Below are 230,686 nucleotides of genomic sequence, written 5' to 3'. Positions count from 1 at the left end.
CATCATATTAATGACAATAATTCCTTTATCAATTTATGTCTTAGAAATGTAGGATATGACAGGAGTGATTAAACATTACATCATGCGGTTTAAAGCCATTACAGCATACTTTTTTGTTTCATCATCAACTCTAATAATATTTTGAGGAGTTCCTTTTACAATATTCTCAAGAGACCATAATAAGTGCGGCAAATCGATTCGATTCATCGTTAAGCATGGACATAGATTTGGATTCAGTGAAACAACCTCTTTATCAGGAAAGATTTTCGCTAAACGATTTACCAAATTCATCTCAGTTCCGACTGCCCATTTTGTTCCTGCTTTTGCTTTCTTGATCGTTTCAATAATGTAATGTGTTGATCCGTTAAAATCACTTGCTTGCACAACTTCATGCGTACATTCAGGATGTACAATGATTTGATAATCTGAATGATTTTGTCTAAAATCATTGATCTGATTCACTGTGAATTTTTCATGAACCGAACAATGTCCCTTCCATAAAATTACTTTTACTTTATTAAATTCAGATCCATCAAATTCTAATTTATTTTGAATAGGATCCCAAATCGCCATTTCTGAAAGTGGAACACCTAGATCGAATGCTGTATTTCTTCCAAGGTGCTGATCTGGTAAGAAAAGCAGTCTTTCTTTTTGTTGAAGTGCCCATGTTACCATTTCCTTCGCATTTGACGAAGTTACTGTTGCTCCCCCATGCTTGCCGCAAAATGCTTTTATAGCTGCGGTTGAATTCACATATGTTAAAGGCAGGATTGATTCTCCAAAAAGCTCTGTCAATTGTTCCCATGCTCTTTCTGTTTGAAAAATGTCGGCCATATCCGCCATCGAGCAACCCGCTTTTAGATCCGGCAGTATAACTTTCTGATTTTTATTACTAAGCATATCCGCAGTTTCTGCCATAAAATGAACACCGCAAAAAGCAATGTATTCTGCTTTTTTATTTTCAGAAGATATTCTGGCTAATTGAAGTGAATCACCTGTAACATCTGCAAATTGAACAATCTCATCTTTTTGATAGTGATGCGCAGGTAAAAAAAGACGATCCTTTAAATCTCTTTTTATTTCCCAAATTTTTCTTTCCATTTCATTTGCAGACATGTGTGTATAATGACTTGGAAGTGAACTTTGTTTAGCAAATGTTTCAAGAATAGACATGCTTGATAACTCCTTTCATATTCAAGCTAATATCCAAAGCTTCGTAAGAGTGTGTTAAAAATCCTAATGACAAATATTGAACGCCTGTACAGCTGTATGCCTCTATCGTTTTCATACTGATTCCGCCAGATGCTTCAGTAATAATGTTAGATGGTACATGACGCAAGCGCTGCTTGATTTCTTCTGGTGTACAATTATCAAACATAATAATATCTGCTCCTGCTTCAACCGCCTGAATAACTTGTTCTTCTGTCTCGGTTTCAACTTCAATTTTCACTGTATGCCCCACCCTTTCACGGGCTACAGTGACCGCTGCTTGGAGTGAAGAAAATCCCGCTAAATGGTTGTCTTTTAACATCACTGTGTCATAAAGACCCATTCTATGATTAGTTCCTCCTCCGCATCGAACAGCATATTTTTCAAGCATTCTTAGACCCGGTGTAGTTTTTCTCGTATCAGTGATTTTGGCATTGCCTTTCGTTAAAGAGACTGCTTTAGCAGTAATGGATGCTATACCGCAAAGCCGTTGTATGATATTCAAGATGACTCGCTCTCCAGTAAGAATACTTGCTCTTTTACCTTTGATCTCAGCTAAAACAGTGCCTTCTTCAAAGAAATCACCATCTTTAACCAGGATATTCGTCTCCACTTCGGAATCAATCAATCCATAACCTATCGTTAGTACGTCTCCACCAGCAAATATACCTTTTCCCTTTGCTATCATCGTCGCTGTCGTAACATCACCTTCTTCGAAAAGCGAAGCTGATAAGTCACCCGAACCTATATCTTCAATTAAAAAATCCTGTAACTGCTTTTTTAGCAAAAGTAAATTCATCATTTTTTAAGCTCCTAATTATATTTTTTTGACACCATTCATTGCGCGGCCCGGAAAAATCGGTGCGATAATGGCTGCCTCTGCTCTCAGTACGCTGTAAGCTGCTCGAAACTGTTAACCACGCCATAGTTTGTATGTTCAGTTTGCGAATATAAGATAATGGCATCATGAACAGTGATGGTTTCAATTCGGATAGCTGCAGGAGTTCTGTCGCATTTTTAAGCTGTTCCTGATTTCTGCAGATACCTGCCGATTCATTCATTATTGTTTTAATCATCGTTTCATCTAGTAATTCCTCTGCCATTTCGTGCCGAACAGAAAACATTTCGAAATGAGAAACAGGCAGACGCGTTGGTTCATTCGTTGTAAAAGTTAAAATATAATCCGCTGATTGTTTGGCAAAAACCGCTCCTTCCAGTAAAGAGTTGCTTGCTAGCCGGTTTGCACCATGGACACCTGTATGCGCACATTCACCAACTGCGTATAAGCCATCTAAAGAAGTCCTGCCATGAATATCTGTCATAATTCCCCCCATTGTAAAATGAGCACCTGGAGATACCGGAATTAACCCTTTTTCTAAAGACACACCTGCTTTTTTACATAATGCTGTAACTCCCGGAAATTTTATTTCGAAATTAGAAATTCCCGTAATATCTAAGTAAACCGCCTCACCCTTTTTATAAATCTCTTCAAACAATCTTCTAGAAACAATATCTCTAGGAGCAAGATCTTTCATTGGATGAACACCATTCATCACAGGAACACCTTTTGAATTTAAAAGAATGCCTCCTTGTCCTCTTACTGCCTCGGTAATCAATCCTTTATATTGATCATGTTTAAGTAAAGTAGGATGAAATTGAATAAATTCTATGTCTGCTAATTCCGCACCTGCTCGGTAAGCCATGCATATTACACTGCCATCTGCCCCATGTGAGTTTGATGAATCCGAGAAAATCCCAGCATAACCCCCACCCGCTAAGATGGTATGAGGAGCATGATACATTGTAATGTTGTCTTCATCATCTTTACAATAAACGCCATAGGTTCGATTGCTGTCTGCGATTATATCAATGGCGTATTGTCCAGATACAATATTCACCTTTTTCTTAACCCGTTCTATTAAAACTTCCATGACCATTTTTCCTGTTTGATCTCCTCCGGCATGAATGATTCTGTTTTGTTGATGTCCTCCTTCTTTTCCGAGAAGAAAACTGCCATCTTCCGATCGATCAAAAGGCACACCCCATTCAAAGAGAGTCTGGATTACATTTTGACCTTCTTTTACAAGATGTTCTGTCTTTTCGGGATGATTATGATAATGACCCGCTTGGATAGTGTCCTCGTAATGGTTGCTCCAATGATCGTTTTTACTGATTGCAGCAGAGATACCACCCTGCGCCATATATGAGTTTGAGTGTTTAATTTCAGACTTTGTGATAATTATCACATTCTTATGCGTACTTAAATACTCTGCTGCGATTAATCCAGCAATACCACTTCCTATAATCAAAACATCTGCCTCAACAATGTTCATACAAAACACCTCTACTTTACATGTGTCTTGACACCTATATTTACACAGATTTAAACTAGATACAAGAATTTTATTAAAAATGAGGTGCAATCCTTGCTATACCTTGATTATGCAGCTACTACACCCATGTCAAAAAAAGCTCTTGAAGCTTATATTCATACATCAGAAAATTATTTTCATAATACTGAAAGTCTGCATGCGTGCGGCCAAAATTCAAAAGATTTATTAGAACATGCAAGAACAAGTTTAGCTGAACTGATAGGAAAAGAATCAAGAGGAATATATTTTACCGGGGGAGGATCTGACGGAAATTTTCTCGCGCTTACTTCTTTAGTATTCGGTTCACAAAAAGGAAAACATATTCTTTCCTCAAATATCGAACATCCTTCGGTAGATTACACACTTAACTACTTGGAGAAAAACGGGTTTGAAGTAACAAGAGTACCAGTCGATAGTTCAGGTTCTATTACTATTGAAGAAATCAATAAACACATACGACCTGATACAATACTTGCGACGATACAGCATGTTAACAGCGAGACTGGCACTATGCAGGATATAGAAAGTATCGGGGGCTTTCTAAACAAAAAAGGTATCTTATTTCATAGTGATTGTGTACAGTCTTTTACAAAAGTAAAAATGAATCATTTTAAATCTATAAAATTGGATGCTTTCACTATGTCTGCACACAAAATCTTCGGTCCTAAAGGAACAGGTGCGGTATATATTTCACCAAAGATACACATCTCTCCTATTCTTTCACATGTTACACACGAACAAGGTTTCAGACCTGGAACAGTCGACCTTCCATCTGTAGTGGCATTTGTAACAGCTGCTTCAGATGCGATTAACAAACACTCAGTACACTATAAACACGTTAGCAGCATGCGAAATCTTTTCACTTCGCTTATACTTGAAAATAACAATATAATTATTGAAGGCAGTTTGAAAAGTTCTCCTTATATCCTTCCAATCAGAATAAAAAGTATCGAAGGTCAGATCGTTATGCAAGAGCTAAATCGAATGAACATAAGCGTTTCAACCGGATCTGCTTGTCAAAATGGCCAGCAGGAACCATCCAGAACGCTACTCGCTATCGGACGGACAGACAGTGAGGCTCATGGGCTTGTACGCATTTCGTTCAGTCATTTAACAAAAGAGAAGGATATATATGATTTATGCAAAGCATTAAATGAAATTTCTAACAAACTTTCATCGGTAAGAGGTGTTCCTAGTTAATGAGTAATGGAGATAAATTAAAAGGTGATGATAGAAGGGCTTTATTAATAGAATGGCTTAAAACATCAGCCGAACCGCTTAGTGGATCAATCCTGGCTAATAAAACAAATGTAAGCAGACAAGTTATCGTTCAAGATATGTCACTGCTAAAAGCAAGCGGAGAACCAATCATGGCAACAGCACAAGGCTATATTTATATCAACGCTGAGAAAGGACATCCTTTTTCTCGTGTTATTGCAGCGAATCATACAGCAGATACAACGATCGATGAGTTAAATACGATTGTTGATCATGGTGTAACAGTGGAAGATGTCACCGTCGAACATCCCGTGTATGGAGATATAAAAGCATCACTAAAATTATCCAGCCGCGTGGATGTCGAAGAATTTATGAAACGGTTAACAGATACTAACGCTGTCCTATTAAGCGCGCTGACAGAAGGTGTTCACACGCATACATTAACATCCGATTCCAAAGAAAAAATTGATAAAGCATGCCAGGCATTAAGTGAAAAAGGCTATTTACTCTAACATTCATGAATAAAGAGTTGATGCATACAGCCAAGTGCTGGTGCGCATATTTCTCGGATGGCACTCGTATTTTCCGGATAGCGCTCATAAAAAAAGCCCTGCTGAAAATTTTCAGCGGGTTTTTTTACTTAAATCTATTTATGCTCCCGTCCCGACGACTTCCACCTTTTCTACAGTCTCCATTCGGTTAAGCAATGCTAATAAATCCTTAAGATCACCTTGAAGCATATTTGTTTCAATCGTTAAAGTGATGTGTGCTCGTCCTTGCAATGGAATCGTTTGATTAATCGTTAAAACATTGCAGCCTTGTGAAGCAACAACAGTCAACAAACTCGACAAAGCTCCAGACCTGTCTTCTAAATGCAATGACAGTGTAATAATTTTTTCTTTTACCATCGTATGGAACGGAAATATTCCATCACGGTATTTATAAAAAGCACTTCTGCTCAATCCTACTTGTTCAGCCGCTTCTGCAACAGTTTTCACTTTTCCGCGATCCAACAATGATTTAGCTTCCAGTGCTTTTTGCATGGATTCTGAAAGTACATCTTCTCTCACCATATAATATTGTTTATCATTTTTCATAACCATTTCCTCCGGTATAAATCATAGACCTATTATAATAAATATACAGGTTAATGTCTATTCCACATGGACATATGTAAAAAAAGCTAACTCAAATCGTTGAGTCAGCTTCTTTCTTAGTCAATGAATTCAAATTCATATTTTAAGATTCTTACTACGTCACCATGTTCAGCACCGCGATCACGAAGCGCCTGGTCAACACCGAGTGTACGCAGCTGTCTTGCAAAACGTTTGATCGTTTCTTCTCTTGAGAAGTCTGTCATCTTAAACAACTTCTCAATTTTCGGACCGTTAATAACAAATGTTCCTGCAGGATCGCGCGTAATATAAAATCCAGCTTCTTCTTTTTCGTGTTTATAAAGTACACGCTGTTCTTCCGGCCCCTCATCATGAATGATTGGGAATTCCGGTGTCACTTCAAGAATATCTGCAGTTGTGAATAATACATCACGAATTCCTTGGCGTGTGATTGCCGAAATAGGGAAAACTTTAACATCTTCGCCCACTTGCTCTTTAAATGCAATCAGATTCTCTTCCGCTCCAGGAATGTCCATCTTGTTCGCAATAACGATTTGCGGACGTTCCATTAGTCTCATGTTGTATTGGTTGAGCTCTTCGTTGATCTTAACAAAATCTTCGTATGGATCGCGTCCCTCCATACCAGACATGTCAATAACATGCAGAATAACTCTTGTTCTTTCAATATGCCTTAAGAATTGATGTCCAAGTCCTACTCCTTCGTGCGCTCCTTCAATCAATCCTGGCAGATCTGCCATAACGAAGCTTCTGCCATCTTCCACAGGAACAACACCTAAGTTAGGCGTGATCGTTGTGAAATGATAGGCAGCTATCTTAGGTTTAGCAGCAGAAACGATTGATAGTAACGTTGATTTACCAACGCTCGGAAATCCAACCAACCCTACATCTGCTAACACTTTCAATTCAAGTGTAACTTCTCTTTCTACTCCAGGCTCCCCATTTTCAGCGATTTCTGGCGCTGGGTTTGCAGGTGTTGCAAAACGAGTGTTCCCGCGTCCTCCACGTCCACCTTTAGCGATGACCGCTTGCTGTTTATGGTGCACGAGGTCCGCAATCGTTTCTCCAGTATTCGCGTCTGAAACGACTGTACCAGGAGGAACCTTTACGATCATATCATTGGCTTTCTTCCCATGCATGCCTTTTGACATCCCATGTTCGCCTCTATTAGCTTTAAAGTGGCGATTAAAACGGAAATCCATTAACGTACGAAGTCCTTCTTCCACTTCAAAAATAACGCTAGCGCCTTTTCCGCCATCACCGCCTGCAGGACCGCCATCTGGAACATATTTTTCGCGGCGAAACGCAACCATCCCATTTCCGCCATCTCCGCCTTTAACATAAACTTTGACCTGATCGACAAACATTTATTCTCCTCCTTTCTTAAGAACTTAATCGAATTTCAAAATAACACTCATTATCATGCATATAGCTTTCGATGACTTCCAGGCTTTTATGTGTTGAAAATATTTTCTTTATCTTATTATGGACGAGTTCTTTTTCAGATAATTGTCCATGAAAGTCAAAGCATACATGAAGATTTTCAGGTATAAATGTCATCATTAGATAACATTCTTCATATCCGGATATCGAGCTGTTCAACAACTCGCATAATTCATTGGTTATATTCAGCAAATCCTCTTCATATAAGCTAAAATCTCCACTTTCGCCTTTAACCTTCCCGAATAACTTAACCGGGTGTTTCAACCAATTATATGTTAATAAGTACTCTGCTAGATTGGGGGTTTTCAGGTTGGAGATCCGCGATTCTTCCCGGGACAATTCAATTACTTCATTCATAATCTCTTTCGCTCTCTCCGTTCGATCAAGCGAGAGGTTTGCTTTAATCAGCTGAAGCTGGTTTAACCAGTCATGCCTTGCATGGCGCAAAAGATCAACCGTTGTCCAATTTTTTGGCATCATCGACTCCCTAGCCTTTCTACTTAGTATGGCATTCCTCAATCCGACAAATTAGCTTAAAATTAATTCGTTATGTGTATAAAAAGCTAAATGATAAAGAAAACTTGGCTGACGGCAAGTCTAATCCGTCAGCCTAAAGAGTGAGCATTGAATCCATTTTAACGAGTGCAAATAAAAAACCCTAACCAATCTGGTTAGAGTTTTTATCTCCCTCTTACGCTTCTTGCGCGATTGGGTAAACACTTACCTTTTTGCGGTCACGGCCCAAACGCTCGAAACGAACGATACCGTCTACCTTTGCAAATAGTGTGTCATCTCCGCCTTTACCAACGTTTGTACCAGGATAGATCTTAGTACCGCGTTGACGGTAAAGAATAGAACCACCAGAAACGAATTGTCCGTCAGCACGCTTAGCGCCAAGACGCTTAGACTGTGAATCACGACCGTTCTTTGTGCTACCTACACCTTTTTTGGATGCAAAATATTGAAGGTTTAATTTAAGCATTTGTTCCACCTCCTTCATGTTGAGTCAGTTTAATATATTTTTTGTATCCTGCTTCAATCGTTGCCAGGGATACAATCATACCTTCCAAAAGCAATTGTGTTTGTTGAAATGAAGAATCATTTATCTCATCCGGTATATTAAGCTTTAGAAATCCACCATCATCAACAGTGGTAACTTCAGGCTCATAGCCGCAAAGCTGTTCTATCGCATTAATCGTACCAAACGAAACTGCCGTAGCCGCTGCACAGACCAAGTCTTGGCCATGCGGGGCATAATCAGCATGCCCTTCCATCGTAAACGATAATATGTCTTGATTATGGTTTCTGTATATAGAAACATGAATCATAAGTAATTACCCGTTAATTTTATCAATCACAACTTTTGTGTATGGTTGACGGTGTCCTTGCTTACGACGATAGTTTTTCTTCGCCTTAAACTTATAAACAACCACTTTTTCGCCACGGCCGTGTTTCTCAACTTTTGCCGTAACTGTAGCGCCTTCAACTAAAGGAGCTCCTAATTTCAAGCTGTCTCCACCGATCATCAATACATCTTCAAATGTTACTGTTTCTCCAGCTTCGATATCTAGTTTTTCAACATAGATTGCTTGACCTTCTTCAACACGAACTTGTTTACCACCAGTTTGAATAATTGCGTACATCAACGTGCACCTCCTCTTATACTCAGACTCGCCATCCTAGGTGTATAAAATATACTTAAAACCTAGTCTGTGCGGTTGGAGCGGGTGCTCCAAACACTAACGAAAAAAGGATACCATGTTTTGACCGCTTGTGTCAATGTGTATCTTTTAATATACGGGCTTTTATTTCTTCAATAGTACCTGTTTTACGCAGGTTAATTTCCCGTTTGGAATCACCCTTGCTGACAAAAAACTTTTTACTGTATTTTTCTTCAATTTCAGAAAGCTTTTCCGGGTTATTCTGAATCCAATCGAAAAAATAGTACGGTCCTTCAATCCAAAATGCCTCATCATCGTGATACATATGTTCGATCGCTATTCTTTCAAGTTCAAAATAATGAGTTTCAGGTCGAATTCGATGACCATCCATCACATCACCACTTGGTTTTACAGTTAAAGTCTCTAAAAGAGTTGGACGTTCTTTTTTCCTTGTCATCTCAAAAAGACCCATTTTTGTAAAACCATGGATAATTATAGTTGCTGAATCATTGCGTATCTCTTTTTGGATAGCAGACATAACCATCTGCTTGTCCTTATCCGAACTCATCGTAATAAAATCGATAACAATCATACCAGCTAAATTACGTAAACGCAGCTGTTTCGTAATTTCTTCAGCTGCAAGTAAGTTTGTTTCTACTACTGTTTTTGCCCGGTCCTTTTTGCCGATAAATTTGCCTGTATTCACATCAATTACTGTTAAGGCTTCTGTTACATTTATATATAATGATGAACCATTTTTTAGCCAAACATGCGGGGATAAGCTTTTTCGAATTTCTGCATCAATGCCAAACTTACTAAATATCGGTTCTCTTTCATTATAAAGGGTAACTGAATATGATTTACTAAAAGCTGAAATGTATTCTTTAATCTGAGAATACGTTTCATGGTCATCGACGATTATCTCTTCAACGTGCTGATTAAGCCATTTTTCTAAATAAGTTTGATAAAAAGCTGGTCTTATAAGAAGGTAAGGCGCTTTCTTCTCTTCAGATTTCTTCAGCACATCCAAAAATTGTTTTCTAAGACCATTTAACTCTTTAAGCATTTCTTCTTCCGGAAAATCTTCACAACCTGTGCGGATAATCAGACCTTCCTGATCTGCAGTATATTGTGCTCCCCATTTATTTAAAGTCTCTCGTGCGGATTCTTTAATTTTTTTGGATACTCCGACATGCGGCGTATAAGGAAAATAGACAAGCAGATGAGCAGTAAAAGAGAGAAGAGCTGTTAATTTAGCCCCTTTTTCACCCGATTCTTCTTTCACAATTTGAACCAGAATAGACTCGCCTTCTTTGACTAAATTAGAAATTGATATTTGTTTCTTCTCTTTATCAGATAACTGATAATATCCAGGCAGATCATCTTTATGAAGAAAACCATTTTTATCCGTACCAATATCAACAAATACTGCTTGCATACCTGGAAGTACTTTTTGTACTCTTCCTTTATAAATACTGCCAGCCGAGGGTTTTTCATCCGGACGCTGGTAAGCACATTCAATAAGTTTCCCGTCTTTTAACAGAGCGGTGCGTTTTTCCATCCCAGCTGCGTTTATTACAACTTGTTGCATTTTTGTTTTCACATCTCCCTGTTCGTTTACCATCTAACTTTATTTTAACGAAAAAACTTTCCAATTGCACATTCTGTTGAAGGCAAGTGAAAGAAAGCTTCCAACAAGTCTTTTTCTTGTATAACAACAGGGCGTGTTTTTTTTACGATGATTTCATGTGTAAACTCTTTCATAAATAGATGAGTAACTTTAGATATTGGAATTGAGGGAGACACAAGAATTGTACTTTTTCTTTTTGGGGGAGATTGTGTATTTCTGCTCAATAAAAAGCGAATAAAAACATAATGCTGCCGTCTCCATTCTAAGATGTGCGCTACTATTAAAAATAGACAAATGACCCACAAATTTAAATGGTTCGGCTGAATAAATAGCTCCCAGCCAGCGGCTACTATAAAAATACAAGCTGATCCGATTAAGAATTTTTTTTGTGCATATTTAAAAGGCATATATTTTGCGCATATCGCAAAAACGATCTTCCCTCCGTCTAATGGCCAAATTGGCAGCAGGTTAAATAAAAACAAAGTGAAATTTAATGTCAAGAACCAATAAAAGTCCTCATAAGTTACGAAATGGAATTGATAAAGAAGAAAGGAAATACCAACAAGCCACACATGCTGCAGAGGACCAAGTACAGCTACCCATACCTCCTCAAAGAATGGTCTCGTTCCATGCTCCTCAACTACAGCTGCACCGCCAAATGGAAGTAAATCAATTCGGGAAATTCTCCATTTAAAAAGATGGGCTCCGGCGAAATGACCCATCTCATGAATGAGAACTACGAAAAACCAAATGATAATCTCCCTGAAGTGCCCTGTAAATACAGCTCCCATAATTACGACCCAAAAGGCTGGATTAATCTTTATTTTTCGGATAAATTCAATTAAAAGTTTAATCAAATGGAACCACCTTGCTCGGATCAATAAAGTTTTTGTCTTTTTTTAATGCAAAATAAAATTTCCCGGCTTTTCCTCCTTCATAATCAGATACTTTTCCAAGTTCAGTTCCGCTATCCACATAATTATAGAGCTTGATTGATTTATCGATTTCCTTTAAGTCTCCATACCATGATTCCTGTTCATCCGAGTGCTGAATGATAACCGTGTATCCTAAGCCTTCTTTTTTACCAGCAAATATGATATAGCCGTCCTTTGCTGTTTCAACAGATTCGCTTTTTCCCGTTTTAACCCAAATTCCTTTTCCGTTGGCTTTAAACGTTTCATATACTTTTCCGTTGGCAGGAGAGGCATAGACTTCTCGTACCTCTTCTTTATCTGTTTTCTTCAATATCTTATCCTTTGGTAAAAGTGCAAGAGGTTTACCAAATTGTTTTTCATACCAATCTTTTGCAGCTGCGAAATGAAATTCATCTTCATAAACGTGACGGATATAGCTTTGTGCCTTTGCAGTTTGTTCTCCAGTATTTTTGAAGATAATACCTACAATTAAAAATAATATTATAGAAAACATGACTTGCATGATAAGGGCATGACGGTTTAATAGAGGATGAGATTTTTCATTTTGATCTCTGCTAAATAAAGGGCTCTTTTCATTTACATTTGGATTTTTCGAAAAATTACCGTATTTCTTTCGAATCTCATCAGCTCTATTTTTCATAACCGTTCCTCCATTTTTCTCATATATGTACATCCTATGACTTGTCCGCTGCATATATGATAGAAAATGAAAATGACACATCAAAACAGTATAGAAAATAGAAATTAGTTTGTTGATTCAGAAGCAAGAAGGTCGAGGAAGTGAAAGTTACGAAGCATGGAAAGCTTACATGTATGTACAGAATTCCGACGAGTAACCGCATGAGCATAGTTAATCCTACATGAGCATCGAGAAAATGATATTGACGAAGAGATTCGCCGCTTATGAATCAACAAAAAAAACAGTGGCAACTAACCACTGCTTTCTTACTTCATCCCTAATAATGTTTTAATTTTACCGAAAAATCCCTTTTCTTCTTCCAATGATAATAATGGAACGGATTCGCCTAAAATTCTTCTTGCAATATTACGATAAGCAATCGACGCTTTAGAGTCCGGCTGCATAGCAACAGGTTCTCCTTTGTTCGCTGCTTTGATAACATTCTCATCATCTATGACTACACCTAAAAGTTCAATCGACAGAACTGAAACGATTTCGTCAACCTCCAGCATATCACCGCTCTTAGCTAAATGATTACGAAGTCTGTTAACGATTAGTTTAGGTGCTTCAACTTCTTCTTGTTCTAATAAGCCAATAATACGATCAGCATCGCGAACAGAAGATATTTCTGGATTTGTTACAACAATTGCTTTATCAGCCCCGGCAACCGCATTTTTGAAACCTTGTTCGATCCCCGCAGGACAATCAATAATGACATAATCATAGTCTTGCTTCAATTCCTGAACAATTTTCTTTACTTGTTCTGGCTGAATAGAAGATTTGTCTTTTGTTTGAGCAGCGGGTAGAAGGTACAAACATTCGAAACGCTTGTCCTTTATTAATGCTTGATTAAGCTTGCAGCGCTCTTCTGCGACATCAACTAAATCATAAATGATCCTGTTTTCAAGTCCCATTAGTACGTCTAGATTCCGTAGACCAATATCCGTATCTACTAAACATACCTTCTTACCAGAAAGAGCTAAGGCGGTGCCTAAATTAGCAGAGGTCGTCGTTTTACCGACTCCACCTTTACCAGACGTTATGACAATTGCTTCTCCCATGCGTCATTCCCCTTTCTATACCAAACTGTTCAACAGCGGTTTAATCCTGTGAACAGCACTGATTCGGTCTATACGAATCTGTTCTTCTTCTACAGATATGTAAGCAAACTCCATCTCATTTCCGAAATCCGGATAAGAGTCTGGTGCTCGGTTAATATGATTTGCGATTCTTAGCTGCGAAGGCTTCATTACAGATGCAGCAATTATTGTATCTTCGTTGCCTTTGCTCCCAGAATGAGCGATGCCTTTTAATGTGCCGAGAATATAAATGTTACCCGTAGCCATCACAGTTCCGCCAGGGTTCACATCCCCAATTAACAGCAAATCACCTTGAATCTCAAGTACTTGCCCGGATCTGACTATCTTTGAGACTGTAACAACTTGAGCGTCTTTTCTTAATTCCTCAGCTTCTGTTTTTGTGATGACATCAGATTCAATTCTATTTATGATTAAGTTCTCTTTGTTTTTTAAAACTTCCCGTAATTGTTTTTCTTGTTCAGCTGTGATATACCGGTTTCCTGTCTTTACTTTGACAGAAATCACCGGACCATTAAGCAGCTGTCCACTATCAGCGGTTAATTTATCAAAGAGCTCCTCAATAATCTTTTCAAAGGAACATGTATCATCCAACAATAAGATGAGGCCGTCTTTTGTACCTTTTATTGTTACGTTGTGCTGCAGTTTTTGTGCCATTCCCATTGTTCACCTCAACGTACTAACATTCGATAGACAGATCTAAAATCCTCTTTGATGAAGTTAGTTTTCTTTTAAAGTTTCTTTGATGTGGTTAAGTTGCTTTACGTATGGATAATAAATCAGTATCGCAAACAAACCATTTAAGATGAGGGTAGGGAGCAATCTTTTATATAGAAAGAGATCGATAGGCTGATTGCTTATTCCAATCAGACTGTTTAATCCATACACAAAAAACTCCAAAATGGATACCCCGATGATGGATAGGAATATGGTGACAATCAGATTTCCAAAAAGATACCTCGCAAATATAGAAGTGATATAGGCTGTAGCAGCCATCGAAAATAGATAGACACCTATGATATCTGTATAAAGAAGATCAGTCAGTAGACCAAAACCCAACCCGTATAGAAGGCCGTATGTTGTATTTAAATACATGGCAATAAATAAAATCATAACCATTGAAAATCGAGGTATGATCTGCCAGTCCATACTGGGATCCTGAGGCAAAAAGGCTTGAACAAGCGAACTTTCACTGATAAAAGCTAAATAGATAAGAAAAGGAAGAAGGATTTTTTTCATCATTCTTCCTCCTTTTCTTTTAAACTCTCATCAACAGCTGGCATTTCTCTTTCAAGTATCATCACATGATCCAAATCATACAAATTTGCGGATGGCTTTAAATAGGCTGTTTGTGTTAGTCCTACTTCATCTGGTTCTGTATCGATTACTTCCCCAATTAGTAAATTAGGGGGGAACACATCACCAAGGCCCGAAGTAATGACTTTTTGTCCTTTTTTAATTTTCGCATCAACTTTAATTTTCTTAAACATCAGTGCCTGACGTTTAGGATCATATCCCTCAATTGTGCCGAAAATATTTTGTTCTCCTTGAACAATTGCTGAAAAGCGATTCGTGCGATCATTGTCACTGATTAGCTGAACAGTTGACTGAAATAGAGAAACATTCGTAATTTTCCCTATAAAACCTTGGGGCGATATCACTGCCATGTTTGGTTTAATTCCGTCTTTTTCACCTTTATTGATATAAATAAATTTATTCCACTGGTCTGGAGAACGGCCGATCACTGTAGCTTCACGTACTTTATAATCGTTTAAATCTTCTTCTTTGTCCAACTGCGCTTTTAATGTATCATTTGTCTTTTTTACAGCCTCATACTGAACGTATAGTTTTGCATATTCATCTAGCCTTGCTTTTAAAAGTTGATTTTCTTTATAAAGCTGTTTCATTTCTGATAAATTCTCAAAGAAACCCGCTATTGTATTAGCGGGTTTATAGAAAATTGTTTGTGCTAGACCTGCAGAATCTTTTAAAAATTGTTCAGGTAAGGTTAGGCTTTCTCTTTTTTTCATCGAAAAACCAATCAATGCTACTAGAATAATAATACTTACCAGTAGAATGATAAGCCGTTTATTCGAAAAAAAATGTGGCATGAAAATTACACCTACTTACTTACTTGGATTTAGATCTAGAAGTAATACCAGCTTTTGATTTGAAAAGGTGCAGGTTTTCAAGCGCACGGCCAGTTCCAACTGCTACACAATCCAACGCGTTTTCTGCAACGATAACAGGCATCTTAGTTTCATCACTGATGACTTTATCCAAGTTTCTTAATAAAGCTCCACCACCTGTAAGAACGATACCGCGATCCATAATATCAGCCGCAAGTTCTGGGGGAGTTTTTTCAAGGGTAACTTTAACAGCATCCATAATGCTGTTTACCGTATCGCGCAGCGCACTGGAAACTTCTTCCGCCGTAATCGTAATCGTTTTTGGAAGCCCTGTCAATAAATCTCTACCGCGAATATCCATGTCTTCAATACCGTCTGGATCTCCAGCAGATCCAATATCAAGCTTAAGTGTTTCTGCCGTTCTTTCACCAATCATTAAGTTATAAGTCTTTTTAATGTAAGCGATGATCGCATCATCCATTTCGTCACCTGCGATGCGGATTGACTGGCTAGTTACAATTCCGCCAAGAGAAATGATGGCAACTTCTGTAGTTCCTCCACCAATATCAACGACCATACTTCCAGTTGGTTCCCAAACAGGAAGATCTGCACCGATTGCAGCAGCAAACGGCTCTTCAATTGTATATGCTTCACGAGCACCAGCTTGTTTTGTTGCATCCTCAACCGCACGTTTTTCTACAGCAGTAATTCCAGATGGCACACAAACCATTACGTATGGCTTACGAGCAAATACAGAACGGTTCTTTTGTGCTTGCTGAATAAAATATTTCATCATAGTTGCTGTTGTTTCAAAATCAGCAATTACTCCGTCTTTCATTGGTCTAACGGCAACAATATTACCAGGAGTACGACCAATCATATTTTTAGCAGCATTACCTACCGCTTCAATTGAACCTGTGTCAGTACGCAACGCAACAACGGAAGGTTCACGCACAACAACACCCTTGCCCTTCACGTAAACAAGTGTGTTTGCAGTTCCTAAATCAATTCCTAAATCTCTTGAAAATCCACCAAACATTTATGTAAACTCCTTTCATCAAGCAAAACTCATAAGTTTGATTATACGCTATAAAAGAATCAAAAGACAATGTTAAACATATCCTTTTTCCTTTAAACTTACGTATTTTTGATCACCAATAATAATATGGTCCAGCACTTCGATTCCAAGCATTTTTCCACACTCTACTAATCTCTTTGTCACTTCAATATCTTCCCTGCTCGGAGCCGGGTCTCCGCTCGGATGATTATGAAAACAAATGATCGATGCACTCGAACGTTTCAAGCTTTCCTTAAACACTTCTCTCGGATGTACAATTGAAGTATTCAGGCTGCCTATAAAAACGGTTTTCTTATACAGCACTTGGTTTTTAGTGTTTAAATATAAACACACAAAATGTTCCTGGTGCAGAAACCTCATTTCATCCATCAAATACCTGGCACCATCTTCGGGGGACCTTATCGTATATCTTTCTTCAAATTGCAAACGGCTTATCCGTTTGCCAATTTCTATCGCAGCAATTAATTCAACTGCTTTTGCTGGTCCGATACCGCTAATTTCTTTAAGTTCCCCGATTGTAGCATCCTTTAATTGTCTCAACCCTTCAAAATGCTGAATGATGTGGTGTGATAATTGAATGGCCGACATTTGTTTTGTTCCAGTTCTTAACAGAATTGCTAATAGTTCATAATTGGAGAGAGAATCCGGACCCTCTTGAAGCATCCTTTCTCTCGGTCTTTCCTGAATTGGATAGTCTCTAATCATAAGCGGTTTTGTTACCACTTACGTTCCTCCCTCAATTTTCAGTCTTCGTGACTGACCCGGTGAAAGAAAATCCGAAATCCTGCAGTACTCTAACCACTTTCGAAATCGGCAACCCTACAACATTAAAGTAATCTCCATCCAACTTTTCTACGAGCAAAGACCCTGAACCTTGTATGCCATAACTTCCCGCTTTATCGAATGGTTCATTTGTTCCGATATACCATGAGATTATTTCCTCATCTAGCGTATAGAACGTTACACTTGTTTTAACTGAAAATAGCTGCTTTTGGTTTTTGTCCATAATACAAACACCTGTATAAACTTCATGTGTTTGCCCAGACAGCAAGTTTAGCATTTGAACTGCTTCTTCTTTATTCTGAGGTTTCCCAAGTCGGTTGTTTTGAAAAGACACAATCGTATCAGCACCCAAGATGACATGGTTCGGGTGAGATTGGAAGACATCGGCAGCTTTTTGTTCAGCGAGTGATTCTACCAGCCGACTAGGAGAAAGAGTTAAATCCATTTTTTCTTCAAGTGTACTTGGATAGATTTCAAATGGAAGAAGCGTTAATGACAGAAGTTCAGATCTTCGAGGTGAAGAAGAGGCTAAAATGAGGTGTTTCATGTAATCACCTTTCAATTCATTCATTGATGTTTGTACAGTTTCACAATAACAAACTTGTAAAAAATAGACAAACTGCGTCAAAAACTTACTTCTATTAGTTTTTCGGCATAATACTGGTTTTTATGTGGGCAAATAAAAAGAAACAATGACTCATTTTGACAAATTTCTCGAAATCCATTCAAATTAAAAAAGTGCAAAGAACGTTTTTCTTCTCTGCACTTTCGTTTTTTTATTTCAGCGTATTCAGCAGCTTTTGATAAGATTGAAAGCTATCCATTGCTTTTTGCTGGAATGCCCAATTCATTTCACCCTTTTTACCTTCTTTCAGTGCCAAAAATGCCCCTTCTAATTGCTTTTCATAATCAGAAGCAGCTTTTGAAGTTTCTTTTCCAAAATTTTCTTTCTGGCTTTTCCCGTGTTCTTTCCATTTGTTAAATTCTTCTAGCGTACGAGCCATCATTGATTCATTATTTTTTGGCATTTGAGAAAGCGTTAAAACATTTTGAAGAAGGATATTACCGTTCGTAAAATAAGTAGCATCCACACCCTCAGGAGATTTTAACTCTTTAAAAGCAAAAGAAAATGTTTTATATAATGGTTTTTCTTCCGTTTTCTTTTCATAATCTGTTTTAAACTCTTCTAATTGACTTTTTTTATTTCCAATTCCGATCAATACAGAGTACTTCCCTTCATCGATCGGTAGAATACTTGCAGAAAATCCTTTCTCTTCTATAGACTCTACTGCATCCTCTGCTGTTTTTGCAGAAGAAAACACCCCTGCTTGCAAGGCAGATAATTCTAGCTTTATTGCAGGCATTTCCGCCATTTTATTTGTGGATTTTGCAGGTTCAGCTTTTTGTACTTCTGCTGGCATCGCCTTGCTTGTGCCTGCCTCTGTAACATCTGTTGAAAATACCATCAGGACGAGTATCCCTAATGCTGTTCCCGTTACAACTGCCGCCATTATTGCTGCTATTATCTGTTTCGAAAATGGATTGCTATTATTTTGAAAAGTGAAACCTGGTTTTTTCCGATTAATAAGGGTCTTTTTTTTCTTATTAAATAGGATGTCTTTTTTTCTTAAAGGAACACTTAACACTTTATAGTCCTCAATGGCTGCTTCTTCTAACGCTGCTGCCACTTCTTCCTTTTCCAGATTTAATACTGTTTTTTCATCACTAATACTCTGCTTATATGTTTGTTCCTTACCATTTATCAGAATCGATATCTCTTGTTTCATTTAAATCCTCTCCTCTCTAGCATCTACTAAATTTTATGCTTTTTTATTTTTAATAGAACTAGAAAAACGGTTTAAAATGAAGGCTGTTTTCGTATTCATTGCTGCTTTTGAAAGTAGTTGATTTCCGTTTCAGCTGCTCGCTTTCCGCAGGGCAGCCGTTGAGCCACATTCGTAGTCTAACACCTTCCACTTCAACCAAAAGTCTTAGAAGAAAATAAAATAAGATTAAAAAGCAACAATCTTTTAGAAATGAGCCAAAATGAAACATATGTGATATAAAAATGCTGTTTTCTTCAAGAATTAAAACAACAACCTTAAAAAAACAGCCAAACAAAAAGACCTCGAATGGTAAATTCGAGATCTTGATTTTTAGCCTGTATATGCCGCAACCTTATTTCGGCCTTGCTGTTTTGCGCCCGTATACATGGCACGATCTGCATTTCTGATCAGTGTCAACGGATCTTCTCCTTGATGGGGAGCAGTAGCAATTCCAATACTTGCTGTTATGTAAATATGATGTCTAAGCTTGTCAGTTAAGTCATTGTTAACCTCAAAAGCTGTATCTGAAATAAAGAAACGAAGCTGTTCTGCTATATCAAAACAGTCTTTTTCATTAGCTTCTGGCAGAAGTATGATAAATTCTTCACCGCCATACCTGGCAACAGTTCCTCTATTCCCCATAAATTCTTCCAGTCTCTTAGCAAGAAGAATGAGCACTTCATTCCCGCTTTGGTGACCATAGGAGTCATTAACTGATTTAAAATGATCAATATCAAGCAGTATGACCGAGAAAGGCTTTTTAAAATATTCACGGCGATTATACATACTTGTTAACAAATCCTCAAAAAAGCGATAATTATATAATCCAGTTAATGAACATTGTTCACTTTTTAATTTTGTAGATTCATAGTTTCTGGCATTATCAATCGCTACAGCTAAATAGTTAGCCAGAATCTCTAAAATAATAAGGTGATGTTTTTGGTAGGAACGTTTATTTTTAGAAGCAAATGTAATGATTCCTACAATTTTTTGATTGCGTATCATAGGCACAGAAACAACAGATTCAGCTTTTCCTTGAAAAAAAAGTTCAGATATTTTGAACCACGACTTAATCGAATTATACTGAATGCTATTTCCGGTTGACCAAACTCTTCCGCTGATCGCTTCGTGCTTTCTTATTGGGACAGCAGTGAGGATTCCTTCTTCACTCTCGTATTTCCGAATAATTTGTAAATGTTCTCCTGAATCTGCATCATATATAAAAGCGAAATCAACAGGCATAAAGGCAATTAATTTTTCAATAAAGATATCTAGTATATCGTTCACTTTTAAATGTTCTGATAGCTGCTGTCCAATCTCACTTGCCTTTTGAAGGGAATCATTAATCTGTTTACTCGAATGAAAAAGATTAATAATGATAGAAAGTGATAGGAACGGCAGTCCAACATAAAAAATGGCGGGCTGTCCCATTTGTGAATAAAGCAGATACAACATTAATCCAACCGGTAAAACAAGTACTTCTGATAATAAATCCCACCATAAATCACGATCAAAGAATGCACATTTTTGTTCATAAAGGATAGTGCGCATAAAATAAACAGATATATGATTTAGTGCAATACTAATAACGAAATAGCCGATGATAGGCACTAAATGAATGGAACCGTCTTTAGGAAAAGGTCCCGTTTCTCCGCCCAGCATATAAAAAACACTGGCTGCAATAATCGTAATCCATGCAAACATTAAGGTGTTTGCGAGTACTCTAAAATATTCCTTAATCCAGTTTATTTTCATGCCAATAAACATAGCTAATGTACCCAGTAAAGTTACAATCAATTCAGCAACCAATCCGTAGTAAAGAAATACAGCTAATGTAATCCCTTGCATCAATGAAATGGTAGTATCTAAAACTCTTAAAGGAAACAAGGAAACGATAACAACTAAAAATGTAATAAGAGCAAGATCGACTAAATTTAACGCCGTTTGATTAGCATCCATGTGATTGGCAGACCAAAAAGCTAATGGAAACAGCAATACCCATGCAAATATTAAATATATTTGTTTTCTTGCTTTCATTTCCTTCATGTCTCCTTTCCTTAAAATAGAGTTGTTCTCAACGGTATGTGAATCTTTTTTACTAGTACAAAACTATTATCTTTTTATTTTATCAAAAGTTCAAAAAATTACAATAAATGTTATTCAGATTTTTGAAAATGTTTTTCTTACTTCGGAAATAAAATAAAGAGATCCAGTTATTATCAATACATCTTCATCTTTAAGATGTACTTTTGCTTCTGATAGAGCTTCCTTCCAAGGTTCGATTGCTTGGGCATTTTGAAACGGACTTTCAGCCAAAAGCATCTCGGCAGAAGCCGCTCTAGGAAAATCAAAACTAGTGAAATAGGCTCCCTTTACAATATCTTCTAGCTCTTTCATCATCGTCTTATATTCTTTATCATGTAAGGCAGCAAATAAGAGATAAATGTTTTTATTTGTATAATGCTGCTGTAAGGTTTGTCTAAGAGCCTGTATTCCTTGCAGATTATGTGCACCGTCTAATATTATATCGGGCGAACACGCTGCTTTTTCAAATCTTCCAGCCCAAAAAGCTTTCATAATCCCATCTTTTATTTGATCATAAGTAAAATGATACATATTTTCCTGGCTCAAAAATTCAACAGCAGCCAAAGCAAGCCCAGCATTTTTTACTTGGTGATGACCCTTCATACTGATTTCAAGTTCAAGCTTATTTCCTCGCATGCCATGAAATACGAACTTTTCTCCGCTCAATAAACTTCCCTTATGTTCAGATGAGAAATCGATTCCAGCAAAGAATGACTCAGCGTTCATGTCTTTTGCCTTTTTCTTTATTACTTTTACTGCAAGATCCTGATCGACTGTTGAAATAACAGGAACTTCCTCTTTAATAATCCCTGCTTTTTGAAAAGCTATTTCTTCCAGTGTGTCACCTAAAATGCCCATATGATCAAAACCTATATTTGTTATTAGACTTAAGATTGGCGTTATAACGTTAGTAGAGTCATACAACCCGCCTAAACCAACTTCATAGATGACGATGTCTGGCTTTTTTTCTGCAAAATACAGCAAGGATATCACGGTAATGACTTCAAATTCTGTGGGACTTCCTAATGAGGTTTGAGAAACTTCCTCTACAAGGGGTTTTAATAATCTAGCAAAACGTAATAACTCATCTTCTTCAATCGGATTTCCATCCATTGAAATTCTCTCGTTAAACGAGATCAAATATGGTGAAGTAAATGTACCAGCACTGTAACCGGCTGTATTGAACATACTTCGTAAATAAGCAACTGTTGAGCCTTTGCCATTTGTACCTGCAACATGTATGCACTTTAATTTATTTTCTGGGTTGCCTGTTCTTTCAAGTAGCCATTCCACTCTTTTCAAACCGGGTTTAATACCAAATTTTAATAAACTATGAATCCATGTCAACGCTTCGTTATATGATTTCAACATCTTTCCGCCTTTCCTTGTGTAAAGAGTGCAAAAAGAAGCGAACACTGCTATTAAAGGATCCGCCTCCAATGTTGTTTAAAATCAGCTTTGAAGTTCTTTAATTCGTGCTAGAACGTTATCCATTTTTTCTTGATAGTCATTTTGTTTTGCACGTTCTTCAGCAATAACTTTTTCAGGAGCTTTTTTCATAAAGCCTTCATTGCTTAACTTTTTCTGTACACGCTCTACTTCTTTCGCGTACTTTTCTGCTTCTTTTTCAAGTCGCTTAATCTCTTCATCGATATTTAATAAGCCTTCAAGCGGAAGGTACATTTCTAAGCCTGTTAAAACAGTACTCATGCTTTTTTCCGGGGCAGAGATCTCATCCGAGATTAAAAGTTCACTCGGATTACAGAAACGAATCAAATAGTGACGGTTCTTTTCTAAAGCATTGAGAATTTCTTTATTTTTAGGTTTGATCTGCAGTTCAATCGGCTTACTTGGTGCAACGTTCATTTCAGATCGTGTATTACGAACAGAACGAATCACTTCTGTCACTAACGCAAATTCTTTTGCAGCTTCCGGGAAATGCAAGTCATCTTTTTTCACCGGCCATGAAGCGATCGTGATTGATTCCCCTTCATGAGGAAGATGCTGCCAGATTTCTTCTGTAATAAATGGCATGAAAGGATGAAGCATTCTTAATGTTTGATCAAGTACGTAAGCGAGTACTGAACGCGTTGTTTTCTTTGCACCTTCATCTTCGCCGTATAAAGGAAGTTTCGCCATTTCAATATACCAGTCACACAAGTCATCCCAAATAAAGTTATAAAGGAGGCGGCCAACTTCGCCAAACTCATATGCATCAATTAATCGAGTAATATCTTCAACCGTCTCATTCAGGCGGGTTAGAATCCATTGATCAGCTAGTGATTTTTCACCGCTTAAATCGATTTCTTCATATTTCATGCCATCCATGTTCATTAGCGCAAAACGAGATGCATTCCATATTTTATTGGCGAAATTCCAAGTAGATTCAACCTTCTCCCAGTAAAAGCGAAGATCGTTTCCTGGTGAACTTCCAGTAGATAAGAAAAACCGTAATGCATCTGCTCCGTATTTTTCTATCACATCCATAGGATCGACACCATTTCCTAGAGACTTACTCATCTTTCGACCATCTGAATCACGAACAAGGCCGTGGATCAAAACATCATTAAACGGCTTCTGGTTAGTAAACTCAAGTGATTGGAAGATCATTCTTGAAACCCAGAATGTAATAATATCGTACCCTGTTACAAGTACGCTGCCAGGGAAGTAGCGTTTGAAGTCTTCTGATTTTTCATCAGGCCAGCCCATTGTAGAAAATGGCCAAAGAGCCGAAGAAAACCAAGTATCTAATACATCTATATCCTGCTCCCAATTTTCAGGGTCATTAGGTTCTGTCTTGCCAACATATATTTCACCTGTTTCTTTATGATGCCAAGCTGGAATACGGTGACCCCACCATAGCTGGCGGGAAATACACCAGTCGCGAATATTTTCGATCCAGCGCATATATGTGTTTTCAAACCGATCTGGAACAAAATTAACTTTATCTTCACCTTTTTGAAGTTTAATCGCTTCTTCTGCTAAAGGTTTCATCTTAATAAACCATTGTGTAGAAAGGTATGGCTCAACAACTGCACCGCTTCTTTCAGAGTGTCCTACTGAATGCAAATGCTCTTCGATCTTGAACAGTACACCTTGCTCCTGAAGATCTTTAACGATTTGTTTACGGCATTCAAAACGATCCATGCCTTGGTATGCACCCGCATTTTCGTTCATCTTTCCGCCTTCATCCATAACCAAGATACGTTCAAGATTGTGTCTGTTTCCGATTTCAAAATCATTAGGATCGTGAGCAGGTGTAATCTTTACAGCTCCTGAACCAAATTCCTTGTCAACATAATCATCGCCAACGATTTCAATCTCACGTCCAACGATCGGCAAAATTGCTTTTTTTCCGATTAGATGCTGATAGCGCTCATCTTTAGGATGAACAGCGATCGCAGTGTCCCCAAGCATTGTTTCTGGACGAGTAGTCGCTACTTCAATAACACCAGAACCATCGGCAAGCGGGTATTTCATATGATAAAAAGCACCTTGAACATCTTGATGGATAACTTCAATATCAGAAAGAGCTGTTTTGGTTTGTGGATCCCAGTTGATTATATATTCCCCGCGATAGATCAAACCTTTTTCGTATAGTGATACAAACACTTCATTAACCGCTTCAGACAGACCCTCATCTAATGTAAAACGTTCTCGTGAGTAATCTAATCCGAGACCAAGTTTTGACCACTGCTGACGAATAAAATCAGCATATTCTTCCTTCCATTCCCAAGATTTTTCAAGGAACTTCTCACGGCCGAGATCATAGCGTGAAACACCTTCCTCACGAAGCTTTCCTTCTACCTTTGCTTGAGTGGCTATACCAGCATGGTCCATTCCAGGAAGCCACAAAACATCATATCCTTGCATTCTTTTAGTACGCGTTAAAATATCTTGAAGCGTTGTATCCCATGCATGACCTAAGTGCAGTTTTCCTGTTACGTTAGGCGGCGGGATTACAATCGTATACGGCTGCTTATCTTTTTCCCCTTTCGCCTCAAAAAACTTTCCTTTTACCCAGAAATCATAACGATTTTCTTCGGTTGCTTTTGGGTCGTATTTAGTAGGCATTGTTAGTTCTTTTTGTTCGTTTGTCATTTCTTTCTCCTCCTTCAATTATTTAGAAAAACAAAAAAGCCCTTACGTCTTATAAAGGACGAAAGGACTTTCCGCGGTACCACCTTAATTTACAGAAAAACACAAATAGGCTTTCTGTACACTTCATTTATAACGGTTGGACCGTCTTCTTCTACTCATCGTTCAAAGAAGATGCTCAAGGGCGACTTCCAAACAACAATCCTTAAGGAATCTTTCAGCTAATGATCCCTCTCTCTAAAAGGCGTCGAAATTGTACTATTCCCTATCTACGCAACAATATGGATTCTGACTATATTTTATACAACATGTATATTTCTCGTCAATAGCATAACCGTTTCTTGTAAAAGTTATTCTATGTACGTACATCAAAAAGCGTTAGCCCGTCTTTTCACGAACACCAGTCATCGCGCATAAACTAAAAAAAATAGGAAGGGGAGGGCTTCTTATTGTCACGTAGATACTTTCGGAAAGCCCGCTTTCCAGGCTGGTTCTTCACTATAAAAAATGCCATTGCACAGCTCACTGTACCGCTGATTATCTTTCAATCTATACGTACATTGCTGTTTCCTTCAGGGATCGATTTTTTTATCTTATTGATTATTGTTGCCTTACATTTTTGTTTTACCTATGAAATTTTATGATGAACAAGAAAGATCACATATAAAATTCTATATGTGATCTTCATCATTTATATGAATTTTAGTTGGTGCATTACCTATTTCCAATGGCGGTGGAGGAGCTTGCATGATCAATTCGCAAAAATCGCGGATATTTTTCATCGCTCGTATTCTTTTTTCCAGCCTGTGAACCAATTCTATTTGAGAAAATTGGTTCCGTTTATAATAATAAAGATCAACCGCATTGAAAACCGGTTCAGGATAAGATAAATAACTAATGAATAATCCTCGCTCTTCATTCAATAGAGGAACATGCTTTTCATAAATATCCAATAATTGCTTTCCATGTTCCTTTGTCCATTCACGCTGGTGAACGGCTCTTCTAAAATAAACGGCTAAATCTCTAACTGGCGTATCTAGTACGGCTTTTTCAAAATTTAACAGGTGACCTTCACCTGTTGGATTAAAAATCAAGTGATTTCTTGATACCTTACCATGACATAGCACACTTCTATATCTTTTTTCGCGCTGGCAAGTATCATACCATTCTTTTAATCTTCGCTTTGCTTCTTCTGTCATCCTCATAATCTGGTGAAAATGACTTAAATACGTTAATTCAAAAGGAGACATATACACTTTTTGTTCTGCTTCCTCTGTAAATCTCTCCATTTCAAATTGTCTGTTTTCCCATCTATTCATTAAAAATTGAAAAGAATGCTCTACTACCTCATTAGAAAATTCTTGTTCTTTTAGTGTTAATGCATGTATTTTCCCAATTTGATCTAAAAGAACTTCCTCTTTTCCTTTTTCGTTCCTATCGTCTGATGCGAACCACGGCATTAAATAATACGTTTTTGATCCAAGCTGGACCGTATAATCTCCAAATTTAGTCGGATATAATGGAACAACTTGATGAAAGCCGATTTCGGATAAACGTTGGATTACATGGGTGAACCAGTTTCGTTCTTCTTCGCTCATTTCAGCTTCTTTAAGTGCAAAAGTACCCCTTTTCGTTATGACCTTCATTACTTTTCCATGCCGTTCTAGTTTTTCAGGAAACAGATCATAATGAAAAAGGACGGGCCCGTAATTTAATGTTTCTCTTTCCGTTGTCATAGGGCCACCTTCCTTCTGGTATCTTCATACCACTCGGTTACTGTTTTGAGTAATAATCGGTTATCTTCCCATAATTTTTCATATTTGTTCATTCCATCGACCATTTTTTCTAAAGAACTGTTATCCAAAAAATTAATGCAATCTTTCAGCTCCCATGGCATAGTTATTTCAGCTAACAACAGCAAACCCTGGTCATCACTTAAGGAAAACACGGAATGAATCTCATCGAGCAGCATCTTCATAGACAAAGGAGATGTTTGCAAAAGCCACTCTAACATGAAATTACGAATTGGCAAATAACCTCTAATCGGTTTGGAATCACCACCTTCATAGAATAAAAAGTGAAAGATTCTTTTTCCATTTATAATACTAATCTCTTTTTCTAAAATTGGTCTTGGTGTCCGAACTGTCTTTTTGTATAGAACTTCAGCAAAATGAATACGTTTTTTAGCTTCAGCAATACTAATGTTTAAACTATGGAAATTCCCTTCGGCATAAAGTTCTAGCTTTTCCAGACATTTTTCATAATCCAAAGCTGGTTCTCCATCAATAGTACAAGGGACATTTTCGTATTTGATCGAAGCAGCTAGCAAATGCCCTATAAATTGTCCCCATCTGCCTACCTCCTCACAGCCGAACGGAATGTCTGCAGTATCATGAAGAGTAACCCAATGTTTTCCATCAAATACTGCATTTCCTCCGTCTCGTGTGCGGATCATGCGATCAGGCACGGCGCTAGAGCCTTTTGAAGACTCATCACGCCATTTAACATGCCATTCTAACAATTGTTCCTCAGACCAATAGCGAAGCCGCTTATCCCCAAAATCAGTAAAGATCACATGAGGTTCTTCTTTCCACCTTACACCATATAATTCATACTCATTTTCCAGGAGGTTAATGATCCCCATAGTTACACCCCATTTTTAACGTGAACTGACAGGGATATAAATAATTTGTCCTTCACATAATTCTTCTTGTTGAATCTTATTCATACGCATGAGTGTATTTAATGAAATATCATATCTCTCACAAATATGCTCCAGTGAATCACCGCGCTGCAAAATATACATTTTCATTCTTGAGAAATTATCATCATTCCCCGATAACATTTTGGTTAAATATAAAGCATTCTCATTCCTAGGTTCTTCCTCCCGGTTATTTGCTGAGACTGCTTCGTATTGTGCTGATTCATATTGTTCGGAGTCTTGTTCATATTCTTCTGTGTGTTCATCATACACGTATTGATTATGATGATTCTCATCTGTCTGATGGAAATTCTGTTCTTCATAAGCAGATTCTTCTTGATATTCCTGTTCCCCATATGACGGTTCATTGTATGGTCTCTGTACATAATTTTGCGGATTATAACCCGTATAAGAGTTCGATTGCGGATGATAAACTTGATTATATTGAGGTTCTTGAGCTTGCTGCTCTGGATAAGGTTCATATCCGTTTGTTTGATACTGGTATGGATTTTGATAAGAAGGATAGGAATGTTCAGGCTGTTCATTTGAATGTTCATAACTTTCATACTGATCGTGCTGCAAACTTTCTTCATCTCGTGGCTGTTCTGAATATTCATCCACTAATTCATATGCTGCATCTGCACCTGCATCTTCATCATCGTCGTCTGTGTTTCTTACATCTTCATTAGAAAAGGCAATCGATTTTAATGTATCAAATGTTGCATCCATAGTTGTGTCGTCAGTGGCTTCAAATTGAGGTTTAAATTCAAAAGCAGTTTTCTTTTCAGCGCGTACTTCCAATATTTCTTTTTCAAAATTTGATTTAAGTTCATTCTGCTGATTAGAATTCATAGGTGTCTGCCTCGCTTCAAATTGAAAAGGTGTAAAAATGTCAGACTTCTCTTCTGGATGAACTGCACGAATTTCTGCTTCTTCCGGGTGAAAATGATTAAAACTGAACTCTTCATTAGGTTGATTATCTTGACGTTGTTTTTCATCTTTTATTCCATAAATACAAATTGATGCTGAAATCTCGATGCAAGTTGAATTTGGAAGCTCATATTCAAAGGACTCCACTTCAACTTTTACCTGGCTGGAATCTTCTACTCGGTAAGAAGGAATCGTAATGTCCACAGGGAAGCGATGTACTAGTTCCGTTACCCCGTCACCTGAAACATTTAACTGTGTAAGAGAACGGTATGAAGCACCATCTGAAAACGGATGATCACCTGTTTGATTATCATCTTTGTTTTCTGTACAATATTTCCCGCAAAGAATAAGAGCTCCCTTGATACAAACCTGATTGGCTTCTTCGGTTATACTAATCTCTGGATCTAATGACATCGACAAGACTTCAGCTACTTCCTGTCCTTTCTTAAGCCAAACAGACTCCTCAATGGAGAAACGCAGCTTCGATTGACTCATGCCCTTCTCCTCCTTTCAAATGCATATAGTTATACAATATAGGTGTATGAGAGGAGAGGACGAAATATGTTTGAAAAGTAAAAGAAAACTAGACTAACGCCAATCTTATCTAACAGCCTAGTTATTGGAGTCAAATTACAAAATAACCCAGAAGCAATAATCTTTTAGAAAAGAGCCTTTTGAAAAGAATAAAAAAGCGCACGCTTTAATAGCGTACGCGAAAAATTAATGATTATTTTAATTGAGAAAAAGCTTTTCTAAAGGCATTAACTGTTTTGTTAATATCTTCTTCGGTATGAGCCATCGATAAAAACAATCCTTCAAACTGTGAAGGAGGAAGAGAAACACCTTCTAAAAGCATAGTACGGAAACAAGATGTAAAATGGTCTAAATTTGAAGTTTTTGCTGTTTCATAATTAATAACATCCTGATTTGTGAAAAAGAATCCAATCATACTTCCCGCACGATTAATCGTATGATCAATTCCATAATGTTCTGCTGCTTCGGTAATTCCGGAAGCTAAGAGATCGCCTAATTTAGTAAAATGGCTATAGCTTTCTTTTGTTAATTGTGAAAGTGTAGCATACCCTGCGGCCATCGCGAGAGGATTACCAGATAAGGTACCAGCTTGATAGATCGGTCCGCTTGGTGCAATTTGCTCCATAATTTCACGTTTTCCGCCATATGCTCCTACAGGCAGTCCACCGCCGATTACTTTACCTAAACAAGTTAAGTCAGGTGTTACACCAAAATAACCTTGCGCACAATGATAATCTACTCGAAAACCTGTCATTACTTCATCGAAGATTAAAAGGGAACCATATTGGGAAGTAATTTTGCGAATGCCTTCTAGAAACCCTTTTTGCGGAGGGACGACTCCCATGTTGCCTGCAACTGGTTCAACAATTACACAGGCAATGTCTTCTCCAAACTCTTCAAATGCATATTGAAGACTTACTAGATCATTGTAAGGAACAGTAATTGTATTTTGAGCTACACCTTCAGGAACACCAGGAGAATCCGGAAGACCAAGAGTTGCTACACCTGAACCTGCTTTAATTAATAATGAATCACCATGCCCATGATAACAGCCCTCAAATTTTACGATTTTGCTTCTTCCTGTATATCCTCTTGCTAAACGCAATGCGCTCATTGTTGCTTCTGTCCCTGAATTCACCATTCGAACGACTTCAATGGATGGTACACGGTCAATAACAAGCTTTGCAAGTTTTGTTTCCATTTCATTCGGAGCACCGAAGCTTGTACCAAGTTCTGCCGTTTCTTTTAAAGCAGTTACCACCTTTTCATCTGCATGTCCAAGAATTAAAGGTCCCCATGATAAGACGTAATCGATGTATTCATTCCCATCGATATCATATATTTTAGATCCTTTTCCGCGTTCCATAAAAACAGGATCCATATTGACTGATTTAAAAGCACGAACAGGACTGTTTACGCCTCCAGGCATGTACTCCTTGGCTTCTTTAAAAGCAGCGACTGATTTATCAAAGCTTCTCATATGAACACCCTTTCTATTTTGTTTCATTAAGCCATCTTGCGGCATCTTTTGCAAAATAAGTAATAATTAAATCTGAACCAGCACGCTTCATAGAGATTAATTTTTCAAGCACGATACTTTTTTCATCTACCCAGCCGTTAATAGCAGCTGCTTTGATCATGGAGTATTCACCGCTCACATTATAAGCAACTAACGGAAGAGGATATCTGTCTTTAAGTTCTCTTAAAATATCCAGATAGGCAAGAGCTGGTTTAACGATTAAGAAATCTGCGCCTTCAGCAATGTCAGATTCAGCTTCTCTAATAGCTTCCAAACGGTTTGCAGGGTCCATCTGGTATGTTTTGCGGTCTCCAAATTGTGGAGTACTATGAGCTGCGTCACGGAAAGGACCATAAAAAGCTGAAGCATATTTTACTGCATAAGACATGATCGGAATATCGTAATATCCGGCTTCGTCTAATCCTTGTCTAATTGCTGCAACAAATCCATCCATCATATTAGATGGTGCAATAATATCAGCACCAGCTTCTGCTTGCGATACAGCAGTTTTAGCCAAAAGTGCCAGTGATTCATCATTGAGCACTTCTCCATTTTCAATCACACCACAATGCCCATGATCCGTATATTGACACAGACATGTATCAGCTATAACTGTTAAAGAAGGAGCAACTTCTTTAATTTGTCGAATCGCTTTTTGAACGATTCCATTATGATCATAAGCAGAGCTTCCGCATTCATCCTTATCATTTGGAACACCAAAAACGATAATGGATTGTATGCCAAGGCTTTCAATTTCTTTTATTTCACCTTCTAGCAAATCAAGTGAATAATGAAAAACCCCAGGCATTGAAGGAACTTCTTTTTTTACATTATCTCCTTCAACAAAAAATAAAGGATAAATAAAATCTGATGCATGCAGATGTGTTTCACGAACAAGTGAACGCATAGAATCTGTTTTTCTTAAACGGCGATGACGCTGAAAGTTCATGTTAATTTCCTCCTTGAAAATAAGCTGATGCTGTTTTTACCAAATCTTCTGCTGTAAAGCGCTCTGGCATTAATACTTTCTCAAAGCCCAGTTCCAGTGCAGCTTTTTTTGTTGTCGGACCTATACAAAAAACAGGGACAGCTAAGATTTTATTTTTATTGATTTTAGGATGCTTCATCATAAATGAAACGGCAGAAGGGCTGAGGAAAAATAAACTGTCTGCATTTTCAATAAGGGACCAGTCCACGTCCTCGTTGGGTTTCGTTTCATAAACGATTAACTCATCAACTTCAGCCCATCCTGTCAATTCTTCCTTAATATAAGAAGGAGCGAGGCTGCCTTTCGAAAATAACAATCGATCACCCTTATTCACATGCTGCTTTAAAAGTTCGACTAATGTTATCGCATCAAATTTTGGCGGTACAAGCACTTCAAATATTCCCCACTGTTGAAGTGCCTCACTCGTTTTCTCACCAACAGCAGCAACCTTTTGATCAGTGATTGAAAAACCGGCATTACGAATCCTATTAAAAAAATAATCAACTCCATTTTTACTAGTAAAAATGATCCAATCATAATGCAGCAATTCTTCCGTTAACGTCTTTGTTTGAAAAGCATCTTCAATTTTGATAATGGGAAAGGAGAGCGGTATACCGCCTTCATCCATGATCATGGAAAACAGCTGATCAGACTGCTCTTTAGGCCGGGTAACAAGAATTTTCTTACCTGCTAAAGGACGCTCTTTTTCCATTAAGCATCAAGATCCTTTTTAACATCATCAAGTATTTGTTTTGCTCCATGCTCTTTTAATTCATTAGCAAGCTCCACACCAACTGTGTAAGGATCTTGACCAGATTTAGTTTGTTTTAATACGATTTTGCCCGTTGGATCAGCTACAAGACCTGTTAAAGTAATGTTATCATTCTCTAAAACAGCAAAAGCTGCAATCGGAACTTGGCAGCCCCCTTCAAGTGTGTTAAGGAAAGCACGTTCTGCCTCGACTGTTTGGAACGTATATTCATCATTTAAAGTTGCTAATAACTGTTTAACTTCTTCATCTTCACTGCGGCATTCGATCGCAAGTGAGCCTTGTCCGACTGCTGGAAGACAAAGATTAATATCCAATAACTCGGTAACGGTTTCTTTTGACCAGCCCATTCTCTCTAATCCAGCAGCAGCTAGAATAATGGCATCAAATTCACCTGTCTTAAGCTTTTCTAGCCGTGTATCAATGTTACCACGAATTGATTTAATCGTTAGATCAGGGCGCTTATGTAAAAGCTGTGCCGCTCTTCTGAGAGAGCTTGTTCCAACTATCGCTCCATCAGGCAGTTCGCTTAGTGAAGAATATTTTTCTGAAATAAAAGCATCTCTAGGATCTACACGCTTTGGTGTGCATGAGATTTCGAGTCCTTCTGGAAGTACAGCAGGCATATCTTTCATACTGTGTACGGCAATATCAATCTCCTTGTCTAACATGGCTTGCTCTATTTCCTTAACAAACAAACCTTTTCCGCCTACTTTTGATAAAGTGACATCTAAGATCACATCACCTTTTGTTACAATTTCTTTTACTTCAAATTCGAACGGAAGACCTGATTTTTTTAGCTGTTCAATGACCCAGTTCGTTTGAGTTAAAGCTAATTTGCTTCTTCTAGATCCTACTATTATTTTTCTCATTTATATATCTCCTATCTTTTTACTTATACCACAAATGAAATTCGGTAAATGTTGTAGCCAAAAAATAGTTTATTAGTACAACCAGGAATGCGGCTGTATTCCAAAAAGCAAGTGTTTTTCCTTGAACACCTCTTGCGACTTTCTGATATAGATACGTGCTGTATACGATAAGTACGATGAATGAAGAGATCACTTTTACATCGAGAAGCGTAAAATCATTTACCTTCCAGAATGCCCATATAACGCCCAATATTAAACTTAATAACAAAAGGGGAACACCTATCGTAGTCAGCCTGAATGATAGTTTCTCCAGCTTAGACAGGCTTCCGAAACGCTGTAATCTCTTATTCCACTTTTTTCTCTTCAACATGCTATGCTGCAATAGATACATGAACGAAAATATGAATGACAGCGAAAAAGCTCCATAGGAGATAAAAGCCATCGTTACATGTATGATTAACAGCTCAGAGATCATCTGTTTTTCAATAACAGGGCTCGCCTGTCCAGTTGGTGCAAATAAATGGATTGAAACAAGCAAGAATCCTAGGACATTCGTGAAAAAAACTAAAAAGTCTACACGGAAAAACCGACTCATTACAACTGAGAAAGTAACAAGTATCCATGCATAAAAAAACAAGCCTTCTGATGGTGTTAAAATAGGAAAACGCTGATCTTTCAGCATCCTTAACACAAAAAAGACCGTTTGTAATATCCAGACAATAGAAAGCAACCAGAAAGCAAATCGATTCGCTTTCCGGTTGTTTTGAAGAAAATCTATAAAATAGCCTGTGATGCTAAGTGCATATAAGACAATTGTCAGATCATATATCCATTTCATTTTGCTCACACTCCATGAGCTCGAGGGAAACTTAACTTATGTTCTTGCTGTAAGCGGGTTCAGTGCTTTATCCGCTAAAGAAATACTTTCACTTCTCTGATCAGCAAGTTCTGTTTCCAACTGCTTTTGTTTATCCACGTATTCTTCCAGCCCAAATATTTCAGTAAATAATTGAAGCTGCTCTTCAGCATGAGGCTGACCTGCCATTTCTTTTGCTTTTGTAACAGGTTCACGCAATAGCTGATTGACAATACTTTTCGTATGTTTGCTCAGTATCTTTCTTTCACGATCAGTAAGATCGGGCATCTTCCGTTCAATACTCTCCATCGTTTCTGCTTGAATCGTTAAGGCTTTATCACGAAGTGCTGAAATAAGAGGCACGACACCAAGCAAAGAGATCCATGATTGAAAGGAAACAATTTCTGCTTCAATCATCAGTTCAATTTTTTCCGCTTCTTTTTTGCGTTCTGCAAGATTGGATTCTACGATGCCTTCTAAATCGTCAATATCGTATAAAAAGACACTGTCTAAATCATGCAAGGCAGGATCTAAATCTCTCGGAACGGCGATATCAACCATAAATAATGGTAAACCTTTTCTCTTTTTAACAGCAGGAGCAGCTGTGTCTTTCGTAATGACAAAATCACTTGCACCTGTTGAAGAGATAACAATATCAGCTCGAACAAGCAGCTGATCTAAATGTTCAATTGGGTGAGCGGTGCCGTGGAATTTCTCCGCTACTTCTTTCGCTTTTTCAAATGTACGGTTGATCACAAGCACTTCATTTCCTCCACTGGAATGAAGATGCTTTGCTGTCAATTCGCCCATTTTACCAGCCCCGACAATTAAGATCGTTTTATTCTGGAGCCCGCCAAAGATTTTTTTAGCCAGTTCAACTGCAGCATAACTAACTGAAACAGCATTTTCTCCAATATCCGTTTCAGAATGGCACTTTTTCGCAAATGTGATCGCTTGCTTCATTAATTTATTAAATATCGTTCCTGTAGCTGAAAGATTTTGAGCTTCTAAGAAACTGTCTTTCACTTGACCAAGGATTTGTGTTTCTCCGATTACCATAGAATCTAAACCAGAAGAAACTCGGAATAAATGTTCAACAGCAGCTTCTCCGTTCTTGATCGTTAAAAATGGAGAAAGATCTGACACTTCTAATCCAAAGTACTCTGCTATGAATGATTTAATATAATATCTCCCTGTGTGGAGCTGATCTGCTACAGCATAAATTTCTGTACGGTTGCATGTTGAAACGATTACACATTCTAATATACTTTTTTGTTTTCGCAGTCTAGAGATAGCTTCAGACATATCAGCTGGCTGGAACGAAACCTTCTCGCGTATTTCTACAGGAGCTGTTTTATAATTAATTCCTACCATTAATATATGCATGAGCTCACCTCCCTTTTTCTATGTATAAATATAATTCTATTATACCATGGGCAAAAATTCGTTCTGTTCTCATTTTGTGAACAGAATCCAAACGTTTATGCTATGATAGTGTTAATCATTTTATAGGTTTTGGCAGCTGTTTTAGGTTTTCCTAAATCCCAAAACTTAACACCAATATTAAAAATAACAAATTTCGACCAAATTAGCAAAGGGTTAAGCATTATTGGAGGAATTATGAAACAACAGAACAAATTTAGCGGTATTATTTTACTAGGGATCGGTTTATTTTTTTTCGCCATCCGAATGAATGTAGAACCAATTCAGCAATATTTAACATGGCCAACTTTATTAATCATCATCGGACTTGCTCTAATCGTTCAAGCAAATTCCGGAAAAGAATCAGCTAGCCTATTTTCAGGTGTTTTTCTTACAGGACTCGGTATACACTTTCATGCCGCGCCAATAATAGAATCATGGCCTGATCCTTTACAGATGATCACATTACTGACGGGGATAGCATTTTTAGTTCAATATAAAAAGACTAAGGAAGGGCTTATACCAGGTCTTCTTCTGACGCTTTTATCGCTTTGGTTTATCTTTTTTAAAAGTAATACCCCATCTATGCAGAATATATTTGCAGATGTGGAAAACTTCTGGCCAATCGTCTTAATGATTCTTGGTGCGTATTTAATCTTTTTCAGAAAAAAATAAAAAAAGGGGCTGATTCACTTCGATGTGGATAGCCCCTTTTTTTAACTTTGATAAACCATGACTTGAAGCATGTAAAGAAGAATCTTTTAGCAATAAGCTGGATAGACGTTATTGATGCTTTTACGAAATGATTTTAATTAACAGTCCTTTTGAAAGTGCACAACTGTTATACGATTCCACTTTAAAATTAGGTTTTCACTATCAAAATCCTGTTTTTTCTTTGGCGAAACTTCAACTGATATGCGATGAAAAAATGGTTTTCACGTAAAAAAAAGTACCCCAAGTCTTTTATGGGATACCTACTGAAAATATTTATTTTTTACTTGTTGAAGAGATATGAGTCAATTACTTTCCAGGCTTCTTCTTTTCCTTGACCTGTCTCAGAGGAAAAGAGAATCAGCTTATCATCTGGATGCATGTTTAATGTTTCTTTAACGACTTTCTTATGTTTATCCCATTTTCCTTTAGGGATCTTATCGCTTTTCGTTGCCACGATAATTACGGGAAGTTCATGATACTTCAGCCAGTCATACATTAAACAATCATCTTTGGAAGGCGCATGTCTTAGATCAACGAGCTGAACAACCGCTTTTAGCTGGTCACGTTCAACAAGATATTCCTCGATCATTTTTCCCCAAGCTTCTCTTTCTGATTTAGACACTTTTGCGAAGCCATAACCTGGTACATCCACAAAATGAAACGTGTCATTTAAGATATAAAAATTCAGAGTCTGCGTTTTTCCTGGCTTAGAGGATGTTCTCGCTAAATTTTTACGATGAATCATTTTATTTATAAAAGAAGATTTCCCGACATTAGACCGCCCTGCTAGGGCAATTTCCGGAAGATTGCCTTCCGGATATTGTTTCGGCCCCACGGCTGATATTACAATCTCAGCTGTATTTATTTTCACTTTTGATCACCTGCTAATGCAACTTTTAACACTTCATCTAGATGGGATACCAGGATAAATGAAAGGCCTTCCTTAACAGTTTCAGGAATTTCCTCAATGTCCTTCTCGTTCTCTTTTGGCAAGATAATTGTTTTTATCCCAGCACGATGAGCGCTTAATGATTTTTCTTTCAAACCGCCAATTGGCAATACACGGCCTCTTAATGTAATTTCACCAGTCATCCCTACATCACGTTTTACCGGTCTTTTAGTTAATGCAGATACAAGCGCCGTTGCGATTGTAATACCGGCTGAAGGACCATCTTTTGGTGTAGCTCCTTCTGGAACATGAATATGAATATCCGTTTTCTCGTAAAAGTCAGGGTTAATGCCTAAATCTTCTACTTTTGTCCGCACATAACTTAGAGCAGCTTGTGCCGATTCCTTCATAACATCTCCTAACTTTCCTGTTAAGATCAGTTTCCCTTTCCCCGGTGATAATGCCACTTCAATAGAGAGTGTATCACCGCCTGCTGTCGTATAGGCTAGACCTGTTGCAGCTCCGATTTGATCTTCCAGCTCTGCCTGGCCGTATCGGAAACGGGGTTTGCCTAGGAATTCTTCTAGATTTTTTGCTGTGAAGATTACTTTCTTCTTATCTGTTGAGACTATCTGTTTTGCCGCTTTTCTGCATAATCCTGCAATTTGGCGCTCCAGGTTACGCACTCCCGCTTCACGCGTATAATTGCGAACAAGTTTCAAGATACAGTCATCTTTAAACTGAATTTGGCTTTTCTTTAGACCGTGTTCTTTTAATTGCTTTGGAATTAAGTGATTACGAGAAATATGAAGCTTTTCTACCTCTGTATAACCCGCAATCGAGATGACTTCCATACGATCTAGAAGCGGTCCAGGAATTGTAGAAAGAGAGTTAGCTGTAGTAACAAACATGACTTTGGATAAGTCATACGGCTCTTCGATATAATGATCACTAAAATTACTGTTTTGTTCAGGATCAAGCACTTCCAGCATTGCTGAGGATGGATCTCCTCTAAAATCACTGGACATCTTATCAATTTCATCCAATAAGAATACAGGATTCACAGTACCTGCCTTCTTCATCCCTTGAATGAGACGTCCTGGCATTGCGCCTACATAAGTTCTTCTATGCCCTCTTATTTCGGCTTCATCTCTAACTCCGCCTAATGAGATTCGGACAAAGTTTCTTCCTATCGCACGAGCGATTGAACGTGCTAATGATGTTTTACCAACACCCGGAGGTCCCACTAAACAAAGAATCGGTCCTTTTAGGGAATTCGTTAACTTTTGAACAGCTAAGTATTCTAGAACCCGATCCTTAACTTTCTCAAGTCCATAATGATCTTCATTCAGCACTGTCTCAGCATTCGAAATATCCAGGTTATCAACCGTTTCCTGTTTCCACGGCAAATTAACTAGCCATTCGATATATGTACGAATCACTGAACTTTCAGCAGAAGAATTAGGCATCTTTTCATAGCGGTCTAGTTCTTTGCGAGCTATTTCCATAATATTTTCTGGCATATCTGAGGCTTCAATACGATCTTTTAAAGAGCTGACTTCTCCTGTTTTGCCTTCTTTATCACCAAGCTCTTTTTGTATGGCCTTCATTTGTTCACGCAAATAATATTCTTTTTGCGTTTTTTCCATTGCCTTTTTTACACGCTGACCAATCTTCTTTTCGAGTCCTAGCACTTCTTTTTCGTTGTTCAAAATAGCAAGCAGGTGTTCCAGTCTACCCTTCACATCAAAAATTTCCAAAATTTCTTGTTTATCTTTAATCTTAAGGGAAAGATGTGATGAGATAACATCTGCTAGCCGTCCCGGTTCAGAAATATCCTGAACAGAAGCCAATGTTTCAGGCGTAACTTTTTTGGACAGATTTATGTATTGTTCAAATTGTGCTAATACAGCCCGCATTAACGCTTCAGTCTCTGCTTCTTTGTTTTCAACTTCTTCTGTTAGCTCTATCTCCACTTCAACGTGCGTTTTTTCATCAATAAATGACGTTATTTCGCCTCGTTGTATTCCTTCTACTAAAACGCGTATTGTGCCATTTGGTAATTTAAGCATTTGATTGACTTTTGATAATGTCCCTACACTGTAAATTTCCTCTTGACCCGGATCTTCAATAGATACCTCTTTTTGAGTCGATAAAAAAATCATTTGATCATCAAGCATTACTTTTTCTAAAGCTTGAATTGATTTCTCTCTTCCAACATCCAAATGAAGTACCATTGTCGGATAAACTAATAATCCGCGTAGAGGGAGGAGCGGAAGAACTCTTTTTTCCCCCATAAAAAAACACCTCCGAAAACTGCTATGTAATCATTAAATATATGCATAGTCTTTGTACAATTCTACCGATAATGCTTACGTTTGTCTAATGTTAGTTACTTACCCTAACTTTCTTAATTTAAAAAGCAATAAACAAAAAGAAACCCCCTGCTTCTCCTTAAACAGAAGAAGGAGGGGAGTTGACAGCTGCAGAGGCAGGTATTGATTTATCTTCCGCCTCATCTAAAAATACATATTGAAACACTTCTGCAAGTTTTTTCACAGGAATTACTTCAATATCCGTTATTTCTTCAAAGATCTTTTGGTTGTTTTCAAATGGAATTAAAACACGTTTTGCACCAGCATCTTTTGCCGCTAATACTTTAGCCATCACTCCGCCAACTGGCTTCACTTTTCCATGAATACTGATCTCACCAGTCATCGCTATTTCGTGATCCACACGAATTTTATGAATGGCTGAGTAAATGGACGATGCGATAGCAATTCCTGCAGATGGACCGTCTACCGGACCGCCCCCAGGAAAGTTCACGTGTATATCATAATTAGAAGCGTCAACACCCATATACCGAAGAACAGTAATTACATTTTCAACAGATCCTTTTGCCATACTTTTTCTTCGTATTGATTTTGCTTGATTACCAATACTCTCTTCTTCGGCAATTCCGGTTATCGTAATTGTTCCTTGTTTTTTTGCAGGGAGAACCGTAGTTTCAATTTCTAATAAGGCTCCGCTTGTAGGTCCATAAACAGCTAATCCGTTCACTAATCCAATTTTTGGTTTACTGCCGATTTTTCTTTCAGGTCTTGGTGTCATCCGGCTTGAATAGGTAACCCATTCTACATCGGCCTTTGTAATTGTTTTTCGGTCTTCTGTTATTGCCGTGCCTGCTGCAATTTGAATCATATTAACAGCTTCACGGCCATTCTTAGCATATTGAGCCATATATTTCACAGACTCTTCATCAATATTGAGCTGAATTTTATCAGCGGCTCTTTTGGCTATCAGTTCAACCTCAGCAGGCTGAAGTTCTCTAAAAAACACTTCCAGACATCTTGATCGAATGGCAGGCGGAATTTCTTCCGGCATTCTTGTGGTGGCACCAATCATGCGAAAATCTGCTGGAAGTCCATTTTGAAATATATCATGAATATGATGCGGTATATTTGCGTTTTCTTCTGAGTAATAAGCACTTTCCAGAAAAACTTTTCTATCTTCTAATACTTTTAAAAGTTTATTCATTTGAATAGGATGAAGCTCACCAATTTCATCTATAAATAAGACACCGCCATGTGCATTTGTTACAGCCCCTTGTTTAGGCTGTGGAATTCCTGCCTGCCCCATCGCTCCAGCTCCTTGATAGATCGGGTCATGGACTGATCCAATCAAGGGATCTGCAATTCCGCGCTCATCAAAACGTGCCGTTGTAGCATCCAGCTCCACAAATACAGCTGTTGATCGAAAAGGAGAAGTTCGATTTCTTTTCGCTTCTTCTAATACGAGCCGTGCTGCAGCTGTTTTCCCAACTCCAGGAGGACCGTAAATGATAACATGCTGCGGATTTGGACCGCATAATGCCGCTTTCAATGCTTTAATTCCGTCTTCCTGACCAATTATATCTTCAAATTTTCCGGGGCGCACCCGCTCAGATAAAGGTTCTGATAGAGAAATAGAACGAAGCCTTCTTAACTGTTCCATCTCCTTTCTCGATTCTTTATCCACACTTACTTTTTGAGATCGCTGATTTCTTAGCAAGTTCCAAAAATACAAACCGATGACAATCCCAAAAAACAATTGAATGAGTAACGCGATTCCTGTCCAGTTCATGATTTTCCTCCCGGTACATATGTAGTGATACCCATAGTATCTCCGGGGAGTTGATGACCTAAACGGTTTATTTCAATGAAGTTTGGTGAATAAATGCTTCGCTTGTAGGATAACGGTATCAAATGAAGACGTTTTATTGTGATGGGCATGCTTCATTCTGTTTATTGAGTCTATTTTGAAATAATTGGGTCTGCTTCATGCTTAATTGAGTCCCATTTCTAAGAATTGAGTCTAAATAGATAGGAATTGCGTCTTTCTGCATATTTCGACAATTTCTTTTGAAAGTAGCTGATTTCCGTGCCAGGTTGCTCGCTTTCCACGGGACAGGCGGTGAGCCACATTCGGACGTTTCACTTTTAAGTGTCTCGCCTGCCAGCCTTTCCGGTAGGATAAGGAAGGCTTCGGCAGCGAAACATCGCACAAAGAAAATGTGATTTTCATTTTCGAGGAGTCTCGCACCTTCCACTCCAATCAACTGTCAATGAAGAAAAAATATTCGTAAGCAACAATCTTTTAGAAAAGAACGGAACGAACAAAAAAACCCGAAAGCCGCAGCTTTCAGGTCTCCATCTTTTAAGCACTCTCTTTTGGAGTTTCTTTATTCTCTATAACCGTACCATCTTCAAGCTCCAATTTTGGCGGAACCTTGTCTGAAATCGTTTCTTTTGTAATGATACACTTTACAACATCATCACGTGAAGGCAGATCAAACATAACATCAAGCATAACGCCCTCAATAATTGAACGAAGTCCACGAGCACCCGTTTTACGCTCGATTGCTTGGGATGAAATTTCACGGAGCGCTTCTTCCGTAAATTCCAACTCAACTCCATCGATATCTAATAGCTTTTGATATTGCTTAACCAATGCATTCTTTGGTTTAGTTAAAATTTCAATCAATGCATCTTCATCTAAAGTATTTAGGTTAGAGATTACCGGCAAACGACCGATAAACTCTGGAATTAATCCAAAACGAAGAAGATCTTCTGGAAGAACTTTGGATAAATATTCTCCGGCTTTTAATTCTGCCTGTTTGGAATCATTACTGAATCCAATTACTTTTTTCCCGAGACGGCGTTTGATAATTTGTTCAATTCCATCAAATGCCCCACCACAAATGAATAAGATATTTGTCGTATCAATCTGGATGAACTCCTGATGAGGGTGTTTTCTTCCCCCTTGTGGAGGTACACTTGCAACAGTTCCTTCTAAAATTTTCAGAAGGGCTTGCTGCACACCTTCACCTGATACATCTCTTGTGATTGATGGATTTTCAGATTTCCGTGCAATCTTATCAATCTCATCAATATAGATGATTCCTTTTTCTGCTTTTTCAACATCATAATCAGCAGACTGGATAAGTTTAAGTAAAATGTTCTCTACGTCTTCCCCGACATATCCCGCTTCAGTTAATGAAGTAGCATCAGCGATCGCAAATGGAACGTTCAAAATACGCGCCAATGTTTGAGCAAGCAATGTTTTACCGCTTCCAGTCGGCCCTATCATGGCAATATTACTTTTCGCCAGCTCAACTTCATCAGATTTTTGAGATGAGTTAATACGTTTGTAGTGATTATATACCGCAACAGATAGAGATTTCTTTGCTTGATCCTGACCAATAACATACTCATCAAGAATCTTACGGATCTCAACTGGTTTCGGTACTTCTTTTAATTCTACATCTTCTTCTGTACCAAGCTCTTCTTCAACAATTTCCGTACAGAGCTCAATACACTCATCACAAATATATACACCTGGTCCGGCAACCAGTTTTCTTACTTGATCTTGTGTTTTACCACAGAACGAACATTTTAATTGCCCTTTTTCATCATTAAATTTAAACAATGATATCACCCCTAAAACAATAATATGGATGAAACGCTTGACCTGTTTTCAATTATTAACAAATTGAGGTCTTATATTTTTATTTCTACTACTTAAGCATTCCGTTGATTATTATGGATTGTATCACACTTCCCTCATAAAACGGAAATAATAACTCTTATTAAATATGTATGGTCTGGTTCTATATAAGTATGAACATTCCTGCCAGTTTTAAAACCTATTATTCAAAGAGCAGGAAAAATTACCTAAACAAAATTTATGTATATTGCAAAACAAGGCACGATAAAAAGAAATCGCGCCTTGTCTCATTTATTGACATTCTATTTTGCAGATTTAAACAGTTTTGCTGTTATCAACAAGAAATTCAATCGCTTTACGTACTTTTATATCTGACGCTACAGCACTGTTTCCACCTTGCATTGCAAGCATTTGCTTAATTTGTTCAACGTCCATTTGGTACATTTCAGCCATTTTATTAAGTTCAGCATCAATTTCTTCTTCTGAAACTTCGATGTTTTCTGCTTCAACAATAGCTTCTAGTACAAGATTTGTACGAACGCGCTTATTAGCATCCTCTTTCATCTGTTCACGAAGAGCTTCTTCGCTTGTTCCAGAGAACTGGTAATAAAGATCTAAGTTCATACCTTGCATTTGAAGACGTTGCCCAAATTCTTGGATCATACGGTCAAGTTCCGTATTAACCATTGCTTCAGGAATTTCAATTTCAGCATTTTCAGAAGCTTTTTCAATTACAGTTTCGCGAGTCGCGTTTTCAGCTTCTTGCTTTTTGCTTTCTTCAAGCTTTGTACGCAATTCATTTTTCAAGTCTTCAAGAGTTTCTGCATCACCTTCAGCTTCTTTAGCGAACTCATCGTTAAGTTCAGGAAGCTGCTTAGACTTGATGTCATGAATTTTCACTTTGAATACTGCAGGTTTACCAGCAAGTTCTTCTGCGTGATATTCTTCAGGGAAAGAAACGTTTACGTCTTTTTCCGCTCCAGCGTTTTCACCAACAAGCTGTTCTTCAAATCCAGGGATGAAAGAACCAGAACCGATTTCAAGAGAATAGTTCTCAGCTTTTCCGCCTTCGAATGCTTCTCCATCAACAAATCCTTCAAAGTCGATGTTAACAGTGTCGCCGTTTTCTATAGCGCCATCTTCTTTAACTACTAATTCAGCTTGTTGTTCTTGCAAACGAGTAAGTTCGTTTTGAACATCTTCATCAGTAACTTCTGTTTCTACTTTTTCAACTTCAAGACCTTTGTAGTCGCCAAGCTTTACTTCTGGCTTAACAATTACTTTTGCTGTGAAAACAAGGTTGCTGCCTTGTTCCATTTTTTCAACGTCAACTTCCGGACGGTCAACAGGTTCAATTCCTGTTTCTTCAATTGCATCTCCGTAAGCTTTTGGCAGAAGAATATCAAGAGCATCTTGATAAAGTGACTCTACACCAAAACGTTGTTCAAAAAGTCGGCGCGGCATTTTCCCTTTACGGAATCCTGGTACGTTAACTTGTTTAACAACCTTTTTGAAAGCTTGATCTAGAGCTGTATCTACTTCAGAAGCCTCAACTTCAACAGTTAAGACACCTTGATTACCTTCTAACTTTTCCCATTTTGCACTCATGAATGTTCCCTCCAACATCGGTATTTCCTATAAATATCATATAGATTACAACCATTCCATTATAGCATAGACATTGTGTATTTCAACAAGTTACATCACTTTCTAACAATCACTGTAAATAAATGCGTTCTAACTCAATAAGAAGGTTTACTGCTTTTTGCAGATCTGGGTCTTGCAAGTCATAATCATCATCCATCCCGCATAGGTCAGATGCTGCTATAATCGCAGCCTCAGTCCAAAGCACTTTATTTTCCGGCTGGGGTAAAAATGGATAAATTGACAAAGTGTAATCTTTCCAAACAGCCAGTGCGATATCTAGTAAAGAAGGATTATCCTGCTCTAATTCATCTTGAATGAGCTTTTTTACTTCTATATAAAAAGGCGCTTCATTCCATTCGTCCAGTTCAGAAATTACAACATCTTCAACTTGACCATGTTTTTCGAGACGAACCGTTTTATCAATATGGTTTTCTTTTAAATATTGAAGAATTAAACTTTTTACAGCAGGGTGCTTCGTTTCATCAATTAAAAAGGATTCAAATAACGGAACAGTCAGCTCCATACCCAGCTTTTTCAACTGCTGAACTGCCATCCATTGTAAATCAGCCCGGTCACTTGAAAGCATTTCTTTTAATGAAGAAAAGTTTGGATTTTCATAAGAAATTTCCTCTTTAGGATAATTTTTAACTTCTGGTACACCCTCTTGCTCAATTACTTTTCTGCTGAACTGCAGAAGCTGAAAAAATGTTTCTGCCCGATCAGCAGGTATTTTCTGTTCTTCCAATACTGCTTCTATTACCGAAACGACTGTTATGTATTCAGATAACTGCACAAGGATACTTAAATAGATTTGCAGAACATCGTAGTATTCGCCTATACCTTCTTTAAGCATTCTGTCACACCGTATTTTTGCTTCCTTTAATCTGCCAAGTTCCACTAGACTCAAAACAAGTCCAAGGTTCCCTTGAGAATGCATGGGTTCAGAGTGAAGCAATTGTTCAAAACAAGACAAAGCTTCTTCAAACTGTTTGTTTTTTAGTGAATCCATACCTTTTTCAAGCAGCCGACCCGATAGATTTGGAAACCGAATGATATTGTTTTTGTTTTCTTTTTCGTTAGTCATCACAACGCTCCGTTTCCCTATTCCGTTTGAATAAAGAATATCAGTTTAAACATAGGAACACAAGAAACCTCGAAAGGCACAAAAAAAGCTCATAGAAGAACTTTAAATCTCTTCTATAAGCCTCTAGAATCCTTAGCTAATCCGTTTCATGACATTTAATTTATCGGCCATTTCTTTATAAAATGACCATTTTTGCGGATCAACATTCCCTCCGCTAATAATAAGCCCAACAGATTGATCAACAGCTAAATTACGATGGAATAATACGGCTGCCAAACTTGCTGCACCAGCACCTTCTACAACCATTTTTTCACGTTCTAGCATAAACATCATTGCAAAAGCAATTTGTTCTTCAGTAACGGTAACCATTTCATCTACATATTTTGAGATGATCGGTACTGTGAGTTCACCTGGTTTAACAACTGCTATTCCATCAGCGATAGTGGAACATCTCGTTAATGCCGTTTTCGAATTCCCCGTAAAACCTTGTACAACAGCACTTGCATTGGCGGATTGAACACCTACAACACGTATATCCGGCCGTATCATTTTAACCGCTAGGGAAATTCCTGCTAAAAGCCCGCCGCCGCCAACAGGAACAACTATTGTTTGGAGGTCGGGATTTTGCTGCAGCATCTCCAAAGCAACGGTACTTTGTCCAGCAATTACATCAGGGTCATCGAACGCATGAACAAAAACTCCGCCGTTTCTTTGTTCTTCTTTTCTTGCCGCTTCATATGCAGCCTGATAGTTCTCACCTTCTAAAACAACTTCCGCTCCATAAGATTTAACTGCTTCAATCTTTGGCATGGGTGCACTTTTCGGCATGAATATTTTTGATTTTATACCACTTAAACTGCAAGATAGAGCTAATCCTTGGGCATGATTTCCTGCTGAAGCAGCTATCACATCTTTTTTTGCTTCGATCATATTCAGGTTCGACACTTTATAATAAGCTCCCCTTAATTTAAACGAACCTGTTTTCTGAAGGTTTTCAAGCTTCATAAAAACTTTCCCGCCCGTCCATTTGTTCAAAGTTGATGATTGTTTAAAGGGAGTTCGATGGGCAATCTTTGAAACCGTCTCCATCGCATCGAATAATTTTTCGTGTGTCATTAGTAAATTCCCAAGTTACATCACTTCCCCTCTGTTTTCATATATTTTAATTTTTTCTTCATGCTGAAGAGTTACAGATATTTCATCCCAGCCATTAACCAGCATCGTTTTCCAGTAAGGGTCAAAGTCAAAATGGAACACTTCTCCTTCTTCATTTAAGATTAGCTGTTGTTCGAGACTTACCTTCAAATCATTGATTACCGCTTTCGAATTTTGAGAGTACAACTTCTCAATTTCTTCCCGTGTTAAACGGATTGGCAATATTCCATTTTTTACACAGTTGTTAAAAAATATGTCGGCAAAGCTTTCTGCTATGATAATTTGAAATCCATAATCTTTTAAAGACCAAGGTGCATGCTCCCTCGATGAACCACATCCGAAATTTTTACCTGTAATTAAAATAGAGGCATTCTTTGTTTCTGATTTATTCAATTCAAAGGATGGCTCATCACTTCCATCCTCTTGATATCGCCAATCAAAGAACAAGAATTCCCCATAACCCTCTTTATCAATTTTTTTTAGAAATTGTTTGGGGATGATCTGGTCAGTGTCCACATGGTCTCTTGGAAGTGTTGCTGCTTTTCCGGCAAATGATTTAAATCCCGGCATAATGATTTACCTCCGTTTTTTTTGTAAGCATGAAAGACCGAACATCTGTAAATCTACCTTCAACTGCAGCGGCGGCTGCCATTACAGGGCTTACTAGGTGTGTTCTGGCACCTTTTCCTTGTCTGCCTGCAAAATTACGATTAGATGTAGACGCGCATCTTTCTCCTTCTGGCACAATATCATCGTTCATTCCGAGACACATTGAGCATCCTGAATCACGCCATTCAAATCCAGCTTCAAGGAAAATCCGGTCTATTCCTAATTGTTCAGCTTCGCGTTTCACTTTTTGCGATCCAGGTACAACGATCGCCCTGACTCCTGGATGCACCTTTTCAGCTAACACAACTTTAGATGCTTCAACTAGGTCACTAATCCTTGAATTCGTACAAGATCCTATAAAAACGTGCTGTACTTGAATATCTTTAATATTTTCATTACCTTCGAAGCCCATATAGTCCAAAGCATTTTGCAGTGATTCTTCTGCAGCTGGAACCTGACCGCTGATAGGCAAGCACATTGATGGTGTAGTTCCCCAAGTAACCATCGGCTCAATGTCAGAAGCGTTGATTTCAATCGTTTTGTCAAACGACGCACTATTGTCAGATGTTAACTCTTTCCATACTGCACATTGTGATTCAAATTCATGATCCTTAGGGGCATAAAGTTTTCCTTTTATATAGTTAAAAGTAGTTTCATCAGGTGCAATGACAGATGCTTTTGCACCTGCCTCAATGGACATGTTGCAAAGTGTCATCCTTTCCTCCATCGAGAAGGAACGAACCGTGCTTCCGGAAAATTCAATAATATGACCTGTTCCTACATTAGTTCCATACTTGCCGATAAACCACAAGATTACATCTTTTGCTGTTACCCCAAATCCAAGCTCACCTTCGATTCTTACATTCATTTGTTTCGGTTTATTTTGCCAAAGAGATTGAGTTGCTAAAACATGTTCCACTTCGCTTGTGCCGATGCCAAATGATAGTGCTCCAAATGCACCATGAGTTGAAGTGTGGCTATCTCCGCATACAATTGTCTTTCCCGGATGTGTAAGGCCAAGTTCAGGACCAATAACATGGACAATCCCTTGATGTTCTGACCCAAGACCTTCCAATCTAATCCCAAACTCTTTGCAATTTCTTTCCAGCGTCTCAACTTGCAGCCTAGACGTATCATCTTTAATGTTAAAACGGTCTACAGTCGGAATGTTGTGATCCATAGTTGCAAAACAAAGATCCGGTCTTCTTACTGGTCGTTTCTTTTCCTTTAATCCAGCAAATGCCTGCGGCGAAGTTACTTCGTGTATCAAATGTAAATCGATATATAAGAGGTCAGGCTTATTTTCCTCACTAACTACTGAGTGCTTTTCCCATATTTTATCTATAATTGTTTTTCCCATCTTCATCCTCCCTCTTATACATACACCTCAAGAAGTGTCGCCCTTGTGGAATCTTCAACCATTCGTAAATGAATTTGATTTACCATTTCTTTTGTAGAAGTCAGATAACCAGTGCCGCTGTAAATATCCTTTGTTCGATATCCCGCCTGAAGCGTTTCATAAACTGCTTTTTCAACAGCTTCTGCTTCCTTTTCAAGCTGAAAAGAATGGCGCAGCATCATTGCCGTACTTAAGATCATGCCCACAGGGTTTGCTACTCCTTTGCCTGCAATATCAGGAGCAGAGCCATGAATAGGTTCATAAAGACCAGGTCCGTTTTCACTGAGAGAGGCAGAAGGCATCACTCCAAGGGAACCTGGAATAACAGCTGCTTCATCAGATAAAATATCACCAAACATATTTTCCGTCACGATGACGTCGAATTTAGACGGCTCACTGATCAAACGCATTGCAGCAAAATCTACGAGCATGTGTTCAACCTGAACATTCGGGTATTTTTTAGCTGCTGAGTCCACGATTTCTCTCCACATTTTACTCGTCTCGAGTACATTTGCTTTATCTACAGATGTTACTTTTCCTTTTCTTACACTTGCTAGTTCAAACGCCTTTTCAACAATTCTTTCTACCTCTTCACTAGAATAAAAGAGAGTATCTGTCGCATTCTTTCCTTCTTTATCTCTCATTTTCGGCTGAGAAAAGTAAATACCGCCAGTCAGCTCTCGTACAAAGATAAAATCTGCGCCTTTCACTCTGTTAGATTTAAGAGGAGACAAGTTTTCAAGACCCGGAAAGACTTGAACTGGCCGTAGATTAGCAAATACATTTAATTCTTTTCGCAATCGTAACAATCCGTGTTCTGGTCTGACATCATTTCCGTCCCACCGAGGACCACCAACTGCACCAAGAAGTACTGCATCACTTTGTTTACAAGCTAAAAGAGTATCTTCTGGTAATGGAGAACCTGAATGATCGATTGCTGAGCCTCCGAACGCTTTTACAGTAGTATGAAATTCATGGCCAAAACGTGTAGCAACACCATCCAGTATCTCTAAGGCACCCTTCATCACTTCAGGACCAATTCCATCCCCGGGCAAAACCGTTATCTTCTTTTCCATCTAACATCCCTCCCGAATTTTAAATGCTTACTCTTTCATAACTCACCTTTTCTGAGTGAAGCTGCAGTTTGTTAAATGCATGGACATACGCCTTTGCAGAAGCTTCTAATACATCTTGAGCCGTTCCGCTACCATTGATTTCATTTCCATCACATACAATTTGTACGAAAACTTGAGCTAAAGCATCCCTTCCGGCACCCACTGATTGAATTCGATAATCGATTAACTTTAATGATGAAGGCAGCATTTTGCCTAACGTGTTATAAATGGCTTCGACACTGCCTGAACCGGTTGCCGCATCCTGAATCAATTTTCCTTCTGGAGTTAAAAGTCTTAATGTCGCTGTTGGTATCTGATTCGTCCCATAGTTTACTTGTATATCTTTCAAATGATACAGCGGTACTTCAGGCTGGATACGGTGATCTATTAATAATGCAAAAATATCTTCTTCTGTCATTTCCTTCTTTCGATCAGCGAGCTTCTTAAATTCTTCAAATAGATTATTCACTTTACTTTCTTCTGGATGAAAGCCTAATTTAGATAAATAGTCTCTAAATGCATGCCGGCCTGAATGTTTTCCCAACACTAGCTGATTTGACGGAACACCGACAAGTTCAGGAGTAATAATTTCATACGTTGATTTTTCTTTCAGTACACCATCCTGATGTATGCCAGACTCATGAGCGAATGCGTTTTTTCCTACTACTGCTTTATTTGGAGGAACAGCGATACCTGTTAACCTGCTCACAAGCTGACTCGTGCGGCTTATTTCATTTAACTTTAAATTGGTTTTGGCTTGATAAAAATCTTCGCGAATCGCAAGAGCCACTGCAATTTCTTCTAAAGAAGCATTTCCAGCTCTTTCTCCGATACCATTAATTGTGCATTCTACTTGGTCAGCGCCATTTTCAATTGCTGAGAGGGAATTGGCAACCGCCATCCCTAAGTCATCATGACAGTGAGCTGAAAGAATCGCACGATCAATATTTGGCACATTTTCTCGTAAATACGTGAATATTTTTCCGTATTCTTCTGGATTAATAAAACCTACAGTATCTGGAATATTAATTACTTTTGCTCCAGCATCGATTACTTTTTCAACAATCCGAGTCAAAAATAACAAATCAGACCGGCAAGCATCTTCAGCCGACCACTGTACAACAGGAAATTTCTTTCTCGCGTATTGAACCGACTGAACTGCAGCCTCGACTACTTGATCAGGTGTTTTTTTCAATTTATAAGTCATATGAATAGGCGATGTAGCAATAAAGACATGCAATCGCGGTTCAGCTGAATCTTTAAGTGCTTCCCAAGCTGCATCAATATCCGATTTGTTAGATCTAGCCAATGCTGTAACAGAGGAGCTTTTTACAATGGAAGCCACTTTTTTCACAGCATCTAAGTCACCTTTTGATGCTGCCGGAAACCCAGCCTCCATTACATCTACACCAAGCTTCTCAAGACGTTTAGCAATCTCGATTTTTTCTTCCGTATTCAAATTCACACCAGCAGTTTGTTCACCGTCTCTTAAAGTTGTATCTAGGATGTCAACGGTTCGCACTAACGACCGCCTCCTTTTTTTGTTTTGCTTTTACAAAAGGCATCATTTCCCGGAGTTCTCTTCCTACTTTTTCAATCGGATGGTTTTTCTCATTTTGATTAACTACTTGGAATACAGGTCGATTTGCTTGGTTTTCTAAAATCCAGTTTTTAGCAAACTCGCCGTTTTGAACTTCTTTTAATACTTCTTTCATGGACTCTTTCACAGCTCCATTGATAACACGCGGACCTGATTGGAAATCACCCCATTGTGCAGTATCGGAAATCGAATGTCTCATTCCTTCTAATCCACCTTCATACATGAGATCCACGATGAGTTTCAATTCATGCAAACATTCAAAGTAAGCTACTTCCGGCTGATAACCCGCTTCTGTTAAAGTTTCAAATCCGGCTTTCACTAGGGATGTTAATCCTCCACACAGTACAGCCTGTTCACCAAACAAGTCCGTTTCGGTTTCTTCTTGAAAGCTTGTTTCTAACACCCCGGCTCTTGCTGCACCAATTCCTTCTGCATAAGCAAGTGCTGTTTCTCTAGCCGTGCCAGTCGCATCTTGATAAACTGCAAAAAGTGCCGGAACTCCTTCACCTGCTTCATAGGTTCTTCTCACGAGATGACCAGGACCTTTTGGAGCAACTAAGAATACATCTACATTTTCAGGCGGCACCACTTGATGATAATGGACATTGAATCCATGAGCGAAAACTAGTGCATTTCCTGAGGTTAACTCTGGTAAAATTTCATTCTTATAAACTTCTGGCTGCCTTTCATCCGGAAGCAAGACCATTACAACATCTGCAATCCGAACAGCTTCAGAAACCGAATATACGTCAAAACCATCCTGTACCGCTTGATCAAATGACTTGCCTTCACGAATACCGATTACAACATCATAACCTGAGTCTTTTAAATTCAAAGCATGAGCGTGCCCTTGGGATCCATAGCCAACAACCGCAATTTTCTTGTTTTGTAAAACCTCTTTTGAAATTTCGTTTTCGTAATATACTTTAGCCATTTGTCATTTCTCCTTTACATAATAGAATAGGGGTGTAATTCAAGTACTTTCTTCTGTGTACCTCTCGGAATAGCAGTGATTCCTGTTCGTGAGATTTCTTTAATTCCATAAGGACGAAGCAATTCAATTAAAGCATTTACTTTTTCACTGTCGCCTGTAACTTCAAGCGTCACATTCTCTAGAGAGACGTCCAGCACAGTTGCTCTAAACGGCTCGATCAGCATTTTAATTTCGCTGCGGGTCTCTGGAGTTGTTAATACTTTAATAAGAGCTAGCTCTCTAGAAACAAGCGCCATATTTGTTAAATCACGTACTTTTAAAATATTGATCTGTTTATGAAGCTGCTTAACCAGCTGTTCTGCTTTTCTGTCATCTTCCACCCAAACCGTGAGTGTAACTTTTGAAATGGATGGATCTTCCGTGTGGCCGACCGTAATATCTTCAATGTTAAACTGACGCTTAGTTAACAGTCCTGTCAGTCTGTTTAATACTCCGCTTTCATTCATAACTGTTGCAGAAATGATGCGTTTCATCCTCTCACTCCAATCATTTCGTGAAGACCTTTACCAGGAGCTATCATCGGATAGACATTCTCATCTGCAGATACCACACAATCCAAAACGAATGGCTTTTTAGAACTAAGTGCAGCCATTACAGCTGTTCTTAAATCACCTTCATTTTCTACACGCTGTCCATCGATGCCATATGCTGAAGCTAGTTTAATAAAATCCGGCTGAATATCGAGTAATGATTGTGAGTACCTTTTCTCGTAAAAGATTTCTTGCCACTGGCGGACCATTCCAAGTGATTTATTATTCACAATAACCACTATGACAGGCAATTCCCAATCTTGAAGAACACCTAACTCCTGAAGAGTCATTTGGAATCCACCGTCTCCTACGATCGCAATCACAGGAAGATCAGGCCGGCCGATTTTTGCCCCAATCGCTGCCGGAAAGCCAAAACCCATTGTCCCTAAACCACCAGATGTAATCCATCTGTTTGAAGATGAGAATTTATAATATTGAGCTGCCCACATTTGATGCTGACCGACATCAGTAGATACAATCGCATTTCCTTCTGTAATTTCGTGTAAAATTTCCATCACGTGCTGAGGCTTTAGCTCACTTTCATTCTTTTTATAAGTGAGAGGAAACTCAGTTTTATATTTTGTTAACGTATATAGCCAATCCTTAGCACCCAAATTGGCTCCAGCAATTTGGTTTAAGGCTAACAAGGTCTCTTTCGCACAACCTACAATCGGGATTTCAGCTGGTACGTTTTTTCCAATTTCAGCGGGATCTACATCAATGTGCGCTACGACGGCATACTTTGCAAAATGATCTAAATTTCCTGTAAGCCGATCATCAAACCTTGCTCCAATCCCAATTAAGAGGTCGCTTTCATAAAGAGCCATGTTTGCTGCATATGTGCCATGCATCCCGCCCATTCCCAGTGATAAAGAATGTTCCGCCGGAAAGCCTCCTAACCCAAGCAGCGTCTGAACAACTGGAATGCCATAATGCTGTGCAAACTTAAATAATTCGTCTTCAGCTTTAGCGGCAAGGACACCTGCACCTGCAAGGATGACAGGTTTTTCCGATTGCTGTAAGGCTTCATTTAAACGTTTAACTTGTAAAATATTCGGTTTTACAGTCGGCTGATAACCGGGTAATCGAATTTCAGATGGAGCCTTTTGCTCGGCTGCCTTAACCGCAATGTCTTTTGGAATATCAATTAATACCGGACCTTTTCTGCCAGAAGTCGCTATATGAAAAGCTTCTTGTATAATACGAGGCAAATCTTCAGCTTTCTGCACTTGGTAATTATGTTTTGTAATCGGCATCGTAATTCCTACTATATCTGCTTCTTGAAAAGCATCTGTTCCAATCACTTGTGTGGCGACCTGACCCGTAAAAATCACAAGGGGAATTGAATCAATCATGCTGTCAGCGATACCTGTAACTAAATTCGTGGCTCCTGGCCCTGATGTTGCAAGCACAACCCCCGGCTTTCCCGTAACTCTGGCATAACCTTGAGCAGCATGTATAGCACCTTGTTCATGTCGAGTTAAAACATGCTTCATATCCGCTTTGTACAATGCATCATATATCGGTAGAACTGCTCCCCCGGGGTATCCAAAGATTACTTCCACTTGTTCTTTCTGCAAGCCATGAATAAATAGTTCAGCACCAGAAACTAATGACGTTTCCAACGTTTTTTTCTCAGCCACCCAGCTGGCCTTCATCTTCATTCCTCCTCCACCTAAAAATATTTTTATTAAAATAAAAAAACTTCTCCACCCAAATGGGCAGGCTTCTGCCTGACCAAAGGGGTGAAAAAGTTCATTTTCACGGTACCACCCTTCTTCACGGGAACTCATCTATCAAAATTCGAGCAACCGCCTCGTGACGGACAATGCCGTCATTGATAACAAGCAGTAAAATGGTATCAGCTGCTTGGCTCTTCCTACTGATTATTCGTTCAAAAGAGCACTCAGGAGGGATGTCCTGGTATTTGGAATAACCGGCTCACAGCAACCCGGCTCTCTGTGTACTCCATACTACCAATGTTCTCCGTCATCGTTTTATCTATATTAAACTTTTAAAATCCCACCAGTATTTGCTGATGTAACTAACGCTGCATACCTTGCTAAATAACCTTTTTTAATCTTAGGTTCTGGCTGAACCCAATTTTTCTTTCTTTCTTCCATTTCTTCTGCAGTTAAAAGCACTTGTATGGTTCTCTTTTCTAAATCAATAAAAATGGCGTCTCCATTATCAACCATCGCGATCGGTCCGCCCTGGGCTGCTTCTGGAGAGATATGACCAATAGAAATCCCTCTGGAAGCCCCTGAAAAACGGCCGTCAGTAACGAGTGCCACTTTTGTACTTAAACCTCTTCCTGCAATAGCTGATGTTGGAGTTAACATTTCCGGCATTCCAGGTCCGCCTTTTGGTCCTTCATATCGAATGACAACTACATGACCTTCCCTAACTTCACCATTATTAATGCCTTGAATCGCTTCATCCTGTGATTCGTAACAAATAGCTTCTCCATTGAATGTTTTAATGGATGGATCAACCGCACCTACTTTGATTACACAGCCATCAGGAGCTATATTTCCATATAAAATGGATAAACCTCCTACAGGAGAATACGCATTTTCTTTTCTCCTGATTACATCATCATCTTCTATTTCACTATGCTGTACACGTTCTTCAAGAGTCTGACCGGAAATGGTTATTCGGTCGTTATGGATAGCCCCATCAATTTTACAAAGCTCATTGATTATGGCGCTAACGCCTCCAGCCCGATGGACATCCTGCATGGAGTAATCGGAAGCAGGACTTATTTTGGATAAATAAGGGATTCTTTTAGCGATTTCGTTAACTTCTGAAAGTTCATAATCAATTTCAGCTTCATTAGCTATGGCAAGCATGTGAAGGACTGTATTAGTCGACCCTCCCATTGCCATGTCTAAAGCAAATGCATCGTCGATTGCTTCTTTTGTAATAATATCTCTTGGACGAATATCATCTTTGATGAGCTGCATGAGATGATTGGCCGCTTCTCGATTTAAATTTTTCCGTTCTTCTGAGGTTGCGACTATCGTACCATTTCCAGGCAATGTTATACCCAGCATTTCCATAATGGAGTTCATGCTATTTGCTGTAAACATTCCTGAACAAGATCCGCATGTTGGGCAGGCACTTGTTTCGAGTTCGAGCAGTTCTTCTCTAGACATTTTTCCTGCTAGATGAGAACCGACTCCTTCAAAAACAGAAACGAGTGAAAGGTTTTTTCCATCTTGTGATTTTCCTGCTTCCATGGGACCTCCAGATACAAATACAGCTGGTACGTTCGTGCGGACAGCTGCCATCAGCATTCCGGGGGTAATCTTGTCACAGTTCGGTATATAGAAGACTCCATCAAACCAATGTGCGTTGATGACGGTTTCCGCAGCATCAGCGATCACTTCTCTGCTCGGAAGTGAATACCTCATCCCTATATGACCCATTGCAATCCCGTCATCTACACCAATCGTATTAAATTCAAATGGTATTCCGCCTGCTTCTCGAATGGCTTCTTTAACCATCTCGCCTACTTTATTTAAATGCATATGCCCCGGAATAATATCAACATAAGAATTACATACACCAATAAACGGTTTATCCATATCCTCTGGTGCAACACCCGCTGCATGAAGAAGACTTCTGTGCGGAGCTCTATCGATCCCTTGTTTGATCATATTACTGCGCATGTTTATAACACTCCTATATCTGCTTTATCCCGCTTGTACGGTTTGTTCTGAAAATACTTTTACACCATCTTCAGAGACTTTTTTTCTAAATGCTTTCAAAAGCTGTCCAGTATGTTCTCCAGGTGCTCCATTTCCAATAACTCTTCCATCAACTTTTACAACAGCAATAACTTCAGCTGCTGTACCTGTAAGAAAAACCTCATCCGCAACGTACACATCATGTCTTGTAAATGGCTCTTCAACCATCTTGTATCCAAGGTCATTTGCGATTTCGATAATCGCGTTTCTTGTAATGCCTTCTAATGCACCAAGATAACCTGGCGGTGTTTTAATGCAATTGCCTTTAATAATAAATACGTTGTCAGCGGAACCTTCCGCAACATAACCTTGATCATTCAGCATTAACGCTTCACTCACACCTGCTAAATTCGCTTCGATTTTCACCAAGATGTTATTTAAGTAATTAAGTGATTTCACTTTAGGACTTAATACATCGGGACGATTTCTTCGACTGGCGACTGTGATGATCTCAAGTCCAGTTTCATAAAGCTTTTTAGGGAAAAGAGCCAGCGCCTCTGTTATGACGATTACTCCCGGCTTTCCACAGGTAAATGGATCCAAACCTAAATTTCCTTTTCCTCTTGAAACGACTAGTCGAATATAAGCATCACGATATTTATTCTTTTGGAGCGTTTCGACAATGATGTTCGTTAACTCTTCTTTAGTGTGTGGAATTTTCAGCATAATGGATTGAGCTGATTCGTATAATCGCTGAAGATGTTCTTCGAGTCTGTAAACATTTCCGTTATAAACCCGAATACCTTCAAACACCCCATCTCCATATAAAAAACCGTGGTCATAGACCGAAACTTTTGCGTCGTCTTTTAATACGTGCTCACCATTTACATAAACCCATTGCTCCTGCATCGTGATCCTCCTTTTCTTACACAATTTAAGTTATTAGAATATTTTAAAAACATATGATAATTGCTGACAATGTTACGCTCATATCACGTACGGGTCAACCATGAATTTTGTCAAAAATCCTCTTTATCAGACTTTTCTGATTTTTTGTACACGCTTACATTCCCATGCCTACGGGAAAAATCGTGTGTATTTTTTTGATTGTAAACATTTTTAAAGCGCTTACATGATTGTTTTTATAAGCGCACAAAAAAACACGCCTAATGTCCTTTAAAAGAGAACACTAAGCGTGTTAAGCTATGTAATAATAATAGTTATATGGCGTCCCAGGAGAGATTCGAACTCCCGACCGTACGCTTAGAAGGCGTATGCTCTATCCGGCTGAGCTACTGGGACATTATGTATTTGAGCCCATTTCGCATAGTAATGCGCTTTCCGCAATTACCATGCGCTGCGGGCACACAGTGATTTGTTCCACCTGTCGACCGTGGATACAAATATGTTTTGTATAACATGCTTTTTAATTTAAGATCTGTTAACTTTAGGATGTAAATTTTCTGTGCCATTTGAACGTGAGAAAAACAAATGGAGCGGGTGATGAGAATCGAACTCACGACCAGAGCTTGGAAGGCTCTTGTTTTACCATTAAACTACACCCGCGGACAATAGATCTTGTCGCGACGACATAACTAAATATACATGATAATTAAGTTTGCGTCAACCCATTTTTATTATTTTTTAAGAATTTTAGTATTAGATAGTATATCGCTTTGTTAAATGCTTAATCTGATTCCCGTCTAAAGAATAAAACATAACGGAAACTTCAGAACGTTCTACCTCTAAGATAGCATATGTCTTTTCAAATGTTCCTCTCGGCAACCGAATACTGCCTGGATTAATGAAAATCATCCCTTCCCGTTCATATGTTTCAGCTATGTGCGAATGTCCAAAACAAACAATTGAAGCACCAGTTTCTTCAGCACGATAGGCTAACGACAAATGGGACATCTTCACGTCGTACAAATGACCATGAGTTATATATATACACGTATCACCAAGCATTTCTATTGCTTCGTTTGGAAACTCTTGTCCTAAATAATCCATATTCCCTAAAACGGTAACGAACCCCTCTAACTCTTTTGCATATGTTTGAAGTTCAGAGTCACCGCAGTGGATCATGAGTTCTACTTCATTTTCATGACGTTTTCTTAACTCTAAAATTTCTTCCCTTAATCCATGACTATCACTGACGATTAAGGCTTTTGCCATAGCATGTCCTCCTCATTGATAAAGTCTCTTAATAGCATTAATGCGTTTGCTCTGTGGCTGATTTTATTTTTCTCTTTTTTTGTCAACTCTGCCATTGACTTATTCATGGATGGTAAATAGAAAATTGGGTCGTATCCAAATCCTTCTGTTCCACGTCTTTCATGCAAAATCTCCCCTTCACACTTCCCTTTTACAACAAAAGTTTCTTTTCCGGGTCTTGCAAAAGCTAATGCACATACAAAACGAGCAGTTCGATTCATATTCGGCACACTTTGTAATTCTTTTAAAACTTTGTCCATATTGTCTTCGTCATTTTTATGGCTTCCCGCATACCTTGCTGAATAAACGCCTGGTCTTCCTTCAAGCGCATCTATCTCGAGTCCTGAATCGTCTGATATAACCGGTATGTTTAATTTATTACAAATCGTTTCTGCTTTTAAAATCGCATTTTCTTCAAAAGTATCTCCTGTTTCCTCTACATCCGGAATGTTTTCCATGTCTAAGAGTGAAACTACTTCGATACCAAATTCATCAAACATCGATTGAAATTCAGATACTTTACCCTTGTTTTTCGTAGCAATCAAAATTTGCATATGTATAACCTCACTTTAAAATCATCAAATAGGAATAACTAAAAGTTCATTCAGAAGGCAACTCGCGGTTTTCATGCAAGTTTTGTCCCTCTCTGAAGATAAGATTCTCAGCTTATTCATGAACACAAATCAATTAACACAAAAAGAGACGATGTCTCGTCTCTTTTACTGTATCACAACCAAATATATTTTTAAAATTCACCTGTATTTACTTCTTTTGGGCGGGAAACAGGTGCAGTAAGCTCTTTTCCTTTTTCATTGAATATCTTTGACTTTCCATTTACCTGAATTGCCACTTTTTTCACTTCAGGCAGCTCTGTAAGAGAAAGTACAATCGAATTCAGCACTTCATCAGCAATTCTATTTTCTTCTTTGTTATCTAACAATGCACTATTAAAGTTTAATGTAGCCACTCCGTCTTTATTAACGACTGGAGTACTCAATAGTTTAACATCTGTTCTAAAATCTGTGAGCAGCTTGCTTTGAGCAGTTGGTCCATTGATCAAGTTTTCAATTGTTGCTGTAACTTTATCAGTTCCCTGCTTTGCTACACGTCGAGTAACTGGAACATAATAGGTCTGATCTTGCGTTTGGGCTAAGAAGTATAGTGTGACGACATTACTGTTCGTAATGTCTGCTACATTTCCATTTTCAACATTGATTCCATCAATTCTACTGACACCTTCGCCGATCGGAGTATTATTTACAGGCATAGAATTTTGATTCTTTCCGTCAATTTGTATTTTAACTTTTTTAATATTATCAAATTGTGTGAGTGTAAATGTAATCGCCTGTAAAATTTTCAATTCGTCTTTTGGTTTATACTCTGTAAATTCTTTTGAGAAATTAGCTGTAGCTGTACCCTTTTTTATGTTTACAGATAGTACTTCCGTATCTGCAGGCAGCACAGCTTGAAATCCATTAGGAATCATATTGCTTACTGGTCCATCTTTAACTAGATATTGCAGTACTTGTTTCGCAGTTTCATCATTTTTTGGAAGAGCCAGTACTTGAGGTACAACCATTCCATTACTATCGAACAAAAAGAGCTGACGTCTCTGTGTCTGTGCAGACTTTGCCGTCTTATCTTTTTTATCCAATGACTTGCCTTCTTTAACGTAATTCACTTTTGGGGGATCGAGCTCCGATCCTGTTTTTTCTCCCCCCAATCCACACCCTGATACCAGTAAAGATACTGATAACAAAAGTAATGGAGCCCCTGTTCTTAGTGTTTTGCGCATACTTTCCCTCCTCAAGTGGTTTGTACTAATATGTATACGAGCTATACTTTCTTTTAGACCACTTGTACAAAAATAAAAAGAAAAACGAGTTGGTTAAACGCAAAACGAACTTGGTAAGCGGAATATTAAAAGTGAAAAGATTAAAAAACATACAGTTTGGGATAAAAAAAGCTGATTGAGGTGCAGAATCCTGCTCTTTTGAAACTCACATTTCGAAAAAAGAGGTTAATCCTGCAAACTCGGGAGTTATCCTACCAAAAAAGTACGTAATCCTAGATACTCTAATTCTACAAAAGCTGTTCCTCATAAAGGAAAAGCATTCATAAAAAAAACTGCCCAAAATTTAGGGCAGCTACTCTATTTTTTAAAGTTTGATGCATTCTACCATATCAACTGTGGTATCAAGCCAATGGTTCGCAATTTGTAGAAATTGCTTACTTTCAGCAGTCGCTAAAAAACGGTGATTAGGTTTATGATTACCTGTATTCAATAAACCACTGTGATCCAAGATGACTGAAACTTCACGGGCTGTTTCCGCACCAGAGCAAATCAATTTTATATGCTCGCCCATAACTTGCTGAATAATGGGTCTTAATAACGGATAGTGCGTGCATCCTAATATCAACGTATCGATTGACACATCTTTAAGAGGATATAATGTTTCAGAAACTGCTTGAATGGTTTCTTCCCCATTTAGTTTTCCTTGTTCAACTAAAGGCACAAATAATGGACATGCCAGACTTTCAACGATCACATCTGATCTGATTTGCTGCAAAGCTTGCTTATATGCATCACTATTTATAGTTCCTACCGTTCCTATAACTCCCACATGATTGTTTTTGGTTATCTTTAAAGCTGAACGTGCTCCTGGATGTATAACGCCTAATACAGGAATATCAAGCTTCATTTTTGCCTCTTCGAGTACGGCTGCAGTCGCAGTATTGCAAGCAATAACGAGCATTTTAATTTTATGCTCTAAAAGATAATCAATCATTTCCCATGTGAATTTTCGTACCTCGTCAAACGGCCTTGGTCCATAAGGGCATCTCTTTGTATCTCCCAGATATATGATTTCTTCCTTTGGCAGCTGTCTCATAAGCTCTCTAGCAACTGTTAATCCGCCAACTCCTGAATCTATTACTCCTATCGGTCTATTCAAAACATCGCCTCATCTCTGTATACATTGCTGAAAACCTTATAAAGGCATTTACCGTGATTTCTATTTTGCTAATATTTTTATGAAATTGCAACGAAAATCGTTAAAATATTATACATAAAAGGACTATGGAAAAATCCATAGTCCACTTTTTCTATTGTTTAACAATTCTCTTCTACAAACTTCACAACATCTTGCATCGTATCCATCTGCAGAATTTGATCGATATGAGCACTGATTTTTTCCTTTGAAAGGCCTAAAATCTGACTGCGTGCTGGTAATACTGATGTAGCGCTCATCGAGAACTCATCAAGCCCAAGTCCTAATAGAATCGGAATCGCGATCGGATCTCCGGCCATCTCACCGCACATGCCAGTCCACTTGCCTTCTTTATGTGAAGCATCGATTACCATTTTAACAAGTCTTAAAATGGCTGGATTATAAGGCTGATATAAATAAGATACTTGTTCGTTCATTCTATCAGCAGCCATGGTGTACTGAATCAAGTCATTCGTACCAATGCTGAAGAAATCCACTTCTTTTGCAAAAGTATCTGCCATAACAGCAGTTGATGGAATTTCTACCATGATTCCTACTTCGATATCTTCTGAAACTTTTGTTCCCTCGTTCACAAGCTTTTCTTTTTCATCCATTAATATGCTTTTCGCAGATCGGAATTCTTCAAGTGTTGCAATCATCGGGAACATAATTTTCAAGTTTCCATAACTACTTGCACGAAGCAGAGCACGAAGCTGTGTTCTGAAAATTTCTTGTTCTTCTAAACATAGCCGGATTGCGCGAAACCCTAAGAACGGGTTTAGTTCTTTCGGCAGATTCAAGTAAGAAAGTTCTTTATCACCGCCTATATCCAATGTTCGGATAACGACAGGCTTTCCTTCCATTTTGTCTAGTACTTCTTTATAGGCTTTAAATTGTTCTTCCTCAGTTGGCAACTGATCTCGTCCCATATACAAAAATTCTGTTCTATATAAGCCGACACCTTCTGCCCCGTTCTCCAGTACACCTTTCACATCTGCTGGTGTACCAATGTTGGCAGCCAATTCGACTTGAACACCATCGGAAGATAAAGTTTTTTCATTTACCAGCTTTGCCCATTCTTCTTTTTGTTGCTGATATTTTTTTTGTTTTTCCTGATAAACAGCGATTTCATCATCAGTAGGATCAATGATTACTTGTCCATCGAGACCATCAATAATCACCATTACATTATTCTTAACTTTTTCTGTAACAACCTTTGTACCTACTACAGCAGGGATTTCCATCGAACGCGACATGATCGCAGAGTGCGATGTTCTCCCCCCAATATCTGTTGCAAAACCTTTTACAAATTTACGATTCAATTGAGCAGTGTCTGAGGGAGTAAGATCTTCAGCCAAGATTATTACTTCTTCAGCAATGCTTGCTGGTGTAGTAAATTTAACATCCAGCAAATGAGCTAATACACGTTTAGAAACGTCACGAATATCAGCAGCGCGCTCTTTCATGTATTCATTGTCCATTTGCTCGAACATATTGATGAACATAGAAGAAATATCATTCATTGCCACTTCTGCATTAATCTTTTCATTCTCTATTTTTTGTTTTACAGCATCAACGAGCTCAGGGTCACTTAGTACAAGAAGATGGGCAGCAAATATCGCTGCCTTATCTTCACCAAGTTCTTTATTCGCTTTTTCTTTAATTACTGAGAGTTCTTCTTTTGACACATTAATCGCAGCTTGGAAACGTTCGATTTCTTCCGCAATATTAGCAACTGGTTTCTTCTCAATCGTCAATTCTGGATTTTGAAGAACAAATGCTTTAGCGATCGCTATGCCGGCTGATGCTGCAATACCTGAAATTTTTTCAGACATTACTCACCAAGCCCTTCTTTTTTCATTACATCTTCGATTGCTGCTAATGCTTCATCAGCATCAGATCCTTCAGCTTTAACAGTGATTTCTGCACCAGATTGAATACCAAGACTCATAACACCCATGATTGACTTTAAGTTAACGCTCTTGCCATTGTAGTCAAGAGTAATATCTGAACTGAACTGACCAGCTTGGTTTACTAAAGTTGTTGCTGGACGTGCGTGAATCCCTGATTCGCTAGTTACTTTAAATGTTTTTTCTGCCATTGTTTTTTACCCCTTTATTTTTTAAATTTAATAATGTTTTCTTCTTCAATACCTACTGTTCCTGTTTTTTCTACTGAAACAGTTTCGCCCGATAAGTTTGTAAATACAATCGGAGTTATTACAGAAGGTGCATTTTCTTTTACAAAACTTAAGTCAACCTTCAATAGTTTCTGACCAGCTTCAACTTTGTCTCCTTCAGAAACAAATGTTTCAAAACCTTCACCTTTTAACTTAACAGTGTCGATTCCAAAATGAATTAAAATTTCTTTTCCGCTGTCAGACTCGATTCCGATTGCATGCTTTGTAGGGAATACATTAATAATCTTACCATTGACCGGTGAAACCACCAAACCATCTGCTGGTTCAATCGCAAAACCATCACCCATCATCTTGCCAGAGAATACTTGATCCGGCACTTCAGTTATCGGAAGTAATTTCCCTTTAATCGGAGATACGAAACGTTCTGCATCAGTTGAAACTGAAGAAACAGGCGTAACAACATCATTTGATTTTGTATCCGCTAGTTCACCTTGTTCAGCTACTTTTTCGCTGTTTTTAGGCTTGGCTACTGTTTTTCCATCCATAATATCTTTGATTTCGCTCTTGATTGTGTCAGAGCGTGTTCCAAAGATTGCCTGAATGCTGTTACCCATCTCAAGGACACCAGAAGCACCTAGCTTCTTCAAACGATTCTTGTCCACTTCTTTAGGATCGCGGACTGCAACTCGAAGACGAGTAATACACGCATCCAAGTCTGCAATATTGGATTTTCCGCCTAGTCCTTCTAAAATATTCGCTGCTAACGAGTCATTATTAGATGGTCCAACGTTAGTTTCTACTTCATCGTCTACAATTTCACGGCCTGGAGTTTTAAGATCCCACTTGCGGATCGCAAAACGAAATCCAAAATAATATATAACTGAGAACACTAGTCCTACAGGTATAACAAGCCACCAGTCTGTACGGTTAGGCAATACACCAAATAGTAAGTAATCAATTACACCGCCTGAGAATGTCATACCAATTTTAACATTTAGCAATTGCATAGTCATAAATGATAGACCTGCAAAAATAGCATGAATTCCAAAAAGGACTGGCGCTACAAAAAGGAATGTAAACTCGATCGGTTCAGTAATCCCTGTCAGGAAAGATGTTAATGCAGCTGAAGCCATAATACCAGCAACCACTTTTTTGTGTTCTGGGCGTGCTTCTTGATAAATAGCTAGTGCTGCAGCAGGAAGTCCAAACATCATGAACGGGAATTTACCTGTCATGAATGTCCCTGCTGTTAACGGGACATTGTCTTTTAATTGTGCAAAGAAAATACGCTGATCTCCGCGGACCAAACCTTCTGTAGCAGAATGGTATGAACCAAACTCAAACCAAAACGGAGAGTAAAAAATATGATGAAGACCAAATGGTATTAATGATCTCTCAATAACACCAAAAACAAAAGAAGCTAATGTTAAATTAGAGTTAATCATGCTTTCTGAAAAAACATTCAAGCCATTTTGAATAGGCGGCCAAATCCAAGTCATAACAATTCCTAAAATCAATGCTGAAACCGCTGTTATAATTGGAACAAAACGTTTGCCCGCAAAGAATCCAAGATATTGCGGAAGTTCAATGTTGTAATACCTTTTATAAAGATATGAAGCAAGAATACCCACGATAATACCGCCGAAAACCCCTGTTTGCAGGGTTGGAATGCCTAAAACCATTGCAAATGATGGATCTTTATCAATCATTTCCGGTTTAACACCTTCGATAACACTCATCGTAACGTTCATGATCAAGTATCCGATAATAGCAGCTAATCCAGCAACACCTTCACCGCCAGCAAGTCCAACGGCTACACCTACTGCAAATAATAATGACAAGTTGGAAAACACAATGTTCCCCGACTGCTCCATTACATTGGCTACTAGCTGAAACCAGCTGGCATCAAGCGCAGGCAGCAATTTTATCAATTCAGGATTTTTAAAAGCAGTACCAAACGCTAAAAGCAAACCAGCAGCTGGCAAAATTGCAACGGGCAGCATTAATGCTTTACCTACACGCTGAAGTACACCAAACAATTTTTTAAACATAGGAAGTCCTCCTTTTTAATTATGATAACCCTTCCATTTACTTTCGCTAAAACAAAAAAGACATAAATAAAGAACATAAGCAATTAACTTAATCAGATATTAATATATCCTAATTAAGTATTTGCTACACTTTGTTCTCTACTTATGCCTGATCGAATCAGTAACACGTATAAACGAATGTATTTATATTATTGCGTTCTATTCATTGTCATATCGCGAAAGCCTTTGCAAATGCATCGTTAGATAAACTGCTTCTGCATGGGGTACGGGCTTATTCAAGGAATTTTGCATGACCTTGATTAGCTTCCAAGCCAAATTGTAGCACACCGGGTATTCTTCTTTCAACACTTTTGCTAACCTTTCTTGCTCTTCCATTTTTTCTCCCATTGAAATTCTTTCAATGGCATGTCTCAAATGTCTAACCAGCCGCAAATAATTAATACTCTTAGTATCAATTAAAAGGTCTAAAGATTGCTGAATCATTGTGATAAGCGTATTAATCAATACAGAATGTTTCTTAATATCTGTAACACTTTTATTCGTAATACCGCTGTGAATATGGAGGGCAACGAATCCAATTTCACCTTCTGGAAGATAGATGTTCAATTCCCGATTTATAACTTCTATTACTTCTTCGGCCACTGTAAACTCTTTCGGATACAGCGTTTGTGTTTCTGTTAAAAAAGGATTCTTTATATCCATACCTTGCTGATATCGCTTAACGGCAAATGCAATATGATCTGTTAAAGCAACATGTATATGCTCATTTAATTTGTTTTCGAACCTATTTCCTATATATACAATAATGTCATTAATAAGTTCTACAGTTTTTTCATCGATATAGGTTAATAACGTACGATATTGTTTTTGTTCATTCTCATCTTTCAAGACAAACAGCTTATCAATTTGATCATCAAGAATAGAATCTCCTTGCTTTTTGGCAAAACCGATCCCTTTCCCAATAACTATTAGCTCCTTGTTTAAAGAGTCCGATACAATAACCACGTTATTATTTAATACCTTTTTGACTTGCAGGTTATTTTTCATTTCATTCACCTATTTCATAAACTGTACAGAAAAGAATATAGCACCTTTCATCATATATGAAAAAGTGAAGAAAAATCAATTACACTTTTTTCCCTTTAAAGAAAATTCCGACTGCAAACCGAAAACGGCTTTCGCCTGAAAGCCGCTTCCTGACTAAATCTCGAGTTCTCCAAGCCTCAATAATTCTACAACGGCTTGAGAGCGTCCTTTTACCCCAAGCTTTTGCATGGTATTCGAAATATGGTTTCGAACTGTTTTCTCACTAATAAATAATTGTTCCGCAATTTCTTTTGTGGTTTTGTCTTGGACTAGTAGTTCGAAAACTTCTCTCTCTCTTTTTGTAAGTAGAGGCTTCGGTCGGTAGTGTTTATCCTTCAATGAATTCACCCCTCCTTGCTAGGGTTTAGGAACCGCCAACGAATATTGGAAGTATTTAGTCAACATATAGTATGTTACACGTGCTGTGTGAGTGACTTGGTTCACTTAAATATGCATAAAAAAAAGCCCATTTTTTACACATGGGCTTTTTGTGAAAAATGATAAAATAGGGATTTTTGCTCTTCGGTCCATTTTGAAGGACGACCGCTTTTTCTTGAAATCTGTACGATGGATCCTCTCCCTGTAAAAACAGGCTCTTCTTTTTCATTCAGTCCCATATAATGCAGATCAATAGAAGAGGAACCCACATAATTAATTTTCACAAATACTTTTAAACGCTCATCATACATAATCTGTGCTAAGTAATCACATTGCAAATCTGCAACTACTGGTATTTCTTCTGAATTTGGAGTTCCCCACGATTTCATAAGTCCTAATTCTTTAAAAAGAGAGATTCTGGCTTCTTCCATATAAATGAATATATTAGTATTGTTCACATGTCCAAAGCCGTCTATTTCGCCAAACCTCACAAATAATTCTTGATAATAATGAAAGTCTTTTTTCCACTCATCAAAAGTTGTGATGTAATCTTGTCTAGCCACTGTATCCCCGCCTTTTATAGAAAAGGCTCCTCCTAATCTAAGGAGAAGCCTTACTCTTTATTTATCTGTCACTGCCAAAGAAATTTTTAAATGCCTGGAATGATGTATCCCGGTTAAGAGCTGCGATTGATGTTGTTAATGGAATTCCTTTAGGACATGACTGTACACAGTTTTGCGAGTTTCCACACTCAGCAAGTCCCCCATCATCCATGATTGCATTTAAACGTTCTTCTTTATTCATGGCACCTGTCGGATGTGCATTAAATAAACGAACTTGTGAAAGTGGTGCAGGTCCAATGAAATCAGATTTGCTGTTAACGTTTGGACATGCCTCTAAACATACTCCGCAAGTCATGCATTTTGAAAGTTCATATGCCCATTGACGCTTCGTTTCCGGCATACGCGGTCCAGGTCCCAAATCGTATGTACCATCGATTGGAATCCATGCCTTTACTCGCTTAAGAGCATTGAACATTCTGCTTCGATCGATTGCCAAGTCACGTACCACAGGAAAAGTCTTCATTGGTTCAAGGCGGATCGGCTGTTCCAATTGATCCACAAGTGCTGTACATGATTGTCTCGGCTTTCCGTTGATCACCATAGAACAGGCACCACAGACTTCTTCCAAACAGTTCATTTCCCATGTAATAGGAGAAGTAGCTTCCCCTTTTGCATTAACCGGATTTCTTCGAATTTCCATAAGAGCAGAAATAACGTTCATGTTCGGACGATGCGGAATCTCAAACTCTTCTATATATGGGGCAGAATCAGGGCTATCTTGTCTCGTGACGCTGAATTTAACCATTTTTGTGCTCATGCTTACACCCCTTACTTGTTTTTAGAATAGTCACGTTTACGTGGTTGAATTAACGAAACGTCAACTTCTTCATACTCAAATTCAGGTCCATTGACAGCTGGATTGAATTTCGCTTTAGTCGTTTTCAACCAGTTCTCATCATTACGTTCTGGAAAATCTGGTTTATAATGCGCACCGCGGCTTTCATCACGATTTAATGCACCTAATGTGATAACTCGTGCAAGCTGAAGCATGTGCCAAAGCTGGCGTGTAAAGGATGCACCTTGATTACTCCATTTGGATGTATCATTGATATTGATGTTTTTGTAACGCTGCATCAATTCTTGGATCTTTTCATCTGTTTGTTTTAATTTATCGTTGTATCTTACAACTGTAACGTTATCCGTCATCCATTCACCAAGCTCTTTATGGATTACGTAAGCATTCTCAGTTCCATCCATAGAAAGAATGTTGTTATATACTTCTTGATCTTTTCTGACTTGATTTTCAAATACAGAAGCAGACACGTCTTCAACTGTTTTTTCCAAACCTTTGATGTACTTAACTGCTGAAGGACCCGCCATCATTCCGCCGTAGATCGCAGAAAGAAGAGAGTTTGCTCCAAGTCGGTTAGCACCATGATATTGGTACTCACACTCACCCGCTGCAAAAAGACCTGGGATATTTGTCATTTGATCATAATCTACCCACATTCCACCCATTGAATAGTGAACCGCAGGGAATATTTTCATAGGAACTTTACGAGGATCATCTCCCATAAACTTCTCATAAATCTCAATAATTCCACCAAGTTTAATATCAAGCTCTTTTGGATCTTTATGAGAAAGATCCAGGTAAACCATGTTTTCACCGTTGATACCAAGCTTTAAATCTACGCACACATGGAAAATTTCACGAGTCGCGATATCACGCGGAACAAGGTTTCCGTATGCAGGATATTTTTCTTCAAGGAAATACCAAGGTTTTCCGTCTTTATATGTCCAGACACGTCCGCCTTCACCACGAGCAGATTCACTCATTAAACGAAGCTTATCGTCTCCTGGAATAGCAGTTGGATGAATTTGAATGAACTCGCCATTCGCATAATATACACCTTGCTGATAAAGAGAAGATGCTGCTCCGCCTGTATTGATTACAGAGTTAGTAGATTTCCCGAAAATAATACCAGGGCCGCCTGTCGCCATAATTACAGCGTCAGCAGAGAAACTTGAAATCTCCATTGACTTTAAATTTTGTGCTGTAATACCACGGCACTGTCCTTCTTCGTCTATGACAGCAGATAAGAACTCCCAGCCCTCGTATTTAGTTACAAGACCTGCAACTTCATAACGGCGAACTTGCTCATCCAAAGCATATAATAGCTGCTGTCCTGTAGTTGCGCCAGCGAATGCTGTACGGTGATGCTGAGTTCCACCAAAACGACGGAAATCAAGTAATCCTTCTGGTGTTCTATTAAACATAACTCCCATACGGTCCATTAAATGGATGATACCAGGTGCTGCATCACACATTGCTTTTACAGGTGGCTGATTCGCTAAGAAGTCACCGCCGTAAACAGAATCATCGAAGTGTTCCCAAGGTGAATCTCCTTCACCTTTTGTATTAACTGCACCGTTTATACCGCCTTGTGCACAAACAGAATGTGATCGTTTTACAGGTACAACTGAAAAAAGGTCGACATTCACACCAGCTTCTGCAGCTTTGATTGTAGCCATCAAACCGGCGAGACCTCCGCCAACAATAATAATTTTCTGATTACTCAATTTGTCTCACCCCTTTTAAATGAATGCAAAAATAGAACGTACGCTAACAATGGCTAAGAGAATAAATACGCCCAATGTTACGTATGTAGAAATCTTTTGTGAACGAGGAGAAACAGTTAGGCCCCAGCTTACAAAGAAAGACCATAGTCCATTCGCAAAATGAAAGACCGCTGATAGAACTCCAACTAAATAAAAAGCAACCATCACTGGTGAACTTAGGATATCTTCCATCATAGAGAAGTTAACTTCAGCCCCCATAGCGGCTTGTATGCGTGTTTCCCAAACATGCCACGCAAGAAAAATAAGAGTAATAATACCAGTTACACGCTGGACGAGGAACATTGCATTACGGAAATAGCCATAGCGGCTAACGTTGTTTTTCGCTTGAAACGTAATATATAGTCCGTACACCGCATGAAAAAGCAGTGGTAAGTAAATAACAAACGTTTCTAGTACAATTCGAAATGGTAAACTTTCCATAAAATGTGCTGCGGCATTAAAATCCTCTGCACCTCTTGTTGCAAAGTGGTTTACAACTAGATGCTGAACGAGAAAAAGCCCGATAGGAATAACTCCTAATAGTGAATGAATCCTTCTGTTGACAAAATCTTTATTGCCAGCCATTTTCTTGCCCCCTTCATATTTAGCCTCTTTTGGCTGCTAATCTGTTGTTTCTCTCCATCTCTCGTGTAAGCGTTTTAGTTTCCTCTTTTAAGAGGATGAATTTTAAAACAATACGTTTAATCAACTAGCAACATGTCCATTTTACTCCCATCGTTTGACACCGTCAAGAAAACGCTAACAAGTAAATCAGGATATTTTATTGGTACATCAACGTTTTTTCTAACTAACATTCTCGACAATTTCCGATTGTTGCTGTAGAGTTTGATCCCTATACCCGTTATAATAAAATATAGAAAGAAGGGATGCAGAATGTTTAAGCAAAAAACAAACGAAGAAACCGCACCTGTCGAAAAGGCTTCCGTATCGCAATTTGCCTATGAATTACTTCGTAGCGATTTGTTACCTGAACTTCTTGGTAAGGAAGAAAGAAATATTCTATATTGGGCTGGCAGACATCTAGCCAGAAAATATCCTTTACATACAATGGAAGAAGTACACGCCTTTTTCAATGAAGCAGCATGGGGCACACTAGAAATGATCGAGGCATCAAGCAGCGAAATGGTCTTTTCTTTAAACTCTTCACTCATTGAACAGCGATTGCAGAATTTTCATAATCAAACCTTTAGTTTAGAAGCAGGTTTCCTCGCTGAACAAATTCAGCTGCAAAAAAAGTGCACGACAGAAGCTTTAGAATCTATCAAACGAAATAAAATTTCTTTCACTGTACAGTGGGATAAAAAGGATACGATTGATTGATAAGGGGCTGACCCAAAAGTATAATAACTTTTGCGGTCATGCCTCTTTTTTTATTATCATGGTTTGATATTTTTGTGGATTTGTCGAATTTTGTTCACTTTTGTCATTTCGGGAGTATTTGAATAAAACTCGTTGGATTATGGGCAAATCTCGTTGAATTATAATCTATTTCCGTTGGATTACCCTGCGATTGCTCTATCATTCATAGGCAAATCGCAAATAGGTAAGCGTAATAAAGTCCGAATCTAGGATAATATAAATGAAACAAGAAAAAAAGACCCTAAAAGGCATTATTTTACGCCTTTTTCGGATCTAACTTTTCATTTTTCAGCTCACGAATTTTGAACAGGTACACGTGCGTCTAATTCAAAAATATCATGCAGTGTTTCAATAGATTTAACCATGTCATCCTGCTTCACTACTGTAGAAACTTTAATCTCTGAAGTACTGACCATTTTTATCAAAATGTTTTGATCTGATAAAGCCTTGAACATTTTTGCGGCAACTCCATGATTCGAAATCATACCTGAACCGACGATAGATACTTTTGCCAGACCACTCTCATAGCTAATTGATTCAAAACCTAATTTATCCTGAAACCCTGCCAATACTTCTTGGGTTTCTGACAATACGCTTGTTTCAATCGAAAAAGAAATATTTGTTTTTTCTTCATTCATTACATTTTGAATGATGATATCAACATTTATTCCATTACTTGCTAAAATAGTAAATAGATCAGAGAGTGAGTTAATATTATTCGGCATGTTAGAAACAGTAATTTTCGTTATATTTCCTTCAAACGCCAAACCTCTTACCATTAAGTTTTGTTCCATAGATGATTCCTCCTCAACTAATGTTCCACGTTCATCACTCATACTGGATCTGACTTCTAACGCAATTTGATAATTTTTAGCAAATTCAACTGCCCTCGGATGCAGTACTCCCGCTCCTAAGTTAGCCATTTCCAGCATTTCATCATAAGAAATGGATGGGATTTTTCTCGCGGTCTTTACAACACGCGGATCTGTTGTGAATACACCTGTAACATCCGTGTAGATATCACATCGATCAGCCTTTAGTGCTGCAGCTAAAGCTACAGCTGTAGTATCTGATCCGCCTCTGCCTAATGTTGCAATATCATTCGTTTCAGAGATAACCCCTTGGAAACCGGCAACTACAGCTATATGTCCGCTTTTCAGTAAGTCCTCTATCCGTTTAGAGTCAATATCTAGAATTCTCGCATTTGAAAATGTATTTTCCGTCTGTATACCCGCTTGCCAGCCAGTTAATGACTGTGCTTTATACCCTTGCTGATGGAGGGCTATCGTTAACAAAGCAATTGTAATCTGCTCACCTGTAGTAAGGAGCATATCCATTTCTCTTTTTGATGGATTAGGACTGATTTCTCCCGCTAGTCTCACAAGTTCATCAGTTGTCTTTCCCATTGCCGATACAACGACAACCACTTCATTCCCATTATCTACTTCATTTATAACTCTTTTAGCGACATTTTGAATCCGTTCAACAGACCCAACACTCGTACCGCCAAACTTTTGTACGATTCTCCCCATTTTCTCCCAATCCTTTCCTGATGTGAATTCTATCTCCAGATTAGAAACAAAAAAGCAACAATAAGGAAAAAACCCTATTGTTGCTGTATCCGTAGCAAGCCAAGTTTGTTTCCCCTAGTGAGATAGTTCTCCACACAAATCCTGGGGGGACTTGTGTGACAGCCCTGTATTTATTCAATACAGGTCCAGCATAAAAGGTAAGAAGTCCAATTACACTTCGGCAAAAATCCCCTTTCCTCCACCCTCAAAAGAGCTTCTTCTCTTCAGATGGTCTACTATTGGTTTTTGCTCCTCTACCATCACTTCTATTGAAGCATGGCATATTTATAAAGTTGGGTTTATTTTAACAAAGTTAACGTAGTCCTGCAACTACTCATTTGACTGGAGTGTCTTGGAAATTTCTTCAGCAACTGCCCTTGGAATTCCGGCTTCCTGGATTTCTTCAACTGTAGCCTCTTTCATTTTCTTAAAGGATCCAAAATGACGAAGAAGTAATTTTTTACGTTTATCACCAATACCCGCAATACCATCTAAGGAAGATTCGAACATACTTTTCGATCGTACTTTTCTATGAAATGTGATAGCAAATCGGTGTACTTCATCTTGAATTCTCTGAAGTAAATAAAACTCCTGGCTATTTCTAGATAGATGAATCATTTGCGGCGGATCACCCAACCATAACTGTGAAGTTCGGTGTTTTTCGTCCTTTGATAGACCCGCTACCGGTATGAACAAATTCAATTCGTTCTCCAATACGTCCTGAGCAGCGGCGATTTGTCCTTTTCCACCATCAATAAGTATTAAACTCGGAAGTTCCCCTTCTTCTTTTAGAAGTCTTGAATATCTCCTTCTGACTACTTCTTTCATAGATGCATAGTCATCAGGACCTTCGACTGTTTTAATTTTATACTTTCGATATTCTTTTTTATATGGTTTTCCGTCAATAAACACAACCATCGCTGAAACAGGATCAGTTCCGTGAATATTCGAGTTATCGAAAGCTTCTATTCGATATGGAGGAGCAATCCCCATTTTCTCTCCAAGATTTTCAACTGCTTTAACTGTTCTAGCCTCGTCGTGTTCAATTAATGCAAACTTTTCATTAAGTGCCAGCGTTGCATTTTTAGTTGCTAATTCAACGAGTTCCTTCTTCTGTCCCTTTTTAGGCTGCAAAACTCTTACATTTAAAAGCTGCTGAATAAGATTAGCGTCTACAGGCTGCGGCAATAAGATTTCTCTAGGCAGTAAATGATTCTTCTGCAAATAAAACTGACCGATAAATGTAAGTAAATCTTCATGCGCTTCTCCGTAAAAAGGAAAAACAGAAATATCTCTTGCAATCACCTTGCCCTGACGGATAAAAAATACTTGAACACACATCCATCCTTTATCAAAGTGATATCCAAAAACATCTCGGTCCACAAGGTCTGCTGTCATCATTTTTTGTTTTTCCATCACTGCTTCAATATGGCGGATTTGATCACGAAGCTCTTTTGCCCGTTCGAAATTCAGTGCTTCTGAGGCCTCTAGCATTTTTTCAGATAGCTCATTCTTCACTTCTTGGTAACCGCCGCTTAAAAATTTCACGATCTCATTGACCATCTCTTTGTTTTGTTCAGGTGTAATATCATAAACACATGGACCTAAACATTGACCAATATGATAATATAAGCAAACTCTTTTTGGCATCGTATCACATTTTCGAAGAGGAAAAATTCGATCAAGAAGCTTTTTTGTTTCTTGAGCCGCATAGGCATTTACAAAAGGTCCAAAGTATTTGCCGCCATCTTTTTTTACTTTGCGTGTATATAGTAACCGGGGCTGCTTCTCAGAGGTTACTTTTAAATAAGGATAACTCTTATCATCTTTAAGCATTACGTTATATCGAGGATCATGCTTTTTGATTAAGTTCATCTCTAATACAAGAGCTTCCATCTCTGATGAAGTAACGATGTATTCGAAATCTTTAATCTCGCTGACTAATCGCTGTGTTTTTCCATCATGTGATCCAGAAAAATATGATTTTACACGATTTTTTAATACCTTTGCTTTTCCTACATAAATAACTTTACCGAATTCGTTTTTCATCAAATAACAACCTGGCTGATCCGGGAGCAGCATCAGTTTTTGCTTGATGGAGGTCATATTACATTCCCCTCTGCTAATAATACTTTTATTTATCATATCATGTTGTCAGTATGAATGAACACTATGCAAGCTCTAAACAAATACTGGGTTAAAAAGAATCAACAATTTTTTCTTTTGATATGTATTATCGAATTCCCCATTTAAAAATGACATAAAAAAGCCCGGGGAGCCCGGGCTTTTCATTCTACTTATTTATGTTTGTTAAGCAATTCGACTAAAGCTTCTTTTGGCTGGAAACCAACAACTTGGTCAACTACTTGCCCATCTTTGAAAACTAATAATGTCGGAATACTCATAACTCCATATTTACCAGCTGTTTCTTGGTTTTCATCAACATCGAGTTTTACAACTTTTACTTCTTCAACTTCTTGATCAAGTTCCTCAAGAACTGGAGCAATCATTTTACAAGGTCCGCACCATGGTGCCCAAAAGTCAGCAAGTACTAAACCTTCGTTTGTTTCTGTATTAAATGTTTGATCTGATGCATTTACAATAGCCATTTATTTGGCCCTCCTTTGATATTAACAAGTGTAAACAAAGTATATCACCATAAATAATACTGTTGCCAATTGTTTGCTCACCAATATAGTACCCAAGTTCGAAACGTAACAAACGTTAAGTAGTAAGTCTCTCATTTAAGTGTTTATTACAATTGAATAATTCACAAAACCAATCTTCATTTTGAACTCTGAACTTAGAAAAAGAAGTATTATTTAAACCATACCATTTGTCAGTTTGATCCTGCAGCAAATGTTTAAAGATCCTTACAAGTAAAGCGCCATGAGAAACAATCAGCACTTTTTGATCAGGATGATTCTGAACGATTTCTTTTAAAGCTGCTTTCCAGCGTGTATCTGCTTCTTCATTTTTCTCTCTTCCTAATTCAAGTGTCTTCCACTCTTCGCCCCATTTTTCTACTCGTTCAGCTTCTGTAGTGCCTTCTGTATCACCAAATGAAATCTCTCGAAGTCTCTCATCAATTATTAAAGACAATCCTGTTTGTTCTGCTATTGCATTCGCTGTATGGAATGCTCGTGATAATGGACTTGTATAAATAATATCCCAATTTTCATTTTTGCATCTTTCTGCAACAGCAAAAGCCTGTTGTTTTCCTTGGTCATTTAGAGGAATATCAATACAACCTTGAGCTCTCTTTTCGATATTCCAATCCGTTTCACCGTGGCGAATAAACCCTATCGTAGTCAAAACCATATCCCCTTTTTCTTTATCTATTATCTATAATTATATTATGTTAACAGTAAAACGTTAAATATTAGTCTGTAATTATAATAATAAGGCTGAAATTCCATAACCATTGTTGTTCTTAGAAGTAGTTCGCTCCATCGTGATCGCTTTCCGCAGGAGTCTCGCACCTTGCGCTTTAATCAACTAGTCAGTGGAGAGAATGAACATATGAGCAAAAAGTTACATTCTTTTAGAAAAGAGCCATTAGAAAATACCCTAAATTAAAGAAGACGCCCAAACTTGAGGACGCCTCCTTTCTTATTTATTTTATACTAAAACTTTCTTAAATTCTTCAGTGAGCAATGGAACAACCTCAAACAAATCTCCTACAATCCCGTAATCTGCTACGGAAAAAATACTCGCTTCAGGATCCTTGTTGATGGCAACAATAACTTTAGAGTTGGACATACCTGCTAAATGCTGAATCGCTCCCGATATGCCGCAAGCAATGTACAAATCAGGTGTTACGACTTTACCCGTTTGACCAATCTGCAAAGAATAATCACAATAATCAGCATCACATGCTCCACGAGAAGCGCCTACTGCAGCTCCAAGAACATCAGCGAGTTCTTGAAGAGGTTTAAACCCATCTGTTGATTTTACTCCTCGTCCGCCTGCAACCACAATTTTTGCCTCTGAAAGATCTACACCAGTAGATGCTTTACGAACAACCTCTTTAACAATCGTACGCAAATCTTTAATATCTACAGAAACCGATTTAATTTCACCAGTACGAGATTCATTTTTTTCTAACGGTGTAATGTTATTTGGACGAATTGTCACAAATACAAGACCATCAGTAATCACTTTCTTTTCAAAAGCCTTACCAGAATATACAGGGCGTGTGAACACTGTATTTTCACCAGCCTGCTCAAGACCTGTTACATCCGAAATCAAGCCAGACTCTAAACGAGCAGCAAGTCGAGGTGAAAGATCTTTACCTAGTGATGTATGACCAAATACAATCGCTTCAGGTTTTTCTTCATCTATCACTTGCTTTAACGCTTGAAAGTAACCATCTGTCGTATAATTTGACAGCTTTTCATTTTCAGCAACCAGCACACGGTCTGCTCCGTAATGGATGAGTTCATTACCTAAGTTTTGAACGGAGTCACCGCACAATACTGCGAACACTTCTCCTCCTCCAGAAATTTCTTTCCCTGCCGCTATCGCTTCAAATGAAACATTACGAAGTGCGCCGTCACGTGATTCAGCTAGTACTAAAACTTTTTTTGCCATGATGTCTCCTCCTTATATTACCTTTGCTTCGGTTCTTAATAGGGATACAAGTTCTTTTACTTGGTCAGCTGTTTCGCCGGATAAAATTTTTCCTGCTTCCTTTTTAGGAGGAAGATAGATTTCTACCGTTTTTGTTTTGGCTTCCACGTCATCTTCATCAATATCCAGGTCATCAAGGTCTAATGACTCAAGCGGCTTTTTCTTCGCTTTCATGATTCCTGGAAGAGACGGATAACGAGGTTCGTTCAAACCTTGCTGAGCAGTCACCAATAGTGGAAGAGATGTTTCTATTTTTTCTAAATCTCCCTCAACATCACGTTCAATATTTACTGTTGTTCCGTTTACTTCAATTTTCGTAATCGTTGTTACATGCGGAATATCAAGCAACTCAGCTAGACGAGGACCCACTTGCCCTGTACCATTATCAATAGCAACATTACCACCTAAGATAATGTCATATTCTTTGTCTTTAAAATATGTTGCTAAAATAGATGAAGTTGAAAATTGATCCTGTGAATCAAGATCTTCATTAGAAATTAGTACTGCTTGATCAGCTCCCATAGCCAAAGCTGTACGCAATTCTTTTTCAGAATCCTCATCGCCTACTGTTACAACTGTAACTGTCCCGCCATGTGCATCTTTTAAAGTAATTGCTTCTTCAATTGCATATTCGTCATATGGATTTATGATGAATTCAGCACTATCTTCTGAAATCTTATTATTGGAAACAGAGATCTTTTCTTCAGTATCAAAAGTGCGTTTTAATATAACAAAAATATTCATGGTTTACCCCTCCTAATATTATCTATCCTGAAATTCAGGTTTTCTTTTTTCAATAAATGCTTGGATTCCTTCTTGTCCATCGTGGCTTTTAAAGGCTTTACCAAACAGTTCTTGTTCTTTTACAGAACCTTTTTCATAAAGTCCTGCTCGTGCGTATTGAAGCAGCTCAAGCGTATATTTAATAGATACAGCACTTTTATCTGTAAAACTTTCTGCCAATTTGTAAGCCTTTTCAAAAAGTTCTTCAGCAGAGTAAGCTTCGTTTGCCAAACCAAGAGCTACGGCTTCTTGACCTGTTACAGGCTTACTTGAAAGCAGCATCTCACAAGCTTTTGGCACACCAACGAGCTGAGGGAGTCTTTGAGTACCTGCAAACCCAGGAATTAATCCTAATGTCAGCTCTGGCAGTCCAAGTTTCGCGTCATCGGCAACAAGTCTGATATGACAGCTCATTGCGAGTTCAAGTCCGCCGCCTAAAGCAGCTCCATGTATTGCTGCAATTACCGGTTTTGAAAATTGCTCGATTCGGTTAAAAACATCTTGGCCCTTCTTACCCAATTTAGCAAATCCTTCTTCGTCCTGAACTTCTGTAAATTCTTTTATATCAGCACCGGCTGAAAAGAAACGGCCATCACCGAGAATGACAACGGCTTTTACTTCAATATCTGATTCAATCTGGTCCAGTGCTTGATCTATTTCACGAATTACACCAGTTGAAAGAGCGTTTGCAGGTGCACGATTTAATTTAATCGTTGCTATTTTTCCTTTTTTGTTCACTTGCAAAAAATCCACTTTACCTAGCCTCCTCTAACTAAAACTTAATTTGAATTCGGCATCTTTACTGATAAACCATTGACAAGCATTTGGTGTATAGCATCAGCAAGAGCAGGTAAATCATATCGGTGATCATTCATCACCCAGTTAGTAGCAGTTTCATCGATAGTTCCAAAAATCATTTGCCTTGCGAGCCGAATGTCAATTTCAGGAACAAACACACCTTCTTGCATGCCATCGTTTAATATCGTATCAATTAAGTTTAAGTACCTTTTTAATACTTCACCAATTTTAGCACGAAGCTGTCTATTTGTTTGACGCAATTCCAGTTGAGTCACGATCGATAGCTCATAATCTGCAGTTAACTGCTTAAAATGCATTTCGACGAGTGTTCTTAGCTTTTCGATCGCCGTATCTTTCCCTTTCAGCTCATTTTCTGTTTTTTCAATAAAGGTCCCCATCTTCTCATTAAAAACAGAAACAAGCAGATCTTCCTTATTTTTAAAATACAGATAAATCGTGCCGTCTGCTACGCCGGCTTCTTTTGCAATTTTGGAAACTTGAGATTGATGATAACCATGTTCAGCAATTACATTAACGGCAGCATCAATAATTTTTTCGTATTTTGGACCTTTACGTTTCATAACTATCGCCTCATTTGTGTATAGCACAATCTCACTTACAGAAAATGAATGATTGTTCATTCATAATTGTAAAACAAATCTTTCTTTTCTGTCAATTTTATTATGTCATTATTCTAACGTAATTGACAAGTTAAATGTAGTTAGAATTACATTTGCCTAGAAAAATTGTTGATATGCGACTTTTCAAATCTAATAATATCCATAATACAGAAGACTTTGTTTTTGTGAAAACAACCGACGGTAAAAATGTCGATCAAAGCGCCATTATAAACAAAAATCGTCAAACAAAAAACCGCTCAATGGCGGTTTTTTGTGATTAAGTTCAGGCATTTTGTTCAGCTTTTTGTTTCTCCTCTTCCAGTAATACCCGGCGAAGTATTTTCCCTACAATCGTTTTAGGTAAATCTTTCCGGAATTCATACAGTCTAGGAACTTTGAATGATGCAAGGTGTTCACGGCAATATTTGTTTAATTCTTCTTCAGAACACTCTGCACCGTCTTTTAGAACAATAAAAGCTTTTACAGTCTCACCGCGGTATGGATCTGGAACTCCTACGACAACAACTTCTTTCACTTTTTCGTGCTCATAAAGCACTTCTTCCACTTCACGGGGATAAATATTAAAACCGCCGGCAATGATAAGGTCTTTTTTACGGTCAACAATGTAAAAATATCCTTTTTCATCCATGTACCCAACGTCACCGGTTATGAGCCAATCATCATGAAACACAGCTGCCGTTTCTTCAGGCTGGTTCCAATACCCTTTCATAACCTGCGGACCACGAACAGCCAATTCCCCAATTTCTCCAGGTTCAGCCCATTCGCCGGCTTCTGAAGAAATGATTCCTGCTTCTGTATTCGGCCACGGAAGCCCGATACTGCCTTTGATTTGTTCACCATAAATCAAATTGGCATGTGTAACGGGTGAAGCTTCAGTAAGTCCATAACCTTCTACGAGAGTCCCAGATATAATTGCCTGGAACTTTTCTTGAACTTCTGATGGAAGTGCTGCTGAACCACTGATACAAGCCTGAATAGAAGATAAATCATATTTTTTTAAATCCGGATGATTCAATAGGGCAATGTACATAGTTGGTGCACCCGGAAATAAAGTTGGACGTTCTTTATGAATCGTCTTTAAAACTTGTTTGGGATCAAACTTCGGCAAGATAATCATTTGTGCTTTTGTAATGATTCCAAGGTTCATTACACATGTCATGCCATAGACATGGAAAAACGGCAGGGCTCCCAAAATCTTCTCTTTTCCATCACGGTTCTTATACATCCATGCATTGCATTGTAATGCATTTACGACAAGATTTTGATGAGTTAGCATTACACCTTTTGCAGGTCCCGTAGTCCCGCCAGTATATTGCAATAATGCAAGATCTTCCTCAGGATTGATATCCACACTAGGGTAATTTGGAGATGAATGTTTTAGCAGCTCAGTAAATGAATGGACTTCATGGTTGTAAGTGATATCTACTACAACATTAGGATTTTGTCTTTTCTGTATGAATGGGTATAAAAGATTTTTCGGAAAAGGCAAATAATCCTTAACTGAAGTCATAATGACGTGTTCTAAAGCGGTCTCATTTCGAACTGAAGAAATTCTGCCAAACAGCAGATCCAGACCAACAATCACTTTAGCCCCGCTATCAGCCAGCTGATGATGGAGCTCCCTTTCCGTATATAATGGATTGGTCTGAACAACGATACCGCCTAAAAATAAAGTGCCGTAGTACGCAATTACCCCTTGAGGACAATTTGGAAGCATAATTGCAACTCTGTCACCTTTTTTCACTCCCATTTTGGAGAGAGCGTCAGCAAACCGTAAACTGCTTTCATACAGTTCGCCAAATGTTAATGTTTTACCTAAAAAATGCACAGCAGTTTGATCTTTTTTCTCTACTGCTGCTGATTCTAAATACGCGAATAAAGGTTTGCTGTCATAATCAAGATGTCCTGGAATTTCGTTTGGGTAACTGTTAAGCCACCTTCTTTCCACTTGCATCTCCTCCTTATTCACGCTTACCTTCAAAAATTCTATATATAATCCTATTATATTGAAAACGTATACATAATTATATACTTTTTGAAAAATTTAAAATAATCCGTAAAATTACTGCCTAAAAAAACCAGATCCCTTTTTTGGAATCTGGTTCTTTGTTACGTAAAAAACAATAAATAAATCATCCCGGCAGCAATAAATACACCGCTTAGAACAAATAAGACTTTAAATAACGTATCCATATTTATATCCCTTCAACTATTCGATGCCTTCTCCGATGACAAAAGAAAGACCTATTGAAATAATCATCGAAATAAAACCAACAGCTTTATTATCATTTTCTATTTCCTTATCTATTTGAAATTTTGGAGTTAAAAATTCAAAGATGAAATAACCGATAAGAAGTAATACAAAACCAAAAACTCCCCAAGTGATCATTGTAACTATTGAGTCATTCTGGCCAATAGAATAACGAAAAATGTTTGCAATTCCAAAAATTTTCCCGCCAGTTGCCATAGCCACAGAAAAGTTCCCGTTTTTTATTTCTACCCAATTTTTATAACGTGTTACAAGCTCAAAAATGGCTAAAAACACAACTAAACAAAGCACGACAACACTGTAATTTGCAGCTGTTTTTAAAAAGGCATTTCCCATAAAATCCATTGTTTGTGCAGCTCCTTTTTCTCCATTCAAGTAAGCTTAACTTATTTTAGTACTGCCACTGTAACTCCGCCTCCGCCTTCACCAGCTTCACCCATTCTGGTTGACTTCACATTCCGATGGGTTTTCAAAAGTTCTTGTACACCTTTTCTAAGAGCACCTGTTCCTTTACCATGGATAATATATACTTGATTAAAACCAGCTAACATTGCTTCATCCAAATACCGGTCTACCTCCAGCATGGCATCTTCATACCTCTTCCCTCTCAGATCAAGCTCAGGACGGAAGTTATCATTTGAACCTGTAACTTTAACAAAAGATCGAGGCTCGGCTTTTGGTTTTGTTTGTTTGATCCATTCTAAATCTCGTTCTTTTACATTCATTTTTAAAATACCAATCTGTACTTGGTATTCATTATTGCTTACCTTTTCTACAATGTGTCCTTTTTGACCCACAGTAAGCACCCTTACTTCATCTCCAGGCATATACTCTGCTTTTGTGGAAGCTGCTTTTTGCTGCTTTTTCTTTGACTGTGATTTAGGTACAGCCTCTTCTAATCTCTTCTTCGCTTCAATCAGTTTGTGTTCTTTGATTTGACCGCCTGATTTTTGCAGCTCGCGTATTTCATGGATGATTTCTTCTGCGGTTTCACGTGCCTTTATTACAGCTTCTTCCGCTTCTTCTTTTGCTTTCAAGTACAAACGTTCTTTTTCATTTTGATAAAGTTCCAGTTCCCTTTCAAGATCTGTTTTAATAGCCTCTGCTTCTTTTCTCATCAGATGAGCCTGTTCCATTTCTTTTTCGGCTTCCTTCCGATTGTCTTCAAGCGAGCGTATCATATTATCAATCTTGTTTTCATCTTCACTGATTTGTTCGCGGGCTGCATCAATGATATCCTGACGTAGTCCTAATCGTTTTGAAATTTCAAATGCATTACTTCGACCCGGCACACCAACTAGCAATCTATATGTTGGACGTAATGTCTGCACATCGAATTCTACAGAAGCATTCATTACTCCTTCACGGTTATAGGCATATGCTTTTAATTCACTATAATGAGTTGTTGCCACAACACGTGCTCCTCTTGCAAACACAAAATCAAGAATGGAAATCGCAAGTGCTGCACCTTCCTGCGGGTCAGTACCCGCACCAAGTTCATCAAAGAGCACGAGTGATTCATGATCCATATTGTTCAAAATATCAACGATGTTCACCATGTGTGAAGAAAAAGTACTCAAAGACTGCTCAATCGATTGTTCATCTCCAATATCTGCAAAAATTGATTGGAACACAGCCATTTCTGATTCTTCTCGAGCTGGAATTTGCAACCCGCATTGAGCCATCAACGTCAAAAGACCGATCGTTTTTAGCGTTACAGTTTTCCCACCAGTATTTGGACCCGTTATTACTAAAGACTGATATTCCCCGCCCAGCATTACACTGATTGGAACAACTGAATTTTGGTCTAATAATGGGTGTCTTGCCTCTTTTAGTGAAATAAATCCATGATCATTCATAATTGGTCTTGTAGCTTTTAATTCATTCGCAAATCTTGCTTTTGCCAAAATGAAATCAACTTCTGCAAGCTCCTCCACGTTCAAAAGGATATCTTCTGCATTTTCGGCAACTTGCATTGTCAATTCTCTTAAAATTTTCTCGATTTCGCGAGCTTCTTTTGCTTTAGTATCTTTCACTTGGTTGTTGATCGCAACGACAGATTGCGGTTCGATAAAAAGAGTCGCTCCACTTGCAGACTGATCGTGTATCATCCCGCCAAAATTACCTCTGTACTCTTGTTTAACTGGAATAACAAATCTGTCATTTCGAATCGTAATAATCGTATCAGACAGCATTTTTTGATAACTTGAAGAACGAACGATCGATTCAAGCTTTTCTCTTACTCTAGCTTCAAATGTTCTAAGCTGCTGACGAATCAATCTTAATTCATTACTTGCACTATCCATCATGTGACCGTGGTCATCAATACAGCTTTTTATCGATTGCTCGATGTCATTTAAAGGAATTATTACTTCCGCGGTACGTTTTAAAATCGTCAGTTCAATACCATCTTCAACAAGTCCTTCAATAAAGCGTTTAAAACGTCTGCCGCCATATATGGTAGAAGCGATATCCAGCAGATCTTCCTCGTTAAGCAAGCTTCCGATTTGGGATCGTTTAACATTAGAACGAACGTCAAAAATCCCGCCAAATGGAACCTGTCCTTTTAATCGCAGTACTTTGACACCTTCATCTGTCGCCTCATGGGCAAAGTTTACCTCATCTAAAGTTACTGAAGGAGTAAGGTTATTAATTTTATTTGTACCTAGTGAACTGCTTGCATGCTTTTTCAGTCTTTCAATGACTTTTTTCAATTCCAAAACTCGTAACAATTTATCTTGCATATTTATTCCCCCTGATTCGAGGATATTAGGCTATTTTTTACGGTTTAAGTAGGTTTCCAATTCATCTAAAGTCATCGCATTCAGCACTGACTCCTTTTTAATAAACCCTTTTCGCGCTACCGCTGCCCCAATCTCCATATGTTTCATCGTTTCTTTGTAATGTGCATCTGTGTTTATCGCAATTTTCACGCCATATTCCTGAGCTTTCCGCAGCCATTCTGCAGCAAGATCCAGACGGTTTGGATTGGCATTCAGTTCAACTGCAGTTCCTGTTTCTTTTGCGAGATTCAATAATAGGTCAACGTCAACATTATATCCTTCACGCCGCCCGATTAAGCGGCCAGTAGGATGAGCGATCAATGCTACCTTATTATGTTTCAGAGCTGTTGTTAAACGTTCCATAATCTTACTCTGACTTTGAGAAAAAGCAGAATGAATACTCGCTATAACAAAGTCCAGTTCTTCAAGCAGTTCGTCATCATAATCGAGTGTTCCATCCGGCAGAATATCCATTTCGATTCCTGCTAAAATTTTAAAATCATTGTATTGTTTATTCAAACGGTCAATTTCTTTTCGCTGCATTCGTATTCGATCTGGCGTGAGTCCATTTGCGACTCTTAAATACTGGGAGTGGTCAGTAATCGCCATATATCGATACCCGCGATTCCGAGCTTCTTCGGCCATTTCTTCAATAGAAAATGCGCCGTCACTCCAAGTAGAATGCATATGAAGATCACCCTTTATATCAGATAGCTCTATAAAATCGTAGCTGCCCTTCAAAAGTTCGATTTCATCACCTGTTTCTCTTGCCTCAGGCGGTATCCAATTTAATCCGAAATAGTGATAAAAATCTTCTTCAGATACGAAAGTTTTCACTTCGCCTGTTTCTACATTTTCTACTCCATATTCGCTTATTTTTTCACCCCTGGCTTTTGCCAGCTGACGCATTTTTACGTTATGCTCCATAGACCCCGTAAAGTGATGAAGTGTCGTCGCAAAATGCTTCGGTTCTACTATTCTAAAATCGACAGATACCTCTACCTCGCCGATCACAAGAGAAACTTTTGTATCACCACTTGCAATTATATCTGTAATTCCCTCTAAACTTAATAATTGTTCTTTTACTTTAGCAGGATTTTTTGTAGAGATGATAAAATCAAGATCTTTTATTGTTTCTCTATATCTTCTAAGACTCCCTGCTCTTGAATATTTTTCAACATAACTCATCTTTTCTATTTGATCTTCTATTTTCTCAGCAATCGGAAGCATATAAGCAATTGGAAGTCTTTCCGGACGTTTTCCTAAGTCTTCTAAAGAAGCAAGAATTTTTTCTTCAGTCTTCGCTCCAAAGCCGGGAAGTCCTCTCACTTTACCTGAATTACAGACTTCTTTTAATGACTCAACATTGGTTACGCCTAACTCTTGATAAAGTTTCGCAATCTTTTTTCCGCCAAGGTTTGGAACTTTTAATAAAGTAATAAGTTCTGAAGGTACTTTTTCCTGAAGTTCAATTAATAAGTCAGACTTCCCTTTTTCCATCATTTCTGAAATAACAGATGCTGTTCCCTTGCCAATACCTTTAAGCTTGGATACATCGTCAATTTCCTCCATCGTTCGTTCATCACTTTCTAAAGCATTCGCTGCTTTTCGATATGCTGAAACTTTAAATGAATTCTCACCAAGTATTTCAAAATAAAGAGCAATTTGTTCAAGAGTGCGGACAATTTCTTTTTTATTTGTCATTATGACCTTCCTCTCCTAGTGAACCTTAAATACCAGATAAAGCAAAAACTTCCCCAGAAATGGAGAAGTTTTACGCCATATGTTTCATCCACATTTCCTTTACAGCCTCTGAAAATACCGGTGTGTTTTTAACCATTCCCTGTGCAATCCATGAATTTTCATAATAAGTTTGGAAATTTCCGATCGGCACTAGTGTTGCAACATAAAGCAAAATAAAAACAATGAGGTAGATTTCAATAAATCCTAATAAACCGCCAAGCCACCGATTAACAGTATGAAGCAATGGAAGATGTGCTAAGAAATCCAGCATTGATCCAAGAATCTGCAGGATAATTTTTGTTGCGAAAAACAAAATAGCAAATGCTATCGCATTATAATAAGCTTGTTCAAGTGAGATACTGTTTAATAAAAAGGACACAGAACCATTATTTGATGACGGATATGGAATCCAAAGCTCCAGTTTTGGTGCAAGATCGTCATAATAAAGATAAGCAACAATATATGCAGCAACAAACCCGATTAAATGTACAAGCTGCATAATAAAACCACGCTTTAATCCAATTAAAAACCCAAATAATAAAATAATGAATAAAATAAAATCAAGCATATTAACTTTCCTCTTTTCCAATCTTTTGTTGCAATTTTTTTAGCTCTTCTTTAATCTTTAAATATTCACTCATTGTATTTACTGCTGTAAGAACAGCAAGCTGTTTTGTATCAAGAAACCGATTATGAGCTTGAATCTCTCTCATTTTCAAATCTACCTTATCAGCTACTAAATGAATATGGCTGGAAGTTTCGGTCCCTGCTATTACATACCGCTGTCCATAGATCTCGACCGTTGTACGGTTTTTATTTTTGTCTTCCGCCACGAAAAAACCTCCTTATCAAAAAGGATCTATGCATCGCTGATGATTACTCTATTCTTTATCTTAACAAATATATGACATACTTGAAAACGTTTCTGTCTAAACTCGTCGATTTTTTTGATAATATTGGAAAAAATCGCATAAAGGGGATTACTTAATGGCTCATGTAGTTAAAAAGATGACGAATAGTGAGATTTTAGCCATGAAGAATGAGCTATCATCTTCTATACAAGATAAGACGCCTCCTGGTGCAATTTTTACTGCGAAGATAACCGAATGTACGATTACTGCCTATCAATCTGGAAAAGTTCTATTTCAAGGAAAACGCGCTGAAGAAGCCTCACAAAATTATGCCGGGAAGCTCGCACCATCGAAAGAAAAAAAGACGGCATCTAAACCCGTGCACGGATATGCACCGCCTCCGAATATAGCAGCATTATCGATAATAGGAAGTGATGAAGTAGGAACTGGCGATTATTTTGGACCAATGACAGTTGTTGCTGCTTATGTATCTTCTGAACAGCTGGAGCTCGTAAAAGAATTGGGAGTAAAAGATTCAAAAAATCTAAATGACAAACAAATTGTGCAGATTGCAAAGGAGCTTATTCATACAATTCCATATAGTTTACTAGTGCTTCCGAACGAGAAATACAATGCACTACAGCAAAAAGGCATGACGCAAGGAAAAATTAAAGCAATTCTTCATAATCGTGCTCTCCAAAATGTAAAAGAAAAAATCGAAGGTAAGAAGCTAGATGGAATCTTGATTGATCAATTTTGTGAACCAGGGGTTTATTTTAACTATTTGAAGAATGAACAAAACTTGTTAAAAGAAGGATTATATTTTTCAACAAAAGGGGAATCCATTCATCTATCCGTAGCTGCAGCATCCATTTTAGCCAGATATAGTTTTTTAAAAGAAATGGATGAACTCGGTTCTCAATTTAATACGGTTCTTCCTAAAGGCGCTGGCACGCATGTAGACGTTAAAGCTGCTGAATTAATTGAAAAGCATGGTGAAAAAATTTTAAATACTCTTACAAAAAAGCATTTTGCAAACACGCAAAAAGCACTGAATCTGTTAAAGAAAAAGAGACTTTAGTATTTTATGAAGCAATGATCTAAAGGCACTTGAAAACGCCATTTAGAATCATGCTTCTTTTTTGTTATCCTTTAGCATTCATATTCGAATAGAACCATACAACGTTTAATTTTCAATTGAAAGGGAATTTCCTAGTTACAGTACATTTTAATAGAGGAGGTTTCATTATGAGTGAATCTGTAACTGGACATACAGGATATCAAAATGAGCAAAACAGCATGCTGCTAAAAGGAATTATTATTGGTGGCCTTGTTGGAGGAGCCTTAGCTTTGATCGATCGTAACACGAGATCTAAAGTGAAACATACAGCAGTTGGATTGAAGGATACTTCGAGTAAGATGTTAACGGAAGTCAAGGAAAATCCAAATGAGGTTAAAGATCAGATGATTAGCCAGTTCAAAAATGCCTCCAACACATTAAAAGAAGCAATTGAAGAAGCTCAGGACCTTTACCAGCGGGTGAACAGCACTTTTGGAAATATCAATGTGCTAAAAGAAGTTTCTAGTGAGGCAATATCAACTTTTAAGGAAGCAAAAGGCGACCTTAGCAATATCAGTACAAAAGTTAAAGAAGCAGGAGGAGAACTTGCGGGAAATTCTATTAATACAAATGATCCAGAACATGAAGATAACAGTTTGAAGCATTATAACACTGGCACTTCTTTGAAAAGTGATCAAGAGGCAGTTGCTGCCGGCTATACTTCTCAAAGTAATTACGGCAGCCACAACTAAAGCTGTTACCGCATTTTTGCTGTCATTGAAGAAGTTGATCTCCGTTCCAGGATGCTCGCTTTTCGCGGGGCAGGCGGTGAGCCACATTCGGACGTTTCACTTTTAAGTGTCTCACCTGCCCGCCTGTCCCGCAGGAGTCTCGCACCTTGCACTCCAATCAACTTGCCATTGTTGTCAAATTACAAAAATGCACTAGAAGTAGCAATCTTTTAAAAAAAAGCCTTTCTAAAGAGTGTTCTTCTTTGAACAATTAATAGGAAAGGAAGAGCAAGACTCCTCGAAAATGAAAATTACATTTTCTTCGTGCGATGTATTGCTGCCGTTGCTTTCCTTGTCCTACAAGATGAGTGGGAATTATGAAAGCGAAAACGGTTTATACAGCCCCGACAAGGAAAAGGGGAGATGGGCTAATAAGGTGCTTTTTGACTTCAAGACTCCTCATTCAAAAACAACATAGTTTACGAAAACAGCAAATAAAAAAGAACTGGTCCTCAAGGTTAAATCTCACCTTGGTGGACCAGTTCTTTTTTTATTATTTTCTTAACTGAGCACCGAATCGTTCCTCTAAGCTTTTAAGAACACGATCATGCGCTGCAACAACTTCTTCATCAGTTAATGTACGTTCTGGATCAAAGTATTTTAGAGAGAAAGCAAGGGATTTTTTCCCTTCTTCCATTCTTTCACCTTCATATAAATCAAAAAGATTTACTTCTTTTAACAATTCACCGCCAGCTGCTTGGATTACGGTAAATAGATCACCTGATGGCAGCTCTTTATCTACTACTAATGCTATGTCACGTGTAATAGAAGGATAGCGCGGCAATGTTTGATAAACGGTTTGATCTGTCTTTGCATCAATTAAAATAGAGGCATTCAGTTCAAACACAAACGTATCTTTCATATCCAATTCTTTTTGAATTGCTGGATGCAGCTGTCCTAAGAATCCAACTGGAATACCATCAAGTTTTACAACTGCTGTTCGTCCAGGATGCATATTTTCAATTTGACCTGCTTCATATGTGATACGCTCAGAAAGATTCAACTCGGTCATTAATCCTTCTAGAATTCCCTTCAGTAAGAAGAAATCGGATGCTCTTTTCTCACCTTGCCATAAATGTTCATTAAACAACCCAGTAATCGCACCCGAAACAAATACATACTCTTCAGGCAACTCTGTTAACGATTCTTGGCGATTAACAAAAACTGAGCCCATTTCATAAACTGCAAGATCTTCCATCGAACGATTGCGGTTATATTGAACCACTTCGAGGAGCTGAGGTAACAAACTCATTCGCAATGTACTGCGTTCTTCACTCATTGGATGAGCAACAGAAATCGGATAAACTTTTTGTCCGCTAAATGAAAACTTTCTTGATTTATCAGGAGTTGTTAAAGCATAAGTTACCGCTTGGAATAAACCTGCCCCTTCAAAATATTTACGGATATTACGTCTTTTAGCCTGACTTTCAGATAATCCGCCTGGACGTGCTTCAGTTAAAAGGAAAGTCGTAGGAATACGATCATAACCGTAAATTCTTCCAACTTCTTCGATTAAATCTGCTTCTATCGTAATATCAGGTCTTCTTGAAGGAATAATTACATCAAATTCATCGTTGTCTGTTTTATAAGAGAAACCTAATCGATCAAAAATCGCTGCAGTTTGTTCTACTGTAATCAACGTACCAAGCAAGTTATTCATTCTAGAAACAGACATTTTTACAGAGTACGTACTTACTTCACGCTTCCCTGCTTCAACAATTCCCTCTGCTACTTTTCCGCCAGCAATTTCAGACATTAAGCTTGCTGCTCTCATCGCAGCTGCAAATACACGGTTTCGATCAATTCCTTTTTCATATCTAGAGCTCGCTTCACTTCTTAACCCAAGATCTTTCGACGCTGTTCTTACACGGCTAGAAGCAAAATAAGCTGCTTCTAACAAGATGTTTGTTGTATCAGCTTGAACTTCACTTGTTGCACCGCCCATAACACCAGCAACTGCGATCGGTTCTTTACCATTTGTTATAACAAGATGTGTATCTTTTAATGTTCGATTCTGATTATCCAGCGTTTGAATCGTTTCCTCTGATTTTGCACGGCGTACAACGATTTCTTCAGAACCTAGACGGTTATAATCAAATGCATGCAATGGCTGACCATATTCTAGCAGGACAAAGTTCGTAATATCCACAACGTTATTAATTGGACGTATTCCTGAAGCCATCAGACGATTTTGCATCCATATCGGAGAAGGACCGATTTTTACATCACGAATAATCATCGCTCCGTAATAAGGATTATCTTCATACGATTCGATACTGACTGAAATAAAATCTTCAGCCTTATTTTCAGAATTTGTTATTGATTGACTAGGTGTTTTCACTTCTTGATTTAAAATAGCTGCCACTTCATAGGCTACACCCAACATATTTAAACAATCCGCTCGATTCGGTGTTAGTCCAAGCTCTAGAACATGGTCATGAAGATTTAAATATTCGAGCGCATCACTTCCAGGTACAGCATCAGACGGCATTACAAAGATTCCACTGGAATATTCTTTTGCTACAAGTTTTGTGTCGATACCCAATTCCTGCAGAGAGCAGATCATACCTAATGACTCTTCCCCACGCAGCTTTGCTTTTTTAATTTTAAAGTTTCCTGGAAGAACAGCACCAGGAACAGCTACTGCAACTCTTTGTCCTTCAGCAACGTTTGGTGCTCCACAAACGATTTGTGAAACTTCTTCTTGTCCGATATCCACTTTGCATACTCTCAGTTTATCAGCATTTGGATGCTGAATGCATTCAAGGACATGCCCTACAACAACTCCGCTAACCCCTTTGTTTAATGCTTCAACAACTTCAACTTCAATACCGCTTTTCGTTATTTTATCTGCTAAATCTGCAGGACTAATTTCTACATTTACATATTCTTTTAGCCAGTTATAAGATACTAACAATTTAAATCCTCCCCCGTTTACACATTTTTGAATTGTTTTAAGAACCGGATATCATTCGCATAAAAATGACGGATATCATCTATTCCGTACTTAAGCATCGCGATACGCTCTGGACCCATACCAAATGCAAAGCCTGTATATTCTTTAGAATCGAAACCTGCCATTTCAAGGACGTTTGGATGTACCATACCTGCTCCTAAAATTTCAATCCAGCCTGTTTGCTTACAAATTGAACAGCCTTTTCCACTGCACTTAAAGCAAGAAATATCCATTTCAACGGACGGCTCTGTAAAAGGGAAAAAGCTTGGGCGTAATCTGATTTTGCGATCTTCACCAAACATTTTCTTAGCAAATGTTTCTAGAACTCCTTTTAAGTCGCTAAGACGAACATTACGGTCAACGACTAAACCTTCAATTTGCATAAATTGATGAGAATGTGTCGCATCATCATTATCACGTCGATACACTTTACCAGGAGAAATAATTTTTACCGGTCCTGTTCCTTCGTGCATTTCCATTGTTCTCGCCTGCACAGGTGATGTTTGTGTTCGAAGCAAGATATCTTCTGTAATGAAGAACGAATCTTGCATATCACGGGCAGGATGGTTTTTCGGTAAATTAAGCGCCTCAAAGTTATAGTAATCTGTTTCTACTTCAGGACCTTCTGCAATCGTAAAGCCCATGCTTAAAAATAAATCTTCAATTTCAGTAACTACTGATGTAAGGGGATGAGCATTCCCATGTTTCACCGGTCTTCCAGGCAATGTTACATCCAGCATTTCTTTCGCTAATTTTTCGGAAATCGCAGCTTCTTCTAGAGTGGCTTGCTTTTTATCTATTTCAAGCTGAATACTGTCTCTTACTTCATTTGCATAAGCCCCAATAACAGGTCTTTCTTCTGCTGATAATTTCCCCATTCCTTTTAACACTTCAGTAATGGGACCTTTTTTCCCTAAGTAAGATATTTTAACAGCTTGCAGGTCTTTAAGATCATGGCTTTCTTGTATTTTTCCGATTGCTTCCAATTTTAAGGCTTCTAAACGTTCTTTCACCTTACAACCCCTCCTTTAAATATAAAAAACTCCTCATCCAATAAGGGACGAGGAGTTCGCGGTACCACCCAATTTAACAATGATTAAAAACACTGTTCACTTCATTAAAGTAACGGCTCTTCACCGGTCAGCCCTACTCGTATTTTTCAGGTGACAACTCAGGAGTGAATTCGATAACCCCTACCAAAGAAATGCTTGCAGTCCTGGACATTTCCTCCCTAATTGGCGGTTGTTTATTTACTATTCTCCATCAACGTTATTATTTTATTTTCATTTGGTCTTGTTCCATTATATATGATAAAAATTAGAAATTGCAACGCATCTCACGTATATTGCCCGAAAAAGGTTATCTTTTACGTTGAAGTTCATAAAGAAGAATACCTGTAGCTACTGAGACGTTCAAAGATTCGGCCTTACCGAAAATCGGTATTTTGACATTCATCGTTGATTCATTCTGCAGTGATTGCTGAACACCTGCACCCTCATTACCTACAATTAAAGCAAATCCATCCGACTCTGGAACTTCTCTCATATCAACCGCATTTTGGAGTGATGTCGAATACACTGGAATATTTAACGATTTACATTCATATAAAGCGGTTTGGAGATCTCTTTTTACAATTGGCAAATGAAAGAGAGACCCTTGTGTAGAACGAACTGTTTTCCCATTATAAAGATCGGCGGTACCTTCACCCAAAATAACACCATTCAAACCAGCACTATCTGCGGTGCGAATAATTGTCCCAAGATTACCTGGATCTTGGACGCCATCAACAAATAAATAACGACCATTTTCTTTTAACAATTCATCAGGTTCTGGCTGCATTTCACAAACAGCAATAATCCCTTGAGGTTTCTCTGTTTCAGATAGCATTTTCATTAATTTTGAAGAAACTGACCATAAAATAAATTTTTCTTTTAACCAATCTTCTTGTATTTCAAAGTTCTCTTCAATAATAATATGCACTAACTTTGCTCCAGAAGATATGGCTTCCTCTACAAGATGGGGTCCTTCCAATAAAAATGTCCCTGTTTTCTCCCTCTCTTTTTTAGTATGTAATTTTTTCCACTGTTTAATGGATGGATTTGATTCGGATTCAATGTACTTCATATTGAATTAACTCCTTTAAATCATAAAATATTTATTATTCATTCATAAAATAAGTACAAAACGTACACAATAAAAAAAGAAAAAAATTAATAGAGGTGCTTATCCAATGAATCTTGATTTAAGAAAAGCAGTATTGCATAACGTTACAGGAAATAATAAAGAACAGCTGCAGGATACAATTGTAGATGCGATCGAAAGCGGAGAAGAAAAAATGCTACCTGGTCTTGGTGTCCTTTTTGAAGTAATCTGGAAAAATTCAGACGAGCAAAAAAAAGAAGAAATCTTAACCACTTTATCTAATGGTTTAAAATAAAACCCGGTTCTCCGGGTTTTATTTTATTAATATCCAGAATTTTGACGCTCATGATTTACAAGATTTTTTTCAAGGTATGCCGCTTCAATCTCCTCATAACTAAACTTAAGCTTTGAACCTAGCCCCATGAAATCCTCAAAAAATAATACAAACTCATTTATAGACAGCTTTTTGGATCCCGCTTGATATAAAGATAAAAAAACGTCCGTCAATTCTATATTGTCCATTTTTGTTTGCAGTTTTACCTCATCTGGCAGCTGAATATCAGTAATTTCCAAATCAATCCCTATTGATAATACAAAATGCAAGCCATCAACATATTCTTCTAAAATGGTCTCTTTTAGAGATGGCGATTTTGTACTCCAATACTTAAAACATCTTGTTTCATTTGCAAGCTCTCCCAGTTCAACAAGGAATGCTAATCGTCTTTTTTCATATAAATCTTCATTGTTAAGTTGATGTTCTTTAACAATCCGGTTATTTAGTTCCTTTTGCATTGAAAACAGTCTTTGAATGTTCACTTTTATTCCCCTGCCTTTCATACCTAAGCTATTATAACGTATTTTAGAAAATTAGGCTGTTTTCTAAAAAATTGCTGCTTTTGGATCGTAATCTTTCTCATCATTGACAAGTTGATTGGAGTGTAAGGTGCGAGACTCCTGCGGGATCAGCGAGACAGGTGAGACCATTCAATGTCGCATGGCGACGAGTGGGCTCACCGCGCGCCCCGCGGAAAGCGAGCATCCTGCAGCGGAAATCAACCACTATCAAGAAGCAAACAATCTAAATTATAAAAGCACGCCTTAAGCAGACATGCTTTTGGTTTCTGATTTATTTTCTTCCTCAAAAAAATCGCTCCACTTAATAATCAGTTCTTTTCTTCTTAATAGATAAAAAAGAACAGATAAGGCTATCAGCAGCACGACCGAGGTTATTAGAGAGAGAGACAGTATGACTGATCCAAAAGACGAATAAATGACAGCTAAAGGAATATTTGAAATGATGCTCGCTTTTGTATATTCTTTAAAATTTGATGAAATATCAATTAAACAAAGACTTAACAGATGAAAGTGCATAAAAGGAACCATTTTTAGTATTGCAATCTGTCCAACTGAAAAGGGCATTCTTTTACCGATCCATTTCTTTTGAAGTTTCTTTATTTTCCCCATCAGCTTTGGCATACCCTTCATACCCCAATAAAATAGAACACTAGATAGCGTAATTCCAATGACTGAATAAAGTGTACCGGCAACTGCTCCGAATAATAATCCTCCCGTTAAACAGATTAAACCTACCGGTAAAAATAAAAATTGCCTGAATGCCTGAAGCATAATAAAAACACAAGGGGCAAATATTCCGCTAAACTTCAAAACTTCTATAAACATACTTGTATCCTTTAACACTTCACACCCCCCTTTAAAGTCAGCATATGACAGCAGACGAGCCGTATATGACAAATTAATACGCGAATAATAAGCACTTCTTAATGCCATCTTATAGATAGATTGATACTTTTCGTTTTCCGGTTTGAAGGAGGATTACAGATGGATACGGTTATACTAGCTAGATCTTTTTTCGGTACATCACTAGGTTTTCATATCATTTTTGCAACTCTGGGTGTTGGAATTCCTTTAATGATCGTAATTGCTGAAATTATTCATCAAATAAAAGGGGATAAAGATTATGCCATCATGGCAAAGAGGTGGACGAAAGCTTTTGCCGTTTTGTTAGGTGTGGCTATACCATCAGGAACCATTGTTGGAGTGCAGTTATCTCTTCTTTGGCCAGGATTTATGGAGATTGTAGGGAAAGTTATATCGCTGCCATTTCAGATTGAAATCTTTGCATTCTTTCTTGAAGCTCTTTTTATGTCCATTTATGTATATGCTGCAGACAGACTCCCACCTTATTTCAGGCTTATTTCTGTATTTTTCGTTGCATTCGGTGCCGTTGCATCTGCGATTTTAATAACAGCAGTTAACACGTGGATGAACACACCCGATGGTTTCAAAATTAAGCCTGACGGGACGATCTATGATGTTCAGCCATGGGATGCATTCTTTAATCCTAGTTTTGTATCATCAGCGTTCCATGTCGCCATTACTGCTTATATGACAGGTGCATTTGCCGTTGCTTCAGTGGCGGCTTTTAAACTATTAAAAAAGCGTTCTGATAAGGAAAAAGCTTATCATTTAAAAAGCTTGTTCATGTCACTGATTGTTGCGTTTACTATGAGTTTTATTTCTGTTGTTTCAGGACACCATTCTGCTCAAATTCTGCATGAACATTCTCCTGAGAAATTAGCCGCTGCAGAAGGTTTATTTGATACACAGCGATATGCACCACTAGCAATCGGTGGATTCACGGATCCCAAAACAGAAGAAGTGAAATATGGCATCGAAATCCCATGGGCACTCAGCTGGTTAGCTGGAGGAAGATTTGATACAGAAGTTAAAGGTCTTTACGAATTTCCTCGTGAGACATGGCCACCTTATTATGTTCATACATTATTTAACTTGATGGTCGGAATCGGAACCTTGTTACTAGGACTCGCTGGGATCGTTTTGCTTTACTGGTGGTTCTTAATTAAGAAAAAGAACAAAGCATTTCCGAAATGGATGCTATGGAGCTTAGTCTTATCAGGACCATTATCAATGCTCGGAATTGAATTTGGCTGGGTGTTCAGCTGCAGCGGCAGACAGCCATGGACCATTTACAGAGTTCAAACGACCGCAGAAGCTGCTACTAAAAACGAAAATCTCGGAATGCTCTTCCTGCTATTTTTACTTTTGTATGCAGTTCTGAGTGTTTTAACGATTCTAATATTAACGGCTTATTTTAAAAGAAATCCTGTATCAAAAGATATGGATAAAGTTTATGGTTAGAAAGGAGGAATGAAGAATGAGCGAAGAAGTAATTGCGATATTAATCATGTGGACCTTTATTTTTATCTATAGTATTTTTGGTTCTATTGATTTCGGGTCAGGTTTTTGGGCGATGGTATACAATAATCATGAAACAATGGCCGGTAAGGTTGCAAATCGATTTCTCTCCCCTACATGGGAGTTAACAAATACTTTCCTCGTTCTTCTTGTGGTTGCATTTGTCGGTTTCTTTCCAAAAGGTGCTTATACACTCGGAACAGTAATGCTCGTTCCTGTTTCGCTCATCCTGTTTTTCTTGGCTATACGTAGTGCTTTTATGGTTTTCTCCTATTCAGTTCAAGGCTATCGCAAGACGATGTTTATGATCTCAGGCGTATCAGGGGTATTGATACCCTCATTGCTCATCGCCGTTTTGCCCATCTCACAAGGCGGTTTTATTGCAGGAGATGTCTCCAATCAAACCTTGCTGCTAGGAAAATTATTTTCTAGCCCCACTCTGTATCTTTATGTCTTGTTTGGTCTGACTTCTGAATTATACTTGTCATCACTTTTTTTAGCTGACTACTCACGAGTATCCAGTAATGAAGAGGCATACAAGCTTTATCGAGGCAATGTTATTTTGCTTGGGCCTCTCACATTAATAGCTGCTCTATTCACTTTAATGTTTATGCCACCAGAATCATCTTGGCTGGTTGATAACTTAAGAGAACAAAAAATATGGTTTATTTTATCCTTAGCAGCCTTTTTGATAGCATATGTATCTCTTTGGTGGCCAAAACAAAACCGCCCAGGTATTGGACGGCCGCGATTTACTCTGCTATTAACCGTAACACAATACGGTCTTGCTAGTTATGGCTATGGAATGGCACATCTGCCATATATCGTTTATCCAGATTTAACGATTTATGAGGCTTTTACTGCAACAAGTACCTTCTATTCTTTATTGGTTATGTATGTAGTCGGCCTCGCAATTTTAACTCCAGGTTTTTATATTTTCTGGAGGCTCTTTTTAAAAGACAAACGATATTTACAGCAAGATTAATACGTATTTATGAAAACCAGCCTGCAAAGACCGTTATAACGAGACTTAAAAAAGGCAATCCATATTTAAAAGTATGGTGCTTTGTTTTATGTCTGAACTTTTTCATCGCAAGCCACATTCCAGGTGCTCCACCTAAGAACGCAAGTAACCAAAGACGTGCTTCTGGAGTTCGCCATTCCCCTTTTTGGGCAGATGTTTTATCCTTTTTCATTACGAAATAAGCAGCGACATTTAAAACGATTAAATAAAAGATTAACAACTTAATTCCCTTTTCCTTTCAGAATGAAAAAAGATCATCTCCGTCAAATGAGGAAATGATCTTTTCTTTTAGTAATTTAAGCTTTTAGGCTGTCCTTTGCTTTTGAAGCTAGTTCAGCAAAAGCATTTTCATCTGTAATTGCGATCTCAGAAAGCATTTTACGGTTGATATCGATACCTGCTAATTTAAGACCGTGCATTAAACGGCTGTAAGAAAGACCGTTTGTACGAGCAGCAGCATTAATACGAGTAATCCAAAGCTTACGGAAATCACGCTTCTTTTGACGACGGTCACGGTAAGCGTACATTAAAGATTTGAATACTTGTTGTTGTGCTACTTTAAATAATTTATGTTTAGAACCGAAATAGCCTTTAGCCAGCTTAAGAACTTTTTTACGACGACGACGTGTTACATAGCCACCTTTTACTCTTGGCATATTAAAAACCTCCTATTTTTAAATCACTTATAAATGATTAGCGTTTTTTGTAAGTTAACAATGTGCGGATACGTTTGTAATCACCGCTGTGGACAAGTTTCGCTTTGCGAAGTTTACGCTTAGCTTTAGTAGACTTGTTAGCGAACAAGTGACTAGTATAAGCGCGACCACGCTTTAATTTACCTGATCCAGTTTTTCTAAAGCGCTTTGCAGCACCTTTATGAGTTTTCATTTTAGGCATAATGGTTTCCTCCCTGGTAAAAATTATTTTTCGGCTTTAGGTGCTAGGATAAGAAACATGCTTCGTCCTTCCATTTTCGGTGAAGTTTCCACCGTAGAAAGATCCTCACATTCTTTCGCTAATTTCTCCAATACCGTTTTTCCGATTTGAGAATGAGTAATTGCACGTCCACGGAAACGAATACTTGCCTTTACTTTGTCACCTTTTTCAAGGAACTTGCGAGCATTTCTAAGCTTTGTATTAAAATCGTTTTCCTCGATTGTTGGACTAAGACGAATTTCTTTCGTCGTAATAACTTTTTGGTTTTTTCGTGCTTCTCGATCTTTACGTTGCTGCTCGTATTTAAACTTGCCATAATCCATAATTTTGCATACAGGCGGTTTAGCGGCAGGAGCAACGAGAACAAGATCAAGGTTTGCATTTGTCGCAAGGTCTAAAGCTTCTTGTCTTGATTTAATGCCTAGCTGGCTTCCATCTGGACCGATTAAGCGAACCTCACGAGCTCGAATGCCATCATTGACAGACACGTCCTTACTAATAGTAAGTCACCTCCGAATTTTTTCAGTGAGTGTTAAAACACTGCACATGTTATTTACGCAAATAAAAAAAGCGTCGGCGCATATATCACCCACACACAAATCGGCTATGTACTACTGACATGCCAGAATTCATCCTACCTATCAACAATCCATAAAGGACGTCAAAATTAGGTGAGAAGCGGGTGCTTCTGCTTGTTTGATGCTTATGCTTATTTTATTAACCTTACATACTATAACATATTGGCGTGAAATGTGTCAATCAACGTAATAAATAACAACGAGATTAATTTTACTTCGTTTATCAATTTATTGCAAGAGTTTTTTTGTTTTGTTTAAAATGACTGCTTTTGAAAGCCCAGCAAAAGATGCTCCTGGCTTATTGCATGAAGCAGAAATTCTGAAGTATTGAGTCTAAATTACAGGCAATTGCGTCTAATGATGAAATAATTGCGTCATATTTATTAACGATTGAGTCTCTTTAAGTATGAATTGAGTCTTTCGGCTAATTTCGACACGCAAACAGACCTTTCAATTTGAATGGCATCAAAAAAACCTCCCTGTCAAAAACCCAGACAGGAAGGTTCACCTCTTACAATAAATTTATCTTTTTTCGTTAATTTTAGCTAAAATCATGTCTCTGAAATCTTCATAAGAAACGGTTTCTGATTTTTGTTCGCCATACTTTCGAACGTTTACAGCATTGTCTTCGATCTCTTTGTCACCAAGAACAAGCATGTATGGGATCTTTTTCATTTGTGCTTCTCTGATCTTATATCCCATTTTCTCGTTTCTTATATCAATGTCCACTCTAACCGCATGTTTCTTCAAATCTTCTTGAAGTTTATAAGCATACTCATTATGAACATCAGACACAGGAATCAGCTTCACTTGAACTGGCGCTAACCATGTTGGGAAAGCTCCTGCAAAATGCTCAACTAATATTCCTAGGAAACGATCGATTGATCCGTAAATTGCACGGTGGATTACAACCGGACGTACTTTTTGATTATTCTCATCCACATAAGTTAAATCGAACTTCTCCGGCATCTGGAAGTCCAGCTGTATTGTTGCACATTGGTGGCTTCTATTTAATGCATCTTTAATGTGGAAGTCAATTTTCGGACCATAGAATGCCCCATCGCCTTCATTCAAGTGATAATCCATTCCGAGATCTTCCAGCACGTTTTTCAAAGCGCCTTCCGCTTGTTCCCAAAGACGATCGTCACCCATAGAATCTTCAGGACGAGTAGAAAGTTCTACTGAATACTCGAAACCGAAAGTGCTATAGATTTTATCTACAAGTTTAAATACGTTTTTGATTTCACTCTCGATCTGCTTCGGAGTCACGAAAATGTGAGCATCATCTTGGCAGAAAGTTCTTACACGAATCATTCCGTTAAGGGCACCGCTGTATTCGTGACGATGTACTTGTCCAAACTCAGCCATTCGTACAGGGAGATCTCTATATGAATGAAGCTTGTTTTTAAAGATAAGCATATGACCCGGACAGTTCATCGGCTTCATCGCAAACTTCGTATCATCTACTTCTGAGAAATACATGTTTTCATGGTAATGATCCCAGTGGCCGGATTGTTCCCAAAGACGCTGGTTCATCATGAACGGTGTGCGAACTTCATCATAATCTACTTGGCGCTGAAGCTCTCGAGAGAAATTCTCAAGTTCTGTTCTGATAATTTGGCCATTCGGAAGATAGAACGGCATACCAGGCGCTTCTTCTGAGAACATGAATAACTCTAATTCTTTTCCAAGCTTACGGTGATCGCGCTTTTGAGCTTCTTCAATAAAGTGCAAATATTCGTCTAACTCTTTTTGATTTAAGAAAGCTGCTCCATAAATACGCTGAAGCATTTGGTTATCGCTGTTTCCGCGCCAGTATGCACCTGAGATGCTCATGAGCTTATACGCTTTAATCTTTCCAGTTGAAGGAACATGCGGTCCACGGCAAAGGTCAAAGAATTCTCCTTGTTCATAGATCGTAATTTTTTCTCCTTCAGGAAGATCGCGGATCAGTTCCAGCTTTAAATGGTCGTTAAGTTCTTCATAGATGGATAATGCTTCTTCACGTGTAACTTCTTTACGAATAATAGGAAGATTTTCGTTTACAATCTTCTTCATTTCTTTTTCAATAGCTGGAAGATCTTCTGGCGTTAAGACATGCGACATATCCACATCATAGTAAAATCCATTATCAATAACAGGACCGATTCCTAATTTCACATCTGGATATAGGCGTTTTAATGCTTGTGCCAGCAAATGTGCATTAGAGTGTCGTGTCATCTCTAATCCATCTTTTGAATCCTGCATCACGATTTCGATTGATGAATCTTCTTCGATTGGACGTGAAAAATCAAATAATTGACCGTTCACTTTTCCTGCAACTGCTTTTTTCTTTAAACTTGGGCTAATGCTTTCAGCAACTTGCTCTGAAGTTACCCCTTTCGGAAATTCCTTAACTGAACCGTCAGGGAATGAAATCGAAATTGACATAAAAAACATCTCCTTTTTATAAAAAATGAAAACAAAAAACACCCGTCCCTAAAGAAGGGACGAGTGATAATCTCGTGGTTCCACCCTTGTTCTGCAATTATGTAGTATAAATGCAGCACTCGGACAGTATAACGGACTGCTGCCGTCAACGATTACTAAAAGTTTCACCGCTGAAGTTCCAAGGTGGTAAAGCAAATTTCCGTGTTAGGAAGCTTTCAGCCAGAACTTCCCTCTCTATAAACCGTAAAATTTTGCTTCATGTCCTTATCAATACTGATTAATTGATAAAATTATAAACATATTATATGCAGTTATTTTTTAAAAAGCAAGAGCGTGTGACAATTATTACTGCTTTTTATTAAAAAATCTTTTGTTTCGATAAGACATCTTTTCAATGGATGAAATCGTGATCGTTTCCTGAAAGATATTTTTAACAGTTTGAAGAAGCGGATGATCCAGATCATATGAATAAATATGTGCAGAAGCAGGTGCTAAACCGATAAGAGGTCCTAACAAACGTTCATCCAGGCTTGTTACTTTTGATAATTTAAGAGCTCTTTCGTGAAACCTTTCCATTTCTTTCCTCGTTAAAGGATTTTGGTTTTCATCAAGAATCACAATTTTCTCCTTATCAAAAATAATGACGATATTTCGTTTCGAAAATGACTTTTGTTTCGTTACACAAGATCTCAATTGCTCAACAAACATTTGATACTCCAATTCTAATTTATACTCGTCGATCGCACATTCAACAATTTTTAATAGAACGGATAAATATTCCTTTAATCGGAATTTTAAAAACGATTCGAATTCTAAATACGGCAGTGATGTCTTAAATAATGACAGCCATTGCTTACGTATAAGTCCATTTAAATTAGGGAGGTTTTTAGCCTCGGGAATTCCTTCTATTTCACCTGAAATAATACTTTTCGTTATCGTGAATATTTCTTTTTGTTCAGATGCATCTGTGTAAAAAAATAAATGCTCAATCATTTCCTTTAAACAAATATCCTCTACCTTATTTCTTGTGAATTGTGTTAACACATCCAAAATAATGTCTGGGTCTTTCTGTATGTGCAATTCAAGTATTTTAGATGAAGTTTCAGATAATTTGGCAAAGGAAGGGGATAATTTATGTTTCACTGCAGCTCTGATTATATTTTTAAGAACGGTGGTACCGTCGGATGGGTGTGAAAAAGCAATCGCGATCAAACAAGTCCCTCCCATATAAATTCTCAATAATACAATATATGGGACCTGGTCTTAAAACATGTTAGGAAAAGCTGAATTTGTTCATTTAGGAACGAACAATATTTGCACGAAGACAATGAGTTTCGATAAGTAACCGCATGAGCTGGAGTGTATTTATTATATGTGAACGCATTATCGAAACCGACGAAAAGATTCGCTAGTTTTGATCAACAAAAAAACAGCCCGGTTATATAGGCTGCTTTCTGAGCTAATTAATCGTAAACAAATTTACGTTCGATTTTTGAAAGGATAAAAGCCATTCCCAATGTAAGGATTAAATACATTAAAGCAGCGGTCATGTAAGGCTCCCATGGACGGTAATATTCACCCATCATTGCCCTTGCATAATACATCAGCTCAGGTGTAGCAATGATTGAAACAAGTGAAGAATCTTTAATTAATACGATAAATTCATTGCCTAAAGGCGGAATCATTCTTCTGGATGCCTGTGGGAGAATAACATGCTTCATGGCTTGTACATGATTCATTCCTAGCGATCTAGCTGCTTCCATCTGCCCTCTGTCAATGGACTGTATCCCCGCTCGAAAAATTTCTGCAATGTACGCAGCAGCATTAAGTGATAGTGCGAGTACACTTGAAACAAAAACATTTGGCGGTTTCATAATGAGAGGCATTAAAGCTGAATGAATCAATAAGATTTGAACAAGCAACGGCGTTCCTCGAAAGAAACTGACATACCACATACAAGGTATACTAATAAGTCGCTGTTTCGTCATTTTGCCTAACCCAATAAATAACCCCAGAATTGTTCCAAATAGAATACTTAAAAGTGACAGCTGAATGGTATTTACAGTTCCTTTTATAAAAAGGGGCATGTACTCTCTAATGATTTGTAATGAATAGTCCATGTAGTCCTCCAGCTAAATTTTATTGTTTTAAAGCGTCTACATTCGGTTCTTCACCAAACCATTTTTTATAAATTTCGGCGTATTTTCCACTGTCGATCACTTTTTTCATAGCTTTATTGATTTCATCTTGATGGTCTGCATCTTTAGGAAAAATAATCCCGTAAAATTCACTATCGAAATTGTCTTTGTCACTAATCGTAATTAACTTTTTATCTGGGTTATTTTTTTCATATTCCTTCAATACACCATTATCGGCAACAACAGCTTCAACTTCCCCATTTAATAAGGCTTGAATTGCCAGAACATTACTATCAAACTTTTTAATGTCCTCGGTTTTTCCGAACATTTTTTCCAGTGCCTCTTGCCCAGTTGTACCATTTTGTACACTTACTTTTTTGCCTTCTAAATCTTTTGCACTCTTAATAGAAGACCCTTCTTTTGTAAGAATCATATTGATTGATTCAAAATATGGATCTGAAAAATCATAGCTTTTCTTTCTCTTATCATTGATTGTAATTGCAGATATCCCTGCATCTACTTCTTCATTCTGAAGTGCGATGAACAAAGGATCCCAGCCTGTGTTCTTTAATTTGTAATCCAAATCCGCTTCTTTCATAACTGCATCGAGAACATCCACATCGAATCCGACAATCTTGTCTCCATTCAATGATTCAAAAGGGGCATATGCGGCATCTGTTCCTATTGTTAATTTATCATCAGAACCTGTACTTCCACAGGCAGCGAGAAGTGCTGCAGACAGACCGATGATCCCTACTTTAAATGTTTGCTTCAATTTCATTATTGAATCCCCCTTTTATGCTAAATATGTTCTTATTATACACAATATTTTAAATTTAAGGAAAATTCAATTTATTTTTAATAGAAATAAGCGACAATCTTTTAGAAACGTGCATAAAAAAAGAGGCCTTAATCAGGACCCTTCCTTCAAAATCTTTTTAAATTCTGCAAATCTCAACCGGACAATTTTCACAGCTGCATGCTTCTTTCAAATCATTAAGCTTTCGAATCTTTAATTTCCCTTCACCCTCTATAGAAATGACACCCTCTTTTTTCAAGGTGCTCAGCATTCTATTTACCGTTTCTCGGGTTGTTCCGACTAGTTCTGCCAGATCGTTGTTCGTAAACGGCTGTGAGATCACAATTCCAGTAGGAGTCATTATACCGTACGAATTGGCCAGTCTGATCAAAGTGGAGCAAAGCGCACCTTTTTTGCCGTATAACATTAAATCTCTAAATTTAGAACGGGTAATCGCATGCATATTACTCATCCATCTCATAAATTCGACTGCAACATCTCCATGCTGCCATATTATCGTTTCGAGATCCTGCTGCTGAATCACTCCTAATTCACAATGCCTTGTAGCCCTTGCACTATAATTGTATCGGGAATCAGGAGTGATTCCCAACTCCCCGATTAAGTCACCTTCTTGGAAAATATATAATACTAACTCTTTTCCGTCCTCGGTAAGTTTAGTTATTTTTATCTGTCCTTTTTTCACATAATACAATTGTTCTGCTTTGTCTGAATCTAGAAATAAATAGTGATCTTTTTCTATTACCTTAGGATACATAATATTTTCTAAATATTGAAAGGATTGTTTAGAAAAAATATCGGTATTTTGATAGGAACAAAAATTTTGTGGCTGAACGCAGGCACTCATCTCAATACCTCCCCGCTTCTTATGTTTCCATTATAAACCATCCAGTTTATAACTGATGTGATTTAAATCACTCTGTTTATGAACAAAGTGTGATTTTTGATACATCTTTTCCAAGTACATTCCTTTATCCTTCAAATTGAAAGGAGGTTTTAAATGGATGACTGCTGCAGTAATAATGACAACCCCTATTAAAAATGCTCAGTTTTTTATGTGTAACAAATCAAAATTAGTAGATTTAATTTTTGAAATCAAACCCTACTTTAGCGAAATTATTCTAATAAGTGACCGTCCTTCCAGCTATCTTCCTTATGTAAAAGACAGTGCCCGAATTCTTACTCCGTATTATAAAGGAAATAGCCAATTAGCATCACTGTATACCGCGTTATCTCTTTCAAGTTCAGAGAATGTGTGGCTTCTTCATGAAAAGATGCAAGTGCCTGATATACAATTATTCTCGAAAATAAAAGCACTGAAAGATAGAAAAAACTCTCCTGCGGTGATTTTTGATCAGAAGGATAAGGAAAGTCTTTTATACAGTATGTTTGATAAACGGGTTATCAATGATCTAAATAAAATATTAACAATTAAAAACCATACGATTGAACAGTTTATTAATCAGATTACCTATACAGATTTTACGATTTCGGAGCCTTATGTAAAATAAAAAAGGCTGGTTCCAATGCATTTATAAAGTATTGAAGCCAGCTTAAATTTTTATTCTACCAATACTTAAACCCTCGAGATCCTGGAGGAGCGTGTTCGATCATGTGCCAGAACGGTATTGTATAAGCAAACATTATGAGAACGGCACAAATTCCAACCCAGACTTTCCAATTTTCTAGTAATGCCGGAGTAGATGCGGCTCCTTCCTCCACTTCTCCTACTGGAAATTCCATAACGCCTTTTGGAGCTCTAAACGCTAAGTAAACGATAATGTAAATCAAAAGCAATATGGCAGCAAAGAGGATTGTACCCCCTATCGCCATTGAGACTTGATACGGAATCCAATCCACTGCAACTGGATTGTCACTATACGTTGTAAATGACGTTCTGCGCGGCGCTCCGAATAAACCAACTAAATGCATAGCCCCTGACATGAAAAACATTCCTGCAGCCCACATGATCGTTTGGATAATGCCTAAACGATTCATCATAGGAGTCAATGTACGCCCTGTTAAATACGGGACCAGCCAATAACTGATTCCAAAAAAGGTTAAAGCGACTGTAGATGCTACCGTTAAATGGAAATGTCCTGTTACCCACAGTGTATTGTGAATCACCTGATTCAATTGATGACTTGCGTTAATAATTCCTCCAGCTCCTGCAGGAATAAAGATAAGCATTCCAACCATAGGAGCAAAAAAACGCACATCATTCCATGGTAATACTTTAAACCAGCCAAATACTCCTTTTGCTCCCTTTTTTCTGCCTGCTGTCTCAAAACAAGCAAACATTGAAAATGCAGTCATCAGCGAAGGTACAATAACCATAAATGTAAGAGCAACCTGCAGAAACTTCCAATTATGAGAGATACCCGGCTCTAATAATTGATGATGGAAGCCGACTGGTATGCTGAACAATAGAAACAAAACAAATGAAAGTCTTGCAAGTGCATCACTGAATATTTTCCCTCCGATAATTTTAGGAATAACAACATACCAGCACATATAAGCAGGCAGAAGCCAAAAATAAACGAGTGGATGGCCAAAATACCAAAATAGCGTTCTGCTAATTAGAATATCAATCTTATCAACCCAGCCGATAGACCATGGAATGAACTGTAAGATTACGGTTGCCGCAACTCCAAGTGTAGCGATAAACCATAACGCCATTGTCATCACAGCCATATAACTAAAAAGGGGAGATAATTTATTTTTTGTTCTGCTTTTCCATATATAATATTGATTCCACATCGAGAAAGCACAAAGCCAGCTGCCGACAATAACATGGACGAGTGCAATATAAAACCATGGTGAAGCTTGTAAAGGTGCGTAAAATGTATATAGTACTGTAGCTTTATTTAAGAGAATAAAAACAGTAGCTAAACCAGTACCAAACGTCATCATGACAAAACCTAGCCAGCCTAATCTTCGCGGTACGTCATATAAATCGCCCATGGTCTTACTGATTCCTGCATATAAAAATCCTATGATAAAAAAAGTAGTAAAGATAAGTGCTAACAAAACGCCATGAGCTGTTAATAATTGATAATAACCAATTGAAAGCGGAAGAGTAATTACCCCGCCTCTAACTAGTGATTGCAGGAGACCTGCAACTGCTCCAATAAAAAGCGCGATAAAACTAACAGTTAAAAACGCTAGACTTAATTGTGCATCATTTCGATTGATCATAATGTAACCTCCAATGTTACCGCCATCACATGGTGTCCTGCTCCGCAATACTCATTGCACAAAATTAAATATTTGCCAGGTTTATCAAAGGTATAAGTGATCTCACTTACATAGCCCGGTGTAATCATCATATTTACATTTGTTGATGGAATCTCAAATCCATGAACAACATCTGTACTAGTGACTTTAAAATGCACAGTGGAGCCTATAGGAACTTTCATTTTTGAAGGGGTAAAAGTAAAGGCTTGGGCGAGCATAACTGCTTCATATTCTTTTTCCCCGATCTTGTTTAAGCCGGGTTTATCAAAAGGAGCAGTTGCAGATGCTTTCTCTGGATCGATCGTCTCCATATGACTCGGCGGCTGATTTCCCATAGCAAAAGCCGAGACGCCAACAATTAATAAAAAGATAGTCAAGCACACAGCACCGGACCACAGCCAAATTTTTTCATATTTATGAATATGCATATCCCTTGCCTCCTAACGTGATAGATACAGCAAATATACGGCTGCCCAAGATAAAACAATAAATAATCCAACTCCAAAAACAGCATACAAAGTTCCTAATAGTTCTTTTTCTTTTCTCACCGGTACTTCTGGCTTCTTGGACTGTTGCGGCATCGGCATTCCCAATCCCCCTTTACATTTCACACTTACAGAATAATCCCAATAAAAAAATACCGCAGTGACAAATGTCATACGGTATAAATAAAAAAGGCTGTTTTTGTATATCCTTTGTTACTGTTAGAAGTGGTTAATTTCCGTTCCAGGTTGCTCGCTTTCCGCGGGGCGTGCGGTGAGCCTCCCAGGAAGATGTATGAAAAATCATCTTCGAGTAAGCCTATGTGCTCCTGCGTATGCAAGCATAACAACATCGAAGTAACTTCCTCGTCGCATGCCTTGCGAGAAGAATATTCAAGTGGTAGGCACACTGATCCCGCAGGACAATGAAAGCAACGACCGCAATACATCGCACGAAGAAAATGTGATTTTCATTTTCGAGGAGTCTCGCCCCTTGCACTCCAATCAACCTGTCAATGAAGACAATTTACGAAAATGAATCAAAACACAATCTTTTAGATAAGAGCTACAAAAAAACACCTGCCGCACGTGTAGTGCAGTCAGGTGCTAAGATTTAATTTTGCATTACAAAGTCTTTTTCTGCTTGTTCTTCGTCATGGAAGACGCGAATTGTTTCATATTTCGTGTTTCGCTGAGCAGGGATTTTCCCCGCTTCACGAATTAAACGCAAAGTTAAGTTCGTGTTAACTTTATGTGTTGTACCTGCAGCTGATACAACATTCTCTTCCATCATCGTGCTCCCAAAATCATTACAACCATAATGAAGCGATTTTTTCCCTACTTCAGGACCCATAGTAACCCATGAGGATTGGAAGTTAGGAATGTTGTCTAAGAAAATACGTGAGATTGCGACATTTTTCAAATATTCTCTAGGAGTTGTTTTTTCAGCTTTCATGTTTGTATTGTCTGGTTGGAACGTCCATGAAATAAAGGCTAAGAAACAATCCGTTTCATCCTGTGCATCACGTACTCGCTTCAGATGCATCGCTCGTTCTTCAAACGTCTCACCAAATCCGATAACCATTGTAGCCGTTGAATGCAGACCTACCTTTTTAGCAGTTTTCATACATTCAATCCACTCAGTCCACGAACCTTTTAGACGGCTGATTTTCTTTCTTGTGCGGTCATCTAATATCTCAGCTCCGCCACCTGGCAATGAATCAAGACCAGCAGCCTTTAATTCACGCAGGACTTCTTCAAGAGATAATCCTGAAACCTCAACCATTTTCCAAATCTCAGCAGGCGAAAAAGAATGCATCGTAATAGAAAAACGCTTCTTAATCTCTTTCAGCAAATCCGTATAGTAACTAAATGGAAGGTTTGGATTTGTTCCGCCTTGCATTAATATTTCTGTTCCGCCAACATCGATCGTTTCTTGGATCTTTTGAAAAATAACATCATCATCTAATACATATCCTTCATCACTGTCTGGTGCTCTGTAGAAGGCACAAAATCTGCAATATGTATCGCAAAAGTTAGTATAGTTTACATTGCGACCGATAACAAAAGTAGTGATAGGTTCAGGATGCCACTTCTTCATAATCAGATCGGCTACTTCCCCCATGCGTTCTACTTCATCACTTTCATAAAGTTTTACGGCATCTTCTACCGATAAACGCTCTCCGTCTAATGCTTTTTGTAAAATAGATTCAATACTCATCGGTAACCTCCGAATCCTAATTCTTATAACTTATCCTATCATATTTTTCATTTATAGACAGCTTTCGAGGTCATGTATTAGAAAAAACGGGCAAAAAAACCTCCTGCCAAAAATTAGACAGGAGATCTATTAATAATCTTCTCTGAAATTTTTACTTCCGCCCATAAACACTGCATGACTTGAATGTTTAATTCTTTCCATAATTCGTAATGCCTTCACTTCATCCAGTCCGCCTTTTTGCGAGAAAGATAAATGCTGCTGCAGCATGTCATAATCACAATTGGATGTATAAAGCGTTGGAAGCCTCTCCATCATCCTATATTGGAGTATTACACCTAAAATTTCATCACGCACCCAATTTGTCATGTTTTCAGCACCGATATCATCCAGCATGAGAACAGGTACCGTTTTTAACAAATTCATTTTAGAATCAAAACTTCCATCTGATAGGGATTGCTTCATTTCTCTTAAAAACTCAGGCGTGTGAATCATAAGTGAGTGGATGCCTTTTTCTGCTAGACCATTCGCAATCGCACCCAGCAGATACGTTTTACCAACGCCGAACTTCCCATAAAAATAAATTCCTTTACTATGTTGCTCAGAAGCTGCTGTTTGAACAAATTCATATGCTTTCTGAATGGCGATACTTCGCGCTTCATCCATATTAGGATTATAAAGACGTTCAAACCTCGCATCGAGAATTTCTTTAGGAATGAAGTAACTCTTTATTAATGATGACATCGATTTTTTTTGATCATCTATGATTTTTAGTTCGCAGGGCTTGTACCGAAGTTCAACAGTCTGCCGCACTTTTGTCAGCTCAGAACGGTACCCTTTCATTAAATTAGGGCAGTTTTCCAGACCAGTGCAATTACTGCAAGCAAGTTGCTCATTTCGATACGTGTAAAAGCTCGATAAAAGCTTTTCTGCTTGAACATCAGAAATATCAGGGTTCTCTCTTAAAAAACGCATCACTTTTGGATCTGTAAAAACTTGCTGCTTCATAAGTTCATATTTTTCTTGAAACTTATTAAATCCCGGCATATTCTTAACAGACTCTTTTATTGATTCCATGATTATCCCCCTTTACTTCGATTTGTTCGATAAACTTTCAAGCCATTTGCGATTTTCTTCTTCATCATAATACAAAGTGTCAGTATCCGTGTGATTTTTAGAATTATTATTTTCAGATGATTCTTGTTTCAACCAATCAGGAAGTTGAACACTCGGCTTTTGCTGTTTCCCATTGTAATAGCCTGGCGTTTTACTTTTCTTTTCTTGCCAGTCTTTATACTTTCTTTTTTCTTCACGAGCAAGCGACATGGCTTCAGGCACAGTTTGCACTTTTTTTCTCGCCCAATGTGAAGAAATGCGCTCTATTAGTCCTTTTGCAAGTTTCATATCATTGCCTGATAAAACATAATCCAACAGAACGTTCGTTACGCCTGGTGTTAAATTTTGATCCAGCATGCAATAGGCAACTAGCTTTAAATCTACTTCTGCAGGTGTTGTACCACTGTAGTCTTCTAAAAGGCGGTATGGTGAAACTTCCTCAAAATATTTAATGAGCTCTTCTTCTTTTGTTTGCGGCTCCATTCCTTGTAATGCCTTTAGAGGAATCGGCTGTGTTCTAAGTGCTAATACCGGAAGTCCTTCCTCATGTTCAAAACGATACCACTTCTGGACCTCACGGCGGAGATTCTCAACACTAATCTCTCCTGTTGAATAATAAACGTTTTGAATCTGCCTGCTCATATCAATTGGCTCTAACTGATAAATATACGCCAGCTTATAAATTGCTTCTTTAAGCTGTGGAGTTATTACTTCTTTCGGAACAATAAAAGTAGAAATTTGGTTAACCATCGCTTCGAAATCAAACGTATTTTCTACTATATATACCTTCCCTTTTAATCCTTTATCAAAAAGTGAGCGATCACTTGTTTCTGCATTCTCAGTAATTTCGGAAAAATGTTTTGATGCCATCTCAGAAGGATGAAGTGAAGTAAACACCTCATTGAATGATGCCGTGACATCTGTAAAACTGGATGAATCTGTAAACTGAACCTGGAATGAATCCCGTACTTCAATAAATCTGCTCTGGCCTAGACGGTTATATAAATAGATACTTAAAAATCCATCTGTAAAAAAGTCTTTAGGCGATAGCGGCATCTGCAATTCATATAAATATTCCCTGGCTTGCTCATTGTCTTGTTTGAATGTTTTTAATAAACCAATCGCTTCCAGTTTTTTTCTTCCAGATAAAATATCTTTTAATGAAAATTGAGTAAGGTTCATTAAGTGCTGATGTTTCTTCTTTTGTTGATTAATAGTTGCTTCACACCATAAAGTCATATACAGACTGTAAGCAAAAGCACCTACTAGTGGCTGATATAACAAAGTCAGTACCTTTTGATCGATTTCATGCAAAAAGCCCTTACTTTGGACGGAATACGCATCTACGGGCACCACTTCTTGAAAATGTACCGTCATCGTTTTCACCCTTTATTTATAATAAATTGTTTATCTTTTGTTTAATTGGAACAAAAAGAGCGCTACAGACGTACACTAGACGCTTTAACGCTCATCTTTTTTGATCAGTTCTTTTAATTCCTGAATAAAAACGTTAATATCTTTGAATTGACGGTAAACAGACGCGAATCGGACATAAGCCACCTCATCTGTCTTTGAGAGATGCTCCATAACTTGTTCACCGACAGCCGTGCTTGAGATTTCGGAAGTTCCGCTGTTTCTCAATTCTTTTTCTATATTATCTACTATGTTTTCAAGGGTTTCTAATGGGACAGGTCTTTTTTCACAAGCTTTAATAAGTCCTCTTAGAATTTTTTCACGGCTGAATTCTTCTCGTTCACCGTGTTTTTTAACAATGATAAGCGGTGTTTGTTCTACCGTTTCAAAAGTTGTAAATCGATAATTGCATAATTCGCATTCACGTCTGCGACGAATAGACCGTCCACTATGCACCGGTCTAGAATCAAGCACTTTTGTTCCATTGTGCTGGCAAGAAGGACACCTCATTGTAATCATCCCCAAAAAATTTTCTATACTAGTTCTATCTTAAAGAAAAGAAAAGAGTGTGACAAGCTATTCCTATAATTTTTCCGCCATAGATGTCCCCGCAAATGGAAGCTGATTTTTCAATTCATTATAAATTTTAATAATAAGACGTTTATTTTTTCCAAAATTAAAAGGAAATGACGTTTCAGTTGAAGCTGTTATATCTACTGCAGTTCTATTTGCTCGCACAGTTATCACACTAATGACAACAAAAGCATTTTTTGGTTCCATCGCTTCGAACGTTACTTCTCCTCGATCTTCGGAATATCCAAGTTCTCGAAAATTGCTATCATTTTCTAATATCTTTTTTATCTCGCGAAGCACTGCAGTCTTATTAGTTTTAAAATAATGGGTTCTTAAGGATTCATCAACATGCGTTTCACTCGTTTCCGCATGACTGTCCATTAGATTTTGAAGTTTTTTAAACATACACGACCTCCAAAACATGATCATTTATATTGTATTATTCCGTATTCGTATATAAATAAAAGTTGTAATCATACAAGGAGTGGTTGATCTCCGTTACAGGATGCTCACTTTCCGGGGGGCGTGCGGTGAGCCACCTTGGCGCTTTGCACCTGATGTGTCTCACCTGCCACGCTTATCCCCCAGGAGTCTCGCACCTTTCACTCCAATAAACTTGTCAATGAAGTCTCTTTGAAAAAATGATTCAAAAGCACAATCTTTTAAGAAAAAAGCTTTTAAAAAAAAGCGCAAAAAATAAAAAAGAGGTGTGATTAACCCCACACCTCATTTACATTCTGTTTTTAATTATTGAGCTGTAACTTTTGATTTGGCTACGGAAATTGGACCCATTCCACGAGGAACTTCCAAATTCTCACGTTTTTTAGCGCCTAATGCTTCTGAAATATAATCAGCAGCTACGTTAGGATCGATTCGATCTCCACACGTATAAACATCAATACTTGCATAACCATGCTCAGGAAAGCTGTGAATTGTTAGATGAGATTCAGAAATAATAACAACACCACTAACTCCATGTGGAGCAAATTTATGAAAAGCAACCTCACGAATCTCTGCTCCTGCTTTCAATGCAGCATCGACGAAAGTCTCTTCAATAAATTTCATGTCGTTTAATTTTTCAGAATCACAACCCCATAATTCAGCAATTACGTGTCTTCCCATTGTATCCATTAGCATAGTCCCCCTTTAAAAATAATCATGCCTTCAAGCATGCGGTATCGAACATCTACCACGGGGGCAAGTTAGTCCAAAGAGGTCCTAACCCTTTAAGTAGCATTCAATGCCTTTAATTGCTTTAATTGAAGTTCACGAAAAATAGTATACTTCTTTTAAATTTGATTTGCAATAACTATGGGCAAAATTTTTTATTCGATTTTTTAGACTTGATAAAAAAGAACTGCAAATAAGAAAAAGCCGGTAATTATACCCGGCTAATGTCTTATATCAATATAATTTGTATTTAGGAAACAGAGACGTTCTTCTCAATTGAAACTGGGTTGCTAATCGCAATAGCCACGTGTTTTGCGAGATCAACAACTCGGCAAGAATAACCCCATTCATTATCATACCAAGCCAGCACTTTTACTTTATTTCCATCCATCACCATTGTAGACAGTCCATCAACAATAGATGAATTTTCATTTCCGTTATAATCAATAGATACTAATGGAAGGTCACTGAAGCCTAGAACGCCTTTCATAGAACCTTCCGATGCAGATTGCAGAGCATGGTTTACTTGATCTCTTGAAACTGGTGTTTTTAATTCAACAACAACATCTACTAAAGACACGTTAGGTGTAGGAACTCTAAGTGCCATACCATTTAACTTCCCTTCAAGATGAGGCAGCACTTTAGCGATGGCCTTCGCTGCACCTGTTGAAGTAGGAATAATGGATTGCCCGCATGCACGTGCACGGCGAAGATCTTTATGCGGATTGTCAATGTTCTTTTGATCGTTTGTATATGCATGAACAGTTGTCATCATACCAGATTGGACACCAAACTGATCATCCAAAACTTTTATCACTGGAGCTAAGCAGTTTGTCGTACATGAAGCATTTGAAATAATATGGTGTTCAGACGGAATGTAATCGCTGTCATTTACACCCATAACAATTGTAATATCTTCATTTTTACCTGGAGCTGTAATAATAACCTTTTTTGCTCCTGCTTGAATGTGTAATCCTGCCGTTTCCTGTGAAACAAATTTACCGGTTGCTTCGATAACAATATCAATTCCGAACTGAGCCCAAGGCAGCTCGCGCGGATCACGGGAATTGACTAAAATGACTTTTTTTCCATTTATAAAAAGGGCATCATCTGCAGCTACTACGTCGCCTGGAAAAGTGCCATGTATAGAATCATATTTAATCATGTGAGCAAGAGTTTCAGATGGGTAGCTTGCATTAACAGCTACAACCTCAAATTCATCACTTTCCATCATTTTGCGGAAGACCATTCTTCCGATTCTCCCCAAGCCATTAATTGCAATTTTTGCTTTCATGTAGCCGCTCCTCCTAATGTGTTATACTTTATCTCGTCTCTTTCTGTAAATAGTATATCATAATACATTGTTAAAAGAACATACTTTTATTAAAAATAGGCTAAAAAGAGGCTTGTCTTAAATTTAATATCAAAAAAAACAGATTCTGCTATACAGAACCTGTTTTCTTAAATGCTTTTATAAGATGTGTCAGCTTTTCTTCTAATTCTAATAGCGTACCATTATTCGGAATTACAACATCAGCTAATCCTTTTTTATCTTCAATTGGCATTTGTGAATGTATTCTTGATAATGCTTGTTCTTCGGTATATCCATTCCGCTCCATTAGCCTTTTTAGCTGGGTTTCTGGAGCCGCATAAATCAACCATGTTTCATCAACCATATGAGTGAGCTTACTCTCAAATAAAAGAGGAATATCCATGATCACTATTTTATTACCTGCATTTTGATGATTTTTCGCTTGCTTCTTCATTTCTTGACGAACAGCTGGATGTACGATTTCATTTAATCTCGCTCTTTTTTCATCATCGTTAAAAATGATTTCTCCTAATTTCGCGCGGTTTAATGTTCTATCCTCTAGTAATATTTCTTTCCCGAAAAAAGCCACTATTTGTTCATAAGCCTCTTTACCAGGCATAACCACTTCTTTTGCAATTAGATCAGCATCAATGATTGGTATTCCTTGTTCGCTTAAAATGTGGCTTGCTGTACTTTTTCCAGTGGCTATACCGCCTGTTAATCCGATAATCAACGAATGTTTTCCCTCCTGTTAGATCTTTAATAAACCCATCACGATTAATAAAAGTCCCGGTAAAATGGATATCCGTTTTACCCAGGATCCTTTATGGTAGAAAAACAGCCCTAATGCCATTCCGCCCCATAAGAACAAAGCACTCATTACCGCGATTGTTATTGCAGTTAAGGATGGCGACAAATCAATAAGCGCTGCTCCAATTCCAGCTCCGAAAGCATCGAGCGATAGAGCTATGCCAAGTAGAACTGCTTCCCAGCCCGTAATCGAACCTGATTTATCAATATCTGCAATAACCGGTTTCTTTAAGATGTGAATAACAATCCCTAATGATTTTATTTCCAATTTAACAAGATCTTTCGGCTCATTTTCAACGTTTTCTTTTTCAGGCAAGAGAACCTGACATAGTGAGTAAATTCCTATACCTAAAAGAATAATACCCCCCAGCACTTCCCCAGTCTTTTGCGATACAAAATGTTCCAATACTGATCCGAGCAGCATTGAGAACAAAAAAGTGATTGCTGAACAAATCCCAATGATAGAGATCGAGCGAAAAGGAATTTTAATGGATTTTAATCCATACGTTAATCCGGCTCCAAAACTGTCCAGGCTGACGGCTAGTGCCAGTAATACAAAAGAATAAGCCACCATGTCCCTGTACTCCTTTCAGTTAACGGTAAAGTAGTATATGAAAGGAGTATAAATTTGGTTTATCTTTGACAGTGATTACATATATGTGTTCCTCGTCCAGCTACAACTATTCGCTCTACCTCATGACCGCAAATCCTGCAAGCTTCATGCTTTCTGCCGTATACAAATAATTTCAGCTGAAAACCGCCAGATTCCCCCATCGAGTTCGTATACGACCGAATTGTACTGCCGCCATGCTTTACTGCTTCTGATAAAATATCAGTGATCGCCATTTTTAATTTTTTCAAACGTTGAAGAGAGAGTTCATTTGCTGGCGTTTCAGGATGAATTCCCGCTTGAAAAAGGACTTCATCCACGTATATATTCCCTAAACCAGCAATTAACGTTTGATCTAAAAGGACTGCTTTAATACTTCGTTTCGTTTTTGAAAATAACCGTTTCATAAGAGCAGACGTTAAAGTATCGGACAAAGGTTCTACTCCCAATGATTTTAAAGGAAGGTGATTTTCTTCAGTACCTTTTGGATAAACATGCATCGTACCGAACTTACGTACATCGCGGTACCGGAGTTCTGTCCCGTCTGTAAAACGGAAAATGACATGTGTATGTTTATCAGCTGATTCATCTGAATTAAATAAGCCGTACTTTCCTTCCATTCTTAAATGGGAAACTAAAGAATCTTCATCGAGGTGGAAGATTAAAAATTTACCTTTTCGATAAACATGTTGAAACGCTTGTCCTTGTAGTCTTAAAATGAACGCTTCGGGCTCAGGATGTTTAATTATATTTTCCCAGTTAACTTTAACCTCTTCAATCACTTTTCCCGGAAGAAATTGATTTAACGTATTTTTGACATTTTCTACTTCAGGTAATTCAGGCACATGATCACCACCTTTCGATAATCTGTTTTAGTAAACCGTGTTGTTATTATCCCAAAGAGAGGAATGTTGATTTCCGCTACAGGATGCTCGCTTTCCGCGGGGTGTGCGGTTAGCCTCCTTGGCGTCTCGCTCCTTGCACTCCAATCAACTTATAATGAAGGCACTTTACCAAAACGACCCAAAAGCAACATTCTTTTAGTAAAAAGACTTTAGAAAAGTTTAGATAAAACAGCACCACCGCATAACGGTGATGCTGTTTTCATTTATTTTGCTTCAAACCAAGAGTCTCCCCAGCTTACATCAACTTTTAATGGGACATCTAGCTCCACTGTGTTTTCCATAACATCACAAACTATTTTTTCAAGCTTTTCGATTTCATGTTCCGGCACTTCAAAAATAAGTTCATCATGTACGGATAATAGCATTTTTGCTTCAAATCCTTCTTCTGTTAACCGCTGATCCATATCCACCATTGCTTTTTTTATTATATCAGCAGCTGTTCCCTGAATCGGAGTATTCATTGCGGTTCTTTCAGCAAAACTTCGAAGATTAAAATTTCTGCTGTTGATTTCCGGCAAATATCTTCTTCTGTGCAGTAATGTAGAAACATATCCCTTATGCTTCGCTTCAGCTACACTATCACTCATATAGTTTTGAACGCCAGGAAAACTATCTAAATACGTCTTAATAAATTCTCCGGCCTCTTTCCTAGTAATACCAAGACTTTGAGAAAGACCATAATCACTAATCCCATATACAATTCCGAAATTTACTGCTTTTGCATGTCTTCTCATCTCTGAAGTTACTTCATTTTCGTTAACATGGAAAACATCCATAGCGGTTTTTGTGTGAACATCCATTTCCTTTTGGAAAGCTTCAATCAAGTTTTCGTCTTGCGAAATGTGAGCAAGTACTCTCAGTTCGATTTGCGAATAATCCGCCGCAAGTATTTTCCAATCAGGAATAGAAGCTACAAAAGCATGTCTGATTTTTCTGCCTGCCTCAAGCCGAATCGGAATGTTCTGCAAATTAGGATCAATTGAACTAAGACGCCCTGTTTGAGCAAGCACTTGATTAAAACGAGTATGAATTTTCCCAGTATCTTCGTGAACAACTTTTAACAACCCTTCAATATAGGTCGATCTTAACTTTCCAAGCTGGCGATAAATTAAAATTTTATTGATAATTTCATGCTTACCTTCTAATTTTTCTAACACATCAACAGAAGTTGAATAGCCAGTTTTTGTTTTTTTGATAGCTGGTAAATTTAATTTTTCAAATAAAATTTCACCGAGTTGCTTTGGCGAATTAATATTAAAGGTTACACCTGCAAGTTCATGAATATCTTTTTCAAGAACCGTAAGCTGTCCTTCTAGTTCAGCACCCATCTTCTTTAAAGTTTCAGCTTTTACTCGAACACCGGTTTCCTCCATTTTTGATAACACAATGGAAAGCGGGAGTTCTAACTGATAAAAAAGATGACTTTGCTCATTCTCCTCCAGCTTTTCAGAAAGAATGGTTTTCATTAAATAAATAGCGTTTGCCTTCCTGCTCAAATGTTCAGCTAAAATGTCTTTTTCAGGTATTTTCTTTTTAGCACCTTTACCATATACACTTTCATCTGCATCTACATTTTGCTGTCCAAATTGCTTTGCAACAGATGCTACATCGTCAGTAGCCTCAGCAGGATTAAGCAAGTAAGAAGCAAGCTGAATATCAAAATCAATTCCTTTTAACGCAATTCCTTTACCATGAAGAGCAACGTGTGCTCTTTTTGCGTCAAATAAGTATTTCTTTTGGTCATCGTTTTCAAGCCATTCTTTAAAAACATCTGATTGATCAGCATCTTCGGCAGAAATAAAATATGTGCCGCTTTCGTTGCTTAACCCTATACCATGAATGGGTGCACCATGATAATCCTCAGCAAGTGTTTCAACTACAAGTGCAGAAGGACTTATAAGCATATCTGATTCTATAGTTGTCACGGTTTGAAATTTAAGCTCTTCTTTCTCTGTTTCTGGAAGAATCTCTTCTTCTCCACCCAAACGTTCGAGCAGCGATTGAAAACCAAGTTCTTTAAAAAGCGGGAAAACAGAAGACGTACTGTAGCCTTCATAAGTTGTATCATGAATTCCTAATTCTATAGGCGCTTCAGTCGTAATGGTAGCGAGCTCTTTACTCATTAAAGCCTGTTCTTTGTTTTCAGTTAGACGTTCTTTTAACTTGGCTCCTGAAATTTCATCTATGGAATCCAGCACTTTTTCGACCGACCCATATTCTTTAATTAATTTAATCGCTGTCTTTTCACCTACACCTGGTACACCTGGGATGTTATCAGAAGGGTCTCCCATCAGTCCCTTCATATCGATGATTTGCAAAGGGGTAATCCCGTAACGTTCATTTACTTGATCAACTGTATATGCTTCAACTTCAGTTATACCTTTTCTAGTAAGAACAACTTGAATATCTGTTGTTACGAGCTGAAGTAAATCCTTATCACCCGTAAAAATCTTAACATCCCACTCTCCTTCAACAGCTTGTGAAGCAAGCGTACCGATAATATCATCAGCTTCATAATTTTCCAGCTCATACCGTTTAATTTGGAATGCATCTAAAAGCTGTCTGATGAACGGAAATTGCTCTGACAGTTCTGGAGGTGTTTTTTGACGGCCGCCTTTGTATTCTCCAAACGTTTTGTGGCGGAACGTTGTTTTACCTGCATCAAATGCTACAAGTATATGAGTTGGTTTTTCGTCTTCTAATATTTTCAACAGCATTTGTGTAAAACCATATACAGCATTTGTATAAATGCCTTTATCATTATTTAACAGTGGCAATGCAAAAAAAGCTCGATATGCAATACTGTTTCCATCGATTAATACTAATTTTTTCGTTTTATCTCCCAAGCCCGTTACCTCCCAAGGGTATTCTCTGTTTCTATTGTATCATGACCACTTGTAGATACAAAAAAGAAGGCTGTTTCGTATTCATTGTTGCTATTGAATGGGGTTAATTACCGCTCTTTGGACTCGCTTTCCGCAGGGGTGCGGTGAGCCCATTCGTCGACTTGCGACATTGATTGGTCTCACCTGTCCCACTCATCATGCAGGACAAGGAAGGCTGCGGCAGCGTTACATCGCACGAAGAAAATTGTAGTTCATTTTCGAGGAGTCTCGCCCTTCCGCTCTAATTAACTATTCAATGAAGAACTTCTCAAAGATCTCTGTATCAACAATCCTTTAGAAAAAAACCAAAAAGAAAGAGATTTTTCGCTTATCAATCCAATCATTTGTTGATTTAGAAACGAGCAATACTCGCACGAAGACTGCGAGTTGCGACGAGTAACCGCAGGAGCAGCAAGAAGGTCGAGGAAGTGAAATTTTCGAGGAGCGGAATTTAGTACATCTAAATGAGCACTGAGAAAAAGAAACTGACAACGAGATTCGCAGCTTATCAATCAACAATTAAATAAAAAAGGCGAGAGTCATAGTAATGACTCTCGCGTAAGGGGGTACTGAAAAAGGATAATTTAATCATAGATCAATACTGTTAATGAATGAAAACATGGGTGTAAAGGATTTGTAAAGCTTACGTTCCTTTTATTTCTTTAGGAAACAATATAGTGAAAACAGAGCCTTCGCCAACTTTGCTTTTTACATTAATAGAGCCATGGTGGGCTTCTACAAGATGCTTTACAATCGCTAGTCCAAGGCCTGTTCCTCCAGAATTCCTGCTCCTTGCTTTGTCTACCCGATAAAACCGTTCAAAAATCCTTGGTATCTCACTCTCTTTTATCCCGATTCCAGTATCTATTATAGAAAATTTAATTTGGGTTCCTAGTTCTTCTAATTTAACTTTGACTGTCCCATCAATCGGCGTGTACGTAAGACTGTTTGAGACGAGGTTAATAATAATTTGTTTGAGACGAAGAGGATCTCCGTCCATCATCGTATCTCCAAAAGCATCGACAGAAAGATTAATGTTTTTCTTTTCAGCTTTATGCTGCAAGATTTCTATTGTTTCGTTCACTAACTGGTTCAATTTCACTTTTTGAATGTCTAAATTAAAACCTTGTTCGCTTTTTGAAAGATCGAGCAAATCCTGAATTAACGCCTGCAATCGGTCGCTTTCATTTAAAATAATGGTGAGAAATTTATTTCGAAATTCTTCATTTTCACCAGCACCATCTAGTAATGTTTCGGCAAAACCTTTTAAAGAGGTGACAGGAGTCTTTAATTCATGAGAGACGTTTGCAACAAAATCTTTGCGAACTTGCTCCAGCTTCTTCAATTCAGTTATATCATGAAATACTAATACAATCCCCCGCAGCTTTCCTTTTACATCTAGTACTGGGGCACTGTAGACATCAAAATGCTTCCGTTCAATATGAATCGACAGTACAACATTCTTCCTTACATTCTTTTCTGTTAAATATGTTTCTTGAACAATCTCTTTAATTTGCGCATGTGGAAACACTTCATAAAATAAATGTCCTGTCCAAAAATCAGTGTGTTCTTCAAAAATTTCTTTAAAGGCTTTATTAACAAGATTGATGTAGCCATTCGAATCAATCAATATCAAACCACTGCCCATGTTTTCAATCAAGGTTGTTAAACGGTCATGCTGTGATTCCTGAGACTTCGTTATTTTTTCGAGGTTTCTTGCTAATACGTTAAGAGAATAATTAAGTTCACCTATATCTTCTCCTGAGTATTCAAACGTTCTCGCCTTGTAGTTGCCTCTTGTTAATTCTTTGGCAGTTTTTGTTGCTTCTTCAACAGGTTTAACAATTTTACGTATGACCCGGATTGAAACATATAAAATGATAACGAAACAAATAAAGAAGCCAATGGACATCATGACCCAAATGGATCTTTCCTGAGATTCTGCTAACCCTTCAGGAACAACGAGCTGAATATATCCAGATTTATTGCCTGTACTTCTTTTAAACGCATAATAGGTTTTTCCGTTTTCATTTATAAAATAGGGTTCTTCACGTGAAACAAGATCCGGCTTATTATCGGTAAAGTACGATAACATATTCTTCGTTTTTTGATTATCAGATGAAAATTTGACTTTCCAGTTTGCATCAAGAATGTAAATTTCTCCGTTTAAATCTTTAGATGCATATTGTAAAAGCTTATTTATATGTGAAACATCTGGTTCGTTCTGTAATATTTGTTCAATCAACCTTATTTCTTTTACATAAAACTCTAACCTTTTATCCTTAACAGAGTGATGAACAATATTCCCCATAATAAGTGCTAGAAGAACAAATACGAGTAAAATCCCGAGCAGAAAAAATGTAAGTACCCGGTTTTTAAATTCCGTCATTAGAGTTGAGGCTCCTCTAATTTGTAACCTAATCCTCTGATCGTTTTAATATAGATTGGTTTTCTAGTATTTATTTCAATTTTGTCGCGCAAATGGCTTATATGGACATCAACGATTCTTGTATCTCCAACAAAATCGTAGTTCCATACTGCAGATAGCAGCTGCTCTCTTGAGAGAACACGACCTTTGTTCCTTGCCAGATAAACAAGTAATTCAAATTCTTTTGGTGTTAACTCCAGTGCTTTTTCCTTAAAATAAGCTTCGTAATTTTCAGGATAAATGTCTACTTCACCTATTTTTAGATGCTCAGATTTATTCTTATTTTCCTCTATTTCATTGCTGGTTAACGTTCTGCGGAGAATGGCTTTGACTCTGGCAACTACCTCTCTTGGACTGAACGGCTTCGTCATATAATCATCGGCCCCTAATTCCAACCCAAGCACTTTATCAAACTCATCATCTTTAGCCGTAAGCATGAGAATAGGGATATTTAATTTTCGTAAGCGGAGTTCTTTGCAAACTTCCAGCCCGTCCATCTCAGGAAGCATCAAATCTAGAATGATAAGGTCCGGAATTTCTTTTTCAGCTTTTTCTAATCCACTTTTGCCATCCATTGCCGTTACTACCTGAAAGCCAGCTTGCTCCAGGTTAAATTGCAATAATGTTGATATTGAGAGTTCGTCTTCTACAACGAGTAACTTTTGGCTCAATGCTATTCCCACCTTTAATAACGACTTGTACAAAATTATCATACTATTTTTTTATTAGTGTGTACAAAAAACGAGAATATTTCATACTTGCTTAACAATACTTTTACATAGCCTTAACAAATCCCTCTTTTTTACTGGCTGTATTCGCAATCTTTGTTGCTCTTGGAAATTGGAAGTGTTGATTTCCGTTTCAGGATGCTCGCTCTCCGCGAGGGGCAACTTTGCCAATGAAGCTCTTAACGAATATAGCTAAAATACAACAATCTTTGAGCATATTAAAAAGTCTTAAGAATATAAAAAAACCTTTAAAGCACATATCTTTGCTTTAAAGGCAAATTGATCTTTTTAAAAATTCTCCATTGTTTGAGAAGTAATTGGTTTTGGCGGATAAGGCGGACAAACTTCTAATTGTGCGGAAAGGACAGTTACTCCATCTTCATTGACAGCGTTTGCCTTAATATCGACTACATGTTTTTCGCGATCTACCTTCGTCACTTCAAAATAAAAAGTTAATTTTGAATAATGATAGACAGGCTTTATGAATTGGAATTGCGATTGAGTAATCGAACTTCCCGGACCCGGCAAATACTTCGATACAGCAGATGTAATCATTCCCATCAGCATTATTTGAGGAACGACCGGTTTTTTAAACGGAGTCAACGTTGCATAATCATGTTGTATATAAAGAGGATTGTTGTCGTTTGTGAGCCCTAAATATAACAACAGATCTTTATCTTCTACCGTTTCTTGCATCTCCAATTTTTCTCCAGCTTGGATCTCAGTAATCTTTCTTCCGAGCTTCCTCTTTTTACCAATCAGCATTTTAATCCTCCCTCTTTATGATAACGCTTACATTTTAAATAGGAGAAAAGATTCGGAGATCTATCCCCGAACCTTTCTTATGCTAATACATTCATTACTGATTTTACTGATGCAGCAGATTGATCAAGTGCAGACTTCTCTTCACTAGTAAGTTCTAATTCAATGATTTCTTCTAGTCCGTTTCCACCAATAATCGTCGGAACTCCTAGACAGATTCCATCATAGCCATACTCACCTTCTAGGAAGGCAATTGACGGAAGCACTCTGCGTTGATCTTTCACAATCGCCTCTACCATTTCAACAAGTGAAGCTGCAGGTGCATAATAAGCTGAACCATTTCCTAGAAGATTAACGATCTCTCCGCCGCCTTTACGTGTACGTTCCACGATGGCATCAAGACGATCTTTTGAGATAAGTTTCTCTAGAGGAATTCCCCCAGCGTATGAATAACGTACAAGAGGTACCATATCGTCACCATGTCCGCCAAGAACGAAACCTGTTACATCTTTAACTGAAAGGTTTAATTCCATAGCAACAAAAGTACGGAAACGGGCAGAATCAAGGATTCCAGATTGGCCGATTACACGCTGTTTAGGGAATCCAGATTCTTTCAACACTGTGTAAGTCATTGCATCAACCGGATTAGTCAGTACGATGATTGTGCAATCAGGAGAGTACTTTACGATCTCTTTCGTTACACTTTTCATGATTCCTGCGTTTGTATTAACGAGGTCATCACGGCTCATACCAGGTTTGCGAGCAATACCAGCAGTGATTACAACAACATCAGATTCAGCTGTATCTTCATAGTTGCTTGTTCCTGTAATTTTGGCATCAAAGCCTTGTACAGGACTAGCTTCCATCATATCCAGCGCTTTGCCTTTTGTAGGGTTTTCCATTTGAGGAATATCAACTAATACAACATCCCCAATTTCTTTTTGCCCTAAAATAAAAGCAGTTGTTGCTCCGGTAAAGCCTCCACCAATAACTGAAACCTTTTTACGTTTGTTTGCCATTTCTTTCCCTCCAGGAACAATATAGAAACGATAACAAATATCCTCTAAAATGAAGCCCCTAAAATGAAAGGGGCTAAGTATTACATATTTTTAATAAGTTCGTCCGCAAACGCAGAACATTTAACTTCTGTTGCACCATCCATTAAGCGTGCAAAGTCGTAAGTTACCACTTTACTTGCAATTGTGTTTTCCATTGAAGTAAGGACAAGCTTAGCAGCCTCACCCCAGCCCAAGTGTTCTAGCATTAATACACCTGAAAGAATAACGGAAGATGGATTAACTTTATCAAGACCAGCATATTTTGGCGCTGTCCCGTGTGTAGCTTCGAAAATTGCATGTCCTGTTTCATAGTTAATGTTTGCTCCAGGAGCAATCCCTATTCCGCCTACTTGTGCAGCAAGTGCATCAGAAATGTAGTCACCATTTAAGTTCATAGTAGCCACTACATCAAACTCAGCTGGACGTGTAAGGATTTGCTGAAGGAAGATATCTGCGATGGAATCTTTAACGATAATTTTCCCAGCAGCTTCAGCATCAGCTTGTGCTTTGTTTGCTGCGTCTTTACCGCTTTCTTCAACGATACGGTCATATTGTGCCCAAGTGAAAACTTTATCTCCAAATTCAGCTTCAGCTAACTCATAACCCCAGTTCTTAAAGGCACCTTCAGTGTACTTCATGATGTTTCCTTTGTGAACGAGTGTTAAACTTTTGCGTCCTTCAGTGATTGCGTATTGAATCGCAGCACGCACTAAACGCTTAGTACCTTCAGAAGATACAGGCTTGATACCGATTCCAGATGTTTCAGGGAAACGGATTTTATTAACTCCCATTTCATCTTGCAGGAATTGGATCAATTTTTTTACTTCATCAGATCCGCTTGCATATTCAATACCAGCATAGATATCTTCAGTATTTTCACGGAAAATAACCATGTTTGTATCTTCAGGGCGTTTTACTGGAGATGGAACACCTTTGAAATACTGTACAGGACGAAGGCAAGTAAATAAATCCAATTCTTGTCTAAGTGCAACGTTTAAAGAACGAATCCCTCCACCTACAGGAGTTGTTAATGGTCCTTTAATTGCAATAATGTACTCGCGGATAACATCTAAAGTTTCTGCCGGAAGCCACTCACCAGTTTGGTTGAATGCTTTTTCACCTGCAAGAACTTCTTTCCAAACGATCTTCTTTTCACCGTTATATGCTTTTTCAACAGCTGCTTCTAAAACACGGGAAGCTGCAGCCCAAATGTCTGGTCCAGTCCCGTCACCTTCAATAAAAGGGATAATTGCTTCATTTGGTACTTTCAACACTCCGTTGTCAACTGTAATGCGTTCTCCGTTAGACATAATCAATTCCTCCTAATTCTACAAATACAACTACTATACTAGTCTACTAAAAAACATAGTGAAAAGAGAAGAAGAAACCCTTCTCTTTTTTAAGTACTGCTTATTTTCTTTAAATTTATCTTTGTTCTAAAGGAACATACATTTGTTTATCAGGACCGATATAATCTGCACGAGGACGGATTAGGCGGTTATCTTCATATTGCTCCAAAATGTGTGCGTTCCAGCCCGAAATACGGCTTACAGCAAAGATAGGAGTAAACAAATCATGGTCAATTCCCAGACTGTGATATACACTAGCTGAATAAAAATCGACGTTTGGAAGAAGACCTTTCTTTTCTTTAAGAGTCTCTTCAATTTTGACACTCATCGTGTACCATTTTTCTTCGCCTGTAATAGTAGTCAGCTGCTTGGACATCTCGCGAAGATGTTTTGCACGAGGATCACCATTTTTGTATACTCGGTGTCCGAAGCCCATAATTTTTTGTTTGTTCTCAATTGCTTTATCCAAGTATGAATCAACATTTTCTTCTTCGCCGATCTCAGAAAGCATTTTCATAACTTGTTCATTTGCTCCGCCGTGAAGCGGTCCTTTTAACGCTCCGATCGCAGCTGTTACACCTGAATAAATATCAGATAGTGTAGCTACACAAACACGAGCAGTAAACGTCGAAGCGTTTAACTCATGGTCAGCATGCAATACTAGTGCCTTGTTAATTGCAGTTTCAGAAATCTCATCAGGCTCTTTGCCTGTTAACATATATAAGAAATTACCTGCAAAACTAAGTTCTTTTTTAGGAGATACAGGATCTTTGCCTTCTCTGATACGTGAGAAAGCAGTTACGATTGACGCGATTTGTGCTTGAAGACGGATTGCTTTTTTGTAATTGCCTTCCGTAGACATGTCCTCTGCATCTTTATCGTACATCGCCAACATAGAAATCAAGGTACGTAAAACTGTCATAGGATGAGCATTTTTCAAAGGAAGCGATTTCATATGTTCGAGTAATTCTGCTGGAAGTTCACTCGCTTCTGAAAGCTCTGACTTAAACTCTTCTAACTCCGATTGGTTAGGAAGTTTTTTGTTCCATAACAAGTAAACAACTTCTTCAAAAGTTGCGTGATCAGCCAAGTCATCAATGCTATATCCTCTATAGGTTAATACATCGTCAATGATAGAACTGACAGAAGAAGTTGTTGCAACAATTCCCTCTAATCCTCTTGTAGCTGTCATGGCTATCTCTCCTTTTTTTCTGTTTTTCTCTCTTCTCCTTTAATTGTTTCACTTTTTAAAAAATAGAAAGAGCTTACATTTTTCAATCTTTAAAAAGCCGGATATTATTTTTGAGTTCCGACTTCTATCTGTTTTCAACACAGTTGAAAAATGAAAGACTATTTAAAGGAAATGGGACATACATATCAATTATAAACAATAATCTGATTTTTGTGAACGGATATGCCATAATTCATACGTTTTGATTGTACTACGTTGTAAAGAAATCCACAATTCTCATCGCTAAATAAGCTATGCCTGCACCAATTAACGGTCCTACTGCCACACCCTTAAAAATGGCAACTGCAAGAATTGTGCCAAATACTAATGCTGCCGTTATATGAGGGTCATTTTGTAATAGGTGCAGCCCTTTACTAGCAATAACAGCAACAAAAATACCCGAAAGCAAAGCGATCCAAGCATAATACGATTTTAAGGATTCCTGAAGCTGCTTAAAGCCGATATCCCCAGTTGCTATAGGAATTAAAACAGCTATTGTTATAATTGTAACTCCCCAGTTAATTCCTTTTTGCTGAATAAATGAAAACCATTTCCCGCTGAATCCTGTTAATTTCAAAAGAATTAAAAAACCTGCGGCTATCATAAGTGATTGATTCTTAGCAATCACTCCAATAATCAAAAGTCCAACTAAAAAAATAATAGGTTCCATACTATATTCCTTTCTATTTTCAAATGAAAGCAGGTGATTGTTTGCTTCCAGAAATTACACATCGAATACTTCGTTTAATGAGTATAGTGTTAATTGCTATCTTACTAATAATTGCAGGATATTACATTTCGGGAATTCTATATCCATTTATTGCAGGTGCAATTATAGCTCTTATCATCAACCCTATAGTCAGTTTTTTAGTAAAAAGATTTAAGATCAATCGGGCTCTTGCCGTTATTATATCCCTATTAGCCCTTCTCGGCTTTGTTGTATTGCTTATTATTCTTCTGGTTCAGGAAATGATGACGGGATTTGCCTATATCGCACATGAAATTCCAGGATATATCGAGGAACTTGTATATTATTTTGAGAACTATTTTAAAACAAATGTACTTCCTCTTTATCACGATTTATTATCGATATACAGCAAATTAGGTTCTAACCAGCAGGAAACAGTAATGGACAATATTGAAAAGGTTGGGACAAATATCACGACTAATGCTACAGATATAACACAAGGTATTATAAATGGTGTTTCTTTTTTGGTTGTTAGCCTTCCCACAATATTAACTGTATTTACCTTCTCCCTATTAGCTGCATTTTTTATCAGCAAGGATTGGTTTCGGTTAACAGGTTATGTTACAAGCGTTTTCCCTGAAAAATTCACCTTTACAGTAGAAGCCGTTTATATAGAGCTTCGTAAAGCATTAATTGGATTTCTTAAGGCCCAGCTCACATTAATATCCATTACAGCTGTTATAGTACTAGCAGGATTACTCATTTTGCAAATTGATTATGCTGTAACTATTTCAATCTTAATTGGAGCAATCGATCTTCTTCCCTATCTCGGCACAGGCGCTGTTTTCCTACCGTGGATCGCTTATTGCTTTTTAACCGGCAACTTTCCATTAACAATCGGCCTTTCTATCCTATATGGAATTGTGGTCATTCAAAGACAAGTTATGGAACCAAAATTATTATCTTCTACGATTGGATTAGATCCTCTCGCAACACTCATATCTTTGTTTGCAGGTTTTCAGTTATTCGGATTTATCGGTTTAATTATCGGTCCTGTTTTTCTCGTCATAATTCGTGCTTTATATGAAGCTAAGTTTTTCCAAGAAATCTATCAGTTTATTATGAGACCCGTCAAATAAAAAGTGTATTTCCGGAAATTTTGTTGCTTTTGAAAGTAGTTGATTTCCGTTCCAGGTTGCTCGCTTTCCGCGGGGCAGCCGGTGAGCTACATTCGTACGTCTCACGTATAAGTGTCTCACCTGTCTAGCTGCAGCGGTTAGCCCCTCGAGGTCAAAAGTTTAATGGTTCCGAAGCCAAAAAACGCCTTCTTAGCCCATTTCCCTTTTGCTTGTCGGGGCTGACCAAACCGCTTCCGCTTTTCGGACTGCCAGCCTGTCCCGCAGGACAAGGAAAGCTTCGACAGCATTATATCGCACGAAGAAAATGTGATTTTCATTTTCGAGGAGTCTCACACCTTCCACTTCAACCAACTGTCTAAGAAGAAATAAAATAAGATTAAAAAGCAACATTCTTTTAGAAAACAGCTTTTAGTTAAGTGCCTCTAGAAAAGAGTCAACATTAAATAGCAATCTCTTAGAAAACAGCAAATAAAAAAGAACGCCTGCTTACTTGATAAAAGCGGCGTTCTTTCTTTGTATATTAGCGTCTTCTGATGAAATAAAATTGACCGTTTTTAACTTTATGATATAAAAATGCTTTTATCCATAACTTCGGTACTTTTCTAAACGGCGGGAAAAGCAGGGAAAACCCCATTATATCTGTTAAAAACCCTGGAGCTAAAAGAAGTGCACCGCCTACTAAAATACAGGCACCATCTAATACGGCATCTGTAGGCATTTGTCCCTTTTGAAGCTGAGTCTGCACTTTTTTAACAGTTTCCAGTCCTTCCCGCTTTGCAAGATATGCCCCTATTATTCCTGTTAAGAAAATGATAGTGATCGTTGCCGGAAATCCGATATACTGGCCAGCAGCTATGAACAAGCCGACTTCAATAGCAGGGACCAAAATAAATAGGAACAATAATTTTCGGAACATTTCATTTCACCGCTTTCTAATTACTAATACGCTTTATATTCTACGTATAAGAAAAGAGAAGGTTTCGTTCCCTTCTCTTTCATTGTATTAGATTAAATTACGTTCTTTCTGCCATCATAAATGTAACCTACAGAAGCATCAATCGTAATTTCTTGTCCATCTTTAAAGATCTCAGTAGCATTTTGAAGACCAACGATTACCGGTATACTCAAGGAAACACCGCAAACCGCTGCATGACTTGTTAAGCCGCCTTCTTCTGTAATAACTGCTGCAGCTTTTTCAAAAGCAGAAATCATATCACGATCTGTTCCAACCGTTACAAGGATTGCTCCTTCTGTCATTTTCTCCATTGCTTCTTGAGCATTTTTAGCAACGATTACTTTACCTGATGCGGAAGATTGGCCGATTCCTTGTGCTTTAGCAAGAACATCACCAATAATATGAACCTTCATTAGATTTGTGGAACCAGATTCGCCAACAGGTACACCTGCAGTGATTACAACTAAGTTTCCATGCTGAACCGCATCCGCTTTTAAAGCAGATTCAATCGCCACTTGGAACATTTCATCAGTTGTCTTCGCTTTGTATCCTAAAACAGGAGTTACTCCCCATACAAGTGCAAGCTTACGGCAAACATCTTCATTGCTCGTTACTGCAATAATCGGTGCTTTTGGACGATATTTTGAAATCATCCTTGCAGTTTGGCCTTTTTCAGTTGCTGTAATGACTGCATCGGCATCCAAGTTCAGTGCAGTAAAGGAAACAGATTGAGAGATAGCATCTGTAATTGTTGTTTTACTTTCTTTGCTTCTCGATGACAGGAGATTTTTAAAGTTTAATGAACTCTCTGCACGACTGGCAATCTTATGCATCGTTAACACAGCTTCAACAGGATAGTTCCCTGCAGCCGTTTCTCCGGATAACATAATAGCATCTGTACCATCAAAAATAGCATTCGCTACGTCACTTGCCTCTGCACGTGTTGGACGTGGATTGCGCTGCATAGAATCAAGCATTTGAGTTGCCGTGATTACAGGTTTTCCAAGTTCGTTGCACTTTTTGATAAGCATTTTTTGCACAAGAGGAACTTCTTCAGCTGGAATTTCTACTCCCAGATCTCCACGTGCTACCATCAAACCGTCAGAAACAGCAAGAATTTCGTCAATGTTATCAACGCCTTCTTGGTTCTCGATCTTAGGAATGATTTGAATATGGTTCGCTTGATTTTTATCCAAAATTTCTCGAATCTCTAAAACGTCTGTAGCACGGCGAACGAAAGATGCTGCGATAAAATCTACGTCTTGTTTAATACCGAATTCGATATCCATTGCATCCTTTTCTGTAATGCCAGGAAGCTTCACACTAACGTTCGGTACGTTTACACCTTTTTTATTTTTTAAAGTTCCAGAGTTAAGAATTTTAGCAGTTAATTCTTTTGCTTTGATTTCAGTTACTTCAAGTTCGATTAAACCATCATCAAGCAAGATTCGTGAACCAACATGAACATCATCAACAAGTCCAGGATAAGTCACAGAAAACTTCTTTTCGTTCCCAACGACTTCTTCCATAGAAATAACAATTTCATTTCCTACTGTCAATTCAGCTACTCCGCCTTCAAGTGTTTGAGTACGGATTTCCGGACCTTTTGTATCCAATAAAATGGCTACTGTTTTCCCTAACTCAGCAGAGGCTTCACGGATATTTTTGATTCTTTGACCGTGTTCTTCAAAGTCACCATGAGAAAAATTAAGCCGTGCAACATTCATTCCAGCATCCATCAATGCTTTTAGCTTTTCAATACTTTCACTTGCAGGACCTATAGTACAAACAATCTTAGTTTTGCGCATCATATAAATGGCCTCCTGATTTTCTTTTTTCGCAAGAAGGCATCGTACAGCCTGCTAACAGCAGAAACCATACGATGCAATAAGCGGAATTTTTATATAGACAACTCTTGAGATAAGCGATACATATCTCTATCTATTGTGTGCTTTCTAGATAAAACCTCTGTAATGTCATAATCGACGAGTTTATTATTTTCAATTCCCACTGTTCGGCCACCTTTACCATCTAAAAGGAGTTCTACAGCTCTGGCACCAAGACGGCTCGCTAATACACGGTCAAACCCTGACGGAGATCCGCCTCGCTGAATATGGCCTAAAACAGTGACCCTCGTTTCAAAACCAGTAAGAGTTTCGATCTGGTTTGCTACATCAACACCGCTTCCGCAGCCTTCAGCAACGATAATAATACTATGCTTTTTACCGCGCTCATGACCTCTTTTCAGTTTCTGTACAATCTGCTCAACTTTATGCTCTTCTTCTGGAATAATAATAGACTCAGCACCGTCTGCAAGTCCTGCCCATAAAGCAAGATCTCCTGCATCACGACCCATTACTTCGATAATATAAGTCCGTTCATGTGAAGTAGCTGTATCTCTAATCTTATCAATAGCATCTATCACAGTATTCAAAGCTGTATCGAATCCAATTGTGAAATCAGTTCCAGGAATGTCATTATCAATTGTCCCCGGAACCCCAATAGTAGGGAATCCTTGTTCAGTTAATTTCTTAGCTCCCTGGAAAGATCCATCGCCGCCGATAACGACTAGTCCTTCAATACCAATTTTCTTTAACTGTTCAATTCCCTCTTGCTGTCCTTCCAGTGTTTTGAATTCCAGACAGCGAGCAGAATGAAGCATGGTACCTCCACGGTGGATGATATCACCGACAGATCCAAGCTCTAATTTCTTTATATTCCCTGAAATTAATCCTGCATAACCATTGTATATCCCATAAACTTCTAAATTATGAAAAATCCCTTTACGAACCACTGCACGAATGGCAGCATTCATACCGGGAGCATCGCCTCCACTAGTTAGAACCCCTATCCGTTTCATGAAAATTTCACCTCTCTAGTTCTCTCGTCTTACTAAAATATCATGTTCAAATGTTGAACACAATAGACAACTAAAACCAAAAAAATGCACCTTTCCCAACGCGGAAAGGCACATTCCCTATTTGACAACAATGGAATCGCTTACATACCCAAATTGTCCGATTTTTTTATATTTTTCATAACGCTGTTCAATTAATTCTTCAGAAGACATGGATAGGAGAGTATTTAAAGAAACTTCCAAAACTTCGTCAATTCTTTCAGATTGAAGTTTTGCATTTTTATGCGCTCCACCTTTTACTTCTTCAATGATTTCATCGATAACTCCCAATTCCTTCAAATCAGGTGCTGTAATTTTCATGGATTCAGCAGCTCTTTTGGCAAGAGAAGCATCCTTCCAAAGAATTGCTGCAGCTCCTTCAGGTGAAATTACAGAATACGTGGAATTCTCAAGCATGTGAACGTAATTTCCGACACCTAAGGCAAGAGCTCCGCCACTGCCCCCTTCACCGATAACAATACAAATAACAGGAACTGTTAATCCTGCCATTTCAACGAGATTTCGGGCAATTGCTTCACTTTGGCCTCTTTCTTCTGCAGCTTTACCTGGATAAGCTCCCTTTGTATCAATAAAACAGATAATCGGCCTGTTAAATTTCTCAGCTTGTTTCATAAGTCGCAATGCCTTACGGTAGCCTTCAGGATGCGGCATTCCAAAATTACGGCGCAAGTTTTCTTTCGTGTCTTTACCTCTTTGATGACCAATTACAGTAACCGGAAGTTCTTTGTAAAAGGCCACTCCGCCTACAATTGCTTCATCATCTCCAAAAAAACGGTCACCATGAAGCTCTATGAAATCCGTAAATAAATATTTAATATAATCAAGGGTAGTCGGGCGCTCCGCATGTCTGGCAATCTGAACACGGTCCCATGGTTTCATTTCTGAATACGTACTTTGTTCCAAATTGGATAGCTTTTCTTCGAGTCTTTTAATCTCATCGGTTAAATCGATGCCTTTTCCGTCCATAAAAGCTCTTAGTTCTGCTATTTTCTTTTGAAGTTCGTGGATCGGTTTTTCAAATTCTAGATCTGCCATGCTTAACGCCTCCCTTCGTTGTGGATTTTTAACAAGGTTCCTAATGTTTTCTTCATCTGACTACGATGAATTACATCATCTAATTGACCATGTTTTAATAAGAATTCTGCTGTTTGAAAATCATCCGGAAGTTCTTGGCGAATGGTTTGCTCAATTATTCTTCTGCCTGCAAACCCTATCAATGCACGAGGTTCAGCAAAATTATAATCACCTACAGACGCAAAACTTGCAGATACACCACCAGTAGTAGGATGTGTCATAACAGAAATAAATAACAATCCTCTGGAACTTAATTTATTTAATGCAACACTCGTTTTCGCCATTTGCATCAGACTCAGCACACCTTCTTGCATACGTGCACCGCCTGAAGCGGTAAAAATAACAAATGGATATTTCTTTTCAATAGCGTTCTCGATCGCACGGGTAATTTTCTCTCCGACTACTGAACCCATACTGCCCATTCTAAAACGGGAGTCCATGATCGCTATAGCTGTATTTATGCCATTTATCTGTCCTTCACCAGTAACAACCGCTTCATTAATTTTCGTTTTTTTGCGGTCGCTTTCAAGCTTCTCTACATAATCCGGAAAATCTAAAGGATTGCCTGAAATCATATCCGAATCATATTCAACAAAAGTTCCCTCATCAATTAAACTTGCTATTCTTTCTTGTGAGGACATCGGATAATGATACTGACATACTGTGCATACCATCAAGTTTTTTCTTAATTCTTTTGAAACCATGATGTGCTTACATTCAGGACACTTACTCATAATCCCTTCAGGTACATCTTGCTTTGCCCGATCGGTCGGTATTGTGGCATATTTTTTCTTTTTTACGAACAAACCTTTAATCATAAATGAATAACACCACCTATTAGATACGATGAACTGCATCGTTTTGTTTTGACAACAAATTCGTTAGTTCCTTCGCTTTTTTTTGCTCAAAAAGCTCCATGACTTCCACACACATCTCTGGAGGCCAATGTGAATTTGTTCTAAGTAAGGATGAACCGTAACCTGTAAGCTCGACATATAAACGATAAAGTAGATGATTATTGCAGGATTGAATGATTACTTTTTCAAATTGTTTACACGCTAGATTGTTTGTTTCAGTAGAATCTTGTCTCATTTGACGCAGCAATTCTTCCAGCTTATTTTTTTCTGCTGGTGTACATCTTATGATTGCCAATTCTACACAATCCTTTATTACAATATGACGTGTTTCTTGTAAATCGGTACGAGCTTTTTCATCATTTAAGATGAAAGAAGCCAGTACCTCTACAAGTCGATGTCCGGTAGCTTCACGAATAAATGTGCCTTCACCCCGTCTGGTCTCAATTAAACCAAGCAGTTCAAGAGCTCTTAACGCTTCACGTACGGAAGATCTCCCTACCGAAAGCCGGTCAGTGAGCTCACGTTCAGAAGGGAGTTTATCACCCGCTTGCAGTTCATCTTCCACAATAATAGATCTTAATTTTTTTAAAATTTCAATATATACTTTTTCGGTAGGTTGGACAGACATTCCTCTCTCCTTTACCGGTTTCATTCATCTTTACCGATAATAGCCAGCCTTCTTGTTTTTTCTGCAATATCATCTGGATTTACTCTAATTCTTGCTACACCTGTTTCCATAGCGGCTGTGGCAACTGCTGCAGCAACATTAGGTGCTACTCTAGGATCGAATGGAGCAGGTATAACGTATTCTGCATTCAATTCTGTCGGATTAACGAGATTAGCGATAGCATGTACTGCTGCAATTTTCATTTCCTCGTTAATATGTGTTGCTCTAACGTCTAACGCCCCGCGGAATATTCCTGGGAAAGCTAGTACGTTATTTACTTGGTTTGGAAAATCTGAACGGCCTGTACCAATTACCATAGCACCTGCTTCACGTGCTATATCAGGCATAATCTCTGGATTTGGATTTGCCATAGCAAAGATAATTGGATCTGGGTTCATAGATTCTATCATTGATTTTGTTAGTGCACCTTCAACAGAAACACCAATAAAAACATCTGTTCCGCTGATTACATCAGAAAGAGTACCTTCAATTTTTGTGCGGTTCGTAAATCTTGCAACTTCCGTTTTTACGCTGTTCATTCCAAAAGGACGTCCTTCGTAAATTGCTCCTTTTGTGTCACACATAATAATGTCTTTAACACCAAAGCGATCCAGCAGTTTAATAATTGCAATTCCTGCAGCACCTGCACCGTTAACAACTACTCTTATTTTCGCCATTTCTCTGCCAGTCAGTTTTAAAGCATTTACTAATCCAGCAAGCGTTACAATAGCTGTTCCATGCTGATCATCATGGAAAATGGGTATATTTGTTTCTTTTTTTAGACGTTCCTCAATAACGAAACAATTAGGTGCTGCAATATCCTCTAGGTTAACTCCGCCAAATGTAGGCTCAAGAAGTTTAACCGTTTCAACAATTTTGTCCACATCTGTTGTATTTAAACAAATAGGGAATGCGTCAACACCTGCAAAGCTTTTGAATAGAACTGCTTTTCCTTCCATTACAGGCAAGGCAGCTTCAGGTCCGATATTTCCGAGTCCCAAAACAGCTGTGCCATCCGAGACAACAGCTACCGTGTTCCCTTTCATCGTATAATCATAGACTTTAGATTTGTCATCATAAATATCTTTACAAGGTTCAGCAACACCAGGTGAATAAGCAAGGCTTAGATCCTTGGCATTACGTACAGGTACCTTTGATTTCGACTCCAGTTTTCCTTGATGTGTTCTGTGCATGTGTAGAGCTTCTTCGCGTAACATAGACATTTTGTCATCTCCTAAAGGTTTTTAAAATTTTATGGTCGGAGAGTCCAATCGAAAAGGTGGTCAGACCACTATAATTGACTCATCCATTATATCAAATGTAATCAAGCTGTAAAGATTTTTAATTTCTTCTAAAAACGACATTTCCCTCACCAATAACTGATTGCAATTCTACGATTAAGTCTTCAGCAGCATGAATGCGTTGAGAGACTTGTACTTTTTCTCTCGTTTCTTCATAGATCAAAACAACAGGTACATTTCCTTTTGATTGTTCAAGTATTTGTTTTATCGCATTCAAATAATCTGGGGAATTGTGTTCTTTATCAATTTTAATAAAGACAGCAGGCTGGCTCTTAGTTTTAAGTTCCCGCAGCGGTTTACATTTGCTGATTAAAACTTGTAACGCATTATTTCGTTCTTCCACACTTCCTTCTAAGAACAATTGCTCTCCTTTTTGCAGAAGTCCATGATATTCCTCATAGTTTTTAGGAAAAATAACTGCCTCAACTTCACCGCTCTCATCACTAATCGACAAAAAGGCCATCAGTTCTCCTTTTTTTGTTTTAATCACACGTACTTTGTCTATGAGAACTCCAAGACGAATGAGAGATTTCTTTACGTTAATATCGCCAATACTTGCTGCTGTCCAGGTCTTTAAGACAGACCTGAATCTTTCGAGTGGATGAGAAGAAAAGAAAAAGCCAAGCGCTTCCTTTTCGAATTTAAGCTTTTCACTATCTTGAAAAGGTTGAACAGTAACATAAGACGGCTTAGGAAGATTGATATCATCATCAAAAAGATACATCTGATTTTTTCGCGATATTTCCTGAACTTCTTCTCCGTATTCAATAGCAGTTTCTAACGAAGCTAATAGGACCGCTCTGTCTTCACCTAAATCATCCATTGCTCCTGCAAAAATCAGTGATTCTATCGTCCGTTTATTGACAATTTTTTGCGGACAGCGGGCACATATATCAAAAAGGTCCAGAAAAGACTCCTTTTTATTTTCATCACTTATAAACCGAATCGCATTAATACCCACGTTTTTAATCGCGAGCAGACCAAATCGAATACCATTGCCTTCAGGAATAAAAAATGATTGACTCTCTTTTATAGAAGGGGAAAAAACAGGAATCCCTTTTTGCTTAGACTCTTTAATATACTGACTAACTTTATCATGATTACCAATCACACTTGAAAGTAATGCTGCCATAAAGTGCGTTGGAAAATTTGCCTTTAAATACGCTAGCTGATAAGCAATAACACTATAGGCAACAGCGTGGCTTCTTGGAAAACCATAATCAGCAAATCGTACGATCAGATCATATAAGGCATCTGCAGACTTTTCATCATACCCTTGTTTCAAACAGCCTGCAACAAAATGTTCACGCTCTTTAACTAAGATCTCTCTTTTCTTCTTTCCGACTGCTCGTCTTAACAAATCTGCTTCACCAAGTGTAAATCTAGCTGCCTTTGTTGCAATCTGCATAATCTGTTCCTGATAAACGATAACCCCATATGTGCTTTTCAATATTTGCTCTAAATCAGGATGGAGATAAGTAACCGTCTTTTCACCATGTTTTCCAGCGATGTAGTCTGGAATGTTCTGCATAGGACCCGGTCTGTATAATGCGTTTACAGCAACGATGTCTTCAAATTCTGTAGGTTTTAACTGTTGCAAAACTTTTCTCATTCCATCAGATTCCAGCTGGAAAACGCCAGTCGTATCTCCTTCAGATAGCAGCTGAAACGTTTTCTGATCTGTGAATGGAATTTCACTCAAATTAATTTTAAAACCTTCTCTTTCTTCTATAGAAAGAAGTATGTTTTCAATCAAAGATAAATTTCGCAGACCTAAAAAATCCATTTTTAATAATCCAGCCGATTCTAACCATTCCATACTGTATTGTGTCAAGGGAATCTCATCATGGCCCGTTTGCAGCGGTACGGTTTCAACAAGAGGTGTTCCTGATAGAACAACTCCGGCTGCATGTGTGGATGCGTGCCTTGGAAGACCTTCTAACTCACTGGCTATATTAATAAGCTTTCTCACACTTTCATCTGAGGAGTAAGCTTGCTGCAGCCCATGAGATTCTTGGAGCGCTTTTTCTAAACTAATCCCCGGACGGGAAGGAATGTTTTTAGATGTTTGATCAATTAATGAAGGTGGATAGTCCATAACTCTGCCGGCATCTCGGATTGCTGCCTTTGCTGCTAGTGTACCAAACGTAATGATTTGAGCGACATAGTCAGTCCCATATTTTGATGCAACATACCTTAATACCTCATCACGCCGATTATCAGGAAAGTCAATATCAATATCGGGCATCGTTATTCTCTCAGGATTTAAAAACCGTTCAAATATCAGTTCATGATGTATCGGATCAACATTAGTTATATTCAGCACATAAGCAACTAAAGAACCTGCTGCTGATCCTCGACCAGGTCCAGTAATCATATTTTGTTCATGAGCAAACTTCATAAAATCCCAAACAATTAAAAAATAATCCTCAAATTTCATGCCTTTAATAATATTTAACTCGTATTCAAGCCTTTTTTCGATTTGTGGTGTGATTGATTTATATCTTTTTTCAATCCCTTTTTGGCAAAGATCTTTTAAATATTCGTAACTATCTTTCTTACCCGGGACAGGATATTTAGGAAGTGCAATCTCGCCAAGTTTCAATTCTAAATTACAGCGATCCGCAAATTTGACCGTTTCACGTAATGTCTCTTTACAATGGGAAAATAAATTTTGCATTTCTTTTTCGGATTTAAAATAAAAATCATCCGTTGCTAATTTGTAACGATCTGGATTGTTTACTTTTTCCCCATGTTTAATGCATAAAAGGATATCATGTGCTTGAGCATCTTCCTTTTCCATATAATACGTTTCATGGGCACAAAGAAGAGGAATGTGATGTTCTCTCGCCAAAGACTGTAATTGGAGATTTAATGTTTTTTCAAATCCAGTACCATGGTCTTCAATGCCTAAATAAAACTGATTGTGAAAAGTCTCCTTATAATAAGAAAGCACCTTTTCTAACCGGCTTCCTGATGCTTTTTCATTAGCAAGAAGCTGCTGAATTTCACCTTCTTGACCTGATGAAAGCGCGATTAATCCACTTGAATGCTTTGAAAGGACTGTATGAGAAATAGGCCTATAAACTCCATCCTGTTTCGTTTGAATTATCGTAGAAAGCTTAAGTAAATTTTGATAGCCTTCTTTATTCATTGCGTACAAAAGAATGTTTTTTGGAGATGTCCCTGTCTGATCTTTTTGTAAGCTTTCGTCAACGATCATAGCCTCTAAACCTAAAATAGGTTTTATTCCGGCTTTCAAACAAGATGTGTAAAACTTTAATGCTCCATACATATTCCCCTTATCAGATATAGCCATTGCTGAACAACCCGATTCTGCCGCTTTTTTAACGAGATCATCTATACGACAAGAGCTTTCGAGAAGAGAATATTCACTATGTACATGTAAAGGAACAAATCCCATACCTTCACTTCCTTTTCCCGCCTATTTGCAACTTTATTATAGTACAACCATCTAATCGTTTAAAAGAATCTAAGCTTTTAGCCATTGTAACAATTTCTTCTAATAAAATGTTTTAAAATTACGGTTTACATATTGATAAAACAAGCATACTTTGAAAATTTGTCCATACATTGAGTACGAGAGGAGGATTCGCATGGTACGCGATTTCTTTGGAAACATTATTTTAGATTTTGCCATTGCGTTTGGAGTTATTTTAGGCGGTGCACTTATCGGTGGGCTCGCTGCATTTTTAGTAGGTAAAGCTCCCATTCTCGAAATGATGGATCTTGCCAAAAAACTAAAGATATGGGCTATTGTTGCTGCAATTGGCGGTACGTTTGATACAATCAATAACTTTGAAAGAAGTTTCGTAAATGGTGCTACGATTGAAATATTTAAACAACTAACTTACATCTTCGTAGCGATGGCTGGTGCAAATACCGCTATGCTATTAATTCATTGGCTTACTCAGGAGAATTTAAACTAATGAGAATCCCACCGCTATATTTGAGAAAAGGTTACCAGCGCTTTTTCGCAGGTATTGCGATCGGCTGCATCATTGGCTGGGCTTTTTTCTTATTGCAATTTGGCCTTGCTCACGAGCGTTTAATAAATATTATAAAAAATCAAAAAATCATTATAGAAGATTATAAGAAAAAAAATGAGATTCTTACTTCCGATGATAAGAGAGCAAACGAAGAACTAGCGAAAAAATTTAAGTTGCACGAAATCAATGTACAATTTTCTGATCCTTCTCAAAAATTATCCAGCTTAATTAAAGTTCAGCTTGTTAAATTAATTGAAGATGATTTGGAACATTTGATAGGAGAAGATACAGAAATAATTGCAAGAAGCCATGCTTTACTAGTACAAGCTATTGAAAGCAAAGATTACACGCTTGACGAACAAAAATATACAGTGAAAATCGATCATCTCTATTTATATACCGGAATATTAAGAATGTATGTAACTGTACGTTCTTTGGAATAGGTGAATAATGTTCGAAATATTACGTTTTTATTAATCTTTAAGCAGTTCAATAGCATTCTCACTGTATATTGTATAAAATACGTATATAGAGAGTGAATACTGGGGGGAAATCTGCATGATTATAAATCGAAAAGAACTTGCCCGTGAAAAGGTAAAAGAAATTCAAAATGGTTTCTCTGCGTTCGCAGAAACGAAAGAAGTAGCTGAATTAATTAAAAAAGAACTTTTAAAACTCAACTTAAAAGTTCATGAAGATGTTACAGATGTCGGTTCTTGGTTCATCCCAGAAAAAAGCAGTTAATTAAAGTAAAAAGGCCCCCCGTAGAGGCCTTTTTTATTTTGCACTAAATACTGCACATGCTTCTCTCAAAGCATTTAATACAGCAAGCGTTTCTTCTTTCGTATATACGGTGGCACCCGAAGCCCTTGGATGCCCTCCTCCATTAAACTGAGCAGCAATTTTATTTACAAACGGTCCTTTAGAACGCAGCCGTACTCGGATTTGATCAGGCTCATCCACGAAGAAGACCCAGGCTAACAATCCTTCTACCTGTGAAAAGGAATTTACGAGTAAAGAAGCTTCACTGGCGTTGACATCAAAATCATCCAACGTTTGTCTGTTGAGATGAATGTATCCTACACGCCCGTCTAAAATAGAAAAGTGCTGCAGTACATAACCATTTAATCTGACGAGTTTTTCAGGTGTTTTATATAAATTTTCATGTATTTCAGAAGGAGTAAAGCCCGTTTCTAAAAGCTTAGCTGCATATCTATGTGTTTTCTCACTAGTAGACGGATAGAGAAATCGTCCTGTATCTCCTATTATTCCTGCATACAAAAGTCTTGCTGCCTGATCATTTAATTGTAATCCTCTCGCTTTACCAAAAAGGTAAAATTCCATGATCATTTCGCTTACAGAGCTTGCAGATGTATCAACCCAAATTAAGTCACCATACGGATCTTCATTGGGATGATGATCGATCTTTATTGTCATATCGCCTAATGAATAGCGGGAATCACTGATTCGAGGTGAGTTAGCTGTGTCACAAATAATAACTAATGCACCTTTATATAGTTGGTCTTCAATTACGTCCATCCTGTTTAAAAAAATAAGACCTGGATCCTCTTCCCCTACCGCATAGATTTCCTTTTTTGGAAAACTAGCTTTTAAAATATTCGCTAAACCACCCTGTGAACCAAGAGCATCCGGATCCGGTCTAACATGCCGATGAATAATAATACGATCATATTGTTGAATTTTACTCAAAATTTCTTCTTTCATATCAGACTCCTTTTTAGACCTCGTTGTGGCAATTCTGTTTTTAAACGTTTACAATATAATGGAGTAAATTCATGGGGGAATCATTAATGCCGATTTTTATTATTCTTATTATACTTTCTTTTGCTCTTTATGTGTTTTATAAGGTTCGTGAAGTTCGATCAAAAGAACTTTTTTATAAACGCTGGACAGGTTCAAAAGCAAAGATGGCTTTAGGAACTTTTGTAGCTTCATTCGGACTCAATGAACTAACGTCTGTCGAAGGAAAATTACAGCTTTGGATCGCTATTGTGTTCTTAGTTTATGGAGCGGTTCAATTATTTTTCGGCTGGAAAATGTACAAGCATTATTTAACACTTGCAAAAAATGAATCACAAAAACAAAAAATGAATGGATAAAAAGTCCCTCTAGAGGGACTTTTTTTGCACGATTATGATCGATGATCGATCAGCTGAGCCATCATCATTGCCTTTCCAACAATTTTCCCTTCATGAAAAATTTCTACTTCAACCTTTCCAAATTTCCTGCTCACTTCTAATACTCTTGGAATAAATTCAATCTCACTCTCGATCTGAACCGGTTTAATATAATAAAAGGTTACGTTTTCAACTACAAGATCCCCTTTTTTAATTCTGCGCAAAGTCTTCCTTGCAACTTCTGTTACTAGAGTCATCAATACTCCATATGAAACCGTTCCAAGATGATTTGTCATTTGAGGTGTAATCAGGCATGAAAATAAAATTTGGCTATCGTACTTATGCTCCTTCAGCTCAGTAGAGATCAAATCATCAATTGTTGCACCAACTTGCGGCTGCTTTTGCATCATCTGCATCGCTTTCAACACATCTTGTCTTGTTAAAATTCCGATTAATTTATGTGAAGCTCCTGTAACCGGCAGCAGCTCGATGCCTTCCCAAATCATCATATGGGCACAAGCGGCCACTGACGTTTTTTCCGTTACGGTTAAAGGTGAACGAGTCATTACTTTTTCTACTTGGGTGGTTTCTTCGATCCCTATGATATCCTTTGAGGTAACGATACCCGTTACTCGATTCGTTTGATCTACAACTGGATAACGGCTATGATTTGTCTCCTGATTTAATACATGCCATCTTTTCACTTCATCCGTCTGAAATAAATAGTGTGTATCTTCAATTGGAATCAATATATCAGAAGCAAGAACAATCTCTTTTTTAATTAACCGATCATGTATGGCTTTATTGATCATAGTTGCAACGGTAAACGTATCGTAACTAGTAGAAATTACAGGAAGCTGTAATTCATCAGCCAATCTTTTTACTTCTTCTTCAGTATCGAAACCACCTGTTATTAAGATTGCACTTCCCGCTTTTAATCCTAGTTCATGTGCATTTACTCTGTTACCAACGATCAATAAACTCCCTGCATCCACATAACGCATCATCGCCTCTAGTTTCATCGCACCAATTACAAATTTATGCAATGTTTTGTGGAGTCCAGCTCGTCCTCCCAGCACTTGTCCTTCAACAATATTGACGACTTCGGCAAAAGTGAGTTTTTCAATATTGCTCTTGGCTTGTCTTTCAATGCGAATCGTACCTACTCGTTCAATCGTACTTACAATTCCTTGATTTTCCGCTTCTTTTATCGCTCGATAAGCGGTTCCTTCACTAACATTTAAATCTTTCGCGACTTGTCGGACTGAAATTTTCGACCCTACATCAAGTCCTAAAATATGCTGCAAAATTTGTTCATGCTTTGTTAGCAATATGCTCACCGTTCCTTTTACCTGTATCTATCTGTTTCAGTTATTTGACTAATACAGATTATACAGTCATTGGAACAGAAACTCAACTTTCCATGTGCGTTCTTTTTTCCGAATGCTGAAGGATTTGAGATCTTTTCTTCTTGACCGATACCATTCTCACTGGCTCTTTTTTAATCATAATTCCAAACAATAAAATACAGGCAAACGCAGTCCATGTAATGGAGAATACCGTATGCAAGAGCGGACCACGAAATGACAAAACAGGAATTGCAGAGTAGAATAAAACAATCAATAAGAGGAACTTTACAATTTTTTCTTGGTTCATAAAAAAAACAACCTCCCTTAATACCATTCGTATGCATGGAAAGAGAGGTTAGAATCATTTATATACTTAAGGTTTCACCACTTTGAAGCAATTTTCCTTTATTCCCTAGTTTTGATACAAAAGATTCTTCAGGATCTTGTTCAATGACTGGAAATGTATTGAAATGAATTGGGACAGTAATTGGTGCTCCAATCCACTTTGCGGCGATCAGTGCATCTTCTGGTCCCATCGTAAAATTGTCCCCAATAGGTAAAAAGGCAACGTCAGGTTTTCCAAATTCTCCAATTAATTTCATGTCTGAAAACAATGCAGTATCCCCTGCATGGTAAATTGTTTTATCATCAGCGGTAAATAAAATTCCTGCTGGCATTCCCGTATAAACATTTGTTCCATCTTCTTCTTCAAAACTTGATCCATGAAATGCTTGTGTGAATTTCACTTTCCCCCATGAAAATTCTCGGCTACCTCCAATGTGCATTGGGTGAACTTCTACACCTTTTGTCCCTATATAATTGGCAAGTTCAAATGGTGCTACGATTAAGCTATTGTTCTTTTTAGCAATTTCTACTGTATCTCCCACATGGTCGTTATGCCCATGTGTTAGAAGGATTACATCTGCCCTTACATTATCGGCGCTGATTTTACATTGGCCATTTCCATTAATAAAAGGGTCAATCCATATTGAATATTCCCCGTTTTGAATTTCAAGTACTGAATGTCCGTGATAAGTAATTTTCACAAAAAGACTCTCCCTTCGTTCTTTCATGAGCTACTTTATATATTAGCCGTCTTTATTTCTATACCCTTTATTCAAAACAAAAAAAGTCCGATTTATGGACTTTTTTACAATTGGCTGTTTTGAAGGCTTTTCGTTGAAAACAAAGTTTAAGAAAACAACCATAAATTTTGAATTATTGGATTTGAGTCAAGATGGAACCCGCTTCCTTATAGTCAAGCTGATGTGCTTCAGCTACTGCTTTATACGTTACAAATCCATCTAATGTATTTATCCCTTTTAATAAAGCCTCATTATCCAGACAAGCTCTTACATAACCTTTATTTGCAATCTGGAGTGCATAAGGAACCGTTACATTTGTCAGCCCTATCGTGGATGTTCGAGGAACTGCTCCTGGCATATTCGCTACTGCATAATGAAGAACACCATGCTTTTCATACGTTGGATTGTCGTGTGTCGTGATTTTATCAACGGTTTCGAAAATTCCGCCTTGGTCGATCGCTACATCTACGATTACCGAACCAGGCTGCATTTCTTTAATCATTTCTTCGGTAACAAGCTTTGGTGCTCTTGCACCCGGGATAAGCACCGCTCCAATAACTAATGCAGATTCTGCTACTGCATTAGCAATGTTTAACGGATTTGAAATCAAAGTGTTTATCTCATTTCCATAAATATCATCCAGTTGACGGAGACGCTCAGGGTTCAAGTCAATTATCGTGACATCAGCTCCGAGACCCATCGCAATTTTGGCTGCATTTGTACCAACTACACCTCCGCCAATAATTGTTACCTTCCCTCTTCTCACTCCTGGAATACCGCTTAATAGAATACCCATTCCGCCTTTTGGTTTTTCCAGAAACTGAGCTCCAATTTGAGCGGCCATTCTTCCAGCTACCTCACTCATCGGAGTTAACAGCGGTAAAGAATTATTCGGCAATTGTACGGTTTCATATGCAATACCGATTACTTTATTTTCTGTCAAAGCTTTTGTAAGTTCAGGTTCGGGTGCCAAATGTAAATACGTAAACAGAATTAATCCTTCATGAAAAAAACAATATTCCTCTGGCAGCGGCTCTTTAACTTTCATTACCATATCCATTGACCATGCCTGTGCAGGCGTTTCTACTATTACACCACCTGCATTTTCGTATTCTTCATCTATAAATCCAGATCCTTCACCTGCACCTTTTTGGATAAATACTTCATGACCAGATGCGACAAGGTTTAATACACCTGCAGGAGTCATCGCAACACGGTTTTCATTATTTTTAATTTCTGTCGGAACGCCTATTTTCATTTTGTTTCCCTCCCTGATATGTATTTGGAATTATTTACATCTTATTAATAGTTACCATACCATCAAAAAAGTAAAATAAAAAGACAGAGATGCCTCATAATTTTAAATTGCTGCGATGTAAATCAGCACTTAAGATTCCCCTTTTCCATTAGTCCCATACACCATAAATAAAAACGATCCGTCAAAATTATCCGTATGCTTTTGGAAAACTAAATGTACAAAAAAAAGACCCAAAAGGAATGTTTCATCAAACCTTTTGAGTCTCCATTTAATTTAAACTTTCTTCATCATCTACTTTAGTGCGCTCCTGGCCTTGGTCGAGCTTATCAACAACACCGCTCTGGTAAGCTTCAGTAATTTGCTGATGAACAGTAAGCTCACCTTCTGAGTCGAATTGAGCTTGCTGATCTTGTGGCTTATTTTTATCCATGTCTATTCCTCCTTATGCTAAAACTATTTATTAGTTTCTGTTAAGAAGGAAAAGTTATCTCGTCTAATTTTTGGCAGCGATAAGAAGATGTTGCGGCTTCGAGCTGTTGACGAACCGCCTGGAAACCAGTACCGCCTTCAGAGTTTCTTCTTTCTACCGCATGTTTTGGTGATAGAACCTCAAAGATATCTTCTTCAACAAGCGGACACCACTCTTTATATTCATCCAGACTGACATCCAATAAATAACATTCTTTTTGAATACATAAAAGAACCATCTTTCCAACTAATTCATGAGCTTCACGGAATGGAATACCTTTCTTGGCTAAATAATCAGCAAGTTCTGTAGCATTAGAAAAGTCCTGATGAACAGCCTTATTCATTCGTTCTTCATTGACTTTAAGTTCACTGATCATTCCAGTCATGATACTTAGACAGCCTTTAACTGTTTTTATCGTATCGAAAACCGGCTCTTTGTCTTCTTGCATATCTTTGTTATAAGCAAGCGGCAAACCTTTCATCAAAGTCAGCAATGATACAAGTGAGCCGTAAACTCTCCCGCTCTTTCCTCGAATCAATTCTGCCATATCCGGATTTTTCTTTTGAGGCATCATACTGCTTCCCGTAGTAAAACTGTCACTGATCTCAATAAAGCCAAACTCCTCAGAAGACCAAATAATAAGCTCCTCACAAAAACGTGATAAATGCATCATGATCAGGGAAGCATTACTGCATGATTCGATCGCAAAATCTCTGTCACTTACAGCGTCTAAACTATTTAAATATTTTTTCGTAAATCCGAGTTCATTCATTGTAATGTTACGATCAATTGGAAAAGTTGTTCCCGCAAGCGCCCCTGCTCCGAGCGGCATAATATCCGTTCTTTTTAAGCTGTCTTGGAGTCTTTCTTTATCTCGTTCAAGCATCCAAAAATAAGCAAGCAAGTGATGTGCAAATGATACAGGCTGTGCACGCTGTAAATGAGTATAGCCAGGGATTATTGTTTCAACATGCTCCCCTGCAAGATTCAATAAAGCTTTTTGCAGTTCATCGATATGATCCATGATCAATACCGTTTCTTCTTTGACGAAGAGATGAAGATCTGTTGCAACTTGATCATTACGGCTTCTAGCCGTATGCAGTTTGCCTCCATCCGCTCCTATTTTGTCAGTTAAGAGCTTTTCTAGATTAAGATGAATATCTTCATATTGAACAGCATATTGAAGATCACCTTTTTCTTCCTCTTTTTTTAGACTCAATAAGCCTTGCTTTATATTTTCATATGCCTCTTTTTCAATAATTCCGCATTCAAAAAGCATCTTAGCATGTGCCAAACTGCCTGTCAGATCCTGACTGGCTAATTGCTGATCAAAAGAAATCGAAGCTCCAAATTCATCTACCCATTCTTCTGGCTGTTTGGAGAAACGGCCTCCCCATAATTTTTTCACACTTTCACCTCATTTTTTTGAACCATGCTGCTAACTTTTGTAGGAAGTCCCCAAAGTGAGATAAACCCTTTAGCCGCACCGTGATCAAACATATCTTCAGAAGTATAAGTTGCTAATTTTTCATCATATAATGAGAACGGTGATTTTCTTCCTTCAACAATCGCGTGTCCTTTAAAAAGTTTCACACGAACAGTACCCGTTACAAATGATTGTGTTTCATTCAAGAATGCTTTTAATGAAGCCGTCAATGGCGAAAACCAAAGTCCTTCATAAATTAATTCCGTCATTTTCTTCTCAATAATGGGTTTGAAATGAGCAACCTCTTTAACTAGCGTAAGGTCTTCTAGTTCTTTGTGTGCCTTAATTAACGTTGTCGCAGCAGGGCACTCGTATACTTCACGCGATTTTATACCAACGAGACGATTTTCTACATGGTCGATACGTCCCACACCATGTACTCCGCCGATTGCATTTAATTGATGGATAAGTTTGTCGAGAGTAAGCTTCTCACCATTTAATGAAACGGGTATTCCTTTTTCAAATCCAATCTCAACAAACTCTGGTTTGTCAGGTGTATTTTCTAATGGTGTTGTCATTTCGTATGCATCTTCTGGAGGAGTTGCCCAAGGATCTTCTAGAATTCCGCATTCGTTGCTTCTTCCCCATAAGTTTTGATCAATAGAAAAAGGACTTTCTTTCTTGATTGGCACTGGAATATCATGCTGTTTGGCATATTGGATTTCTTCTTCACGAGACCAGCTCCACTCACGAACCGGTGCCAATACTTCCAAATCAGGTGCAAGAGCAGCAATAGAAACCTCAAAACGAACTTGGTCATTTCCTTTTCCTGTACAGCCATGTGCAACAGCAGAAGCATTATATTTTCTTGCCACTTCAACTAATTTTTTCGCAATAAGCGGTCTGCTTAGCGCAGAGATTAATGGGTATTTCCCTTCATATAAAGCATGTGACTGCAAGGCTACCAATGCATAATCATCTGCGTATTCTTTTTGAACATCTAATACGATTGATTCTGATGCCCCGATTGAAAGTGCTTTAGATTGTACAAAAGGAAGATCTTTTCCTTCTCCAACGTCCAAACATAAAGCGATAACGTCATAACCCTTTTCTGCGAGCCATGGAATCGCCACCGATGTATCTAAACCGCCTGAATATGCCAATACTACTTTTTTCTTCATATATATCTCTCCTCCTGAATAGTAAAACTGAATAAGTATTAATTTTTATGCAAAACAATTTATAAAAATACTATTTATGATAGTAAATACTATAACAAAAAATGAGAAATAAATGCAAGGTTATTCTTAAAAATGAATAAAAAATCACAAAGTCGTAACAACTAGCCTGATTGCTTCATGTTTTGTACAATAGAAAAAGAGGTGATACACCATGCATGAGAACTTTGTTTGGGATGAAAGACTCGGAATCTCAATCCCGCATTTACATAAGAGCTGGGATGAATATAAAAGCAATGAACAGTCTTTTATACTTTTACAGTGGGAAAAAATCAGAGGGAGAATACCTGATCGAATCGGTGAAATAGAGCAGGAGATTAATGAACTGCAAGATCGCTTGTCTTTAGAGGAAAACTTTGAAGTTTCATGCCAATTAAATCATAGAATATCTTCACTTGCTTCTGTAATCAATGACTTATGGCTTTGGTACAGACTGAACCAGCAAGTGTCGTCTAAAATACACGGGTAAAACAAACTCGCAAAAAAGCTGGCTCGCAATAGTGCGGCCAGCTTTCTTATTTCCGCAGCTGCTGAACAACATGCGTAATTTCAGGCAAAATTAATTTTTCCATACCTAGTTTTACGGCGCCTGATGAACCAGGCAATGCAAAAAAAGCTGTTTTTCTTATCGTACCTGCAACTGCTCTGCTAAGCATAGCTCCAGATCCGATATCCTCTGTGTAGCTTAACATACGAAATAATTCTCCAAAACCCGTGATTTCTTTTTCAAACAAAGGATGTATTGCCTCTATTGTCACATCTCGTGAAGCTATACCTGTTCCTCCATTAACAATCACAATATCAATTTCTGTATTAGATGCGGCATACATCGCTGCCTCTTGTATCAATCCTTTGTCGTCCTGGATAATACGGTATTCATTCACAGTATGTTTATGCATCTCAAGAAGCGATTTAATGATGTTCCCGCTCTTATCTGTTTCCTCATTTCTTGTATCACTTACAGTAACAACCATGCATCTTACATACTCTGGAGCTTTCGCTTTATGTTCTTGAACACTCATATATAAGCTCCTAACTATTATATTTTTCTAAAAGATAGCGTTTTTGATAAAATTTATGAGCGATTTCTGTGATTTTTCTTGATTGTTGATAATTCATGACTGCACCAACAGCCATTCCGAAAATAGGCAGCCCCTGCGTAAGCTTTTTTCTTAATAGTAAAATTGCCATCATTTTTACAATCTGCTGAATCGGATGTGACATCCAGGAAATATCTGCGACAACATCATTGCCTGCATAAAAGATAGGATCTTCTTCTTCACGGATTTCTTCCATTAATTCATCCCATTTTTCCAGCTGATAACGCTTTGGCATCGTTGCAGCATGATACACCTTTAAGGAACGCATCATCTCAGAAGGTCTTTGGATATCATAACCATAATGCATAGCAATTGATTGGACAGATCTAATTCCTAATGCGATCATCGCAGGAAAATCTGTTCCTAAAAACAATATCCCTCCTGTTCCTGCCAGCCCTCCTTGTGTTAAAGATAAGAGACGGTTACGAGCAATTTGCTGATCAGCCATATAAGACAATTGATCGATCGTACATTTTTTCAAATCTATAATTTCAAAAATATCATCTCGAAATACTCTTGCTTCAGACAAAAGTCTTTGCTTCATATCAAGTTGAAATTGAGAATTTTGAATAAGAGCATGTATATGAAATAAGACCGTATCAACATATTCACCGATTTTCCCTTGCATATTCTCAGATAAAAGATCCATCTGACCTGTAGCCCATTTTTCATATGTACGGCCAAAATCTGTTGGTTCATATGTAAAAAAGTCTTGCTCCCAATTCTGGATATCTTGCCAAATCTGTTCTTCACGATCGGTGAAATGCATACTATCCCTCCAATAATCTTTTTTATAGTTTACTTTAAAAGAAGCTTGAAGTAAAAAATTCGCAGAGCTATTCCTTCAACAAAAAGAAAAAGCAACCATTTCTCATGTTAGGAACATGAAAAAAGATTGCTTGTTTAAATTGTATTACATCGCAAGTCGCAGTGTATCTCTTGCGATCATAACTTCTTCATTTGTCGGAATAACAATTACTTTTACAGGAGAGTGGGGATAGCTAATAAAGGCCTCTTTACCGCGAACCTGATTAAGAGCAGGATCCCAGTAAACTCCCATAAATTCAAGTCCACGGAGTACACGTTCGCGAACTGCTGTACTGTTCTCACCAATACCAGCTGTGAAAATGATCGCATCGATTCCTGCCATTCTTGCTGCATAGGAACCAATGTATTTATGAATACGGCTTGCAAATACTTCTAATGCAAGTTCAGCACGTTCATTTCCATTTTCCGCTTCACTTTCAATATCACGAAGATCTGATGAGAAACCAGAAACGCCTAGCATACCGCTTTTATTATTAAGTACGTTCAGTACTTCTTCTGCGCTTTGGCCTGTTTTTTGCATAATGTACGGAATAAGAGCAGGGTCGATATTACCAGAGCGTGTTCCCATTGTAACACCTGCAAGCGGTGTGAATCCCATTGATGTATCAATCGATTTTCCACCTTCGATTGCGGCAATACTAGCACCGTTCCCTAGGTGGCATGAAAGCAGACGCAATTGCTCGACTGGACGTCCTAACAATTCTGAAGCTCTTTCAGTCACATACTTATGGCTTGTGCCATGGAATCCATATTTTCTGATTCCATATTCTTCATAATATTCATATGGCAAGCTGTATAAGAATGATTTTTCAGGCATTGATTGATGGAATGCTGTATCAAACACAGCAACAGCTGGGACATTCGGCAGTACATTTTTGAAAGCCTTAATTCCAACAACGTTTGCTGGATTGTGAAGGGGTGCAAGATAAGAAATTTCTTCAATTTCTTTTAAAATCTCATCTGTTATCAATACAGAATCGTTGAACTTTTCTCCGCCATGAACTACACGGTGTCCGATTCCTTCAATTTCATCAAGCGAAGAAATAACTTGATGTTTAATCAATTTATCTAAAAGCATAGAGACTGCTTCTGAATGATCTTGAATATCTTTTATTTCTTTAATTTTTTCGCCATTCACTTCAATCGTGAAAACAGAATCATTTAATCCAATACGTTCAACAAGCCCTTTGGTTAATACTTCTTCTTCTGGCATTTGAAGAAGTTGAAACTTTAAGGACGAGCTCCCGGCATTAATTGCAATAATTTTAGCCAAAATAGCCATCTCCTTCATATTCAATGAAAAAAAAGAGCGCTAACAGCACACTTCTATCTCACATGTTACTATAATCCTTCCTTATTTAAACATTGCCCAACGTTATTATCAAGGCTGTAAAACGCTTACATCTCATATTCATGCAATTCAGACTTGAATCCGTTTCCAAAGACATAAAAAAACAGCATAGGTTTTTATCCCACGCTGTTATTTTTCACGTTCCCATTCTGTTTTAAACCACTCATTTATTTGTCCCATAACATTTGCTAATCCCGTTTTGTTCGAAAATGACGGAAGTTCGGCAAGCATCGCCTGCTTCGGCTTTCTCACATCTACTCCTTGCTTTTGAAGGATCAGGATACTTTTGGCATGTGTTTTTGACTTAAACAAATTTTCCGGCAGCTGCAATAAACCTAAAATGTTAACACTCTCTTTCATCCAAGCCTGCAATAATTGTGATTGGTCACTTTCAAACACGCCGTTTGGAACGATAAATATACCGATTCCCGCTTCCTTTAAATAATGAACGGATTGTTCCATTATCAAATGATGAGCATATGTGTGCCCTTCTTTTTGGAACACCTTGAACTCTTTTGCCCCTTCATCATCTGGATAATATCCAACTGGCAGGTCAGCAAGGACGAGATCTACTGGTTCAACATAAAGAGGTTTGATCACATCTTGATGAAAGAGCTCTACTTTATGTTTTTGAATGTTTGCATTCACCCAAGAAAGCCGCAGTAAGGTTTCATCTACCTCAACAGCAAATGCCTCATACTCTTCTTGCTTTAACTGGTTAAGTACTGCTGTTAATAAATTACCTGAACCTACAACCGGATCTAATAATGTGATTCGTTCATTGTTTTTTGTGAATTTTTGTACGAGATATCCAACAAAAAGACCAACTGCATCTGGAGTCATGGCATGGTGGGGCTGGAGAGCTTCCTGCATCCCTTTTAATACTGTAAGCTGAAAAGCTTTTCTAAGCTCTTCTTTTCCAAACTCTGCTAAGTTGATTTTTTTATACTCTTTTGTCAGCACATTTATTAATTCTTTATCATATTCTTTTGGAATCTCTTGAAAAAACAAATTCTCGCCAGTCTCAACAAGAGCATCTAAATAAGGCAAATCAAGTTTTTCTTTAATTGCCATTGTAGAATTATCCATCGTTACAAAAAGTTTTTCTACTTCATTAAAAGAGCTCATATTCGCTTCCTCCTACATTTACACAGGAAACATTTTAACAAATCAATTGGGGTATACACAATGATTTAGTCAATTATTCCTTTATAAAAAAGCTCAAATAACAATCGGTATTGGTTTTCTAACAGAAGTCAGGAAAACCACCCTTTCTGAGGGCGAAAAGCCAAGCCTAGTCGCTCGTACTGCTCTGCATGGTCCTGGTATCCTGTGAAAAGAGCTTTACATAAAAAATCCCCGGTAAACGATTGCTACCGGAGATGATTGTTTTTTTACTTTGCAGCTTTAGCAGCTTCGATTGCAGCTTCATAATTCGGGTGGCTCGTTACTTCATCAACATATTCTACATATGTTATTTTATCTGAGCTATCGATTACAAAAACGGAACGAGCTAAAAGGCGAAGCTCCTCAATCGCAACACCATATGCTTTACCGAAAGAAAGTTCTTTGTGATCAGAAAGTGTTTGCACATTTTCCACACCTGCTGCACCACACCATCTTTTTTGTGCAAATGGCAAATCAACAGAAATCGTTAATACCTTAACGTTATCAAGTTTTGCTGCTTCTTCATTAAAACGGCGAACTTCAGCATCACATACTCCTGTATCTACAGAAGGAACAGCAGCGATTAATCTAACACTGCCTTTTGTATCTGCCAAAGTAACTTCTGACATATCGTTTGCCAGTACTTTAAAATCTGGAGCTTGGTCTCCAACTTTTATTTGATTTCCAAGCAATGTAACTGGTTTTTCTTTAAATGTTACGCTCATGATTTATACTCCTCCTAAGGTAAAAATTATGTACTTACCCTACCATCTTAAAACATCACAGAAAAAAAAGCTAACGTAAGAGTTAGCTTTAAAAATCTGTTGAATGTGTATTTGGCTGATGAGTATTTGCTGAACCATTTTGTTTATTTTTGTTCATTAAATGCTGCAACTTATCAATTACACCTGGAGCAAGATCCAATATACGCTCATATAGATGTGTACTGTTATCCAAATGAATGGTTTTGATTCCTGTATTGCTAACAACCAAAAATGCGATAGGAGTAATCGAAACTCCTCCTCCGCTCCCTCCGCCAAATGGTGAATTTTTAGACTCACCTGATCCTTGGTTTCCTTGAGATTGTTGCTGGGATTGTGATTGATCCTGATTACCAAAATCGCTGCCGCCAGCAGCAAATCCGAAACCAACTTTTGAAACCGTCAAAATCACGCTTCCATCAGGAGTTTCTACCGGGTCACCAATTATCGTATTTACATCGATCATTTCTTTCAAATTTTCCATAGCGGTTTTCATTAAACCCTGGATTGGATGTTCATTCATTTTTTACATGCCTCCAGTCATATATTCGTTATTTGCACGTGATGGATTCTTGGTTCCACGCCAAGCTTTCATTATTTTTAACATAACGACAATAGCATGCCCGATTTTAAAAGATACCATACAAGAAAACCGGGTTTCACTATGCATACCTTGAAAAACAGGAACTACAGAAACAGAAGGATTTCCTTTTAAAATAAAAAACGTATTGATCAGCTGAAGAACAACTCCCTTAATGCCCCAGAGACTGCCCGCAGCAATGGCAGAAGCTGATGCTTCACCTAAACCGACCGCACTGTGCCAGGCAATATTTTCAACTTTCATTTTGCTAAGAAAATGGCGGATGATATGATAAAAATTTTGTACATGTATCAGCATGCCTCTAAATGATTTATATTGATTTTTGAACTGACGAAACGTGATTCTTTTCTTCTTCTTTTTCTCAGTTCCTAAACTTGCTTTTTTTTCTTCTTTTATTTTTACTGCATGATCCTTTGCGTCAAATTGTATGAGTGGAATCTTTAACGTATACCTCAAAAAACGGTACATTCTTAATGTAATCTGAACATCACTATTATCATTTCGATGGACAAATTGCAGTTCAATATGTAACGTAGAAAGCATTAAGAGAATAGTGAATAATAGCAATACAGCGACAAAAAACAAAATCCATTCCATGCTCGTTCTTCCCTTCTATTCGTTCATTATTGGCACAAAGCATATAATCTAAACGTGAAACCGTATACGTTAGAATTCATAGAAGGCAAAAAGAACAGAATAAAAGATGTAGATCAATAGGAGGTATTTTTTAATGCCAGAACGCAACCATATATTTTTCTTTTACAAAAAGGACGATGCTATCCACGAGAAAACAGAGAAACTAAAACAGCTTGCCACACAGTCTGGTTTTAGCATTGTTGATGATCCTAAACAGGCAAATATTATCACGAGTATCGGCGGAGACGGATCTTTTCTACAAGCAGTACGCAAAACCGGATTCCGTGACGATTGTTTATATCTTGGCGTAAATGCTTCTGACGACGTAGGATTCTATTGTGATTTTCATATAGATGATCATGCTGGAATGATAGAAGCGATGAAAAATGAACAGATTGAAGTTCGAAAATACCCTGCACTTTCCGTAAACATTGATGGACAAGGATCTTTTTATTGTTTAAACGAATGCTCTATAAGATCCTCAGTAATAACAACACTCCAGATCGATGTATTTATCGATGATTTTTATTTTGAGACGTTCCGAGGAGATGGCATGATCATCTCTACCCCTACAGGAAGCAGCGCTTATAATAAGTCCGTAAATGGAGCTATCGTCGATCCAATGCTTGCTTGTTACCAGATCAGCGAACTTGCTTCCCTCAATAACAATCAGTACCGTACGCTTGGATCCTCATTTATACTCAGCGACAACCGTAAGATGACATTTAAAATTAAACAAGAAAACAGCCAAACCTATCCGATCATAGGGATGGATAATGAAGCAATGAGTATCAAACATTGTGAAAACATGAGTTTTGAAATTACTGAAAAACGGATTAAAACCGTAAAACTAAAAGATAATTCCTTCTGGCATAAAGTGAAAAGAAGCTTTTTGTAAGGGCTGCCTTCGTAACTTTTGTTACTCTTAGGTGTGGTTAATTTCCGCCCACACGTGCTGCTTTCCGAGGGCGTGCGGTTAGTCTCGGTGGAAGATAGATGAAGATTAGAATTTGAAATCTGTAAAATAAGAATGCTGTGTTCGCATACTTTGAAGCTTTTGAATGGGGTTAATTTCTCTGCAGTTGCTCCCTTTCCGTGGGGCGTGCGGTGAGCCACCTTTGCACTGCGTGCCATGAAGTGTCTCACCTGTCCCGCATATCCCACAGGACAAGGAAAGCAACGGCCGCATTACATCGCACGAAGAAAATATGATTTTCATTTTCGAGGAGTCTCGCCCTTACGCTCCAATTAACTTTTCAATGAAGGACTTCTCGAAATTTATTCGAGGAAGCATGTGTGCTCCTATGATTGGGAGCAAAACAACATCGAATCTGTCCTTCCTCTTCGCATGCAAAAAAAATGTATAAAAAAAAGTGCTGACTCGTTATTGTCAGCACTTTTTTGGTTTGGCATGCTTTTTTTTCATATTGCAGTGTGTATTTCTTGGATAGCGCTCATATTTTTCGTATGGCGCTCGTATTTCTCATATTGCTCTTCTATTTACGCGATGGTACAAAAAATGACCCAATAGGTATCTTACACACCAATTGGGTCATCATTATACATATTTTTATTATGATTTTTGCGTCAAGCTATTATTGGTTTGCTGAAAGGCAATTTCTCCATTTACAATAGTATAGAGAACATTAGCTTCAATTATTTCATCGATTGGTACTTTAAATAGATCTCGGTCAAACACTGTAAAGTCAGCCGTATAACCTTCTTTAATGTAGCCTCTTACATTCTCTTGTCCGATTGCTGCAGCACTCCCAAATGTGTAAAGACCGATTGCTTCATATCGCGTGATTTTCTGTTCAGGTACATAACCTTCGTGAGATTCATCCGGCTTTCTTCTTGCGACAGCGGCATAGATGCCTAATAAAGGATCAACTGGTTCTATTGGAGCATCTGACCCGCCAGCACAGATTATACTTTCATCCAGCAAAGTTCTGAATGCATAAGCATATGGAATCCTCTCTGTTCCAAGCCGTTCAATCAGCCAAGGAAAATCAGAGCCTATAAAACCTGGCTGAATATCTAAAATAACTGGAAGCTCCTTTAAGTCTTTAATAATCTCTTCTGAAACCAAACCAGCATGAATGATCCTGTCTCTACCAGATTTTGCAGGACTTTTCTTTATTATTTTCAGTACTTGGATAAGTGCCATGTCCCCAATCGTATGTACAGCAATATTTCTATTATGACTTCTAGCTTTCTCTACTAGGTTCAATAAATCATCGTCTTCGTGAATAGATACACCCGATGTTTCAGGTGCATCATTATAAGGCAATGACACCCACGCTGTACGGCCGCCAAAAGCACCATCTGCAAAAATTTTCATTGCCCCATATTCGACAAATGGCATTTGATATTGCTGCTCAATCTTCAAGAAATCGTCTAACGCTTCGTGATGTACAAGTAAATGGGCTTTAAATTTATTTTTATGACCTAATACATTTTTAAAAGCTTTTAATGGCCGTTCGACACCGCCATAGTAACTCAAATCTTCTGAATGACCTCCTGTAAGCCCTAGAGAAAGAAGGTTTTTTACAGAAGTTTCTAATGCTCGATTTAAATATTCTTGTGAAACTTCTGGTACCACTTTTTTTACGATATCAGCAGCACTGTCGTGCAGCAGTCCTGTCGGTTCACCTTCTGCATCTCTTTTAATAATTCCTCCGGGAGGGTCTGGTGTTTCTTTTGTGATGTCGGCTAACTCAAGTGCTTTAGAACTCGCCAAAAATGCATGTCTGCACACTCTTGATAATAAGACGGGTCTGCCTTCTGCAATTCGATCCAGTTCTAATTTATGAAAAATTTTCCGATCTATAAAATTATTTTCATTCCAGCCTTCACCTAAAAGCCATTCCTCTTTTTTTAATGTTTTAGCTTTTTCTTTTAATGCTGATTCCATCTCTTCTGCGGAAGTCATTTCAGACAGATCTAATCTGATCAATTTTTCACCATGACCAATCAGGTGCAAATGGCTGTCCACAAAACCTGGGAACATTACCCCACCTTCTAAATCTACTGAATCAGTAATTGATTCACCAAATTGTTCAGTGAGTTCATGTTCTGTTCCTGTTTTCATGATTTTGCCATTATCAACATATACCGCACTACAATTGCTTTCTTCTTCAACCAACGTGTAGATAGTTCCATTACGAAACAAAGTTCCCACTGTTCTAACCACCTTTTTATGCACAAAATCTACTTTCTTCGTATTATAAGGGTTTGCAGAATAAAAAGCAGACCTGAGCCTGCTTTTCAATTATTTATCTTGTTTTCGAAGCTTCAAGCTGACGAAGCTCGATTCGGCGAATCTTCCCTGAAGTCGTTTTTGGAAGATCTTCTACATATTCAATTTTGCGTGGATATTTGTATGGTGCCGTCAGTTTTTTTACATGTTCTTGCAGTTCAGAAGTCAGCGATTCTTGATCGCCTTTAGTGTTGTCACGTAATACTACAAAAGCTTTTACGATATGCCCGCGAATCTCATCGGGGCTCGCTACAACCGCACATTCTTTAACAGCGGGGTGTTTAATAAGTGCATCTTCGACTTCAAATGGACCGATTGTATACCCTGAACTAATGATGATGTCATCTCCTCTGCCTTCAAACCAGAAATAACCGTCTTCATCTTTTTTTGCTTTATCACCCGTTATATAATAATCTCCTCTAAAAGCCATTAATGTTCGATCTTGGTCTTTGTAATACTCTTTAAATAGCGCTGGAGAACTTTTGTGAACAGCAATATCTCCAACTTCTCCCACTTTTACAGGCTGACCAAACTCATTGACGACTTCCACATCATTTCCTGGTGTAGGTTTTCCCATTGAACCAGGCTTAACCTTCATGCCTTCCATGGTTCCTACTAAAAGAGTATTTTCTGTTTGTCCATAACCATCGCGGACTTTAACATGAAAATATTTCTCGAACGTATCAATGACTTCTCTATTTAATGGCTCGCCTGCTGAAACGGCACTTCTTAAATGAGTCAATTCGTATTGATCTAGATGATCAACCTTTGCCATTAGTCTGTACTCTGTTGGTGTACAGCATAAAACAGATATTTTTTGGTCTTCTAAAAGCCCTAAATATTTTTGGGGATCAAATTTCCCTTGGTAGACGAAACCTGTTGCTCCTGTACCTAATGTAGATAGGAACGGGCTCCAAATCCATTTTTGCCAGCCAGGACCCGCAGTCGCCCAAACAATATCATCTTCAGATATATTTAACCAATTCTTTGAAGCTGTGCGAATATGAGCATAAGCCCAACCATGCGTATGAACGACTCCTTTTGGCTGCCCAGTTGTTCCTGATGTGTAGGACAAGAATGCCATATCATCTTTCTTTGTTTCGGCACCGCTAAAAGAAACGCTTACATTATTCGTTAATTCTTTGAGGCTTAGCCAATTTTTTGTTTCTCCATTAGCACTTATCTTATAATTTAACGTTGGTAAATCATCTTTGATCTCGTTTACTTGGTCTGTAAATTGAAAATCGGCAATGATCGCCTTTGCTTCGCTATGTTGAACACGATAGCTTAAATCTTTTGCTCGCAGCATCTCTGAGCATGGAATGACTGCTATTCCCGCTTTTAAACATGCTAAGTACACTGCATAAGTCTCAATGAGACGCGGCATGATGATGAGGACACGATCACCTTTTGTTAACCCTAATCCATCTAAAGCATTGCCGATTTGGTTCGTTCTTTCCATTAATTCTTTATACGTAATGGTTTTAGTTCCATGGGTTTCGTTCATCCAAATTAATGCTTTTTTATCAGGGATTTTTGCATACGTCTCTATTTCTGAAGTTAAGTTGTAGATATCTGGAGCAATTAGATTCATCTTAGTTAGACACCCTTCCCTTATTTTCAAGTTAACTATGTATTCATTATAATATATTTTAGAATTTTTTAAAAATTTAGTCATTCGAATGCAAAATAAAAAGGAGCGGGGATTACCCGCTCCGTTAGCCATGTTTTATTTATTTTTTGTATCCACCTAGAGCTTGAGCAACTAGACGCTTAGTGATTTCTCCACCTACAGATCCGTTAGCACGAGAAGTTGAATCTGGTCCAAGGTTTACACCGAATTCAGAAGCGATTTCGTATTTCATTTGGTCAACAGCTTGTTGAGCACCTGGTACTACTAATTGGTTGTTTTGGTTTGCCATTTTGTTTCACCTCCTTTGTACTAATAATGTGTGACGATTTGGTCATTTCAATTCTTGGAAATTGTTGTGAGTACTGCCATTTAACAAAACACTTTAAAAATAACAAAGAAAAAACCCGCAAATCTGCGGGTTTTATAATAATTCCTCAAAAGTCGTTTCTGTTGATCTGCCCTCTTCAAGGATAATGGTTTCTACTCCTTGAACCGCTTCTTCAATCAGCTCTTCTAAGTTTTCAATATTTTCTTCAAACCTAATCGCCTTTTCTCGCTTCGGCTTTGTCTTTGGTGCTGATGGCAAGAATATCGTGCAGCAATCCTCATACGGCCGTATAGATATTTCATAAGTCCCAATTTTTTGGGATATATCCATAATTTCTAATTTATCCATCGTTATTACAGGTCTAAGAATCGGCAAGTTTGTCACTTCATTTATGGCATACATGCTGTGCATCGTCTGACTGGCAACCTGACCAAGGTTCTCACCATTTGCAATAGCTAAAGCATTGTTCTTTTCTGCTAACTTTTCAGTAATCTTAAGCATCACACGTCTCATTATTGTCATGCTGTAGCTGGCAGGTATTTTATCTTTAATGATTTGTTGAATAGCTGTAAACGGTACGACATGCAGTTTTATTTTCCCACCGCTAAATCGAGTAAGCTCCTGTGTTAAGTCCACAACTTTTTGTTTTGCACGTTCACTAGTAAATGGAGGACTATGGAAATGAACACCCTCTATTCGAACACCGCGTTTCATCGTTAAATAACCGGCAACAGGGCTGTCAATTCCGCCCGAAAGCATTAACATAGCCTTCCCGCCTACACCAATCGGCAAACCGCCTGCGCCCTTAAACGTTTGGCAGCTGATATATGTTCCCGTATCTTTCACTTCAACTTTTACTTCAACGTCTGGATTATGCACATCTACTGTAATATTCTCAGTATTCCGTAAAAGATATCCTCCAACTTCACGATTCAGCTCCATAGAATTTACAGGAAACGTCTTTAATGAACGTTTACCCGTAACTTTAAATGTTCCGTTATTTGTCATCGCATCCTTCAAGGCAATCAAAGCTGTTTTATTAATTTCATCTAAATCATTTTCTGTACGAAGCGCTGGACTAATAGAGTGAATACCAAATATTTCCTGCAACGCTGTTACTACAGGTTCATGGGGTTGACCATTCAACTCTATAACGATGCGATCAAATAACTTTGAAATCTTCAAGTTATCAAATATGCGAAGCTTTCGTTTAACAGTTTCATACAGCTGATTCTCAAAATGTCTTCTATTCTTACCTTTTAATGATAATTCTCCATAACGAACAACTAAATGATCATACAGCATATTTATTACCTCATTACCTTTTTTAAATTTGATATTTCATTTCTTAAGACTTGCAAGACGTGCTCAATCTCTTCTTTTGTATTGTCATAAGATGTACTTAATCGCAGCGCAGTGGAAGCACGTTTTTCTCCAAGACCCATCTGCAGCAGGATTCTGCTCGCGCCGCCTTGTTTAGACGAACATGCTGACCTTGTTGATACATAGATGTCTTTCTCATCAAGAACATGAATCAATACTTCAGGCTTCACATTTTTTACTGAAAAATTAATAATATGGGGTGCAGATTCTTTCAGAGGTGTATTGATTTCGACGTCTTCAATTGATTGTAAGCCAGTTATTAGCGTGTTCTTAATCGAAAGCAATTGCTCTTTTTTGGAACTCATTTCTTGAAGCATGATTCTTAATGCTTTAGCCATAGCAACAATTCCTGCTACGTTTTCTGTACCTGCTCTTTTACGGTATTCTTGTTCACCGCCTGTAAATAATGCAGATAGTGTCACACCGTTCTTTACGTATAAAACTCCCGTCCCTTTTAAACCATGTATCTTATGAGCAGAAATCGTACAAAGATCGATTCCGTATTCTTTTATTGGCAGATGCACTTTTCCAATTCCTTGGACGTTATCCACATGAAAAAAAACTTTAGGGTGATTTTTTAAAACTTCCCCTATCTCTTTAATAGGCTGCAATGTTCCCGTCTCATTATTTACATGCAGCATCGATACCAAAATCGTATCTGTGCGTAATGCCTTTTTTAAGTCCTCTATTGAAACTCTGCCGTTTTTATCAACCGGCAAATACGTTACTTCAAAACCTTGACTCTCTAAAAATTGAAAGGATTCATAAGATGAAGCATGCTCGACTCCTGTCGTGATGAGATGTTTACCTCTGTTTTGATGTTGAAATGCGATTCCCTTAATGGCTATGTTATTTCCTTCTGTCCCTCCGGAAGTAAATACGATCTCAGATGGAGTTACATTTAGGAGCTGTGCAATAGATTTCCTTGCTTGTCCTAGTAAATTCTCTGACTCTCCTCCCTTTGAATGAAGAGATGACGGATTGGCAAAATATTTTTCAGAAACGGTAACAAAGGTATCAAGCACTTCTTTATAAGGCTTAGTCGTTGCACTATTATCAAGATAAATCATCAACTGAATCCTCCAATTAAACAAAACGTTCCAAATTACACATTTCATTATAATACCATAATATAAATGCTGTGGCATACAAACCATTTTAGTAATTATTCTTTGTTTGCAGCACTCTTTTTATTGCGCAGTAAAAAAACTGCAGGAAAAAATCCTGGCAGTTTTTATACATGTGATTTTAAATTGATTTCCATCTCTTTAAGTATACCAGGCTGAACTCGTTCAATTGCGTCTGCCGCAATTTGCAGTGCATCTTCATACTGGTAATTTCTAAAAGCGATTTCCGCTTCAATTAATCGGATTGAAACAGTTTGATTTGAACTTCTGAATCTATTTCCGTACTGGATAAGCTTTTCAGCTAATATCGCGTTTTCTATCATTGCTGAAGTTTCTTCATAACCTTCATCAACGGCTTCGTGTGCCTTGTTCAAAACATATGAAACATCAGACATTTCTAAAGGCTTCTCATCTAGCTTTTTAGATACTTCAATGATATATTCTTCTGCTTTTCCAATGGTAATCAAATAATGTTCAGGCAGACCAGGAAGATTGCTTTTTTGCACCATACGTCTTGCTTCTAAAAGTTTTTTCCTTAGGGCTTTTAAGCTTTGTTTCGTATCTAATTCATCTTTTCTAAGATTATGCAGCATTTCTTCGTATACCTTCTGGGATCTTTCCAATTCTTCCATTTGCTTTTGCATTTCATCCATCATCTCTCGGATCACCGAGAAAGATTCTCTCTTTTCATCGATTGATTCTTGAATGATCATAAATCTGCTTTCAAGCTTATGGAAGAGCTTTTCAATTTTCTTTTGCATTTCAGCTTCATTTTGTTCAATAAAGTAGCTGTTTGATACGACTTCTGTTTCTTGCTTAAGATTTTCGATTCTATCCTGCAAATTTTCAATAGTGGATAAAAAAACAGCCCGCTGTTTGATAACAAATTGCTTAGAATGCACTTCATTTTCGAGCATTTCATATAACTGATCAATTTTATTAGTCAATTCATCAAGATCTTTTTGCGCAGATTCCAAATCAAGCTCCAGCACTTTTTCTAATGCTTTTTCGTTCAAGTCTTTTAGGGATTCCAGCTCTTTATCGATTCCAATATGATGCAGCACATAACCTTGCTCCTGCATTTCATCAAAACCTGTTCCTAAATCTTTTAAGTTGCCTGGAATATCGGCTTGTAAAATAACGAGAAGCTCTGGCACACCTTCCATTTGTGTTTTACATACAGTGATGCGGTTTAAACTCTCAACAAGCTTCTGTCGTGCTTCCAAGTGGCTTCCCTGAATCGTCAATTCCTCAAAAGTTTCAAAAAGAACCTTGATCTCATCCAATTCCTTATCAAAAATAATTGCCGTTTGACCAAGAGCACGAATATGAGTAAGGTAATATTTTTTCGTCTCCTGCAGCTTTTCTTTCGCTTCGACAATCTCTTCCCTGTTTAGTTCTTCGCTTGTCACTAATTCATTTATTTCAGATGTGATTTCCTTCATTCTGTCGTCCATGCGTTCTAATGAACGGTTCACATCATTTAACACAGTCCTAGCTTTCTTAAATCTATATTTATCTGTGTACTCTTCAGAATCAAAGAGGTCTTCTTCTAAATTAGGAAGACGGGTGGTAACCATTTCATCCCACTCTTGGCGCCACATTTCGAATTTTTCTTCCGTTTCACCGATCATCGCCATTCCTTTAACTTTTGAAATTTCATCTGTTAATGGACGGTTCATAATTTGCATTTTCCATGCTTCCAGTCGGTCAATCTCTTTATAAATTTTTCGCCGTGACATGGCCCCGTACAAGATCAATGCAAGGAATGTAACTATGGCAATGACTACGTATATCATTAGAGGCACCCTTTCTGCTGGTTCTATTCTTTAAGTTCATTGTTATATGTATTTTTGATGTAAACTTCTACACTATCGAGAAAATAGGTTATTCTGCATATAAAATTGCAGTTTAATGCTTTTATGATAACATGTAAACACACATTTGACGCAAAAAAGTTGCATAATTTGATAAATTTTTTCCAAATTAATGAAGATTTTGTCGAATAGAGGAGGAAAAAGGATGTATTATGATGGACATGTGCATACTCCCTTTTGCCCACACGGCTCAGCAGACACATTTGAAATGTATATAGAAAGAGCTATAACTCTTGGTCTAAAAGGGATAACTTTTACTGAACATGCCCCTTTGCCCAAAACTTTCCATGATCCAGCTCCTGCCAAAGACAGTGCTATGGCATATCAAGATTTGAATGCATATTTTCAGAAACTGCACGAACTAAAAAAAGAATATAAAAACCAGATTGAAATCAAAACAGGGTTGGAAGTAGATTTTATAGAAGGATTTGAAGAGGATACGCATAAATTGCTTCGTGAAGTTTGGCCGGAAATTGATGATGCGATTCTTTCTGTTCATTTTCTTAAACTAAATGAGACTTTTTACTGCATGGATTTTGATGAAGTCGTTTTCGGCGAAATGGTTAAGAAGTCAGGCAGTCTGTCAGCCGTTTATCAAAACTACTTTAATGCTGTAACCTTGTCAGTTAAACATGTTTTTACAAACAATCAGCCTTTAAGGATTGGTCATATTACACTGGCTAAAAAGTTCCAGCAATTATTTCCAGTGGACTTTAATTATTCTGCCGAAATGAAAATCATTTTAGATGAAATTTCAAATAGAGGAATGTCATTAGACTATAATGGTGCAGGACTTGCAAAACCTTATTGTCTGGAACCTTATCCCCCTCTATGGGTGATAAAAGAAGCACAAAAAAGAAGAATCCCTCTTATATACGGGTCAGATGCCCATACCGTCAAGGGACTCGGTCAAGGTTTCGATGCAATAAATGCTTCAGCAAATTTAGCTACCCCACTTTTCTTGAATAGATCCGAATAGAGGCGTATGGACAGCGGAGAGGAGAGAATTTTTTCTCTCTGCTTGACAAACAAATTTGTCAAACCAGTTTAACATCCATTTTCGGTAAGACTTAATGAAATGTTCACCCTCTGTTGCGATGTGAAAAACCTCGGTCAAGTATTGAGGATGCAAAAACGGCATCATCATCATATCTTTAAATTGAAGCGTTAAAAAATCAACAGACTGTTTTTTAAACTCTTTCTTTTTCATTCCTTTTTCGAACAATGTTTGAAAGAAATATTTTTCTTTTAACAGATACGTGGACATTAACTCTCTTACTAAAGTAGAATCCAACGTCATTTCACGGTAAACAAATCGGGCAAGCGGGAGATTTGTTTGTTGAAAGTATAATAATTCTTCCACTAGTTCTATAAAGCTTCCTTTAACAGTAGAAGAATTGGAAGTATGATAAACAATTTCCACCTTTCTAATGTAACCTTCAAAAAAAGATGTGATTAACTTTTCTAAAAGTCCCTTCTTCCCGCCATAATGATAGGAAATAAGGGCAACGTTCACATTCGCCTTTTTTGCGATTTGTCTTACAGTCGTTCCTTTGTATCCTTGGCTAGTAAACAGAGAAATGGCCGCTTCAGCAATTTTCAATTTTGTTACAACCGGATCTGCCTTCATTTTTTCACCATCCTTCTTATAAGTTTAAAATTCTTGGAGGACAGACATAAACCTTTAATAATCGCTCGACAAATAAGGGTTTTAGGATGTATAGTTCAACATAATTTGATAAAATAAAAGGTGCATTTTATCAGGTTTGGAGGAATTGTGATGTTTACAGCAGAAAAATACAGCACAGACAGAAACGAAGCTTATTCCCTTTTAAATAAACAATTGCACGCTCTGCTAGAAGGAGAAACAAATAGTACAGCAAATTTAGCCAACGCTTCCGCATTGTTAAATCAATTTTTGGATCAGGTAAATTGGGTAGGATTTTATTCGTTTGATGAAGAAACAAACCAGCTTGTGTTAGGTCCATTCCAAGGATTGCCAGCGTGTGTAAGAATTCCGCTTGGCAGAGGGGTTTGTGGAACTGCAGCACAAAATCAAGAAACACTTGTTGTTAAAGACGTGCATGAATTCCCTGGTCATATTGCCTGTGATGCCGCTTCACAATCAGAGATTGTTGTACCGCTTGTTAAAGAGGGCAAATTGCTTGGAGTGCTGGATATTGATAGTCCTGAGAAAGAACGTTTTGACGAAGTGGACCGAGAGAACTTAGAGAAGTTTGCGGCTATTCTGCTTCAATTTATTTAAAACATTGGTTCATTTCAAATGACTGCGGTGTTTTAAGAAGGCTTGGTGAAGATAAAGTTAAATTGGAGTGCTAGATCCGAGACTCCTCGAAAAAGAAAACCACATTTTCTTCGTGCGATGTATTGTGGCCGTTTCTTTCTTTGTCCTGCGGGGATAGCGGGCATCCTGAAACGGAAATCAACTTTTCAAAAGCAACAAAGATTGCAAAAACAGCTAAAAACAAAAATGCACTGTGCTTTTGGCACAGTGCATTTTTTATAATTTGTTCAATGACTTTTCTAAATCAGCCCAAATGTCTTCCCACGCTTCTAAACCGACTGATAATCGCAATAGACGATCACTGATTCCCATCTGAATTCTATTTTCTTCAGGAACTACTGCATGCGTCATTGTACTCGGGTGCTGTATAAGCGTTTCAGCATCTCCTAAACTAACTGCAATTTTAACTAACTCCAGTGAATTCATGAACTTCTGAGCCGTTTCTTTGTTCCCTTTGATTTCAAAGCTGATTAATCCCCCAGCATTGCTCATCTGCTTCTTTGCAAGTTCATATTGAGGAAAATCCTCATCACCAGGGAACAAAACTGTTTCAACTGCAGGATGTTCCTTTAACAGTGCTGCAATTTTACCAGCATTATCACAATGACGGTCCATGCGTACGGGCAATGTTTTAATTCCCCTTAATAATAACCAAGCATCAAAAGGTGACATAACCCCGCCAATATCCTTTTGGGTAGTCATCGCCAAATGGCCCATCAGCTCTTTTTTTCCGACAGCAAGACCGCCGATTACATCACCATGGCCGCATAAATATTTTGTTGCACTATGAATAACAACATCACAACCTATATCGAGAGGTCGCTGGAGATAAGGAGAACAGAATGTGTTATCAACAACGACTGGGATTTTAAATTCTTTTGCCACTCTGCTTATCATTTCTAAATCAACGAGTTTCATCGTTGGATTGATAGGTGATTCTACATAAATAACGGTAGTATGATCCGTTATTGCTGTTCGCAAGGAATCCTCATCATTCATTGGATGGAAGTTATGAGTGATATGATACTTTTCTTCCATTAAATTCAAAAGTCCAAATGTACAGCCATACACCCCTTCAGAACAGAGAACATGATCCCCTGTTTTCGTCAGTCCAAGCAGTATTGCCGAGACAGCAGCCATCCCTGAACCAAAAGCAAGCCCCTTTTCTCCATTTTCCATCGATGCGATTCGTTCCTCGAGCATGGCTACAGTTGGATTGCTTAGTCTTGAATAAATAAATCCGTCTTCTTCCCCAGCAAATCGTTTAGCTCCAGTTTCTGCATTTTCAAAAACAAACGTGGATGTTTGAAAAATAGGGGGTGATAAACTTCCATGATGCTGAAGTGCATGATACCCCTTGTGAATAACTTCTGTTTCAAAGCGTTTTGTATCCATTTTGACTGCTCCTTTTAGGACAATTTAAAAATGTAAGCGCTTTCTTTACTACTATCATATATGATTAGTGATGGTTTTACAAATTGCCCCTGTCAAATTCACGTAAAACAATGAGACTGTTGACACAACAGCTAAAAAAAGTTTATACTATTCTTTGTGTAAAATAAGCGGCACTGTGCCCATCATAAGTTGATATTTTGTACCTTGATCCATATCGGTCTTGGAATATCGCGTAGCTTCATGGCTGCTGAAGTGAAGGTATTTTTCATATAAAATATGCTTTTGAAAAGGTCATAGTCACTGGATTGTTTTAACACAAAACAAACAGATGAAGGAGGAGTCTATAATGGCTCGATATACAGGTTCTACATGGAAAGTATCACGTCGTCTTGGAATCTCTCTAAGCGGTACTGGTAAAGAACTTTCTAAGCGTCCATACGCTCCAGGACAACATGGTCCAACACAACGTAAAAAAATCTCTGAATACGGTTTACAACTACAAGAGAAGCAAAAGCTTCGTTTCATGTACGGTGTAAACGAGCGTCAATTCCGCCGCATTTTCAACGATGCTGGTAAAATGCCTGGTATCCATGGTGAAAACTTCATGGCTCTATTAGAAGCTCGTTTAGATAACGTAGTTTACCGTCTTGGTCTTGCTCGCACTCGTCGTGCTTCTCGCCAATTAGTAAACCACGGTCACATCACAGTAAACGGAAAGCGTGTTGATATCGCTTCTTACCGTCTATCTGCTGGAGATGTAATCGGTGTTCGTGAAAAATCACGCAACCTTGATGTTCTTAAAGAAGCGATCGAAGTAAACAACTTCGTACCTGATTTCTTAACATTTGACGAAAACAAATTGGAAGGTACATTCACTCGCTTACCAGAGCGTTCTGAACTTCCTGCTGAGATTACTGAACAGCTAATCGTTGAGTACTACTCTCGTTAATCGTCATAATAAAAAGGAAGATCCGACTCGGATCTTCCTTTTTTGCGTTTTAATGAAAATTTAAGGAGGACGACTAAAAAGAGAAATTAACCCCTGCAAGTCGTTTTTTTGTTATTTTGAAGCCATTTTTCCACTTTTGCACCATATTTTTAAAAAACAGGACAGGATCGTCAGAAAGATTATCTTTTTACTCTTTTAAAGCTATCATTTTTATTTAATTCCACAGTCATGTCCAATATATCCACGTTATTTTCAATAATTCCACGTTAACTCCCTGTTTATCCACGTTATTTCAAATAATTCCACGGAACGTGAAATTATCAAATTTTCAGCAAAAAAATAACCCAAAGATTAATAAATCATCTTTGGGTCATCCTTCTTAATATCTAATGAGCGTGTACTTTTTCTTCCCTCTTCTAATAATAACAAAACGATTTTCAATACGGTCTTTTTCATCAATTACAAAGCTAAGATCTTGTACCTTTTCTCCATTTACAGAAACAGCACCATTTGTGATATCTTCCCTTGCTTGGCGTTTAGAAGGAGAAACTTTCGCTTCAACAAGAAGATCAACTAGGTTCAAATCTGCGTGATTTTCTACAGTAAATGATGGAACATCTTTGAAACCTTGCTCGATTTCATCTGCAGTTAGTTCAGAAAGGTTTCCGCTGAATAACGCTTCTGTAATTTTTACTGCTTGAAGGTATGCTTTTTCTCCATGAACAAGTGTTGTCACTTCACGGCCTAATGCTTTTTGTGCCTCACGTTTTTCAGGTGCTTGCTGAAGTGATTGCTCAAGCTGCACAATTTCTTCTTTAGAAAAGAAAGTGAAGTATTTTATCCAGTTGATAACATCCGCATCGGCTGCATTCACCCAAAATTGGTAGAACTCGTATGGTGTAGTCTTCTCAGCATCAAGCCAGATAGTACCTGTAGCTGTCTTCCCAAACTTTGTTCCATCCGCTTTCGTAATTAGAGGAATCGTTAATCCGAAAGCTTTATCTTCTTCACCAGATCGGCGTATTAATTCCATCCCTGCAGTAATGTTACCCCATTGATCGCTTCCGCCGATTTGAAGCTTGCATCCTTCTTGTTTGTACAAGTTTAAGAAATCGTAGGCCTGAAGAATCATGTAAGAAAATTCGGTAAAAGAAATACCGCCTTCTAATCGTGAATCAACAGAATCTTTTGCAAGCATGTAATTGATGGAAAAGTTTTTTCCTACATCCCGTAAAAACTCAATAACAGTAAGCTGGCTCAGCCACTCGTAGTTGTTAACCATCTTCGCCGGGTTCGTTTCAGACTCAAAATCAAGAAGTTTAGAAAGTTGGCTTTTAATTTTTTCTGTCCATTGAACAACCGTTTCTTGTTCATTTAAAGTTCTTTCAATTGAACGTCCGCTCGGATCGCCAATAAGACCTGTTCCTCCACCTACCAGCGGAAGCGGTGAATGACCGGCTTCTTGAAATCTTTTTAAAGTTAAAATCGCCAATAAGTTCCCAATATGAAGACTATCTGCTGTCGGGTCAAACCCACAGTATAATTTCACTTTTCCGTTCTCAAGTTCTTTTTCAAGTCCTTCTCGATCTGTTACTTGATGCAGAAGCCCTCTGAACTCCAAGTCTTGTAAAATGTTCATCGTAATCTTTCCTCTCAGTTTTTTTACAATAAAAAAAGTCCCTTTCACATGGAAAGGGACGTGATTACAATCTCGCGGTACCACCCTAATTAAAAGCTAATAATTAATATAAGCTTTTCACTTCATTTCATAACGGTTTCATCCGTTCCCTGCTACTCAAGATCCGTTCACAAGGACAGCTCCAGGAGGTAATTCACAACATGTCTTTGTACTGGTTTGCATCGACCACCAGCTTTCTGAAACAGGGAGACACCTGCTACTTATTCCTATCTTAGCTTTCACTTTATTTTATTCTCTTATTTTTACCACAAGGACGAATTTCATGTCAATATTCAGTTCGAATAAACCCTTATTTCAAAATCCGACCTTATGTTATACTAATAAACGGGGGGGATACCAAATGATGTCTCATTTTGATGGACTTAGACAAAAATGGGAGAATTTTGTCCACTTTTTGCGGAAAAAGAAGATTATTCGAACAGCACGAATTACATATAACGTTAGTTGGAACATGTTTTTAGTAATTGCTTCACTTGTTATTTTATGCGGTGTTTTTGCAGCAGGTGTAGGCGCTGGCTTTTTCGCTTCACTCGTAAAGGATGAACCAGTCAGAGCATTTGCTTCAATGAAAAATGACATTTACAACTATGAAGAAACAAGCACCGTTTATTTTGACAATGACCAATTGATGGGAAAACTTCAAGCAGACCTGGACAGACAAGAAATTAAACTAAAAGATGTTTCACCTTATGTAACAAAAGCCGTTATTTCAACCGAGGACCGTTACTTTTATGAACATGACGGAGTTGTACCAAAAGCCATTCTTCGTGCAATGTATCAAGAATTTTCCGGTGCACAGATCGTAACGGGCGGAAGTACACTCACACAGCAATTAATAAAAAATCAAATCTTAACGAATGAAGTTTCGTTTGACAGAAAAGCAAAAGAAATACTGCTTGCCATGCGTCTTGAAAAGTTCTTTAAAAAAGACGAAATATTAGAAGCCTATTTAAACATCGTTCCTTATGGACGTAATTCTTCCGGCCGTAATATAGCAGGAATTCAAGCAGCTTCTGAAGGTCTTTTTGGCGTAAATGCTAAAGATCTGAATTTGGCGCAAGCTGCATACATAGCTGGGCTGCCTAAGAACCCTTTCGTTTATACACCATTTACAAATGATGGCGTAAAAAAGAAAGACTTGTCTCCTGGCTTGAGGCGTATGAAGACTGTATTAAACAGAATGCTGTCTGCACATGCAATCACACAAGCTGAATATGATGAGGCTATGAAATATGATATCGGCAAAAATTTAACAACTAGAAAGCAATCATCTTTTGAAAAATACCCGTACATAACTGTTGAGGTTCAGCGAAGAACGACAGAAATTCTAACTGAACTTTTAGCGAAAAAAGACGGAAAAAAATTAAGTGATTTGACTAAAGAAGAATTACAAGAATATCAAGATAATGCAAGAACGCAGATCAGACAAAAAGGATTAAAAATTCATACAACGATCAATCAAAAGATCTATGATGACATGCAAGTTGTTGTTAAGAATGATAATTTATTTGGTCCACAAAATCAGTATGTGTATGACTCTAATGGCAAAAGAATCAAACTTGATAAACCGCAGCCTGAAGAAGTCGGTGGGACTTTAATTGAAAATTCATCAGGTAAAATCATCAGCTTTGTCGGTGGAAGAGATTTTAACCGTGAACAAACGAACCATGCGATGAGAGCACCAAGACAGAACGGTTCAACGATGAAGCCGCTCCTTGCTTATTCGTATGCCACCGAAATGGGGAAAATACAACCGGGTACAATTATCGCTGATACTCCAATTCACTCTGGAGAATGGAGTCCTAATAATTTTGATGGGAAATTTAAAGGCTTTATTTCTGTAAGAGATGCACTTAAACAGTCTAGAAATATCCCGGCAATTAAATCCTATCAGCGGGTAGATCATGTGAAAGCTACAGAAAAGCTAATTCAGATGGGCTTTAGTAACCTTACACAAGATGACCGCACGAACACTGCTATAGCCATAGGCGGTATGCAAGTTGGTGTAACAGTTGAAGAAAACGTAAATGCATTTGCGACGTTTGCGAATGGCGGTAATTTTGTTGACGCATATATGATTGATCGTATTGAAACAAAGGATGGAGAACTACTTTACCAGCATAAGGCAACACCTGTTTCTGTATATAGTCCTCAAACTTCTTACCTGCTTATTGATATGATGAGGGGGGTATTAGGTTCAGGTGGTACGGGATCTGGTGTTCCTCGAAAATTAACTTTCCAATCAGATTGGGCTGGTAAGTCAGGAACAACAAATGAAGATAAAGATTCATGGTTTGTTGCTACAAATCCGAATGTTACTTTTGGTGTATGGATCGGTTATGACACACCTGCAGACCTTTATGGAAATACAGGTCAGCGCAACCAGACCATTTGGGCCCAATTAATAAATGCAGCTTATAAGAATGCCCCGCAATTGATTGATCCTGAGAAACGGTTTGCTATGCCATCTGGTATTGTCCGTCGTGAGATTTGCGGAATCTCGGGTAAATTGCCTTCGGATCTTTGTCGAAGTGCAGGGTTAGTAACTTCTGACTTGTTTAATGCGAAATTCACTCCTAGAGAAGTGGATGATACATTAACAAAAGGACGTTATGTACTCGTTAATGATACGAAATATAAAGCACTGCCGACTACACCTGAGGAGTTCACAAAAGAAGGTGTACTTATTAAAGAAGAGTTCTTAAAGGAACTTGGTGTTGAAAGCTTAAACAAGTTAACGAAGGATACGAATTTATTTAATAACATAGTTCCTGAAAAGGAATTAAAAGATAACGGAAGAGCTCCTTCACCAGTTGCAGGAGTAAAAATGTCAGACGGTGTTCTTTCTTGGAGCGCACATGGAGAAAACGATGTGATCGGATATCGAATCTATCATTCTTCAGACGGAAAATCGTTTAAGAAGATCGGTTCTGTAACCTCTGATAAAACATCTGCCAAGGTTCCAAACGGTGTTGTATATGTGACAGCGGTTGATATAGCAGGTAAAGAATCTGCACCGCAAACAAAGGTTCAAGTAGGTGAAAAACCTGCAGAACCGCCTGTACCTCCAACTCCTCCGACTGATGGAGGCGGTGATAAACCAAAGGATCCACCAGATCCACCGCCTCCGCCAACGGAGCCTGGCACAAAACCACCAGCAACAACGCAAGGCAATAAAAAAGATAACAAAAAACCCTCGAACTAATTCGAGGGTTTTTGTTTTGCTTATGATTTTATTAATCTTCCATTGTAGAAAGATCACCCGTTGGAAGATCGAGTTCCCAAGCTTTTAATACACGTCTCATTATTTTACCGCTTCTTGTTTTTGGAAGCTTGTCTTTGAATTCAATTTCACGTGGTGCTGCGTGTGCTGCAAGACCCGATTTAACAAAACTGCGGATTTCTTCAATAAGTTCATCACTTGCTTCATATCCAGAGCGAAGCGCAATAAACGCTTTAATAATCTCACCGCGAACAGGATCAGGTTTCCCGATAACTCCCGCTTCTGCTACAGCTGGATGTTCAACAAGCTTGCTTTCCACCTCAAAAGGTCCTACCCGTTCACCAGAAGTCATGATAACATCATCAATCCTGCCTTGGAACCAGAAGTAGCCATCTTCATCCATATAAGCGGAATCTCCTGATACGTACCAACCTCCAGGAGTAAAGTAAGAATCATATTTCTCAGGGTTATTCCAAATCTTACGCATCATGGACGGCCAGCCTTTTTTGATTGCCAAGTTACCCATTCTGTATGGCGGCAAAACATTATCCTGATCATCAATAATTGCAGCTTCAACTCCCGGAAACGGCTTGCCCATCGATCCAGGTTTGATTTCCAATGCTGGATAATTGCTGATCAATTGTCCGCCTGTCTCTGTCATCCACCAATTATCATGAATACGCAAGTTGAACACCTTCATACCCCATTTAACCACTTCAGGGTTTAATGGTTCTCCAACACTCAAAATATGGCGAAGTGAAGACAAATCGAATTGTTTCACGACTTCATCTCCTGCACCCATAAGCATTCTGAATGCTGTTGGTGCACTGTACCAGACTGTTACTCCATATTTTGCAATCGTGCCGTACCAATCTTCAGGAGAGAATCGCCCTCCTCGGATCACACTTGCAGCTCCGTTCAGCCAAGGGCCAAAGATGCCATAAGACGTACCCGTTACCCACCCTGGATCAGCTGTACACCAATACACATCATCTTCTTTTAAATCGATCACCCATTTAGATGTTTGATAGTGCTGCAGCATTGCATTATGAACGTGCAGCACTCCTTTTGGTTTGCCTGTTGAACCAGATGTGTAGTGGAGAATAAGACCGTCTTCACGATCCACCCACTCAATATCCAGGTCTTTTGAGGACTTATCCATACGGCTGTAATAATCCGCATAAAGTCCTTCTTCTTTTACATCTTCCCCTACAAGTATTACCTTTTTTAAGTTCGGCAGTTCATCAACAGGAACACGTTCCAGTAAAGCAGGTGTTGTTACAAGTACTTTTGCTTCACTGTCTTCTAGTCTGTCTTTTACGGCACCTTGCATAAACGCTTCAAAAAGAGGTCCAACAATTGCACCTAGTTTTATTGCACCTAAAAAAGCAAAATACAATTCAGGAGAGCGAGGCATGAAAATAAAAACACGGTCTCCTTTTTCTACACCTAATTGACGAAGCATGTTTCCTGCTTTATTAGACATTTCTTTCATATCTTTGAATGTGTATTTTTCGTCTCTTTTTTGATCTGAAAAATAAAGTGCTACTTTGTTTTTTCTATGGGATACAGCATGACGGTCAATTGCTTCATATGCCATATTGACACGCCCTGTTTTATGCCAGGAGAATTCTTTTTCAACGTCTTTCCAATCAAATGCTCCATATGCTGCCTCATAGTCTTGTAAATTGAAATCACCTTTAATTATCGGAAGCGCTTCCAGTTTCATTGCAAAAATCTCCTTCCCTATTCAATATCTCTTTCAGTATATCATATTTTCTAAATCTTTTAAGTTATTAGAACTATCAATAAAAACACGATGAAACCCCTTACAACCTTTCGATATCATGTATAATAGAGATGGAAACAATTCAAGGCGGTGAAACATGAAACACTCAAAAACATACAACTGTTTAGCTTTAAAAACTGCTCATGGAACAATAACAGTTGAAGGTCCAGTATCTGCTGAAACGCTGGAAAGCCTTCATTTCCATGAACACCTGCAAGCATTCAGGCCAGCACATGAACAAAAAAAAGCAATCCTAGAAATAGCAGGGCTGCCTGAGGGAAGAATCCTCATTGCAAGAAACAAAGAAACCGTAATCGGCTACGTAACATACGTTTATCCCGACCCTCTCGAAAGATGGTCTGAAGGTAAAATGGAAAACTTATTAGAACTTGGAGCAATAGAGGTCATTCCTGAATATCGAAACTTTAAAGTGGGTAAAAACCTATTAAAAGTCTCCATGATGGATGATGCAATGGAGGACTACATTATCATTACTACTGAATATTATTGGCATTGGGATTTAAAAGGAACTAAGCTCTCCGTTTGGGATTATCGTAAAGTAATGGAAAAGATGATGAATGCTGGTGACCTTGAATACATGGCAACGGATGACCCAGAAATCAGTTCACACCCTGCAAACTGCTTGATGGTTCGCATAGGAAAACGGATAGACATGGATTCTGTTCAAAAATTTGACCAGCTTCGATTCAAAAATCGGTTTATGTACTAAATAAAGAGATAAAAATAGGAGTGGTTCGTTGTGATCGTTCAAGATATGATGTTAAAGAACGTAAAATCAGTGGTTGCAGATGCAACAATCGGAACAGCACTTCAACTAATGATTGAAGAAGATATTCGATACCTTCCGATAATAGATAAAGAAGGAAATTTAGCAGGACTTGTTTCTGATCGGGAAATGAAAGATGCCAGTCCTTCCATTTTTCATCAAAATGAACATCCGGAAGATTTTGAAAAACCCGTTTCAACCATTATGAAAAAAGCTGTTTTCACAGCACATCCTTTTGATATCGCAGAAGAACTTTCTACTATTTTTTACGAGCAGCACATCGGCTGTATTCCTGTTTTAGAGGGACATAAACTTGTTGGACTAGTTACAGAGAGAGAAATGCTATATGCGTTTATACAGCTTACAGGTACCCACCAGCCGGGTTCTCATTTAGAAGTGGCTGTTAAAAATGAGGCAGGTCAGCTTGCTAAAGTAGCAAGTGTTTTGAAGGATTTCCATTTAAATATTAGCAGCGTACTTGTATATCCTTCTCAAGATGATAAAGAAAAGATCGTCGTATTCCGAGTTGGAACTATGAACCCGCTACCTGTAATCGAACACTTAGTAAATAACGGCTATGAAGTTAAGTGGCCGCCACATCCAGGTGAAAGTAATGAAAAATGATAGTGTTTTCGTCTATTCACCAGATTTATTAGGCTATAAATTTAATGATACTCATCCTTTTAATCAGTTAAGAGTACAGCTATCTTATGAGCTTTTAAAAGATTCCGGGTACTTAAGTGCGAACGATATCATTCCACCTCGGCAAGCTACTGATGAAGAAATCATGCTTATTCATGACAAAGGCTATGTAAATGCTGTTAAAAATGCAGGAAGTGGTCAATTAAGTAAGGAAACTGCTTTAAATCATGGGCTCGGAACTGAAGATACGCCTATTTTCCCAAACATGCATGAGGCCAGCAGCTGGATTGTCGGTGCAACATTAACTGCTGCTGAATGGGTAATGGAAGGAAAAGTTAAGCATGCCTTGAGTTTAAGCGGCGGGCTTCACCATGGATTTAGAGGGAAAGCTTCGGGCTTCTGCATCTATAATGACAGTTCAATTGCCATTGAATACATGAAGCAAAAATATAACGCTCGTGTCCTTTATATTGATACGGATGCTCATCACGGTGATGGAGTACAATGGGCTTTTTATGATGATCCAGATGTATGCACGCTATCGATACACGAAACAGGGAGATATTTATTTCCTGGTACAGGATCCATCCATGAAAAAGGTGCCGGAAAAGGATATGGCTATTCCTTTAATGTTCCCGTCGATGCCTTTACAGAGGATGAATCTTTTTTAGAATGCTATAAAAAAAGCATATGGGAAGTAGCTGATTTTTTTAAACCGGATGTGATCATCACACAAAATGGTGCAGATGCACATTATTACGATCCATTGACACATTTATCGGTTACAATGAAGACATATGCTGAGATACCAAAGATAGCAAAAGAAGTCGCTGAAAAGTATTGCGGTGGACGTTGGATCGCGACTGGTGGTGGCGGTTATGATATTTGGCGTGTTGTGCCGAGAGCCTGGTCTCATTTATGGTGTGCGATGAACAATGTCGAGCCGTCCGGAAAAATCGCAGAGGAATGGATTTTACGCTGGGAGAAAGAAGCAAAACATCCATTGCCAAGAACGTGGGAAGATGAATCAGGCATCTATAAACCCATCCCGAGAAAAGACGAAATCACATCTAAGAACAGAGCGACGCTTGAAAAGAGTATGTATTCAATTCGAACAAGCTCTTAAAATGAAAGAGGACCCTATACGGAGTCCTCTTTTTCATGTATTTACATAACATTTTTAGAGACGTTTTAGTTAATTCCACGGTAATCTCTGATAATTCCACGTTAGTTAGTATTTATCCTGATTTAACAAATATCGTATAAAATAAAGCTGGCTCAATCAGATCAATAAACCATTTTGAACCAGCATATAAATAGCTTTTTATATGGCTTCGATTATGGATTCCACCATATCAGAAGAACGTTTTGCAGCAAGTGCGGTAAACTCAGCAAAGCTTGCCGGAGCTTCTCCATTCGCCTTATCTGAAATCGAACGGATGATGACAAATGGAATTTCATTTAAAAATGCAGCCTGTGCTACTGCTGAACCTTCCATTTCAATACACGTTCCTTTAAATAACTCACTGTAGCTCTCTACAAGGTCACGATCAGCAATAAACTGATCTCCGCTCAACACTTTGCCCACTTTAACATGAGGTCCTGAAAGCTTTTCAGCAGCAGCCTCAGCCAATCTAATGAGCTCTCCATCTGCCTGAAACTCTGAATCAAAAGCAAACATTGGAATCGTTCCTTTTGGGAAATCTGGACTTAATGCAGATGCATCGATATCATGCTGCATCGCACTTGAAGATATTACAATATCTCCTACTTCTAATGAAGGATCAAGTGCTCCAGCAACACCTGTAAAAAGAATATGTGTCACTTTAAATCTTTCAATAAGAATTTGTGTTGTAATTGCTGCATTCACTTTACCTACACCTGATTTACAAAGGACAACTTCTTTATTATGATGTGTTCCTTCATAAAACGTGTTACGCGCATAAACACTTTCACCATAAATATCAAGCGATTTCTTCATATATACGATTTCTTCATCCATCGCTCCGATAATACCGATTTTCAATTCTCCCACCCCAGCCCGTCTTTATTTCGTTGAATCTCTAAATTGAATACGGTGGGGCAACACTACAGTGTGTTCTTCTACCGTTTCTTTGTTCATTAATTTGGTTAATAATCTCATTGCTACTGCCCCGATATCATACATTGGTTGAACAACAGTCGAAAGTGTCGGACGAACCATTGTAGCAAGTCGTGTGTTGTCAAAACCAATTACTTCAATATCATCAGGAACTTTCAATCCACGATCCTGTGCACCATGAATGACACCAAGCGCCATTTCATCTGTTCCTACAAAAATAGCAGTTGGTTGTTTACCGCTGTTCAAAAATGTTTCCACCGCTTCAATTCCAGTATCATATGTGTAGTCCCCAACAAAAACCTGACTGTCATCTACTTTAAGCCCTTGCTCTTCCAACGCTTTTCGATACCCATTAAATTTGTAATAGCCATTGATTGGATCTTCAAGAGGGCCTGTCACGTAAGCAACAGACGAATGTCCACTTTCAAGGAGATGGCTTACAGCTTCATATACAGCATTTTGATAATCTATGTTTACCGATGGCACTTCCTCATTCATATCAACTGTTGCTGCCATTACAATTGGCACAGAAGCACGTTTGAATTCTTCAACATGTTCCTCCGTAATCTTCCCGCCCATAAATACAATTCCATCCACTTGTTTACCTAAAAGAGTATTAAGCAAGTGGATTTCTTTATCTTTGTTCTGATCAGAATTACACAGGATAATGTTATATTTATACATCGTTGCAATATCCTCGATACCTCTTGCCAGTTCAGCAAAAAAGATGCTGGAGATATCAGGGATAATAACACCTACTGTTGTCGTCTTTTTACTTGCTAAGCCCCTTGCAACTGCATTTGGTCGATAACCTAGGCTTTCAATTGCTTCAAGTACTTTTTTTCTGGTTGATGGCTTAACGTTAGGGTTTCCGTTCACAACGCGTGAAACCGTTGCCATAGAAACGCCTGCCTCCCTAGCCACATCATATATTGTTGTATTCAAAATGAAGTCCTCCTTTTTACTGCATGTCCGACAGCTATGTAATGCTATTATCATACGACAAAGTAGTAGAGTAGGCAACGAATAGAAACATGTTTCACGATTTATTCATTTATTTAATCAATAATGTAAGAAACTACTCTTATTTCCCCTTATTTTGAGCGAAATACTGAATAATCATACTATCTTCAGAGTATTAAAAGAAACCGATTTCAATTGAGATTGGTATTTCTTTTGTTTTACCAAATTGAAGAGTTAATCTTAACGAGCATAATCGGCGAATTAAGTCTAAATAGTGTTCAATTAAGTCTCTTTAATGGAAGATTAAGTCTGTGAGAACATTAATTAAGTCTAATAAAAAATAATTAAGTCTTTCTACATAATTCGACAAAACGACATTACAATAAATGGACTCCTGTAAAACAGAATATCCCAATCTAATCTTCAAAATAAAAAGAAACCGCCAATAAGGCAGCTTCTTTCTTCATACCATCTGTTTTAATTTTAAAAAACCTGAATCCACAAGTTCACGTGTGAAGTTTTCGAATTCTTCAATGTTCATTTGCTGAGCTGAATCGGATAAGGCTACTGCTGGATCAGGGTGAACTTCTGCCATTACTCCGTCAGCACCAATGGCTAATGCGGCTTTTGCAGCTGGCAAAAGCAAATCTTTTCGTCCTGTAGAATGTGTAACGTCTACAAATACAGGTAAATGAGTCTCTTGCTTTAAAATTGGTACTGCGGTTATATCGAGAGTATTTCTAGTTGCTCTTTCATAGGTCCGAATTCCTCTTTCACATAAAATAATCTGTCCATTCCCCTGTGACATAATATATTCGGCTGAATGAATAAATTCTTCGATTGTTGCAGAGAGACCTCTTTTTAATAAAATTGGCTTTTTGACTTTACCTGCTGCTTTTAACAACTCATAGTTTTGCATATTTCGGGCACCGATTTGAATGATATCTAAATAATCTGCTGCGGGCTCCAAATCATCAGGATGTACGATTTCGCTAATCACTGCGCATCCATATTCTTCAGAGACCTGCTTCAATATGCGAAGTCCTTCAATTCCTAAGCCTTGAAAATCGTATGGAGAAGTACGAGGTTTGAATGCTCCCCCTCTTAATATCTTAAGACCCCTTTTCGTTACAGCATCAGCTACTTCAGCTGTCTGCTCGTAACTTTCAACCGCACATGGCCCAGCAATTAATAATGGATTGCCATTTCCGATTTCTGTTCCTTTTACAGATATCACAGTGTCTTCTGGTCTTTTCTTTCTGGAAACGAGAAGTACTTTCCGACCTTCATCTTCTTGTAGTTCTAAGCCAGCTTTAAAAATTTCTTTAAACAAATGCTGCATCGTACTCGTATCAAATGGTCCTTCATTTTCCGCTGAGATTAAGTCCAGCATATGTCTTTCTCGGACAGGATCATACTTTTTCATGCCTTGAGCGGTTTTTATTTTTCCGATTTCCTGAACAAGCTCTCCGCGTTCACTGATCAATCTTAAAAGCTGCTTATTTATTTCGTCCAGCTTATTTCGTAATGTATACAAATCAGAATCATTCATATATCGACACCTCAGTATTTATAAAATGTAAAATCTATGATACATTTCTAATAATTGGGCACACGCCCATTTTAAAAGGTAATAATACATCTATCGTATCAAAAAGAGGTGCCTTCGTGGACAAAAATATTCTCTTCGCTCTGGATATCGGCACTCGTTCTGTAGTCGGTATGATATTAAAGCAGCATGCAGACGGTAAATATGAGATTTTACATATGAAAGTCAAGGAACATGAAGAGCGTTCCATGCTTGATGGACAAATCCATCATATACCTGCTGTTGCAAAAGTCATTAAAGAAATAAAGGAACAACTGGAACATCTGACAGGCCCTCTCAAAAAGGTTTGTGTCGCAGCTGCTGGACGTGCCTTAAAAACAGTAAAAGCCCGCGCTGATAAAGAGATTTCTGAAACACCTATCACAAGTGCAGAAGAGACAACACACTTAGAGCTTTCTGCCGTTCAGCAAGCACAATTTCAGCTTGCTAGTCTATTAGACGAAACAAATAATCAACTCTACGATTGTGTTGGTTATTCTGTTCTTCATTATTATTTAGATAATCAAGAGATCGGAAGTTTTATTGGCCAGCAAGGAAATACAGCATCTGTTGAAGTAATCGCTACTTTTTTACCTAGGGTTGTTGTGGAATCTCTGATTAGAGCTTTAAAAGAAGCAGATTTAGAAATGGAAGCATTAACACTCGAACCAATTGCGGCTATTAATGTGCTAATTCCTCACTCAATGCGGAAATTAAATGTTGCTCTGGTTGATATTGGTGCGGGTACATCTGATATTGCTTTAACAGCTGAAGGTACAGTCGTAGCTTATGGAATGGTTCCAGTTGCAGGGGATGAAATTACGGAAGCAATTAGTTCCGAATATCTTCTCGATTTTCCTGTTGCAGAAAAAGTAAAAAGATCCCTTATTGAAAATGAAGCTGTGGAATTTACAGATATACTCGGAATGCAATCTAATAAAACGGCAATCGAGATTATTTCAGCGATAGACATGTCTATTAACGATCTTGCTGAAAAAATCACTTCAGAGGTAATGAACCTCAATGCCAAATCACCTCAAGCTGTAATGCTGGTTGGAGGCGGTAGTTTAACACCCGGTTTAAAAGAAAAAATTGCGCAAAAGCTTAACCTTTCCACAGATCGGGTTGCCATTCGCGGCATTCATGCAATTACATCGTTAATTCCTTCTCGCGAGCACACCGGTCCAGAACTCGTTACACCTGTTGGCATTGGAATCGCAGCAAGAGAAAATCCTGTTAAATATGTTACTGTTTCTGTAAACGAAAGAACACTTAGGCTATTTGAAGTAAAAGAGCTCACGATAGGGGATGCACTGATTGCAGGGGGGGCTGAGCTGGGGAAACTTTATGGCAGACCGGGAATGGGATTGATGGTTCGAATAAATGGTGAGGTAAAGCTAATAAAAGGCGAAGTAGGAACTCCTCCAAAAATAATTAAAAATGGAGAAGAATGTTCCATTTCAGATTGTATTCAGCAAAGTGATGTCATTGTTTATGAACCCGGTATAAATGGTGCAGATGCCTGTATTTCTGTAAAAGAGGCAGTAAATGATCATAAAATGAAAACACTGCACATCAACGGTAAGCCATCCATTATTGAAACAAACTATTATATTAATCAAAAGTTAGTTACCCCTGACACCCCTGTTCATGACAGAGATGAAATTTTGACCTATTTACCGGAAACCATCTATGAAGTATTGGAAAATGATCATATTCCTTTCAACAAGGATTCTTCTTCATTTACAGTGTTCGTCGATAGAAAAAAAGTGTCTATATCACAACATAATAGCAATTCGCTTTATCTTAATGGGTTAGCTATCAACATAAATAGCACATGGGACGATCATGATCAGCTTACTATTAATGAGCAGCATGAACAACATGTTACACTTGAAAATTTATTAAGCCAATTAGATTTGAATCTCCATCACTCATGTTCTGTTATTTTTAATGACGAAAAACTCACACTCGTAAAGCCTCTATTTAATGTTATCCGGCAAGGGGTTACATTGGAGAAAGACTCCGTTCTTTATCCCGATGATGAGCTTTTCATTGAAAAAAGAAAACAAAAACCTTTTATCTTTCAAGATATCTTCACAAAGGTGGAGCTATCCATAAATCCACAACCTGGTGAAACACTTATCATCCTAAAAAATAATGAAAAAGCAGGTTTTCAATCCGAAATTACGACAGGTGATCATTTAGAATTAAGGTTTGGATTAACAGTATAAAAAAGCGTAGCTGACTGCTACGCTTTTGTTTGTTCAAGTGCCTGAACGAGTTTTTTGTTTGTAATATTCCAATGTGAAGCATTCCATACAACCTTATCACCCTCCAAGATCAATACTTGCGGTGATTCATGTTTGACACCTGTTTGCTCTGCTAACGCATTGGATAATGGTCTAGAATCTTGAACATTCAAGTAATAAATCGTTTCGTTTTCGTGATTCGCAGCAAATTTTTGATATTCTTTAAAAGCTTCATGGCTAACTGGGCATGTTGTACTGTTTTTCATTACAATGATACGTTCCTTCTGATCTTTTACTAAATTCCAATCTTGTTCGTTGTGAAGCTGAATAAGTGACATATTTATACCTCCATAAAAATAAAAAGACAAGAAAAATTTCTTTTTCTTATCTTTTCATATTTCTTCTTCAGTTATCAATATTTTTGCTCGACTAATTCCTGTTCTTTTACATCATCATAGTCGTTTTGCATTTCATCTTGAATATCATCTGTAATTTCTCCGTAAAGCTCAGAAGCATTCTCATCTTCTTTTGCTCGCCATTTATCAATGTCCTTACGCAGGTTCGTTGTTAAATCTTTCACCTTTGTAGCCATTTGATTTGACTGCTCAGAGACAGTTTTTACAATATTTGAGGATTTTTCACGAGCCATTTGCGAGATTTCAGTACTTTTGTCCTTCAGGTACACAGCCTGATCATTTAACTCACTGCGTAATTCTTTGCCTGGTTTAGGTGCAAGAAGTAAAGCAGCTGCAGCACCTAACATCCCTCCAACTAATGCACCAATCATAAAATCTTTGCTGTCAATGTTCTGATTGTTGTTATTGTTGTTATTGTTGTTGCTCATTTACACTCCTCCTCTTGAATATTGTTTGGTCGATGCTTCAACATTGGATTTTTTGAGCTTCCATTTCTCCCATAAATTCAATGCTGCATTTCCCCATTGAACCGTTTGTGATATTTGTTTAGACTGTCGCTCAGTTTCCATTGTAATTTGATCAGTTACCTTGCGGACAGAGTGGTTCACCTTTTGAACAGATTGCCCAAAATCTTGTACGGCAGAAAAAACAGTGTTCAACGAATCAGCTTTCTTTTGTACATCCTCGGCGATTTTGTTTGTTTTATGTAACAAATCGGTTGTCTCGCGCGTTACGCCATCTAATTGTTTTTCTAGACTATCCAGCGTTACCGCGACGTTATCGAGGGTTAATTGCAACGACTTTAGAGCTCTTGACAAAAAATAAACCAATACGACAAATGCAACTGCTATAAGAGCTACACTGATTGAGATAATAATATCCATTTTACGAGACACCTCCTGAAAGTATATTATTGCTTTTTCCCGAGTTTTTATCAAAAGAAACGTATTTAACTTAATTATTCTTTGCAATCTAATAAAATCCTTTTATAGAAGATTACAAATTCTTTAAATTACGTTAAAATAAAGTAGAAACAATAAAATAAACCAGGGGGTCATTTTAAAATGAGAGATCCGCGAATTCAACAACTCGCAAAGAATCTAATTACATACTCTGTAAACTTGCAAAAAGGTGAGAAAATCCTTATCGAGAATTTCGGTCTGCAAAAGGAATTAGTCAATGCACTTATTCAAGAAACTTATGCAGCAGGTGGATACCCATTTGTTCTTTTAAAGGATCATGCCGTTATGCGCGAACAATACTCTCAAGCTTCAACTGAACAAATGGAGCTTATGGCGAAACATGAAGGAGATCTAATGAGCGAGATGGATGCTTATATCGGTCTTCGTTCAGGTGATAACATTAACGAGATGTCTGATGTACCTTCAGAAAAAATGGCACTTTATGAAAAAACGATTTTCGCTATGCACAGAAAAATTCGTATTAAGAAAACAAAGTGGTGTGTTCTTCGTTACCCGAATGCTTCAATGGCACAATCAGCAAGCATGAGTACAGAAGCATTTGAAGATTTCTATTTTGAAGTTTGTAATTTGGACTACGGAAAAATGGATAACGCAATGAACGCATTAAAAGACTTGATGGATAAAACAGACAAAGTTCGCCTTACAGGTCCTGGGACTGACCTAACTTTCTCTATTAAAGACATTCCATCTATTAAATGTTCTGGACAAAATAACATTCCAGATGGTGAAGTCTTTACTGCACCTGTAAAAGATTCAGTAAACGGTACAATTTCTTACAATACGCCATCTCCATATAATGGTTTTACTTTTGAAAACGTTCAATTGACATTTGAAAACGGAAAAATTGTTAATGCGACTGCAAACGATTCAGAGCGCATTAACAAAATTTTTGACACTGATGAAGGATCTCGTTACGTAGGTGAATTTGCGATTGGTGTAAATCCGTTTATTAAAAACCCGATGAAAGACATTCTATTCGATGAGAAAATCGACGGAAGCTTCCACTTTACTCCGGGGCAAGCTTATGATGAAGCATATAATGGAAATGATTCCAATATCCACTGGGATATGGTTATGATTCAACGCCCTGAATACGGTGGCGGAGAAATTTACTTTGATGATGTATTGATTCGAAAAGACGGGGTTTTCGTTTTACCAGAATTAGAGCAATTAAATCCTGAAAACTTGAAATAATAAAAAAAGAGGATGATCGAAAAGATAGTTTTCGATCTCCTCTCTTTTATTTGACTGTTTTCGCAATCTTTGTTCCTCTTGGAAGTGGTTGGTTTCTGTTTCAGGATGCTCGCTTTCTTGGGGTGTGAGGACTTTTGTTTGATAGCCCTTATTTTTTATTTGATAAGAAGAAAAAAGCCGATTCAAAAAACGAATCAGCTTAATTCCTATCTTATGGCTTTGCAGTAAGTGTTTCTTCATAGGCTCTTTGGAACTTTTGGATATCCCCTGCACCCATAAATAGAAGTACACCATTGTCATATTTTTTAAGAACGTTCATCTTATCCTCAGAAATTAATTGTGCGTTAGGAATCTTATCTTTAAGATGATCAATCGTTAAGTTCCCCGCTTGCTCACGAGCAGACCCGAAAATATCACAAAGATAAACATGATCCGCTTCACTTAAACTTTGTGCAAATTCATCTAAGAATGTTTTAGTGCGCGTAAATGTATGAGGCTGAAATATTGCTACAACTTCACGATTCTTGTATTTATATTTTGTAGCTTCAATCGTTGCTTTAATTTCTGTAGGATGATGTGCATAATCATCGATCAAAATTTGGCTGCCCACTGTTTTTTCTGAAAAGCGCCGCTTAACACCTGTAAAGCTCTTCAACTGCTCTACAATAATATCCATAGGCAATGTCTCATAATGGCAGATTGCAATAACCGCAAGGGCATTCAGGACATTATGGGTACCGAATCCTGGGATTTGGAAAGATCCATAAAACGTGTTTCTTACAAACACATCAAATGAAGTACCTTCTTCACCGCGTACAATGTTCTTTGCCTGAAAATCATTTTCATCTCCCAAACCGTAGAAAACAACTGGAACTTGAGCATGAATTTCTTGAAGGTTCTTATCATCACCACATGCAATAATGGCTTTTTTCACTTGCATAGCCATTTCCTGAAAAGCACTGATTACATCTTTTAAATCCGAAAAATAATCAGGATGATCAAAATCTATGTTTGTAATAATCGCATAGTCTGGCTTGTAAGAAAGAAAGTGTCTGCGATATTCACAAGCTTCAAATACAAAATACTCATTATCTTTTGTACCTTTTCCTGTTCCATCCCCAATAAGGTATGAAGTAGGTTTTGCAGCACCTACAACATGTGCAAGAAGTCCAGTTGTAGATGTTTTCCCGTGTGAACCAGTTACAGCAATTGACGTATATTTAGAAAGCAGTTCTCCTAAATAATGATGGTATCTGTGAACTGGAATATTCATTTCTTTCGCAGCTTGTATTTCTTCATGATCATCACCAAATGCATTACCTGCAATAATAGTTTGACCTTCCTGAATATTACTCTTATCAAATGTAAAAACAGGAATATTTCTTTCCTCTAACGCGGCTTGTGTAAAAATGTACTGGCCAATATCTGATCCTTGAACATCATGACCCATGTCATGAAGAATTTGTGCCAGCGGGCTCATCCCTGTCCCTTTAATTCCAATAAAATGGTATTGTGTCATGTTAAGACCTCCACAAAAAGAAAACCTTCTAAAAGGCCTATTTGTAATAATATATGCCTGATTACGTGAATGGTTATAAGCTTGGTAAGCAGGCTCGATTCAAATACTTGATTATTATAGCAAAAATAAAGATTCATAACCATGATAGGTAAATGATAAAAGTAGATGATAATCTTATTTTTCTATTTTGTACAACAACACCCCAAAAAATGAATCTGCCTTTTTCGTGCTATTCTACAAGCTCGAGTCTTGGATTAGGACGATAAATCCTCCCTGCTTTCGCTTGATGGCTGCCATGCATTAAAACATTATCCCCAGTAAAACCGATGTTGATTTTTAGTAGATTGCTGCCTACACCATATATATCGACAGGAACTTTATGTTCCTCAAATTGTTCAATTCTTTCTTTATTGAAACCGCCCGTTACAACAATCTTCACATGAGAATATCCTTCAGCATCAAGCGCTTTTCTTAGTGCGAATATTAATTCAGAATTGGCACCTCTCGGATCAAATGAGCCTAACACATCGGGATTTCTAAAAAAGTATTGATCAACCATGGTACGGGATGTATCCACCCTTACCCCTTTAAGCGTTTCTCCAAACTCTCTCGCAACATTCAACGCATCTGTAACGACATCGTTGTTGTAATCGACAAGAGCAATAAGATCATCTTCTGGGAATTTTGCATGATATGCTTTTGTAGCTTCTACGATATCTCCATTAAAAATTTGAATAAGTGCATGCGGCATTGTTCCCATTCCTGCCTTACCCCACCATTCATTCATGGCATGTGTAGCTTGTGCTGTAGATCCCCCAATATATGATGCATAGCCATCCCCAGCTTGCTGGGCAAAATGGTCATCTCTGTCTCCCATAAAAATAACAGGTTTTTGAATACCGGATTTACTTGCAGCTTTTACTACATTATAGACATTCGTCGCGACTGATGTTCTTCTGGCTAGAATGCCATCAATCATTCCTTCGAGGAACCCGAAGTTTTGATATGGTCCTGTAATCGTAAGAACTGTTTCAAATGGTGAAATCTTGTCACCGTCTTTTAATGAGTAGATTTCCAATGAATCAGGATTTTTTGCAAATGTTTTTACAAGAGCGATCGCTTCATCTGTTCCACAAAGAACAGCTTCACTTTTTTGAAAAAATTGCATGGTTACAAGATTATCTGATTTATATGATTCTACAATCTCACATGTCTTTAGAAAATAAACCGCGGAAAACCAGCCTTCACGGATTCGTTCATCAAATTTAAACGTTTTATTTGTAAGCCGCTTGATTTTTCCTTGCAGCTTTAATTCTATTTCCTTCATGTATATACTCCTCAATAACGAATTGACCACTTAACTTCTTAAAAGGGAACTATTCCCCACATTATAATAGCTGACAAGTACTAATAACTCAAGAGAATCATTCATTCATGGACGTATAATTGGCATACACACATAAATTTAGAAGGAATCACTTCAAATGGAGCATGAATAGGTTGCTTGGAATCCGCCAAGTCTCTTTTGGGGTGGTATTTTAAAGTTGAGAAAGTATAATCTCACGGATAATGCCATTAATTTCGCGGATTTTCCAATATTCTCTCGAAAAATCATCAGAAACTCGCGAAAATTTTTTTATACTCGCGAGTCGACAAAGTTATCCAAAATTTAACATCATCTAACCTCTAATAACTGCTAAAAAAAGACCTAAAAATAGTGTTTAACAACACTTTTTAGGTCATTTCCCTTATCGTTTAATCAACTTGACTATATAATCGATCTTCAAATTCTTCTTGTGTAAGAAGTACGTGTCTTGGTTTACTTCCCATTGCTGGTGAAACCAACCCAAAACCTTCCATCATATCAACGAGACGTGCCGCCCTATTGTAGCCAACTCTAAATCTACGCTGAAGACTAGAGGAAGATGCTGCGCCCACTTCTATAACATAGTAGCAAGCTTCTTCAAAAAGCTCATCTTCCACTTCTGTCGCTTGCTGATGCTGGATTAATTCTTCTCTCGTAAACAGGTAATCGGTTTTGTATTCTTCTTTTACATAGCGAGTGACTTCTTCAATTTCTTCATCTGATACAAAGGTACCTTGAATACGGACAGCTTTATTTGATCCATTTTCCATGAATAGCATGTCACCGCGTCCTAAAAGTCGTTCAGCACCGCTCATATCCAAAATCGTACGGGAGTCAATTGCCGATGATACAGCGAATGCCGTTCGGGTTGGAACATTTGCCTTGATTAACCCCGTGATAACATCAACAGATGGACGCTGTGTCGCAAGCAATAAGTGAATGCCGCATGCTCTCGCCTTCTGGGCTATTCGGCAGATGGCTTCTTCTACTTCTTGAGGTGATACCATCATCAAATCTGCAAGCTCGTCAATCACAACAACGATATAAGGCATTTTGTTCTGATATAGTCTTTCTTGTTCCATCTTTTGGTTATATCGCTTAATCTCCCTGACACCTGTTTTCGCGAACTCTTCATAACGTCTTTCCATTTCTTCTACTGCCCATTTTAAAGCAGCTGTCGCTTCTTTGGCATCAGTGATTACTGGTGTAACGAGATGCGGAATATGATTGTAAGGAGCCAGTTCCACCATTTTAGGATCAACTAAAAGAAGACGTACATCCTCTGGTTTTGCTTTATATAACAAACTCACTAAAATCGAGTTTATACAAACACTCTTACCAGAACCTGTTGCACCCGCAATTAAACCGTGAGGCATTTTTTGCAGATCGGTTACAACTGGCGCTCCTGATATGTCTAATCCAAGCGCTACAGTTAATGATGATGCTGAATCTTTAAATACATCGTGTTCAATAATTTCACGTAAATAAACTGCGCGGCTGTGCTGATTCGGCACTTCAATCCCAATCGCATTTTTACCTGGGATAGGCGCTTCAATACGTATATCTCTAGCGGCAAGGCTAAGTTTAATATCATCTGTTAAGTTGGTAACCTTGTTTACCTTTACACCTGGAGCAGGCTGTACTTCAAACCTTGTTACTGCGGGACCTTTTGTAGTATGGACCACTTTAGCGTTTACATTAAAATTATCGAGTGTGGACTGCAATGTTTGTCTTTGCTCATTTAGCCAGATATCATCATCTTCTAGTGAAACGGTTGCTTTGTTCAGGAAAGATAGTGGTACAAAAAGATTTTTGTTATACATTTCAGTATTTTGTACAGCCTTCACAGCTGGCTGCTGTACTTCGATAGACCTTGCCTTTTCAGTGTGAGTTATCTGCTTTGGCTGTGTTGGCGCTGTCTCTCTATCTTTTTTTAGCATTAAGACATTGAATGGAACATAATTTCCACCTGGCTTAACAGATTCTTTTTTTTGTACAGGTTGGACTTCCTTTTTCACTTCACGCTCAGGTTCTTCATCAGAAATATATGATTTCGTAATTTTTTCTTCTGCCATTATTTCTTCTGAATTCTCTTCGAACGATAATTCATTATATTTAATTGTTTCTAAAGGAGGTTCATCGTTTTGAATAGCCGTCTTTTCCTTATGCTCTAATACAATTTCCAGCTCTTCTGCACGATCTAATTCTAATTCTTGTTTTGTTGAGGATAATTCCTCAATCGATTCATACGTTTGCAATTCCTGTAACTCTGGATGTTCAGTTTCAGGCTCTGCAGGTAATCGTGTTTCTTTCTCATCCAACTGTGTTTCAAGATGATCGTTAACGATTACTCTTTCATCTGGTACATTAGGAAGAACTTCATCTACTGATTTTAATAATTCTTCTGCAATTGAAGGAGTTGAAGATGGTATATCTCTTCCAATAAATAGTATACCTTCAGGCTTCCTCTTCCCAAATCCATATACAGGCGATGGAACATCAGTAGGAGTAAACCTGGATATCACTTCTGGAGAAGCTTCTTTAGATTCCGCTGATGGTTTGGATCTTTGTTGTTTATCAAAACCATAAACGGGTGATGGTACATGAGATGGTTTAAAAGTTGGACGTTTCGTCTCTTTGTTTCTCGGGCTAACCGGTGGTGAAGACGATTTTCTACTCTCGCTTTTCGTTATCTGCTCTTCTTTTCTTAGCTGTTCTTTTTCATAAGTTTTATCTTGCTGGTATGTATTGCGGTATTGATTTGTTTTAACAGGTTTTTCGTCCGGTATAACAGGAAAACGAAAGGCTCCATTTTCAGGGTATTTGTGAAGCATCTTTGCAGACTGCTGATTAGGGTTTTGTGAAAATTTACGTACTCCTCTATTTACGGGTTCCGAACGCTTCACCTTAGGAGTGTTTGTTTCTTTTTCAACGACAGGTTGTTTCTTTGGTTGCTGATCTTCTTTTTCTTCATAATAAATATCATCATCGTCATGATCGTCATCAAAAAATGTATTCATTAATTTTTTTATCCAACTCATTCTTCTCACCTATTTCTGTTGGTTGTTTCTTTATTGTAGCGAAAATAGAAGAGAAACAATAGTATAAATATTTCACAAGAGCACATACAATCTATTAAAAGAAGAAATAAAAACCACTAGAGCTTTCTAGCGGCTTTTATTTATTGTTTACCTGTGCCTTGTATTATTCCGTTTCATCTTCTACAGGTCTATTTTTTGCTAAAATGAAGATCGGTTCCAGTTCTTTATCTTCATAAATAAAAGGCAGGGCGGTAACCGGTACTCGGCCATTCATGAAAAACTGCATCGCCATTTGGGCTAATATGTCGTATCCTTGTTTATTTTGAATATCACCAATGATTAATACATCTTGATGAGGAACAGCTACAGCCATCTCACCTGTTATTTGCTTTTTCATTTCTTCGAGGAAACTATAGTTTAAAATCCTGCTCGCATCATATCCATCATTGTGATTGAGAAAGAAAAAGGTATTCCCCGCAACCTGGTCTTGTTTAAAAGTCGTTGAAAGCCGCTTAACATTGAACTTTGCAGCGTCTATAACTTGAGACTCCTCCACTTTTAACTCCTTTAATTTATTATTCGTTAAAAGTTTGTAAGTATTGCCTAGGTCTAAAGCATAATAAATTCTCGTTTCGGCTGTATGATCCTGAATAAACAATTGTTCACCCTCAGGTGTTTCTGTTGGAAAGGAAGCTGAACGAATTACTGGGAAGATACGTGATAATGACTCATCTCCGGAATCGTTTCTTGTAGCTTTTAATCCTTCCTCCACATGATAAACGAGATTATCGAGAAGCTGGTCTTTTTCCTTTTCCCATCTTGCCGAGAGGCCGTTTAATGAAAGAGTGACCCCTTTTCCTGAAAGAGTATCCGTTACTCTTAATGTTTCTTCCTCTCTTTGATACGTGATTTCACGTTCACTATTTGAAAGTCTGTTTTCCAATGCTTTTTTTAGTTTTATTGTACTGCTCAAAAATAGTCCTCCTCTCATGAATCGATATTCATGGACTTAACGTGAAAAACCTCCTAATGGAGGTTTTTCTTGTTAGTTGCTGCTATCTTCTTTATATTCTACTACTACTTCAGTTCCTAGTCCTCCACGAGCATTCCAGTTACCTACTACTTTAATGTATTTCGGATTAAGAAGCTTTACCAAATCCTCTAGGATACGGTTTGTTGCATGCTCTTGATAGATTCCTACATTTCTGTAAGACGTTAAATAATATTTCAATGATTTCATCTCTACTAGGTCTTTGTTCGGAATGTAGCTGATGATTATATCAGCGAAATCCGGAAGTCCAGACCATGGACAAACAGATGTAAATTCTGTTGTCGGAATGGTAACCATTGTATCTTTCCCTACGTACTCATAAGGAATTGTTTCTAATATATCAGCTAAGATGACATTTTCGTCTTGAATATCAAAACGAATGCCCTCATATTTACTGTGGTTTACTTCAACTTTTGCCATTTGAAAATTCTTCCCTTCACTTTAAAAAATAAAACATTATTTTGCTATTATAACATACACTTTTACACTATTTGCTTGTAATATTCAACTCATCTAAAAAGGCAGTAATCTGCTCTTTTGTTTTTCTTTCTTTATTTACGTAGCGTCCAATTTCTTCCCCATCTTTAAAAGCAACAAAACTAGGAATTCCAAAGATATCAAGTTCCTGACAAAGTTCTATTAGTTCGTCACGATCGACATAAACAAATTGTATAGCCGAATATTCATTTTCAATCTCAGGAAGAATTGGCTTTATAACTACACAGTCAGGGCACCAGTCAGCCGAAAACACAGCGATGGTTACGCCGCTTTTTACTATTGAATGGAACTGTTCAACCGATTTCATCTTTTCCATAATAAAGCTCTCCTTTATTGATTCAGCTTTAAATCGCCAAATTTTATAAGACCCAATCTTCTGAGCCATTCAGATACTAACAAACTAATGATAATAGGTCCTGCAAAATGCAAAATAAATATAGCAAGAATTGTTTCAAAAGTAAAACCCATAGTCCTGAGTGTCATAATTTGCCCAACTAAACCGCTCGTTCCCATTCCAGCACCAGCAGAAATGTTCTCCATATGAAAATATAACGTCCCGATCGGTGCTAAAATAATCGCCGCAACAGTGGGAGGTATAATAATGTATGGATTTTTTACGACGTTCGGAAATTGCAGTTTTGATGTACCTATCCCCTGTGTTAACCATCCCCCAAATCCATTTTCCCTAAAACTGATCGTAGCAAAACCAATCATTTGAGCAGCACAGCCAATCGTGGCAGCACCTGCTGCAATTCCTTCCAGACCAAGCATCATCGCAATGGCTGCTGAAGAGATGGGACCAGTTAATGCAAAGCCTAATAAGACAGCAACTAGTATTCCCATAATAAACGGCCTTTGATCTGTAGACCACATGACAAGCTGGCCAAAAGCTTTCATAAATTGATTGATCCCTGGACCTATGAATGTTGCAACTGTGTATCCCGTTAAAATCGTCACGGCTGGGGTCACCAGAATATCAAACTTGGTTTCACCAGAAATGAGTTTACCTATTTCAACCGCAATTAACGCAGCAGCATAACAGCCCGCGACACTTCCAAGTTCTGCTCCTGCAGCACCCGCAATCCCTGCAGAAAAAATAACAAGAGGAGGTGCTTTTAATCCATAAGCAACAGCTGTTCCGATAACAGGACCCATCAATGTCATAGAAAGCTGACCCATTGTTACAAAGAAAGGTACCGAAAACTGTTCTCCTATTGTTTTAAAAATCAATCCGATTACTAATGAAGCCATTAAACCTAGAGCAAAATACTGAAAACCTGTAATGAAATAGATCTTTGGTGAAAGACTTACTCCTTTTTTATGTAAAAACTCTCGCATTATTTGATCTCCTTTATAGATGCTGTTTAAAAACCCACTAAAACATTATATCTTTTTTCAGTCAGGTGTAAAGACACATGTCTATATAAAAATATTTCCTAGACTTTTTCATCGAAATCTTAAAAAAATTCAAATAAAGACCGATAAAATGGCTGGGGGGAATCCAAATGAACATGACAATTCGAAAAAAAGTTCAGCTGATGCTTTTTATCAGTTTAGCCGGAATGGTATTATTACTTGCATTTATTGGGTTGTTTTTATGGCAGAACACACAAATGGAAGCGGAAAAGGAAAGTGTTCAAAAGACATTTATTACGAGCAATAATCTTCGCAGCTCATTTAATGAAGTGAGGAAATTAGAACAAGAATATTTACGTAATCCTAGTACTGATGCAAAAGAAAACGTATTGACTCATTTGAAAGCGCTGCAGGATGATACAGACAAACTGGCAAAAGATACAAAAAGCAAATCACTTGAAACATTAAGCCAAGAACTCTCATCCTATAAGACATCATTCGAATCAGCGACAGCACTCACCACCCAAATAGCATCATTAAAGCAAATGATGACTGCTACATCTGATGAGTTTGCGACGACAGTAAAAGGAATGAATGATTCTGCGTTATTAATCCAATTATTACAGATGCAAAACTATGAAAAAGATGTACATATCAAATATGACAGCAAGTCAGTCACTAATTTTAAAGATAATGCAGCAGCATTTGACCTTATGCTGGATGCCAAAAATCTGCCGCCAGATCAGCAATCAGAATTCAAATCAAAACTTTTAAAATATACGAATTCAGCTGATACGATCCAAACAATGACTAAGAAGATCGATGATGATATTAGCAACTTTGAGAAAATCGCAGGCGGAGTAGACAAATATACACAAAATGTAGAAAAATCCCTGCAACAAAGCAGAACAAAACTTTCAGATGAACAGTCATCTGTTAAGCTGTGGCTCACGATTCTTTTAATTGCGTTAAGTGTCATTATTTTAGGTATTTTAAGTGTTATTGGAGTATGGTTGTTAAAATCAATCCAATCCTCTATTTCTGTTTTAAAAGAAGGAGCTTCTATTATTGGTAATGGAGATCTCTCTTACCGTGTAGAAACTAAGTCTAAAGATGAAATGGCTGAACTTGCACAAACCTTTAATAACATGGCTGAAAAAATGCAAAAATCAATGAATGAAGTTAAATTTGCTGCTGAAAAACTTACAGGTTCATCTCAAAATTTAGCGGCTGTATCAGAAGAAACTACCGCTCAAAGTGATGAAGTATCAGAAGCCATTTCTCAAGTAGCAACTGGTGCACAAAGCCAAGCAGATCATTTACATGAGTGTACAGTTCTATTAACAGGTGTAACAGAATCAATCAAAGAAACATCAGCTATTAGTGATGAAATATTAATTGACGCTCAAAATGCGGAAAAAGAAGGCAAATCAGGATCTGATATCGTACAGCAATTAAACATGCATTCGGAACAATTTTTACAGCTGGCACAAAGCTTGATTTCAGAAATCCAGCATGCAAGTCAGCAGTCCAAACAAATCAATTCTATTGTTGAAACCATTCAAGAAATTGCCGGAAGTACTGATTTATTAGCCTTAAATGCCGCGATTGAATCTGCGAGAGCAGGCGAGGCTGGACGAGGGTTCTCAGTAGTTGCCAGTGAAGTACGAAAACTTGCTGAACGTTCCAAAAACGAAGCCCTTAGAATCCAAAAGCTTGTAAAAGCAATGACAACACAAATGGAGAATTTATCAAAAGAAACAGTCCGATTCGAACAATACAGAAATGAACAGCAAGTTTCCGTACAGGAAACAGAGCATGCTTTCTCAAATATTATTCAAAACGTATCAAAAATTAACGAACGGATCTCAAATGTTAAGGGTGCTATCACCCGTGTTGAAGCAGCAAACGAGGATCTATCTGAAAAGTTATTTGAGGTAAGCGCAATTTCAGAGGAATCCGTTGCGACCAGTGAACAAGTGAGCGCATCAAGTATTCACCAAAAAGAAGCCATTCATCAAGTAAATCTTGCAGCAAATGAACTACAGGAAATTGCTCTTTCTCTTCAGACAGAAGTGGATCAGTTCCAACTTGGTGAGTCAGATTTAGTTGAACACGAAGAAGTACAGCTTGAAGAAGAAGTGAACGAAAATGAAGAGATATACGATGAATTTCAAGAAGTAGCTTCAGCCATCGAAGAAGAACCTCCTTATGAAGAAGCAGAAGATGTAGAAGAAGATGTAGAATTAAAATTCGATGAAAAGTTCGATGAGCCTGATGGCAATCAAACCAATAAAGATGATAAATAATTCTTTGACCCACCTTGGTGCGAAAAAGCACCGAGGTGTTTTTTTGTGTAACTTATTATCTATATGAAATGTAGAATTTTGGGTATTTTTATTGATGTCCTAAAACTTATACAGTGATATCATTTATTATATCAAGATATTTTTTCACTTACGTTCAGAACCTTTCTTTTAATCTCATTTTTATTAAACACAAAAAATGAGTGGATTGGAGGATATGAAAATGTTTAAAAAGTGGTTTTTTATATTTCCTCTTATAACGATCCTCAGTTTGTTGCCTTATGCAACGGCAATAGCCTATAATAATACCTTTGTCTATGAGTTCGATACAACCTTAAGGGGAAAAAACAGAAAAATAAACACGAATGATGATATCGTGTTTTCATTCCATTCTGCTCAATGCAGAAAAGGACATAAAATAAAAATTGAAGTGAGACATTATGTTTTTGGTCCAGATACAACATTAACAAGAAAAACGATTCCTGAATGCGGCGGTAAAGTAGTTGTATATGTTCATGATAAGTACACACCAGTATATGTAAAAATGTCTAAGCCACACGATGGATATTGGGTCAAAGGAACAGGGAAAATATACTCCCAGAAGAGATAATAAGAAAAAGAGGCCAGTAATTACATACTCGGCCTCTTTTTCTTAACACTCTTTTTGTCATATTAGTAGTTCCCGCTTAGTCTTGTATATTTTTCGTGTTCTTTATACGTTTTAGAAAAGTAGTGACTCCACGTTCCGTCCTGTTTAGCCACAAAGTAATAATATTCATTTTTTTGTGGATTAGCTGCAGCTTTTAATGAATCAAGATCTGGATTAGCGATCGGACTTGGAGGCAAACCTTTATTTAAATACGTGTTATAGGGACTTTTTATTTTAATATCTTTTCTTTTCAATCTTGCTTTTGGTTTATCAAGTAAATATTCGACAGTAGAACATGATTGAATTTTCATCCCTTTTTTTATTCTGTTCAAAAACACTCCAGCGATGATCGGCTTTTCCTTCTTTAACAAGGCTTCTTGTTCAATAATCGAAGCAAGTGTCACCCATTCATAAGGTCTTAAACCACTTTTTATTTTGATGTGGTCTGTTTTTTCAATAAAACGGTCTGTCATTTGGCGAACGACTTCACCAGAATCCATTTGCTGTTTAAAGAAGTATGTATCTGGAAACATAAGCCCTTCCATTGCATACTTTGTACCAGGTTTTAAATCTCCTTTGGTCAGCTTTAATTTTTTACGCTGCTTCTTCGTCAGCTCGTTCCATGTTTTTGATTTATCTAGAAATTCATTTCTATTTATTATTTTTTTATCATTTAAACGATCTGCGATTTCAATGATAGTAAATCCTTCAGGGATAATAATCTCAAGAGCTTCTGTTTCATGATTAAGTGATGAGAGATCTGCGTAGATTTCATTATAGCTGGAACCTTGCTTAAGAGTGTGTTCACCAGGAAGAATCTGATCTTTTTTACCCGTGAATTGTCCATAAAGTGAGAATAGCATCTTATTTTTGATAAAGCCCTTTTCTTCTAAATGAGCTGATATTGTTTGAAAATCGTTTTTCTTATTTATAATAAACGCTTTTTCTGCTTTTTCTTCTACTGGAAGTGTCTCAAAGATAAGCCAAGAGGAGACGATAACAACGATCATGAATGCTGCTATAATAAAAAGATCCTTTTTTGTCTTTATCACACTATCAATCCTATGTTTTTTGTATCTAATTTCCCCTTTCTTTATTAATTCATACAAAAAAACCCCGCAATTGCGAGGTTTACTTGTCATTTTTCATCAACATATACTGACCTAAAAGCATGGTGGAAATGTGTAAGAACATTTCCTTTCTAGAGAGCATCCCGCTAGTAAATACACCGATCGCTCCATCCTTTTTCCTAATCTCAGGATCGTTTGTCCATTTGCTCATCAGTTCACCGAGTACAATGCCTTTTCGTAATCCGTCAGCAATAGGAACTGGAAGAAGAATTCTCGCCCCAGCTGCTGTAAATACGTTTCCTTCTTTGTCAGCAGCTGCTCCCCAGTTACTCAAATAAATGCCATCTTCCATTTCCATAACACCGCCTTCGAACCCTAGTCCGATTGCTGCGCCTTGTACTACACAATCTTGTGCGCGGTTTATTGCCCCTAATTTCGTCTCTTCATCTGAGAAAGGCTGTTCTGAAACGAGGGAAGCTGCGTTATAGGAAACCAGTTCTGCGTTCTTAAAGTATTCGAGGAATGGATGTGCTGCATTAATTTTAGCAGGATTTTTGGATCCAATTCCAATCTTCATTCTTTTCACCCTTAGCTGTTTTGTAAAATGGTCTTAAGTGTTGTATCATCCGCTGATTTTATTAATTTAATCAGTAATTCTTTTGCAGCAGCATAATCATCAATGTGAATGATTGAAGCATGTGTATGGATATAACGGGAACATATTCCGATTACTGCAGAAGGCACTCCATTTCCTGAAACATGAACACTTCCGGCATCTGTTCCGCCCTGTGAAATAAAATATTGATAAGGAATATTATGAGTTTCAGCTGTATCTAAAATATACTCTCTCATCCCTCTATGTGTTACCATCGTTCGATCTAATATTCGCAGGAGTGCACCTTTTCCAAGCTGGCCAAACTCGCTTTTATCTCCCATCGTATCATTTGCTGGACTCGCATCTAATGCAAAGAACAAATCTGGATTTATCAGGTTGGCAGCAGTTTTTGATCCGCGCAGCCCGACTTCTTCCTGTACAGTGGCACCACTGTACAATTCGTTTGGCAGCTTCTCATCCTTTAACTCTTTTAACAATTCGATCGCAAGTCCTACTCCATATCGGTTATCCCAAGCTTTAGCCATGATTTTCTTTGGATTAGCCATTGGTGTAAACGGACAAATCGGTACAATTTGCTGACCAGGTCTTATTCCTAAAGTATAAGCTTCTTTATCATCATCTGCTCCAATATCAATATACATATTTTTAATATTCATTGGTCTGTTCCGTTGATCTTCTGACAAAAGATGTGGAGGTGTTGACCCAATTACACCTGTAATGACTTGTCCACTGTCTGTATATACATTCACTCGCTGAGCAAGCAGCACTTGACTCCACCAGCCCCCAAGCTCCTGGAACTTCAGCATCCCGTTCTTTGTAATCTTAGTGACCATGAAACCTACTTCATCCATATGTCCTGCCACCATGATTTTTGGACCGGTTCCTTTTTTCACCCCAAAGATACTTCCTAATCCATCTTGAATAATATCATCTGATACAGGTTCAATTTCTTTACGCACAAAATTTCGGATGTCCCTCTCAAAACCTGGTGCTGCTCCCATTTCAGTCAATGTTTTAAATAATGTGAGAGTTTCTTTATTCATAATAAAACAACCCCTTCTAAGAATTCCTATGTACATATTTATTGTACACTTTCTCAGAAGGGGTTTTCTAGGATTATAAATTTAAACTTCGTAAGTTATCGGATCTAATGAACCTGCTTCTCTAAAACCTTTTATTCGGAGCTGACAGCTGTCACATTTTCCACATGCGGCTTCTTTACCGTTATAACATGAAGTTGTAAGCTCATATGGCACATCGAGCGACAGGCCTGCTTCAATCGTTTCTTTTTTCGAAAGATTAATTAGTGGTGTTTTCACATGAATGTTTTGACCTGTTACTCCAGCTTTGGTTGCTAGATTGATCGTTTCTTCCATGCTTTTAATAAATTCCGGACGGCAATCTGGATATCCGCTATAGTCGACTGCTGAAACACCTGTGTATACAGCAGTAGCTCCGATCACCTCTGCATATGCACTCGATAAAGCAAGAAAAATCATATTTCGAGCCGGAACATAAGTGACAGGGATTCCTTCTTCGGCTTCTGTAGGAACATCCAAGTCAATATCTGTTAAAGCGCTGCCCCCAATATCTTTTAAGAAAGTAAGGTCAACAATACGATGATCCTTCACCCCATAATGTTTACCTACTTCAATCGCTTGTTCTACTTCACGGTTATGACGCTGTCCGTAATGAAACGTGATCGGATAAAGTTCATATCCTTCAGCTTTTGCAATTCCCATACATGTCGTACTATCAAGACCGCCACTTAAGACGATGACCGCTTTTTTACTCATTGTTTATACACCTCTCTCATCAGGATGCCAGATGACTTTATGAAGCTGCAAACTTAATTTTGCGTTAGGAAGCGGGTTTGCCAATAAAAGTTCTACCAGCTTTCTAGGCGGCATACTCTCCCATACAGGGCTTACACTGATCTGACCTTTAATATAATGATCAGCAACTGCTTGTTTTGTAATTTCAAAATCTTCTTCTGATCCAATGACAAATTTTATTTCATCCTGATTTTGAAGTTCTTTGAAGTTACTCAAGATCATCTTGTCCATTTCACCTGATGCAGGCAGTTTGTAATCCATTACAAATCTCATTTTTCTCTGCAATTCAGCATGAGAATTACGCAATTGCTCAAATGGATATAAATCAATCGCACCATTTGTTTCTATATGAATATCAACAATATGTTCGAGGTCTGCCATTGCCATTAATAATGCTGCTGATTTCTCACGATGGATAAGAGGTTCTCCGCCGGTAAAACAAATACGGGCAGATGGGAACTCTTTAATTTTTTCGATGATTTCTTCTATCGTTGCTTCAAATTCTGGTTTAGCAGGTGCATAACTGTAAGTAGTATCACACCACGTACAGCGCAAGTTACAATGAAAAACCCTTACAAACACGGTCGGATAGCCCGCTTGCAAACCTTCACCTTCCACAGTTTCGAATATCTCAACCATAGGAAGTTTCCATTGTTTCCAAACATCTTTTGATGGCAAATTAAACGTCTTCATTCTGCAGCCATCCATTCCCTTTTCATGATCGCGAAGCTTGTTGGTGTCTCATACAGCTTCAGTTCTTCAATGCGATGGCCCTGATCCGCTAGCCCTCTGATTTGAAGTTCTTTTTCAATTTGTTCCCACATCCATACAATCATGTTTTCTGCAGTTGTATTCATAGGAGGGAGAACTTCATTTAAATATCTATGATCAAGTTTTGCATCTATTGCACTTTTAAAAATTTCTTTTATTTCGCCAAAATCAACGGCAATTCCAATTTCATTCACAAAGCCGCTCATGGTAATTACTAATTTATACGTATGACCATGGAGGTTTTTGCACTTTCCTTCATAGCAATGTAAATGGTGAGCTGCATCAAACGTAAACTCTTTACATACAGCTACTCTTTTTTGATGATACTTTAATTGTTCACTTGTAATATCTCGTCCAAGAACTTGAACATCTTTTGGAATTTTATATGACATTCCAATTCATCCTTTCAATGAGGAGAGCACGAAATAAAGAAAACTGGCAGGCGCCAGCTCTTCCATAAGCATTAGTTGCACTTATCCATAACCTTTAGAAAATGAAAGTGCAAAAAATCCCTGCAAAAGCAGAGAATGCGGAAAATCATTTTTCACGCTCCCTAGTTTTGTTTTAAGAGGGGTGGGAATCTCGAACCCTCATAGTTATCATCAGTATCTTAACAAAAACTGACGAGAAAAAGAAGGCTTTTCTTTGTTATACTTAAAAATGGCAGTATGAAAAAAATACTAAAGGGTGGGAATACATATGAAATGTAAAACATTCTTGATCGCAGGTCTAGCTGGAGCAGCTGCTGGGTATGTGCTCACGAAAAAAAGGAATGAATGGATATCTCCTGAAAAAGCGTTAAAACTTTTAAAAGAAAAAGCCAGTTCCCAATTTAGTATTTCAGGTGCATGGATCTTAACAAACCGTGACGAGATTGAGGTGCATAATCTTCCTTACACCGTCTATAAAGGCGGCTTCTCTCATTCAATCGAAGGTCTTGCTTCTTCACATTATGAGTTTTTGGTAGATGCACATACAGGAGCTGTACTTCAACTAATCGAACAATAAAAAAATGCCCCTTTGGTAAAACCAAAGCGGGCATTTTCTCATTTATCGGTAAAGATTATCTTGGTTGAATAAGTTGTTCTCGATTTTGAATTTTGTAGTCAGATATTGACGCTTCTCCCAGATTGTCAAAATTAAAAGCGGCACAATAATCAGGATAGATAAAAGCAAAGTGACAACAACTACGTCCATGTGAGTTCCGATATCAGATTCATGTGCTTCTTTGTAATCAATAAGCTTAGGATTTGCTTTTGCTGCAGCAGCCTCTGCTACCAATTCGTTTGTGTCAGGGTTGTAGAAAACGAATTTTGAATGATCAAAATAAAAGATGTTATCTCTTACAGTTTCAAAATGTGCAATTCCAATTGTTACTTCTGAAGCGTCCAACTCTGGATCTTCATTCGGGAAAGATTGAATATCAGATAGTGTTAAACTACCTTCTTTCATATCTTTATGTTCTTTTTTAACACCGTCTTCAATTGTCTTTTTCATTTCGTCTGTTGCTTGATCTGCTGATACGAATGTACCCATTGTTAAAAACAGTGCTAAAACAGTAAACAATGCTATCATCTGTTTTTTCATTTTTTTATCCCCTTTCTCTTTTGCACTTGTCATAATTAATAATTCAAATAATGTCATTCTTTCATATTTTAACATATCCCTCGAAAATGAACATTCACTTGAAAATGGAAAAAATGTGTCTTTTTATTCACATTTTTGGAGAACGTGGGACTCTTTCAATATAACCGCCTGCTGAATCCCACTTTACTGCACGATAAATTGCATCATGATAGAAAAAGTACCAAGTATTTGGCTTAATCCATTTTTCCTTTTCAAAAATAGAAGTCATCGGGTAATCATCATACGCAAGAACCCATAAAGAATTATGATGTGCGTGGGTAGGCATTAAATCCCCAAGGTGATAGATTTTCTCTTCACCATCTATCGTGATTTCCACAACAGAATGACCGTTACTATGGCCTCCTGTATGAATCATCTTGATCCCTTCTACAGGAATAATTTCTTTTTTAAAGGTTTTTACCTGATGCTCAATCGGTTCCCAATTTTCTCGCCAGTATGTATTTTTTGATCGTATATTTGGATCCTTTAATTCATCCCATTCAATTTCTGACGTGTATATAACAGCGTTTTCAAAAACGGATACTAATTTGCCATCTTTCCACTTGGTAAGTCCACAAGCATGGTCAAAATGCATATGAGTCATTATAACAATATCAATATCTTCCGTTGTGAGACCTTCTTTTTCAAGACTTTTTACAATGGCAGATTCTTCAGTAACTCCATAATTGCGCAGTTGTTTATCTGATAATTTCCCCGAACCTATCCCTGATTCAATCAGTATATTCTTTCCGCCAAGTCCTTGAAGAAGAATTGGTTCTGTCCGAAGTTCTATTTGGTTCTTTTCATTAACAGGATATTTTTTTTCCCATAGCGGCTTAGGAACAACCCCAAACATGGCACCGCCATCCATGTGTGTGACTCCGCCATCTAACCAAGTAAGTGTTACATTCCCTATGTTCCATTTATCCATGATCTTGCTCCTTTCTCTCTCCTATACACATTTTAAAGTGTATCATAAGAATCGTAAACTCAAAGGATAAAAATGACTGCTTTCGGAACCTTTGCAACCTTTGAAAGTGGTTGATCTCCGTTTCAGGATGCTCGCTTTCCGCGGGGTGTGCGGTGAGCCCACTCGTCGCCTTGCGCTTTTCAGACTGTCACACTGATCCCGCAGGACAAGGAAGGCATCGGCAGCGATATATCGCACGAAGAAAATGTGATTTTCATTTTCGAGAAATCTCGCACCTTGCATTCCAATCAACTTGTCAATGATGAGAATGATCTATATGAACCAAAAGCAACAATCCTTTAGAAAAGAGCTATTGAAAAAGAGCAAAATAAAAAACCCGGTATAATTACCGAGTTTTTCATGATCGAAACTGAGCTTCCATTCTATAAATCCGAGAACCTCTTTCAGAAAACTTCTCTTCATATTCCGTCATAACATTGTCTGGCATATTACTTTGATGGAGATCTAAACTAATGTCATTAAAAAACATTCCATATTTTGACATGCTGTGAAGCGAATATTCAAATAAACCTTGATTATCAGTCTTAAAATGAATTTCACTATTTGGTTTAAGAATCGTTTCATATTGAGCAAGAAAACTTTCATGTGTCAGTCTTCTTTTAGCATGTTTATTCTTTGGCCATGGATCTGAAAAATTCAAATACACTTGATCAATTTCATTTGGTTCAAAATAATCTAATAAATGCGCAGCATCTGCGCGAATTAATTTAACGTTTGAGAGATCGTTTTCTAGAATTCGATCTAATGCAGTAATGATAATACTGTCATATAATTCCATACCCATATAATTAATGGTCGGATTTTGTTTCCCCATTCCATTGATGAATTGTCCTTTTCCGGTGCCAACTTCCAAATGAATTGGATTGCTATTCCCAAAAAAAGTATGCCATTTCCCTTTCATACTAACAGGATCTACAGAAACAAATTCTGGATTGTCGACTAATTTATCTTTTGCCCATGATTTAAAACGCTGACGCATATTGATTCCCTCGCAATACTAACTGTTTTTTCTTATGAATTAACTCCATTAATTAAAGGATATTTTTTACCTAAATCCACAAGCTATGAAAAAGAAAGGATGTGTAGAATAATGCCATTAAATCATAATGATCAATTGCATATAATCAGAGACCTTCTTCAAGACCATCTAACTGATTGTGCAGGTTCACCATCTGAGTGTGCACAAATAGAAAGGCTTGCTGCGCATCTGCTTGAAAACGGAGAAGTACATGAAGAGGTAAGAACTATTTTAACGAACATTAACGAATATAGTCATACAGGATCTTCGCATGAAAACCTGCATGAACATATTTCAAACCACTTGCCTCATTTAGAGTCTTGGATTGATACTATTCAGACTCATCACCCATATTAAGACACTATTCCCCAGGAAATAGTGTCAAATATACAATTTAATTGTCAAATTATACCTGTTAATTCTTTTATATTTTCGGCAAATTGGGCAGTTTCTTTAGACTGTCCTTTTTCTTTATACCAGAAAAAAGAACTGATTGTTTGAGCAAGCATATACCAATGCATCCTGCGCTCTAAATCATCATCTAATCTTTCCCCATAAATTTCAAGCCATTCTTCCCATTCTTCATAAGGAATATAGCTATAAAGCAGCATTCCTAAGTCCAGAGCAGGATCAGCTATTCTAGCTCCGTCCCAGTCAATTAAATACAATTCGCCTTCATCACTTAACAGCCAGTTATTATGGTTCACATCACAATGACAAACAACCATGTTTTCAACTTCGATTTCAGATGCTGTTTCCATCAAATAAGCAAAGGCGTCATTAATAATTTCCATATAATCTTTTTCTTTAATCATTTGCTTTTGTATATCGTTTAAAAGATCTATAGGAGTCAGCCGCTTTTTTTCAAGCCTGTTCATCATCCCAAGCAATTCTTGAGAACGATGAATTTTAGCTAATAATGAAGCAACGTTTTCACCCTTCATATCTGGAGACTTTAATTCTCTGCCATCTAACCATTGTTGAGCCGTTATAACATCTCCGTTACCCAGTCGCTTCGTCCACAATAATTTAGGGACAATTCCTTCTGCTGAAAGAACAGCTAAAAACGGTGAAGAATTACGTTTTAGAAACAGTTTTTGGTTCCCATATTCAGCTATATATGCTTCTCCTGTTGCTCCGCCAGCAGGGGTGACCTGCCAATCATCTCCCAAAATCTGTTCCAAATTGTTCACCTTCTTGTCATGTTAAAAAAATCCGTTTTTATTCATTTCATTCAGCAAAGATACTTTTTTCCGATCAAAAAAAACACTGCGAAGTCATTATTTTAACACATAACAATAAGAAAATCACTCCAATATTGCAACTCTGCACTTTAGCTTTGATATAACAAAGAAAAGCTTACAGGTTTTATTAGACAGGATTCCTTTATCGTCTTGTTAACATTATATTTTTCATCTTCAACTGCAATCGTCCAGCTTTCAGAGTTCAGAGAATAGGTTACCGATTTTAGTGAAACATTAAAAAGAAGCAATGCATTTCGCCAATGAAAGTCTTTGTCTTTTTTATCGGCTAAAGACAGATGAATTTCAACTCCGTATATTCCTTGTGAAATACTGGATCTATCATATATATTATACGATAACTGTTTGAAGATAGGCTGTACTTTTCTCAGCTTGATCAATTCACGGAAATAAGCTGTACTTTTTTCATACTTTTTAAATTCGAGCCAATTTAAGGCATTTATTCGATCCGGAGAATTGTAGCTGTTTTCTATTCCGAATTTTGTGCGGTATACCTCTTGACCAGCATGAATAAAAGGGACTCCGCGTGCAAATAGCGTAAAAGCTAAAGCAAGTTGCTGCCTCTTTCTTCTAAGCTCATCACTTTCTTTAGAATGCCGAATATAAAGTAAATCATTTAAAGTGTGGTTATCATGGCATTCTGTATAATTAATGCTCTGTTCGGGTGATAAAAATATATCCCCGCTTTCCGAACAGCCTTTTATAGAGCGAGTCAACTGATGAAGTACAGAGCTTTCCAAATTCCCATTGATAAATCCACTTCTGCCTCCAGGAAAGATACTTCCTTTTACACTGTCACGAAATGTATCATTAAAGAAGGAATAAGAAGGCATGTTTTTTGCAGAAGAAAGTGATCCTTTCTTTTCTGGTTCCAAATTCGTGTTAAGGTCCCAGCCTTCTCCTAATAAAAAGATACTAGGATTTAATGATTTAAGTTTACTTGCAGCGATGTTCATAGTTTCTACATCATGAATTCCCATTAAATCAAAACGAAAACCATCCACTTTGTATTCACTCATCCAATAAACTAAGCAATCCACCATAAATTTGCGCATCATTTTCCGTTCTGAAGCTGTATCGTTTCCAACTCCTGTACCGTTTACTGGTTTTCCGCCATCATCATAACGAAAAAAATAACCCGGAACAAGTTTTTCAAAAGAAGACTCTTCTCGTTTATATACATGATTAAATACAACATCCAAAATGACAGAAAGTCCATTTTGGTGAAGGGATTGAATCATCATTTTAAGTTCTTTTACCCTGCTGACTGGATCATAGGGGTTCGTAGCATACGAACCTTCTGGAGAAAATAGATGAACAGGATCATATCCCCAATTGTATTGCTGATTCGGTTTTGCTTCGTCCACACTCCCAAAATCAGCAACAGGCATCAATTGTATGTGGCTTACCCCCAGGCTTTTTAAGTAATCTAAGCCGGTACAATTTCCTAGAGAAGTTTTCGTTCCGTTTTCAGCCAGCCCTAAATATTTTCCTTTATGCTTCACACCGCTTTCGGCATGAATCGTAAAATCTCTAATGTGCAATTCATATATAAGAGTTTCCATTTTCGAACGTAAATTCATCCTCTTTTCAGAGCGGTTCCAATTTACAGGATCAGTTGTCTGCATATTTAATACAACTGATTTTTCACCATTTATTGTTACTGAACGTGCATATGGGTCTGCGGCAATTACCCATTCATGGTTAATTTTTGCTTTATACATGTATTCAGTTAAATGATGGTCACCGTCTAGCTTGTATGTCCATAATCCTTTTTTCGTTTTTTTCATCGAAACTTCATGTGTAGACTCATGATCACGCACTTTATAGATCAGCCGCATTTCTTTTGCAACAGGCGACCAGACCTTAAAAGTTGTGAATCCTTCTGAATATATTGCACCGAGTGGGCTATCAACAAAAAAAGCATCGTCAAATTCTTCTGTTCTTACAACACTGCCTAATCTCACAGCAATCTTGTTATCACATATATCCACCCAGTACTCATTAGATATGTCTAACTTTAAAGGTGCTCTGCATTTATAAATGCGCTTGTGATGAAATTTTTCTTTTTTTTCAATCGTCAGTGGATATAATACGTGATCAGTTAGGTGGAGTGTGATTGAAGGGATAACCTGAATATCGTCATCAATTACAATAGTAATCAATGAAAAATCATCAATATACGCTGCTGCTTCGAAATTTCCATTTCCCATACCACACCTCCTCCGGTCTTATTACATCATATTGAACTATATTTCTTTTTGTTATTCGTTTACATATGAAAAATGAGAGGGGGCATAACCCGCTCTCATTTCATTTGCACTTTATAAATACTTATTCTTTAATACTCTTATTCCGATTATCATGACAGCATAAATAATAATTGGAATTATAATCCCTATTATCATCTGATTGTTTGTTATTTCATTTAGCCACTCGTGAACGGCTGGTTTTTTTTGAATGAGCCAAATCCAAAGTAAACTAAAAAGTGCAATATTAAAAAAATCTGTCCATTTCATTTCTCTTCACCACACAACCTATTATTTAGATCTTTACCCCTACCGAGTGATATTTAACTTCAATGGCTACAGGGGTTGTTCCTTTAAATTCCCCATCCGCATGAATGGCAAGAGGTCTATCACTATTAACACTTATCAATTTCCCTTTAAACTGCGTAACACCTTTTACATTTACGTGTCCTCCCCAAAAAACAGAAACAAAAAGGATTAACAGCTTAATTAATGAGATATTATGCACGATGCATAAGTTCAATACTCCATCATTATAGCGTGCATCTGGACAAATTTTCATTCCTCCGCCATAAAAAGGCATATTTCCGATTGCGGCTAACCATACGTGATCAAACTTATGCTGCTGCCCATCTATTTCTACCTCAACAGAAGCTGGCTTATATTGTTTGAGCACTTTAAATAACGTAATCACATATGCCAGAGTTCCCAATTTTAGTTTGTGAAGATATTTCTTGTAAGGAGCTGTATTGGTGTACCTCGCTACTTCACCATCTAATCCGATGCCAACAGCACTTAAAAAAACTTGCTCTTGTTTGCTTCTTCCGATTAATTGAAGATTTCCCGAATCACATTTAATAAGTCTGCTTCTTTTCAAATAAGCAATTTGGCTTTTTACCCCTTTAACCTTTTTGGTCATTACTCGAACAATATCATTTCCGGAACCGCCTGAAATAAAGCCTATCGCTATATCGGGTTGATCTTGTATGCCGTTGAACACTTCGTGAATCGTCCCGTCTCCGCCTACAGCGATAATCGCCTGAACCGAATCTTTATTCATATAGGTAACTTTTTTGGCAATCTCGGAGGCATGTCCAGCATACTCGGTATAAAATGTTCGGTATGGCAACCCTTCCTTGTCCAATTCTCTCTTTAGATGTTTAAAGGTTTTTACAGCTTTCGCGTTATTCGAATTAACAATAAAAAAGTATTTTTTCATTCATAAAGTCCTCGATTATTTTGTTTGAGAAATAGATTCGACAAAAAGTATCAATTTCCTTCAAAACTGAATTCGGACTCATTGGATAACGGATCAATGCGATAAAGTGAATTTGTTACTCCATGCTTTAAAATATCAGAAATAAATTTAAGCTGCTGATTCTTTACTGGAGCAGGTTCGGCTGTAATCTGCAAATGCCACTCTTTGAAATTTCTTTTATCGATAAAACAAGCCTTTCTCCAGTCGTTCGAAATATCAATATAAGCATCAGGTGCAATGATCCTTTGTTTAACTGATAATTGCTGTTGGTAAGGTTTGGCCCATTCACCAATGATTGTATTCATTCTCTCTAATCGAATAAACGGATTTAACCGCGTTTCTCCATTTTCAGGATCAGCATTTTTCCAAAACCGCTTGTTATCAGTTTCTTGCCATATTCCTTCCCCGCTCATCCATACGATCAGCCATATATTAGCTGGACCAGCTAATATAATATCAAGCTCGATTGGTGCATTCTTTATTTGCAGAACAGGTTCATACAATAAGAAATAATTATCTGGAATTTCCTGTGTGAGAAATTGCAATCTGCTGTCTTTTAAATACTTATGTTCAACCTTAGAAATTTCTTTGACTGTAGTTGTAGCCCATTTTATTTGATGTTCAAATAAATTTTCGCGAAATTGTTTTACAGTTTCCTTCTTGTTCGCATAGTTGACGTTTCTATCATTTTTATGTAAAAAATCATTCCAGCGGTTTTCTTTCAGTCTCATAAATAAGGATTGATAATGGTATAAGTTCTTTTCATACCTAGAAACATAATCTTGAATTTTTACGAGCTGTGCCATCCTTTTCTCCTCTCTCAAAGACTATTTTTTAATGAAAAGGATTGTACGATTTCATATTTGGGTGATTTCTCAAAATGTGTCTCAAAGACAACGATACTTTCTGTCTGAAAATGAATAACCTGCCCAAATTTTTTCCACCATTCATTTTCATCCAATAAAGAATGTTCACTTTCATTAAATTTTCTAGAAAGTGTAATATGTGGTTTATATGGCCGTTTTTCTAATGAAAAGCCTGCTTCATGACATGCTTCAGCAATCTGCCTCTGCAAATCAAATAAACATTCTTGTTCTTCAACACCTGCCCAAAAAATCCGAGGATTTTCAGCTTTTCCGAAAAAACCAAAGTGATTAATATTTAACTCGAAAGCTTTAAAAGAAGCAACAATTTCATCTAATAATGGAAACAATATATTTAACTGTTGTTTTTCTGTTTTCCCCAAAAAAGCAAGGGTAATATGATAATCACTAGGATGTACCCATTTTTTAAAGGATGCTTCGTTTCTGACCTCACTGCATATTTCAGATAGCGTTGTCTTAATTTTTTCTGGTAGCTGCAGAGCAACGAATAAATGTTTTTCCAATTTTAGATTCACCGCTTTCTATTTAACATTTTACCAGATTCTCAACTGGTCCTTATGATTTTTTACCCGAACAAGTTATTTGTTATACTATAAAAAGCAAGGCAAAGGGAGTGCATATGAATGAAAGTCGTTACAAACATTGCAGATCTAATTGGAGATACACCTATTGTTAAATTAAATCGCCTTCCTCATTCAGATGGAGCCGATGTTTATGTCAAACTTGAATATTACAATCCTAGCCGGAGCCTGAAAGACCGGGCAGCTTTTAATATGATCATTCAAGCTGAAAAAGCCGGTTTGTTAAAAGAAGGGGCAACCATTATTGAGCCGACCTCGGGTAATACTGGAATCGGTTTGGCGATGAATGCCGCTGCTCGTGGCTACAAGTCCATTATTGTAATGCCGGATACAATGACAGAAGAAAGGATAAACCTGCTTAAGGCTTATGGAGCTGAAGTCGTACTGACTCCAGGAGATGAAAAGATGCCTGGAGCAATTGCTAAGGCAAGAGAATTAGAAAAAGAGATTCCAAATAGCTTTATGCCTATGCAATTTGAGAATCCTTCAAACCCAGATGCACATCGTCATACGACTGCTATAGAAATTAAAGAAGCAATTGAGTTAATAGGGAAACCTTTCTCTGCCTTTATTGCTCCTGCAGGAACTGGCGGAACAATTACTGGTACAGGCGAATCATTAAAATCGTTCTTTCCTGAATTAACCGTACATGTTGTAGAGCCAAAAGGATCACCTGTATTATCAGGAGGAAAACCTGGAAAACACAAACTTGTTGGAACGAGTCCAGGGTTTATTCCAAAAATCTTAAATCAAGACGTATACGATGAAATCATCCAAGTAAATGATGAAGATGCTTATTCAATAACAAGACGTCTTTCTAAAGAAGAAGGTATCCTTGTCGGGCCATCTTCAGGAGCTGCTGTATTTGCGGCCTTGAAAATTGCAGAAAAGCGCAATAAAGGCGAAGTTGTTATTTGTATGACTTGTGATTCTGGAGAACGGTATTTATCAAGCGACTTGTTTCAGTTCGATAATTAATAAATGCCGACATTCAAAAAAAACATCCCGGAGCAGGTGCCCCGGGATGTTTTTATATCGTTCGTTCTGCTAATAGATGCTCTTTGTTTTCCATTCGTGATAAAACCATGACCATAAAGAGTCCTGCGATTGTTAGTGCACCGAAGAATAGATACGTATAATAGATAGAGTATTTATCAAAAATAGCACCGCCAATAAACGTACAAAACCATGAACCTAAACCATTACCTACTGCAGTATACAAAGATACTGCTGTTGCTCTCACTTCACTGGGTGTGTATATCCGTACATACTCCATAGCAGCAGGAATGAACAGTCCTACCGAAAATCCTTGTACGATCGTTGTTGCTAGAACAACCGTAAATGACGGCTCAAAGAAATAAAAGGTCCATCGGATAGCCGAAACCGTCGCAGCAAACATCATGATCGGCATCATTCCCCATTTCTTTATTGTAAGGCCAGCAAATTTCATGAATGGCGCTTCGCTTCCTGCAGCTAATAAAAAGGCTAGACCAACCCCTGCTAACGTTCCGCCAGATTCTTGAATATAAAATCCAAAATAGAAGTTATTTGCAAAAATCGGACCAAAAACCAGGAATGTTGCTGAAAGAAAAACGATGAATGAAGGCATTTTTGCAAGCTGTCTTATTCCCTTACGCAAGTCTGTTTTTAATGATTGATTCTCTTTAGGCATATTGAATACAAATCCTACGCAAAGGATCAATACACCTGAAAAAAGATAAAAAATGACTTGGACACCATGAATTTCAGCAAGTCTTCCTGCAATATAGACCGCTATCGCAAATCCTATGGCACCAAAAAGTCTATAATTTCCATATTGCTTGTTTTCTTTTTGCACATAATTAAGCAATATACTGTCAGAAACCGGTATAAGAGCGCTTTGAATAAAAGAGAACAGAATTAACAAAAGCAAAAGCCACAAATAAGAATTCAGAAGGATAATACTATACCCAATAGTGGCTGTTGCTAGTAAACAAAAACTCAATACGGCCCTAGGTCGTCTGGAGTAATCTGTAATTATACCCCACATAGGCTGGGCAAAAATCATCACTACCGGACTGATTGACATCAAAGTTCCAATCTCTGTTCCAGTGAGACCAACTTCCTCTTTAAAATAAACGCCTAATAATGGGAATAAGCTACCTATACCAAAAAAGCAAAACAAATAAAAACCTTTTAAACTAAAGGAGGTTTGGTCAAATGTTTTCTCCATGATGCTGTCCCTCTTCTCTTTCTTCTCCTTATTTTGCTAGTTCATAAATAGCTTGAGCATATATAGCAGCAGCTCTTAATAAATCGTCCACATACATATACTCATCTTTTTGATGAGCAACATCTTCACGACCCGGGAACAAAGCACCAAACGCAACACCTGTGTGAAGTGAACGAGCATATGTACCTCCGCCAATGGCGATTAATTCTCCGGGCTCGCCTGTTTGATCTTCATACACTTTTTGAAGAGTTTTAATAAGCGGATGATTTTCATCCACATAGTTTGGAGGATTATTCTCGATTACTTTCAGCGACCAGTTATCTTGAGCTGCCCGATCAGTAAGGCTGGTTTCAATCTTCTCGCTCCTATGTGTAACGGGATAGCGGATGTTCATGCCTACCGTGCCGCATTCAGAATCATTATATTTCATAACACCAACATTTACGGTTAAACTGCCGCTAGCTTCATCTTTTGCAGCAATGCCGATTTTCTCACCAGTAAATTCACCGCTAACATCTGAAAGCAGATTTAAAAATGTATGATCAGAACCATTAAAAGAAAGACCATTCAAAAACTCTGCTAACTTCAATCCAGCATTTACACCAACTTCTGGGGTACTTCCATGTGCTGATTTCCCCTCTACTTTTAAGCTAAGCACATTACTTTCTATCGAAGTTTCAAAGCTAAGATCTTTTGTCTCCGAATATTTCTTAAACTTTTCTTCTGCCTCTATTATAGAACTGCCCGTTATTTTCGCAATAGCTCTATCAGGTACCATATTTAAGCGCTGACCTGACTGAAAGGACACGAGATGAAGTCCTTCTTCCGACTCTGCTTTTTGAGCATCTATTTTAAATTCCACATCAAAAATTCCTTTTTCCGCATTTATTATCGGAAAATCTGCATCAGGAGCAAATCCAAAGTCAGGCATTTCTTCGTTTTTGAAATAATGTCTAACACATTCCCAATTGCTTTCCTCATCACAGCCGATTATCATTCGAACTCTTTTTGATAAAGGTAATTTTAATTCCTGAATAATTTTCATCGCATAAAAAGCCGCCATCGTAGGACCCTTATCGTCTATTGCTCCTCTAGCAAAGATTTTACCGTCTTTAATTTCTCCGCCAAATGGCTCAACAGACCAGCCTTCTCCTGCAGGTACGACATCGACATGGCAAAGAATCCCGAGAAGCTCATCACCTTTTCCAATCTCTAAATGACCAGCATAACCATCTGAATTTTTTACTTCCATGCTGCTTTCTTTTCCAAGTTTAAGCATGTACAAGAGTGCTCTTTCAATTTCCGAACCAAAAGGAGCTCCTTCTTTCCTTTCAGCTTCATTCAATATGCTCGGAATTTGCAATAAACCCTTTGTATCTTCCAATAATTCATTTTTTCTTTTCGCTACTTCTTCTGTCCAATTTATGTTTGTCATGATTCAACATCCTTTCTTTCTGTTAAACCTGGGCTAGGAGAGAATCATATACTTCTTTTCTGCAAATGATATACAACCTTGCATCGTCACGAATGGATTCATCTAATTTTTTATTGATGCCAAGATCATTACCGTCTGCAATTAATGTTGCCCCTTCTCTTAAAAGCCCTTCAAATGCGTCTTTGTAAGTTTTCCACTCTTTTCTCTTTCTTACTTCAAACAAATTTTCTCCATGTTTATGAGAGAGCAGCTGAGAATATATATCCGTAATTCCTTTTGAAAATGCTGACCGTACAGCCATTCGAGAAACAGTTTCATGACTGAGTACAAATTCATCTACCTTAGCATGTCTGAAATTCTTAATATGCTCTTCTTTTTTGATTTCAACGGTACTATGGATGTGAGGAGTCAGTCTTTCAACAGAGGTCACGATCAGCAGCGTTTTTCCATCCGTAAGTGCAGCATCTTGGATCGAATCATCTGAAAAAACTAAAACAGATTTGGCTTCTTTAATATTAGCTTGTATTAATACCATTTCTGTAGAAGGATCTCCTTGTATGTAGTGAACATGTTTATGGGTAATCGGTGCTGAAGGCAAATTATCAATGAGAACAATATATAACTCAGGATGTGTTTCAAGTATCTCCGAGATCGCATACCTCGCTTTTTCAGACCATCCTATAATAACAAAATGATTTCTCCCTTTAAAATCCAACCTGCCTTCCTCCCTGCGTTTACGATGTGCACCTAGTGATTCAACTAATTTTCCAATAGCTAATCCCGCAATGCCGATACCGATTAAAAAGATGAAAATAGCATAAATTCTGCCTGTGATAGTGACGGGGTAATAATCACCATAGCCTACAGTTGTTACAGTAGTCATCACATACCATAGAGCATCAAACCATCCTGGAAATGTTTTCGGTTCTAAGAGACGCATAATAATCGATGAAAAAATAACGATAAAAAACGCAAAAGTAAAAATACCAAGCTTGTCTAACACGAATATTTTCCCGAAAACTTTCCGAAGAATAAACACAGCTCCCACCCCATCCTGCATGTTTTCTAAGTTACATTGTAACTCAAATCATCGTTAATTTGTGAAGTTGTTTAGAAAAGATTGGAAATGAAAATAGATTGACTTTTTTCAATTTCCGTGTATAATATAGACGTAAATAGGGGGGTGTGGTTTGTTACCTGTACTGACAATTTTCCTTTCCATAAAGGATAATATGTTCGTTACGTAGGTTTTGCTGCATAGCCCGCACTGGCATACTTTCATTTAGACATAATAGACTGGCTTACGCAGCGAAGAACCAATATGGATCTTCGCTTTTTATTATAAAAAAAGCAATAGTCATAAAATTAAAAAAAGATTGTAATCAAACGTTCATACTTCATTAACTTTTAATTGATATCATATAAATGATAACAACTAAATTTATACAAGGAGTGGTTTTTTGAGTCCTTCAACTGACAGAATGTTGAATCGTGTGAAAGCCCTGTATTTGTTTATACGAAAAAAAGGAACTGTTACAACACGAGAACTAGTTGAAGAATTTGGAACAACACAGCGTACGATACAGAGAGATCTAAATGTACTTTCTTATAACAATTTAGTAACCAGCCCTGCCCGCGGAATGTGGGAAGTCACGAGGAAAAAAGTTAAAGTATCATGATGAAAATAAAATAATTTTAAAAAACCGCTTTTCTACTTTGGAGGTAGAAAAACGGTTTTATTTTTGTTGGAGTTTAAAGTCAATTCAATTTCCATCGTTCAGAATTCGTTTATAATTCTTCAGGACTATTTCTTAATAAAACTTCAGGAGTTTGTTCAATTTTCCACTCTTGAGTTTTCCAGTCCGGACTTCCTATGATCGGCATGAACTTTTCATCCTGCCCTAATAAACTCTTCCAAAAACCTTCAGATAACATAAAACCCATTACTTGCTGAGTATTTGCATCCATAACAAGATCCTTAATCTTACCGATTTTTTCATTGTTTTGATCAATAACCGACCAATTTTTAATTGCCTTAAAAGAATAACATTCTACGGGTTCATTGATTTGGCGTTCATTTCCTTTAAACACGATTTTTTCTTCATTCATATCCACAATTTGATTCCATGGGATGAAAAACGTTTCTTTCGGAGATCGTACTTCAGTTTCTGAAAAGCTTCCCCCGGTTAATGGTGTGTTATGTGAATTGATACCTGAAGTAGCGGCAACTACAGTTTCAATATGATCATCACCGCGGCTAAACTTATGTTCATCATGATCCTCGGAATAAGTAAAATAGCATAACCGATGGTCATACTTGTTAAATAAGATATCGTTTACTATATGATCATTTAACGGAGCAGCATCATGTTCAGCTTTCGTCCCAATCAATTTATTAGCATATACCATCATAGGGATTCATCTCCTTTTTATTGGAAGATACCCCTTATAGATTATTCAAAAACATCTTCTTTTTCACATAATAAATCGAGTTCTTCTTCTGAAAGCTCTCTATACGATCCTAGTGGCAATGATTCGTCTAGTTTCAAATTTCCCATTTGAAGTCTTTGAAGATAGACTACAGTTCGGTCAACTGCATCAAACATTCTTTTTACTTGATGGAACTTACCTTCAGTAATCGTCAATAATATTTCCGATTCCTCACTATTATCTTTAATAATTTCAAGCTTTGCTGGTTTTGTTACATATCCATCTTCTAATTCGATCCCTGCTTTAAATTTATCAAATGCTGAAACTGGTACTGAACCATTTATTTTTGCAAAATAGGTTTTTGGCACATGTTTTTTGGGTGATAGTAACATATGTGAAAGCTGCCCATCATTTGTTAAAACTAAAAGACCTTCTGTATCTTTGTCCAATCTTCCTACCGGAAACGGTTCAAAAGCCAGTAGTTCGAGTTCTAACAAATCAATAACTGTTTTATGACGTGAGTCTTCTGTAGCAGAAATTACACCTTGAGGCTTATTCATCATTAAATAAACAAACTCTCGATAGACTGCTTTTTCGCCATATACTTCAACTTCATCTGCATCTGGGTTTGCTTGTGTCTTCGGATCTTTAACAACATCTCCATTTACTGTAACAGCACCTGATTTGAGGAGCTGTTTCACTTCTTTTCTGCTTCCATAACCTGTATTAGCCAGCCATTTATCGATACGCATTTTTGTTTCCACCTTTATAATCTATTTTTCCTATATTATTGTAAAAAAATTGATTTAATTTGTATAAAACGGGGTAATTTAGTACTATAGGAGGAATTGGAATGAAAAGGAAAATTGGTCTTCTTGCAACTGCACGAAAAAAAGCATTAAAACCTTCGGCAGCGATTGATTTATACATAAGTCCATTATTTATTAAATCGGTTCAATATGCACAAAGCCATTATGATGACTTTTACTTTTATAGTGCTAAAGAAGGTCTTCTTAAAAAAGATCAGCATATCGAACCGTACAATGTTTCCATTAAAAATTTTTCCCCTTCTGAAAAAAGAGAATGGGCAGAGAAAGTAATCCTTGAATTACTAGAGCATGTAAAACCAGAACAATCAATCATATACTTGCATGGCGGCTGGGTTTACCGCGAACATCTTCAACCAAGTTTAGAAAAAGCAGGTTTTCAATATGAAGTGCCTTTAGAAGGCTATAGTATTGGAAATCAGCTGAAGTGGTATGACGAACAAAATAAGTAATTTTTTCAATGGGAAAAGAAGGCTTTTTGAAGGCCTTCTTTTTGTATGAATTATTTTTTTCTCCGTAGAAACGGTATCCGATCTCCCAATATGATGTTTAGTAATCCAGATTGGTAACTCAAAAAGCCATAAACAGCTCCACCCATTACAATACCGGCCGATAATTTGATAATTGCTTGCAGCCTTGTTTCTGAATCACCAAGCAACACCATAATACCTATAACTGCTAAGGCCATGATTGTACAAAATACAGTGATGAGGACGCTTCTTCTATATACCCATTTAAATGAAAATCCACTGTACTTTTTAATAATGTAAAGATTAAACAAAATTGAAATTGTATAACCGATATCAGTTGCTATAACAGAGCCAGTTCCTCCAAATAAGAAAAGCAGCGGTTTATTAAGAAGCAGCTTGGCCAGAAAACCTGCGCTTAAACTAATAAAAGCAAACCTTTGCTGATTCAATCCTTGAAGAATTGCAGCTGTTACAGTAAACATCGCAAACCAAAGTGCAGTTGGCGCATACCATTGAAGGTAAAAACCGCCAGTATCCATAGATGGCATCCCGAAAAGAGCACCATATGCCGGGTAAGCAAGAACGGTAAGTCCAACCGCAGCTGGAGCTGTTAAGAACAGCACCATTTGGAAGGTTTGCGTGATCTGTTTATGCAAGACATCTTTATTGCTTTGGGTAAATGATTTTGTAATAACAGGGATTAACGTTAATGCTAACGCTGTTGCTAGAGAAACTGGAATCATTACGAGCTTATGAGCGATCTGCGTAATGATTGCATAAATAGATTCTGCTTCTGTTTGTGAATAAGAGACCGTTTTAAGCGTATTAACAATGGTAAATTGGTCAACCATTTGATAAAGAGGTATCGCTAGACCTACTGCGACAAACGGAATCGCATATTTGATCGTCTCTTTGTAAATATCGCTTAATGAGATTTCATCGGCTTTCTTGCTTTGGTCGTACATTTTCTGCAAATGAGGCTTCCTCTTCGCCCAGTACCATAATAAAACAATAAAGCCTGCAATGGCTCCTAGTGTTGCAGCAAAGGTAGCGATCGCTACGGCAGTCGTTGTTTTTCCATGCATAATATTCATAATAATGTAACTGCCTACTAGAATAAACACAATACGGACTATCTGCTCTACAACTTGTGAAACAGCAGTAGGTCCCATCGATTGAAAACCTTGGAAATAACCGCGAATAAGACTCATGGACGGTACTATAATTAATGCGGTACTTACCATTCTGATTACTAATGTAATGTCAGTGACAGTGTTCCCTTGCTCGCCATATTTACCGATAATATTATGTGCGAGAACTGGCGCAAGCATATATAAGAGAACGAAGGCAAGGAATCCAGTCAGTGTCATGATCAAAAGACCTGATTTTAATAGCCTTCTCCCTGTTGCATAATCTCCAAGTGCATTATATTTTGAAACAAATTTTGAAACTGCTAGCGGTACCCCCATTGTGGAAATACTAAGTAATATCGTATATGGAATGTAGGCATAACCGTATAATGCCATGCCTTGTTCTCCTACTAGATTGGTAAACGGAATAACAAAGATCAGACCGATAAATTTCGAAAAAAATGTTGCGGCCGATAAGATCAATGTTCCACGAAGTAATCGGGACAAACTGTTCATCTCCTACTTATAATCCTAAAGAAAATACTGTGTAAAACCTTTTAAAAAATTCGTCTGCCGGCAAGCATTTCCGTCAGTCTAGCTGCATCCTGGCAAACGGGTATCTTCTATTAAAGCGTAAAAACATTATTTGTATTGTATCACATTAAAAGCTCTTGTAACGTATTTTACCTGCTTACAAACGAAACGAAAAAGAATTGTAACAAGCTTAGAAATTAATAGCCTTTTTTGGAAACCTATGCTATTGTATGGAAAGATTTTTAAGCGAATGGATAAGAAAGTTGGGATCTGTATGATTTATGATTGCGTTGTCATTGGAGGAGGTCCTTCAGGTTTAATGGCCAGTGTGGGTGCCGCACAAAATAAGGCACGCGTCCTATTAATCGATAAAGGCGATAAGTTGGGCCGCAAACTGGCTATCTCTGGCGGCGGCCGCTGCAATGTGACAAACCGTTTGCCAGTAGAAGAAATCATTAAACACATTCCTGGCAATGGACGATTTTTATACAGTGCTTTTTCTGTATTTAATAATGAAGATATTATCTCATTTTTCGAGAATTTAGGAATCGAGTTAAAAGAAGAAGATCATGGTCGCATGTTTCCTGTATCGAATAAAGCAACAGACGTTGTTGCAGTCCTTTTACAGAAAATTAGACAGCTTGGGGTACAGATTAGAACAAATACCCCTGTTAAAACGATTCATTTTAATGATGAACTTCATGAAATTGTTCTAGAGTCCGGCGAAACAATTCAAACAAAATCAGTTGTAATTGCTGTAGGAGGAAAATCGGTTCCTCACACTGGATCTACAGGCGATGGATATGCTTGGGCGAAAAAAGCCGGCCACACGATAACTGACCTATATCCTACAGAGGTACCTATTACATCAAACGAAACTTTTATAAAACAAAAAACGCTGCAAGGCATCTCATTGCGCAACATTTCTCTTTCTGTTTGGAATCCAAAAGGCAAATTAATAAAAGCACATCAAATGGATATGATTTTTACGCATTTCGGTGTATCCGGACCAGCTGCACTTCGCTGCAGTCAGTACGTTGTTAAAGCATTAAAAAAGTTTAATGTTCCTTCCATTGAAATGCGTATAGATTCTTTCCCAGATGAGCATGAAGAGATATTACTCGCAGCTATACAAAAAAGAATTACAGAAGAACCTAAAAAAGCGATAAAGAACGTTTTAAAAGGTATGCTCCCTGAGAAATATCTGCTGTTCTTAATTGAACAAGCAAATATCGATGGGGATGTGACGGCAGACCAAGTTCCTAAGCAAGCGCTGCGTCTGCTCACTCAGCACATGAAGGGGTTTTCTTTTCAAGTAAGCGGGACTTTATCGATCGAGAAAGCCTTTGTAACAGGTGGCGGCGTATCTGTTAAAGAAATCGCACCTCAAACGATGGCATCCAAGAAACAAGAAGGTTTATTCTTCTGCGGAGAGATACTTGATCTTCATGGCTATACGGGTGGATACAATATTACAGTTGCATTTGTTACCGGGAATATTGCAGGTACAAACGCCGCCTATCATGCACTGCAGTAGTCTATTTTTTATAAACAATCATGGCTGAGAAAGAAAACATCGTTTCATTTTCTTCATGGACACTATCACATACTGCTATTTGGTATTTAATATCTATAAAATTTTCGTTTGGTATTTCATTCAAAAACTCATTGATTGATTCTTCAAGGTCTTCTTCATGATCTTCATCAAATAATTTAACTTGAATCATAAAAGCATCCCCTTTTTACATGGAGTAATGTCCAGCCTTAATGCCCAGACACTCGAGGTCACATTCTCTCCTTCCCTAGACACAAAGAGCGTGTCTTTGGTCAGGAGTTTATGTGCTTGTCGTGTCAAACCGGTCATTAAAGCATTTCACCATAAGAGGATGCTTTTCCTTTGTTTAACTTTGACTAGTTTTGTCTTATACCTTATGCAGACTCAATTGCAGTTTGAATCGGCACTTCACCTTCTATCATTTCAAATACTTTTTTATATACTCTTTCATTTCCGAGGCTCGCTAAAATAGTTCTTGCCACGTCCACTCGAGGGATAGATCCTCTTTCATTTAACTTTTTCTTAGCTTCAATTAATCCCATTCCGTCTTCATCCGTTAAAGCACCTGGGCGAAGAATTGTGTAATTCAATGAACTGTCCATTAAGATTTGATCGGCTTTGCCTTTAGCTTCTAAATAATGACGCAGTCCTTCTGGTCCTTTTTCAGGTGTATCTGCTGCTATAGCACTCACCATAATAAATTGTTTTACATTATGCGCTTCCGCCAGTTTTATTGATTTAACAGCACCTTCATAATCCACTGCATCTGTCTTCTCAGATGGTGTATGACCACCAGACCCAGCTGTAAAAACAACCACATCAATACCACTAAATACATGTTCAAAGTCTTTTTCTAAATCACCTAATACAGCTTCCATATTCGGATGCTGAAAATCCTTTTTCTGCTCTTCTTTTCTAATCATTGCTTTAACAGAATGACCTTGTTCAGCCAGCATGGCACAAGTTATTTTTCCTATATTTCCATTTGCTCCGATTACAAGTACGTTCATTTCTCATTCACTCCTTAAACTGATCTACCTATGTAGTGTTACACGAAAAAGCATTTGTGAAACATAGGGAATGATAGGTTAAGATCCCGTGGGTTACCTTCATTAAGCGTACATATTTTCCGTATGACGCGTCCAGCGAGTATAAATCTCGCTGAACACGCAGAAATAAAAAAAAAAAAACGACCCGGAAAAATCGTTTTCCAAACGATTTCCGTGTCATTTTTAACTGATCACCATATTCTTTTCAAGATGCTTCTCTATTTCATCTGCTTTATGCGGTTTATACAAGTAATAGCCTTGTCCGCATATACATCCATTCTCCAATAAGCTATCTACTTGTTCGACACTTTCAATACCTTCTGCAATAACATGAAAACCTAGGTTTTGTCCCATATCAATTATGGTTTTTACGATGGCACTGCTTTTTGAGTCAGTTAAAATATCATCAATAAACATCTTATCGATTTTCAGCGTATCGACTGGCAGCTTTCTTAAATAAGTTAAGGATGAATAGCCAGTACCAAAATCATCGATGGAGATTTTTATTCCTTTTAATCTTAATCGATGAAGGACTGGCAGTGTTTCTTCCATGCTTTCCATCGTCGTACTTTCTGTAATTTCAAGCTCTAATAAGGCAGCAGGGAAATCAACTTCTTCTAATATCGCTTCGACTCTTTCAATAAATGACTCTTCCAAAAGCTGACGAACTGAGATATTAACTGAAATCACGAGTTCGCTAAACCCTAGTTTGTGCCATTTGATACCTTGAAGACAGGCGTTTTTAAGGACCCATTCTCCGATCGGTAAAATCAAACCGGTTTCTTCGGCAATCGGGATGAATTCAGCTGGAGAAACCATTCCCTCATCTTCCTTATTCCATCTCAGCAGCGTTTCAACACCTATAATTTTCCGACTACAAAGATCAACTTGCGGTTGATATACAAGAAATAATTCATTATTGTTCAAGGCTTTTCTTAATCCATGTTCCAAGTTTAATCTTCTTTCCATCTTTCCATCACGCTGCTCAGTGAAAAATTGATACGTGTTCCGCCCTCGTTCTTTTGCTTGGTAAAGCGCCGAATCCGCTCTTTTTAATAGAGTTTCACTATCAGAGCCGTTAACCGGATAAAGACTTATTCCTATACTAGGTGTAATAAACACTTCTTGTCCGCTTAATAGAAAAGACTTTGTAAAGGATGCAATCAGCTCTTCTGCGATTTTTATCACTTCATTTTTAGATTTGAAATCCATCAGCAGAAGGAACTCATCACCACTTCTTCTAAAGACCTCACCTTTTTCGCCGATAGTGTTTTTAAGCAAACCAGCAACCTGCTGCAGCAGCAAATCACCGAAACTATGTCCAAGTGTGTCATTTAGGACATTAAAACGATCCAAATCTAAATAAAATAAAGCTAGATCATTTTGTATGAGACTCGCATCTTTTATCTTCTCATCAATTCT

Annotated in this window: 214 protein-coding genes, 2 tRNA genes, 1 pseudogene, 1 riboswitch and 6 other annotated features (1 of these 224 only partly in view); of the genes and pseudogenes, 36 read left to right on the top strand and 181 right to left on the bottom strand. The window is 37.8% G+C overall.

Annotated elements, in window-relative coordinates; genetic code table 11:
* Window positions 1-75 precede the first annotated feature (75 nt).
* Genes nadA through nadB form a run of 3 tightly spaced genes read right to left on the bottom strand, consistent with a single transcriptional unit; the run spans window position 76 to window position 3,542 of the window.
* Complete coding sequence (gene nadA / locus RGB74_RS06325; RefSeq protein ID WP_310762142.1) at window positions 76-1,173, bottom strand: quinolinate synthase NadA; 1,098 nt, start codon at window positions 1,171-1,173, stop codon at window positions 76-78.
* Window positions 1,160-2,008: a carboxylating nicotinate-nucleotide diphosphorylase gene (gene nadC / locus RGB74_RS06320; protein ID WP_310762808.1), complete on the bottom strand. Its 849-nt coding sequence runs from the start codon at window positions 2,006-2,008 to the stop codon at window positions 1,160-1,162. Before nadC ends, nadA begins: the two co-directional genes overlap by 14 nt.
* Window positions 1,962-3,542 carry an L-aspartate oxidase gene (nadB, locus tag RGB74_RS06315; RefSeq protein WP_310762141.1) on the bottom strand — a complete coding sequence of 527 codons (1,581 nt, stop codon included), beginning with the start codon at window positions 3,540-3,542 and terminating at the stop codon, window positions 1,962-1,964. The genes nadC and nadB overlap by 47 nt, the downstream gene beginning before the upstream one ends.
* Window positions 3,543-3,635: 93 nt before the next feature.
* Between nadB and RGB74_RS06310 the strand changes: the two genes are divergently transcribed.
* Together RGB74_RS06310 and RGB74_RS06305 are read left to right on the top strand one after the other, a co-directional pair.
* Window positions 3,636-4,781, top strand: coding sequence for an IscS subfamily cysteine desulfurase (locus tag RGB74_RS06310; protein WP_310762140.1), 1,146 nt, complete (start codon window positions 3,636-3,638; stop codon window positions 4,779-4,781).
* On the top strand, window positions 4,781-5,311 hold the full coding sequence (locus tag RGB74_RS06305) for a transcription repressor NadR (protein WP_310762139.1): 531 nt from the start codon (window positions 4,781-4,783) through the stop codon (window positions 5,309-5,311). The genes RGB74_RS06310 and RGB74_RS06305 overlap by 1 nt, the downstream gene beginning before the upstream one ends.
* Before the next feature lie 138 nt (window positions 5,312-5,449).
* Here RGB74_RS06305 and RGB74_RS06300 read toward each other — a convergent pair whose 3' ends face one another.
* The 20 genes from RGB74_RS06300 to RGB74_RS06205 all read right to left on the bottom strand — a co-directional run bounded on the left by RGB74_RS06300 (window position 5,450) and on the right by RGB74_RS06205 (window position 25,379).
* Window positions 5,450-5,896 carry an ACT domain-containing protein gene (locus RGB74_RS06300; RefSeq protein WP_310762138.1) on the bottom strand — a complete coding sequence of 149 codons (447 nt, stop codon included), beginning with the start codon at window positions 5,894-5,896 and terminating at the stop codon, window positions 5,450-5,452.
* A 116-nt stretch (window positions 5,897-6,012) separates the two neighbouring features.
* On the bottom strand, window positions 6,013-7,299 hold the full coding sequence (gene obgE, locus RGB74_RS06295; RefSeq protein ID WP_310762137.1) for a GTPase ObgE: 1,287 nt from the start codon (window positions 7,297-7,299) through the stop codon (window positions 6,013-6,015).
* 16 nt (window positions 7,300-7,315) lie between these two features.
* Window positions 7,316-7,852 (bottom strand): Spo0B C-terminal domain-containing protein, encoded by a 537-nt coding sequence (locus RGB74_RS06290; protein ID WP_310762136.1) that lies wholly within the window; start codon window positions 7,850-7,852, stop codon window positions 7,316-7,318.
* A gap of 214 nt (window positions 7,853-8,066) precedes the next feature.
* Window positions 8,067-8,357, bottom strand: coding sequence for a 50S ribosomal protein L27 (rpmA, locus tag RGB74_RS06285; protein WP_310259259.1), 291 nt, complete (start codon window positions 8,355-8,357; stop codon window positions 8,067-8,069).
* A complete protein-coding gene (locus RGB74_RS06280) occupies window positions 8,350-8,703 on the bottom strand; it encodes a ribosomal-processing cysteine protease Prp (RefSeq protein ID WP_310762135.1) in 354 nt (117 codons plus the stop codon). The genes rpmA and RGB74_RS06280 overlap by 8 nt, the downstream gene beginning before the upstream one ends.
* 6 nt (window positions 8,704-8,709) lie before the next feature.
* A complete protein-coding gene (gene rplU / locus RGB74_RS06275; protein WP_310259263.1) occupies window positions 8,710-9,018 on the bottom strand; it encodes a 50S ribosomal protein L21 in 309 nt (102 codons plus the stop codon).
* A gap of 14 nt (window positions 9,019-9,032) precedes the next feature.
* Window positions 9,033-9,105: a sequence feature (ribosomal protein L21 leader region), on the bottom strand.
* A gap of 46 nt (window positions 9,106-9,151) precedes the next feature.
* Window positions 9,152-10,627, bottom strand: coding sequence for an Rne/Rng family ribonuclease (locus RGB74_RS06270; protein WP_310762134.1), 1,476 nt, complete (start codon window positions 10,625-10,627; stop codon window positions 9,152-9,154).
* Between the two features lie 44 nt (window positions 10,628-10,671).
* Complete coding sequence (locus RGB74_RS06265) at window positions 10,672-11,523, bottom strand: M50 family metallopeptidase (RefSeq protein WP_310762133.1); 852 nt, start codon at window positions 11,521-11,523, stop codon at window positions 10,672-10,674.
* Window positions 11,516-12,241, bottom strand: coding sequence for a M23 family metallopeptidase (locus RGB74_RS06260; RefSeq protein ID WP_310762132.1), 726 nt, complete (start codon window positions 12,239-12,241; stop codon window positions 11,516-11,518). Before RGB74_RS06260 ends, RGB74_RS06265 begins: the two co-directional genes overlap by 8 nt.
* A gap of 305 nt (window positions 12,242-12,546) precedes the next feature.
* Window positions 12,547-13,341, bottom strand: coding sequence for a septum site-determining protein MinD (gene minD, locus RGB74_RS06255; protein WP_310259273.1), 795 nt, complete (start codon window positions 13,339-13,341; stop codon window positions 12,547-12,549).
* Window positions 13,342-13,356: 15 nt separating this feature from the next.
* Window positions 13,357-14,034 (bottom strand): septum site-determining protein MinC, encoded by a 678-nt coding sequence (minC, locus tag RGB74_RS06250; protein ID WP_310762131.1) that lies wholly within the window; start codon window positions 14,032-14,034, stop codon window positions 13,357-13,359.
* A gap of 63 nt (window positions 14,035-14,097) precedes the next feature.
* Window positions 14,098-14,616, bottom strand: coding sequence for a rod shape-determining protein MreD (mreD, locus tag RGB74_RS06245; protein WP_310762130.1), 519 nt, complete (start codon window positions 14,614-14,616; stop codon window positions 14,098-14,100).
* Window positions 14,616-15,488: a rod shape-determining protein MreC gene (gene mreC, locus RGB74_RS06240; RefSeq protein ID WP_310762129.1), complete on the bottom strand. Its 873-nt coding sequence runs from the start codon at window positions 15,486-15,488 to the stop codon at window positions 14,616-14,618. Before mreC ends, mreD begins: the two co-directional genes overlap by 1 nt.
* Window positions 15,489-15,507: 19 nt before the next feature.
* A complete protein-coding gene (locus RGB74_RS06235; RefSeq protein WP_310762128.1) occupies window positions 15,508-16,545 on the bottom strand; it encodes a rod shape-determining protein in 1,038 nt (345 codons plus the stop codon).
* 72 nt (window positions 16,546-16,617) lie between these two features.
* Window positions 16,618-17,289 carry a RadC family protein gene (gene radC, locus RGB74_RS06230; protein ID WP_310762807.1) on the bottom strand — a complete coding sequence of 224 codons (672 nt, stop codon included), beginning with the start codon at window positions 17,287-17,289 and terminating at the stop codon, window positions 16,618-16,620.
* Between the two features lie 31 nt (window positions 17,290-17,320).
* Window positions 17,321-17,914: a Maf family protein gene (locus tag RGB74_RS06225; RefSeq protein WP_310762127.1), complete on the bottom strand. Its 594-nt coding sequence runs from the start codon at window positions 17,912-17,914 to the stop codon at window positions 17,321-17,323.
* 229 nt (window positions 17,915-18,143) lie between these two features.
* Window positions 18,144-19,154: a hypothetical protein gene (locus RGB74_RS06220; protein WP_310762126.1), complete on the bottom strand. Its 1,011-nt coding sequence runs from the start codon at window positions 19,152-19,154 to the stop codon at window positions 18,144-18,146.
* Window positions 19,155-19,523: 369 nt separating this feature from the next.
* Entirely contained in the window at window positions 19,524-21,230 is a 1,707-nt protein-coding gene (locus RGB74_RS06215) for a sensor domain-containing diguanylate cyclase (RefSeq protein WP_310762125.1), read from the bottom strand.
* A gap of 123 nt (window positions 21,231-21,353) precedes the next feature.
* A complete protein-coding gene (locus RGB74_RS06210) occupies window positions 21,354-22,649 on the bottom strand; it encodes a bifunctional folylpolyglutamate synthase/dihydrofolate synthase (RefSeq protein ID WP_310762124.1) in 1,296 nt (431 codons plus the stop codon).
* An 81-nt stretch (window positions 22,650-22,730) separates the two neighbouring features.
* Window positions 22,731-25,379 (bottom strand): valine--tRNA ligase, encoded by a 2,649-nt coding sequence (locus RGB74_RS06205; protein ID WP_310762123.1) that lies wholly within the window; start codon window positions 25,377-25,379, stop codon window positions 22,731-22,733.
* Between the two features lie 51 nt (window positions 25,380-25,430).
* Window positions 25,431-25,657: a binding site (T-box leader), on the bottom strand.
* 168 nt (window positions 25,658-25,825) lie between these two features.
* Here RGB74_RS06205 and RGB74_RS06200 point away from each other — a divergent pair.
* The gene (locus RGB74_RS06200; protein ID WP_310762122.1) at window positions 25,826-26,020 is read left to right on the top strand and encodes a hypothetical protein; all 195 of its coding nucleotides are present in this window, start codon (window positions 25,826-25,828) and stop codon (window positions 26,018-26,020) included.
* A 27-nt stretch (window positions 26,021-26,047) separates the two neighbouring features.
* Here RGB74_RS06200 and ysxE read toward each other — a convergent pair whose 3' ends face one another.
* From ysxE to hemA, 9 genes are all read right to left on the bottom strand, one after another.
* Window positions 26,048-27,112 carry a spore coat protein YsxE gene (ysxE, locus tag RGB74_RS06195; protein ID WP_310762121.1) on the bottom strand — a complete coding sequence of 355 codons (1,065 nt, stop codon included), beginning with the start codon at window positions 27,110-27,112 and terminating at the stop codon, window positions 26,048-26,050.
* Window positions 27,109-28,020, bottom strand: a complete 912-nt coding sequence (locus tag RGB74_RS06190) for a hypothetical protein (RefSeq protein ID WP_310762120.1) — start codon at window positions 28,018-28,020, stop codon at window positions 27,109-27,111. Before RGB74_RS06190 ends, ysxE begins: the two co-directional genes overlap by 4 nt.
* Before the next feature lie 15 nt (window positions 28,021-28,035).
* Window positions 28,036-29,502, bottom strand: coding sequence for a LysM peptidoglycan-binding domain-containing protein (locus RGB74_RS06185; RefSeq protein WP_310762119.1), 1,467 nt, complete (start codon window positions 29,500-29,502; stop codon window positions 28,036-28,038).
* A 232-nt stretch (window positions 29,503-29,734) separates the two neighbouring features.
* Complete coding sequence (gene hemL / locus RGB74_RS06180; protein ID WP_310762806.1) at window positions 29,735-31,021, bottom strand: glutamate-1-semialdehyde 2,1-aminomutase; 1,287 nt, start codon at window positions 31,019-31,021, stop codon at window positions 29,735-29,737.
* A 13-nt stretch (window positions 31,022-31,034) separates the two neighbouring features.
* Window positions 31,035-32,009, bottom strand: a complete 975-nt coding sequence (gene hemB, locus RGB74_RS06175) for a porphobilinogen synthase (RefSeq protein ID WP_310762118.1) — start codon at window positions 32,007-32,009, stop codon at window positions 31,035-31,037.
* A 1-nt stretch (window position 32,010) separates the two neighbouring features.
* Window positions 32,011-32,760, bottom strand: coding sequence for a uroporphyrinogen-III synthase (locus RGB74_RS06170; RefSeq protein ID WP_310762117.1), 750 nt, complete (start codon window positions 32,758-32,760; stop codon window positions 32,011-32,013).
* Window positions 32,760-33,689 carry a hydroxymethylbilane synthase gene (gene hemC / locus RGB74_RS06165; RefSeq protein ID WP_310762116.1) on the bottom strand — a complete coding sequence of 310 codons (930 nt, stop codon included), beginning with the start codon at window positions 33,687-33,689 and terminating at the stop codon, window positions 32,760-32,762. Before hemC ends, RGB74_RS06170 begins: the two co-directional genes overlap by 1 nt.
* Before the next feature lie 19 nt (window positions 33,690-33,708).
* Window positions 33,709-34,527, bottom strand: a complete 819-nt coding sequence (locus RGB74_RS06160) for a cytochrome c biogenesis protein (RefSeq protein ID WP_310762115.1) — start codon at window positions 34,525-34,527, stop codon at window positions 33,709-33,711.
* A 36-nt stretch (window positions 34,528-34,563) separates the two neighbouring features.
* Window positions 34,564-35,931: a glutamyl-tRNA reductase gene (gene hemA / locus RGB74_RS06155; RefSeq protein ID WP_310762114.1), complete on the bottom strand. Its 1,368-nt coding sequence runs from the start codon at window positions 35,929-35,931 to the stop codon at window positions 34,564-34,566.
* 129 nt (window positions 35,932-36,060) lie between these two features.
* Here hemA and RGB74_RS06150 point away from each other — a divergent pair, with 129 nt between their 5' ends.
* Complete coding sequence (locus tag RGB74_RS06150) at window positions 36,061-36,642, top strand: LiaI-LiaF-like domain-containing protein (RefSeq protein WP_396136023.1); 582 nt, start codon at window positions 36,061-36,063, stop codon at window positions 36,640-36,642.
* Window positions 36,643-36,961: 319 nt separating this feature from the next.
* On the opposite strand, the gene yihA is transcribed toward RGB74_RS06150, so the two are convergent.
* The 31 genes from yihA to RGB74_RS05995 form a co-directional block, all read right to left on the bottom strand.
* Window positions 36,962-37,552, bottom strand: coding sequence for a ribosome biogenesis GTP-binding protein YihA/YsxC (yihA, locus tag RGB74_RS06145; protein ID WP_310762111.1), 591 nt, complete (start codon window positions 37,550-37,552; stop codon window positions 36,962-36,964).
* Window positions 37,549-39,867: an endopeptidase La gene (gene lon / locus RGB74_RS06140; protein WP_310762110.1), complete on the bottom strand. Its 2,319-nt coding sequence runs from the start codon at window positions 39,865-39,867 to the stop codon at window positions 37,549-37,551. Before lon ends, yihA begins: the two co-directional genes overlap by 4 nt.
* A 157-nt stretch (window positions 39,868-40,024) precedes the next feature.
* Window positions 40,025-41,692, bottom strand: coding sequence for an ATP-dependent protease LonB (gene lonB, locus RGB74_RS06135; RefSeq protein ID WP_310762109.1), 1,668 nt, complete (start codon window positions 41,690-41,692; stop codon window positions 40,025-40,027).
* 573 nt (window positions 41,693-42,265) lie between these two features.
* Window positions 42,266-43,537 (bottom strand): ATP-dependent protease ATP-binding subunit ClpX, encoded by a 1,272-nt coding sequence (gene clpX, locus RGB74_RS06130; protein WP_310762108.1) that lies wholly within the window; start codon window positions 43,535-43,537, stop codon window positions 42,266-42,268.
* 333 nt (window positions 43,538-43,870) lie between these two features.
* On the bottom strand, window positions 43,871-45,163 hold the full coding sequence (gene tig / locus RGB74_RS06125; RefSeq protein WP_310762107.1) for a trigger factor: 1,293 nt from the start codon (window positions 45,161-45,163) through the stop codon (window positions 43,871-43,873).
* Window positions 45,164-45,272: 109 nt separating this feature from the next.
* Complete coding sequence (locus tag RGB74_RS06120; RefSeq protein ID WP_310762106.1) at window positions 45,273-46,286, bottom strand: hypothetical protein; 1,014 nt, start codon at window positions 46,284-46,286, stop codon at window positions 45,273-45,275.
* A gap of 132 nt (window positions 46,287-46,418) precedes the next feature.
* The gene (gene ilvA / locus RGB74_RS06115; RefSeq protein WP_310762105.1) at window positions 46,419-47,402 is read right to left on the bottom strand and encodes a threonine ammonia-lyase; all 984 of its coding nucleotides are present in this window, start codon (window positions 47,400-47,402) and stop codon (window positions 46,419-46,421) included.
* Window positions 47,403-47,417: 15 nt separating this feature from the next.
* The gene (leuD, locus tag RGB74_RS06110; RefSeq protein ID WP_310762104.1) at window positions 47,418-48,011 is read right to left on the bottom strand and encodes a 3-isopropylmalate dehydratase small subunit; all 594 of its coding nucleotides are present in this window, start codon (window positions 48,009-48,011) and stop codon (window positions 47,418-47,420) included.
* Window positions 47,998-49,416 carry a 3-isopropylmalate dehydratase large subunit gene (gene leuC / locus RGB74_RS06105; RefSeq protein ID WP_310762103.1) on the bottom strand — a complete coding sequence of 473 codons (1,419 nt, stop codon included), beginning with the start codon at window positions 49,414-49,416 and terminating at the stop codon, window positions 47,998-48,000. Before leuC ends, leuD begins: the two co-directional genes overlap by 14 nt.
* 8 nt (window positions 49,417-49,424) lie before the next feature.
* The gene (gene leuB / locus RGB74_RS06100) at window positions 49,425-50,525 is read right to left on the bottom strand and encodes a 3-isopropylmalate dehydrogenase (RefSeq protein WP_310762102.1); all 1,101 of its coding nucleotides are present in this window, start codon (window positions 50,523-50,525) and stop codon (window positions 49,425-49,427) included.
* Window positions 50,526-50,544: 19 nt separating this feature from the next.
* On the bottom strand, window positions 50,545-52,086 hold the full coding sequence (locus tag RGB74_RS06095; RefSeq protein ID WP_310762101.1) for a 2-isopropylmalate synthase: 1,542 nt from the start codon (window positions 52,084-52,086) through the stop codon (window positions 50,545-50,547).
* Window positions 52,073-53,098, bottom strand: a complete 1,026-nt coding sequence (gene ilvC / locus RGB74_RS06090; RefSeq protein WP_310762100.1) for a ketol-acid reductoisomerase — start codon at window positions 53,096-53,098, stop codon at window positions 52,073-52,075. Before ilvC ends, RGB74_RS06095 begins: the two co-directional genes overlap by 14 nt.
* A 14-nt stretch (window positions 53,099-53,112) precedes the next feature.
* Window positions 53,113-53,631 carry an acetolactate synthase small subunit gene (ilvN, locus tag RGB74_RS06085; RefSeq protein ID WP_310762098.1) on the bottom strand — a complete coding sequence of 173 codons (519 nt, stop codon included), beginning with the start codon at window positions 53,629-53,631 and terminating at the stop codon, window positions 53,113-53,115.
* Window positions 53,628-55,346 (bottom strand): biosynthetic-type acetolactate synthase large subunit, encoded by a 1,719-nt coding sequence (gene ilvB / locus RGB74_RS06080; protein ID WP_310762097.1) that lies wholly within the window; start codon window positions 55,344-55,346, stop codon window positions 53,628-53,630. The genes ilvN and ilvB overlap by 4 nt, the downstream gene beginning before the upstream one ends.
* Before the next feature lie 348 nt (window positions 55,347-55,694).
* The gene (gene ilvD, locus RGB74_RS06075; RefSeq protein WP_310762096.1) at window positions 55,695-57,362 is read right to left on the bottom strand and encodes a dihydroxy-acid dehydratase; all 1,668 of its coding nucleotides are present in this window, start codon (window positions 57,360-57,362) and stop codon (window positions 55,695-55,697) included.
* A 24-nt stretch (window positions 57,363-57,386) separates the two neighbouring features.
* Window positions 57,387-58,289 carry a branched-chain-amino-acid transaminase gene (ilvE, locus tag RGB74_RS06070; protein WP_310762095.1) on the bottom strand — a complete coding sequence of 301 codons (903 nt, stop codon included), beginning with the start codon at window positions 58,287-58,289 and terminating at the stop codon, window positions 57,387-57,389.
* 316 nt (window positions 58,290-58,605) lie between these two features.
* Window positions 58,606-58,682: transfer RNA gene (locus tag RGB74_RS06065), tRNA-Arg, on the bottom strand.
* A gap of 190 nt (window positions 58,683-58,872) precedes the next feature.
* Window positions 58,873-58,946: transfer RNA gene (locus tag RGB74_RS06060), tRNA-Gly, on the bottom strand.
* 93 nt (window positions 58,947-59,039) lie between these two features.
* Complete coding sequence (locus RGB74_RS06055) at window positions 59,040-59,555, bottom strand: YfcE family phosphodiesterase (RefSeq protein WP_310762094.1); 516 nt, start codon at window positions 59,553-59,555, stop codon at window positions 59,040-59,042.
* The gene (locus RGB74_RS06050) at window positions 59,540-60,148 is read right to left on the bottom strand and encodes an XTP/dITP diphosphatase (protein ID WP_310762093.1); all 609 of its coding nucleotides are present in this window, start codon (window positions 60,146-60,148) and stop codon (window positions 59,540-59,542) included. The genes RGB74_RS06055 and RGB74_RS06050 overlap by 16 nt, the downstream gene beginning before the upstream one ends.
* A gap of 191 nt (window positions 60,149-60,339) precedes the next feature.
* Entirely contained in the window at window positions 60,340-61,389 is a 1,050-nt protein-coding gene (locus RGB74_RS06045) for a GerMN domain-containing protein (protein ID WP_310762092.1), read from the bottom strand.
* Between the two features lie 364 nt (window positions 61,390-61,753).
* Window positions 61,754-62,548 (bottom strand): glutamate racemase, encoded by a 795-nt coding sequence (gene racE, locus RGB74_RS06040; RefSeq protein WP_310762091.1) that lies wholly within the window; start codon window positions 62,546-62,548, stop codon window positions 61,754-61,756.
* A gap of 158 nt (window positions 62,549-62,706) precedes the next feature.
* Window positions 62,707-64,419 (bottom strand): phosphoenolpyruvate--protein phosphotransferase, encoded by a 1,713-nt coding sequence (gene ptsP / locus RGB74_RS06035; protein WP_310762090.1) that lies wholly within the window; start codon window positions 64,417-64,419, stop codon window positions 62,707-62,709.
* Window positions 64,419-64,685: a phosphocarrier protein HPr gene (locus tag RGB74_RS06030; RefSeq protein ID WP_310259394.1), complete on the bottom strand. Its 267-nt coding sequence runs from the start codon at window positions 64,683-64,685 to the stop codon at window positions 64,419-64,421. The genes ptsP and RGB74_RS06030 overlap by 1 nt, the downstream gene beginning before the upstream one ends.
* A 14-nt stretch (window positions 64,686-64,699) precedes the next feature.
* Window positions 64,700-66,775 carry a glucose-specific PTS transporter subunit IIBC gene (gene ptsG, locus RGB74_RS06025; protein WP_310762089.1) on the bottom strand — a complete coding sequence of 692 codons (2,076 nt, stop codon included), beginning with the start codon at window positions 66,773-66,775 and terminating at the stop codon, window positions 64,700-64,702.
* Between the two features lie 198 nt (window positions 66,776-66,973).
* Entirely contained in the window at window positions 66,974-67,822 is an 849-nt protein-coding gene (gene glcT / locus RGB74_RS06020; protein ID WP_310762088.1) for a glucose PTS transporter transcription antiterminator GlcT, read from the bottom strand.
* A gap of 153 nt (window positions 67,823-67,975) precedes the next feature.
* Window positions 67,976-68,200: a helix-turn-helix domain-containing protein gene (locus tag RGB74_RS06015; protein ID WP_066243534.1), complete on the bottom strand. Its 225-nt coding sequence runs from the start codon at window positions 68,198-68,200 to the stop codon at window positions 67,976-67,978.
* 134 nt (window positions 68,201-68,334) lie between these two features.
* Window positions 68,335-68,802: an acyl-CoA thioesterase gene (locus RGB74_RS06010; protein ID WP_310762087.1), complete on the bottom strand. Its 468-nt coding sequence runs from the start codon at window positions 68,800-68,802 to the stop codon at window positions 68,335-68,337.
* Window positions 68,803-68,863: 61 nt separating this feature from the next.
* Complete coding sequence (gene sdhB / locus RGB74_RS06005; protein ID WP_310762086.1) at window positions 68,864-69,619, bottom strand: succinate dehydrogenase iron-sulfur subunit; 756 nt, start codon at window positions 69,617-69,619, stop codon at window positions 68,864-68,866.
* An 11-nt stretch (window positions 69,620-69,630) separates the two neighbouring features.
* The gene (sdhA, locus tag RGB74_RS06000) at window positions 69,631-71,382 is read right to left on the bottom strand and encodes a succinate dehydrogenase flavoprotein subunit (protein ID WP_310762085.1); all 1,752 of its coding nucleotides are present in this window, start codon (window positions 71,380-71,382) and stop codon (window positions 69,631-69,633) included.
* A 15-nt stretch (window positions 71,383-71,397) separates the two neighbouring features.
* Complete coding sequence (locus RGB74_RS05995) at window positions 71,398-72,006, bottom strand: succinate dehydrogenase cytochrome b558 subunit (RefSeq protein ID WP_310762084.1); 609 nt, start codon at window positions 72,004-72,006, stop codon at window positions 71,398-71,400.
* Window positions 72,007-72,315: 309 nt separating this feature from the next.
* On the opposite strand from RGB74_RS05995, the gene RGB74_RS05990 reads away from it, so the two are divergent.
* Window positions 72,316-72,762 carry a YslB family protein gene (locus tag RGB74_RS05990; protein WP_310762083.1) on the top strand — a complete coding sequence of 149 codons (447 nt, stop codon included), beginning with the start codon at window positions 72,316-72,318 and terminating at the stop codon, window positions 72,760-72,762.
* A gap of 332 nt (window positions 72,763-73,094) precedes the next feature.
* Here RGB74_RS05990 and RGB74_RS05985 read toward each other — a convergent pair whose 3' ends face one another.
* The 14 genes from RGB74_RS05985 to zapA all read right to left on the bottom strand — a co-directional run bounded on the left by RGB74_RS05985 (window position 73,095) and on the right by zapA (window position 88,854).
* Window positions 73,095-74,333: an aspartate kinase gene (locus tag RGB74_RS05985; RefSeq protein ID WP_310762082.1), complete on the bottom strand. Its 1,239-nt coding sequence runs from the start codon at window positions 74,331-74,333 to the stop codon at window positions 73,095-73,097.
* Window positions 74,334-74,448: 115 nt separating this feature from the next.
* Window positions 74,449-74,637: riboswitch (Lysine riboswitch) on the bottom strand.
* A 65-nt stretch (window positions 74,638-74,702) separates the two neighbouring features.
* Complete coding sequence (uvrC, locus tag RGB74_RS05980) at window positions 74,703-76,478, bottom strand: excinuclease ABC subunit UvrC (protein WP_310762081.1); 1,776 nt, start codon at window positions 76,476-76,478, stop codon at window positions 74,703-74,705.
* A gap of 191 nt (window positions 76,479-76,669) precedes the next feature.
* A complete protein-coding gene (gene trxA / locus RGB74_RS05975; RefSeq protein ID WP_251311340.1) occupies window positions 76,670-76,981 on the bottom strand; it encodes a thioredoxin in 312 nt (103 codons plus the stop codon).
* Window positions 76,982-77,096: 115 nt separating this feature from the next.
* Window positions 77,097-77,687 carry a histidine phosphatase family protein gene (locus tag RGB74_RS05970; protein ID WP_310762080.1) on the bottom strand — a complete coding sequence of 197 codons (591 nt, stop codon included), beginning with the start codon at window positions 77,685-77,687 and terminating at the stop codon, window positions 77,097-77,099.
* 306 nt (window positions 77,688-77,993) lie between these two features.
* On the bottom strand, window positions 77,994-78,965 hold the full coding sequence (locus RGB74_RS05965; protein WP_310762079.1) for an electron transfer flavoprotein subunit alpha/FixB family protein: 972 nt from the start codon (window positions 78,963-78,965) through the stop codon (window positions 77,994-77,996).
* A gap of 12 nt (window positions 78,966-78,977) precedes the next feature.
* Complete coding sequence (locus RGB74_RS05960) at window positions 78,978-79,748, bottom strand: electron transfer flavoprotein subunit beta/FixA family protein (RefSeq protein ID WP_310762078.1); 771 nt, start codon at window positions 79,746-79,748, stop codon at window positions 78,978-78,980.
* A gap of 18 nt (window positions 79,749-79,766) precedes the next feature.
* Entirely contained in the window at window positions 79,767-80,540 is a 774-nt protein-coding gene (locus tag RGB74_RS05955) for an enoyl-CoA hydratase (protein ID WP_310762077.1), read from the bottom strand.
* A gap of 26 nt (window positions 80,541-80,566) precedes the next feature.
* Window positions 80,567-81,166, bottom strand: a complete 600-nt coding sequence (locus RGB74_RS05950) for a fatty acid metabolism transcriptional regulator FadR (RefSeq protein ID WP_310762076.1) — start codon at window positions 81,164-81,166, stop codon at window positions 80,567-80,569.
* A gap of 322 nt (window positions 81,167-81,488) precedes the next feature.
* Window positions 81,489-83,180, bottom strand: coding sequence for an AMP-binding protein (locus RGB74_RS05945; protein ID WP_310762805.1), 1,692 nt, complete (start codon window positions 83,178-83,180; stop codon window positions 81,489-81,491).
* Between the two features lie 255 nt (window positions 83,181-83,435).
* Window positions 83,436-83,840, bottom strand: a complete 405-nt coding sequence (locus RGB74_RS05940; RefSeq protein WP_310762804.1) for a DUF350 domain-containing protein — start codon at window positions 83,838-83,840, stop codon at window positions 83,436-83,438.
* A gap of 41 nt (window positions 83,841-83,881) precedes the next feature.
* The gene (locus RGB74_RS05935; protein ID WP_310762075.1) at window positions 83,882-86,239 is read right to left on the bottom strand and encodes an endonuclease MutS2; all 2,358 of its coding nucleotides are present in this window, start codon (window positions 86,237-86,239) and stop codon (window positions 83,882-83,884) included.
* Window positions 86,240-86,269: 30 nt separating this feature from the next.
* Window positions 86,270-87,982, bottom strand: a complete 1,713-nt coding sequence (gene polX / locus RGB74_RS05930; RefSeq protein ID WP_310762074.1) for a DNA polymerase/3'-5' exonuclease PolX — start codon at window positions 87,980-87,982, stop codon at window positions 86,270-86,272.
* A gap of 70 nt (window positions 87,983-88,052) precedes the next feature.
* Entirely contained in the window at window positions 88,053-88,589 is a 537-nt protein-coding gene (locus RGB74_RS05925) for a CvpA family protein (protein WP_310762073.1), read from the bottom strand.
* Between the two features lies 1 nt (window position 88,590).
* Window positions 88,591-88,854, bottom strand: coding sequence for a cell division protein ZapA (zapA, locus tag RGB74_RS05920; protein WP_310762071.1), 264 nt, complete (start codon window positions 88,852-88,854; stop codon window positions 88,591-88,593).
* Window positions 88,855-89,008: 154 nt separating this feature from the next.
* Between zapA and rnhC the strand changes: the two genes are divergently transcribed.
* On the top strand, window positions 89,009-89,953 hold the full coding sequence (rnhC, locus tag RGB74_RS05915) for a ribonuclease HIII (RefSeq protein WP_310762070.1): 945 nt from the start codon (window positions 89,009-89,011) through the stop codon (window positions 89,951-89,953).
* Window positions 89,954-90,120: 167 nt separating this feature from the next.
* Window positions 90,121-90,684, top strand: a complete 564-nt coding sequence (locus RGB74_RS05910) for a YtxH domain-containing protein (protein WP_310762069.1) — start codon at window positions 90,121-90,123, stop codon at window positions 90,682-90,684.
* 532 nt (window positions 90,685-91,216) lie between these two features.
* Here RGB74_RS05910 and pheT read toward each other — a convergent pair.
* The 3 genes from pheT to RGB74_RS05895 form a co-directional block, all read right to left on the bottom strand.
* Window positions 91,217-93,640, bottom strand: coding sequence for a phenylalanine--tRNA ligase subunit beta (gene pheT, locus RGB74_RS05905; RefSeq protein ID WP_310762068.1), 2,424 nt, complete (start codon window positions 93,638-93,640; stop codon window positions 91,217-91,219).
* A gap of 17 nt (window positions 93,641-93,657) precedes the next feature.
* Entirely contained in the window at window positions 93,658-94,692 is a 1,035-nt protein-coding gene (gene pheS, locus RGB74_RS05900; protein WP_310762067.1) for a phenylalanine--tRNA ligase subunit alpha, read from the bottom strand.
* Between the two features lie 40 nt (window positions 94,693-94,732).
* Window positions 94,733-94,955, bottom strand: a binding site (T-box leader).
* A gap of 83 nt (window positions 94,956-95,038) precedes the next feature.
* Complete coding sequence (locus tag RGB74_RS05895; RefSeq protein ID WP_310762066.1) at window positions 95,039-95,803, bottom strand: TrmH family RNA methyltransferase; 765 nt, start codon at window positions 95,801-95,803, stop codon at window positions 95,039-95,041.
* A 106-nt stretch (window positions 95,804-95,909) separates the two neighbouring features.
* Here RGB74_RS05895 and sspI point away from each other — a divergent pair, with 106 nt between their 5' ends.
* Window positions 95,910-96,116 (top strand): small acid-soluble spore protein SspI, encoded by a 207-nt coding sequence (sspI, locus tag RGB74_RS05890; RefSeq protein ID WP_066291537.1) that lies wholly within the window; start codon window positions 95,910-95,912, stop codon window positions 96,114-96,116.
* 26 nt (window positions 96,117-96,142) lie between these two features.
* Here the strand turns inward: sspI and RGB74_RS05885 are convergent, their stop codons facing one another.
* Entirely contained in the window at window positions 96,143-96,637 is a 495-nt protein-coding gene (locus RGB74_RS05885) for a dUTP diphosphatase (RefSeq protein WP_310762065.1), read from the bottom strand.
* Window positions 96,638-96,919: 282 nt separating this feature from the next.
* The gene (locus RGB74_RS05880; RefSeq protein WP_310762064.1) at window positions 96,920-97,519 is read right to left on the bottom strand and encodes a TVP38/TMEM64 family protein; all 600 of its coding nucleotides are present in this window, start codon (window positions 97,517-97,519) and stop codon (window positions 96,920-96,922) included.
* 141 nt (window positions 97,520-97,660) lie between these two features.
* Here RGB74_RS05880 and RGB74_RS05875 point away from each other — a divergent pair, with 141 nt between their 5' ends.
* Both RGB74_RS05875 and RGB74_RS05870 read left to right on the top strand, forming a co-directional pair.
* Window positions 97,661-99,001, top strand: a complete 1,341-nt coding sequence (locus RGB74_RS05875; protein ID WP_310762063.1) for a cytochrome ubiquinol oxidase subunit I — start codon at window positions 97,661-97,663, stop codon at window positions 98,999-99,001.
* 16 nt (window positions 99,002-99,017) lie between these two features.
* Window positions 99,018-100,043, top strand: a complete 1,026-nt coding sequence (locus RGB74_RS05870) for a cytochrome d ubiquinol oxidase subunit II (RefSeq protein WP_310762062.1) — start codon at window positions 99,018-99,020, stop codon at window positions 100,041-100,043.
* A 7-nt stretch (window positions 100,044-100,050) separates the two neighbouring features.
* Here the strand turns inward: RGB74_RS05870 and RGB74_RS05865 are convergent, their stop codons facing one another.
* The 9 genes from RGB74_RS05865 to RGB74_RS05825 all read right to left on the bottom strand — a co-directional run bounded on the left by RGB74_RS05865 (window position 100,051) and on the right by RGB74_RS05825 (window position 107,828).
* Window positions 100,051-100,302 (bottom strand): DUF1294 domain-containing protein, encoded by a 252-nt coding sequence (locus RGB74_RS05865; protein ID WP_310762061.1) that lies wholly within the window; start codon window positions 100,300-100,302, stop codon window positions 100,051-100,053.
* Window positions 100,303-100,378: 76 nt separating this feature from the next.
* Window positions 100,379-100,738: a 50S ribosomal protein L20 gene (gene rplT / locus RGB74_RS05860; RefSeq protein WP_310762060.1), complete on the bottom strand. Its 360-nt coding sequence runs from the start codon at window positions 100,736-100,738 to the stop codon at window positions 100,379-100,381.
* Window positions 100,739-100,775: 37 nt separating this feature from the next.
* Window positions 100,776-100,979, bottom strand: coding sequence for a 50S ribosomal protein L35 (rpmI, locus tag RGB74_RS05855; protein WP_310259485.1), 204 nt, complete (start codon window positions 100,977-100,979; stop codon window positions 100,776-100,778).
* 23 nt (window positions 100,980-101,002) lie between these two features.
* Window positions 101,003-101,506, bottom strand: coding sequence for a translation initiation factor IF-3 (gene infC / locus RGB74_RS05850; protein ID WP_310259488.1), 504 nt, complete (start codon window positions 101,504-101,506; stop codon window positions 101,003-101,005).
* Between the two features lie 70 nt (window positions 101,507-101,576).
* Window positions 101,577-101,718, bottom strand: a sequence feature (ribosomal protein L20 leader region).
* 400 nt (window positions 101,719-102,118) lie between these two features.
* Window positions 102,119-104,026 carry a threonine--tRNA ligase gene (gene thrS / locus RGB74_RS05845; RefSeq protein ID WP_310762059.1) on the bottom strand — a complete coding sequence of 636 codons (1,908 nt, stop codon included), beginning with the start codon at window positions 104,024-104,026 and terminating at the stop codon, window positions 102,119-102,121.
* Window positions 104,027-104,078: 52 nt separating this feature from the next.
* Window positions 104,079-104,306, bottom strand: a binding site (T-box leader).
* 65 nt (window positions 104,307-104,371) lie between these two features.
* Window positions 104,372-105,238, bottom strand: a complete 867-nt coding sequence (gene ytxC / locus RGB74_RS05840; protein ID WP_310762058.1) for a sporulation protein YtxC — start codon at window positions 105,236-105,238, stop codon at window positions 104,372-104,374.
* A gap of 251 nt (window positions 105,239-105,489) precedes the next feature.
* A complete protein-coding gene (locus tag RGB74_RS05835) occupies window positions 105,490-106,146 on the bottom strand; it encodes an amino acid ABC transporter permease (RefSeq protein ID WP_310762057.1) in 657 nt (218 codons plus the stop codon).
* Between the two features lie 19 nt (window positions 106,147-106,165).
* Entirely contained in the window at window positions 106,166-106,948 is a 783-nt protein-coding gene (locus RGB74_RS05830) for a basic amino acid ABC transporter substrate-binding protein (RefSeq protein ID WP_396136051.1), read from the bottom strand.
* Between the two features lie 154 nt (window positions 106,949-107,102).
* Window positions 107,103-107,828, bottom strand: a complete 726-nt coding sequence (locus tag RGB74_RS05825) for a Crp/Fnr family transcriptional regulator (RefSeq protein WP_310762055.1) — start codon at window positions 107,826-107,828, stop codon at window positions 107,103-107,105.
* A gap of 157 nt (window positions 107,829-107,985) precedes the next feature.
* Between RGB74_RS05825 and RGB74_RS05820 the strand changes: the two genes are divergently transcribed.
* Window positions 107,986-108,492: a hypothetical protein gene (locus RGB74_RS05820; protein WP_310762054.1), complete on the top strand. Its 507-nt coding sequence runs from the start codon at window positions 107,986-107,988 to the stop codon at window positions 108,490-108,492.
* A gap of 55 nt (window positions 108,493-108,547) precedes the next feature.
* Here the strand turns inward: RGB74_RS05820 and RGB74_RS05815 are convergent, their stop codons facing one another.
* The 21 genes from RGB74_RS05815 to RGB74_RS05715 all read right to left on the bottom strand — a co-directional run bounded on the left by RGB74_RS05815 (window position 108,548) and on the right by RGB74_RS05715 (window position 131,437).
* Window positions 108,548-110,179, bottom strand: coding sequence for a b(o/a)3-type cytochrome-c oxidase subunit 1 (locus RGB74_RS05815; protein WP_310762053.1), 1,632 nt, complete (start codon window positions 110,177-110,179; stop codon window positions 108,548-108,550).
* Window positions 110,176-110,646, bottom strand: a complete 471-nt coding sequence (locus RGB74_RS05810) for a cytochrome c oxidase subunit II (protein WP_310762052.1) — start codon at window positions 110,644-110,646, stop codon at window positions 110,176-110,178. Before RGB74_RS05810 ends, RGB74_RS05815 begins: the two co-directional genes overlap by 4 nt.
* Window positions 110,647-110,658: 12 nt before the next feature.
* Window positions 110,659-110,805 carry a cytochrome c oxidase subunit 2A gene (locus RGB74_RS05805; protein ID WP_310762051.1) on the bottom strand — a complete coding sequence of 49 codons (147 nt, stop codon included), beginning with the start codon at window positions 110,803-110,805 and terminating at the stop codon, window positions 110,659-110,661.
* Between the two features lie 508 nt (window positions 110,806-111,313).
* On the bottom strand, window positions 111,314-112,420 hold the full coding sequence (mqnC, locus tag RGB74_RS05800; protein ID WP_310762050.1) for a cyclic dehypoxanthinyl futalosine synthase: 1,107 nt from the start codon (window positions 112,418-112,420) through the stop codon (window positions 111,314-111,316).
* A gap of 129 nt (window positions 112,421-112,549) precedes the next feature.
* Window positions 112,550-113,494, bottom strand: coding sequence for a primosomal protein DnaI (gene dnaI / locus RGB74_RS05795; RefSeq protein ID WP_310762049.1), 945 nt, complete (start codon window positions 113,492-113,494; stop codon window positions 112,550-112,552).
* A gap of 12 nt (window positions 113,495-113,506) precedes the next feature.
* Window positions 113,507-114,910 carry a replication initiation and membrane attachment family protein gene (locus tag RGB74_RS05790; protein ID WP_310762048.1) on the bottom strand — a complete coding sequence of 468 codons (1,404 nt, stop codon included), beginning with the start codon at window positions 114,908-114,910 and terminating at the stop codon, window positions 113,507-113,509.
* Between the two features lie 84 nt (window positions 114,911-114,994).
* Window positions 114,995-115,456: a transcriptional regulator NrdR gene (nrdR, locus tag RGB74_RS05785; RefSeq protein WP_310762047.1), complete on the bottom strand. Its 462-nt coding sequence runs from the start codon at window positions 115,454-115,456 to the stop codon at window positions 114,995-114,997.
* 72 nt (window positions 115,457-115,528) lie between these two features.
* Window positions 115,529-115,924 (bottom strand): cytosolic protein, encoded by a 396-nt coding sequence (locus RGB74_RS05780; protein ID WP_310762046.1) that lies wholly within the window; start codon window positions 115,922-115,924, stop codon window positions 115,529-115,531.
* A 342-nt stretch (window positions 115,925-116,266) separates the two neighbouring features.
* Entirely contained in the window at window positions 116,267-116,650 is a 384-nt protein-coding gene (speD, locus tag RGB74_RS05775) for an adenosylmethionine decarboxylase (RefSeq protein WP_066396744.1), read from the bottom strand.
* A gap of 289 nt (window positions 116,651-116,939) precedes the next feature.
* Window positions 116,940-117,983, bottom strand: a complete 1,044-nt coding sequence (locus RGB74_RS05770) for a glyceraldehyde-3-phosphate dehydrogenase (protein ID WP_310762045.1) — start codon at window positions 117,981-117,983, stop codon at window positions 116,940-116,942.
* A 148-nt stretch (window positions 117,984-118,131) separates the two neighbouring features.
* Window positions 118,132-118,734, bottom strand: a complete 603-nt coding sequence (gene coaE, locus RGB74_RS05765) for a dephospho-CoA kinase (RefSeq protein WP_310762044.1) — start codon at window positions 118,732-118,734, stop codon at window positions 118,132-118,134.
* A gap of 18 nt (window positions 118,735-118,752) precedes the next feature.
* Window positions 118,753-119,385, bottom strand: a complete 633-nt coding sequence (gene ytaF, locus RGB74_RS05760; protein WP_310762043.1) for a sporulation membrane protein YtaF — start codon at window positions 119,383-119,385, stop codon at window positions 118,753-118,755.
* Between the two features lie 59 nt (window positions 119,386-119,444).
* On the bottom strand, window positions 119,445-120,266 hold the full coding sequence (mutM, locus tag RGB74_RS05755; RefSeq protein WP_310762042.1) for a DNA-formamidopyrimidine glycosylase: 822 nt from the start codon (window positions 120,264-120,266) through the stop codon (window positions 119,445-119,447).
* A 263-nt stretch (window positions 120,267-120,529) separates the two neighbouring features.
* Entirely contained in the window at window positions 120,530-123,172 is a 2,643-nt protein-coding gene (gene polA, locus RGB74_RS05750) for a DNA polymerase I (RefSeq protein ID WP_310762041.1), read from the bottom strand.
* A gap of 682 nt (window positions 123,173-123,854) precedes the next feature.
* Complete coding sequence (gene pnpS, locus RGB74_RS05745; RefSeq protein ID WP_310762040.1) at window positions 123,855-125,600, bottom strand: two-component system histidine kinase PnpS; 1,746 nt, start codon at window positions 125,598-125,600, stop codon at window positions 123,855-123,857.
* Complete coding sequence (locus RGB74_RS05740; protein ID WP_396136021.1) at window positions 125,600-126,352, bottom strand: winged helix-turn-helix domain-containing protein; 753 nt, start codon at window positions 126,350-126,352, stop codon at window positions 125,600-125,602. Before RGB74_RS05740 ends, pnpS begins: the two co-directional genes overlap by 1 nt.
* Before the next feature lie 303 nt (window positions 126,353-126,655).
* Window positions 126,656-127,132: a MaoC family dehydratase gene (locus RGB74_RS05735; protein WP_310762038.1), complete on the bottom strand. Its 477-nt coding sequence runs from the start codon at window positions 127,130-127,132 to the stop codon at window positions 126,656-126,658.
* Window positions 127,133-127,209: 77 nt separating this feature from the next.
* The gene (mdh, locus tag RGB74_RS05730; protein WP_310762037.1) at window positions 127,210-128,148 is read right to left on the bottom strand and encodes a malate dehydrogenase; all 939 of its coding nucleotides are present in this window, start codon (window positions 128,146-128,148) and stop codon (window positions 127,210-127,212) included.
* Window positions 128,149-128,228: 80 nt separating this feature from the next.
* Window positions 128,229-129,497: an NADP-dependent isocitrate dehydrogenase gene (icd, locus tag RGB74_RS05725; RefSeq protein ID WP_310762036.1), complete on the bottom strand. Its 1,269-nt coding sequence runs from the start codon at window positions 129,495-129,497 to the stop codon at window positions 128,229-128,231.
* A gap of 115 nt (window positions 129,498-129,612) precedes the next feature.
* On the bottom strand, window positions 129,613-130,728 hold the full coding sequence (gene citZ, locus RGB74_RS05720) for a citrate synthase (protein WP_310762035.1): 1,116 nt from the start codon (window positions 130,726-130,728) through the stop codon (window positions 129,613-129,615).
* 250 nt (window positions 130,729-130,978) lie between these two features.
* The gene (locus tag RGB74_RS05715; RefSeq protein ID WP_310762034.1) at window positions 130,979-131,437 is read right to left on the bottom strand and encodes a DUF441 domain-containing protein; all 459 of its coding nucleotides are present in this window, start codon (window positions 131,435-131,437) and stop codon (window positions 130,979-130,981) included.
* Window positions 131,438-131,478: 41 nt separating this feature from the next.
* Here RGB74_RS05715 and ytvI point away from each other — a divergent pair, with 41 nt between their 5' ends.
* Window positions 131,479-132,594: a sporulation integral membrane protein YtvI gene (ytvI, locus tag RGB74_RS05710; RefSeq protein WP_310762033.1), complete on the top strand. Its 1,116-nt coding sequence runs from the start codon at window positions 131,479-131,481 to the stop codon at window positions 132,592-132,594.
* A gap of 520 nt (window positions 132,595-133,114) precedes the next feature.
* On the opposite strand, the gene RGB74_RS05705 is transcribed toward ytvI, so the two are convergent.
* From RGB74_RS05705 to dnaE, 8 genes are all read right to left on the bottom strand, one after another.
* On the bottom strand, window positions 133,115-133,510 hold the full coding sequence (locus RGB74_RS05705) for an FxsA family protein (RefSeq protein WP_310762032.1): 396 nt from the start codon (window positions 133,508-133,510) through the stop codon (window positions 133,115-133,117).
* A gap of 92 nt (window positions 133,511-133,602) precedes the next feature.
* On the bottom strand, window positions 133,603-135,357 hold the full coding sequence (gene pyk, locus RGB74_RS05700) for a pyruvate kinase (RefSeq protein WP_310762803.1): 1,755 nt from the start codon (window positions 135,355-135,357) through the stop codon (window positions 133,603-133,605).
* A gap of 92 nt (window positions 135,358-135,449) precedes the next feature.
* Window positions 135,450-136,409: a 6-phosphofructokinase gene (pfkA, locus tag RGB74_RS05695; protein WP_310762031.1), complete on the bottom strand. Its 960-nt coding sequence runs from the start codon at window positions 136,407-136,409 to the stop codon at window positions 135,450-135,452.
* A 117-nt stretch (window positions 136,410-136,526) separates the two neighbouring features.
* On the bottom strand, window positions 136,527-137,501 hold the full coding sequence (accA, locus tag RGB74_RS05690; protein WP_310762030.1) for an acetyl-CoA carboxylase carboxyl transferase subunit alpha: 975 nt from the start codon (window positions 137,499-137,501) through the stop codon (window positions 136,527-136,529).
* A 2-nt stretch (window positions 137,502-137,503) separates the two neighbouring features.
* The gene (accD, locus tag RGB74_RS05685; protein WP_310762029.1) at window positions 137,504-138,358 is read right to left on the bottom strand and encodes an acetyl-CoA carboxylase, carboxyltransferase subunit beta; all 855 of its coding nucleotides are present in this window, start codon (window positions 138,356-138,358) and stop codon (window positions 137,504-137,506) included.
* 19 nt (window positions 138,359-138,377) lie between these two features.
* On the bottom strand, window positions 138,378-139,025 hold the full coding sequence (locus RGB74_RS05680; protein WP_310762028.1) for a FadR/GntR family transcriptional regulator: 648 nt from the start codon (window positions 139,023-139,025) through the stop codon (window positions 138,378-138,380).
* 20 nt (window positions 139,026-139,045) lie between these two features.
* Window positions 139,046-140,281, bottom strand: coding sequence for an NADP-dependent malic enzyme (locus tag RGB74_RS05675; RefSeq protein WP_310762802.1), 1,236 nt, complete (start codon window positions 140,279-140,281; stop codon window positions 139,046-139,048).
* A 124-nt stretch (window positions 140,282-140,405) separates the two neighbouring features.
* Entirely contained in the window at window positions 140,406-143,789 is a 3,384-nt protein-coding gene (gene dnaE / locus RGB74_RS05670; RefSeq protein ID WP_310762027.1) for a DNA polymerase III subunit alpha, read from the bottom strand.
* A gap of 193 nt (window positions 143,790-143,982) precedes the next feature.
* Between dnaE and RGB74_RS05665 the strand changes: the two genes are divergently transcribed.
* From RGB74_RS05665 to RGB74_RS05655, 3 genes are all read left to right on the top strand, one after another.
* The gene (locus RGB74_RS05665) at window positions 143,983-144,315 is read left to right on the top strand and encodes a YtrH family sporulation protein (protein WP_310762025.1); all 333 of its coding nucleotides are present in this window, start codon (window positions 143,983-143,985) and stop codon (window positions 144,313-144,315) included.
* The gene (ytrI, locus tag RGB74_RS05660; RefSeq protein WP_310762024.1) at window positions 144,315-144,818 is read left to right on the top strand and encodes a sporulation membrane protein YtrI; all 504 of its coding nucleotides are present in this window, start codon (window positions 144,315-144,317) and stop codon (window positions 144,816-144,818) included. The genes RGB74_RS05665 and ytrI overlap by 1 nt, the downstream gene beginning before the upstream one ends.
* Before the next feature lie 115 nt (window positions 144,819-144,933).
* A complete protein-coding gene (locus RGB74_RS05655) occupies window positions 144,934-145,119 on the top strand; it encodes a YtzJ family protein (RefSeq protein ID WP_310762023.1) in 186 nt (61 codons plus the stop codon).
* 33 nt (window positions 145,120-145,152) lie between these two features.
* Here the strand turns inward: RGB74_RS05655 and RGB74_RS05650 are convergent, their stop codons facing one another.
* A complete protein-coding gene (locus RGB74_RS05650; protein ID WP_310762022.1) occupies window positions 145,153-146,100 on the bottom strand; it encodes a DHH family phosphoesterase in 948 nt (315 codons plus the stop codon).
* Window positions 146,101-146,171: 71 nt separating this feature from the next.
* On the opposite strand from RGB74_RS05650, the gene RGB74_RS05645 reads away from it, so the two are divergent.
* Complete coding sequence (locus tag RGB74_RS05645) at window positions 146,172-146,495, top strand: YtpI family protein (protein WP_310762021.1); 324 nt, start codon at window positions 146,172-146,174, stop codon at window positions 146,493-146,495.
* Window positions 146,496-146,527: 32 nt separating this feature from the next.
* Here the strand turns inward: RGB74_RS05645 and RGB74_RS05640 are convergent, their stop codons facing one another.
* From RGB74_RS05640 to RGB74_RS05610, 7 genes are all read right to left on the bottom strand, one after another.
* Window positions 146,528-147,847: a DRTGG domain-containing protein gene (locus RGB74_RS05640; protein WP_310762801.1), complete on the bottom strand. Its 1,320-nt coding sequence runs from the start codon at window positions 147,845-147,847 to the stop codon at window positions 146,528-146,530.
* Between the two features lie 79 nt (window positions 147,848-147,926).
* A complete protein-coding gene (locus tag RGB74_RS05635) occupies window positions 147,927-148,169 on the bottom strand; it encodes a hypothetical protein (protein WP_310762020.1) in 243 nt (80 codons plus the stop codon).
* 58 nt (window positions 148,170-148,227) lie between these two features.
* Complete coding sequence (locus RGB74_RS05630) at window positions 148,228-148,908, bottom strand: metal-dependent hydrolase (RefSeq protein ID WP_310762019.1); 681 nt, start codon at window positions 148,906-148,908, stop codon at window positions 148,228-148,230.
* 172 nt (window positions 148,909-149,080) lie between these two features.
* On the bottom strand, window positions 149,081-150,205 hold the full coding sequence (ald, locus tag RGB74_RS05625) for an alanine dehydrogenase (protein WP_310762018.1): 1,125 nt from the start codon (window positions 150,203-150,205) through the stop codon (window positions 149,081-149,083).
* 268 nt (window positions 150,206-150,473) lie between these two features.
* A complete protein-coding gene (locus RGB74_RS05620) occupies window positions 150,474-150,635 on the bottom strand; it encodes a hypothetical protein (protein ID WP_310762017.1) in 162 nt (53 codons plus the stop codon).
* 40 nt (window positions 150,636-150,675) lie between these two features.
* Window positions 150,676-152,082 carry an argininosuccinate lyase gene (gene argH / locus RGB74_RS05615; protein WP_310762016.1) on the bottom strand — a complete coding sequence of 469 codons (1,407 nt, stop codon included), beginning with the start codon at window positions 152,080-152,082 and terminating at the stop codon, window positions 150,676-150,678.
* Window positions 152,079-153,281 carry an argininosuccinate synthase gene (locus RGB74_RS05610; protein WP_310762015.1) on the bottom strand — a complete coding sequence of 401 codons (1,203 nt, stop codon included), beginning with the start codon at window positions 153,279-153,281 and terminating at the stop codon, window positions 152,079-152,081. Before RGB74_RS05610 ends, argH begins: the two co-directional genes overlap by 4 nt.
* Before the next feature lie 211 nt (window positions 153,282-153,492).
* On the opposite strand from RGB74_RS05610, the gene RGB74_RS05605 reads away from it, so the two are divergent.
* Window positions 153,493-153,807, top strand: coding sequence for a hypothetical protein (locus RGB74_RS05605; RefSeq protein ID WP_310762014.1), 315 nt, complete (start codon window positions 153,493-153,495; stop codon window positions 153,805-153,807).
* A 46-nt stretch (window positions 153,808-153,853) separates the two neighbouring features.
* On the opposite strand, the gene RGB74_RS05600 is transcribed toward RGB74_RS05605, so the two are convergent.
* From RGB74_RS05600 to RGB74_RS05570, 7 genes are all read right to left on the bottom strand, one after another.
* Window positions 153,854-154,360, bottom strand: a complete 507-nt coding sequence (locus RGB74_RS05600; protein ID WP_310762013.1) for a MogA/MoaB family molybdenum cofactor biosynthesis protein — start codon at window positions 154,358-154,360, stop codon at window positions 153,854-153,856.
* 10 nt (window positions 154,361-154,370) lie between these two features.
* The gene (locus tag RGB74_RS05595; RefSeq protein ID WP_310762012.1) at window positions 154,371-155,207 is read right to left on the bottom strand and encodes an EcsC family protein; all 837 of its coding nucleotides are present in this window, start codon (window positions 155,205-155,207) and stop codon (window positions 154,371-154,373) included.
* A 144-nt stretch (window positions 155,208-155,351) separates the two neighbouring features.
* A complete protein-coding gene (locus tag RGB74_RS05590; protein WP_310762011.1) occupies window positions 155,352-156,539 on the bottom strand; it encodes an acetate kinase in 1,188 nt (395 codons plus the stop codon).
* 207 nt (window positions 156,540-156,746) lie between these two features.
* On the bottom strand, window positions 156,747-157,745 hold the full coding sequence (locus tag RGB74_RS05585; protein WP_310762010.1) for a class I SAM-dependent methyltransferase: 999 nt from the start codon (window positions 157,743-157,745) through the stop codon (window positions 156,747-156,749).
* A gap of 266 nt (window positions 157,746-158,011) precedes the next feature.
* Window positions 158,012-158,512 carry a thiol peroxidase gene (gene tpx / locus RGB74_RS05580; protein WP_310762800.1) on the bottom strand — a complete coding sequence of 167 codons (501 nt, stop codon included), beginning with the start codon at window positions 158,510-158,512 and terminating at the stop codon, window positions 158,012-158,014.
* 85 nt (window positions 158,513-158,597) lie between these two features.
* Window positions 158,598-159,068, bottom strand: coding sequence for a GerW family sporulation protein (gene ytfJ / locus RGB74_RS05575; RefSeq protein ID WP_310762009.1), 471 nt, complete (start codon window positions 159,066-159,068; stop codon window positions 158,598-158,600).
* A 3-nt stretch (window positions 159,069-159,071) separates the two neighbouring features.
* Window positions 159,072-159,743, bottom strand: a complete 672-nt coding sequence (locus tag RGB74_RS05570; RefSeq protein WP_310762008.1) for a DUF2953 domain-containing protein — start codon at window positions 159,741-159,743, stop codon at window positions 159,072-159,074.
* A 133-nt stretch (window positions 159,744-159,876) separates the two neighbouring features.
* On the opposite strand from RGB74_RS05570, the gene RGB74_RS05565 reads away from it, so the two are divergent.
* Entirely contained in the window at window positions 159,877-160,680 is an 804-nt protein-coding gene (locus tag RGB74_RS05565; RefSeq protein WP_310762007.1) for an NAD kinase, read from the top strand.
* A gap of 675 nt (window positions 160,681-161,355) precedes the next feature.
* On the opposite strand, the gene RGB74_RS05560 is transcribed toward RGB74_RS05565, so the two are convergent.
* From RGB74_RS05560 to ezrA, 6 genes are all read right to left on the bottom strand, one after another.
* Window positions 161,356-162,963 (bottom strand): amidohydrolase, encoded by a 1,608-nt coding sequence (locus RGB74_RS05560; protein ID WP_310762006.1) that lies wholly within the window; start codon window positions 162,961-162,963, stop codon window positions 161,356-161,358.
* Window positions 162,964-163,057: 94 nt separating this feature from the next.
* On the bottom strand, window positions 163,058-164,635 hold the full coding sequence (gene mbcS / locus RGB74_RS05555) for an acyl-CoA synthetase MbcS (protein ID WP_310762005.1): 1,578 nt from the start codon (window positions 164,633-164,635) through the stop codon (window positions 163,058-163,060).
* A 139-nt stretch (window positions 164,636-164,774) separates the two neighbouring features.
* Entirely contained in the window at window positions 164,775-164,963 is a 189-nt protein-coding gene (locus RGB74_RS05550; RefSeq protein ID WP_310762004.1) for an alpha/beta-type small acid-soluble spore protein, read from the bottom strand.
* A gap of 132 nt (window positions 164,964-165,095) precedes the next feature.
* Window positions 165,096-166,307 (bottom strand): tRNA uracil 4-sulfurtransferase ThiI, encoded by a 1,212-nt coding sequence (thiI, locus tag RGB74_RS05545; protein WP_310762003.1) that lies wholly within the window; start codon window positions 166,305-166,307, stop codon window positions 165,096-165,098.
* 5 nt (window positions 166,308-166,312) lie between these two features.
* Complete coding sequence (locus tag RGB74_RS05540) at window positions 166,313-167,455, bottom strand: cysteine desulfurase family protein (protein ID WP_310762002.1); 1,143 nt, start codon at window positions 167,453-167,455, stop codon at window positions 166,313-166,315.
* A 164-nt stretch (window positions 167,456-167,619) separates the two neighbouring features.
* On the bottom strand, window positions 167,620-169,311 hold the full coding sequence (ezrA, locus tag RGB74_RS05535) for a septation ring formation regulator EzrA (RefSeq protein ID WP_310762001.1): 1,692 nt from the start codon (window positions 169,309-169,311) through the stop codon (window positions 167,620-167,622).
* A gap of 223 nt (window positions 169,312-169,534) precedes the next feature.
* Here ezrA and hisJ point away from each other — a divergent pair, with 223 nt between their 5' ends.
* Window positions 169,535-170,368, top strand: coding sequence for a histidinol-phosphatase HisJ (gene hisJ / locus RGB74_RS05530; protein WP_310762000.1), 834 nt, complete (start codon window positions 169,535-169,537; stop codon window positions 170,366-170,368).
* Here the strand turns inward: hisJ and refZ are convergent.
* Window positions 170,333-171,019 (bottom strand): forespore capture DNA-binding protein RefZ, encoded by a 687-nt coding sequence (gene refZ / locus RGB74_RS05525; RefSeq protein ID WP_310761999.1) that lies wholly within the window; start codon window positions 171,017-171,019, stop codon window positions 170,333-170,335. The genes hisJ and refZ overlap by 36 nt on opposite strands.
* A gap of 150 nt (window positions 171,020-171,169) precedes the next feature.
* Here refZ and RGB74_RS05520 point away from each other — a divergent pair, with 150 nt between their 5' ends.
* A complete protein-coding gene (locus RGB74_RS05520; RefSeq protein ID WP_310761998.1) occupies window positions 171,170-171,655 on the top strand; it encodes a GAF domain-containing protein in 486 nt (161 codons plus the stop codon).
* 255 nt (window positions 171,656-171,910) lie between these two features.
* Here RGB74_RS05520 and megL read toward each other — a convergent pair whose 3' ends face one another.
* Window positions 171,911-173,089 carry a methionine gamma-lyase gene (megL, locus tag RGB74_RS05515; protein ID WP_310761997.1) on the bottom strand — a complete coding sequence of 393 codons (1,179 nt, stop codon included), beginning with the start codon at window positions 173,087-173,089 and terminating at the stop codon, window positions 171,911-171,913.
* A gap of 346 nt (window positions 173,090-173,435) precedes the next feature.
* On the opposite strand from megL, the gene rpsD reads away from it, so the two are divergent.
* Window positions 173,436-174,038 (top strand): 30S ribosomal protein S4, encoded by a 603-nt coding sequence (gene rpsD / locus RGB74_RS05510; RefSeq protein WP_310259669.1) that lies wholly within the window; start codon window positions 173,436-173,438, stop codon window positions 174,036-174,038.
* A 379-nt stretch (window positions 174,039-174,417) separates the two neighbouring features.
* Here the strand turns inward: rpsD and tyrS are convergent, their stop codons facing one another.
* Window positions 174,418-175,677, bottom strand: a complete 1,260-nt coding sequence (gene tyrS, locus RGB74_RS05505) for a tyrosine--tRNA ligase (RefSeq protein ID WP_310761996.1) — start codon at window positions 175,675-175,677, stop codon at window positions 174,418-174,420.
* Window positions 175,678-175,728: 51 nt separating this feature from the next.
* Window positions 175,729-175,959, bottom strand: a binding site (T-box leader).
* A 121-nt stretch (window positions 175,960-176,080) separates the two neighbouring features.
* Here tyrS and RGB74_RS05500 point away from each other — a divergent pair.
* Window positions 176,081-178,942: a transglycosylase domain-containing protein gene (locus RGB74_RS05500; RefSeq protein WP_396136050.1), complete on the top strand. Its 2,862-nt coding sequence runs from the start codon at window positions 176,081-176,083 to the stop codon at window positions 178,940-178,942.
* A 31-nt stretch (window positions 178,943-178,973) separates the two neighbouring features.
* On the opposite strand, the gene acsA is transcribed toward RGB74_RS05500, so the two are convergent.
* Entirely contained in the window at window positions 178,974-180,689 is a 1,716-nt protein-coding gene (acsA, locus tag RGB74_RS05495) for an acetate--CoA ligase (protein WP_310761994.1), read from the bottom strand.
* A 157-nt stretch (window positions 180,690-180,846) separates the two neighbouring features.
* Between acsA and RGB74_RS05490 the strand changes: the two genes are divergently transcribed.
* From RGB74_RS05490 to RGB74_RS05480, 3 genes are read left to right on the top strand one after another with little or no spacing between them, the layout of a single operon-like run.
* Window positions 180,847-181,479, top strand: a complete 633-nt coding sequence (locus tag RGB74_RS05490) for a GNAT family N-acetyltransferase (RefSeq protein WP_310761993.1) — start codon at window positions 180,847-180,849, stop codon at window positions 181,477-181,479.
* 30 nt (window positions 181,480-181,509) lie between these two features.
* The gene (locus tag RGB74_RS05485) at window positions 181,510-182,160 is read left to right on the top strand and encodes an acetoin utilization AcuB family protein (protein WP_310761992.1); all 651 of its coding nucleotides are present in this window, start codon (window positions 181,510-181,512) and stop codon (window positions 182,158-182,160) included.
* On the top strand, window positions 182,150-183,304 hold the full coding sequence (locus RGB74_RS05480; RefSeq protein ID WP_310761991.1) for an acetoin utilization protein AcuC: 1,155 nt from the start codon (window positions 182,150-182,152) through the stop codon (window positions 183,302-183,304). The genes RGB74_RS05485 and RGB74_RS05480 overlap by 11 nt, the downstream gene beginning before the upstream one ends.
* A 198-nt stretch (window positions 183,305-183,502) precedes the next feature.
* Here the strand turns inward: RGB74_RS05480 and RGB74_RS05475 are convergent, their stop codons facing one another.
* From RGB74_RS05475 to RGB74_RS05465, 3 genes are all read right to left on the bottom strand, one after another.
* Complete coding sequence (locus RGB74_RS05475) at window positions 183,503-184,213, bottom strand: 5'-methylthioadenosine/adenosylhomocysteine nucleosidase (protein ID WP_310761990.1); 711 nt, start codon at window positions 184,211-184,213, stop codon at window positions 183,503-183,505.
* A gap of 12 nt (window positions 184,214-184,225) precedes the next feature.
* Entirely contained in the window at window positions 184,226-185,224 is a 999-nt protein-coding gene (ccpA, locus tag RGB74_RS05470) for a catabolite control protein A (protein WP_310761989.1), read from the bottom strand.
* Window positions 185,225-185,705: 481 nt separating this feature from the next.
* A complete protein-coding gene (locus RGB74_RS05465; RefSeq protein ID WP_310761988.1) occupies window positions 185,706-186,794 on the bottom strand; it encodes a bifunctional 3-deoxy-7-phosphoheptulonate synthase/chorismate mutase in 1,089 nt (362 codons plus the stop codon).
* Between the two features lie 116 nt (window positions 186,795-186,910).
* Here RGB74_RS05465 and RGB74_RS05460 point away from each other — a divergent pair, with 116 nt between their 5' ends.
* The gene (locus RGB74_RS05460; RefSeq protein ID WP_310761987.1) at window positions 186,911-189,064 is read left to right on the top strand and encodes a cell division protein FtsA; all 2,154 of its coding nucleotides are present in this window, start codon (window positions 186,911-186,913) and stop codon (window positions 189,062-189,064) included.
* Between the two features lie 17 nt (window positions 189,065-189,081).
* Here RGB74_RS05460 and ytxJ read toward each other — a convergent pair whose 3' ends face one another.
* The 3 genes from ytxJ to RGB74_RS05445 form a co-directional block, all read right to left on the bottom strand.
* Complete coding sequence (ytxJ, locus tag RGB74_RS05455) at window positions 189,082-189,420, bottom strand: bacillithiol system redox-active protein YtxJ (RefSeq protein ID WP_310761986.1); 339 nt, start codon at window positions 189,418-189,420, stop codon at window positions 189,082-189,084.
* A 74-nt stretch (window positions 189,421-189,494) separates the two neighbouring features.
* Window positions 189,495-189,926, bottom strand: a complete 432-nt coding sequence (locus RGB74_RS05450) for a YtxH domain-containing protein (RefSeq protein ID WP_310761985.1) — start codon at window positions 189,924-189,926, stop codon at window positions 189,495-189,497.
* Entirely contained in the window at window positions 189,927-190,382 is a 456-nt protein-coding gene (locus RGB74_RS05445; protein WP_310761984.1) for a DUF948 domain-containing protein, read from the bottom strand.
* A 180-nt stretch (window positions 190,383-190,562) separates the two neighbouring features.
* Between RGB74_RS05445 and RGB74_RS05440 the strand changes: the two genes are divergently transcribed.
* Window positions 190,563-191,675 (top strand): aminopeptidase, encoded by a 1,113-nt coding sequence (locus RGB74_RS05440; RefSeq protein WP_310761983.1) that lies wholly within the window; start codon window positions 190,563-190,565, stop codon window positions 191,673-191,675.
* Window positions 191,676-191,886: 211 nt separating this feature from the next.
* On the opposite strand, the gene murC is transcribed toward RGB74_RS05440, so the two are convergent.
* The 7 genes from murC to RGB74_RS05405 all read right to left on the bottom strand — a co-directional run bounded on the left by murC (window position 191,887) and on the right by RGB74_RS05405 (window position 200,488).
* Complete coding sequence (murC, locus tag RGB74_RS05435; protein WP_310761982.1) at window positions 191,887-193,194, bottom strand: UDP-N-acetylmuramate--L-alanine ligase; 1,308 nt, start codon at window positions 193,192-193,194, stop codon at window positions 191,887-191,889.
* Between the two features lie 229 nt (window positions 193,195-193,423).
* Entirely contained in the window at window positions 193,424-194,521 is a 1,098-nt protein-coding gene (locus RGB74_RS05430) for a nicotinate phosphoribosyltransferase (RefSeq protein ID WP_310761981.1), read from the bottom strand.
* Between the two features lie 428 nt (window positions 194,522-194,949).
* The gene (locus tag RGB74_RS05425) at window positions 194,950-197,601 is read right to left on the bottom strand and encodes a DNA translocase FtsK (protein WP_310761980.1); all 2,652 of its coding nucleotides are present in this window, start codon (window positions 197,599-197,601) and stop codon (window positions 194,950-194,952) included.
* 163 nt (window positions 197,602-197,764) lie between these two features.
* Window positions 197,765-198,574 carry a DUF1444 family protein gene (locus RGB74_RS05420; RefSeq protein WP_310761979.1) on the bottom strand — a complete coding sequence of 270 codons (810 nt, stop codon included), beginning with the start codon at window positions 198,572-198,574 and terminating at the stop codon, window positions 197,765-197,767.
* Between the two features lie 72 nt (window positions 198,575-198,646).
* Window positions 198,647-199,072, bottom strand: coding sequence for a preQ(1) synthase (gene queF / locus RGB74_RS05415; protein ID WP_310761978.1), 426 nt, complete (start codon window positions 199,070-199,072; stop codon window positions 198,647-198,649).
* A gap of 67 nt (window positions 199,073-199,139) precedes the next feature.
* Entirely contained in the window at window positions 199,140-199,535 is a 396-nt protein-coding gene (locus RGB74_RS05410) for a thioredoxin family protein (protein WP_396136018.1), read from the bottom strand.
* The gene (locus tag RGB74_RS05405; protein ID WP_310761976.1) at window positions 199,481-200,488 is read right to left on the bottom strand and encodes a PTS sugar transporter subunit IIC; all 1,008 of its coding nucleotides are present in this window, start codon (window positions 200,486-200,488) and stop codon (window positions 199,481-199,483) included. The genes RGB74_RS05410 and RGB74_RS05405 overlap by 55 nt, the downstream gene beginning before the upstream one ends.
* Before the next feature lie 167 nt (window positions 200,489-200,655).
* On the opposite strand from RGB74_RS05405, the pseudogene RGB74_RS20105 reads away from it, so the two are divergent.
* From RGB74_RS20105 to RGB74_RS05395, 3 genes and pseudogenes are all read left to right on the top strand, one after another.
* Window positions 200,656-201,660 (top strand): annotated as a pseudogene (locus RGB74_RS20105) (HAMP domain-containing protein); the annotation flags it as partial.
* Entirely contained in the window at window positions 201,655-202,815 is a 1,161-nt protein-coding gene (locus RGB74_RS20100; RefSeq protein ID WP_396136049.1) for a methyl-accepting chemotaxis protein, read from the top strand. The pseudogene RGB74_RS20105 and the gene RGB74_RS20100, both read left to right, overlap by 6 nt.
* Before the next feature lie 220 nt (window positions 202,816-203,035).
* Entirely contained in the window at window positions 203,036-203,422 is a 387-nt protein-coding gene (locus RGB74_RS05395; protein ID WP_310761974.1) for a hypothetical protein, read from the top strand.
* Between the two features lie 62 nt (window positions 203,423-203,484).
* Here RGB74_RS05395 and mltG read toward each other — a convergent pair whose 3' ends face one another.
* From mltG to queD, 6 genes are all read right to left on the bottom strand, one after another.
* Window positions 203,485-204,513: an endolytic transglycosylase MltG gene (gene mltG / locus RGB74_RS05390; RefSeq protein ID WP_310761973.1), complete on the bottom strand. Its 1,029-nt coding sequence runs from the start codon at window positions 204,511-204,513 to the stop codon at window positions 203,485-203,487.
* Window positions 204,514-204,592: 79 nt separating this feature from the next.
* Window positions 204,593-205,108, bottom strand: a complete 516-nt coding sequence (locus tag RGB74_RS05385) for a DUF84 family protein (RefSeq protein WP_310761972.1) — start codon at window positions 205,106-205,108, stop codon at window positions 204,593-204,595.
* 11 nt (window positions 205,109-205,119) lie between these two features.
* Window positions 205,120-206,190, bottom strand: a complete 1,071-nt coding sequence (locus RGB74_RS05380) for a M42 family metallopeptidase (RefSeq protein WP_310761971.1) — start codon at window positions 206,188-206,190, stop codon at window positions 205,120-205,122.
* 81 nt (window positions 206,191-206,271) lie between these two features.
* The gene (queC, locus tag RGB74_RS05375) at window positions 206,272-206,943 is read right to left on the bottom strand and encodes a 7-cyano-7-deazaguanine synthase QueC (protein WP_310761970.1); all 672 of its coding nucleotides are present in this window, start codon (window positions 206,941-206,943) and stop codon (window positions 206,272-206,274) included.
* 3 nt (window positions 206,944-206,946) lie between these two features.
* On the bottom strand, window positions 206,947-207,675 hold the full coding sequence (locus tag RGB74_RS05370; RefSeq protein ID WP_310761969.1) for a 7-carboxy-7-deazaguanine synthase QueE: 729 nt from the start codon (window positions 207,673-207,675) through the stop codon (window positions 206,947-206,949).
* Window positions 207,672-208,145, bottom strand: a complete 474-nt coding sequence (queD, locus tag RGB74_RS05365) for a 6-carboxytetrahydropterin synthase QueD (RefSeq protein WP_310761968.1) — start codon at window positions 208,143-208,145, stop codon at window positions 207,672-207,674. The genes RGB74_RS05370 and queD overlap by 4 nt, the downstream gene beginning before the upstream one ends.
* Before the next feature lie 307 nt (window positions 208,146-208,452).
* Here queD and RGB74_RS05360 point away from each other — a divergent pair, with 307 nt between their 5' ends.
* The gene (locus tag RGB74_RS05360; RefSeq protein ID WP_310761967.1) at window positions 208,453-208,761 is read left to right on the top strand and encodes a PepSY domain-containing protein; all 309 of its coding nucleotides are present in this window, start codon (window positions 208,453-208,455) and stop codon (window positions 208,759-208,761) included.
* Window positions 208,762-208,803: 42 nt separating this feature from the next.
* Here RGB74_RS05360 and RGB74_RS05355 read toward each other — a convergent pair whose 3' ends face one another.
* The 3 genes from RGB74_RS05355 to trmB form a co-directional block, all read right to left on the bottom strand.
* A complete protein-coding gene (locus RGB74_RS05355) occupies window positions 208,804-209,340 on the bottom strand; it encodes a hypothetical protein (RefSeq protein WP_310761966.1) in 537 nt (178 codons plus the stop codon).
* 127 nt (window positions 209,341-209,467) lie between these two features.
* On the bottom strand, window positions 209,468-210,310 hold the full coding sequence (locus tag RGB74_RS05350; RefSeq protein WP_310761965.1) for a YtnP family quorum-quenching lactonase: 843 nt from the start codon (window positions 210,308-210,310) through the stop codon (window positions 209,468-209,470).
* 397 nt (window positions 210,311-210,707) lie between these two features.
* Window positions 210,708-211,349, bottom strand: coding sequence for a tRNA (guanosine(46)-N7)-methyltransferase TrmB (gene trmB, locus RGB74_RS05345; RefSeq protein ID WP_310761964.1), 642 nt, complete (start codon window positions 211,347-211,349; stop codon window positions 210,708-210,710).
* 111 nt (window positions 211,350-211,460) lie between these two features.
* Here trmB and RGB74_RS05340 point away from each other — a divergent pair, with 111 nt between their 5' ends.
* The gene (locus RGB74_RS05340) at window positions 211,461-211,745 is read left to right on the top strand and encodes a YtzH-like family protein (protein WP_310761963.1); all 285 of its coding nucleotides are present in this window, start codon (window positions 211,461-211,463) and stop codon (window positions 211,743-211,745) included.
* Between the two features lie 44 nt (window positions 211,746-211,789).
* Here the strand turns inward: RGB74_RS05340 and RGB74_RS05335 are convergent, their stop codons facing one another.
* The 5 genes from RGB74_RS05335 to thpR all read right to left on the bottom strand — a co-directional run bounded on the left by RGB74_RS05335 (window position 211,790) and on the right by thpR (window position 217,544).
* Complete coding sequence (locus RGB74_RS05335; RefSeq protein ID WP_310761962.1) at window positions 211,790-212,572, bottom strand: phosphotransferase; 783 nt, start codon at window positions 212,570-212,572, stop codon at window positions 211,790-211,792.
* Window positions 212,573-212,721: 149 nt separating this feature from the next.
* Window positions 212,722-214,863 carry a type I pullulanase gene (gene pulA, locus RGB74_RS05330; protein WP_310761961.1) on the bottom strand — a complete coding sequence of 714 codons (2,142 nt, stop codon included), beginning with the start codon at window positions 214,861-214,863 and terminating at the stop codon, window positions 212,722-212,724.
* 331 nt (window positions 214,864-215,194) lie between these two features.
* Window positions 215,195-216,118 (bottom strand): diacylglycerol/lipid kinase family protein, encoded by a 924-nt coding sequence (locus tag RGB74_RS05325; protein ID WP_310761960.1) that lies wholly within the window; start codon window positions 216,116-216,118, stop codon window positions 215,195-215,197.
* A gap of 50 nt (window positions 216,119-216,168) precedes the next feature.
* Window positions 216,169-216,963 (bottom strand): hypothetical protein, encoded by a 795-nt coding sequence (locus RGB74_RS05320; protein WP_310761959.1) that lies wholly within the window; start codon window positions 216,961-216,963, stop codon window positions 216,169-216,171.
* Window positions 216,964-216,977: 14 nt separating this feature from the next.
* The gene (thpR, locus tag RGB74_RS05315; protein WP_310761958.1) at window positions 216,978-217,544 is read right to left on the bottom strand and encodes an RNA 2',3'-cyclic phosphodiesterase; all 567 of its coding nucleotides are present in this window, start codon (window positions 217,542-217,544) and stop codon (window positions 216,978-216,980) included.
* A 120-nt stretch (window positions 217,545-217,664) separates the two neighbouring features.
* Between thpR and cysK the strand changes: the two genes are divergently transcribed.
* Window positions 217,665-218,600, top strand: coding sequence for a cysteine synthase A (gene cysK / locus RGB74_RS05310; RefSeq protein WP_310761957.1), 936 nt, complete (start codon window positions 217,665-217,667; stop codon window positions 218,598-218,600).
* Window positions 218,601-218,652: 52 nt separating this feature from the next.
* On the opposite strand, the gene RGB74_RS05305 is transcribed toward cysK, so the two are convergent.
* Genes RGB74_RS05305 through RGB74_RS05295 form a run of 3 tightly spaced genes read right to left on the bottom strand, consistent with a single transcriptional unit; the run spans window position 218,653 to window position 222,308 of the window.
* Window positions 218,653-219,834 carry an MFS transporter gene (locus tag RGB74_RS05305; RefSeq protein ID WP_310761956.1) on the bottom strand — a complete coding sequence of 394 codons (1,182 nt, stop codon included), beginning with the start codon at window positions 219,832-219,834 and terminating at the stop codon, window positions 218,653-218,655.
* Window positions 219,835-219,862: 28 nt separating this feature from the next.
* Window positions 219,863-221,269 (bottom strand): dipeptidase PepV, encoded by a 1,407-nt coding sequence (gene pepV / locus RGB74_RS05300; protein ID WP_310761955.1) that lies wholly within the window; start codon window positions 221,267-221,269, stop codon window positions 219,863-219,865.
* Window positions 221,270-221,291: 22 nt separating this feature from the next.
* Window positions 221,292-222,308, bottom strand: coding sequence for a potassium channel family protein (locus RGB74_RS05295; protein WP_310761954.1), 1,017 nt, complete (start codon window positions 222,306-222,308; stop codon window positions 221,292-221,294).
* Window positions 222,309-222,729: 421 nt separating this feature from the next.
* Between RGB74_RS05295 and RGB74_RS05290 the strand changes: the two genes are divergently transcribed.
* Window positions 222,730-222,948, top strand: coding sequence for a DeoR family transcriptional regulator (locus RGB74_RS05290; RefSeq protein WP_310761953.1), 219 nt, complete (start codon window positions 222,730-222,732; stop codon window positions 222,946-222,948).
* 109 nt (window positions 222,949-223,057) lie between these two features.
* Here RGB74_RS05290 and RGB74_RS05285 read toward each other — a convergent pair whose 3' ends face one another.
* Both RGB74_RS05285 and RGB74_RS05280 read right to left on the bottom strand, forming a co-directional pair.
* The gene (locus tag RGB74_RS05285) at window positions 223,058-223,681 is read right to left on the bottom strand and encodes a PRC-barrel domain-containing protein (protein WP_310761952.1); all 624 of its coding nucleotides are present in this window, start codon (window positions 223,679-223,681) and stop codon (window positions 223,058-223,060) included.
* Window positions 223,682-223,722: 41 nt separating this feature from the next.
* Entirely contained in the window at window positions 223,723-224,451 is a 729-nt protein-coding gene (locus RGB74_RS05280) for a pseudouridine synthase (protein WP_310761951.1), read from the bottom strand.
* Between the two features lie 101 nt (window positions 224,452-224,552).
* Here RGB74_RS05280 and RGB74_RS05275 point away from each other — a divergent pair, with 101 nt between their 5' ends.
* Window positions 224,553-224,978: a DUF6884 domain-containing protein gene (locus RGB74_RS05275; RefSeq protein ID WP_310761950.1), complete on the top strand. Its 426-nt coding sequence runs from the start codon at window positions 224,553-224,555 to the stop codon at window positions 224,976-224,978.
* Window positions 224,979-225,028: 50 nt separating this feature from the next.
* Here RGB74_RS05275 and RGB74_RS05270 read toward each other — a convergent pair whose 3' ends face one another.
* The gene (locus tag RGB74_RS05270) at window positions 225,029-226,633 is read right to left on the bottom strand and encodes a putative polysaccharide biosynthesis protein (protein ID WP_396136017.1); all 1,605 of its coding nucleotides are present in this window, start codon (window positions 226,631-226,633) and stop codon (window positions 225,029-225,031) included.
* A 301-nt stretch (window positions 226,634-226,934) separates the two neighbouring features.
* Between RGB74_RS05270 and RGB74_RS05265 the strand changes: the two genes are divergently transcribed.
* On the top strand, window positions 226,935-228,197 hold the full coding sequence (locus tag RGB74_RS05265; protein WP_310762799.1) for a BaiN/RdsA family NAD(P)/FAD-dependent oxidoreductase: 1,263 nt from the start codon (window positions 226,935-226,937) through the stop codon (window positions 228,195-228,197).
* A 1-nt stretch (window position 228,198) separates the two neighbouring features.
* Here the strand turns inward: RGB74_RS05265 and RGB74_RS05260 are convergent, their stop codons facing one another.
* The 3 genes from RGB74_RS05260 to RGB74_RS05250 all read right to left on the bottom strand — a co-directional run.
* On the bottom strand, window positions 228,199-228,387 hold the full coding sequence (locus tag RGB74_RS05260) for a sporulation protein Cse60 (protein WP_310761948.1): 189 nt from the start codon (window positions 228,385-228,387) through the stop codon (window positions 228,199-228,201).
* A gap of 202 nt (window positions 228,388-228,589) precedes the next feature.
* Window positions 228,590-229,225, bottom strand: a complete 636-nt coding sequence (locus RGB74_RS05255) for an SDR family oxidoreductase (protein WP_310761947.1) — start codon at window positions 229,223-229,225, stop codon at window positions 228,590-228,592.
* A gap of 222 nt (window positions 229,226-229,447) precedes the next feature.
* Window positions 229,448-230,686, bottom strand: partial view of a putative bifunctional diguanylate cyclase/phosphodiesterase gene (locus RGB74_RS05250; protein ID WP_310761946.1) — the 3' portion only. 681 nt of this gene lie beyond the right edge of the window; only the last 1,239 of its 1,920 coding nucleotides appear in the window; its start codon lies off the right edge, out of view; it ends in the stop codon at window positions 229,448-229,450.

The sequence above is a fragment of the Bacillus sp. NEB1478 genome, assembly GCF_031582965.1.
GTDB lineage: Bacteria > Bacillota > Bacilli > Bacillales > Fictibacillaceae > Fictibacillus.
The sequence above is the reverse complement of the archived record's forward strand: the minus strand, read 5'-3'. Positions and strand labels throughout refer to the sequence as shown.

Excerpts from the sequence above, each read along its gene's own strand:
- RGB74_RS06215 (WP_310762125.1), bottom strand. The coding sequence starts at position 21,230 with ATGAAAGCAAGAAAACAAATATATTTAATATTTGCATGGGTATTGCTG.
- mdh (WP_310762037.1), bottom strand. The coding sequence starts at position 128,148 with ATGGCAAACAAACGTAAAAAGGTTTCAGTTATTGGTGGAGGCTTTACC.
- RGB74_RS05405 (WP_310761976.1), bottom strand. The coding sequence starts at position 200,488 with ATGCGAGAGTTTTTACATAAAAAAGGAGTAAGTCTTTCACCAAAGATC.
- leuC (WP_310762103.1), bottom strand. The coding sequence starts at position 49,416 with ATGAAGATGGGAAAAACAATTATAGATAAAATATGGGAAAAGCACTCA.
- RGB74_RS05320 (WP_310761959.1), bottom strand. The coding sequence starts at position 216,963 with ATGGCACAGCTCGTAAAAATTCAAGATTATGTTTCTAGGTATGAAAAG.
- ilvD (WP_310762096.1), bottom strand. The coding sequence starts at position 57,362 with ATGCGCAGTAATATGATCAAACAAGGGATCGATAGAGCTCCGCACAGA.
- RGB74_RS05595 (WP_310762012.1), bottom strand. The coding sequence starts at position 155,207 with ATGCATTTCACCGATCGTGAAGAACAGATTTGGCAAGATATCCAGAAT.
- citZ (WP_310762035.1), bottom strand. The coding sequence starts at position 130,728 with ATGACAGCTACAAGAGGATTAGAGGGAATTGTTGCAACAACTTCTTCT.
- RGB74_RS06235 (WP_310762128.1), bottom strand. The coding sequence starts at position 16,545 with ATGTTTGGTGGATTTTCAAGAGATTTAGGAATTGATTTAGGAACTGCA.
- mreC (WP_310762129.1), bottom strand. The coding sequence starts at position 15,488 with ATGCCACATTTTTTTTCGAATAAACGGCTTATCATTCTACTGGTAAGT.
- ptsP (WP_310762090.1), bottom strand. The coding sequence starts at position 64,419 with ATGTCTGAAAAAATTTCAGGTATTGCAGCATCAGCCGGCATAGCGATC.
- ytxJ (WP_310761986.1), bottom strand. The coding sequence starts at position 189,420 with ATGTCACTTATTCAGCTTCACAACGAACAAGATTGGAATTTAGTAAAA.
- rpmI (WP_310259485.1), bottom strand. The coding sequence starts at position 100,979 with ATGCCTAAAATGAAAACTCATAAAGGTGCTGCAAAGCGCTTTAGAAAA.
- RGB74_RS06055 (WP_310762094.1), bottom strand. The coding sequence starts at position 59,555 with ATGGCAAAAGCCTTAATCGTCAGTGATAGTCATGGATTAAGGGAAGAA.
- RGB74_RS05490 (WP_310761993.1), top strand. The coding sequence starts at position 180,847 with ATGAAACACTCAAAAACATACAACTGTTTAGCTTTAAAAACTGCTCAT.
- RGB74_RS06120 (WP_310762106.1), bottom strand. The coding sequence starts at position 46,286 with ATGACTAACGAAAAAGAAAACAAAAACAATATCATTCGGTTTCCAAAT.
- mbcS (WP_310762005.1), bottom strand. The coding sequence starts at position 164,635 with ATGAATCTAATTGCTCCAGATATCTACAACTTAACTTCAGAAATAGAG.
- RGB74_RS05935 (WP_310762075.1), bottom strand. The coding sequence starts at position 86,239 with ATGCAAGATAAATTGTTACGAGTTTTGGAATTGAAAAAAGTCATTGAA.
- RGB74_RS05360 (WP_310761967.1), top strand. The coding sequence starts at position 208,453 with ATGAAATGTAAAACATTCTTGATCGCAGGTCTAGCTGGAGCAGCTGCT.
- ezrA (WP_310762001.1), bottom strand. The coding sequence starts at position 169,311 with ATGATATACGTAGTCATTGCCATAGTTACATTCCTTGCATTGATCTTG.
- RGB74_RS05825 (WP_310762055.1), bottom strand. The coding sequence starts at position 107,828 with ATGAGTGCCTGCGTTCAGCCACAAAATTTTTGTTCCTATCAAAATACC.
- RGB74_RS05675 (WP_310762802.1), bottom strand. The coding sequence starts at position 140,281 with ATGTTACGCGAAGAAGCTCTACACATGCACAGAACACATCAAGGAAAA.
- RGB74_RS05960 (WP_310762078.1), bottom strand. The coding sequence starts at position 79,748 with ATGAATATTTTTGTTATATTAAAACGCACTTTTGATACTGAAGAAAAG.
- nadA (WP_310762142.1), bottom strand. The coding sequence starts at position 1,173 with ATGTCTATTCTTGAAACATTTGCTAAACAAAGTTCACTTCCAAGTCAT.
- RGB74_RS05275 (WP_310761950.1), top strand. The coding sequence starts at position 224,553 with ATGAAAAGGAAAATTGGTCTTCTTGCAACTGCACGAAAAAAAGCATTA.
- RGB74_RS05910 (WP_310762069.1), top strand. The coding sequence starts at position 90,121 with ATGAGTGAATCTGTAACTGGACATACAGGATATCAAAATGAGCAAAAC.
- dnaE (WP_310762027.1), bottom strand. The coding sequence starts at position 143,789 with ATGGGATTTGTTCCTTTACATGTACATAGTGAATATTCTCTTCTCGAA.
- nadB (WP_310762141.1), bottom strand. The coding sequence starts at position 3,542 with ATGAACATTGTTGAGGCAGATGTTTTGATTATAGGAAGTGGTATTGCT.
- radC (WP_310762807.1), bottom strand. The coding sequence starts at position 17,289 with ATGATTAGAGACTATCCAATTCAGGAAAGACCGAGAGAAAGGATGCTT.
- RGB74_RS05895 (WP_310762066.1), bottom strand. The coding sequence starts at position 95,803 with ATGAAGTACATTGAATCCGAATCAAATCCATCCATTAAACAGTGGAAA.
- ytfJ (WP_310762009.1), bottom strand. The coding sequence starts at position 159,068 with ATGAATGAACATCCAATCCAGGGTTTAATGAAAACCGCTATGGAAAAT.
- RGB74_RS05995 (WP_310762084.1), bottom strand. The coding sequence starts at position 72,006 with ATGGCTGGCAATAAAGATTTTGTCAACAGAAGGATTCATTCACTATTA.
- RGB74_RS05665 (WP_310762025.1), top strand. The coding sequence starts at position 143,983 with ATGGTACGCGATTTCTTTGGAAACATTATTTTAGATTTTGCCATTGCG.
- dnaI (WP_310762049.1), bottom strand. The coding sequence starts at position 113,494 with ATGGAATCAATAAAAGAGTCTGTTAAGAATATGCCGGGATTTAATAAG.
- RGB74_RS05770 (WP_310762045.1), bottom strand. The coding sequence starts at position 117,983 with ATGAAAGCAAAAATTGCAATTAATGGCTTGGGGAGAATCGGAAGAATG.
- hemB (WP_310762118.1), bottom strand. The coding sequence starts at position 32,009 with ATGAACTTTCAGCGTCATCGCCGTTTAAGAAAAACAGATTCTATGCGT.
- minD (WP_310259273.1), bottom strand. The coding sequence starts at position 13,341 with ATGGGAGAAGCAATTGTCATAACGTCTGGTAAAGGTGGAGTCGGTAAA.
- RGB74_RS05965 (WP_310762079.1), bottom strand. The coding sequence starts at position 78,965 with ATGGCAAAAAAAGTTTTAGTACTAGCTGAATCACGTGACGGCGCACTT.
- RGB74_RS06045 (WP_310762092.1), bottom strand. The coding sequence starts at position 61,389 with ATGCGCAAAACACTAAGAACAGGGGCTCCATTACTTTTGTTATCAGTA.
- RGB74_RS05635 (WP_310762020.1), bottom strand. The coding sequence starts at position 148,169 with ATGAACCAAGAAAAAATTGTAAAGTTCCTCTTATTGATTGTTTTATTC.
- RGB74_RS05430 (WP_310761981.1), bottom strand. The coding sequence starts at position 194,521 with ATGAAGGAAATAGAATTAAAGCTGCAAGGAAAAATCAAGCGGCTTACA.
- RGB74_RS06210 (WP_310762124.1), bottom strand. The coding sequence starts at position 22,649 with ATGTTGAAATCATATAACGAAGCGTTGACATGGATTCATAGTTTATTA.
- RGB74_RS06280 (WP_310762135.1), bottom strand. The coding sequence starts at position 8,703 with ATGATTCATGTTTCTATATACAGAAACCATAATCAAGACATATTATCG.
- pnpS (WP_310762040.1), bottom strand. The coding sequence starts at position 125,600 with ATGACGGAATTTAAAAACCGGGTACTTACATTTTTTCTGCTCGGGATT.
- queC (WP_310761970.1), bottom strand. The coding sequence starts at position 206,943 with ATGAGTAAAAAAGCGGTCATCGTCTTAAGTGGCGGTCTTGATAGTACG.
- RGB74_RS05985 (WP_310762082.1), bottom strand. The coding sequence starts at position 74,333 with ATGGGGAGAATCGTACAAAAGTTTGGCGGTACGAGTGTTGGGTCTGTT.
- RGB74_RS05445 (WP_310761984.1), bottom strand. The coding sequence starts at position 190,382 with ATGGATATTATTATCTCAATCAGTGTAGCTCTTATAGCAGTTGCATTT.
- RGB74_RS05925 (WP_310762073.1), bottom strand. The coding sequence starts at position 88,589 with ATGCTTGATTTTATTTTATTCATTATTTTATTATTTGGGTTTTTAATT.
- rpmA (WP_310259259.1), bottom strand. The coding sequence starts at position 8,357 with ATGCTTAAATTAAACCTTCAATATTTTGCATCCAAAAAAGGTGTAGGT.
- RGB74_RS06030 (WP_310259394.1), bottom strand. The coding sequence starts at position 64,685 with ATGGCAGAAAAAACATTTAAAGTAACTAGCGAATCAGGGATTCACGCA.
- trxA (WP_251311340.1), bottom strand. The coding sequence starts at position 76,981 with ATGGCTATTGTAAATGCATCAGATCAAACATTTAATACAGAAACAAAC.
- RGB74_RS05425 (WP_310761980.1), bottom strand. The coding sequence starts at position 197,601 with ATGAGTTGGATAAAAAAATTAATGAATACATTTTTTGATGACGATCAT.
- RGB74_RS05870 (WP_310762062.1), top strand. The coding sequence starts at position 99,018 with ATGAGCGAAGAAGTAATTGCGATATTAATCATGTGGACCTTTATTTTT.
- ilvC (WP_310762100.1), bottom strand. The coding sequence starts at position 53,098 with ATGGCTAAAGTATATTACGAAAACGAAATTTCAAAAGAGGTTTTACAA.
- RGB74_RS05740 (WP_396136021.1), bottom strand. The coding sequence starts at position 126,352 with ATGATAATTTTGTACAAGTCGTTATTAAAGGTGGGAATAGCATTGAGC.
- pepV (WP_310761955.1), bottom strand. The coding sequence starts at position 221,269 with ATGACAAACATAAATTGGACAGAAGAAGTAGCGAAAAGAAAAAATGAA.
- glcT (WP_310762088.1), bottom strand. The coding sequence starts at position 67,822 with ATGAAAAATAACCTGCAAGTCAAAAAGGTATTAAATAATAACGTGGTT.
- RGB74_RS05520 (WP_310761998.1), top strand. The coding sequence starts at position 171,170 with ATGTTTACAGCAGAAAAATACAGCACAGACAGAAACGAAGCTTATTCC.
- RGB74_RS05385 (WP_310761972.1), bottom strand. The coding sequence starts at position 205,108 with ATGAAGATTGGAATTGGATCCAAAAATCCTGCTAAAATTAATGCAGCA.
- RGB74_RS06260 (WP_310762132.1), bottom strand. The coding sequence starts at position 12,241 with ATGAAAAATAGAGCTGATGAGATTCGAAAGAAATACGGTAATTTTTCG.
- rpsD (WP_310259669.1), top strand. The coding sequence starts at position 173,436 with ATGGCTCGATATACAGGTTCTACATGGAAAGTATCACGTCGTCTTGGA.
- ytaF (WP_310762043.1), bottom strand. The coding sequence starts at position 119,385 with ATGGTGGCTTATTCTTTTGTATTACTGGCACTAGCCGTCAGCCTGGAC.
- pulA (WP_310761961.1), bottom strand. The coding sequence starts at position 214,863 with ATGGGAAATGGAAATTTCGAAGCAGCAGCGTATATTGATGATTTTTCA.
- RGB74_RS05610 (WP_310762015.1), bottom strand. The coding sequence starts at position 153,281 with ATGAAGAAAAAAGTAGTATTGGCATATTCAGGCGGTTTAGATACATCG.
- RGB74_RS06170 (WP_310762117.1), bottom strand. The coding sequence starts at position 32,760 with ATGGAAAAAGAGCGTCCTTTAGCAGGTAAGAAAATTCTTGTTACCCGG.
- RGB74_RS05255 (WP_310761947.1), bottom strand. The coding sequence starts at position 229,225 with ATGAACGTACTTGTAATCGGAGCAAATGGAAATATAGGAAAAATAACT.
- RGB74_RS05540 (WP_310762002.1), bottom strand. The coding sequence starts at position 167,455 with ATGATTTATCTTGATAATAGTGCAACGACTAAGCCTTATAAAGAAGTG.
- RGB74_RS05945 (WP_310762805.1), bottom strand. The coding sequence starts at position 83,180 with ATGCAAGTGGAAAGAAGGTGGCTTAACAGTTACCCAAACGAAATTCCA.
- RGB74_RS05350 (WP_310761965.1), bottom strand. The coding sequence starts at position 210,310 with ATGGATAAATGGAACATAGGGAATGTAACACTTACTTGGTTAGATGGC.
- RGB74_RS05395 (WP_310761974.1), top strand. The coding sequence starts at position 203,036 with ATGTTTAAAAAGTGGTTTTTTATATTTCCTCTTATAACGATCCTCAGT.
- tyrS (WP_310761996.1), bottom strand. The coding sequence starts at position 175,677 with ATGAACATTTTACAAGACTTGGAGTTCAGAGGGCTTCTGCATCAAGTA.
- hemA (WP_310762114.1), bottom strand. The coding sequence starts at position 35,931 with ATGCATATATTAATGGTAGGAATTAATTATAAAACAGCTCCTGTAGAA.
- ald (WP_310762018.1), bottom strand. The coding sequence starts at position 150,205 with ATGAAAATAGGCGTTCCGACAGAAATTAAAAATAATGAAAACCGTGTT.
- tig (WP_310762107.1), bottom strand. The coding sequence starts at position 45,163 with ATGAGTGCAAAATGGGAAAAGTTAGAAGGTAATCAAGGTGTCTTAACT.
- ilvA (WP_310762105.1), bottom strand. The coding sequence starts at position 47,402 with ATGACACACGAAAAATTATTCGATGCGATGGAGACGGTTTCAAAGATT.
- RGB74_RS05450 (WP_310761985.1), bottom strand. The coding sequence starts at position 189,926 with ATGAGCAACAACAATAACAACAATAACAACAATCAGAACATTGACAGC.
- queD (WP_310761968.1), bottom strand. The coding sequence starts at position 208,145 with ATGTCATATAAAATTCCAAAAGATGTTCAAGTTCTTGGACGAGATATT.
- acsA (WP_310761994.1), bottom strand. The coding sequence starts at position 180,689 with ATGAAACTGGAAGCGCTTCCGATAATTAAAGGTGATTTCAATTTACAA.
- RGB74_RS05805 (WP_310762051.1), bottom strand. The coding sequence starts at position 110,805 with ATGCCGATGCCGCAACAGTCCAAGAAGCCAGAAGTACCGGTGAGAAAA.
- sspI (WP_066291537.1), top strand. The coding sequence starts at position 95,910 with ATGAATCTTGATTTAAGAAAAGCAGTATTGCATAACGTTACAGGAAAT.
- RGB74_RS05550 (WP_310762004.1), bottom strand. The coding sequence starts at position 164,963 with ATGGCAAACCAAAACAACCAATTAGTAGTACCAGGTGCTCAACAAGCT.
- speD (WP_066396744.1), bottom strand. The coding sequence starts at position 116,650 with ATGGATACAATGGGAAGACACGTAATTGCTGAATTATGGGGTTGTGAT.
- rnhC (WP_310762070.1), top strand. The coding sequence starts at position 89,009 with ATGGCTCATGTAGTTAAAAAGATGACGAATAGTGAGATTTTAGCCATG.
- cysK (WP_310761957.1), top strand. The coding sequence starts at position 217,665 with ATGAAAGTCGTTACAAACATTGCAGATCTAATTGGAGATACACCTATT.
- ysxE (WP_310762121.1), bottom strand. The coding sequence starts at position 27,112 with ATGACAACGGAAAGAGAAACATTAAATTACGGGCCCGTCCTTTTTCAT.
- queF (WP_310761978.1), bottom strand. The coding sequence starts at position 199,072 with ATGGCAAAAGTTGAAGTAAACCACAGTAAATATGAGGGCATTCGTTTT.
- RGB74_RS05305 (WP_310761956.1), bottom strand. The coding sequence starts at position 219,834 with ATGGAGAAAACATTTGACCAAACCTCCTTTAGTTTAAAAGGTTTTTAT.
- RGB74_RS06185 (WP_310762119.1), bottom strand. The coding sequence starts at position 29,502 with ATGAGTCAATCGAAGCTGCGTTTCTCCATTGAGGAGTCTGTTTGGCTT.
- lon (WP_310762110.1), bottom strand. The coding sequence starts at position 39,867 with ATGGGGGAAAAAAGAGTTCTTCCGCTCCTCCCTCTACGCGGATTATTA.
- trmB (WP_310761964.1), bottom strand. The coding sequence starts at position 211,349 with ATGCGTCAGCGTTTTAAATCATGGGCAAAAGATAAATTAGTCGACAAT.
- RGB74_RS05480 (WP_310761991.1), top strand. The coding sequence starts at position 182,150 with ATGAAAAATGATAGTGTTTTCGTCTATTCACCAGATTTATTAGGCTAT.
- RGB74_RS05835 (WP_310762057.1), bottom strand. The coding sequence starts at position 106,146 with ATGGACTATTCATTACAAATCATTAGAGAGTACATGCCCCTTTTTATA.
- RGB74_RS05705 (WP_310762032.1), bottom strand. The coding sequence starts at position 133,510 with ATGTTCCGAAAATTATTGTTCCTATTTATTTTGGTCCCTGCTATTGAA.
- RGB74_RS06225 (WP_310762127.1), bottom strand. The coding sequence starts at position 17,914 with ATGAAACACCTCATTTTAGCCTCTTCTTCACCTCGAAGATCTGAACTT.
- mreD (WP_310762130.1), bottom strand. The coding sequence starts at position 14,616 with ATGAAAAAAATCCTTCTTCCTTTTCTTATCTATTTAGCTTTTATCAGT.
- thrS (WP_310762059.1), bottom strand. The coding sequence starts at position 104,026 with ATGTCAATTTCGATTTCATTCCCTGACGGTTCAGTTAAGGAATTTCCG.
- obgE (WP_310762137.1), bottom strand. The coding sequence starts at position 7,299 with ATGTTTGTCGATCAGGTCAAAGTTTATGTTAAAGGCGGAGATGGCGGA.
- RGB74_RS05440 (WP_310761983.1), top strand. The coding sequence starts at position 190,563 with ATGAGAGATCCGCGAATTCAACAACTCGCAAAGAATCTAATTACATAC.
- ilvN (WP_310762098.1), bottom strand. The coding sequence starts at position 53,631 with ATGAAACGCATCATTTCTGCAACAGTTATGAATGAAAGCGGAGTATTA.
- pyk (WP_310762803.1), bottom strand. The coding sequence starts at position 135,357 with ATGCGCAAAACTAAGATTGTTTGTACTATAGGTCCTGCAAGTGAAAGT.
- RGB74_RS05410 (WP_396136018.1), bottom strand. The coding sequence starts at position 199,535 with ATGGCTCAGAAGATTGGGTCTTATAAAATTTGGCGATTTAAAGCTGAA.
- ytrI (WP_310762024.1), top strand. The coding sequence starts at position 144,315 with ATGAGAATCCCACCGCTATATTTGAGAAAAGGTTACCAGCGCTTTTTC.
- RGB74_RS05465 (WP_310761988.1), bottom strand. The coding sequence starts at position 186,794 with ATGAATGATTCTGATTTGTATACATTACGAAATAAGCTGGACGAAATA.
- RGB74_RS05605 (WP_310762014.1), top strand. The coding sequence starts at position 153,493 with ATGCATGAGAACTTTGTTTGGGATGAAAGACTCGGAATCTCAATCCCG.
- RGB74_RS06050 (WP_310762093.1), bottom strand. The coding sequence starts at position 60,148 with ATGCAAATTTTGATTGCTACGAAAAACAAGGGTAAAGTATCTGAATTT.
- RGB74_RS05570 (WP_310762008.1), bottom strand. The coding sequence starts at position 159,743 with ATGGAATGGATTTTGTTTTTTGTCGCTGTATTGCTATTATTCACTATT.
- RGB74_RS05620 (WP_310762017.1), bottom strand. The coding sequence starts at position 150,635 with ATGGATAAAAATAAGCCACAAGATCAGCAAGCTCAATTCGACTCAGAA.
- RGB74_RS06300 (WP_310762138.1), bottom strand. The coding sequence starts at position 5,896 with ATGAAAAATGATAAACAATATTATATGGTGAGAGAAGATGTACTTTCA.
- sdhB (WP_310762086.1), bottom strand. The coding sequence starts at position 69,619 with ATGAGCACAAAAATGGTTAAATTCAGCGTCACGAGACAAGATAGCCCT.
- accA (WP_310762030.1), bottom strand. The coding sequence starts at position 137,501 with ATGGCAGATCTAGAATTTGAAAAACCGATCCACGAACTTCAAAAGAAA.
- RGB74_RS20100 (WP_396136049.1), top strand. The coding sequence starts at position 201,655 with ATGGCTGAAAAAATGCAAAAATCAATGAATGAAGTTAAATTTGCTGCT.
- ilvB (WP_310762097.1), bottom strand. The coding sequence starts at position 55,346 with ATGAAGGCCAGCTGGGTGGCTGAGAAAAAAACGTTGGAAACGTCATTA.
- uvrC (WP_310762081.1), bottom strand. The coding sequence starts at position 76,478 with ATGACCTCCATCAAGCAAAAACTGATGCTGCTCCCGGATCAGCCAGGT.
- nrdR (WP_310762047.1), bottom strand. The coding sequence starts at position 115,456 with ATGAGGTGTCCTTCTTGCCAGCACAATGGAACAAAAGTGCTTGATTCT.
- RGB74_RS05565 (WP_310762007.1), top strand. The coding sequence starts at position 159,877 with ATGCCAGAACGCAACCATATATTTTTCTTTTACAAAAAGGACGATGCT.
- minC (WP_310762131.1), bottom strand. The coding sequence starts at position 14,034 with ATGGCACAAAAACTGCAGCACAACGTAACAATAAAAGGTACAAAAGAC.
- pfkA (WP_310762031.1), bottom strand. The coding sequence starts at position 136,409 with ATGAAACGGATAGGGGTTCTAACTAGTGGAGGCGATGCTCCCGGTATG.
- refZ (WP_310761999.1), bottom strand. The coding sequence starts at position 171,019 with ATGAAGGCAGATCCGGTTGTAACAAAATTGAAAATTGCTGAAGCGGCC.
- leuD (WP_310762104.1), bottom strand. The coding sequence starts at position 48,011 with ATGCCGGGATTTAAATCATTTGCCGGAAAAGCAGCAACACTTCCAAGA.
- RGB74_RS05645 (WP_310762021.1), top strand. The coding sequence starts at position 146,172 with ATGGGGGAATCATTAATGCCGATTTTTATTATTCTTATTATACTTTCT.
- ilvE (WP_310762095.1), bottom strand. The coding sequence starts at position 58,289 with ATGCAGGAGCAATGGGTTTATGTAAATGGTGAGCACGTATTAAAAGAC.
- RGB74_RS05355 (WP_310761966.1), bottom strand. The coding sequence starts at position 209,340 with ATGAAAAAACAGATGATAGCATTGTTTACTGTTTTAGCACTGTTTTTA.
- RGB74_RS05325 (WP_310761960.1), bottom strand. The coding sequence starts at position 216,118 with ATGAAAAAATACTTTTTTATTGTTAATTCGAATAACGCGAAAGCTGTA.
- rplT (WP_310762060.1), bottom strand. The coding sequence starts at position 100,738 with ATGCCAAGAGTAAAAGGTGGCTATGTAACACGTCGTCGTCGTAAAAAA.
- RGB74_RS05990 (WP_310762083.1), top strand. The coding sequence starts at position 72,316 with ATGTTTAAGCAAAAAACAAACGAAGAAACCGCACCTGTCGAAAAGGCT.
- RGB74_RS05820 (WP_310762054.1), top strand. The coding sequence starts at position 107,986 with ATGACTGCTGCAGTAATAATGACAACCCCTATTAAAAATGCTCAGTTT.
- lonB (WP_310762109.1), bottom strand. The coding sequence starts at position 41,692 with ATGAACTGGACAGGAATCGCGTTACTCATTCAATTGTTTTTTGGGATT.
- leuB (WP_310762102.1), bottom strand. The coding sequence starts at position 50,525 with ATGGAAAAGAAGATAACGGTTTTGCCCGGGGATGGAATTGGTCCTGAA.
- rplU (WP_310259263.1), bottom strand. The coding sequence starts at position 9,018 with ATGTACGCAATTATTCAAACTGGTGGTAAACAAGTTCGTGTTGAAGAA.
- RGB74_RS05370 (WP_310761969.1), bottom strand. The coding sequence starts at position 207,675 with ATGAAGACGTTTAATTTGCCATCAAAAGATGTTTGGAAACAATGGAAA.
- RGB74_RS05715 (WP_310762034.1), bottom strand. The coding sequence starts at position 131,437 with ATGGAACCTATTATTTTTTTAGTTGGACTTTTGATTATTGGAGTGATT.
- RGB74_RS06160 (WP_310762115.1), bottom strand. The coding sequence starts at position 34,527 with ATGAAATGGATATATGATCTGACAATTGTCTTATATGCACTTAGCATC.
- RGB74_RS05875 (WP_310762063.1), top strand. The coding sequence starts at position 97,661 with ATGGATACGGTTATACTAGCTAGATCTTTTTTCGGTACATCACTAGGT.
- polX (WP_310762074.1), bottom strand. The coding sequence starts at position 87,982 with ATGACAAATAAAAAAGAAATTGTCCGCACTCTTGAACAAATTGCTCTT.
- RGB74_RS05280 (WP_310761951.1), bottom strand. The coding sequence starts at position 224,451 with ATGCGTATCGATAAATGGCTGGCTAATACAGGTTATGGAAGCAGAAAA.
- RGB74_RS05340 (WP_310761963.1), top strand. The coding sequence starts at position 211,461 with ATGCCATTAAATCATAATGATCAATTGCATATAATCAGAGACCTTCTT.
- RGB74_RS06220 (WP_310762126.1), bottom strand. The coding sequence starts at position 19,154 with ATGAAACAAGAGATATCGATTCTGATAAATGGTAAGGAACAAACATAT.
- megL (WP_310761997.1), bottom strand. The coding sequence starts at position 173,089 with ATGGATACAAAACGCTTTGAAACAGAAGTTATTCACAAGGGGTATCAT.
- hemL (WP_310762806.1), bottom strand. The coding sequence starts at position 31,021 with ATGAGAAGCTTTGATAAATCAGTCGCTGCTTTTAAAGAAGCCAAGGAG.
- RGB74_RS05950 (WP_310762076.1), bottom strand. The coding sequence starts at position 81,166 with ATGAAACGTAAAGGTCCAAAATACGAAAAAATTATTGATGCTGCCGTT.
- RGB74_RS06305 (WP_310762139.1), top strand. The coding sequence starts at position 4,781 with ATGAGTAATGGAGATAAATTAAAAGGTGATGATAGAAGGGCTTTATTA.
- RGB74_RS05815 (WP_310762053.1), bottom strand. The coding sequence starts at position 110,179 with ATGATCAATCGAAATGATGCACAATTAAGTCTAGCGTTTTTAACTGTT.
- RGB74_RS05260 (WP_310761948.1), bottom strand. The coding sequence starts at position 228,387 with ATGATTCAAGTTAAATTATTTGATGAAGATCATGAAGAAGACCTTGAA.
- thiI (WP_310762003.1), bottom strand. The coding sequence starts at position 166,307 with ATGCTGTATGATCATTTAGTTGTTCGTTATGGAGAATTATCATTAAAA.
- RGB74_RS05655 (WP_310762023.1), top strand. The coding sequence starts at position 144,934 with ATGATTATAAATCGAAAAGAACTTGCCCGTGAAAAGGTAAAAGAAATT.
- RGB74_RS06190 (WP_310762120.1), bottom strand. The coding sequence starts at position 28,020 with ATGGGGATCATTAACCTCCTGGAAAATGAGTATGAATTATATGGTGTA.
- hemC (WP_310762116.1), bottom strand. The coding sequence starts at position 33,689 with ATGAGAAAAATAATAGTAGGATCTAGAAGAAGCAAATTAGCTTTAACT.
- RGB74_RS05780 (WP_310762046.1), bottom strand. The coding sequence starts at position 115,924 with ATGTTTAAAAAACTTCAAAATCTAATGGACAGTCATGCGGAAACGAGT.
- murC (WP_310761982.1), bottom strand. The coding sequence starts at position 193,194 with ATGACACAATACCATTTTATTGGAATTAAAGGGACAGGGATGAGCCCG.
- hisJ (WP_310762000.1), top strand. The coding sequence starts at position 169,535 with ATGTATTATGATGGACATGTGCATACTCCCTTTTGCCCACACGGCTCA.
- RGB74_RS05940 (WP_310762804.1), bottom strand. The coding sequence starts at position 83,840 with ATGGATTTTATGGGAAATGCCTTTTTAAAAACAGCTGCAAATTACAGT.
- RGB74_RS05500 (WP_396136050.1), top strand. The coding sequence starts at position 176,081 with ATGTCTCATTTTGATGGACTTAGACAAAAATGGGAGAATTTTGTCCAC.
- RGB74_RS05680 (WP_310762028.1), bottom strand. The coding sequence starts at position 139,025 with ATGTCTGTCCAACCTACCGAAAAAGTATATATTGAAATTTTAAAAAAA.
- RGB74_RS06270 (WP_310762134.1), bottom strand. The coding sequence starts at position 10,627 with ATGCAACAAGTTGTAATAAACGCAGCTGGGATGGAAAAACGCACCGCT.
- RGB74_RS05810 (WP_310762052.1), bottom strand. The coding sequence starts at position 110,646 with ATGCATATTCATAAATATGAAAAAATTTGGCTGTGGTCCGGTGCTGTG.
- RGB74_RS05285 (WP_310761952.1), bottom strand. The coding sequence starts at position 223,681 with ATGATGGTATATGCTAATAAATTGATTGGGACGAAAGCTGAACATGAT.
- RGB74_RS05600 (WP_310762013.1), bottom strand. The coding sequence starts at position 154,360 with ATGAGTGTTCAAGAACATAAAGCGAAAGCTCCAGAGTATGTAAGATGC.
- RGB74_RS05790 (WP_310762048.1), bottom strand. The coding sequence starts at position 114,910 with ATGACGGTACATTTTCAAGAAGTGGTGCCCGTAGATGCGTATTCCGTC.
- mqnC (WP_310762050.1), bottom strand. The coding sequence starts at position 112,420 with ATGAGTATTGAATCTATTTTACAAAAAGCATTAGACGGAGAGCGTTTA.
- RGB74_RS05585 (WP_310762010.1), bottom strand. The coding sequence starts at position 157,745 with ATGAGCTCTTTTAATGAAGTAGAAAAACTTTTTGTAACGATGGATAAT.
- RGB74_RS05735 (WP_310762038.1), bottom strand. The coding sequence starts at position 127,132 with ATGCTGATTGGTAAAAAGAGGAAGCTCGGAAGAAAGATTACTGAGATC.
- RGB74_RS05265 (WP_310762799.1), top strand. The coding sequence starts at position 226,935 with ATGATTTATGATTGCGTTGTCATTGGAGGAGGTCCTTCAGGTTTAATG.
- nadC (WP_310762808.1), bottom strand. The coding sequence starts at position 2,008 with ATGAATTTACTTTTGCTAAAAAAGCAGTTACAGGATTTTTTAATTGAA.
- accD (WP_310762029.1), bottom strand. The coding sequence starts at position 138,358 with ATGATTAAAGGTTTGTTCGTAAAAAAGAAAAAATATGCCACAATACCG.
- RGB74_RS05380 (WP_310761971.1), bottom strand. The coding sequence starts at position 206,190 with ATGAATAAAGAAACTCTCACATTATTTAAAACATTGACTGAAATGGGA.
- RGB74_RS05650 (WP_310762022.1), bottom strand. The coding sequence starts at position 146,100 with ATGAAAGAAGAAATTTTGAGTAAAATTCAACAATATGATCGTATTATT.
- icd (WP_310762036.1), bottom strand. The coding sequence starts at position 129,497 with ATGTCTAACGGAGAACGCATTACAGTTGACAACGGAGTGTTGAAAGTA.
- RGB74_RS06290 (WP_310762136.1), bottom strand. The coding sequence starts at position 7,852 with ATGCCAAAAAATTGGACAACGGTTGATCTTTTGCGCCATGCAAGGCAT.
- ptsG (WP_310762089.1), bottom strand. The coding sequence starts at position 66,775 with ATGTTTAAAAAATTGTTTGGTGTACTTCAGCGTGTAGGTAAAGCATTA.
- RGB74_RS06205 (WP_310762123.1), bottom strand. The coding sequence starts at position 25,379 with ATGACAAACGAACAAAAAGAACTAACAATGCCTACTAAATACGACCCA.